Consider the following 230036-nt stretch of genomic DNA (forward strand, 5'->3'; position numbering starts at 1 on the left):
GATCTTTAAAGGTCAGACACAAAACGACCTTGCTGTTGTCGGCATTGAAGATAATTTTTGCCGCGCTGTCATTGATGAGTTACGGACAAAAAACTGTAACTGCATAACCATCTCGGGCAGCCCTGATGAACCACAGGCTGATATTTTCGCAGACGGAAAAATACTCCGCCGCAAAACGGAAAAGCTCGCCTCTGCAGGCCCTGCCCTGCCAGGTAGTCACAACGCACAAAATGCAGCGGCAGCATGGGCTATGGCAGAGTTTCTGGGCGTTAATCCTGACGTTATCCGTCAGTGCCTTTCCTTTTTTGCTGGATTGCCGCACCGGCAAAAAATTGTCGTACAGCATCAGAGGGTAACGTTTATTGATGACAGCAAAGCCACGAATGCTGATGCAACAGCGCGGGCGCTCGACTGTTATGAAAACCTGATCTGGATTGCCGGCGGCATAGCAAAAGAAGGTGGTATTGACTCACTTTCATCATATTTCCCGCGTATCAGACATGCTTTCCTGATCGGACGCGATGCTGAAAAGCTGGCAGAAACACTCCGTGCGCATCAGGTCCCCTTTACGGTTGCCGGCACGCTTGACAAGGCTGTGCCTGCGGCTTTTGCTGAAGCAAAGAGCTCACAGACACCTGTTGTGCTGCTCTCCCCTGCCTGTGCAAGCTTTGACCAGTTTTCAGGTTTTGAAGCACGTGGGTTATATTTTCAGCAGCTGGCACAGGCTCTGACGAACCCGTCTGTTTCTCAGCCAGGAGAAAGTATCTGATGCCAGGCTTTTCCCGCAGTGATGATTCCCCCTTTGGGCGGTGGTGGCGCAGTGTTGACCGCACAACGCTCATCTGTGCCTTCATTCTGATCGGGTTTGGCTATATTCTTATGCTGGCTGCAAGCCCTGCTGTTGCAGTACGTATCGGCGCATCACGCAATATGTTTATTTTAAAGCAGGTGATGTTTCTCACCGTTGCCGGTACGATTATGACCGGCGTTTCAATGCTGTCGCGCAGAACTGTTCTCAGACTGGCTATGGTCTGCGGGGCGCTGATGCTCGGGGCAACCCTGCTGACACTGGTGCATGGCATTGAAATTAAAGGGGCCCGCCGCTGGATTGCACTGCCACTTATGTCTCTCCAGCCTTCTGAGTTTCTGAAACCCTGTTTTGCTGTGGTTACTGGCTGGCTTCTGACGCAGCGGCGCCTGTCACGCTATCTGCCAGGGATGCTGATCGCTTTTGTTCTGTATGGCATTATCCTCATGCTGCTTAAATCGCAGCCTGACATTGGCATGCTGACCGTCGTAACGCTGGTATTTCTGATCCAGCTTTTTGTCGATGGTCTGAGCCTGGCCCTGGTCGGCGTTGGTGTTGCTCTTATTATTGCTGCTGGCATTTCAGCCTTTTTTCTGTTTCACCATGTGCGCTCACGTGTTGAGCGCTTTCTGCACCCTGATGTAGGCGACCATTATCAGATTGACACTGCACTGCGTGCTTTTGGCAATGGCGGCCTGGCCGGGCGCGGTCCAGGTGAAGGGCGGGTTAAAGACCTGCTGCCAGATGCTCATGCTGACTTTGTTTTTGCCGTTGCAGGCGAGGAATATGGCATGATTGTTTGCATGCTTATCATTCTTGTCTTTAGTGTTATTATCATCCGCACGCTGCTGCGCCTTATTCGTGAAGATAATGCTTTCGTCGTTATTGCTGTAACGGGACTTATTTCTGGTTTTGGGTTTCAGGCTTTTGTAAATATGGCTTCAACCCTGCATCTGATCCCGACCAAAGGCATGACACTACCCTTTATTTCTTACGGTGGCTCTTCAGCAATGTCGATTGCTCTGGCTCTGGGTATGGTCCTCGCTCTGACCCGCCATCAGCCAGGGGATCGCGCAAATTTTGGTTCACCCCTTTTAACCCCCCGAACACAGGGACGCACACCATGAGCACATCACGCACCATTGTGATCGCAGCCGGCGGAACGGGCGGACATTTTTTCCCCGCGCAGGCTCTGGCAGATGAGCTGAGTGCCCGCGGGCATACCCTTGTACTTATGACCGATGAGCGCACAGGCACTATCAGTGAGGGTGTCTTCTCCAAAGGTCAGCAGTTTACCCTGCCTGCCTCAGGCGTGGTGGGGCGTAACCCCCTGCGCGCTCTGAAAGCCTGCCTGACACTTCTCAAAAGTGCATGGAAAGCCCGCTCACTGCTGCAAACCATCAGACCTGATGCTGTTGTCGGCTTTGGTGGCTACCCCTCCGTTGCTCCCCTGCTGGGTGCGCGGCTTATGGGTAAGACACACCCTCCGCTGATCATCCACGAAGGTAACGCCATTCTTGGGCAGGCTAATGCGGTACTCTCCCGCTTTGCTGATGTCATTGCGACATCCTTCCCGACCGTAGCCCGCCTGCCAGTTGGCACCCATACCGTGCTGACGGGCATGCCGGTACGTCCGGCCATTACCGCACTGGCAGGCGAGCCATTTACTCCACCTGGCGAAACCATCAGCCTGCTGGTATGGGGTGGTTCGCTCGGGGCTACTGTTTTTTCTGAAGTGTTGCCCGCTGCACTGGCTCGCCTTTCCCCCGATCTGCGTAAGCGCCTGCGCGTAACACAACAGGCCCGCAAAGCCGATATCGAGGTCGTGCGCAAAACATATGCAGAGCTTGGCCTGAATGCCCGTGTTGAGTCCTTCCTCAGCGATGTGCCCGATCTTCTCAGGTCAGCGCACCTGGTTATTGGCCGCGCCGGAGGGTCATCCATTGCAGAGCTGACTGTTGCCGGGCGCCCTTCCATTCTCGTTCCACTGCCCATAGCAGCCAGCGATGAGCAGACTGAAAATGCCAAGGCCATCACCTCTGCCGGAGCAGGCTGGATCATGCGCCAGCCCGACTTTACGCCTGTTGCTCTGGCATCACGCCTCACAGATTTACTTACCTCACCCGATGAGCTTGAGCGCGCTGCAGCCGCAGCTGCCAGGCTTGCCCGTCCCGATGCCGCCAGACACCTGGCTGACAGTGTAGAAGAATGCTTTCATCTTTCCCCATCTTCAGTAAACCAGCCTCCTCACAGCCCTCAGAAAACAGTCTGAATATGAGAGCTCTGCCCCTCTCGATCGGCACCATCCACTTTGTCGGCATTGGTGGTATTGGCATGTCAGGCATTGCTGAGGTGCTCAGTATGCTGGGTTACTCTGTTCAGGGGTCTGACATCAGCGAAAATGCCAATGTTAAACGCCTGCGGGCTGCCGGCATTCCTGTCACTGTCGGGCATGCAGCAGAAAACCTGGGCGAGGCGCAGGTCGTTGTTATTTCAACTGCAGTAAGCCGTGACAACCCTGAGGTTGTTGCTGCACGCAGCCGCCTTGTGCCTGTTGTGCGGCGCGCCGAAATGCTGGCTGAACTCATGCGCCTGCGCTGGTCTGTTGCGATCGGGGGGACACACGGAAAAACCACAACTACCAGCCTGGTTGCCGCTGTACTCGAAGCCGCACACCTGGACCCTACCGTCATTAACGGTGGCATTATTGAGGCCTATGGCACAAATGCCCGTATGGGCAAAGGCGACTGGATGGTTGCCGAGGCTGACGAAAGTGACGGGTCTTTCCTCCGTCTCCCGGCTGTCATTTCTGTCGTGACAAACATGGACCCCGAACATCTGGACCACTGGGGTTCAGCCGAGGCTATGGAAGCGGCCTACGACCAGTTTGTCTCTAACGTGCCTTTTTATGGCTTTGCTGTTTTATGCATCGACCATCCGGCTGTGCAGCAGATGATCCCGCGCCTGTCAGACCATCGTATTGTCACTTATGGCTTCTCTCCTCAGGCTGATGTCAGAGCGGAAAAATTAGAGACAGACAAAACCGGCGCAACATTTGACGTCGTACTGACAGACCGGGTCTCTCGTGAAACACGCAGAGCAGGCCCCTTCCGCCTGCCAATGCTGGGTGCCCATAATGTTCAGAATGCACTGGCGGCCATTGCCGTTGCCACTGAAATGCAGATTTCTGACGATGTCATTCGCTCAGGCCTTGCCTCTTTCCGTGGTGTGAAACGCCGCTTTACCCGCACAGGTGAAACCGGCGGCATTACCGTAATTGATGATTACGGTCATCACCCGGTAGAAATTGCTGCGGTTTTAAAAGCCGCCCGCCAGGCCGGGGCGCGTAACGTCATTGCTGTAATGCAGCCTCATCGTTACTCGCGCCTGCAAATGCTCTTCTCAGATTTCTGCACCTGTATGAACGATGCAGACACCGTTATTGTCTCCGATGTATATGCTGCGGGTGAAGCACCGATTGATGGCATTGACCGCAATGCTCTGATCGAGGGCCTACGTGAACGTGGTCACCGCTCTGTTTCTGGTCTTAACAGCCCTGATGAGCTTGCTGCCATGGTGCACGATATTGCAAAGCCTGGCGACCTGGTTGTCTGCCTTGGTGCGGGGACGATCACAACATGGGCCCAGGCCCTGCCAGAGCAGCTTGCTGCGCTGCAGGCTCAGGCCGGGCAGTCATCATGACAGCCCCAAGCATGATCAGCCTTGTGCAAAAAGCTTTTAGCTCAGCGCGGGGGCGCGTAACTGAACAGGCTCTGCTTGGGCCACGCACATGGTTTCGTACTGGCGGTGCCGCTGAATGGCTCTTTCAGCCTGCGGATACGGATGACCTTGCTGCGGTTATGCAAAACCTGTCACCGGAGCTGCCTGTCACGACCCTTGGCGCCTGCTCTAACGTCATTGTGCGTGATGGAGGAATAGAAGGGGTTGTGCTGCGCCTGAGCCGTGGCTTTTCTGACATCGTGACCGAGAAAGATGGTCTGATTGTCGGGGCAGCCTGTCTTGATGCCACAATCGCTGAACATGCCGCTCAGGCCGGACTGGCCGGACTTGAATTTCTGGCTGGCATTCCCGGTTCAGCAGGTGGTGCCGTGCGCATGAATGCCGGAGCCTATGGGTCTGACATTGCAACCATCCTTGACTGGGCAGAAATTGTCACGCGCGATGGCTCTGTCATCAGGCTTGATGCCGGGGCACTCAATTTTGGATATCGTCGCTCCGGGCTGCCAGAGGGAGCTGTCGTTACACGCCTGCGTCTGCGCGGCACGCCGGCCAGCCCGGCTGATATTGCTGCGTCTATCTCAGCCATTCGTGCAGCCCGTGAAGACTCTCAGCCCGTCAGAGCCAGAACGGGTGGCTCGACATTCCGCAATCCTGATGCTGAAGAATCACTGCTGAAAGCATGGCAGCTCATTGACCAGGCCGGCTGCCGCGGTTTGCAGATGGGCGGAGCACAGGTCAGCGAAAAACATTGCAATTTTTTAATCAACACAGGTACAGCAAGCGCGTCAGATCTGGAATCTCTTGGCAATCATGTCCGCCAGCGCGTTGCAGACCATTCAGGCGTTACCCTTCACTGGGAAATTAAACGTATCGGCAAAGCAGGAGTCTCTGAATGACAACAGCCAGGCGCGTCACCGTTCTGATGGGAGGCATGTCTTCAGAGCGCGAAGTCAGTCTTGTTTCCGGTAAAAATGTTGCCGAAGCCCTGCGCACTGCCGGTTATATCGTCAGCGAGCTTGATGCCTCCTCTGACCTCGCCGCACTGGTGAGCAACCTTAAAGAACAAAAACCGGATGTCGTCTTTAATGCCCTCCACGGGCGATATGGCGAAGATGGCTGTATTCAGGGCATTCTTGAATGGATGAAAATTCCCTACACCCATTCTGATGTCCGCGCCTCAGCTGTTGCTATGGATAAAGCTGCCGCACGCGCTGTTTTTCTGGCGGCAGGCCTGCCCGTTGCAAAAGGTAAAGTCGTCAGCATTGAAGAACTCGCAAAAGCTGATCCTCTCCCTGCCCCCTACGTGATTAAACCACTGAATGAAGGCTCATCTGTAGGTGTCTATATCATCCGTGAAGGCTCAGATCAGCGTAAAGAAATCGCTGCAAACTGGGGCTACGGCCCGTATGCCCTGGCAGAAGAGTTTATTCCTGGCCGTGAAATTACGGTCGGTGTCATGGGTGACCGTGCACTGACCATTACTGACATCACACCAACCCCCGGTCAGGGGCATGATTTCTACGACTATGATGCAAAATATAAGACGGGCGGCTCAACACATGTGCTGCCGGCTCAGCTTGACGAAACAACAGCGCAGCAGGCTCTTGAAGCATCCGTCAAAGCACATCAGGCTCTGGGCTGTTCAGGTGCCTCACGCGCTGACTTTCGCCTTGACGATACCGGCTCTGGCCCTGCGCGCCTGGTCTTGCTTGAGGTCAACACTCAGCCTGGCATGACCGCGACCTCTCTGCTGCCAGAGCAGGCCGCATGGTGTGGAATAAGCTACCCTGAGCTGTGCAGCTGGCTGACAGAGCAGGCCCTTAACAAATAATGCGTATGCCTCCCCCCCCTCCGGCAGACAGACCATCACGTCTGCAACTGTTTATGCGCAGACAGAAAAAAACGCTGCGCCCCGTTGCCGGTCTGTTTCTTGTGGGCATTCTGGCGGGCGGAGGCTTTTTATATCTGAGTTCTCCTCAGACCAAATCGCACCTCTCCTCCTGGTTACAGCACATTGCCAGCAAAGCACCGCTGCACATTGTCTCAATTAAAACAGATGGTGCCCAGCTCACCAGCCCTGAAGCTATTTCAGAAGCTCTGGGGGTTCATGTTGGCGACCCAATTCTCGCATTTAGTGTCAGTGGTGCCCGTGACCGCCTTAATAAGCTGCCTTTTGTCGACCACGTTATCGTAGAACGTCACCTGGCTGGTGACATTGTTGTTCATATTACAGAACGTCCTCCCTTCGCGGTCTGGCAGCATAACAGGCACTTCATTCTCATCGACAGGCAGGGTAACCCTGTGCCCGATCAGGGCATGACCGGTAAAGATGCTGAAGCTTTCACGAAGCTGCCCCTGGTTGTGGGTGTGGGTGCCAGTGAAGCTGCTGCCTCCCTGATTGATGTTTTGTCAAAAGAGCCTGAAATACGCAGTCATGTCGCTGCGGCTGTCAGGGTCAATGAACGACGCTGGAACCTCGTTCTGCACAACAATATTACTGTTCTTCTCCCTGAAGGTGAGGAAGAGCCCGCTATTCACAGACTGGCCTCTATTCAGAAATCGACACATCTGCTGGACCGGTCTATTGTCTCTGTTGATATGCGTCTGCCTGACCGGCTGACCGTAACAAAACAACAGTCAGAGCCCGGACTCTCGGGCACATCTTCTTCGCCTCCACCGGAACACACACCATGACCAGTCTTTCTCCTTCTGCATCTTCGGGCTGGTCACTGCGTCCAAAACGTTCTTCTTCTGGTCTGCCTGTGAACCATCATTCCTCATCTTTGCTGCCTCCCTCCTCCGATAACAGTAAACGTCAGAAACCCTGGCGCAGCGGTTATTTTGCTGTTCTCGATATTGGCTCAACGAAAATAACCTGCCTTATCGGACGTGGCGAAAGTAATGGTATCCTTCGCGTTGTGGGCTGTGGCTGGCGTCGGGCTGATGGTATTCGCAATGGTGCAATCACAGACCTGCACAAAGCTGAGGCTGCCATACGTGCAACAGTTGGTCAGGCTGAAAGAATGGCTGACCGCTCAGTTGACGGAGTTGTGGTCAATCTCTCCTGCGGGCACCCGGCAAGCCGTTTGTATAACGTACGCTGGCCGATAGGCGGGCGTATTGTTTCTGAAGCTGATATCAGGCGCATTATCAATGAAGGGCGCATGCAGGCCACGCTTGAAGGGCGTGAGGTCGTGCATACGCTTCCTATCGACTTTACTGTTGATGATACAGAAAATGTCGTCGACCCCCGCGGTCACCTCTGCGACACCCTGAAAGTCAGACTGAATATTATTGATGCCGCATCTACAGCCCTTCTGAACCTTCAGACTGTTCTCAACCGTTCAGAGCTTAAGCTCGACGCCCTTGTTTCTTCTCCCATGGCGTCAGGTCTGTCCGTTCTTAATGCTGATGAACGCGAACTTGGTACGACGGTCATTGATATGGGAGGTGGCACCACATCTCTTGCCGTTTTTGGTGAAGGCCAGCTTCTGCACACAACACAGATCGGCGTTGGTGGACAGCACGTTACCCGTGACATTGCGCGCGGGCTGAGCACATCACTTGAAAATGCTGAACGTCTGAAAACTGTTTATGGCAGTGCAGACCTGGCATCCGACGTGGAAGATGACCTGCTGACAGTTGAGCTGCTGGGAAATGATGTGCCGCATTTTGAGCAGATTTCCCGCTCGCATCTTGGCAGAATCATTCGCCCCCGTATGGAAGAAACTCTCGAATTAGTGCGTGAAAAGCTCGATGGAGCCGGCCTTGGCAGTGCCGCAAGCGGCCGTATTGTGCTGACTGGCGGCGGATCTTTACTTGACGGCATACGCCCCCTGGCTGAACGAATTCTTGGCGCGCCTTCAGCAAAAGGCCGTCACGGCCCTGCATTTAACCGTTCTGTCAGACTTGGCAGGCCCAAAAATATTATTGATTTACCAGAGAAAACCGCTGCTTCAGCTGGCTTTGCCACAGCAGCCGGACTACTCTCATGGGCAGCCAGCGCGGAAAGACCTTTCGGTGATGTTGAATTCAGAGAAACACAACCTTCAGGTTTTTTACAGAAAGTCGTCGCTTTTATTCGTGAAAAAGTCTGATATACTCGGATAACCCTCTGTATAAGGCCGTCTGACGTGGCCATCTGTAAAATGTCAGCCTGCCTCTTGCTCTGCTTTTTGCCCCTCTACCGGGAGATGCCTTAATGACCCTGAACCTCACTGTTCCTGAACAAAGCCACTCTGACTTTTCACCACGAATAACAGTCATTGGTGTTGGCGGGGGCGGAACAAATGCTGTCGACAACATGATTGCGTCCAGCCTGCAGGGGGTAGAGTTTGTTGTCGCTAATACGGATGCGCAGAGTCTGGCTAAAAGCCGGGCTGACCGTCGTATTCAGCTTGGTCCGCACCTGACCCATGGTCTGGGTGCAGGTGCCAAACCTGAAGTGGGCAGAGGGGCTGCTGAAGAGGCTGCCGATGAGATTTCAAAATATCTCGAAGGCTCTCACATGGTCTTTATCACTACAGGTATGGGCGGAGGCACAGGTACAGGGGCAGCTCCGGTTATTGCACGCATGGCACGCGAGCGGAACATTCTGACTGTTGGGGTGGTCAGCAAGCCTTTTGATTATGAAGGTAAACGCCGCGCCCGTATAGCAGACGAAGGCATCCGTGAGCTGCAGCAATATGTTGACACTCTGATTGTTATTCCTAACCAGAACCTCTTTCGCGTAGCCAGTGAACGTACAACGCTGCGTGAAGCATACAGAATGGCTGACCATGTGCTCTATATGGGTGTGCGTGGTGTCACCGACCTGATGGTTGCACCAGGCTATATCAACCTTGACTTTGCGGATATACGCAGCGTCATGGCTGAAATGGGCAAAGCCATGATGGGCACGGGTGAGGCTGAAGGTGATAACCGTGCAATCGAAGCCGCTGAAGCCGCCATTGCCAACCCTCTGCTTGAAGATGCTTCGATGTCTGGCGCACAGGGACTGCTGGTTAACATCACCGGTGGTGAAGATATCACTCTGTTCGAGATGGAAGAAGCCGCCAACCGTATCCGCCGTGAAGTTACGGACGATGCCAATATGATCTGGGGCTCGATTATTGACGAGACCATGAACGGCAAAATTCGTGTCTCTGTTGTAGCCACGGGTATTGATATGCCTGAACTCGACAGGCCTCAGGCTGCACCCGGGGAGTCTTCTTCAGCCCCCCCATCAGGAGCAACGCCACAAAATACGGGTAAAGAAGCAGTTAGCCAGCCTGAGCCGGCACCGCAGCAGGTTACACGACACGAAACCATACCTTACCCTAATCAGCCAGCCAGCCAGCCAGCAGCACAACATAATGCAGGCCAGCCATACCAGCAGCAGCCATCACGCCAGACCGGCCATGCAGCACCGCCGCCTGCACATAGCCTGCCCGGGCAGCAGCAGGCCAGCATGGCGCCTCCACCAGCTGCACAGCAGCCTCTGATGCGTCCTGGTCCGTCACCACGTGCAGGGCTGTTCACTGAAACGCCGCGTCACGCTGTACCACCGACAAACACTCAGTCTCGCAGCGGGCTGTTCGGGCGCATGACCAACCCGTTCCGTCGTACAAACCCGAACGATCAGCATACGAACGAGCATAACCCTCAGCCTCAGCCGCATCAGTCCCAGCACTATCCGGCACAGCATGAGCAGGCTGCCCACCAGGGGCCGGCACAACAGCAGGCACACACCCCTCAGAACACACATCAGGAACAGGGACAGCCCAGCCATCAGCAGGGTGTCAGCATTCGTCCTGCTGATTCAGATGAGAATGGACTTGAAATACCGACTTTTCTGCGTCGGTAATTTTTCAGGAAAGTCAGCCTTCATGCTACCTGCAATGGTAGCATGAAGGGGCTTTGTAACAGACCGCAATAAACCTTGACTGGCCAGAAACGGTTTTTAACCTTTATTTTAAAAGCATAATCGCCTTTAAACTCTGCAGGATAACACCGCCCCCATGGACAGCCTCTCCCTGGACCCTCGCACACTCCTTAGTGTTACGCAGGAAATCCTGTCCCCCGTCTCTGCACTGAACACGAGAGATGCAACCTTATATCAGCATACTCTTGGTAAAGCTGTTACAGGTACCGGCACGGGTCTGCACACAGGCAAACATATTCAGCTCACCCTCACTCCTGCGCATGCTGGTCATGGCATCGTTTTCCAGCGCAGCGATATCGAAGGAAAGCCTTTACCAGCCTTATTCAGTAATGTGCATAACACACGCCTCAGCACTGTTCTGAGTGAGACAGAGAGCTCAGAAAACCGTGTCGCAACCATTGAGCATCTTATGGCTGCTCTTGCCGGATGCAATATTGACAATGTGCTGGTCACAGTTGATGGCCCTGAACTGCCGGTATTTGACGGATCCTCGCGCGACTTTATCTCTCTGATTGAAAGTGCCGGAGTAACCCGCCAGCATAAAATTCGTCAGTGTATTGAAATTTTACGGCCGGTACGCGTTGAACACGGAGACTCTTTTGCTGAGCTTCTCCCCTCATCTGATGCGGGCCTTACCTTTTCAATGGGTATTAATTTTTCTGCTCAGGCCATCGGTAAACAAAACTTAGAATTTAAACTGACACCCCAGGCCTTCCGCCAGGACATTGCACATTGCCGCACCTTTACCCTGCTTAAGGAAATAGAAGCGATGCACAGTGCCGGCCTTGCTCTCGGGGGCTCGCTTGATAATGCTATCGTTGTCGATGAGGAACGGATTCTCAACGAAGATGGCCTGCGCTGTGATGATGAATTCGTCCGTCATAAAATTCTCGATGCCGCAGGCGACATGTATACAGCTGGAGCCCCTTTACGCGGGCATTTCTGTGGATACCGTTCAGGTCACGGGCTTAATAACATGCTTCTCAGAGCCCTGTTTGCTGACAGCAAAGCATGGCGCTTTGTTCCCGCATCAGCTGGCACAAACTAATGCCGGATAAAAAGAGAAGGAAACATTCTTTCTCTTTTCTTTTCTTACACGTTTTACATGCTATAAGACTGCATCACTTCAGAGAGCTGGTACATCTGTGAGCGTCATAAAAGCACTTCATTTTCGCGGCCATATATCCCGTATACTCTCCGCAACTGTGTTGCTGAGCCTGTCTGGCTGTTCTCTGTTCAAAGAGGGGACGCCTCAAATCCCTAAGCTGGCCTCAGCTGAAACGCTCTATAATAACGGGATCGACGCCCTGCGTACCCGTCGTTACACGCTTGCCGCAGCAGAGTTTGAAGTACTTCAGCAAAACTACCCTTACTCTGGCTACGTTGCGAATGCTCAGCTTATGGAAGGTTATGCCTATTATCTTAAGGGGCAATATCCTGAAGCCGTTCAGCAGCTAAACAGGTTTATCAGCCTTCATCCCACCAGTTCAGATGAAGCATATGCCTATTATCTGCGCGCGCTGTGCTTTTATGAGCAGATTGCTGACGTACAACGCGACCAGCAGGGTACTGTTGAGGCAATGGAAGCTCTTGGTGAAGTAATTACCCGCTTTCCTCAGTCAAAATACGCACAGGATGCCGAACTGAAAGTCGACCTTTGCCGCGACCATCTGGCCGGCAAAGAAATGCTTATTGGCCGCTTTTATCAGCGCGAGCGCAACTATGAGGCGGCCATCAACCGCTATCAGCACGTTGTCCAGGACTTTCAGACTACCAACCACGTACCCGAAGCCCTGGAACGTATGGTTGAAGTCTACCTCGACCTTGGGTTAACAGATCAGGCCCGTAAATCAGGTATTGTTCTCGGCTATAACTACCCTGGCAGCAAATGGTATCGTTTTGCTTATGATGACCTGAAACGCTATAAACTGCTCAGTGGTAACTTTCCTGCACCTGGCAAAGCTGTAACAGCACAGGCAAGCCAGCCTGTTGCACCTGATAAAAAAACAAGTTCGCCAACCGATGCGGGTCATGCTCCGGCCCCGCATGCAATGACACAACCACAGGCTCAATCAGCACCGGCTCCACAGCACTAAAGCAGAAAGATCCTTTTTCTAACGACGGGACCTGTCATAAAAAAGATTGCGCGTTCTTGTTATGTTCTGATTTATTTCATATAAAATCTTAGCTGACACGTAACGCGTATTTTTCTCGCACGTCTTACCGGACAGATATTCAGGCAGGGTCTTATGCTGACACATCTTTCCATCAGAGATATTGTTCTGATCGAAGCACTGGATCTTTCTGTTCATCGCGGCTTTACCGCCATGACCGGTGAAACCGGTGCCGGCAAGTCAATATTGCTCGACAGTCTCGGGCTGGCTACGGGGGCGCGTGCAAACGCAGGACTGGTCAGAGCCGGAGCTGAGGAAGCACAGGTAACAGCCAGCTTTCAGCTCACTGAAGACCATCCGGTCTATCACCTTCTGCGCGAACATCACATTACTGCTGAAACTGATGAACCCCTTATTCTGCGACGCAGCCTGTCGCGCGAGGGGCGCTCACGCGCATGGATCAACGACCAGGTGGTCGGCATCACGCTCATGCGCCATGTTGCTGCAACCCTGGTTGAAATTCAGGGGCAACACGAACAAATCGGGCTGACTGACTCAACCACACACCGCACCCTTCTTGACGCCTATGGTGTGCCTGCCTCTCTTATCGCTCAGGTCAGCAGCACCTATACAGCCTGGCGCCAGCTCAGCGATAAACTCCGCACAGCCCGCAAAATGCTGCATGAGGCCGCTAAGGAAGAAGAATGGCTGCGACACACCGTATCTGAACTCTCAGCACTTGCTCCACAGCAAGGCGAAGAAGAACAGCTGGCACAACTGCGTCATAGCCTGCAACAGGCAGAACGCCGGGGTGAAGCTGTTGCGGCTGCACTTTCAGAACTGACACCGCGAGACCGGAAAAATAACGGCCCGGCTGCTGCTCTGCGGGCTGCAAGCCGCACATTACAGCGCCTTCTTCCCGCTCCGTCAGATGCAGATACAACCCCGACCGGCGCTCTTGAAACCCGTACACACGATGCACTGACAGCACTTGAGCAGGCTGAAACAGCTCTTGCTGAAGCAGAAATGCTGCTCTCACGCCTGGCTGCGGATTCTGAAGCTGACCCCCGCCTGCTGGAGGAGGCAGAAGAACGCCTGTTCGCCCTGCGGGCCGCGGCCCGCAAGCATGATGTTGCTGTTGAAGAACTCCCCTCGCTGCTTAATGAACTGACAAACCGCCTGCAGGCTCTTGATAACGGCACCTCTCAGCTGCACGAACTTGAGCAGGCAGTTAAAGAGGCTTTAAAAACATTTCAGAGCAATGCTGAGAAACTGTCAGAAGCCCGCGAAAAAGCAGCTCGCAAACTCGAAAAAGCCGTTACCAGCGAGCTTAAACCCCTTAAACTTGAGCGTGCCCGCTTTTTTGTCAGCCTTGAACCCCTCCCCCCTGAACAATGGAACGCACAGGGTATGGAGAGCATTTCGTTCCTGATTGCCGCCAACCCGGGCCAGCCACCCGGCCCCCTGGCCAGAGTGGCTTCAGGGGGTGAATTATCGCGCCTTATGCTGGCCCTCAAACTGGTTCTGGCTGAGCAATCCTCTATCGGCACTATTGTATTTGATGAAATAGATGCCGGGGTTGGCGGTGCTACGGCTGCAGCTATTGGTGAACGCCTGCACAGACTGGCCGCACGTTCTGTACAGGTACTGGCCGTGACACACAGCCCGCAGGTGGCTGCCTGTGCCGATGCCCATTTGCGCATTGGCAAGCGTGTGCGTAATAACATGACCGAAACCCATGCAGCCCCTCTTCAGCCTGAAGAAAGACAGGAAGAAATTGCACGTATGCTGGCTGGCGATACCGTAACTGATGCCGCCCGTGCTGCTGCTGCCAGCCTACTTGGACATAAAGATGACCCCGCACCCTGACAAAAGCTCTTTTACTGCTGCAGAAGCCAGAGACGAACTCAAACGCCTGGCTGACCAGATTGGTCGCCATAACGCTGCCTATTATCAGGATGATGCCCCCGAGATCAGCGATGCAGAATATGATGCGCTTCGGCGGACGTATGACTCTCTTCTGGCCGCTTTTCCCGAAGCTGAACCTGAAAACAGTGCCGCCGGTGCCGTTGGTGCAGCACCCGATTCACTGTTTAAAAAGTCACGTCATCTTGTGCCTATGCTTTCACTCGATAACGTATTTGATCAGGAAGAGTTTGAAAGTTTTGTTGCCAAAGCAACCCGCTTCCTGGGTCTAAGCCCGGCAGAAAGCAAACAGCTCACTTTTGTTGCTGAACCTAAAATTGATGGGCTGTCGATCAGCCTTACTTATGAAAAAGGTCAGTTTGTAAAAGGTACAACCCGCGGCGATGGCAGAGAAGGTGAGGATGTTACCGGCAATCTGCTCACAATAAGCAATCTGCCCAAAACACTGCCCGGCCCGGTACCTGACCTTATTGAAATACGCGGAGAGATTTTTCTCGCCAAAGAGGATTTCCTGACACTCAACGCTGCGCAGCTGGCTGAAAACCGTAAGCCATTTGCCAACCCCCGCAATGCTGCCGCAGGCTCGCTTCGCCAGCTTGACCCTGCCGTCACAGCACGCAGGCCACTGGCACTGTTTGCTTATGCTATGGGCTTTACCTCTGACCCTCTGCCGACTGACCACTGGAGCTATCTTGAGCAGCTGAAAGCCTGGGGGTTTACGGTTAATCCTCTTTCACGAAAACTAAATGATATCAGCGAGGCCGAATCTTTTTTTGATGAGGTTGCCCGCGAGCGTGCCGGCCTGAGTTACGATATCGACGGTATTGTTTATAAAATAAACGACCTTTCCCTGCAGGAGCGCCTTGGGTTTGCCGGACGCGCACCCCGCTGGGCTATTGCGTGGAAATTTCCGGCAGAGCAGGCCATTACAACTCTCAACGCCATTGAAATTCAGATCGGACGCACAGGGGCTCTCACGCCGGTTGCTCATCTTGAGCCTGTCAATGTGGGTGGCGTGCTGGTGTCACGTGCGACACTGCATAATGAAGATGAAATAGCCCGCAAAGACGTGCGCCCTGGCGACAAAGTTACACTGCAGCGTGCCGGGGATGTTATTCCACAAATCGTTTCCGTCCTCCCCCCGGCACCTGATGCGCCACCCCGCGCAGCACCTTTCGTGTTTCCGGCTCACTGTCCTGCCTGTGGGGCCACTGCCATACGCCCCGAAGGTGAAGCTGTACGCCGCTGCTCAGGCGGGTTAACCTGCCCTGCACAGATCGTTGAGCGCCTGATTCATTTTGTATCACGCCAGGCTTTTGACATTGAAGGTTTGGGAGAGCGTAGTATTCGTGAGTTTTACGAAGATAAGCTCATTCAGACTCCCGCTGACATTTTCCGTCTGTCAGAACATGCTGACGTCATTATGAAACGTGACGGCTGGGGGGAGCAGTCCGTGCAGAAACTGCTCCAGGCTATTGAGGCCAGACGAACAATAAGCCTCTCCCGTTTTATTTTCGCTCTGGGTATTCGCCGCATTGGCGAAGGCACAGCCCGCCTGCTTGCCCGCAATTATGGCACCTATGAAAACTGGGTCAGTCAGCTGCAGAAAGCAACCCTGACAGGCTCTGATGAACGGCTTGAACTCGGCTCTATCAGCGGTATCGGCAGCGTTATCGCAGATGACCTCGTTGCTTTTATCAAAGAAGAGCATAACAGACAGACGCTCAGCGAACTGAAAAGCTTTCTGACCATTGAAGAAGAAGAGCAGGCAGCGGAAGGCTGGCTGTCAGGCAAAAGCATTGTCTTTACCGGCACACTGACGACGCTGAGCCGTCAGGAAGCACGCGCTATGGCAGAACGCCTGGGAGCAAAGGTTTCTGATTCTGTTTCTAAAAAGACCGACCTGGTCGTTCTGGGTGAAAAAGCAGGCTCAAAAGCTAAAAAAGCGACTGAGCTGGGTATCACCACGCTGAATGAAGCAGAATGGATCGAATTTTGTAACAATAAAGGGCAGCTGCCTTCAGGCGAGACACTCGCCTGAAATATAATTTAGTAGGCTGAGCTGCGCTTAATCTGCCAGTTCAGCTTCAGTCAGGCGCTGCACCCGTACCGCCTTGCCCTGAGCATCATAGTAAATAATGCTATTGCCACGCCGCTGAGCATAACCATCGGGTTTGCCGTCTTTTGTCCAGAACAAAAGGCGGTTTGCAGCTGCCTGCTCAACAATCTTATCACCTGGCGGTGTATAACGGAACTTGCTGAAATCTTTATGTGCACGCGGCAAAGGTGGTTTTGCAGCCAGTGAGTGCATAGAAGGGGCTTTGTGCACATCCTCTTCATCACCACCGTCATCATCAGCCCGGGCAAAATGGTGCGGCACCGCAGAAACAGCAACGACCAGAGCTGCTGTCAGAACAAGAACTCTCCGGCAGAACCGATATGCCATAATCTAATACCCTTTCTGCATACAAAGACTTACACCTCAGGTTTCTGCCATTTCTGCTCACTTTAGGCAATAATGGACCTTCAGCACTCCTCTCTTGTCTGCCCTGCGCCTGCCCTGTTACTCTGCCATCTATGATGCAGACACTGACAGGCCCCTTTAAACGAGAGCAGGAAATTCGCAAAAGCCGGTTCCTGGCACGGGCAGCCCCGGTCAAAACGAGCGATGATGCTGAAAATTTTATTCGTACGATCGCACAATCTGCACCTGAGGCAACCCATCATTGCTGGGCCTGGCAGGTCGGACCTCACTGCCGGTGCCACGATGACGGAGAGCCGTCAGGCACGGCAGGGCGCCCTATTTTGCAGGTTATTACAGCACAGCAGCTTGATTTTGTTGCCGTTGTTGTAACCCGCTGGTTTGGCGGCATTAAACTTGGGGCTGGCGGGCTTATCAGAGCATATAGCGGTGCCGCAGCTGAATGCCTGCGTGAGGCCCCCAAAGAACCAATAATTGAACGTGTCACCCTGACGTTTCACACACCCTTTTCACTGCTCTCTCTGGTGCAGGCACGTCTTCAGAGCTTTACCGAAGACGCACCGGAGACCAGCTTTGACGCACAGGGAGCACAAATGACCCTTACCCTCCCCGAGGCGCAGCGCGAGGCTCTCTCAGATCATCTTGCTGATCTGAGTAGCGGGCAGATCTCTGTCAGACTGCTGACTGACGACTTAGAGCACCAGACAAACAGCGTGTAACGTCGTTATTATCGGTGGGTAACCCATCCGTTACCAGTCGAATCCCCCATGGCGCCATCACCATAAGGCCCGCTGTTCTGGTAAGCCGTACCATATTTTGACAGATCAGAGCCTGTCACTGAATCGCGGTGTACCTTAGCAAGATGATCAGGGTCGGCACCGTGATTAAACTCCATTGACGGTGCGTCCTGATAGCCAGGAGGCAGGCTCCTGTGGCCATGAACCACTTTCTTTTCAGACGTGCGACTCTGGCTTCCTACCCCGGTACTACCCATACCGGCTGAACCAAAGGAAATGTTACCATCAGGAACCATAGGGTCTGCAAAAGCGGCTCCGTGAGGAGCCGCCACAACGCCGAGGCCCATAGCCATCAGAACCAGGTAAGTCTGTTTACGCAGCAGTACCATCAGCCTTTACCTTTATAAAATAAGTTTGTGCCTGTCATTCTGAGGCTGTCAGAAGCCAGACAACTGATGCGCATAGTATCGCACTAACTACAAAAAAAAGCTAATCTGCCAGCAACGGGCAGCCCCGCGTCTGCCTCCGTTATCAGCTTTTTGATAATCATTACATATTTTATGAAAAATTCAGGTTTGCCTATCTCTTCTGTTTTAGACATAAAGGCTACCCCGTGCAGTGATCTCTGATGCTCTGCCGGCCTTTACGCACTATGTTTTAAAATACTGAACCATCAAGAACTGACAGGATAAAGTCCATGACTGCCTCGCGTGTCCAGCCTACCCCTATATCTGCGCCCTGGATGCCGGATAGCTGGCGCTCTTTTCCTGTCAGACAAATGCCTTCTTATCCTGATGCTGCTGCACTGAAAGCTGTTGAAGACCGCCTGAGCTCTTACCCGCCTCTGGTCTTTGCCGGTGAGGTAAGGCGTCTGCGCCGTCAGCTTGCTCTGGCATCCCAGGGGAAAGCCTTTGTCCTTCAGGGCGGCCCCTGTGCCGAAAGCTTCAGCGAATTCAAAGCTGACATCGTACGCGACACCTTCCGTGTATTGCTGCAGATGTCCGTTGTTCTGACTTTTGGTGCAAAAGTACCGGTTGTTAAGCTTGGGCGCATGGCAGGGCAGTTTGCCAAGCCTCGCTCTTCTGACACCGAAACACAAAATGGTGTAACCCTGCCCTCTTACCGTGGCGACACCATTAACGGCCCTGAATTTACAGCAGAAGCCCGTATTCCTGACCCGGTACGTATGGAGACCGGCTACTTCCAGTCGGCTGGCATTCAGAACCTGCTGCGCGCCTTCTCACGCGGTGGTTACGCTAACCTGCATGAAGTGCACCGCTGGAACCTCGGTTTTGTTGAGCGCTCTCCACTGGCCGGTCGTTACCGCGCCACCGCAGAAAAAATCAGCGAAACCCTCTCCTTCATGGAAGCCTGTGGTATTGATGCAGGTTCAGCCCCTCAGATTGACGAGACCGAGTTTTATACCTCTCACGAAGCGCTGCTGCTGCCTTATGAGCAGGCAATGACACGCATCGATTCCACCTCTGATGAATGGTATGACTGCTCAGCCCATTTCATCTGGATTGGCGACCGTACCCGTCAGCCTGATGGAGCGCATGTTGAGTTTTTACGTGGTGTGCGTAACCCGCTTGGCATCAAGGTTGGTCCGACCACCAAAGCAGAAGATCTTGAAAAGCTGCTTGAGCTCCTCAACCCTGAAGACGAAGCCGGCCGTATCACTCTTATCTCACGCATGGGTGCAGATAAAATTGCCGAATATCTTCCCCCTCTTATGCGGGCTGTGAAAAAGACCGGTCGTACGGTCACCTGGCTGACAGACCCCATGCACGGCAACACAACCTCAACAACGCAAAATGTTAAAACACGCTCTTTTGATGCCATTATGCGTGAGGTTAAAGGGTTCTTTGATGTATGCGCCGCTGAAGGGGTACATGCCGGCGGTGTTCATATTGAAATGACTGGCCAGAACGTCACGGAATGCGTGGGAGGCGCGCAATGCCTGACAGAATCTGATCTGGGCGATCGTTATGAAACCTTCTGTGACCCGCGCCTCAATGCTGAGCAGTCTCTCGAACTTGCCTTCCTGATGGCAGAAGAACTGACAGACAAACGTCAGAACTAAAACTCGTTCTGATATTGATAAAACAGAAAGCTCCTGCACTATAGTGTATGGAGCTTTCTGCAAATTGTCAGCTCAGGTTAAAGTGGAGACGTAATAAAAAATGAAACAGTCTTTTACAGATCCTCAGATGACACCCGGAGTAGCCACGGCTGCTGCATCTCAGGCACCATCTGACGCCGGTATTACAGCACGCACAGATTCCTATTTTAATCGTACAAAAGAAATCGTCGGGCATTTTGGCGACTGCCAGGTAACCTACGTCTTTTTTATTCGTCGCCCTGTTATTTCAGCTCCGGGCATTGCTCTGGAATGGCTGAAAAATGTTATGAAGGCCCGTAACGCGCCTTATACCGTTGAACTGATACACCCTGAGGGCGAATGGATCGGTGCGGGTGAGCCTATCATGTACATCACCGGCTCATTTCTGCACCTGGCAGACCTTGAAACCCTGCTTTTACAAAAACTGGGCAGTACCTGCGTTGCGGCACATAATGCCTACCAGATGGCGCTCTCTTTACCCAACACAAAATTCCTCGCCATGGATGCCCGCCACTGTGCAGGTTATGAAATGCAGGAACTTATGGCATATGGTGCCTCGGTTGGCAGCCGGGCTGCACAGAAGGACGGAGCGACTGGTTTTGTTGGCACTGCCAACCATGCCGTAGCTGCCTTTTTTAACACCACACATGGCTTTGGCACCATGCCACACGCCCTGATTGGCTACGCTGGCTCAACCGTACGCGCAGCTGAAATGTTTTATGAAATTTATCCTGAGACAGACCTGACAGTTCTGGTCGATTATTTTGGCCGCGAAGTTACAGATGCTCTGAGCGTATGCAAAAGTTTTCCTGAACTGGCTGAGCAGGGTAAATTAGGCGTCAGACTTGATACGCATGGCGGCCGCTTTATGGAAGGGCTGAACCCACAGGAGTCCTACGCTGTGGTCAACCGGCATGCCCCTGAAGCACTGCGCCGTTACCGCTCTGATACTGAACTGCGCTACCTGATTGGCACCGGTGTCTCTGCCGCGGCCATCTGGCATATGCGTGACGCTCTGGATAATGCTGGCTTTCCAAACGTTAAAATTATCGCATCATCAGGCTTTAACGTGATAAAATGTGCCTGTATGACAGATGCTCACGCACCGGTTGATGTGGTTGGCACCGGCTCGTTCATTCCTGATCAGTGGAATGAAACATATGCAACTGCTGATATCGTCTCTTATAACGGTCAGGAACGTGTCAAAATCGGGCGCGAATTCCTCCTCCCCTCCCTACGCACTTTGCAGAAAGGACCCGGCTCATGACCGAAAACTCCGCTACAGAAGATAAAACATGGCGCGTTCGCATTCTTGACCTGGCCGGCGGTGCTGAGGAAGGTATCAGTGAAGAAGTCGGCGGGTTCCATGACCTGGCGCATGCCAATGCTTTTGCCCGCTGCTATGTGCGTGACAGTATTGAACGCTGCCGGACAGCAGGTGCGTCAGCCAGAGAAGTGCTCGACGCATGGCTCTGCTTTGGTGAAGATGCTATTGTTGTCGACGCAGGTGATGACGCATGGCTGTCAGCCAACGAGCTTGATGACTTCACCGCAACACCAGCTTCGTTTATGGAACGCGACTGGCGTATGCTTGATCCCCGCCGGCTGGTTGATGAAGAGGAGGAGGATTTCTCCGCCTATGCTGATACAGATGATGAGGATTCTGCTACCACACATCATTAAACGCTGGTCGTACGGCCTGTCTGACCAGGCACCATCACTTTATCATACAGAGACTTTATGAAACTTCGTTTTGCTCCCAGCCCTACCGGTATGCTGCATGTCGGCAACGCCCGTCTTGCCATTGCCAACGCCCTGTTTGCCCGCCATCACGGGGGTAAGTTTCAGCTCCGTATTGATGATACTGACACTGAGCGTTCGAAAGAAAGCCATGCTGAAGCTATTCGCACTGACCTTAGCTGGCTTGGCATTACCTGGGATGAAACTTTCAGACAGACAGAACGCCTCGACCGCTATGCCCGGGCCATTGCAAAACTGAAAGCCACCGGGCGCCTTTACCCCTGTTTTGAAAGCGAATACGAGCTCGCTGCAAAACGCGAAATACAGATCCGCCAGCGTCGTCCTCCCATCTATGACCGGGCTATGCTGAAACTGACAGCACAGCAGCGCGCCCAGGCTGAAGCCAATGGCAAAGTGCCTTACTGGCGTTTTCAGCTTTCTGAACGCGTTGTGCGCTGGCAGGACCAGGTCATGGGAGAATGTCAGGTCAAACTGCCTTCGCTCTCTGACCCTGTCTTAGTGCGGACTGATGGCACGGTGCTTTACACTCTGGCCTCTGTTGTTGATGACATGGAGACAGGCATCACACACATTATCCGCGGTGAAGATCACGTCACCAACACCGGGGTGCAGATCGACATTGCAGAGGCACTCGGGGCAAAGCCTGACCACTTTAATTTTGCACATCTGCCCCTGCTGCTTGATGAAAATGGCGGCAAACTGTCAAAACGCTTTGACGCTATGTCTCTGCGTACCCTGCGAACTGACGGAATGGAGCCCGAAGCGCTGGTCGCTTACCTGGCACGCCTGGGCAGCTCTGATGACCCGGTTCTGCTACCGTTTGAAGAGCAGGCACGCGTTTATAATATTTCACACGTCTCCAAATCAGCTGCACGCTTTAACATCCAGCAGCTGCTGAGCCTGAACCACAAATTCCTCGGTCAGCAGCCTTATGAAGCCGTCAGAGAGCATCTGCCCGCAGGCAGTAGTGAAGAATTCTGGCTGGCGATCCGCGGTAATATTGAACTGCTGTCTGAAGCCAGACACTGGTTTAATGTTGTATATGAAGACATTATTCCACCGGTTCAGGAGCCGGAGCAGACTGCCTTCCTGCACCAGGCAGCAACATTTCTTCCCGATGAGCCATGGGACGTGAGCACCTGGAAAACATGGACCGCCACGCTGAAAGAAAAAACCGGTCTTTCAGGTAAAGCTCTTTTTCTTCCACTGCGTCTTGCCCTGACCGGCGAAGAACACGGCCCTGAACTCAAAGACCTGCTGCCTCTTATGGGGCGCAAACGTGCTCTTGCCCGTCTTCTCGCCGGGGCAGAAAACTAAAAAAGTCCAGATATCAGGCACACGCATATGTGCAATACAGTAAAGTGTGCCTGACAATTCTGCACAGCGTGCTTATAGTTTTGAAAAACATAGTGCGCTGCAGGATAACATTCTGATCTGATGACGAAATACTCTCTCAGCCGACGTTCTTTACTGTCTGCCGCCGGAGCAGCCCTTCTCTGGCCCGTGCGGAGCCATGCGCAGGATTTCAACCCTGACATCATTCAGCCCGCTGAGCTTGAAACTCTCAAATGGGCACCGCGGACCCGCACAATCATTCAGAAATTTTTAGAGCAGCATCAGCAACAAAGTGCTTTTGACCGGGTCGGAGCCCGTCCTTACATCGTTGTTGACTGGGATAACACTGCCATTGTTGGAAATGTGCAGCTTACCCTGTTTTACTACATGCTGGAGCACTTCTCGTTCCTGCTCCCCGCTTATAGTTTTCGCACACTTTTTTCTGGTCATATATCAGGTGAGGCACTGCCGGCACCATTTCTCACGACCGACAAGAAACCTCTCTCTTTGCAGGCTCTTTCAGAAGATTTACTCGAAGATTATCAAACTCTTTTAGCACAGTACAGCCACCGTCCACACCCGCTTCCCCGCAATGAGCTGGTGCAAAACCCTGCTCTTCAGGCCTTTCGTGCACGTATGGCCTTTTTTCACCAGGCACTGATAGCAACCCAGGGTGAAGAAAGTGCACAGCGATGGCTTGTCTCTCTGGCAGCAGGCCAGACACATGCCAGCATACTTGCCGTAAGTCGCGCAGCTTATGAACGTGAGCTTGGGCAATCAATTGGTACCGAAACATGGAATTGCCCGCAAAGTCGCCCGGGCAAAGCCGGAACTGTCAGTGTAACCCTGTCGCAGGGGCTGCGCCTGACACCCGAGATGGCTGATTTTTTTCAGATTATACAGGAATACGGTATAGACCCGGTCATATGCACATCATCATTTGAGGAAAGCACAGCAGCCTTCGCGACTTCTACAGAATATGGCTATAATCTGCCACGTACATTAATTCTGGGTGCACGCCTCAGCAGTAAAAAAAGTGTGCTTCAGCCTTCAGCTGCCCCAGGATACCCCTTCCCTTACGATGACGGGAAGGTCACTCTGATCCGCACCCATTTTGTGGAAAAGCGTAAAAAAAATCCTCTGATGATCATTGCAGGAGAAGATGGATCTGCTGCACTCCTTAAAGCCTTTCCTGACACACCGTTATGCTGCCTGATTAACCGCAGACAAACACCATCTATGCAGGTTTTTCTGAAAAAAGCTGTAGCTGAACTCAAAACAAACTCGCCGCATTTTCTGCTTCAGGGGCGCGACGAAAATACCGGTGAGTGGCGGCCATCAGCCGCCAGCCTTTACCTGGGCGAAACGACTCCGTCCCTGCCCTGAGCAATACTACTCCTTCAAAACAGCACAGGCCACACGGCCGCCTGCCCCACCAATGGGCTGTGACTGGTAGTCATCAGGATTAGCGTGGATAACCACTGACCCTCCATCTTTATCAAGTAAAACAGAACGACCACCCTCAGCCGTTTTCAAAGACACCAGAGGGGAATAAAACTCTGCCCGGGCTGAACCATCGTGCCCGACATAAATATTTGGCAAATCACCGGCGTCATTAGCTTTTCCATTCATAAAACCATGTACTACCGGCGTTGTTGCGTGCACATGCCCTCCAGCCGAGGTGAATTTATCAGGTGTGCAACTGCCTTTTTCATGAAAATGCACAGCATGCCAGCCAGGGGTGAGACCACTCACCTCAAGATGGATCAACACACCATGAGGGGCCGGGCGCACCTCAACAGTGCCACGCTCACTACCCTGTGCATCAATAAACTGACCATGAGCGGCACTTTCGGCGTGCGCCACAGCGGGAAAAACAGCAAGACCTGCTATAAGCGCACAAGCCTTTTTGATACGTAATGCCACCATCTTCCTGTCCTTTATTGTCTGATAACCTATTGAATATCATCATAGAACATAAGCCAAGAAAAAACCCTGCCAGGGAGCCCGGCAGGGTTTCATGCAACTCAGGAAACTGCAAAAAACAGTTTAGTTTCTGGTTTTGTCAACCATACGTGACTTTGCAATCCATGGCATCATACCACGCAGTTTTTCGCCAACGGCTTCAATCTGGTGTGCGTCGTTAATTGCGCGTGTGGCTTTAAAGCCAACATTACCAGACTGATTTTCGAGAATGAAGTTACGCACGAAAGTACCGTTCTGAATATCTGTCAGAATTTCTTTCATAGCTTTTTTGCTTTCAGCCGTGATCACACGCGGACCAGAGACATACTCACCATATTCAGCTGTGTTAGAAATAGAGTAGTTCATGTTGGCAATGCCGCCTTCATAGATCAGATCTACGATCAGCTTCATTTCATGCAGACACTCAAAATAGGCCATTTCAGGGGCATAGCCACCTTCAACCAGCGTTTCAAAGCCAGCACGGATCAGCTCAACCAGGCCACCACACAGAACTGCCTGCTCACCGAACAGATCGGTTTCAACTTCTTCTTTAAAGCTTGTTTCAATCGTGCCGGCACGACCACCACCAATGGCAGAAGCGTAAGACAGAGCGATTTCAAGCGCTGCACCTGATTTGTCCTGAGCAATCGCAACAAGACAGGGTACACCACCACCACGCTGATACTCAGAGCGTACTGTGTGGCCAGGACCTTTTGGTGCGATCAGGAACACATCAAGGTCAGGACGGGCTTCAATGATACGGAAGTGAATTGCCAGACCGTGAGCAAAAACCAGAGCCGCACCCTGTTTCAGGTTCTTTTCCAGAGACTCTTTATAAAGAGCGCCCTGCCCTTCGTCAGGTGTCAGCACCATAACAACATCAGCCCATGCAGCGGCTTTGTCTGGTGTCATAACCGTAAAACCAGCATCCTGTGCTTTTTTAACGGCTGATGAACCTTCACGCAGACCGATAACCAGGTCTTTTACACCGCTGTCTTTCAGGTTGTTTGCATGAGCATGGCCCTGACTGCCATAACCAATGACCGCAACTTTTTTAGATTTAATCAGGTTAACGTCTGCATCACGATCATAATAAACGCGCAGTGCCATTCTCTTTTTTCCTGTTCTGGCAGACCCCGATGGTCTGCATTGTTAAGTTGATGCGTCAGTGTTGCTAAATTGTCTGTGGCCCGCGACGAATAGCCGCAACCCCTGTGCGAGACACTTCAGCCAGCCCAAGCGGACGCATAAGCTCAATAAAGCTGTCGAGTTTATCGGTTGAACCTGTGAGTTCAAACACGAAGGAGGATGCAGTTGTATCAACAGCGCGCGCACGAAAAGCCTGAGCTATACGCAGAGCTTCTGTGCGGGCCTCACCATGTGACACAACCTTAATCAGTGCCATTTCACGTGCAACATGCGGCCCCTCAGCTGTGAGGTTCACCACACGCGACACAGGCACCTGACGTTCAATCTGTGCTTCAATCTGACGAATATCAGCCGGTGTGCCTGTTGTGACGACATTCACACGTGACACGAGACCTTCTTCGTCAACCGGTGCAACTGTCAGGCTCCGGATGTTATATCCACGCCCTGAAAACAAACCGATAATACGGGCCAGAGCCCCACTTTCGTTATCTACCAGCAGAGAGATAACTGCAGGACCGGGAATTTCCTTCTGCATATTTAAACTTCCTGAAGTTATAGCTTAGGAAAACATCTGATGCGGCATCAGCAGGCCACAAGATTCGTGCTCAGACAAGAGCCCGGCCTTCACGGGTGACCTGCACGCCACGCTCCTCCTGCTCAGGCCCCAGAATCATCTCATTATGAGCGGCACCCGAAGGAATCATCGGGAAGCAGTTTTCACCCTCTGCCACGCACAGATCAACAACAACAGGGCCAGGATGCGCCAGTGCTTCGCGAATTACGTTATCAAGCTCATCAAGACGGGTTGCCCGCATCCCCTTTGCATGAAAACTTTCAGCCAGTCTGATAAAGTCAGGCAGCGCGTCGCTGTAACTTTCTGAATAACGCGAACCATGCAGAAGCTCCTGCCACTGCCGCACCATACCCATATAATGGTTGTTAATAATGAACAGCTTAACCGGCAGGCGATACTGGGCAATCGTCCCCAGTTCCTGCACATTCATAAGGGTTGAAGCCTCACCGGCAATATCGAGCACCAGAGCGTCTGAGTGGGCTATCTGCGCACCAACAGCCGCAGGCAGACCATACCCCATCGTGCCCAGACCACCTGATGTCAGCCAGCGGTTAGGGGCGTCAAACTGAAAATACTGTGCAGCCCACATCTGATGCTGCCCGACTTCAGTGCTGACATAGGTCTCGCGTTCCGTCTCACGGGCCAGTTCATAAATCCGACGAATAGCCTGCTGAGGCTTAATCACCGCATCAGGAGCCTGGTCCTGTGAAAAACGCAGACAGTCGAGGCTACGCCAGGCTTCGATCTGCTGCCACCAGGCATCAAGATCATCATTATGTTCATAGGCAGACTGCGCTTCCCACTCTTCGATCATCAGCGCCATGGTGCGGCCGACATCACCAATAATGGGCAGATCAACATGCACAATTTTATTGATCTGAGACGGATCAATATCGACATGAATTTTAAATGAATCGGGAGAGAATGCATCCAGGCGGCCTGTAACACGGTCATCAAAGCGGCTGCCCAGCGCTATCAGAACATCACACCCATGCGTTGCCAGATTCGCCTCATATGTGCCGTGCATGCCCAGCATCCCCAGGAACTGGCTGTCAGTTCCAGGAAATGCTCCCAGCCCCATAAGAGTTGACGTAACAGGAAACCGTGTAAGGCGAGCCAGTTTGCGCAGCGTTTCAGACGCCTGCGGACCAGCATTAATAATACCACCACCAGTATAAAACAGAGGGCGGCGTGCTTTTTTCATTGCAGCCACAGCGGCAGCCACCGCTGCACGCTCCGGGTCCATACGCACTTTACCAGTCCGCGGCGTTACAGCTCCGGCACCGACATAAGGGGCGTCACCAACCATAATATTTTTTGGCAAATCAACAAGAACCGGACCAGGACGACCTGAGCGGGCTATTGCAAATGCTTCATGCAGGGTTTCAGCCAGGGTCTCGGGGTCACGTACCAGATAATTATATTTGGTAACAGGACGGGTAATACCTGTGGTGTCTGCCTCCTGAAATGCATCGTAGCCAATCAGTGGTGAAGGCACCTGCCCGGACAGACACACCAGCGGGATAGAATCCATCAGTGCATCGAGCAGCCCGGTGACAGCATTTGTCGCACCCGGCCCGCTTGTGACCAGAACAACCCCGACTTTACCTGTTGAGCGTGCATAAGCCTCGGCCGCATGCACAGCAGCCTGCTCATGGCGAACAAGAACATGACGAATAGCATTCTGACGAAACAATGCATCATAAATAGGGAGCACTGCCCCGCCAGGATAGCCGAAAATCACCTCCACACCCTGCTCCTGAAGAGCGCGCATAAGAACTTCCGCTCCGGGGAGAGATGCGGTGTTCTTTGTAGCCGGGTGGGCTGAGGCTGTGTTCGACATAATATTATTCCGTCTTTTCAAATCGGTCTGAGCGCATCTTTAGAGAACTGAAGGGGGAGCGTCAATCCCGTTAATAATAAAAGAAATGATTTCATCTCTTTTTCTTTCCGAAAATTTCTCAAACGGCGGCGTGCACGCATTAAAATCATATGTTCGCTCATCCTCAGCCAGGGCATGATGGGCAAACCACGTCGCCTGACGGCGCGTATAACGCCCGGTTGCCAGCACAGCCAGGCGCATCGCCTCCTCCTCACTGATTTCACCCTGCAGACAGGCTCTCAGTTCCGGCACGCCATGGGCACGCATAGCCGGCAAAGCCGGGTCAAGGTTTTGCGAAAGGAGTGCCTGCACCTCTGCCAGCGCGCCCTGCGCCATCATTTTATCAAAACGCTGTGCAATGCGGGCTCTTAACTCATCACGCGGCGGTAAAAGACGTAATGCTACAAAACGACAGGCGGCAGGCGGCAGGCCGGGCTGCTGCTGCCACCAGGCCAGACTGCGGCCGGTGCTGCGCAGCACCTCCCACGCGCGGCTGACACGTTGCGAATCTGCCGGCTGCAAACGCGCAGCCATTTCGGGGTCTGCCTCCATCAGACGGTCATGCAGGGCAGCAGCTCCGTACTCACTGACAAACTCACGGGTTTGCTCACGCACAAGCGGGTCAGAGGGCGGAATTTCAGCAAGCCCTTTAACCAGAGCATTCATATACATCCCGGTGCCACCACACAGAATGGGCAACTGCTCTGCCTGCCAGGCCTCGTTCATGCACTCAAGCGCGCGCTCACGCCACCAGGCCACGCTCCCTTTTTCAGCTGCCGGTAAAACCCCGTATAAACGATGAGGGACAGACGCCTCATCTGCCTCAGCCGGCCGTGCGGTCAGAACTCTCAGTTCTTTATAAACCTGCATCGAATCTGCATTAATGATTGTACCGTGCAGAGCTTTTGCCAGCATAAGCGCCATATCCGACTTGCCAGAGCAGGTTGGCCCGGCCACAATCACGGCTGGCAGCCGATGCGGTGCGCTCACATCAAAGTTCCATACATCTGCTTGCCTCATACGAGCATTCCTGTCACATTACGGGCAAATGAAAACCCTTGTTCTGACCCTTGTTGCACAACGCGATGCAACGACGCTGAGCGATGACATTATCGCTACGGCGCAGGAGTGCATGCACAGCACGCACTCTCCTTCTGTTCTCTCCCCTGGCGAAGCAGCCGACATTATCTGCCCTGCTGATGCCGCAGAACGGCTGCCGCTTTTACAGGCCGCTCTGGGTGACAAACCAGTTGATGCGGTCCTGACACATCCGGCAGCGCGACGCAAACACCTGCTGGTTTCAGACATGGACAGCACCATTGTCGCCGGTGAAACGCTTGATGACCTGGCAACACATGCTGGTATTGGCGATAAGATTGCCGCTATCACTGCACGCTCTATGAATGGCGAGCTGGACTTTGCCACTGCTCTGCGTGAGCGTGTGGCTCTGCTCAAAGGCTTTCCGGCCTCATTGCTTGAAAAAGCCTGGCAGGATGTGCGCCTCAACGATGGCGCAAAAGCCCTTGTGCAGACAATGCGGGCACACGGCGCCTATACGGCTCTGGTTTCAGGCGGGTTCACTTTTTTTACTGAACGTGTTGCTGCCCTGTGTAATTTTCAGGAACATCATGCTAATACGCTGCTAAGCGATAACGGTTTTCTGACAGGTGAAACCGGCCAGCCTGTTCTTGGCCCTGACACCAAGCTGCACCTGCTTAATACATTATCACAGCGCCACCACCTAGCCCCCGAGCAGGCTCTGGCTATTGGTGACGGCGCCAATGACCTGCCTATGCTGCAGGCCGCGGGGCTTGGCCTGGCCTTTTTTGCCAAACCTGTTGTGCGTGAAAAAATTACAGCGCAGATTAACCACACCTCGCTGCGTACAGCACTTTTTGCCCAGGGCTACCCCGCCTCGGTTTTCCCCGGCCCATAAAGCGTGACAAACGATGCAGTTTAACACCAGCAAACTCTCACGACTTCCTGTAACCCGTATCATTACGGGCACAACCGGCTGTGCGCTGATGTTATACTGCTATCGTTACTATGTCTTACTCCCCCCCGATTCACCCGAGCACGTCATGCGCCATATGGCAGCACTGATTGTCGGTACTATTGTGCTGCTGGGGACCATCTGGGCATAAATCTGTCATCACAGAGCCAGCCGACGGTGCATTTCACCAACCAGCTCCGTTGTGTCATCAAGCGGCTGGACTGCCCATATCTTAGGTAAACGCTGCGCCCTGCTCTCCAGCAGCCTGACACGCCCGGCTTTAACCAGCTCATCCACAAAACGAAAAATACGCCGTGATCTGCCTGGCAACGGAAAGACCGACACAGGCGCTGTGCCCGCTACAGCTTCTGACACCATAGAAACGCTGTCTGTCGTTACGACAATCTGGTCGGCACAGGCAATCAGCCCTTTATAAGGGTTATCACCTTCACCATTCCAGACCTCTCCTCCCACAGCGTGAACCCGCTCAGTCAGCACGGCCAGTGCTGCGGGGTCTGTGCGCCGCGAGGGTGTTACCATAAGACTACCCCGGGAATCCGCAGTCGTGACGGCAAGAGCATCCCCAAGACTTGCGGCCTCACGCACACCAAAGCTGAAACGTCCGTTAGACCCGCCCACCAGAGCCGCTGTCAGGGGGCGTGGCAAATGAGCAAAACGGGGCATCCACTCAGCACGTACCTGCTCCAGCACCTCAGGCATTAACCCATGAAGTGCCGTTCGGCCGAGCAACACGTTCGGCCCGCTTATTTCATCATGTACACAGGCCAGAATAAGATTAAAACGTGACAAAGCCTGTCGCGGATGCTGAATCTGCACAACAGGCAAGCCGGCCACAGCGCTCAGCGCAGCCCCTGCAGCCCCGCCTTTGCCACCAATACTGATAAGCACCTGTGCTGTCTTCTGCGCTTCTTTGACCAGATCAACACCGTTCAGATCAGCAAGACACCTGCGGCTCAGCATCTCAGGGCCACACAGCAGCAAGCGAGATAAACGCGAGGGGCGGACAGGATGAAACGCGCTCTGCCACTCTGCACGCACAGCCAGACCACACGCCTGAGAGCGCATCCCCGCGAAGTCTTCCCCTATAATCAGTGCTGAAACTGACACGATTTTCTCCTCTGGCTAAACATCATACTCTGTGCGGGGTTTAAAATTCTGCCATGTTTGGGCATATAGACAAGACATTCTTCGCTCAAGGCAGACAAAACCAGCATGTCTAACAGTTTCGAGACAATGGGCCTTCTGCCCGCTCTTTGCACTCACGCTACCCAGGCGGGTATGACACAACCGACCCCCGTGCAGGAACAGACCATTCCTGCCGTGCTTAATGATAAAGATGTGCTGGCCATTGCCCCCACCGGCACAGGTAAAACGGCGGCCTATGCGCTGCCACTGTTACACCATCTGCTCAGCACACGCCGTCACAATGATGTGCTGGTGATTGTACCGACCCGGGAGCTTGCCCTGCAAACTGCCGGTGTTTTCAGACGCTGCCTGGGGCTGGACCCCAGAGCGAACCGTTTTAAGAGCGGTGCCCCGGCTGTTATCACATTATATGGTGGAGCTGACCGCGAACCTCAGGCTGAAAGTCTCGATCATAAGGGGCCGCGCGTTATTATCGCAACGCCGGGCCGCCTGCTTGATTTTATTCATATGGGTGACCTGGACCCGGCAACCTGCACCCGTGTTGTAATGGATGAAGGGGACAGGCTGTTTGCCCCTGAATTTTTTGAAGAAAGTGCAACTGTTATCGAGAGCCTGCCTGAAATACGTCAGACTTTATTTTTCTCGGCAACATTGCCTGATACACTGACACCCGTTTTGCACAAGTTACTGCACAAACCGATTAAGGTTGAAATTGAAAAACACCCTGAGAAAAGAGGGCCCATTCGTCAGGGCGCTTATTTTATTGACCCCGGACTGCGGACTGCTTTTCTTAAGACGTTTTTTAACCGCGACAGAAAAAGTAAAACGATTGTCTTTACCCAGACAAAAGCTGAGGCTGATCAGATTGCGGGCTTTCTGAAAAAGAACAAACTGCCTGCGGCACCTCTGCATGGTGACCTGACACAGGCTCAGCGTAATGCAACTGTAGCCAGCTTCACCTCAGGGCGCACACCCATACTGGTTGCAACAGATATTGCTGCACGCGGGCTGGACGTGCCTGACGTTAAAACCGTTATTAATTTTGCCCCGCCTGAACAGCCCGAAGTCTATCTGCACCGTATTGGCCGCACAGGCAGGGCCGGTAAAACAGGCACCGCTCTGACCTTATGCAGCCTGACAGACCGCAAAAAACTCCGTGATATTGAAAAAGGTGCCGAAATAAAATTTCGTATCCTGACCGAAGAGCAGGCCTTGCCACCACCAGCTAACTAACTGTTTTATTGTAATTTTATTAAAAATTCTCTTTTTTATACTTTTTTAACTTCCCGGACGGTAAATCAGTCCGGGGAGGGATTGCATACCAGCCCCCTTACTTTCATAGTAACTGCACTATGCAGGCATATTTCTTGTCAGCAGCTAATTTTTATCTGTAGTCAGACAGGATACACACTATGAGCTGTGCCTCCCGCAGACACAACACCGAGCATGCTCCGGTACGCTTCCGGACGATTTCTGCTGTGCTGGCTCCATCTCAGTATTCCCTGCCCGTCTTCACTCAGACAATCCCCCCTCCTGACATTACCCCCTGGATTAAAGGCAATTGTGGAATCGAAGGTGTGCATCACTTTGAAGGTCCGGCACGCGGGCCCCATGTTGTCATTACGGCTCTTATGCATGGCAATGAATATGCCGGGGCTTATGCTCTCAATGCGCTGCTGTCTCAAAAAATACGCCCTGAAAGCGGAAAACTCAGCCTGATTTTTCTCAACTTAAAAGCTTTTGAGCAGTTTGACCCCCAACACCCCACACGCAGCCGCTTTGTGGATGAGGATATGAACCGGCTCTGGTGCCCTGACCTTCTTCGCTCAGGCCATCAGTCTTACGAAATAAACCGTATCCGAGCTGTGGCCCCGCTTATTACAGAAGCAGACAGAGTGCTCGACCTGCACTCGATGTTCTGGGACGGCCCGCCTCTTTTACTCACAGGCCAGAAACAAAAAAATATAAACCATTCACGTGCCGTTGCCTCAGCTCTGACCAGCCCGCCGTGGGTTATACAGGATGCTCCCTGTCAGAGCGGTCTGCGCCTGATTGATCACCCTCATTTTTTATCTGACAATACACAGGCAACAGCCTGCCTTTTTGAAACAGGACAACACTGGAGCACCGCAAGTCAGGAGCTGGCATGTCGGGCTGCGGCTCTTTTTCCGCAAATATGCGGAATCATCTCTTCAGATCAAAGAGCGACACCTGTCGCAGCAAATATCAAAGCACCTGTCGCAGCCGTGACACATGCTGTGCATGCACGCACAGATAAATTCATTTTTATAAAACCATTTCGCAACTGTGACCTTATTCGCAGACAGGGAACTCTTCTGGCTCTTGATGGAGGAGAAGAAATTCGTACGCCTTACGATAACTGCCTTCTGGTTATTCCTAACCTGCGGCCGGTCAAAAACCACATTGCGCTCAGGCTTGCCAGAGCCTGTTAAACACTTACAGCGCCGCTTTAACACGACGCTGTAAGATCACCGAGACCTGACGGCCAGAAATCTGGCAGTCAGTTTAACACTCAGCTATAGATAGGGAAACGTGCGCAAAGAGCTTTAACTCGCTCATGCACAGCCTGTTCAACCTCATGATCGCCTTCTCCGCCAGAGCGGGCCAGAGCTGTCAGCACTTCGTCAATCATTGCACCGATTTCGTCAAACTCAGCCTCACGGAAACCACGTGCTGTTGCCGCCGGGCTGCCCAGACGCACACCTGACGTAATAGCCGGTTTTTCAGGGTCAAACGGAATGGCATTTTTGTTAGCGGTGATACCAGCACGCTCAAGAGCCTGCTCAGCAGCTTTACCGGTCACTTTTTTCGGACGCAGATCAACCAGAAGCAGGTGCGAATCTGTGCCGCCGGTCACAATATCAAAGCCACGCTTTACGAGAGATTCTGCCAGCACATTGGCGTTAGTCTGCACAGCTTTCTGATATTCTTTAAACTCAGACTGCAGTGCTTCTCCAAAAGCGACAGCTTTTGCAGCAATAACATGCATGAGCGGTCCACCCTGAAGACCAGGGAAAACAGCTGAGTTAATTTTCTTCGCTAAAGCCTCATCATTAGTCAGGATAAGACCCCCGCGAGGACCACGAAGTGTTTTATGCGTGGTGGATGTTACCACATCGGCATAATCCAGCGGGTTGGGGTACAGACCTGCTGCAACCAGGCCGGCAAAATGGGCCATATCAACCATAAGAGCGGCACCGACTTCATCCGCAATTTTACGGAAGCGGGCAAAATCGATAATACGCGGATAAGCTGAACCACCGGCAACGATCAGAGTGGGCTTTGTTTCACGGGCCAGACGTTCCATCTCATCATAGTCAAGCAGACCATCCTGACGACGCACACCGTACTGCACCGCATTGAACCATTTACCTGAATAGTTCGGGGCCGCACCATGGGTCAGATGCCCGCCTGCTGCCAGGCTCATACCCAGAACGGTATCACCAGGTTTTGCCAGCGCCATAAATGCGGCCTGGTTCGCATTAGCACCTGAATGAGGCTGCACATTGGCAAACCCGGCATTAAACAGCTTTTTAACCCGTTCAATTGCAAGGCTTTCAACCTTATCAACCTCAACACAGCCACCATAATAACGGCGGCCAGGGTATCCTTCTGCATATTTGTTGGTCAGCACGCTGCCCTGAGCCTGTAAAACAGCCTGTGAAACCATGTTTTCACTGGCAATCAGCTCAATACCATCCTGCTGACGTTTGAGTTCCCCTGCCAGAGCGGCAGCAACAGCAGGATCGACCTCCTCTACAGTATCACGAAAAAAACGATCCAGATCTGTCCGGCTCATTGAAGGCTCCTTTTTAAATCTTTTGTAGTTGCCCACGCTATAGCACTATAAGCGGTAGACACAGTAGATAATTTCATTACGTTAAAAACATATCTTACTGACATAGCCAATTTGTTATTTTATCAGGACCACACCACCACGCCCTTTCTCCCTTTTATACGTGCTGGTTGTGACAGGAGAAAAACTGATGGAGCACAGGCCACCATCTTCACCCGGCTCGTTATTCGCACGCTGTATGCCGCTTGAAAAACTGGAACGCAAAAATGGACTGAAGCGGGTTCTTGGACCAGGAAATCTGATTGCTCTTGGCATTGGCACGACCATCGGAGCCGGGCTGTTTTCTCTGACTGGTATTGCTGCTTCAGAAAATGCGGGGCCGGCTGTAGCCATCTCTTTTCTTATTGCAGCCATTGCCTGTGGGTTTGCCGGGCTGTGCTACAGTGAACTGGCAAGTATGATTCCCATTGCCGGCAGTGCCTATACCTATGCATATGTTACAATGGGTGAACTGGTAGCCTGGATTATCGGCTGGGATCTGGTGCTTGAATATTCGGTCGGCGCAGCGACCGTGGCTGTAAGCTGGTCTCGTTATGTGACGTCTCTGCTTGACTCATGGGGGCTGGAACTTCCCCGAAGACTTACAGCATCCCCCCTTGAAAGGATCGGGATGCCAGATGGCACAATTGTCAGAGGCCTGATCAACCTGCCTGCAGCCTTTATTATATGTATTGTATCACTACTGCTTATACGCGGCATTTCACAGTCCGCTAAAGTTAACGCCGTTATTGTTATAATCAAACTCCTTATCATCGCCTCTTTTATTGGCTTTGGAATAGCATTTATTCATCCCGCAAACTATCATCCCTTCATTCCCGAAAATACAGGCACGTTTGGCCACTTTGGCTGGTCTGGTATTATGCGCGCGGCAGGCACTATCTTTTTTGCCTATGTCGGATTCGATGTTGTTTCAACCACAGCACAGGAAACAAAAAACCCTGCTCGTGATATGCCTATTGGCATTCTTGGCAGCCTGGTCATATGTGCCTTTGTTTATGTTGCCTTCTCAGTTGTGATGACAGGCCTGCTTAACTACAAACAGATGCTTGGCGATGCCGCACCGGTTGCGGCAGCCATTAACCAGACCCCTTATCACTGGCTGCAACTGGCTATTAAAATTGGTATTATCTGCGGGTTCACCTCTGTGCTTCTCGGGCTGCTTCTCGGGCAAAGCCGCGTCTTTTTTGCAATGTCACGCGATGGGTTACTCCCTCCGATGTTCAGCAAAACACACAGTAAGTTTCAGACACCATGGCTTTCGAACATCTTTTTCATGGTCATCACCAGCCTGCTCAGCGCCTTCCTGCCGATCTCTGAACTTGGGCACATGACCTCGATAGGTACATTGCTGGCATTTGTTATTGCCTGCATCGGCGTTATGGTTCTGAGGCGTAAGTCACCCGATGCCCCGCGTGCTTTCCGGCTGCCGGGGGGAGACATTATCCCTGCCCTTGGCGTTTTATGCTGTGGCAGCCTGATGATAGCCCTCGACAAAATGACCTGGGTTCGCCTTGTTCTCTGGCTGTCAATTGGTCTGATCGTCTACATGGGTTACGGTCACCGCAATAGTAAACTCGCACGAAACAGGTAGACTTTACATCAGCCCCTGTCTGGTTTGTCACGCTTAGCTGTAACAGACCAGGCATCAACTCATTTCAGGAGATTTTCCCCATGAAGGCAGGGCGCTTTCCTCTGGCCCGCCCACGTCGTAACCGGGTTGACGATTTTACCCGTCGACTGGTTGCTGAAACTTCGCTGGGCATTAATAACCTTATCTGGCCGATTTTCTTTACCGAAGGCACGAATACCGTAACCGAAGTGGCCTCTATGCCAGGCGTGCACCGTGTTACCCTTGATCGCCTTGCAGGTCATGTCGAGCATGCCGCCAAACTGGGCATTCCCGCTCTTGCCCTCTTTCCTGTCACACCTGCAGAAGTTAAGGATGCTGAGGGCACTGAGGCTCTCAACCCTGACAACCTGATGTGTCGGGCTGCACGCTTACTCAAAAAAGAATTTCCTCATCTCGGGCTGATTGGTGACGTCGCACTTGACCCCTATACCAGCCACGGCCATGACGGGGTTATTCGCGATGGTTATGTTCACAACGACGACTCTGTCGCTATTCTGACCCGGCAAACCGTTAATCAGGCAGCTGCCGGCATTGATATTATCGCTCCGTCAGACATGATGGATGGCCGTATCAGCACGATGCGTACAGCCCTTGACGAAAATGGCATGGTGAACACACGCATCATGTCTTACGCGGCTAAATATGCCAGTGTATTCTATGGTCCGTTTCGTGATGCTCTGGGGTCAGGAGACAAACTCAAGGGTGATAAAAAAACCTATCAGATGGACCCTGCCAACAGCGATGAAGCCATGCGCGAAGTCGAGATGGATATTGCTGAAGGTGCTGACATGGTCATGGTTAAACCTGGCATGCCGTATCTCGACATCGTGCAGCGCGTAAAAGAGACTTTTTCTGTTCCCACTTATGTATACCAGGTCTCTGGTGAATACGCGATGCTTATGGCTGCCATTCGTAATGGCTGGCTCGACCATGAGCGCGCCGTAATGGAAAGCCTGCTTGCCTTCCGTCGTGCCGGAGCTAATGGTATACTCACTTACTTTGCTGTTGAAGCTGCTGAACGTATTCGTCAGACCTACGGACAGTAAGATACTCTTATTTTTTCTGTGGCCAGATGAGTCTGTCTGACCACAGAAAAAATCTGATATGTGTTATTGTATCCCGGTTAACACCACCAAAATAAATATCTCTGGATTTTCTTACCTGTAAGCTGAACGGACGGACCCCTTATGGTTTCACCGCTGCGTCATTCGCAGTTTTTCTATTCTGCTCAGGCTACGCCCTGCCCCTATCTGCCAGGCAAAACCGAGCGTAAAATAATTGCTGACCTGGCAACACCTCAGGCAAACGCCCTGCATAGTCGCCTGTCCCGTGCGGGGTTTCGGCGCAGTCATACCTTCGCTTATATGCCAATGTGCGAAAACTGCTCTGCCTGCATTCCCATTCGTCTGCCTGTGTCGCAGTTTACCCCTGACCGGACACAAAGACGCACCCTGCGTCGTAATGCTGACCTTGTGATCAGCGTGGCCGCTCCGGTTGCGACCGCTGAGCAATACGCCCTGTTTCGTCGTTATCAGCACTCACGCCATGCTGACAGTGACATGGCTCAGATGACAGAGACAGACTACCAGGGCATGATAGAGGATACACCTGTTGCGACCGCTGTGCTCGAGTTTCGTACAGCTGACCAGACCCTCGTTGCGGTTAGTCTGATTGATGTGCTTGAAGACGGAATTTCAGCCGTTTATAATTTTTACGCCCCTGAACAGACACAACGTTCTCTGGGCAGCTTTGCTATTCTGACTTTAACTGAACACACCCGCACTCTGAATCTGCCTTATCTCTACTTAGGATACTGGATAGAAAAATCAGAGAAAATGGCCTATAAAACGAACTACCGCCCTGCAGAAATACTTCAGTCCGGGTCATGGCGTCCTCTCCCCCTGCCTGCAGACGCAAAAAAAACTTTCTGACCGTCCATTTTGCTACAGGAAACCTGATGGCTTTTATACCGACACGTGCTCTTTCTGCTCTTTTTACTGCTTTATTTATAGGAATATGCTCACTCACTACGCTTCCCGCAGCATGGGCAGCAGCAGAAGACACACAGCAAAATCAGTCAGAAATTACAAATCCGACTACCCCCCTTATCTCAGGTATTTCTGTTATCGCTCCTGACTCTACTCTTGATGCGATGGGGGCTGAGCTGCATTCTGTTTATGAAAGCAGCACTAAGAATTATACAAAAACTGAAAGCACGGTTGCATATGCTGCGTTACTAAAACGAGCCTCAGCTATTGCAACACAGGCTGATGGGCTGCTGGCAAAAATCAAGCCATACAATACGATTTATCAGAATTTTCTAAACATTCTGGGCAAAGCACCGGAAAAAGGAGATACAAGTGAATCTCCTTCAGTAACAGCGCAGCGTAAAGCCCTTTCTGCCAAGCAGCGCGATATTTCTGAACGTATGACCAGACTGCGCCTGTATCAGCTGGAAGCACAGCAGCTTGTTGACGAACTGCGCCAGCATGGCTCTGCCATTCAGCAGGCTACTCTGACACAGCGCTTTCCAACACCACTGGGCATAACATTCTGGTCTCAGCTGGTTGATGCGGCTGGCAATAACACGGGTCGTCTGTCACGCCTGGCACAGGAGAGCGGTGCTGTTCTGTCAGCATCTCTTAAAGGGCAGCGTGCCCTGCTGACCCTGGGGTCATTTGCTCTTTCTGCTCTCCTGCTCACAGGATGGCTTTTTAGCCGCAGAGGCATCAGAAGCCTGGTCTCCCGCGTGCTGCCTGCCGGTCGTATCAGAGCTATTGTGGCCACTGTCACCTGCAGCATTCTGACTGCTATTATCTGGCGTTTTTCTTTTGATATTGCATGGGCCGGCATCTCATTTAACAATAATGCCCTGCAGGAAGATCTCTCCGTTCTGGCCGGTATGATTGCCATACAAATCCCGATTTGTGGCTTTGTCACCGAACTGGGATTTAACCTGCTCTCCCGCGATGAAAAATGGCGTATCATCAGCCTTTCTGACACACTGGCGAAAAACCTCCGCCTGTTTCCTTTCTGGTTTGCTGTTGCGCTGGCTATCCGTGGCATCCTGCGCTTTATCGATACCAAAAGTGGCCTGAGCAGCATGTCGATCCAGTTTTGTGATGCTCTTTATGTGCTGAGTGTCAGTCCGTTGCTGTTTGCCGTTCCCCGCCAGCTCCGTCTCTCGACCGGTGAAGGAAAAGAAATACACAGCTCACTTGCTCCGCTGTTACAGACTCTCGCAAGTTCTGTCTCCATCGTCTGCTGGATTGCTGTCTTTTTAGGCTATATTCCCCTTGCCTACTCCATTATCACATGGATTTCAGGCATGGCTGTCACAACAACTGCACTCGTACTGTTTGCTATGCTGGTCATCGCACTGGGCGATACTATTTTCCCTTCCTCTGCACCCGTTGGCTCACGTCTTGTACAACTGGGCCTGCCTGCTCGTCTGGTTGATCAGGCCTGCGTTGTTATTCCCGGCATTATATGTGTTTTTCTTGTCATTATGGGCTTTGCCGTTGCCACAGCAGGAGCCACTTTTGACCCCTCACAGATCATCAGTCGTATTGCCTATATCTTTAACGGAGCCGACACCTCAACCAGTGGTGAAGGTGGTTTTCATATCTCGCTCGATGCAATTATTCTCTGCATTCTCCTGTTTATTCTGGGCTCTTATGCCATCAAAATTCTTACCACCTGGTTTCGTGAGCGTTACTTCCCTAAAACCAGCCTCGATATTGGTGCACAGTCATCTATACTGAGTATCATCACATACTCCTCATGGATCCTTATCGGACTGACCGCTGCCTCCACACTCGGCGTCACCATGAAGAGCATGACATGGGTCGTCAGCGCGCTCTCAGTTGGTATCGGTTTTGGTCTTCAGTCTATCGTGCAGAACTTTGTGTCAGGTATTATTCTGATGGCAGAGCGTCCTGTCTCAATTGGTGATGTCGTTGAAATTGCAGGCTCCCGCGGTGTTATTACCCGCATCAGTGTGCGTTCAACCAATATTGCCCTGTCAGATAAATCAACTCTGATTGTTCCAAACTCACAGTTCATTACAACGGCTGTGCGTAATGCCACGCGCTCTGAAAAACCAGGTGTGTTTACCACAGTGCTACAGCTGCCTTTTGCCTCTGACCTTGAAAGAGCAATGCAGGTCATGATCGAAGCTCTGGCAGCCAGTAAGAATGTTGACCCGACTTACCCGCCAACAGCAACGATCACCAATATTGCTGACGGATCAGCCCTGCTTACAGGCACAGCACGCGCTAACGATGTGTCGAGCACGACAACGATCCGCAGTGAAGCTTTGTTTGATATCTGGCAGGCTTTTCAGGAAAATAATATCCCGATCAGTATCCCGAACAGCCTTGCGCCTTTTCCTGATAAATAACACAAAAGAACCCGGGATACTCTCCCGGTTTTTTTTATGTCAGGACGAAGCTGGCTTTTTTTTATGAGCTGTCAGGCATAAAACAACACTTGCTGTTACCAGTACAAAAGCAACAACCTCCATCAGCCTGGGCCAGCGCTGCTCCCATACAAAACCATAAATCAGGGCAAATAACGTCTCAAACAATATCATCTGCCCGACAAGTGTCAGAGGCACGAGACGGCTCATTTTGTTCCATAATGCGTTACCACAGATTGACGCCAGCAAAGCAACAGCAGATGAAACACCCATAAAATATAGCCAGCGCGCCCCACTGTGATGGGCCGTGGTGACAAACAGCACAACAGGCAGCAACACCAGAGACAGCGCTCCCGTCACGATACCTGTCAGCAAGTTCCAGTCCTGTACAGAAATATGGTGCAGGCGCGACAGGCAACGTGTATTCCCTACCGCGTAGGCTGTCCATGAAACCAGAGCACCCACAGCACAGATCACCCCCTGTAGCGTATGAGGTGAAGCAGAATCAGACAAAAAAGCCTGGTAACCAATGCAAAAAGTACCTGCAACACAAAGACATAAAGACGGCACCAGAGAGCGCACCGATGGTGCGTGAGCATCGCGGGTGCCAATCAGTGTCACAGCTACGGGCAAAAACCCGATGATAAGTGATGTCAGAGCGATACCGCCCGTCTGCACAGCGCGGGAGAGCAGAATATAATAAACAATATTACCCAGCAGTGAGAGCCATATCAAAGCAATCCAGTCTTTACGACCAGGCATACTCAGCGCTCTGGTCCAGCGAGGTGCAAGCAATACTGCCGCCATAAAACCATAAGCAAGATAACGCCCTGCTGCGAGCTGTACCGGCGAAAAATCGTTCACCAGTGCAGGAGCCAGAAACACCAGCCCCCATAAAGCGCCGGCACCGGCACCGCACAACACCCCACGTGGTATATGCTGCTTTTCTGCATCAGAGATCATTATAGAAAGTTAACCTTTCTTATTTTTTTTACAGGCAAACATTTTTTCTCATAAAATAAATTTTTATATCCTGTGATATAAAGAAAAACTTTTTATTTTTAACAAAAAAACGACATAAAATCCCGGCAACAGAGCCCCGTAAACTTTACGCACAAATGGACATGAAAGATATATGACGCATACTGACATCAGCATTATCGTCCCATGCTACAATGAATGTGCTAATATACGCCCTCTTGTCAAAGCGTTACATAGTGCCCTTGGCGACTACAGCTGGGAGGTCGTGTTTGTTGATGATAACTCTCCCGACGGCACCATTCATGAAGTGCGTAAGCTGGCTGCTGAAAATTCGCATGTCAGAGGTATTCTGCGTATCGGACGTAAGGGCCTCTCATCAGCTGTCATAGAGGGAGCTTTATCCTCATCAGCCTCCGTTATTGCTGTGATGGATGGCGATATGCAGCATGATGAAACATGCCTGCCCGCCATGATCAGAGCCATACTTGATGACCAGCACGATATGGCAGTTGCCAGCAGACATATCGAGGGTGGAAGCTGCGACGGGCTCTCCAGCGCATGGCGCCATCTTCTGTCTCAGTCAGGTATAAAGCTTGCTCAGTGCCTTACCTCAGCGCCGGTCACTGACCCTATGAGCGGTTTCTTTGCTATGAAGCGTGAATGGTTTGAGGCACGGGCACCAGAGCTTTCAGGTAAGGGCTTTAAAATTTTACTTGAGCTTTTGCTCGTATCATCTGAGCCAGTAAAATTAAAAGAAGTGCCTATGGTTTTCCGTGACCGCCTGCACGGCGAAAGCAAGCTTTCACCTAAGGTCATGATCCTGTTTCTTGTTATGCTGGCAGAGAACCTTCTCAAAAAATCACGCATAAAATGCCTGAAGTTCCCCTTGCTCACCATACTGATAAGCAGCGCTCTTTTCCTGTTCTGGCGAAAAAAAGCATAACACAGGCAATGTCCTCTTTATGATACCGGAAGAAAGCAATGCACATAAGTGACGTATCTGAAAAACGCTTACGCCTTATAATATATAGTTTTCTTCTGATAACTGCTGTTTGTCTGCGCTGGCAGGCACTTGGCGCCCCCATGATTAATATTGACGAGGAGTTTTACCTCTTTACAGGGGGCCGTATTCTTCAGGGGGATCTGCCATTTGTGGATATATGGGACAGAAAACCTGTTGGTCTGTTCCTGCTCTATGCTTTTTTTCATCTTTTTGGAACATGGCGCATTCTGGCATATCAGATCGGCGCACTGCTCAGCGTGTGGGGAACGGCCATACTTGTATGGCGTATGGCCCGAACTATCGCGCCGGCAGGAGGAGCCATTCTTGCTGCACTACTTTATGAAATCTGGCTTATTCTCGCCGGAGGAGAAGGTGGACAGTCTCCTGTTTTTTATAATCTTTTAACAGCTGCAGCCATGAGCTGCATTATATGTTTTCTGCCCGCCATTAAGAAAAATGACCAGTTTCGCCGCAACATGGGCATAGTGGTTATGCTCTTTCTGGGGCTGGCCATACAAATAAAATATACTGTTATTGTCGAAGGCATATTTGCCGGCCTGTATCTGTTATGGACAGGCTTGCGTGCAAAAAATTCTCCAAGGCACCTGCTGGCCGATGCCTCTGTCTGGATCAGCTGCGCCCTTCTGCCAACCTGCCTCTCATTCCTTTTTTATCGTGCAAAAGGATATGGGCATGCCTGGTGGTTTGCTAACATTAAATCGATTTTTTTACGTGGTCATATGAGCCATAGTCAGATCGAAAGCATTACTGTTGTCATTATCGCAATACTCATACCTCTGATGCTATGCTGGCTCATCAGAAAACCTCTTTCCATACATTTTCAGGGTGAGCAAAAAGAACATATTATTTTCTTTAATATATGGTCAGTTTTTGCCCTTCTCAGCCTGTTTAGTCTTGGGTCCTGGTATAATCACTACACGCTGCCAGCTCTTTTACCTCTCTCTATCCAGGCGGCTCCTTTATGGCGTAAAAAAACGGGACAGTTTCTGATAATTGCTGTCGCATGCTGTGGCACTGTTATTGGGCAAAGAGCCCTTTTCCGACATTTTCAACAACACGCTAATATTATTGCTTTTGAAGAAATGCAGGCTGCTCTTTCTTCTCCCCCAGGCTGTATCTTTATCTATGATGGCCCGGCAATACTGTATGACACACCGGCTTATTGCAAACTAACAACGCACCCTTTCCCCTCTCATTTCAGTTCTGAGATCGAAAAAAACGCAACCGGCATGAACCCCCTTAAAGAAATATCTTCTGTCCTGGCACAGAGACCTGCACATATTGTCTCAACAGAACCTGCTGACGCTGAAGAAAATCAGAGTGTTCGTGCGCGCCTGTATGAGACACTCAGCAAAGACTATACCCCGACCTATCAGCATCACTTTCGTCATCATACCACCGTTATTTACACCCGTAATACATTACTCAGCCCGGCTCACTCCCCCTGACCTGAAGAGTGAGGACGTGGCCGCCAGCGGTTAAGCAGCAATGAGTTTGATACAACTGAGACCGAGCTCATTGCCATCGCTGCACCTGCCAGAACAGGGTTAAGCAAACCAAAGGCCGCAAGTGGCAAGCCAAGAATATTATAGAAAAATGCAAAAAAGAGATTTTGTCTGATTTTACGTAATGTTGCCCGTGACAAAGAAATAGCATCGGGCACGCTGTTCAGGTCACTGTTCATCAGCACAACATCAGCTGTTTCAAGTGCAATGCCTGAACCGGCACCAATAGCAAAACCCACATCAGCTGCTGCCAGTGCCGGTGCATCATTCACACCATCACCTACCATGCCGACGACCTGGCCCTCTCCGCGATATTGCTCAACATGACGTGCTTTATCTGCCGGCAGCACGCCGGCCTCATAACTTTCAATCCCCAGTGCTGAAGCCACTGCCGCCGCCGCCCGCTGGTTATCACCGGTCAGCATAACAATTTTAATGCCTGCTTTTCTGAGTGTCTGCACGACGGCACGCGCCTCAGCACGTACACGATCTGACAGCGCGATATACCCCATCACTGCGCCAGACCTGGCCACAACGATCACTGTCTTACCTTCCTGCTCAAGCTGTTCAATCAAAGCATCATCACAGGCTATAGCCTGCTGCGACATAAAACGCGGTGCACCAAGCGATATCTTATCGCTTCCGCTCACAGCCTGGACACCCATGCCAGGAACTGCCTCAAACCCTGTCATTTCGACAGGCTTGCTCTGCACCTGCTGCCCATATGTCATTACCGCCCGTGCAAGGGGATGTTCAGAATTCTGCTCAAGCGCACAGGCCACTGCAAGCAGGCTCTCAGTCTCATACCCTCCGGCAGGCAGCACATCACTTACAACAGGCTTACCTTCGGTCAGCGTTCCGGTTTTATCAACAACAAGCGTTGTCAGTTTTTGTGAAAGCTCAAGAGCATCTGCATTACGAAACAAAATACCCGCCCGCGCGCCCAGCCCTGTGCCGACCATAATCGCCGTAGGGGTCGCAAGCCCCAGGGAACAGGGGCAGGCAATAACCAAAACAGACACGGCGGAGACAACGCTCCAGGTAAAATGGCCCGTAATGGCCCATCCGGCAAAAAAAGTCAGACAGGCAAGACCAATAACAACAGGCACAAACACACCGGCCACTTTATCGGCCAGTCGCTGCACATGTGCTTTTGACCCCTGTGCCTGCTCAACCATTTTCACAATCTGAGACAGGACTGTCTCATTCCCCACGCCCGTTGCCCTGACACGCAGCGCACCGTTAGCGTTCATTGTACCGCCAAAAACCTGGCTGTCGGGCTGCTTAAAAACCGGCACACTCTCGCCTGTCAGCATCGCCTCATTCACATCCGACTGCCCCTCAAGCACAAGGCCATCAACAGGCACAGACTCACCCGGGCGGACAACAAAAACATCGCCTTTTTTTACACTGGCAACAGGCTGATCTGTCACGCCGTCAGCTGTTTCCACATGTGCAGTCTGCGGCTGAAGTTTTAAAAGACTTTCAATGCCTGATGTTGTTTTGTTCTTAGCGCGTGTCTCAAGCAGTTTACCAAGAGAAATAAGCGTAATAATTGCAACACTGGCTTCAAAATATACTGGCTGATGTGCCCCTGTTACCATCACCACTACACTGAAAAAATATGCGATTCCTGTGCCCATAACAACCAGGACATCCATATTGGCAGAGCCACTGCGCAGGGACTTCCATGCTCCCTGATACATATGGCGGGCACAGTAAAACTGCACAGGTGTTGCCAGCAAAAGCTGTACCCATGCAGGCATGAAGTCTCTGTGCTCAAAAAACATCCAGACCATTTCAATAAAAAATGGCAAAGATAAAACCAGAGTCAGTAAAAAACTGTTGCGCTCAGCCAGCCAGTGCTGCCTGCGCTTTGTGCTCTGGTCCTGCATCATTTCAGCAGAATGCACCTGCCCGCCAAAACCAGCTTTTTCGACCTGAGCAATCAGTGACTGAGGGTCAGAAACACCTGGCACATACAAAATATGTGCCTGCTCAGTGGCGAGATTAACCGCCGCCTGCACGCCGGGCTGCCTGTTAAGCACTTTTTCAAGTCGCGTCGCACATGAAGCACAGGTCATGCCACTGATATCAAGGTCAAGCGCGCTTTGCTCAACCTGAAAGCCTGCCTGTCTGACAGCAGCAAAAACATGCTCAAGGTCTTCTGCCGGGTTATCAAGCTGAACCTGCGCCTGTTCAGTGGCAAAATTCACTGTAGCCTGCACGCCAGGCTGCCTGTTAAGCACTTTTTCCAGACGTGCTGCGCAGGATGCACAGGTCATGCCATCAACGGGGAAGCTGATATTTTCGGACATTTTCACCTCTGACAGACATTTTCTAACTTGAGATCATATACCCCCTTAGGGTATATTTTCAAGAAAATACTCTTTCTGCTTTCATCAGCTTACTCTCTCTTTATACTCTCTGATAAAAATACTCAGAAAAACAATGGAGCAATCGTGAGCTTATCCGCTGTAAACTCTCCTCACAACACAGCCAGAAAACCCTGCCATGGCGAGCCGGAAACCGACGGCAAACGCGTGGAACAACCTGAAAAAAAAGCTCTTATAAATCGTCTGCGCCGCATAGAAGGACAAACAGGTGGCGTACGCACAATGGTCGAAACTGACCGCTATTGTGTAGATATTCTGACACAGATTTCAGCCATCAAATCTGCACTTGATGGTGTTGCGATCGAAATTTTAAGCAACCATGCCTCTGGCTGTGTCAGAAATGCGATACAAAATAACGGCGGTGAAGCTGAAATTAATGAACTTCTGGGGCTCATGCGCAAAATGATTCGCTAAGAGCCCGTTTTCTTCACTGCCTTTAAAACCAGCTCCGTATACCCAGGGTAAAACGCGTTGTACCCGTTTTGCCACCCTGGTCATGCACAATACGACGCGCCTGTGTCAGATAACCAGAATAGGTTACTGCAATATAGGGCGCAAACTTACGCCAGATTTCATAACGCAGGCGTAAACCTGCATCTACATCTGACAAACCCGCTCCGGACTGACGCGCAGCGTCTGACTTTGTATAAAAATTAAACTCTGCCTGAGGCTGAAGAATAAGGCGGTTTGTCAGCAAAAAATCGTAAGAGCCTTCAACCTTAGCTGCAAAACGTCCTTCATCACTCACATAAGCCGTTGCCTGCACTTCAAACTGGTACAGTGCCAGCCCCTGGATACCAAAAGCCCCCCAGGTACGCATTGGCCCATCATCCAGATCAAGCCGGACACCCGCCTGAACATCAAAATAGGTCGAGACAGAACGACTATATAAAAGCTCCTGCTGGCCATCCTGAAGACGACCGCGTTCAAGTGTGCCTTCGCTTTTCAGCCACAGCTTATTATAGTCAGACCCATACCAGGACTCACCATCCCAGCGAAAATCTGTGCCTGACGCACTATAACGCCCCTCCATTTCATTCAGTATACCGTGAAAATACGTACCCTGGTCCATAACCGGGTTCATATGCCCTACAGGAACAAAAGGTGTGGCAGAAGGTGCATCAGCTGCCAGATGCTGTATGGTCACAACAGGAGAAGTGGCATCCTGCGACTGTGAGTTATCAGCCCGTGCCTGCCCTGCTGCGCTACACGCCAGCACGACTGACAAAACCGGAAAAATAATCCCTTTCATCACTCAACCACCACCACACGAAACATCCCCAGCTCCATATGCAGCATCAGATGGCAATGATACGCCCATGCACCTGGCGCATCGGCCGTCACAAGGTAGCTGAGCCGCGAGCCTGGCTGTGAAATAATAGTATGCTTATAAGGCTGGTAGTCTCCCTGCCCGTTTTCAAGCTCACTCCACATACCGTGCAGGTGAATGGGGTGCTCCATCATCGTGTCGTTAATCAGGGTAAACCGCACACGCTCATTTCTTTTCAGGCGGATGGGCCCCGATTCTGAGTATTTACGGCCATTAAACCCCCAGATATAGCGCTCCATATTACCGGTTAAATGCAGAATAATCTCACGCGAAGGAGGTCGCAGATCAGTGCCCGGCCGTGTTGCTCTGAGCTGTTTGTAGTTCAGCACCCTGCGCCCGTTATGCTCAAGCCCGTCACCCGGGCTGCCAAGCCGGTCAATGGGCATCTGTGCCACATTCTGGTTTTCAACATTCAGCGGCGGCGGGCCTGGGTCATCAATTTCCAGCGGCGGTGGCGGCGCAGCCGGCATATGCGCTGGCGGCACGCTCTTTGCCGGGGTCTTCGCCCCCATATCCATCCCGGGCATATCGTCATCAGACATATCCATGCCGGCCATATCATCATCTGACATGTCCATATTTTTCATATCCATGGATGCCGCTTTTTTTGGAGCTGCCGTGTTAGCAGGCGCCACATCTGTATGGTGAGGCATCGACACCGGGGCGGCAGATTTCTCACCTGCTGTTGTACCGGACTGAGCAGGCATCTTCATGTCCTTCATGCTCATCCCTGGCTTCATATCGCCCATACCCATATCAACCATAGTTCTGACCGGGCGCGGGTCCATAGGGGGAACCGGAGCCTCCATGCCAGCATGAGGGGCCAGCGTGCCCCGGGCATAACCTGTGCGGTCCTCGCTTTGTACAAAAATGCTGTAGGCTTTCTCATCACCGGGCTGAACAATCACGTCATAAGTCTCAGCCACACCAATGCGAAATTCATCGACCGGAACAGGTTCAATATCATTCCCGTCAGCCTGCACAACCAGCATTTCAAGCCCTGGTATACGCACATCAAAAAACGTCATTGATGAGCCATTAATAAAGCGCAGCCTGACGCGTTCACCAGGACGAAACACACCATTCCAGTTCATATCCGGGGAGTGGCCATTAAGCAGATATGTATAAATAATGCCCGAGACATCTGAGATATCTGTCGCAGCCATACGCATACGCGACCACATCAGGCGGTTCTTCAGGGCTGCCACAGCACTGCCAGCCTCACGCGCCTGCTGAGGGAAAGACGCCGCTGTGCGCTGCCGGAAGGTATAATAATCATCCTGCATTTTGAGATTACTGATCATGTCGTCGGGGGACACATCCGTCCACTCAGACAAAAAAATCACATAATCCCGTTCACAGGCATTCGGGTCAGGTTCTGCCGGGTCAATAACAATTGCACCGTAAAGCCCCTGAGCCTCCTGCATGCCTGAGTGACTATGGTACCAGTATGTGCCGCTTTGCATGAGAGGAAAGCGATAGGTAAAACTCTCACCTGGTTTAATACCCATAAAGCTCAGTCCGGGCACACCATCCATAGTATAAGGCAGGCGCAGACCATGCCAGTGGATTGAAGTATGCTCATGCTTAAGGTGATTCGTTACCTTAATTTCAACTGTATCCCCCTGCCGCCAGCGCAAGGTTGGCCCGGGCAGGCTCCCATCGACACAAGGGGCCTTCAGAGCCTTACGGTCAATTTCAATGTGTTTCTGGCTGATATTAAGATGCCACTGCGCAGAAGACTGAGCCGGAATTATGCCGGCCACCGGAGAAATGGCCCAGGCAGACCGGGGGAATGCCGCAGCAAACCCACCGGCCCCAAGACCTGTCACAAAGCTGCGACGCGTCAGGCCATCCCGCATACGAGATGAGAACTTCATTTTTACTCATTATCCACAATAGAGCTCAGAGTTCCTGCCTCCTTTTCAGGAAAGCAGGCATGTTTTCAGATCAGAAAACTCTGTGCTCTTGGTGGTCTGAGTAAGGGGGCACACCTGGTGCCTGTAAATGTGGTCTGAGAAAAATGGACAAAAACCATTCGGGTTAATGGCTTTGTATCGCCGTGCAGACCCACCACAGCAGGTAAAGGCACGGCACAAACCCCTGTGGCAACCGAGCAGCATTTATCCTGCCCGGGCAACGTCGGCTGCTCACCACCCTTATGCCGGGGAGCATCGACAGGCACTGTCTGAGGCATAACCATATGTGATGAACAGTGATGCTGCACCATAACCGGCATCTTAGCCTGTGCAGGCACAACAGAGAACCACAGCCCTGCCTGCACAAACAGACAAATGAACAGACCAGTCAGAAATCTGGCGCAATGCCTGATCATGACCAAATGCCTCTGCCGGGTATGGTTACGCAATATCATGCCCTTTATATACCCCATGGGGGCATATAAATCCAGATTTTTCTGAAATCTCTTTCAGGCAAAAAATACGAATAGGCACAAAAAACTCAGCTCTCTCAGCGGATCATATTATTCAGAGCTAACCCGCTGAGCAGAACGATACCTCTCAGATTTTACTGTTTAGTGCTGCCACCTGAAAAGGTGTTTTTAATACCTTTACCGGCATCATCACCCCACTCTCCAACTTTGTGAGCGGCATCAACTGTACCATTTTTGGTAGCGTTCCAGCCTTTCTCGGTGCCGTGTTTCGTCGCGTCCCAGCCCTTCTCAGAAACAGACTTTGTCTTATCCCACGCTTTATCGGCCCCTTTGCTGGTGGCATCCCAGCCTTTCTCAGTGCCGTGCTTCGTCGCGTCCCAGCCCTTCTCAGAAACAGACTTTGTCTTATCCCACGCTTTATCGGCTCCTTTGCTGGTAGCGTTCCAGCCTTTCTCAGTGCCGTGCTTCGTCGCGTCCCAGCCCTTCTCAGAAACAGACTTCGTCTTATCCCACGCTTTATCGGCTCCTTTGCTGGTGGCATCCCAGCCTTTCTCAGTGCCGTGCTTTGTTGCGTCCCAGCCTTTCTCAGTGCCGTGCTTTGTTGCGTCCCAGCCCTTCTCAGAAACAGACTTCGTCTTATCCCACGCTTTATCGGCTCCTTTGCTGGTGGCATCCCAGCCTTTCTCAGTGCCGTGCTTTGTTGCGTCCCAGCCCTTCTCAGAAACAGACTTTGTCTTATCCCACGCTTTATCGGCCCCTTTGCTGGTGGCATCCCAGCCTTTCTCGGTGCCGTGCTTCGTCGCGTCCCAGGCTTTATCTGTGCCGTTTTTCGTAGCATTCCAGGCGCGCGTCAGAGCACCCGGCTCCTGCTGGGGCTGTGTCTGGGCCTGCACGTGAGCCACAGACACTACAGTGACGGCAGCACCAAACATTGTAGCCACAACGGTACGAATTTTCATAAAAGCCTCCCGGCTGGTTTAATAAAACATCTCATAAACAACAACGATAACAGGCGAACAGAACACGGGATGTACCCTGATCTGTTATAAAGTCGTTACGCAGAAGGTTAAGCTTCTCACAACATATATCCGGATACAATACTCAGGTATTATCGCGGGCAAGACTATCAAGTGCTGCCTGCAAAATATAAGCGGCGGCCAGCTGGTCGACCACATCTGCCCGTTTCCTGCGCGAAAGATCGGCCTCATCAATGAGCATACGGTTTACCGCTGCGGACGAAAGGCGCTCGTCCCACAGGCAGGCGGGCAGACCAGTCTGCACCGTCAGTTCCAGCGCCCAGTCTCTGACAGCCTGAGCCGCCGGCCCGAATGAACCGTCAAGGGATAATGGCATACCGATCACCATTCCTGCAACCTCGTGCTCCTGAGCAAGAGTGCGCAGCGCAGCAGCCATGGCACCCAGCCGGCCCCGTTTTATGGTTGCAAACGGCGTGGCCACCATGCGCGAAACATCAGAAAGTGCCAGGCCGACCTGTTTTTTACCCGGGTCTATGCCCAGCAGACGGGCATGACGGGGAAGAGCCGAACAGAGTTCAGAAAAAGTAAGAAGTGTCATTGCACACACCGGTATGTTGCCACGAGCGCAATTATGCTAGAGTTTTTTTTTCTGAATACAGCCTGAAGAGGGTCTGCCACCATGTCGCTCGACATTGCGACCACACGACGCATTGCAAAACTGGCCCGTATTGGCCTTGCAGATGATGAACTTGAAACCGTCCGCCAGAAGCTTGACGGCATTCTTGACTGGTTTAACCAGCTCTCCGAAGTGAATGTCGAGGGCATAGCACCAATGGTTGGCACAGAGACGGAAGCCATGCGACAGCGTGAAGATGTCGTTACGGATGGCAACTGTCAGGAGGCCGTCCTGTCCTGTGCGCCAGATAAATCTGGTCCTTTTTACACAGTACCCAAGGTTATTGAATAAGATGCTCACCGGACTGACACTCACCGAAGCCCGCGCAGGCCTCGCTGCGCGCAAATTTTCTGCGCGCGAACTTGCAGCCGCGCATCTCAGTGCCATTAACAGCCTGAACCCCAAACTGAACGCTTATATTACGGTTATCCCTGAAAAAGATGTTCTCGCTGCTGCCGATTCTTCTGATGCGCACTACGCCGCTGGCACAGCCCGCCCGATGGAAGGTCTGCCAATAGGCATTAAAGACCTTTTCTGCACCAGAGGTGTTAAAACCACAGCAGCCAGCAAAATGCTTGCTGATTTTATTCCGCCTTATGAAAGCACTGTCACAGCACAGCTGCTTGCCTCGGGCTCTGTCTTCCTTGGCAAAACAAACCTTGATGAATTTGCTATGGGGTCAGCTAATATTAACTCTGCTGCCGGTCCTGTTGTCAGCCCATGGCAGCGTAAGGGTGACGAAAAAGCGGCTCTGGTTCCCGGCGGGTCATCAGGCGGGTCAGCTGCCGCTGTTGCTGCCGGCCTCGCGCTTGCCGCTACCGGCACTGACACAGGCGGCTCTATTCGTCAGCCAGCCGCCTATTGTGGCATTGTTGGCCTGAAGCCAACCTATGGCCGGTGCAGCCGCTGGGGCACAATTGCCTTCGCAAGCTCGCTTGACCAGGCCGGGCCAATGACCCGCACCGTGGCAGATGCTGCCCTGATGCTTGAAGCCATGGCTGGCTTTGATGAAAAAGACAGCACAAGCGCAAATAAACCCGTGCCGGCTTTTTCAAAAGCTGTCGGTAAAAGCGTCAAAGGCCTGCGCGTTGGTATTCCGGCTGAGTATCGCGCCCCCGGCCTTGCCCCTGAAATTTCTGCCATATGGGAACAGGGCATTGCATGGCTACGTGAAGCCGGCTGTGAAATTGTTGATGTCTCTTTGCCACACACCAGATATGGCCTGGCAACATATTACATCATTGCCCCGGCCGAATGCTCATCAAACCTGGCCCGCTATGACGGCGTGCGCTTTGGCTCACGCGCAGAGGCACCGTCTCTCGACGAGCTGTACGAGCGCACCCGCGCTGAAGGCTTTGGCGAAGAAGTACGCAATCGTATTCTGATGGGCACTTATGTTCTGTCAGCCGGATATTATGATGCCTACTATCTGAAAGCACAGAAGGTCAGAAACCTGATCCGCCGTGACTTTACAGAAGCATTTGAAAAAGTTGACGTGCTGCTGGCACCAACTGCACCAAGCGCTGCATTTGCTCAGGGTGAAAATTCTTCTGACCCGGTACAGATGTATCTGAACGATATCTTTACCGTGCCTGCCAGCATGGCCGGCGTGCCTGCCCTCTCTGTGCCTGCCGGACTCGACAGCCAGGGACTGCCACTGGGGCTGCAGATTATCGGCCGCCATTTTGACGAAGAAACTGTACTGTCAGCCGGGAGTGTTATTGAAGCTGCCGCAGGCTTTACCCACAAACCCGCATTGTTTGCGGAGGCAGGTCTATGAGCTATACAATCGAAGGTAAAACCGGCATCTGGGAAATCGTGGTGGGCCTTGAAGTGCATGCCCAGATCGTCAGCAACTCCAAGCTGTTCTCAGGAGCCTCAACCCGCTTTGGTGGCGAGCCGAACTCGCAGGTGAGCCTGGTTGATGCGGCTTTCCCCGGCATGCTGCCTGTTATCAATAAAGAATGTGTCGCTCAGGCCGTGCGTACCGGCCTCGGGCTGAATGCCCGCATTAACCTGCAAAGCCGGTTTGATCGCAAAAACTATTTTTATGCTGATCTGCCTCAGGGCTACCAGATCAGCCAGTTCGAATACCCGATTGTTGGCGAAGGCACGGTAGAGATCGAACTGCAGAATGGCGAAACACGCCAGATTGGCATTACCCGCCTGCATATGGAGCAGGACGCCGGTAAGCTGCTGCACGACCAGGACCCGAGCCGCTCTTTTGTTGACCTGAACCGTTCAGGCATTGCCCTGATGGAGATTGTCAGCGAGCCGGATATCCGCGCCCCTGAAGAAGCCGGTGCCTACCTGCGCAAGCTACGTCAGATTCTACGCTATCTGGGCACCTGTGACGGCAACATGGAAGAGGGCTCAATGCGTGCTGACGTTAATGTCTCAGTACGCAAGGCTGGTGAACCTTTCCGCACACGCTGTGAAATTAAAAACGTTAACTCCATTCGCTTTGTGATGCAGGCTATTGAAGCAGAAGCCGTGCGTCAGATTGAGATCTGGGAAAACGGTGGCGAAGTTGACCAGGAAACCCGCCTGTTCGATGCTGCACGCGGTGAAACCCGCACCATGCGCTCAAAAGAAGATGCGCATGATTACCGCTATTTCCCCGACCCTGACCTGCTGCCTCTGGTCATTGAGCAGTCATGGGTTGATGAACTGAAAAAAGCCCTGCCTGAACTGCCTGATGCAAAAAGAGCCCGCTTCCAGCAGGAATATGGCATTACCTCTTACGATGCAGGCGTTCTGGTCGCTGAACAGATTACGGCTGACTTCTTTGAGACTGTCGCAAAAGGACGTGATGGTAAGCTGGCTGTCACATGGGTTACGGGAGACCTGTTCGCTGCCCTGAACCGCACGAGCCGCACCCTTGAAGACAGCCCTGTCAGCGCGGCTTCTCTCGGCAAAATGCTGGATCTGATTACTGATGGCACCATCAATGGCAAAATTGCCAAAGATGTTTTTGAAACCATGGTTGAAACCGGTGACGAACCCGAAGACATTGTGGAGAAAAAAGGCCTGAAACAGGTAACTGATACCGGCGTGATTGATACCGCTATTGATGACATCATGACAAAGCATGCCGATAAGGTTGCTGAATACCGTTCAGGCAAAGATAAACTCTTTGGCTTTTTTGTCGGTCAGGTCATGAAAGAAACTAAGGGCAAAGCCAACCCGGCTCTGGTCAATGAAGCGCTGAAAGCGAAGCTCGACCAGTAAAAAACAGGGAAAATATTTTCCCTGTAAAAATATGCTCAGGGGGGTTTGACGAAACGTCAGAAACCCCCTAAAAGCAGTCCTGCAAACGTCGTGTAACTTACACTCTTTTTTGCGGAGGGGTGGCCGAGTGGCTGAAGGCGACGGTTTGCTAAACCGTTATACGGGTTAAACCGTATCGAGGGTTCGAATCCCTTCCCCTCCGCCATTTTCTTAAAAACTCAAATTTTCTAAAACTATTTTCTCAGCTTTTCTCTGTGCTGACGAAGATATTTTTTTTGATTTTCATTCAGATCATACCGGATAGATGCACCCTGCGATATGCCCAGCGTCTGACAAGGATCATCTCCTAACTCTTTAGAAAAAAGCATCACGCCATTGTCTTCAAAGGATATAAGGTGCCTGTCGAATGCAGCGTCAATATTAGCAATTAATAGTAACCCATTATCAGCGTCCAGTCGCTCTTCGGGATTAGATTCACTCCACGACTTGATATGAGACGCACGTAGCAGCTCTGGAATTTTTATATTTGTAACGGCACACCCAGTGCCTGCCTCTCTGTTTCTGACAAAATTTTATTATTAAGAATATCCTCCTGATCGTTAATCATATTGCTTGCTACTGGAGAAAGAGAATCATTTCGTAAACTCCAAACTCCCTTACGTTCTTTAACAGGAGATACACGACGAAATAAACTACGACGTCCTTTGTACTGTCCAGTTTCAGGACATGCTTCCTGCAACCGTGCGCGAATGCTATTTACAGGTGTCTTACCTAAAGTTTCATCACGGTAGAGTTTTTTTATTTCTTCCAAAATATCTGGTGCAGTCGCTTCCCTGTTCAAAAGACCTGAGAGCATCAACGATCATATCAGTAGTAAGCGGCATTTATTGAAACCTCCAAACTCATCACATATAAATTTTTACTCTATAAAACTCTTTACCTTCACCTATAAAAAACCTACCATACTCATAATTAAAAATATTTATTCTCAAAAACCCCTTCATATTTTAAATGGATCACAATATGCGTGCTTTAATAAGTTTTTTAATTGTCATTATGGCTTATATCGCAAGTCAGATTTATTATTTTTTCGGCATGAAAAAACGATAAATACTTCTTCTTCACTTACACCCACCTGCCAGCCGCAGCAGCTCTTGCCAGCAGGCCGGACATTCACGAGATGCAGACCGTACTCTGAAGCGGGAGGCTTCTGTTTTGTAAAAATAAAAATCTCAAACAAAGGCGGTTATATTTTTCTAATCTGCTACGACATGCGCTGATACAAACAGCCCGGTTCCGACATATTTTACAACTACTCCGGCATAATATTCACATCATCTTTGTTAACGCCGTAAACACATTTCTTATTTTTGTAAGCTTGCTCTGCCTGGTGGTAATGCCTGTCTGAGATGCCACCAACAACAAGAGCATTCATCGTTTTAAGAGAATACACCACATCAAGGTGTAATTTTGTGGTTAGTGCCAGCAAAGAGCTCCGACATACAGCGCTGCCTTCATGATAGATAATCAGAGTGTTTTTGCCTTTTTCATTCTCATGACCTGAACAGGCAGATAAAAGACACAAAAACGCAGCGCTGATCATACGACACTTCATAATATTCACCACCACTCAGGTATGACGCCACAGACATCAGCAAACAACAGGGCTTATCGCCCTGTGTTATAAAACGTACCTTTGTGTAGCCTCTGTTCAATTTCCTCAAGTGTTGTACCGGCTGTTTCAGGCACAAAAGCCCATACAAAAACAAAAGACAGCACATTAATCAGGCCAAAAAGCCAGAAGGTGCCTGTTGTACCAAGTGCATTCACAAGCGTTAATGTAACAAGCGATACAACAGTATCAGACAACCAGACAGTCGCGCTGGCCAGGCCCATCGCTTTACCGCGTATTTCGAGCGGAAACACCTCTGAGGCAATCAGCCAGACAGCGACGGACAAAGATCCGAAATTGAAAAAGATATAACCCAGCAAAGCAGCAAGCATTACCACCATACGCAAACCGGCAATCGGCGCTGAACTAAGAAAAATGCTGCCCAGAACAAAAAGAGATAAAGCTGCAAAAGGCAACATAACCAGAAGCATCCGGCGCCGCCCGACACGGTCAATCAGGGCAATACCCATCATGGTTGTAATGGTCGAGGTCAGACCAATACCAACAGAGGTCAGCAGAGCAGCAGAACTCCCAAGTCCGGCCTGAGCCAGAATAATGGGAGCATAATAAACAACGACATTAGGCCCTGAGAGCTGAGAGAGCGCAGCAACCCCTAAAGCCGCGATAAGAGCCGGGCGAACCCATGCCTGCTTTAGTCCACTCCAGCCGCTCTCACCCGTCTGCTGCTCATGTGCGCTAAGCAGGTCATCCAGCTCCTGCCGAACCGGGTCATGATGCCCACGCAGACGATATAAAACAGCAATTGCCCGCTCCTCCTCATGATTATGAAGAAGCCAGCGGGGACTTTCCGGCAAGAAAAACATGCCCAAAGCAAGCAGAGCTGCAGGTATAACCCCGAGGTTAAACATCGTGCGCCAGCAATCAGATGGCCCGGCAAGCTCGTATCCGGTAAAAAATGCAACAAGCAAACCAAGGGAAAAAACCATCTGAAACAACGAGACGAGGCTGCCGCGTAATTCTGCCGGGGCAAGCTCAGCCACATAAACAGGGATAATTTGTGTCGTTGCCCCGACAGCGGCCCCCAGAAACAACCTGGCAATAATAAGTGTTGTCTGATCAGGTGCGAAACCACACCCGAGGGAAGCCGCTATAAAAACAGCCGCTGCACAGATTGTCGTGAGGCGACGACCATACCGGTCAGCCACCGGCCCGCTGATCAGAGCCCCCGCAACAGCACCCAGGTTAAGTGCGGCTGCTATCCACTCCTGCCCTGCCGTTGAAAGGGAAAAACTGCGCGTCACATAAATAAGGGCTGAGGCAATAATACCGGTGTCATACCCAAAAAGAAGCCCGCCAATGGCAGCAATTGCTGCTGCCATAATCACGTAACGCCGGGCCTCGCGTGAGCGGTCCTGAAGATGGGCAAACTGCGGAAGCAGTTTTCTGATACGTGCCCTGATTAAAGAGTGACGATTATGCTCCTCCTGAGAGGCCGGATGTGATGCGGGCATGACATGGCCTTTCAGTCAGATGAAACACCAAAAATCTCCTGAAGGGTGTTCACCATCGCATCTTCATTAAGTTTACGGCCCAGCCACAGCTCTGCACCGATAACACCCTGATTAACCAGCATACCAAGGCCATCCAGCGTTATGCAGCCACGTGATTTTGCCTCACGCAGAAATTTTGTTGCCGGTGGATTAGGGATAACATCTGCCACCACGACTCCCTGTGACAATGTGCCGAGATCAACAGGAGGCAGAGCCTCTTTATCTCCCAGACCAATCGAGGTGGCATTAATCACCACATCGGCGCCCTCCGGCACGGCAATATCACCCGACCAGGCAACAGCTTTTGCTTCACTTTTTGTATTTTTACGAATCAGCTCAGCAATAGCTTCTGCTTTTTCAGGCTTACGGTTGGCGATGGTAATATGCTTTGCACCGGCAAGGCCAAGTTCAACAGCAATGGCACGCGCCGCACCACCTGCACCAAGCAGCAGAATTTTCTTACCTGAAGGGTCAGTCACTTTCTTTAAGGAAGCAAGAAAGCCCTTACCATCAGTATTATTGCCAGTCAGCTTACCGTCACGGATGCTCACGCAGTTGACCGCACCAATAATGCTGGCTGATTCTGCAACCTCATCAAGATATTTAATCACTTCAACTTTATGGGGCAGCGAGCAGTTAAAACCCACCCACTCCATCGCCAGTGCACCTTTTACTGCACCTTCAAGATTTTCAGCTTTTACGTCACAGTTGATATACCGTGCATCGATACCATCATGCGCATAGGCAGCTTCCATCATGGCTACAGTTGGGTTATCCGCGCAGGGAGTTGAAAAAGATCCTGTCAGGATGGCGCGGAAATTTCTGTCTGTCATGAGATCGCTCCGGAAAGGTTAAAACTGTAACTTAAACCCCGTATCGCAATACATGATGAGTATGATGTCAAATAATTGTCGAACACATCCTGTTGAGGCGTGCAACTTTTTCACCACACAACACAGAAAGATACAGACGGAATGAACATTGCACCATCGCAGGGCTTATTATCTGCCACACTTATTCTTGGTGGTGCACGATCAGGCAAAAGTCGCCATGCAGAAGCACTGATAACTGCCCTTCCCTCCCCCTGGATCTATATTGCCACCGGGAGGGCCTTTGACGATGAAATGCGTGAGCGGATTGGCCATCATCAGGCCAGCCGGGCTGATGGCTGGCTGACTGAAGAAGAGCCTCTGAATATTGCCGCCTGCTTTAATAAATATGCCGACAAACCAGTGCTGCTTGACTGCCTGACATTATGGCTGACCAACCTGATTCTCGATGGCTGCGATACAGCACTGGCTACCCGACAGCTCATTGAATCACTGAAAAATCGTAAGGCTCCAGCCGTGCTGGTTGGCAATGAGGTGGGGCTTGGCATTGTGCCTGAAAATAAACTCGCCCGTCGTTTCAGAGATGAAGCCGGTCTGCTGCATCAGCAACTCGCCTTACATGTTGGCAAAGTTTTATTTGTGGCTGCCGGCCTGCCACTGACACTGAAAGACCAGCAACATCAAAATACCGGCCCTTTAATGCCCTGAAGGGCAAACTGGCCTGTAATTCACCACACTGCAGACAGACAGGAATAAACCCGCAGCCTCATCTGTCGTGACAAAAACCCGATACACATGCGATTCCCGATATATCTTGACATTAGATATATCGAGATATATATCGAGAATCATGAAACACAGAAAAAGACACGAAGGCGGTCGTCACCGCCACCACATGTTCTCCCCTGAAGGCGCAGAGCGCGGACACGGGCGTCACCATCGCCATCATCATGGCCGCGGCCATGGCAGCAGCCACCGCGAAGGGCGCGCCAGACTATTTGATTATGGCGAGATCCGCCTCCTCACTCTCAGCCTGATCGCTGAAAAACCAACCTATGGATATGAACTGATTAAAACGATTGAAGAGGCCTCAGGCGGCAGCTACACGCCCAGCCCGGGTGTTATCTACCCAACACTTACCTGGCTTGAAGAAGCCGGCTACATTCACCCCACAACCGATGAAGGGCGTAAAAATTACGGCATCACCCCTGAAGGGGCCGCTTTTCTGACAGCAAACCAGGCAGCTCTGGAGGAAATTCGTTCACGCAGCGGGTCAGATGAACATGGCAGACGCCGCGACCTCTCAACCCCACTGATGCGGGCCATGAAAAACCTTAAAACAGCTCTGCGCCTTCGCCTGCGTGATGGTGGCCTGGATATTGAAGCTGAGCAGAAAATTATCGCTTTACTGGATGAGGCTGCCCAGACTATCAGCCAGGCCTGACCTCTGCTCTACCATAAGCATATGCTTATACCTGCTGGTATGGACGTTACACTATTTTCTTCCTAGCATGGCACTGATTAACGACATTCTGTTCGTAAAACCCACTGCCGACGGGTCGTGTCACCCATGTTAAGGACCAGAGAAATGTCAGACCAACTTCTTAACGTCCAGCTTCTGATATCTGGCAAATGGCAGGATGCTGCCGATGGCCGGACCTTCCCTGTTCAGGACCCCGCAACAGGCGAAGTCATTGGCAAAGCGGCTTATGCTTCAAAGTCTGAGCTGGCTCTGGTCGCTGAGGGCGCGCAAAAAGGCTTTGCTGCATGGCGTGCTCTTTCCGCCTGGGACCGTTTTGTTATTATGCGTCGCGCTGCAGAATTACTGCGTGAGAGAGCAGAATCAATAGGCCGCATTCTCAGCCGTGAGCAGGGCAAACCGCTCGCCCAGGCTGTTATAGAAATACAGGCCGCAGCAAATGTTATCGAATATTTCGGTGAAGAAGGCCGCCGCCTTAATGACACGCTGGTACCAGCCCGCGAGGCTGACATTGAGCAGCGCGTGCTGCACCGCCCCGTTGGCGTTGTCGCTGCCTTCACACCATGGAACTTCCCGGTTAATCAGATTGCCCGTAAACTTGGCGCCGCACTGGGAGCCGGGTGCTCAGTTATTGTCAAAGCCCCTGAAGATACTCCGGCTTCTCCGGCTGAACTCCTGCGCACATTCCTCGATGCAGGTATTCCGGCAGGCGTTGTTTCCCTCGTTTATGGTAACCCTGCAGAAATTTCAGAATATCTGATTGCGCATCCGGTTGTCAGAAAAATCTCCTTCACCGGGTCAACACCGGTTGGCAAACATCTGGCAGCCCTTGCCGGAGCACAGATGAAGCCCGTAACAATGGAGCTGGGAGGACATGCTCCCGTTATCATCTGCGCCGATGCTGACCTGGATGCCGCGGCTGAACGCCTGTGCGCTGCCAAATTCCGCAATGCCGGGCAGGTATGTATTTCTCCGACACGCTTTATGGTCGACCGCACTGTCGTTAAAGCCTTCACTGAAAAACTTAAGGCTCGCATGAGCGCACTTAAAACAGGGCGCGGCCTTGATGCTGGTGTAACCCTGGGCCCGCTGGTTAACGAGCGTCGTCTTAACGCCATTAAAGAACTTGTTGAAGATGCTCGTCAGCACGGTGCGACGATCTGGCAGCCTGATGTTTCACTGCCTTCATCTGGTTATTTTCACCCTCCGGTCCTGGTCATTAACCCGGAAGAAACTGCGCGCATCCTGCACGAGGAACCTTTTGGGCCCGTTATTATTCTCACAGAATTTACCACACTGGCAGAGGCTGTTGCTGAAGCAAACCGCCTGCCCTATGGCCTTGCAGCCTACGCATATACACGTGATGAACGCACGCAGCGTTTGCTGGGAGAAAAAATAGAAGCCGGGATGATCTCCATTAACTACTCCGGCCTTGGACTGCCTGAAGTGCCATTTGGTGGCATTAAAGACTCAGGCTATGGCACTGAGGGAGGCCCGGAGGCACTGCGGGCGCATACTTACCTTAAGCTCGTGACAAGCAAACAGGCTCCTGCTGATTTTTAAGCCAGCCGAACCAGGCCCCTGTTAAACTCAGGGCCTGACGTCATGTTCGCCGTTCACAGGTTTACCGATAAAGTAACCTGTGAACAGAGCGTGGTTGCTGACCTGAACTGCCATATAACAGCATCAAAAGCACTGCCTGCATTATTTCGATGCACTTAAAGCTGCCAGCACAAGGCATTCGGTTATCGTCGCTGTCGCCCCCAGCACGTCACCTGTATAACCACCAAAATTTTTATATGCCGTCATGGCCATAATCCCGAGGGAGAAAAATGGCATCAGCAGTGGTAATATCAGAGCAAAAAAAACAGGGGAATAAGCCGCATTCCACCAGTAAACCCAGCAAGCAATACTCATGACACTAAAGGCCTGAGCAAACAGAAAAGGAATAAGCGGCACAGGAGAAAGCAGGCGGGCAAGGCCATTATTACGGGCAGGAGAAAGCACTACAGGCACCCAGATCAGGGTTGCACGGGCGAGTAGCCCTGAACACATTAAAGCCGGAATAAGAGCCGTTGCCGGTAAAACTGAGAGCGCGCCGACTTTTGTCAGCACACTCAGACACAAAGCAAGCACGCCATAACTGCCAATGTGGCTGTCACGCATAATATCAAGCTTGCGCTCACGTGTACGGGCACCGTAACTATCAGCCATATCGGCCAGCCCGTCATCATGAAAGCCACCTGTCAGGGCCACCTGTGCGGCAAGCGTCAAAGTAACTGCTGGCCAGGGTGCAATATGCATAATGGCTTCAAGAAACCACCCCACGATCCCGCCGGCAAGCCCTGTGAAGGCTCCGACAAAAGGCCAGAGCCAGAGTGAGCGTGCCAGTGGCCAGGGGCGTTTATCAGCCCGCTGTGCTCTGGTAAGCAGCCAGAACACAGGCAGCCTTGTAAAAAGACTTAACGCGCAGGCCAGATCCTGACGAAACTGATTCAAAACATTCATCGCCGCTTTGTCACAGAGGCTTCTGAGAAAGTTGCCATTTTTGTGTGACAGGCAACAGCGGCTCTCAGAACAGGAATAGCAAGGGCTGCGCCTGACCCTTCACCCAGACGCATATCAAGCGACAGCAAAGGTGTAAGCCCGACAGCCTCTGCAAGGCGCGCATGCCCGGCTTCGGCTGAACAATGGGCCAGCCATGTATGGGCCAGCCCCTGGGGATTAAGCTTAAACAGCGGGGCAACCGCTGCAGTGCAAACATAACCGTCAAGCAGAACAGGCACTGAGAGATGGCGGGCAGCCAGTGTTGCTCCCATAATAGCTGCCAGCTCATACCCCCCTGCCCGGCGTGCCAGCTCAAGCGGAGAGTTACTTTCTGCCGCGTGCAAGGCACGGGCGGTATCAACAACAGCAGCTTTGCGTTTAACACCGTCATCATCAAGGCCGGTGCCGCGGCCGCTCCATAAAAGACTGTCACCCCCAAATAACAGAGCCGCCAGGGCAGCGGCGGCTGTCGTATTCCCGATACCCATTTCACCAAGGCACACAAGGCTGCTATCGTGAGGCACGCTGTTGTAACCGATATTGACCGCGTGCAAAAACGCCTGTTCTGTCATAGCAGGAGCCAGGGTGAAATCAGCAGTCGGTGTCAGTTCTGCGACAGGAATAACCGAAAGAGCAGCCTGGGAAACCTGCGCAATCTGATTAATCGCAGCACCGCCATGCCTGAAGTTTTGAACCATTTGCGTTGTGACTTCAGCAGACCATGGGGAAACATTTTGAGCGACCACACCATGGTTACCGGCAAAAATCAGAATATTCACTTTACTGAGCTGTGGAAGAGACTTTTTTTGCCAGGTTCCAAGCCATGATGTCAGCTTTTCAAGCTGCCCCAGGCTGCCTGCTGGCTTGGTAAGAGTACCTTCACGACGGGCTATAGCCTCCTGCGCTGACAGGTCGGGTCCGGGCAGCGTAAGGCAGACATCATGCAGGTCTGTCAGGCTGGAGAAAGGCTGAGAAAGAAGCGGCTGTGAGAAAGAGGACATATTATCGTGTTTCAGGCATTCAGCTATGTGTAACGTATCAGGGGCACAATACAGCAAACCCGCCTGTGGGCATAATGGGCCTTACATATTCTGCAGAACTCTGTTCTCAGCCGACACATCTATCGTATTCAGGCCATTACCCGGCGATCATGATTACACAAGCCCAAACATTTCAGTAAAACAAAGACGTTTGGACAATCAGAAAGTGCTGTGATCTGACTGCTCCCACGCCTTCAGTGCATCTGACAAACGCAGCCATGCCGGCTCAGATGCTGGCAGGCCAATGCGCAGACGATCACAAAAACCTGAGAAAATACGTGTCACGATACCAGACTGACACAGATGCTCCCAAAGCCTTAACGCATAAGGTGTTATCACCAGCGTAAAAAGTGCACACTCTCCGACACAGACCAGACCTGCACTGGTCAGCAAAGCAACCAGACGGGCATGATCCTGACGCACGCGTGCAGCAGCATCATGCTTCCATGCCTCATCAGCCAGAGCGACTTTACCAATATGAAGCGCGACAGAACCCACCGGCCAGCTTCCCTGCACGTGGCGTACCTGTGCTGCGACCTCCTCTGATGCCAGTAAAAACCCAAGCCTGACACCAGGTAAACCATAAGTTTTGCCAAATGAACGCAGCACCAGAACAGAAGAAGAAGAAGAAGAAGAAGAAGAAGAAGAAGAAGAAGAAGATGGCAACAGTGCAGCTGCACTCTCTTTTTCAAAATCAGCGAAAGCTTCATCAACTATAAGAAAACTATTATTTTTCTCACAATGCTCAGCCAGAGTGCGTAACCAGCTTAAAGAAACAATCCGCCCATCAGGATTATTGGGATTGCAGACCACACATACCGTGCCCGGTTGTAAGGCTGCCTGCAAACAGGCATCAGGCTCCTGCACGCACTGCACAGTGACACGCCCCTGCTGACGCCAGGCCTGCTCATGCCCTGAATAAGTCGGGCCTGAAATACACACATGCCGGACAGGAAGTACATAAGGCAGTAATGCAATAAGGCTCTGACTCCCGGCACCTGCCACAACCATAGACGCCGAAGGCACACCATAAGCCCACGCAGCACTCTGACACAAAGCCTCTTCTTCATCCTGCTCAGGCAGGCGGGTCAGCTGTGCCACATCAGGAAATGTGCAGGGGTAGGCATACGGGCTGATACCTGTTGAAAGGTCATAATACGGCTCAGGCGCATGAGGAAAATTCTGCATCACAGCACGAGCCTGCCCGCCATGGGCAGGTAAGCGGATACCCCCGGCAGATATAGCCCCGGCTCTGCATTGCGTGATAGAGGGTGTCGTCTCTGCCCCGGGGCGTTCTGCCTCAAACTGTGAGCCTGCTCCACGCATGTTGCTTTTTCCTCTTACTGTCACGCTGCCCGTTGCTGCTCTGGCGGCTGTTACCGAAAGTCTGGCTGGCTACCCCGCCCCCCTGTTTCGCGCCATAGGTCACCCTGTGGTGTGGGCTGGTGCCCTGATAAACAAGCTTGACCAGACCTTCAACCACCCGGAGGAATCAGAAGCCCGGCGCAGGCTGGCAGGCTTTGTCGCTCTGTTTATTCTGCTGACTGTTACACTGGGCATAACCGGGCTGGCTCTTAAAATCGGTGATCATTTTTTATCCCCCTCCCTCATGCTCATTGCACAGGCTATCGCCACAACAACACTGGTGGCGCAGAAATCTCTGTGGACTCATGTGTATGCCGTGTTCAGGGCCCTACAAAATGACGGACTGACGGGTGGCAGGCAGGCTGTAAGCCAGATTGTCGGTCGTGATACTACAGTGCTGGATGAAGCCGGGATTGTCAGGGCTGCTCTGGAAAGTCTGGCTGAAAATTTCTCTGACGGTGTCGTTGCCCCCCTGTTCTGGGCTGCATTATTTGGCTTACCTGGTGCCGTGTTTTATAAAACTGTCAACACAGCTGACAGCATGATAGGCCACCTGACACCACGTTATGCCGCATTTGGCATGGCCTCAGCCAGACTTGATGACCTGATTAACCTGCCAGCCTCACGCCTCGCAGCCCTTTGCATTATACTGGCTGCCCCTCACGGACAGCGCAGAGAAGCGTGGCGGGCAGTATGGCGTGATGCACGCAAACACCGCTCACCCAATGCCGGCTGGCCAGAAGCTGCTATGGCGGGTGCCCTCACCCTGCGTCTGGCCGGGCCGCGCAGCTATAATGGCAAAGAAGTGCCTGACCACTGGATGGGTAACGGCACAGCACAGGCTACAGCATCAGACCTGAAACGAGGGCTCAGCATATATCGCCGTGCCTGTGGCCTGCTGATAATCTTCTTGCTGAGTGCGGCACTTAGCGGCATGATGATGGGATGAGCGACCCAAATTTTTCCGCAGCATTTCGTCAGGATCTGGATAAACTTTTTGAATGGCGGCGTGATGTTCGTCATTTCAGAACAGATCCGGTGCCCGAACATATTCTGGAAGACCTGCTGCACACGGCCTGCCGTGCTCCGTCGGTCGGGCTGAGCGAGCCATGGCGCTTTGTACGCGTTGAAAGCCCGCAGCGCCGCGCTGGTATACGCAATAATTTTGCCCGCAGTAATGCTCTTGCCCTTGATGGCCGCAATGGTGACGACGCACAGCGTTATGCGTCGCTCAAACTTGCCGGGCTTGATGAAGCGCCGCACCATATTGCTGTTTTTTGCGACACAAACCCGGTACAGGGGCGTGGTCTGGGTCGTGCCACCATGCCCGAGACCACAACATGGTCTGCCGTTATGGCAATTTATACCTTCTGGCTAAGTGCCGCAGCTCAGGGGATTGGCCTGGGGTGGGTTTCTATCCTCGACCCGGATGATGCCGCCTCTGTCCTGAGTGTGGAGCCTGACTGGCAGTTTCTGGCCTATCTCTGTGTTGGTTACCCTAAACAACATGCCAGCACCCCTGAGCTTGAACGCCAGGGATGGGAGCAGCGTAACCCGGCCCGCCGCCGGTGGATTTACCGTTAACACTCTTTTCCTCTTTTTAAAAAAGGTAAGACGTTATGAGCAAAATCAGCATTGTTTACCATTCTGGCTACGGGCACACCAAAGTCGTTGCCGACCACATTGCAAAGGGTTCAGGCGGCGCGCTGGTTATCATTGATGCCAATGGTGATATCACTGAGGCAGACTGGGAGACACTCAACAGCTCAGACGCCATTATTATGGGTGCCCCGACTTATATGGGTAATGTTAGCTGGCAGTTTAAAAAATTCGCTGATGCAACGTCGAAAATCTGGTTTACAGGCGGCTGGAAAGATAAAATTTTTGGCGGTTTTACAAACTCAGCCAGCCCCAGTGGTGACAAGCAGGTTTCTCTCATTTATCTGCAAACACTTGCCTCACAGCATGGTGGTATATGGGTCAGTCTGGGCCTGCCTCCCTCTAATACCAAGGCAGCAACCTCTGACGACACAAACAACCTGGGTGGCTCAGTAGGCCTGCTGGTACGTTCGCCCGCTGATGCCAGCGTGGATGAAGTGCATAAAGGCGACCTGCTTACAGCAGAACTCTATGGCAGACGTATTGCTGACATCACATCACGCCTGAAATAATTACCTCTCCTCACTGTTTTCCCGCACCGGCTTCGTGCGGGGAATACACTTACTGACGAGGACAATACGATGACACGCCCTCCCCTTCCTCCCTTTACGGCTGAAACTGCCACACTCAAAGTCAGAGCCGCAGAAGATGCCTGGAACAGCCAGAACCCTCAGCGGGTTGCTCTTGCCTATACACCCGACTCAGTGTGGAGAAACCGTGACCAGTTCATTACAGGGCGTGTCGCAATAGAGGCTTTTCTTACGCATAAATGGAATACTGAGCATGATTACCGGCTGATTAAAGAACTGTGGAGCTTTCATGATAATCGTATAGCCGTACGTTTTGCCTATGAATGGCATGATGAAAGCGGACAATGGTTTCGCTCATACGGCAATGAAAACTGGGAGTTTGATGCAACCGGCCTTATGCAGCGCCGCTTTGCCTCTATTAATGACCTCCATATTACTAAAGCAGACCGTAAAATGCACTGGCAGGGCAACCGCCGCCCTGACGATTACCCCTCCCTCTCAGCCCTCGGCCTGTAACGGCGAATATGACGCTTCAGGTCACAACTCTGAGTATTTATCCGGTTAAGGCCTTACGCGGTCTCGACTGCTCCTCCGTCTCCATACGCTTCTGGGGAGCAGAGGGGGACCGCCGCTGGGTTATTACTCAACCCGACGGCACTTTTATAACGCAGCGCACAGTGCCTGCTCTGGCACGTGTGCAGGCACACCCGACGGCAACAGGACTGGTGCTGACATATGAAGGCTCTGCACCCTGCACTGTTACCTGCCCTGCATCTGACACACCCGTCAAAACAGTACGTGTATGGAAAGACCTTATTAACGCACGGGACGCAGGTGACCTGGCGGCTGACTGGCTCACCCGGCATACACAGACAGCCTGCCGCCTGATGTATATGCACAACCCCGATCAGGCGCGCATACGCACCATTGAACAAAACCCGGTGCCAGTCTCATTTGCCGATGGCTACCCGCTGCTGATTGCAACCGAAGCATCGCTCGATGATCTTAACGCCCGCCTGAAGCAGCCTGTGCCTATGACCCGCTTCAGGCCCAATATCGTCATTGCAGGAGCCGAACCATGGGCTGAAGATTGCTGGCGCAGGCTGCGTATTGGCACAGCCATTTTGCGCATCAGCAAGCCCTGTGCACGCTGTATCGTCACCACAACCGACCAGGAACATGGCGATATACCAGACAAAAAAGAGCCACTTCGCACACTCGCAAAATTTCATCGTACGGCTGAGGGCATCATGTTTGCTCAAAATGCCATTGTCGAGCAGGAAGGCCACATGACCGTCGGTGATATTGCTGATGTACTCGAAGAAGGCCCCTCTAACCTGTTACCCTGAAGATACTGGTCTTTTCCTCTTAAGGGTTGTTATGTTATAACATAACATATAGAGTGAGCAGACCAAAATCCGATGGACCGTGTCTGCTATGCTTAAAAAACTTCCGGTAACAGTGCTCTCAGGCTTTTTGGGAGCGGGCAAAACAACACTGCTCAACCATATCCTCAATAATCGCGAAGGGCGGAAAGTCGCCGTGATTGTGAATGATATGAGCGATGTTAATATTGATGCTGATCTGATACGCAGCGGCAGTGACCTCTCCCGCACAAATGAAACCCTTGTAGAAATGAGCAACGGCTGCATTTGCTGCACTCTGCGTGATGACCTGCTTCAGGAAGTACGCCGGCTGGCAGAGGAAGAGCGCTTTGATTATCTGCTGATTGAATCAACAGGAATTGCAGAACCACTCCCCGTTGCTGCGACTTTTGAATTTCGCGATGAAGCCGGTGAAAGTCTCTCTGATATTGCCCGCCTTGATACGATGGTCACGGTAGTGGATGCCGTAAACCTGCTCCAGGACTATAGCTCGACCGATTTTTTGCGTGACAGAGGTGAAACAGCCGGTGAGGAAGATGACCGTGCTCTGGTTGACCTGCTGGTTGAACAGATAGAATTTGCCGATATTATCGTTCTTAACAAAATATCAGCCGCAACACCTGAGCAACGGCTGACAGCCAGACAAATTATTCAGGCACTGAACGCCGATGCCAGAATTATCGAAACGGACCAGGGCGCAGTTTCATGCGCTGACATTCTCAATACTCAGCTCTTTGACTACGACAAAGCCCACCAGCATCCGCTATGGTATAAAGAGCTCTCAGATTTTGAAAATCATACGCCTGAGACAGAAGAATACGGTATCAGCACATTTGTCTGGCGGGCCCGCCACCCGCTTATACCTGAACGATTTAAAGCTTTCATTGACAGCATATGGCCAGGCGTCATTCGGGCTAAAGGACATTTCTGGCTGGCAACGCGCCCCCAGTGGGTTGGAGAACTGGGGCAGGCAGGTGCTCTTGTGCGCACACAGGCACTGGGACGCTGGTGGGTTACGGTTCCTGAAAGCTACTGGCCTGAAGACGAAGAATCAAAAAATACGATCATTTCAAAATGGGATCCGCTTTACGGCGATCGTCGTCAGGAGATCGTCTTTATCGGCACCGGGGAGATGAACGAGGCAGAAATTACCCGTGCCCTCAACACCTGCCTGGCGCCGCAACCCGCCACAAAGCAATACGACCCCTTACACCTGTCATATTTGCCAGACCCCTTCCCTCTCTGGGGCGTGCAGGAAAGTGCAGAACATGCCTGACATCTTAGCAGATAACGAGCGAACACTACGCCACGAAATGTGGCACCGCTATAATGGCGATGACTGGGCTGCGTTTGATGCCCTGCCTCCGGCTGTTCGGGCGAGAGTGACCCGGCACAGTTATGATGCATGGTCAGTGAATGTGATGATGCTATGGCGACACTACAAGCGTATTTACGGGCGCACTCCACGCGCCGAACGCGCTCTCATTAAATATCTGGATTACTGTGAACGTCTGGAGCGGGAGGCTTTTGCCTCACGTTATAACGAAGCCTACGGAGCAGTGCTGCCACATGATGCCGCCGAGGCAAGCGTGCTCAGATAAAAGAAAGAAAAAACTGCCTCGTCCCATCAGGCTAAAACGTGCTCTTACTTTTATCATGTTACAGGCCAACGAGCTTTCTTTACCTGCCTCAGAATTCATTCTCTGAGATAGAATCTGAAACTTGCTGTGATATGAAGCGCAGCGGTCATATCTGGTCGCAACACGTCGCCGGTCTGTCAGCTTTGCAAATATATTTTCGATCAGATGGCACTTTTTATACAGGTGCTATTTGGTCATTTTTCTATGACAGGATAGTGGGTTGCAACAGAGAGCATGACCGTTCTTATCCTTGAAATTTTAATAAGTATCGACCTCATATTGCCGAAAAAATGCACACAGGCGAACAACCCACTTAGTATAGCCTCCACCTGTGCGCATATAGAGTAAATAATTAATAAATTTTTTTAGAAATTATTTAAATACTCCTTGATATTTTATCAATTTCCTTAAGAAGGAGTGGGATTCTATATTCACCAACCATAGAATTTATATATTTTTTTGCCATTTCAAGAGGAATACCTAAGCATGTAATATAAAGTGGTGAAAGGCTTTGACCACGAAAAATAAAACATTCTTCCGGAGTATCCTTGAATTTACTTTTGGCTACACCGATGACAGGAATGCGTTGATTAAGCTCTTCATACAGATGAGCACCAAGGCCTTTTTTCATATCAGAACCAAGAGTGACATAACCATCTATAATAATAACTTCAATCGGTTCTGAAATTTTATAAATTAACTTTTTAAGGCAAGGCAATTCTCTCTGATAAAAGCTGCCAGGCTCATATGGCAAAACGTCATCACAATCACAATTATAAACTTTACAGAAAGAAGAATCAGTCCATGACTGAAATAACCCTCCAGAAACTTTTGCTTTATTATTAAAATAATAAGCGTCTATACATAAAATCATCAATTCACACGAAAAATTTAATTTTTGAAATAAACATTTTATATAAGTCTGGACATTCTTCTTTTAAAGATTCCTCGAAAGAAATTCCAGAATTATATATTTTTCTATAATATTTTTATTTTTATCATATTCTATTCTTAAAATATTATATCCAAAAGAATAAAATTCTTCTTTTTTTATTAATCCATTTTCGTAAAAATGAATTACTGGACCAATTGCAGTTCCTTTATAAGCAACAGATATTTTTTCTATATTTTTATTTCTATAAAAAACTACCTTTTGTCCATCTATATATCCATTTGCATAACCTTTATATACTTCTATATCATTATTTTCATTATAATCCCAACAATCATATACAATACCATTAACAGGAATTTCTTCTTCCTCATCTGTACGCATTAACTGTAAATCATATTCACCTCCGTATGTAGTATATTCACCTGATAATCCATTTACTTCAGGATTAAACATAAGGTCATTCTTTGTAAGAATTTTTTGCGTTTCAAACCATTCTTTAAAAATCATTTTTTTCCTATAGTTTTGGAAGATAGCCTGATGGGCAGTTAATACCACATAATATTAATTCGCCATGTTGGCACTGAACAAACAATGAAACTGATAATTATCTAAGATTTATATTGTATTTATTAAATATAATTATTCACTGAGTATTTTTTCAGAAATCTTTTTCTCTTTAAAAAAACATTCAAAACAAAAAAGAACCAAACTAAAATCAGGCGTTGCTTGATCGTAGCAATAATAATCACCGTTAAATTCAACTTTTTTATTTTTATTTCCTTTGTTATTTAGAGTTTTTAATAAATATTCACCATCATCACCTATTTCCCCTATAGAGATAAAAAACAAATAAGATTTATCTTCATCTGAAAATGCAGAATATGTCGAAAATCTTCTCTGATTTTCATCATTTTCAAATGAACAACTGAAAGATCCTGTTCTTTCCTTTAGTAGTTCTAATTTATTTAAAATAAATTTAAAATCATTTGTTTTTTCATTTCCTTTTTCTCTTATATTCCAATATATTTTCATTTATTTAATCCTTAATGTTTTCTCTCCTTCATTCCAAGTATAAGTTAAATTTGTTGTTTTTTCAAATATGCTTAAACTTCTTAAATTTATAGCTTTCGCCATTTTTAGTATAGCAGATGTACAATAACTACAAATTTTTTCTCCCTCTACTGTCATCTCCATATCATTTCCTGATGTTAAACCTGCATCATATGCTTGTTGCATAGCACCAATTTCAGCATGTGCATTTGACATATCTTTATTGGGAAGTTCTTTGGTTTCATGCTCCTGGATGATGGCTGACCATGAGCTGTATTCAATTGCGATAAAGAAAACGGACCAGAAACTGTAATTTTTTATCCTGAACTGATGCCGGCAGAAATTTGTCGTGACCACTCGCATCCTGCATTACTCGGGTAAGATCAGCGTTTTTCTCCGTAGCAGATGATGCTGACTCTGCCTGTGGTGTAAACCATTTTAAATTATCTGCGTTATCTGAATCACCGCTCATTTCTCCAGCTCCTGCTGAAGATCACGCCGGGCGGCGTCTCGTGTAGATTTTACCAGACGTTCATCTGGTGTCATATGAGATGTGCTCTCATCTCCATGCATGATATATTTTTTAAACGCCTCATCTTTCATGAAGGCCGTATCTCCAGCGATAACGCTTCGGCAAAACAAGATCAGGCACGGCGTTGTCGTCAGTCCCCATGATGCTCCATGCTGAATTTCTTTCTACACCAGAGTATGCATTTCCATATCTGTCATAGCGACTGTTTTATCGGGCTCTGATTCCCGTAAATAAGTAATAAATCTTCTTGTATTCTGCTCATAACGGACATTTTCAAGCTGTGTCGTTTGTTCTGGTGAGAGGGTCAGAACATTGATGCTTTGATCGACAAAACCAGCTGGCAGATCAAAACTTGCTTCCTGTATATGATAATCCATATTTTTCCTTTTAAATATCTGCTTTCACAGTCTCAATAAATTAACAGGCCCTGAGGCTAAGCTGATAAATAACCCGGTAAATACTAAACAACATATTGTTGCAGCTGCTTTGCCCGCCCGATGACAGCCGGCACATCGAACCCACGCAGAGAGGCCGCAGTATGGTTGTCCCCCTCCACACCTGTTTCAATCAGGTCGCCCCAGTATAACAATCCCATCTGAGTGGTGAGAGCCAGTGTGCAGGGATTTTGATGGTGTGCCGGCACAAGCTCATATACGACTGTACCGGGGTGACACCAGGCAACATTTGCCATAGCAGCACCCAGTGAACCCACGACCATACGTGCCCGCGCAAAAAAACGCATCTGCCCGGCAACGCTTAATGTCTCTGGCCGGATAACCGTAAAACCAGCTTCCCTCATAGCCTCAGCCAGTTCAGCCTCATTTGGCATAGCCCTGTTAGACGCGCTGCCACGCTCAATAAAAATAAACAAATCACGCTCATCCGGCTTACAGCCACCGGCTTCAGCCACCAGGGTGTGATAGGCCCGCGCTGAAAGAGGCGACACCGAAAAATCAGCAAGGCCTCTCACATAATCAGTATAAATAACCTGTTTAAAAGCATACTGATGACCATGATGCGTGGTGGCCTGAGGGGCATTCTCAAAACCATTCATTTTGAGCGTTTCAGCCTGCCATGGCTGCAGGTAAGGTAAAATAAAACCGCCTTTATACTGCGCCTCACGCAGGGCAAAAAAAGTCGGGACAGTATGCCTCACCCAGTGGAAAAAATTAATATCCCAGTGGTCAAAACTGGCAGCCATAACAGGCTCTTTCAGAAATTCTTTTGAAAGATCACCCGGGCGCACTGTCAGCGCTGCCACAGCATCAGGGGGCTGAAGGTAAGATGTCTCTGCAACAGGGTGGCCATTTTTGAGGAACACCATGAGAGAACGATCAAGAACAACTTTTGACAGAATATACTGACGCAGTGTCAGTGCCTTACTCTGCCAGCCATAAAAAACTGAGCGCGAACCGTCGGGCAGCACCCCACCCTCCACCATCAACGCCGGATATGATACTGGCGCCTCAAGCTCCGTCACCCCGGAAGAGGCCTGAGCGAGAGTAAGAGAAGACTGCTCTGACTGCCTTTTTAATTTCGACATTATAAATTTAAAAAATGTCATACCAGTCTTCTTTTTTCGCAATTTAAGTCAGGCTCTTTCCATATCAGTAATGGTGACCATCATCATGAATTTCATCAAGGTTACCAAAACGCGTATATTCACCTTCAAAGAACAGATGCACCGTACCTGTCGGGCCATGCCTCTGCTTTTCAAGAATCAGTTCAGCTTTGTTATGAACCAGGCTCATTTTATGTTGCCAGTCATCAAGTGCCATTGAGTATTTTTCTTTAGAATCAAAAGAAACTTCCTTCGGCATACGCTGCTGAAGATAATATTCATCACGGTAAACAAACATCACGGCATCAGCATCCTGCTCAATCGAGCCTGATTCACGAAGATCTGACAGCATGGGGCGTTTATCTTCACGCGATTCAACCTGACGCGACAGCTGTGAGAGAGCAATAACCGGCACCTCAAGCTCTTTTGCTATCGCTTTCAGCCCCTGTGTAATCATAGAAATTTCGAGCACACGACTTTCAGGCTTTGTCCCGACCGACGGACGCATAAGCTGAAGATAGTCAACAACTATCAGGCTCAGGCCCTTAGTGCGCTTTAGCCGGCGGCAGCGCGTACGCATGGCAGAGAGCGAAATAGCTGGTGTGTCATCAATGACCATAGGCAGGCGAGCCAGCTTCTGGCTAACCCGAACAAAACTATCAAACTCTTTTTGCCTGATATCACCCCGACGCAGACGCTCACCCGAAACCTGAGCCTGCTCTGACAAAATACGGGTTGCAAGCTGCTCAGCTGACATCTCGAGGGAGAAAATAGCAACCGTACCTTTAGGCTTTGCACCTGTTGCCTCAGCTTCCTCAAGCAGGGAGCTCGCGGCAGAGAACGCCATTTTGGTCGCCAGCGCCGTTTTACCCATGGCCGGACGACCAGCGAGAATCAACAGATCAGAAGGATGAAAACCACCGGTTTTTTTATCAAAATCGACCAGACCAGAGGTCAGACCTGTAACATGACCTTCATTCTGAAATGCTTTCTCCGCCGTCACAATAGCATCGGTCAAAGCACGGCCAAACTCAACGAACCCGCCGTCCTGGCCTTTTTCTGTAGCCAGACGGAAAAGAGCCTCCTCACCAGCCGCGATCTGATCCGGGCCGGAAAGAGATGAGCTTTTACCAAATGCTTTGTTAACAACCTCTTCACCGATATCAATCAGCTGCCGGCGAATCCAGGCATCGTAAATGGTGCGCCCGTAGTCTCCAGCATTAATGATGCCAACCATTGATGTCAGCAATTTACCCATATAAGCAATGCCACCAACCGGCTCGAGCACATCAGAGTTCACCAGCTCAGCACGCAGCGTTACCGGGTCTGCCAGCTGACCGCTTTCGATGCGGCGGGCGATGATATCAAACAACCGGCCATTTGCCTGGTTAGCAAAATGCATCCCACTCAAAAAATCAGAAACACGATCATAAGCACGGTTATTTGTCAGCAAAGCACCCAGCAATGCCTGCTCAGCCTCAATATTAGCCGGGGGGTGCCGAAGGGTAAGAGAAAGAGAAGAATCTTCAGTAGCGGTAAGCCCGGTATCTGCCTGTGCCATATTTATTGTGTCACCTCTGAACGAACTTTATTCAGCACATCATATGCCGTTATAATATGATAAAGAGAACTTGCCGGAATGGCCTTTGAAACCGGATAGGCTGCCTCATTCAGCTGATCATGCCATGTGCCAGCCGGACAGTCAGTGAAATATCGTTCAAGCAGGTTTGTAACGATACGGGCTGCCAGCCCGTCAGTATCCTGCGGATCAACCGTAAGGACTGCTCGCAGCGTTTCACCCTGAACCCACAAACGCGATGACGCTTTAAGCACTGAACCATCACGCCCCAGCGCATCACACACCAGGCCTGTCGCCGGATCGGGGCCATAGCGTTTTGCAAACTGATACAGTCTGTCAGCACGTGTTTTTGTGATAACACCTGTCAGGCGCTCATATTCTGACAACAGCCAGACCCACTCAAAATGATGGCCTGGCTCAAGCCAGTTCCCCTCATGCCCGGGCGCGGGAGCCCAGTCTGACGTGAAATATTCACCCAGTGTGCCAGTCGTTTCATCCTGTAAAAACTGACTGAACAAAGCATACAGAGCGTGAGCCTGGGTCAGGTCTGCAATTTCACCGGTTGTTTCATACAAAGCCAGAATGGCCTCAAATAAATGCATGTGCGGGTTTTGCTGGCGTGGCTCATCACCCGCTGGCAGAGTATTAAAAAACCCACCCTGAGGGGTGCTCATATTTTCGCTGATCCAGCGTAATGCCTGACGCGCCAGAGCGAGCGCCTTACCACTTTGATCCAGCCGTTCATACCAGGCCAGAGCAAAGATAACAAAAGCAAGATCATAAAGGTCAGCCGTGGGGTCAAGAAGCTGACCTTCGGGTGTCAGACTGCGGCCCCATTTGCCCTGTTCATTATGGGCTTTGCATAAAAAAGCAAAAATACCGTCGGCCCGGCTACGCCCTTCGGCCTGGCCCTGTAAGGCGGCCCACGAAAATACAAAAAGCTGCCTGGCCTGCACTCTCACTCTTTTAAAAGGTGCCTGTGCTGAAACACCCTCCAGGGTCAGGCTTTCCTGCGCGCCGTACAGTGCAGGGTTCTCTGGTGTGCCATCACACCCTGCTGTCCCCCAGAAAGGCAAAACCTCATCAAAAAGCCAGTTCGTAAAACGCTGGTGCATAATAAGCAGAGGCTCTGTTTTTTTTTCAGAAATATGCTGCATCATACACCTTTGATCCGTCCGATCGTAGCTGTTGTTGAATGCCCTTTGAGCAGATCGACCAGGACCAGACGCCCGCCGCCGGCTATTACCTCACGTGCTCCGACAACCTGCTCAGGTGTATAGTCTGCTCCCTTGACCAGTACATCAGGCTCAAGCGCCTGTATGATCTCCAGCGGGGTATCTTCATCAAAGGCTACAACAGCATCGACATGGCGGATGGCAGAAATAACGCGGGCCCGTGCATCAAGTGTGTTAACCGGCCGCTCATCCCCCTTGAGACGACGAACACTCGCGTCTGTATTTAAAGCGACGACAAGGCGGTCACAGGCAGCACGTGCCTCAGCCAGAAGGTCAACGTGACCCGGGTGAATAATATCAAAGCAGCCATTGGTAAAACCAACACTCAGCCCCCTGCTCTGCCATTTCTGTATCAGCGCATGCGCTGCTGAAGCAGACAGTAAATGTGGCATTTCATCCGGGCCTGACTGTTTCTCCAGCTCCTGAATGACTTCCTGTATATCTGCTGTGGCCGTACCCAGTCTGGCCACAACAACACCCGCTGCGGCATTTGCAACACGCATAGCCTGCTCAAGCGTACTGCCAGAACCTGTGACAACGGCCATGGCTGCAATAACGGTATCGCCCGCACCTGAAACGTCAAAGACTTCACGGGCACGCGTAGGCACAGACAAAACCGGGCCATTATGGCGCACCAGCATCATGCCTTTTTCAGAGCGTGTTGCGAGAATAGCATCTGCCCCGGCCGCAGCCATGACTTTACGGGCGGCGACTTCAGTCTGCTCTTCTGACGCAACAGGCAGGGCTGAAGCCGCAGCCAGTTCTTTTGCATTCGGTGTGATGCAGGTTGCCCCGCGATACAGACGGTAGTCAGGTGATTTCGGGTCAACAAACACCGGCACCTTACGCGCATGCGCCAGAGTAAAAACCTGCTGCAGCACCTGCGGGGAACACACGCCCTTACCGTAATCTGACACCACAACAGCCTGCACCTGGTCTATCCATTGTGCAATGGCAGCATTCAGCGCTTCAGCCTCTTCCTCCTGCAGCGGCAGAGCACTCTCTTCATCAGCACGCACAACCTGCTGGTTAGCCGCAATAAAGCGTGTTTTACAAATAGTAGGGCGACAGGTGCTCTCAACCGTTGCATCAACAACATTAGCACGACCGGCAAGGCTGTTACGCAACAATGCGCCTGCCTCATCGCGTCCGGCCAGCCCGATAAGAATAGCACGGGCACCAAGTGCTGTAACATTGCTGGCCACGTTACCCGCACCACCTGGCATTTCTCTTTTATTTTTCAGCAGCAACACCGGAACCGGTGCTTCAGGTGAGATCCGCTCCATACCACCGTATAAAAAACGGTCGAGCATAACATCACCAACGCAAAGCACTGAAACAGAAGAGAAATCCATAACCTATCAGACTCCAAACGTAGCCACAAAGTCTGCCAGACCCGTCTGACGACGCATGCGCAGACGACCAGCTGTCAGAACAGAGCGCGCCTCAAAAATCGCGCGGTCAAGGTCTTTATTAACGATAACATGGTCAAACTCAGACCAGTGTGAAATTTCATCCTGTGCAGCCGCCATACGACGGGCAATTTCATCAGGGTGGTCTGAAGCCCGGTTATCCAGACGTCTGCGGAGTTCTTCCAGAGAGGGGGGAAGAACAAACAGGCTGACCACATCATCCGGTAACGCCGTGCGAATTTGCTGGTGCCCCTGCCAGTCGATATCAAACACCATGTCATATCCGGCAGAAAGAGCCTCTTCTACCGGCGCACGCGGGGTGCCATAGCCACGCCCGAACACAGTTGCCCATTCGAGCAGCTCACCCGCTGCTGCCATAGTTTCAAACTGCTCCATAGAACGGAAGTGATAATGCACACCTTCTTTCTCACCCGGGCGCGGGGCGCGGGTAGTAACAGAAACAGAGTGACGCAGCTGAGGTTCTGAGGCACGCAATGCATTTGCGATTGTTGATTTTCCGGCACCTGAGGGCGCTGAAATAACGAAACAAAGACCACGACGCTTCATTTCTGTCCCTGCATTCGTCATTCTGTTCTGAACCATAATCCGCAAAACCCCTTAACTAAATCTGTCTGCGCAGGCACGATACAACAGTCACTGCACGAAACACAGGGGAGATAAGCAGAATACTCATTCTGTCACTAAAGGCAGATATATGATGAGAGTAAAAAACCTCAGAGCGGAGGTGATATACTGGTTGCAGACCCTGCTGGTGTTATTTCTGCACCCGGAACGAAGAGGCTGGGATTACTCTTATCTCGTGCGTCATTTTTATTGTGATATTATGGTGTTATATATCGGGCCACAGGCATACAGCGCTGACCGCTTACAGAGACACATCCCCTGCGCGGCAATAAAAATGATAATTGCACGCTGACAGTTTCCTTAAAGCGAGGCAGTTTGTGCCCTCCAGAACAGACGGAGAAACAGAAGATATTATGACACAGCCCCTCCCTTCTCCGCACGCTTATCTGATGGAAGATTTATCAGCTGCCTCAGTACGCGAACCCGTGCCCGCCGCCCTTAAAACAATGCCGACTGACCGCGTGTTCTGGAGCCATTTCTCACCCAACCTTGGCCCGGGCGGATGGGTAACAGGCGCACTGCTGATCAGCATGGGACTGGATTTTTATACCGGTGTTCTGGCCATTATCGTGGGAAATATTATCGGCGCCCTGCCTGTAGCCTTTGCCGCCTCTATCGGACCAGAGACCGGACTCACCCAGATGGAGGCCTCACGACGGGCCCTTGGTCGCCTGGGGGTAAGACCTCCTGCTTTTCTAAACTGGATTTATTGTGTCGGGTGGGATGCCGTAAACAATGTACCCGCTGCCACAGCATTGATTGCTCTGCTCCTGGCGTGCGGCCTCTCAGCTCCCTTCTGGCTGGCACTCGGTCTGCTGGCCGCAGTGCAGATGATGGCTTCAGTTTACGGACATCATGTCGTTCAGCTTTTACAAAAATATCTCGGTGCTCTGCTGCTTGTCACTTTTCTGGTTATCGGAGGGGTGCAGATCAGCCACAGCACAGCACACCTCACAGCCATGCACCCTGTCAGCTGGCAGACTTTTTTGCTGGCCACCGGCATTCTGGTCAGCTTCAACCTGTCATGGGCCTCATACTCATCAGACTACACACGCTACCTGCCAGCCAGCACCAGCCCGGCTAAAATTATCGGCCTCGCACTAACGGGGCTGCTCGGGTCTGCCATTCCATTCCAGATTCTTGGATTGCTGACTGCAAGCAGCATCGCTGAGCCATCGCCAACTGCTGTTATTGCCTCATTTCAGCATGCGATGGGGCCCGTTGGCATTGTGGCGCTGGCAGCCATTGCACTCTCATCCATCACCGGCAACTCTTTTAACGATAATACGGCAAGCTACAGCCTCATCTCAGCCGGCCTGCATGTACCCCGCATTGCCGCTGCTGTTCTGACAGCCTCTCTGGGCTATGTTCTGGCTGTTGCGGGGGCCGGACAGTACGCCAGCCTATATACTGACTATCTGCTTGTCACGATGTACTGGATCGCCCCATGGATCGGCATTGTGCTGGCCGACTGGTATTTTGGAGACCGCACCCCAAAACCCGTGCCCCCTGGCTGGACCAGAGGGGCTACGATTTTTACCGTAACATCAGTGCTTACTATCGGGCTTTTTTCGACCAGCACAATTTATACCGGCCCCGTTGCGCGCTGGCTGGGCGGGGCAGATATTGGCTATTATATTGGCTTCTTTGTCGCAGCGTTATGGTACGCACTTGGTGCACGCTCACGCACCAGTTCATAAAGGCCAACAGCTGCTGCCACTGATACATTCAGGCTTTCCATATCGCCGGGCATATACAGCCCGGCAATCTCATCACAGCTCTCTCTGACCAGGCGGCGCAGACCTTTACCTTCGGCCCCCAGGACCAGAGCCACGCGACGACCTGTCAGAGATGCACCTTCAAGCAGCCCTCCGCCGGCATCAAGCCCGATGGTCCAGAAATTTGCTTTCTGCAATGCTTCAATCGCACGCGAAATATTCACCTCACGCACTACCGGCACAACCTCAAGAGCTCCGGAGGCAGCCTTAGCCAGCACGGCTGTTTCCTCCGGGGCATTCCTGTCCTGAACCACAAGACAGGCTGCACCAAATGCTGCAGCAGAGCGCAAAATAGCCCCGACATTACGCGGATCAGTCACCTGGTCGAGCACAAGAACCGGGCCAGGCCGTTCAACAGCTTCAGCCAGAGAAAGATCAGGCAGTGTTTTAACGAGAGCAGCCACACCCTGATGCACAGCATCGGGGCCGAGCAGCTCATCTAACACTGAGCGCGCAACCAGTTCAGGCTCAGGGCGGTGTTTAACATCAGCTCCCTGTAAAATCGCGCTTTCCTGGTCAGTCAGCAATAAACGCTGAAAGACCCTGCGTGGATTGCACAACGCCGCAGAAACAGCATGTGTACCAAACAGCCAGACACACCCCGCAGGAGCGCTCCCCCCCTCTCTTGCAGAAGAATGTGCCGGTTTTGCACGACGTGACGGGCGGGCGGGACGAGTATTGCGCATCAGAACCTGTGTCTCTTTGTCATTATGCTCTGGCAGATGACAAAATAAATACCAGAAGGGAACCTGTTCTTAGCAGAAACATTATAATCCCGAAATGCTGCACCTGACACGCTCCCTGCCTTCAGCACCTGACAAAAGAGCCCGGATGCCATTAAATCGCCGTTATAAGAGTGTAGCTGACACAAGAATTGGACAATTCCATCTCCCGGCTGTATCGCTTGCCGTCCTGACAGAAAAAAAAATTATGGAGCGGGTCATGAACACCTCCCAGGCCCTGTCTCAGGGCGCTATTACTCTCCACCGTAATGATCTTCCTGATGATCTGACCTTTACGCACTCAATTGCCGTTGATACCGAGACAATGGGACTTAACCCCCACCGTGACCGGCTCTGCCTTGTACAGATTTCATCAGGTGATGGCACAGCACATCTGGTGCAGCTCATTCCCGAATCTCTTGGTGGCACAGGCTATAACTGCCCCAACCTGAAAAAGCTGATGGCAAACCCTGACATCACCAAAATTATGCATTTTGCACGGTTTGACGTCGCTATTCTTCAGCATGCTCTGGGCATCAGAGTCAGCCCGGTTGTCTGCACCAAAATTGCAGCGCGCCTGGTACGCACCTTTACAGACCGTCATGGCCTTGCCGCCCTGTGTCGTGATATGCTGGGGGTCGAGCTGAGCAAACAGCAGCAGACATCTGACTGGGGCAAAACCGAACTCAGCCCTGAACAGATGACCTACGCAGCCTCTGACGTGCTGCACCTCCATGCGTTATGGGCGAAAATGGAAGAACTGCTCCGGCGCGAAAACCGCACCGAACTGGCACAGGCCTGCTTTGATTTTCTGCCGGCACGTGCTCAGCTTGATATCCTGGGTTACGAAACACCAGATATTTTCTCGCACCGTTCTTCCTGAGCCAGGTATCATCCCGGCATTCCACGCACTATATAGCAACCTGTAACAGCCAGAGGGCAAACTGACTTGCATCTCAAAACTTTTCACGCTCTGACAGCCAGCGCCATTGATGTCGTTCGTACAGAACAGGCCGGCCTGAAAGCGCTTGAAGAAGCTTTACAGGACTGCTCTGGCCTTGGCTCTGCGTTTACAGATGCCGTCACGCTGATAAGCGGGCTGACCGGGCGCCTGGTCGTAAGTGGCATTGGAAAATCAGGACATATTGCACGTAAAATACAGGCTACTCTGTCATCAACCGGTACCCCGGCCCTGTTTGTACACCCGGCAGAAGCCTCTCATGGTGATCTGGGGATGATCCGTCCCGGGGATGCTGTTCTTGCTTTTTCCAACTCGGGAGAGACAACCGAGCTGGGCGATATTGCGGCACACACTCGCAGCAACAACCTGCCACTGCTGGCGGTAACAAGTCAGCCTGATTCAACCCTTGCCTGTGCTGCTGATATTGCTTTAATTATGCCTGCAATGAAAGAGGCATGTCCGATGGGCCTTGCTCCGACAACCAGCACCACAATACAACTTGCCTTTGGCGATGCGCTGGCTGTTGCTCTTCTGCAAAAGCGCGGCTTTACAGCCAGTGACTTTAGCTCATACCACCCTGGCGGGCGACTGGGCATGAGGTTACGCACTGTACGCGACCTGATGCGCACAGGTGATATGATGCCGCTGGGGCATCCTGACACGTCTATGCGTGATATTATTATGGAAATGACGCGCAAGGCGCTGGGCTGCATTGGCATAACAGACGAAAACGAGACCCTGGTCGGGTTGATTACCGACGGAGACCTTCGTCGTGCGCTTGATCTTGACCTTGCCGTGACACAGGCAAAGGATGTGATGAACACAACCCCCCTGACAATTTCTCCTGATATCTTTGTGTCAGAAGCAGTAAGCCTCATGAACACCCGATCTCGTCCGGTCACTTCTCTTTTTGTGCTGGATGACCATAAAAAACCACTTGGCGTCGTTCATATGCACGACTTACTCAAGGCAGGTGGCCGATGACAAAACCCGTTACCCCACACCGGAGCGACTTTGCCCGTTCGGAAGAGACAACACGGCAGCAGCGCAACCAGCTTGCCTCGAACCTGAAGCGCCACAAAGCCCCGAATGAAGCTCTGCTGGCACGGCGCCGCACATTGCTGCGATGGGCTAAGTGGGTGCTGCCAGGCACAGCCCTGCTCCTGCTTGTCTCGATTGCTGTATGGCCTGAAGTTGACCGCCTCATTCATGCTGGCAGTGCATCTCTGCGTGACCTGACAAAAATACACGTCGAAAACGGCAGCCTCGTTGGCGCCACCTACCGCAGCGTTGATGAACATAACCGCCCCTTTATGATTACCGCCCAGAGCGTGCATCAGATTGACCAGGAAAGAATGGATCTGGTCAGCCCGGTTGCTGATATTATAAACCAGGGGAATAACTGGATTATTGTCAGTTCAAGAAAGGGGGTTTACATGCAACATGCTAACCTGCTTGATCTGACAGGAGAAGTAACCCTGTATCGTAATGATGGTCTCATGATTCGCAGCCCGGTCGCTGATATTAATTTAAAACAAGGCGTTATTGCCTCTGATATGTGGGTCAGGGCTGAAGGGCCGTTTGGCGTTCTGGATGCGAAGGGCTTTGTGCTGTCTCAGCATGACGGAATTGCACAGTTTCGCGGCCCCGGGCGTATCATTCTCAACGATGACCACAAAACGGACACCCCGGAAGGGAAATCCTCCTGACCATGCGCCTGCCGGTTTTTTCTGCCATAACTTTGCTGCGCCCTCTGTGCGCCGCATTTGTCATCCCGGTTTGTGTGGGAGCAGTCCTGCCTCATACAAATGCCCGGGCACAGGCCATTGATCTCTCTCACGGCGGGCAGATTACTGTCACCGCAGTCGGAGGGTTTGACTGGGACCAGAACCAGAAAAAAATTACTGCCTATAAAGACGCCCGGGCCGTACGGGGCGACGCAACAGTCACCGCAGATAAGCTTATCGCTTATTACCGGAAAAAAAGCGGCACAGATGACGCTAAAACGGGTGCAGCTCCGCTACAGACCGCGCCTCAGAAAACAGCAGCGCCTCCGGCTGATGCTTCAGCCGGCCCGATGGATTCCTCAGGCTCAAACGAGATTTATCGTCTTGAAGCCATTGGTCACGTGCATATCTTTACACAGACCGATCAGGCATGGGGTGACAAAGCCGTTTATGACATGGACAAAGCCGTCCTGGTCATGACGGGAAAAAATATGAAAATGGTGACCCCGCAGGATCTCCTGACTGCCAGAGATTCAATGGAATATTACTCACAGGATCACATCTCCATCGGGCGGGGAAATGCAACTGTGACAACAAATGACCACAGGCAGATCAAAGCCGATGTTCTGGTCGGCTACAGCGCACCGGCTGATGAGCAGACAAAAGACCAGGATAAAGCCACAAAAGCTCAGAAAAGTCAGGGCGGACTGGCCGATGGCTCAGGCAAACTGAAGAAAGTTGACGCCTTTGGTCATGTATGGGTCAGAACACCGACTGAAGTCGTAACAGGCGAGCGCGGTGTTTATGTTCCTGACACCGGCATTGCCCGCATTGTAGGCAATGTTCATATCACCCGCGGCGCTAACCAGATTCAGGGTGCTGCGGCCATTATTAATCTGCATACAGGCATTGCCACTATGACCGAACAGCCCGGCAACCGGGTCAACGGTGTTGTCGTGCCAAACAGCAAAGACAGCACAGACAGGAAATAAGGATGACACAGGCACAAAGCCCATGGACATCACCCGAAGCCCCCGACGATAGTTTCCTCGGCTCTGAGTTCGTGTCTGACAACCCGCTTCACGTCCCTGGCCATGGGCTGTTTGCTCACGGCATCGGAAAGTCTTATAAAAAGCGCGAAGTTGTTAAAAACGTCTCGATAGAAGTGCACCGCGGAGAAGCTGTTGGGCTTCTTGGTCCAAACGGCGCAGGTAAAACCACCAGCTTTTATATGATTGTTGGTCTGGTACAGCCAGATACCGGTTCTATTACACTTGATGGCGCGAATATTACCCAGCTGCCTATGTATCGCAGAGCACGCCTTGGCATTGGCTACCTCCCGCAGGAAGCCAGTATTTTCCGTGGCCTCAATGTTGAACAAAACATTATGGCGGCCCTGGAAGTCGTGGAGCACGACCCTGACAAACGGCAAATGATGCTGGATGGTCTGCTGGGTGAATTTGGTATTTCACACCTGCGCCGCTCCCCTTCTCTTGCGCTGTCAGGTGGTGAACGCCGGCGACTGGAGATTGCGCGTGCCCTTGCAAGCCAGCCCAATTATATCCTGCTCGATGAGCCGCTGGCTGGTATTGACCCTATTGCGGTCGGTGAGATCCGTGATCTGGTTTCACACCTGAAAGACCGTGGTATTGGCGTGCTGATTACCGATCATAACGTGCGTGAAACGCTGGAAGTTATTGACCGCGCCTATATTATGCACAGCGGACAGGTGCTCATGCAGGGTGTCCCTCATGAGATTGTCGCCAATGAGGATGTACGACGCGTTTACCTCGGGGAGAGCTTCTCGCTCTGACCTCTTCCCCTTTTTCTGTGCACTTCTGACAAAAGCAATACTGTCAGCGTGCCAGAGAAGGAACCGGCAGATGAATATCAGGTGGCGCGACCATAACGACAGGTGGCGCTGGTGGTGCCGCAGGTACTTTTACAACATGTGAAACGACCTTTGCGGGGATGATAACACGCTCCATCCGAACCGGTGGTTTTTTATGTGTAAAACTCCATACAAAAGCCCCGTAGCCAGCAACCAGCACACACAGAACAACAACCTTAACACGCCAGCTACGACGCATTTTTGGCATATCAGCAGGCGGGTTAGACAGTAACAGCATAGCACTCACATACAAAATCGAAGAGGCACTTATCTCTATGCTGTGTGACTAAACCTGACAACCTCTTCTTTCACGCGACAGACTATTAATACTCTGCGCTCATAATTTATCAGAAATGTCATAAAAATATAGACAGACGCCGGCAACCATGGCCAAATCATAGCTACGGGTGTTGCAGACTCCCTGCTCTGCAGCCTTAGCTCTGATACCAGAGGTAAAGTAGATTTTTTGCCATCAAGACAAAAAATAACTCCGGCAACAGGTTAGAAAAGGACTCACGAATGAATATTCATGTTTCCGGTAAACAGGTTACTCTTTCTGATGCACTAAAACACAGGGTTAATACCCACCTCAACACACTGACCGGCCGCTATTTTGATAAAGCGTTCGATGCTAAAGTTACTTTCAGTAAAATACGCTCGTTTTTTACGTGCGATATTAACGTCCATGCAGGACGTGGCGGTATTATCCTTCGTGGTGAAGGTGAAGGTGCTGACGCGAACGTCGCCTTTGATGATGCTGCTGAACATATTGCCAAACGACTGCGCCGCCATCACCAGCGTATAACCTCGCATACGCGTGCGGATAAGACTGAACAGCCGCCTGAAACAGGCCGCTCGTACATCCTCGATGCTGAAACCTCATTTAACGAAAGTAAGGATATCACCCCGCCACCGGAGGAAGCCTCCTTTCCGGTCATCATTGCTGAGCAGGCAACGGACATCCCTTTTCTGAGCGTAAGCGAAGCTGTTATGCGCCTTGACCTCGCCGGCTCAACACTCCTTCTGTTTCGTAACAGTAAAAATCAGGAAATTAATGTTATCTTCAGGCGCTCTGACGGTAATATTGGCTGGATTGATACAGGGCCAGCCTGATTTTTTCCTTTAAAAACGACAAAGGCCAGTGGCGTATCTTATACCACTGGCCTTAACCGGATGTATTCTGGCATTCTTTACTGCAGCCCTGCTGTAACCATGTCGTTTTTCGAAATAATTCTCGAGGCGGCCTCAATATCATCAACGACTGAGAGCAACGCACCATCTGCCGCATGAATAGCCCAGGCTGCATGTCCGTCTGCCGTTACAGAAGGACGCACATAAGCAACATTTGTTAACCCCATAATCAGAAACTGATGCTCTGATAAGTCCTGAGTATTCAGCAGCATAGCTTGCTGATCCGGTGCCAGAACAATCTTTCCGTTATGGGTTGTGACCTTCATAATCCGCTCCATTTATTAAAATAAATTTATAAATAGCACGGTTTTGTTAACTTATCTCATCATTTTCAACTTTATGTAATATTCTTGACGACCGTTGCACAAAATCCCCGGAGGTCCGCCTCGCAGATGTCTTCTTCTGACCAGGCTGCATAATCTCAATACGCTTTACACGCACCTCAGGCTGCGGACGGTATAAGTCTATATGCAGCAGGCCATTATCAAGCCAGGCTCCCCCGGTCTCAATCCCTTCAGCAAGGACAAACGCTTTCTGAAACTGGCGCGAGGCAATGCCACGGTGCAGATAGACTTTTTCTTCTTCCTCTTCTGCCTGCCGCCCTCTTATGACAAGCTGATTATGCTCCTGCGTGATCTGCAGATCTTCCATCCGAAACCCTGCAACTGCCAGAATAATCCGCAGTTTATCAGAAGCAACCTGTTCAATATTATATGGCGGGTAACCATCACTGGCTCCCTTGCTGGCACGTTCAAGCATCTGCTCCAGATGATCGAACCCTAAAAACATAGGGGAGCCAAATACTCTGCCTGACATAAAAGCCTCCTCCCTCCTGAGCGAGACAAAGCCGGACCCAACATGGCATCCGGTCACTGCATAAAATATGGGGGGAGGATCAGAAAAACTCAAGACAAAGGCAGCTTTCAGCCGCGATGAAACTCTCAGAATATCTGTAAATCAAAAAGCAATATGAGCATTTTAAAGAAAAATGACTTATTTTCCTCTGGCATAGTCAGAAGGAGAAGGCTAAATCGGCTGATATGACACATGCGCTTCAGACTGATATCGCTATCGCCGCAACTGCAGCCGATGCGACCCCTATGCCTATTCTCATTGCCCCTCATGCTGTTCTGCGTCGCAAAACACGCGAAGTACGCCCTGAGGATATGGCTGACATTCGTCGTCTTCTGCCTGGCATGTTTTCTGCCATGTATAAAGCACCCGGCATTGGCCTGGCCGCTCCTCAGGTCGGTCTTGACCTGCGTTTTGCACTGGTTGACCTGGGTGAGCCCGAAGCCCGCGAACCTATTATTATGATTAACCCCGAAATTCTGAGCGAAACAGAAACGATGGCTGTGCGCGAGGAAGGCTGTTTGTCACTCCCCGATCAGTATGCTGAAGTTGTTCGCCCTGAAAAAGTACGGGTGCGCTGGCGCTCAGTTGATGGTGACACGATTGAACGCGAGGTTGATGACCTGATGGCAACCTGCATGCAGCATGAAATTGACCATCTTGAAGGCATTTTATTTGTCGATCACCTTTCGGCTCTGCGCAAAAATATGATTATGCGCCGCCTGGCAAAACAACAAAAAGCAAAACGCTGATAACACTGACAGGGATACTCTGATTATGCGCCTCATTTTTATGGGAACACCGGAGTTCTCTGTCCCTGCCCTTCAGGCTTTGCATGATGCCGGCCATGAGATTGTTGCTGTCTACACTCAGCCGCCCAGGCCGGCAGGGCGAGGCAAGGCTATCCGCCCCTCGCCTGTTCATAAAGCAGCTGATGCCTTAGGCATTCCTGTCAGGCACCCGCTCTCTTTACGTAAAAATGAAGAAGAATGGGCTGCATTTGCGGCACTCAATGCTGATGCAGCAATCGTGGCCGCTTATGGCCTGATTCTCCCTCAGGTTATGCTTGATGCCCCCCGCCTTGGCTGCCTGAACATTCACGCAAGTCTGCTGCCGCGCTGGCGCGGTGCCTCGCCTATCCAGAGTTCTGTTCTGGCAGGCGACACAGAAAGCGGTGTCACGATTATGCAAATGGAAGCCGGGCTTGATACCGGCCCTATGCTGGTGCATGCCGCAACGCCCATCACACCGGCAACCACAGCGACAACATTACATGATGCTCTGAGTGCTCTTGGTGGTGAACTGGTCGTGTCAGTCCTGAGCAATCTGCCACAGGCAACCCCTCAGCCAGAAGACGGTGTTACCTACGCTCCCCGCCTGACAAAAGAGGATGGTCGCATTAACTGGCAGGACAGCGCCAGCGCCACAGACCGGCGTATTCGTGCCCTGACCCCCTGGCCGGGTACTTTTACCAGCACGGAAGATGGTACGATTCTTAAAATCGGGTCGGCTGAGCTTCTGGCAGATAAACAGCATTCCGCACCTCCGGGCACAGTGCTCGATGACACATTAACCATCGCCTGTGGCACCGGTGCACTGCGCCTGACACTCATACAAAAGCCTGGCGGACGTATGATGGATGCGCAAACCTTCCTGCGTGGCTTTTCCCTCCCTTCGGGCACACGCCTGGCCTGAACATACACACGCATTATAATTATGACTGAAACCAGTTCATTTACCCCTCAGGCTCATACCGGCTCTGATGACCTTAGCTCTTCCATTCAGCGCTGGGCTGTTAAAGTAGAGTATAACGGCACGGGCCTTGTTGGCTGGCAGCGCCAGACAAATGGCCCCTCGGTGCAGGAGTTTCTTGAACATGCAGCTTCCTGCATCGCAGGGAAACGAACCGTTAACAGCATTACGGCCGGACGCACTGATGCAGGCGTGCATGCTACAGGTCAGGTAGCGCATCTCGATTTTCCGGCTGATATTGCCCTAAAACCTCATCAGGTCAGGGACGGGCTAAGCTATTACCTGAAGCCACATGCGATAGCTGTCATACAGGCTGCCCCCGTACCACCAGACTGGAGCGCGCGTTTCTCAGCGACCTGGCGTTCCTACCGCTACCGCATTCTTAATCGCCCGACACGGGCTGCTCTGGGTGCAGGTCTTTTATGGCATGTAAGAGGGCACCTCGATATTGACCTGATGCAGGAAGCAGGAAACCACCTTCTGGGTCTGCATGACTTCACCTCTTTCCGTGCTGCGGCATGCCAGGCGAACAGCCCTGTACGTTCGATTGATCATCTGCATGTCGCACGCCATGATGACGAAGTGCATGTTACGGTTAAAGCCCGCTCGTTCCTGCATCATCAGGTCAGAAACATTGTTGGCACCCTGGTTCTGACTGGCCACAAACGCTGGAAACCCGAGCGCGTTGCTGAAGCTCTTGCTGCACGCAGACGCAGCGCTGCCGGACCAACCGCGCCACCTGATGGCCTTTACCTGACCGGAGTTGGCTATGACCCAGACCCCTTCGCCTGAGAACGATAAAACTGTTCGTATTTTTATTGATGCGGATGCCTGCCCTGTGCGTGACGAGGTCTACCGTGTGGCTGAGCGTTACGGGCTGCACACATTTGTTGTGGCAAACCAGCTTCTGGCGGTGCCTCCAACTCCGCGCATTGAGCGGGTCATCGTCTCTGAAGGCATGGATGTTGCCGACAACTGGATCGCTGACAATGTCAGAACCAATGATATCGTTATCTCAGCAGATATCCCTCTGGCAGCCCGCTGTGTCGCAAAAGGAGCCTGCACACTCGACCCGCGCGGTCGTATTCTGGATGAAAATGCCATTGGTATGGCCCTGGCCGTGCGCAACCTGATGGATGACCTGCGCTCAAACGGCGCCATCACACAGGGCGGGCGCAGTTTCGCAAAATCTGACCGCTCTGCCTTTTTGTCAGCGCTCGATACAGCTGTTGTTAAAGCCCGAAAAAATGCAGCTCTTCCGGCACAGCGGCGCCACCCGATTTCTTTTTCATAGTCCTCTGCGGCCCCGTCAATGCACCCCGTACAGCGGGAAAAGCATCTGCATAAAACCGGCATATGTCAGGTCAGAGGCCGGAGGGCTGTAATAAGGTGGTAAAAACGAGCCTGTAACATGTACGGCAAGCATGGCCAGCGCGATATAGGCACAGAGCTGAGCCGCCCTTAAACCGCTGACTGCCAGAGCAACGCGCGCGATATACCACTGCACCCATAAAAAATTACCTGAAAATATCAGCAGCATAATCATCAGAAAAAGTGACGATGTTTTCAGGCCAGGAAACACCAGAATACCAAGCTGCGTCAGAATAAAAGCATCAATTACAACCGACCAGCCACACCATAAAGAGGCCACCATATAGCGCAGCCACATCTCGCCACGCTGCCAGTATTGCGCACAAAACTGAGAGACAACCAGCATCATAAGAGTGCAGCACAGATCGAGCAGAATATCACGCAGATCGTTTATTTTAGCGGGAGACACACAGACCAGAAACAGGCTGACAATATTAAACGCAAATGAGGGGGCTAACGCAGCCCACAGATCAGCCTTTGTGTCACCAAAACAGGCAACACCTTCGCGCCTGCCTGTGCAGAGAAGGTACGTGCCCTGGAGGATTCTGCCTGTATTTCCTCCTTCGTCAGAACCCGCCATAATCACAAACCTCGTATTTCAGGTAACAGACAGGTAACCGCTATGCTGCTCCGGCACGATGAAAAAAGACTTTCATCAGATCATCAGGTGACGGATAATGTGGCGGCAAAATGTAAGCAACGACATACATTAACCCTGTAATAACCAGCACCGAGCCATATAACAAAGCGGCCTTAAAGCCACTGATAACCAGACCAACACGGGCAATATACCATTGCAGAACAACGTCACCAATAATACCCATCATCATGACAGCGGCGGTAAAATAGGGGTTGTCAGCAAATTCGGGGAATAAAAAATGACCCGCAACAATAACAATGACCACGCCAAATACAGCGATCCAGTTGCTCCAGGTTGCCGCAGTAATATAACGCAGCCATAAATTGCTACGCTGCCAGCGCCGCGCATAAAACTCTGACACAACAACCGGCAGCAGAATTTTACATAAAAACATTAAAACCTGGATCAGGCCTGTGATTTTTCCGGGTGAGGCCAGAACAGCAAACAGATTAATCAGCACAAATGCCAGCTGCGGTGCCAGTGCTGCACCAAAAGCATCTGTCGTGCCGGCAAAATTATTAATGCCTTCGCGCCGTCCGCTGGCCAGCAGAAACATACCCTGAATGATCTTATGCGCATTTCCCTGCCGGGTCGGCTGAGACATTATGCCAGCACCTCTTTAAGAAAAATGTGATAGATCTGCGTCAGCGTTTCCAGGTCCTGCACACTGGTGTGCTCGTCAACCTGGTGAATGCTGGCACCAACCAGACCAAACTCTACCGCCGGGCAATAACGCGCGATAAAGCGGGCGTCTGATGTCCCGCCTCCGGTATCCTGCTTCGGATCACGTCCCGTCACCTGCCTGATGGCAGAGATCAGAGCCCGTGTCTCTGCCCCCGGTGGGGTCAGAAAAGATTCCCCACTGATATGAATATCTGCATGGCTCTGCGGTGCATGCTTTTGACAGACAGTGGTGATCCACCTGGCCAGTTCTGCACCGGTATGAAGGTTGTTGAAACGTATATTCAGTCGGGCCTCAGCCTTAGCCGGAATAACATTTGTTGCCGTATTGCCAACGTCCATGCTGGTGACCTGAAGGCTTGAGGCCTCAAACCATTCTGATCCCTCATCCAGTGGCCGGGCCGTCAGTTCGCCCAGCAGAGCAAGCAAACGATGCACCGGGTTATCAGCCCTGTGCGGATATGCGACATGACCCTGCACTCCTTCAACCACAATATGAGCATTGAGGCTGCCGCGCCGGCCATTTTTGATCATGTCACCGATAGCAAGAGGATTCGTTGGCTCACCAACAACACAGTAATCAGGAATGTGTCCTTCCTGCGCCATCCACTCCAGCACCTTCTGCGTGCCGTACGTTGCCCGTCCTTCTTCATCTCCTGTGATCAGAAGGCTGACCGAGCCGGGACCACCCTCACCCATACGGGCTGCGGCTGCAACAAAAGCGGCAATACCACCCTTCATGTCACAGGCACCGCGGCCATAGAGCACACCATCGGCAATATGTGCAGCGTAGGGAGGGTGCGTCCACAACTCTTCTTTTCCTGGTGGCACAACATCCGTATGGCCCGCAAAACAGATATGCGGGCCTTTATCACCACGACGTGCAAAAAAATTGAACGTCTTTTCTTTCCCCTCGCCAAAGGCAAGGTGCCAGACCTTAAAACCCATCTGCTCAAGCACTGCAGCCAGAAGCGCCTGAGCTGCTCCTGTATCAGGTGATACAGATGGCTCACGGATCAGCATTTGTGTCAGAGCAACGGGATCTGTCGTATCAGGCAGAGAGGCTTCCTCTCCGAAAGAAAAGCGCGTCATGGTGTCTCTGTACCTTTAGTCGCGCAGCAGGTCGTTGATGGAAGTTTTAGAGCGTGTGCGCTCATCAACGCGCTTGACGATAACCGCACAGGCAAGGTGGGGGTTAGGCTTGCCATCAGCACCAGCAGGTGATGAAGGTGGCAGAGTGCCAGGCACAACCACTGAGTAAGCAGGCACGCGCCCCATGAAGATCTCTCCGGTGGCACGATCAACAATTTTTGTCGACGCACCAAGGAAAACACCCATGGACAGAACTGAGCCACGTTCAACAATAACACCTTCAGCGACTTCTGAGCGTGCACCGATAAAACAGTCATCTTCAATGATAACAGGAGCAGCCTGAAGAGGCTCAAGCACACCACCAATACCTGCACCACCGCTGATATGACAGTTACGGCCGATCTGAGCACAGCTGCCAACGGTTGCCCATGTATCAACCATTGTGCCGCTGCCAACGTGCGCGCCAACATTTACAAAAGAAGGCATCAGCACAGCGCCGGGAGCAATAAAAGCAGAATAGCGCACAACGGCACCCGGCACGACGCGGAAACCAGCGGCATCAAAACGAGCCTGGTCCCAGCCGGCAAATTTAACCGGCACTTTATCAAAAGCCGGAGCACCCGCTGCTGCACCAGGTACAACCACACTGTCGTTAAGACGGAAAGAGAGCAGAACAGCTTTTTTCAGCCACTCATGCACAACCCAGCCACCATCTTCAGGGGCGGCAACACGCAGCTCACCGGCATCCAGTGCGGCAAGAGCTGTTTCGATTGTTTTACGGCCTGCTCCGGTCGTTGCAGAAGAGATCGTATGACGTTCTTCCCACAAAGCTTCGATTTGAGTACGCAGTGTATTGTCTGTCATGAGGCACCGTCAGAAACATAAGGAACATCAGTCAGAGCTGTCAGCCCTGACCATTAAAACGTGAGCAAGGACCATGCGGACAGAGACGAGCCCTGTCAACGCACCATCCTTTATGCCACACACGCCACGGCAGAACTGCCGGGGGCTATAAACAGCTTAAAGTTAGTCAGCTCTGATAAGAGTGCCTGAACCAGAAGTTGTAAACAGCTCGAGCAGACAGGCATGCGGTATGCGCCCGTCAATAATAACCGCAGCCTGAGCCCCTGCCTGCACGGCCTCGATGCAGGTTTCAACTTTAGGAATCATACCGCCGGTAATAATACCGTCTGCAATTGCTTTACGCGCCTGGGTAGCAGTCAGCTCAGGAATGAGATTACCCTGCGCATCAAGCACACCTGCTACGTCTGTCAGCATAAGCAGCCGTTTGGCGTGCACAGCACCAGCCACAGCACCGGCGGCTGTATCGGCATTGATGTTATAGGTCTCGCCATCCTCACCCTGCCCGACAGGGGCAATAACCGGCACCAGGCCAGAACCTGACAGGGCGTAAATCACACGCGGGTCAACTTTAACAGGCTCACCAACAAAGCCGAGGTCAAGCACACGCTCGCTCTTTGTCACGGGGTCATATACTGTGCGCTGATGCTTGCGGGCAGTAATGAGGTTGCCATCTTTACCTGATATGCCAACAGCCATAGCACCGGCGCGGCTGATCAGCCCGGCTACCTCTTTATTGACTGAGCCGGACAGAACCATCTCGATCACGTTAACCATGCTGGCATCAGTGACACGCAGGCCATTAACAAAAGTTGACTGAATGCCCAGTTGGGTCAGCATATTGTTAATCTGCGGGCCACCGCCATGCACAACGACCGGGTTAATGCCAACCAGTTTTAACAAAGCAATGTCACGACCAAATGTCTGCGCCAGGTCAGAATTGCCCATGGCATGACCGCCATATTTTATGACAATCGTATCACCGGCATAGCGACGAAGGTAAGGGAGTGCCCCGGCAAGAACAGCGGCCTCCTGGTGAGGCCCCATGGAGGCATTGTTGGCACTGGTCATAACGGCAAAAGTCCTGCTGCTAAATCTGCCAGATGGCTTCAGGTTAACGGGAGAGCGAACTCGGCAAGCTCGGCGCGCAGCTCTTCAATACCCGTACCTTTTTCACTGCTGGTAACAGCCAGAAAGGGGCAGGCTGCAGGGTGGCGCTTCACCTGCTCCTGCAGGGCGTTGTGTTTAGCACTCAGCGCCTGTGGTTTAAGAGCATCGCATTTGGTCATCACGATCTGAAAACTGACAGCCGCTTTATCAAGCAGCTTCATCATATCAGTATCGTGCTTTTTCAGTTCGACACGGGCATCCAGCAGCAGCATAACCCGGCGCAAACCAGGCCTGCCACGCAGATACTCAAACATCATCTCCTGCCAGTCTTCTTTCACTGACTTCGCAGCTTTTGCGTAGCCATAACCGGGCATATCAACCAGCATCAGTCTCTCAGCGAGATTAAAGAAGTTGAGCTGCTTTGTGCGCCCTGGCTCTGAAGATGCACGGGCCAGCGCCTTACGACCGGTCAGCGCATTAATAAGGCTCGATTTACCGACATTCGAGCGGCCGGCAAAAGCAATTTCAGGCAAAGTCTGCGGCGGGAGCTGCCCCAGTTTCTGAGCACCAAAAATAAACTCACACGGGCCGGCAAACAGACGCCGCCCTTCCTCAAGGGCGGCATCAATCTGAGCCTGATCTGTCAGTTCACGGAAGGTCGTCGAAGCCTGAAGCATTATTTGTTACTCAGCGCAGCTTTTTTGGCATCAGCTGCTTTAAACCCGCGCATAATGATGACCTGCTGCAGAGCTGTGAGCAGGTTGCTCCAGCTATAGTAGATCACAAGGCCAACGGGCTGGTGTGCCATAAAGAACGTAAACACCAGAGGAATGAAAGTCATAACCTTCTGCTGTGCCGGGTCCATGTTCGTTGAACTGGCACTGATTTTCTGCATCAGGAACATGGTTGCACCATAAATGATGGGCCATGCACCAAGAGAGAGAATAGCAAAAATATGTGACGGGTCGAACGGCAGCAGACCAAACAGATTAAACACGTTGGTCGGGTCAGGTGCAGAGAGGTCTTTAATCCAGCCAAAGAAGGGCGCCTGACGCATCTCAATGGTCACATACAGGTCTTTATACAGACACCAGAACACAGGCGCCTGGATAAACAGAGGCAGGAACCCGCCGAAAAGATTAACACCCTCCTCACGGTACAGTGCCATGATGTGCTGCTGCATCACCATCGGGTCTTCTTTGTAGCGTGCTTTAATCTGATCGACTTTTGGCTTCAGGCGGCTTGTCTTCCAGGTCATGCGCATCTGTTTGACGGTCAGCGGCAGGAAGGCAACCTTAACAATCACGGTAAAGGTCAGCAGAGCCAGGCCAAAATTACCCATAATTGAATACAGCCAGTCGAGCACCTTAAACACCGGCAGGGTCAGGAAAGAGAGCCAGCCAAAATCCACCGCTTTCCAGAACATGGGGATATGCAGCATCTTCTGATAATGATCGAGAAGACTGTATTCTTTTGCACCGGCAAAGAGATGTGCTTCAGTCCCCGCTGTCTGCCCGGCAGCCACTGCCACAGGGGCCACGTTGGTAAAGCCAACCTGATAGGTCGTGCTGGCAGCCTGATAGTCATATGTACCAACGACCTGAGCTGCCTGGTCAGGCACAATCGCCATCAGCCAGTATTTATCGGTAATACCGGCCCAGCCACCTTTACCCTGATGGCTCCAGGCAATGTTATTGGGTGGTACACTGTCCTGACGCAGGGATTTATATGACCCTTCGTTCAGGCGGTCATCAATAACGGAAATCGGCCCTTCGTGCACCAGCATCCCCCCATTAGTTTCGGGGGTATAGCCACGGTTAACACGATAAAACGGATAAAGCGAAACCGCCTGCGCTGTATTATTATGCACATGCTGACTGACCGTGAACATAAAGTTACGATCAATCGCCAGCACGATATCAAACACAAAGCCCTGACCGTTATCCCACGTCAGTGTAACGGGGTGTGTCGCATCAAGATGAGGCTGATCAGCTTTCCAGACGGTATTAGCGTCTGGCAGAGCAATTTTGACATCTTCAGGGGCGCGCCAGCCAAAATCAATATAATCAGGACGGGCCGTGCCAGTCTGGCTCAGCACACGCACATCAGGACTGTCTGGTTTTGTTGTTTCGCGGTACGCCTTGAGAACGAGGTCATCAAGACGGGCACCTCTGAGATTGAGGCTTCCCTGAACAGCAGGGGCGTCAATTGTCAGGCGGATATCGGCCTGAGCAGCATCGGAACTTTCGGCAGGTCTGGCAGCTGCACCTGATGTAGCAGCGGCTCCGCCGGCAGGGGCGTTAAGAGCCTGCGTTGCAGCAACCGGCACAGGCTGCTGTTTAGGGGCTTGCGGGAAGAAATAATCAAACCCGATAAGGACAATAGCTGACAGAAATGTTGCCAGTATGAGACGACGTGTATCCATTCTCTGGCCAGCAGGCCCCCTTGTAGCAAGCAAAAAAAATAGCAGCACACTGCCTGCGAGCCGGGAAACCTGAAAAGACAAACCATAAAAAAACGGAAATCAGGCACAACAGGCCTGAAAAACTTTAAGAACCGTTTTTACCTGCTCTGGCTTTTCTGTCGGCCTCAGACAGACATACCCCCAGTGCCTTACGAAAATCTGTGATCAGAGCCGTGAAAGGCCTGTCTCTTGTCCCTGCACGACCAATCAGAACGAGGTCAAGACCGTTGAGCGAGGTTTCTGCCTCGACGATTCTCACAACTTCGCGCAGACGACGACGCACTCTGTTACGCACAACAGCGTTGCCGACTTTTTTGGTAACTGTGTACCCCACACGGGCAGCCCCCGAATCAGCACGCCTGAAGAGCTGAAGAACAAGGCCTGGCACCGGGCTTTTACATCCACGCGCAGCCAGAAAAAGAAACTCTTTGCGCTTTTTAAGGCCCTGAGACTGAAGAGGTCCGTCTTCAGCCTGCTCAAGGTTTCTTCCCTGGTCTGTGACCATGGACAACCCCTCAGCCCTTAGGCAGAAAGACGTTTACGGCCTTTTGAGCGACGGTTAGCGATAACTTTACGACCACCAACTGTTGCCATACGTGAACGAAAACCATGGCGACGCTTGCGAACGAGCCGTGAAGGCTGATAGGTGCGCTTCATTGCGGCACTCCCTCTGATAAATTAATTGTCAGACAGATAGATAAAACTACCTGCCCCTGTAAAGGGCGGCTTATAATGACCTGAAAGCCAGCCGTCAATCGTTGCCAGAGTCTCTCGGATAATCATAACCAACAAGAAGGCTATTCCTGATGCCACAGTCTGACACCATCCAAACCGCCAGCAAAAAACTAAAGCATGATATTAAAAATATTATTGCCCCTGCCCTGCTGAGTGTTGAGCTGCTCGAAACCCACCAGGACTCTCAGGTGCAACAGGCTGCAAACACGATTAACAGCTCGCTTGAACGACTGTTATCACGCCTGAAGCAGGACCCGGCTGCATAAGCAGCCGGAGCCGGAACTTACCGCTGGATAAGTTCTATTTTATAACCATCGGGGTCTTCAACAAAGGCGATAATGGTCGTGCCAAATTTTACCGGCCCGGCCTCACGGGTTACTTTTCCGCCACCCGCACGCACGGCATCAGCTACCGCTGCAACGTCTGAAACACCAACGGCAAAATGACCAAAGCCGGTACCAACGTCATAGCCGTCATCCTGCCCCCAGTTATAGGTAAGCTCAATTTCAGCCTGCCCTGCGGCATTGTCAGCATAGCCAATAAACACAAGCGTATATTTGCCCTCTGGCACCTCACGCCGGCGTAGCTCATGCATGCCGAGTAATTTATAAAATGCGAGGCTTTTGTCGAGGTTGCGCACACGCACCATTGTATGCAGATAACTGGCCATTAGACTTCTCCCCGCCGATAACAGAATAATATCTCATACTAGCAGGCGTCACCTGACACACAAACCGATGAAGGCACGAGCACAGTCACAAATCAGGGAATAAAACGCTCAGGTTCAACGGCTATCAGAAAAAGTCCGCTCTTATCAGCTTCCGCTACGCAGTTTTCAGAATCAGTTAGCAGTGTGTGTGCTGCCTCAAAGGCGATACCCCGCAAACCGGCCTGCGCTGCGAGCCGCACAGTAACCGGGCCAATCGTTGGCATGTCAGCGCGTTTATCCTGACCTGGCTTTAAAAGCTTGACCAGTACACCGCCCTCTCCGGGCTGCTTACATAGCCCCGCACGTTCCAGCATACGGTCTGTGCCCTCCATGGCCTCAACAGTCAGAACCACGCCATTCTGCACAACGCATCCCTGCCCGATATCCAGCCGCCCCAGAGTCTGCACTACTTTTATGCCATGCGCGATATCAGCTCTGGCAATATCATCAGGCCGAATCTGCCCCAGTACTCCGGGTTCAGAAACAGACTGCGGCAAAAATTCGTGAGCACCACGAACCCGAAAGCCTTCCTCCCCCAAAATACGAACGAGGGAGGCCAGAAGGCCATCATCACCAGAAAAAAGAGAACGACCCAGACGGGCAAGAATACGCACCCCCTCAGAATCGGGATACAGACTCCGTAATGACGGGCGACGCACAGGGCCTATAAGAACAAGATCACCGCACTTATGCTCTCTGAGCAAAGAGAGCATCTGACCCGCCGCACCCAGCCTTACAATCTGGTGCGGCCAGGGCGCTATCGTCTCAGGCTCTGCGAAGCCCTCGAAACCAAGAATGAACACCGAGCCGCCTCTGGCCACAACAGCTTCAGCAACTCTGGCAGGCAATGGCCCGCCACCGGCCAGAATCCCTACAGTTTGCGACGACTGCAGTGTCAGGCTCCCTCTGTTTCTGCTGCGCTGTAATCACCTCGTGCAACCCTTACAAGGCCACGCTTACTCGGGCTGTCAATAAAGGTCAGAACCTCCTGAATGCGTGGGTCAGAAGAGTAATCCCTGCGCACACGCTCAAGACGTTCAGCAAATGTCCCTTCCTCAGGCCCTTTAGGATAAAGAGTGAGGAATGCACGGCGCATCTGATGAATTTCAGGCTGACTGACACCATGACGGCGCAGCCATATCCAGTGCAGACCAACCAGCCTGGCCCGGTTTCCCAGCACACTGCCATAGGGGATAACGTCAGCTTCCACGCCTGCAACGCCACCAACCAGAGCAGCATGACCGATACGGACAAACTGATGAATGGCTGCGGAGCCCATAATGCGGGCATCATCCTCAACAACGACATGACCACCCATCACAACGTTATTGACGATAATCACACGATTCCCGACCTGGCAGTCATGAGCAACATGCGCGTTCGCCATAATCAGCACATCGTCCCCGACATGCGTCACGCCACAGCCGGTAGCTGTGCCACGGTGAATCGTTACGTGTTCACGCACAACAGTACGTGCACCAACCTCACAACGGGTTGGCTCATCATTATACTTCAGGTCCTGCGGTGCCATGCCTACCGTAGAGAACGGGTAGTAGCGTGACCCGACACCAAGACGTGTATGGCCATCAACCACAACGTGCGAAATCAGCTCAACGTCATCATCAATAACGACATTGGCTCCGACAGAACACCATGGTCCAACCTTAACTCCACGCCCGATGCGGGCGCCAGGAGCAATAATGGCAGTTGGATGGATTACTGCCCCACTGCCTTCTTCCACCTTATGCAATACCTCAGTTCCTTCCATAACTGCACTCTCGTCCTTCGGTGAAAAAGACAAAAACAAACAGACAAATCACGCTTTTTTATGGCAAACTACTTTTCACAGGCATTTACTTAAAAGCGTCCCTTACAGGCAGAACGCTCAGTCCATGATCATAGCGCTGAATGTTGCCTCAGCTACAATTTTTCCATCTACGGTTGCAGACCCAAAAAACTTCCACACACTACCGCGGCGGCGCTGCTTGGCAACGTGCAGGCGAATCTGATCTCCGGGACCAACAGGGCTACGGAATTTGGCACCTTCAACGGTCATAAAATAGACAAGCTTGCCCTCAAAACTATCACCAAGAGAAAGGACAACAAGTGTTGCTGCTGTCTGAGCCATAGCTTCAATAATCAGGACACCAGGCATCACCGGGCGCGCCGGGAAGTGCCCCTGAAAGAAAGGCTCATTAACAGTTACGCATTTAATACCTGTTGCTTCCTCACCAAGGACAATATCGACCATTTTATCGATAAGCAAAAAAGGATAGCGGTGAGGTATAGCCTGCTTAATACGATTAACGTCTATCTCTTTAATTATCTGCTCTTCCTGCTGCATTACTTCCATTATCTTAACACCCTGATTTTAATTTAATCTTATCTGATAGAATTATCCGGTTAGTCTTTTTTATCATCTTTATCGGCCGAACTCTCAGACGAACCCGGCTTCTTTTTAGCTATTCTTCGCAAAACAGCAACATTCTGAAAGAATTCTTTGAAAGGCATTGCAGGACTACCAATCACATCAGCCTTACTTTTTACGTCAGACATCACACCGCACTGCGCACCTACACGCGCTTTTTCACCTATGCGGATATGCCCGATAAGGCCTGCCTGAGCAGCAATTGTAACAAAATCTTCAAGAATAGTAGAGCCGGAAATACCGGCCTGGGCCACCACTATACAGCACCGGCCCATTTGCACATTATGGCCAATCTGCACCAGGTTATCGAGACGGGAGCCCGCGCCAATAACGGTGTTATTAACCGAACCACGGTCAATAGTCGTATTTGCACCGATTTCAACATCATTACCGAGCACAACCAGACCAAGCTGCGGCACAGTTTCAAAGCCCTGAGGCCCCACAGCGAAACCAAACCCATCCTGACCAATGCGTGCGCCTGGCAGAATAATAACTCTGTCACCCACAACGGCATGCGATAATGTAACGTGACTGCCAATCCGGCACTCTTCACCCAGAGTCACACTCTGTTCAATGACAGTATGAGCACCAATAACAGAACCAGCCCCGATTTTTACGTTTTCGCCAATCATGGCGAAGGGACCGACTTCGCAGGTGGGATGAATGTCAGCTGTTGACGCAACACAGGCTGAGGGGTGAACCCCCGCTCTGGCCGGATGCCTTGGATGAAACATGCGGGCAACACGCGACCAGGCCAGATATGGCTCTGACGTAATCAGCGCAGCACAATGTGGCGGAACTTTATCAGCAAAAGCAGGCGCAACGATGACCAGCCCGGCTGAGGTGTTTTCAAGTAACGTCGCATAACGCCGGTTATCAAGAAAACTGATTTCATCAGAACCGGCATTTTGCAACGGCGCTATGCCTTTGAACCCTTCGGCTGGCAGAGCACGTCCGTCAGCCGGAGGAACAAAAGTAGCCTGAGCAGCCTGAGCGACTGCCTGCGCATCAAAAGGGCCTGACCGAAGGAAAAAACGTGGATTAGCCGGCCCCGCAGCTAAAGAATTTTCGGCATTCATAAGAATTAATGAGTCTTTGCCGCAGAAGGGTTAAACGCAGGTGCAGGACCCGCTGCTGGTGCCTGTGCATCACTATTAGCCGTTGTTGGCATCTTCCCTGACTTAGCAAGCACTTCCGGGTCGACGTCAGCAGCAGGAATGAAAACAGTTGACATAATAGTATTCAGCTGTTTAGCCACCTCATTGGTAATATCCTGACCATCTACATGCAGAGCTACCTGCTCATTATGAAGAATGAGGTTCATACCACGCGATGTTGCTACTTTCTGAATAACCTGAACCAGCTCGCGCTCTATCTGCCCGAGGGAAACCTGAGCGGCCTCCTGAATGATGCGGTTACGATTACGGAAAGCCTGCTGAGCTTTCATAACGCGTGTTTGCAGGCTGCGCTCGCGAGACTGGATCTGATCAGAGGTCAGTGACTTTGCCTGTGCCTGAAGCTTCTGCTGCTCATCACGCCAGCCAGCCTGCTCTTTCTGAACATCACGGGCCAGGGCATCACGACGCGCACCCAGAATATGCTCTACCTGTGCTGCGGCCATTGACTGCTGCATAACGCCAGGAACACTGATCACGCCGATAACGGCCTGAGGAGGAGCGACACCTTTTGGCAGGTCAGGCGCGTTTGGAATAGTTGGGAGAGGCAGAACGGGAGGGGTCTGCGATTCCTCACCACCACTCTCTTCAGGAGCATCAGGCTGAGGAGCTTCGTGAACCTGACGAGGTGCCGGAGCAGGCTTTGGCTGTGCACTCTTTGGCACAAACCATCCGCCACCTGAACTCTGTGCCTGCGCATCTGATAGAAAAGCAGCTGAACATGACAGAAAAACGGCTCCCAAAAGGGCTTTTCTGCTAAAATAAACCATCATTACCTCAGAATTGCTGACCAAAACCAAAACGAATAAGCTGCGTACGGTCGTTATGACTGCGCATGATAGGAACACCAAGGTCGATATTAAGCAGACCGAAGGGGCTCTTCCACGAGAAACCGGCACCCGCACTGACACGTGGCAATGGCCTGTCACCCGAAATACCCTGATACGGGTCACTCCAGGGATGCGACAAGTTACGTTTTACACGCAGGCCCCAGAGACTACCTGTATCAACGAAGGTACGCCCCATCACGCCCATTGCAGACAGAAACGGCATCGGGAAATTAAGCTGGGCTGAAGCGTTGTAAATATAACGCCCGCCCAGGAGATCCTCACCCGGATAAGCGCCATAACCTTTGCTTCGCGGACCGGCACCACCATCAAGGAAGCCGCGAAGGTTCTGACCACCCAGATAGAAGTTATCAATGATATCATGGCGCCCGTTACCCCAGTCACCCATGTAACCGGCACCGGCACGCAGGACAATAGTCCAGTCATGGCTGTTCGTCAGGTCATCAAGCGGAATATAATATGAGGCATTAACTTTAACACGCCCATATTTTTCATCCCCGCCCAGACCAGCAAAATCTCCGCCAAGTGATACCATATAACCATTATGCGGGTTCATACGGTTATCACGCCGGTCATAAACCAGGTTCGTACCGATCTGAGACAGAAGAGAGTTACCCTTCTGGTCGATCACGTACAGGGAGGGCTGATACCAGCCACCGCCGGCAAGACCCACATGACGGCGTGTCAGCGTATAATTCCATGACTGCGAGAGGTAGCGATTATACGCATACCCCATACGCAGGGTAATACCGACACGACTTTCAGAGTAGTTCTGGTACGTCTGATACTTGTTCTGAATACCGAAAATATCGACACCAGCAACAAGGTTACGACCAAGAAAAGCCGGGTTTGTAACAGAAAGGTCAACCTGCCTCTGCCACTGCGACATTGTACCGGAGAGACCGGCATCAACGCCTGTACCAAGCAGGTTGTGCTGTTTAAGACCAATATTACCAATCACACCGACGTCAGTTGAATAACCGCCACCAAGAGAAAATTCACCTGTTGGCTTTTCAACGACATTAACTGCGACGTTGGTTTTATCCTGTGCCGAACCCGGCGTATCCTGAACGTCTACACTTTTAAAGAAGCCAAGATCCTGGACCGATTCTTTAGCATATTTTTTGTAGCTCGGTGTATAGGGGTCACCCTCAGCAAACGGCATCTGACGACGAATAACGCTGTCTTCGGTAATGGTGTTACCGTTAATGTCGAGACGCTCAATATAACGACGCGGCCCCTCACTCACATCAAACAACAGGTTCACAACACCCTTTTCAGGGTTACGTGCGATAACCGGCCTGACCATAGCAAAGGGGTGACCTTCAGCCTGGAGAGTTTCCTCCATATCTGTGGCGTTATCCTGCACAGCCTTACCATCGTACCACTGATGAGCAAACAGCTCGACATATTTTCGCAGGGACTTTGCCGGCACATGGCGCAGGCTTGAGCGAATATCGACTTTACCCAGACGGTAACGCTGCCCCTCATCCATGGTATAGGTTACATAAAATGACTTACGGTCAGGAGAAAGCTCGCCTGACACGTCTTTCATCTGAAAATCAACATAGCCATTGCTGAGATAAAAACGCCGCAGAAGCTCGGCATCGTATTTCAGACGCTCAGGATTATATTCATCTGCTGAAGACATAAACCTGAACCAGGCTGTCTCTTTTGAGGAAACAATACCGGCCAGACGGAGGTCGCCATATGCCTTATTACCAACAAATGCAATTTTGCGAATAAGGGTCTGCGGTCCTTCCGTTATATGGAAAACCACATCCACGCGGTTATGTGACAGCCTGACAATCTGTGGCGTGACGACGGCAGCGTAACGCGCCTTCTCCGCATACACATCGAGAATTTTCTGACGGTCATCAGCTGCAGTTTCTGCCGAGAAAACAGCACGCGGACGCAGAGCGATAACCTTTCGCAGGTCTTCCTCTTTGGCTGCACTATTACCTTCAAACACAATGCGGTTGACGATCGGATTCTCAACCAGGTTAACCTTCAGAACATTGCCCTCACGACGAAGGCGGACATCCTTAAACAGACCTGTCGCAAACAGTGTTTTAAGCGAACGGTCAAGGTCATCCTGAGAGAAGTAATCCCCGGACTGAACAACCATGTAAGAAAGGACTGTGTTGGTTTCGATGCGCGAATTACCGGTAATATCGATATGTTCGATAACATCGTGCGATCCGGGAGAAACCCCCGAAACACTACCACTGACGTATCCTGGCGAAGATGACACCTTACGCTGACCTGCAGAAACAGCCGAAGACTGCCGCGCAGAGCTGGCAGGAGCGTCTGCAGCCATGGCGTATCTCTGCACCAGCAGAAAAGGCACCATACATACAGAGACAAAGAGAGCTGAACGCTTACCCGTCAAAATCTGCTTTCCTCCACAGTCGGGGTCGTTGCACAGCCAGGAACCCATCTTTCATTAATATTGCTCTGCCCTCTGTATGGAGTATCCGATATCACTATCATGACGCAAGTGTTTCCATTTGCGCGATAACAAACTTCAACTCACAAACGATGTTATCCACTTAAACAATCCAAAGCTGGAAAGGTCATTAAACGTCGAAAAAAGAAAAAGAGCAGCAACAGCGGCCAGACCAAACTGAAAACAAACTTCCTGCACTTTAACCGGCACAGGGCGTCCTCTGACCGCCTCAACAATGTAAAATATTAGTTTACCACCATCAAGCACCGGTATCGGGAAGAGATTGATAAGCCCGAGATTAACAGAAAGCAAAGCCATAAACGGTAGTAAACTGGCAAATCCATACTGCGCAACCTGCCCTGAAAGCTGGGCAATTTTAAGCGGCCCGCCAAGCTCTCTGGCACTATGCTGCCCGGTAAGAATCATCCACAGTCCGCGAACTGTCTCCTTCGTCATAGACCACGTCTCTTTTATGCCAGCAATTACAGCCTGAGGCAACGCAAGCGGCGGGGTCTTTTCGACCATAAAGCCAACGCCCAGAAGACCATGAGCGGAACCACCTGATTTTGCCGTGCCTGAACCAATTGTAACCGGCACTTCGAGTTTATTACCGTCACGTGTAACGCTCAGAGTCGTTTTAAGACCAGGAGATACTGAAACCTCCTCCTGAATAGCCGCAACGCTGTCAAGCGAATGACCACCAATGCCAGTAATCACGTCACCTTTTTCAAGGCCTGCATCTGCTGCGGCACTATGAGGCAGTATTGTCGATACATGATTAGTGATTCTGGGCATGCCTGTAACGCTGTACAAACACGCAAGCAGGACAATAGAAAGCAAAAAGTTAAAGAGTGGCCCCGCCACAATGACTGCTGCACGCGACCATACTGATTTTTCATGAAATGTTTTACCAGGAATCCAGGCAGCCCTCTCTTCGGGGGTGGCGGTCTCAGGGTTCATCATTCCATGAGGCAGCACGTAACCGCCGAAAGGCAGGCAGCATATACGCCACTCTGTACCGCTGCGATCAGCCCAGCGCACCAGAGCGGGCCCAAAACCTATAGAGAAAATCTCTACATGAATGCCACGCCAGCGTGCTGCCAGATAATGCCCGAACTCATGAATGGTGACCAGAACACCGAGTACAAAGACGAAGGCGATAATCGCCCGAAGAGAGTCATGTATCATAATAAAATCAATATCACTCCTGCTAACCCGGGTTCAGGCAGCCAGCGTTGATGTCAAATTCCGGGCCTCATGACGTGCCTGAGCGTCCCAGTGCAGAACGGCATCAAGTGTATCTGCCGGCGGAGCACCAAGCTTCTCCATCACCTTCTCCACAAGACGCGCAATATCAAGAAAACCAATTGTCTTATTTAAAAATGCATCAACTGCAATTTCATTCGCAGCTGAAAGAATAGCAGGTGCAGCACCACCTGAGCGTAACGCCTGACGCGCCAGACGCAAAGCAGGAAAACGCTGCTCATCAGGGGCACTGAACTCAAGTGTTGCATAAGCAGCCAGGTCGAGCCTTGACGATGTGGTTGCCATCCGTTCAGGCCAGGCCAGAGTATGCGCTATAGGAATGCGCATATCGGCTGATCCCATCTGCGCAATCAGGCTGCCATCGGTATATTGTACCATACCATGCACAACAGACTGCGGATGCACCAGAACATCAATCTGACTTTCGGGCAGGTTAAAAATTCTTGCAGCCTCAATCACCTCAAGGCCTTTATTAAACATTGTAGCCGAATCGATGCTGATCTTAGCACCCATGCTCCAGGTCGGGTGCTTCAGAGCCTGCCCGGGTGTTGCGGCTTCCATCTCAGCAAGAGAAGACTTGCGAAATGGCCCCCCTGAAGCGGTGAGAATAATTTTCTCAACCTGAGATACCTGCCGGTCGGCCATAGACTGATAAACAGCATTATGCTCAGAATCGACAGGCAGCAGCGTTGCTCCGGCCTCAGCAACTGCGCGAAGCATCACATCACCCGCACAGACCAGAGCCTCTTTGTTAGCCAGCGCGACTGAGCGGCCATTTTTAACCGCAGCCAGAACCGGCTCAAGGCCCGCAGCCCCTGTAATGGCAGCCATTGTCCAGTCAGCGGGCAGAGCTGCCGCATCAATCACCGCCTGCCGCCCGCAGGCAATTTTTACAGACGAGCCAGAGAGCAGACTGCGCAGCTCATCAAACGCTGCTTCATCAGCGACAACGGCCAGTTCTGCATTGAGACTGAGCGCCTGTTCTGCCAGCTTTTTAGCATTCCTGCCGCCAACAAGAGCACGAACGCGATAACGGTCACGCGCCTGCTCAAGCAGATCAACAGTTGAACACCCAATGCTGCCGGTGCTTCCCAGAACAGTTACAGTTCTCATTTTTATCTATCTCTTATAGCTGAAGAAAACGGCTCTATGCTAACGACTGGCCTACATGTGGAGTATAGTTGTCAGAGCGGTTAATACAGCATGCAAATCCGCTGTCCAGAACGGACGAGGCAAAGTCACACACAAAGAAAACAGGGCCGCAGCCGGTGCCGCGAAAATAAGACCGTCAAACCTGTCGAGCAGCCCGCCATGACCAGGCAGAATACTGCCCGAATCTTTTACCCCGATTTTGCGCTTCACACCACTTTCCGCCAAATCTCCGATCTGCCCTACAACAGCAAGAACACCAGCACAAAATAAAGCTGAGCCCGTAGCAGGGTAATCAGAGGCAGAAGCGATCAGGAACCCTGTCAGTAAAGCTGCCAGCAAGCCGCCAGCAGAGCCCGACCAGGTTTTACCAGGAGAAATGCGCGGGGCCAGTTTAGGGCCGCCAAGCATACGTCCGGTCAGATAGGCACAGCTGTCACTGGCGACCACGACACCGATAACAAACAGCACAGGCAAAGCCCCGCCAAGACGCAGCCACAACAAGGCATTACAGGCCACAACAATCACGCACATAATGGCGCACAGAGGCAGACCAAAAATAAGAGAAGAAAGACAAAAAAGCGGGAAGGCGTTCCAGTGGCCAGTCACGGCAGCAATCCAGGCGCAGGCGGCCCACAACACATAAAGCCCGCCACGCCACGACCGGGGCGAAACCTTGAAAAGCGTTGCAGCCTCAGCCGCCATCCCTGCGGTCATGGCAGCAACCATGATCTTATAGGGCCAGTCACCGGCCCATATACAAAAAGCACCAACAGCTCCAAGCATAATGCCTGAGAGTGTACGAACTTTTAAGTCACGCCAGGCGTTACTTTTTTCAGCACTCATGCTGACGGCCTGACACCAAAGCGGCGCTCACGGCGGGCATAATGATCTAACACAGCAGCAAAGTGCCTTTCATTAAAGTCTGGCCAGAACACGTCCAGAAACACCAGCTCTGCATATGCACTCTGCCACAGTAAAAAATTTGAAAGGCGATACTCCCCGCTTGTCCTTACGACAACATCAGGATCGGGGACGCCTGACGTCCACAAATGTTGTGAAAACTCTAATTCTGTAATCTGCTCCGCTGCCATTTCACCACGCTGAACGGACAGTGCCAGACGCTGAGCCGCCTGAACGATATCCCCCCGCCCACCGTAAGACAGAGCAAGCAAAAGGGTAATGCGCGTATTTTTACTGGTTAATTTCTCAGCACGATCCAGCTCGACCCTCAGGTCAGAATCAAAACGCGATAAATCACCAATGAAACGTATTCTGACCCCTTCCTGATGCAGGCCTGCAATTTTATGCCGCAGGTAATAACGCATCAGGCTGGTAAGGTCAGAAACCTCCTGCGGTTCGCGCGACCAGTTTTCGGAAGAAAACGCATATAATGTCAGATAATCCACACCGCGGGCCACAGCAGCACGCAGGCAACGGGTTACTGCCTCTGCCCCGGCTTTATGCCCGGCCAGACGTGGCAGACCCCGCTCTGCAGCCCACCGGCCGTTTCCATCCATGATGACCGCAACATGCGTCGGAACAGAGACTTTTTCTTTTTCACGTGTTTTTTCGGCTGACATCACGGCTTTTAATCTGATCGCGCTTGCACATTAAACCTGTTTGATCTCACGATCCTTATCAGCCAGCATGTCATCAACTTTTTTAACATACTGATCCGTCAGTTTCTGGATCGCATCAGACCAGACCTTAACATCGTCCTGGCTGATATCGCCTTTTTTCTCACTGGCTTTCGATTTATCCATGCCATCGCGGCGTACACCACGCACTGCGATCTTGGCACCTTCAGCATAACGAGCTGCTGCACGAGCCAGCTCATGACGACGCTCTTCCGTCAGCTGGGGAATGGGCACACGCACAATCTGACCATCAGCGGCAGGGTTAAGCCCCAGACCAGAATCACGAATTGCGCGCTCCACAGCAGCAACGGCACCGCGATCCCACACCTGTACAGTCAGCATACGTGCTTCTGGCACTGCAATCGACCCAACCTGTGTCAGCGGCACTTCGCTGCCATAAACCTCAACTCTTACAGGCTCAAGAAGAGCCGGGCTGGCACGACCGGAGCGCAGGCCGGCAAAATCACGTCGCAGGCTCTCCAGCGCGCCGTCCATCCGGCGGGTCAGGTCTTCGGTCAGAGCATTCAGTTCAGACACGGTTTTCTCCTCCGTTTAGCAGGCAGCCGAAGCTGCCTTTATTATATCAGGTCGCACCTCAGAACAGGCAGCAGCCTGTCAGGATGCCTCAATAATCTTTGTAAAGGGGCCTTCGCCACGCATAACACGAGCGAAAGACCCGGCCTCACCAATATTAAAAACAATAATAGGCAGCTTATTCTCACGTGACAGGCTGATTGCAGCCGCGTCCATCACGTTGAGATCATGCGCAAGCACATCCATATAGCTCAGCTGATCATAGCGCTTTGCTGACGGATCTTTTTTCGGATCTGCAGAATAAACGCCATCAACCTGCGTACCTTTAAGCAGCACATCGCACTCCATCTCGGCAGCACGCAGCGCAGCGGCTGTATCTGTCGTGAAGAAGGGGTTGCCTGTGCCGGCTGCAAAAATAACAACGCGCCCTTTTTCCATATGCCTTACGGCACGGCGACGGATGTAGGGTTCTGCGATAGAAGACATATCAATAGCTGACATCACGCGGGTTGGCAGCTCTTCACGCTCAAGCGCATTCTGCAAAAGCAATGCGTTAATAACTGTTGCCAGCATGCCCGCGTAGTCACCCTGGGCGCGGTCCATCCCTTTTGCAGCAGCAGCAACACCACGAAAAATATTGCCACCACCAACAACCAGACACACCTCAACACCGCTGTGCACAACGGCGGCAACATCTGAAGCAATACGCTCTACAGTTTTCTGATCAACCCCAAAGGCACCGCCGCCCATCAGGGCCTCACCCGAAACTTTGAGCAGGACACGTTTACGATCTGGCTTTTCGCCTGTTAACATTGTCATTTGCCCTCGACCATTCCTGAGAAATTCCGGCCCGGCGCATAACCGGGCCTGTGTGGCTCTTTCTTATCCTTCATGAGCGTATGCCACAAGCGGTCATAGGTTCTTTATGGCACGTCATCCAGGCCAATAGCACGCAAACGCGCGCGCTCTTCATCCCAGCCTGAACGCTCTTTCACATTCAGGAAGAGATGGCAGGGGCGTTCAAGAAGTTCAGAAAGCTGCCGGCGGGCACGTTCGCCGATCTGACGAATTTTCTGGCCACGCTCACCAATCAGAATCGCTTTATGCCCGGTACGTGACACATAAATAACGGCATCAATACGTACTGAACCATCAGGGCGCTCTTTGTAGCTTTCGGTTTCAACTGTGGCACCATAAGGCACTTCTTCATGCGTTTGCAGAAAAACCTGTTCGCGCACAATTTCAGCAGCAAGAAGACGATCGGGCAAATCTGTCAGATCATCTTCAGGGTAAAGATAAGGCCCCTCAGGCAGGGTCTCTGCCAGGCGGTCGAGCAGATCATCAACCCCCTGCCCTGAACGGGCACTGACCATAAACACATGCTCAACCGGCAGTTTTTCTGTCACTGCTGCTGTCAGAGGCAACAAAGCCTGGCGCTGCACCAGGTCCGTTTTATTCAAAACCAGCCAGACTTTACGTTTTGTCTCTGCGAGACGTGCAATAATTTCCTGCACAGCCTCTGTCAGGCCAGATTTTGCATCAATCAGCAACATGGTGATGTCAGCATCTTCCGCACCGGTCCAGGCAGCGGCAACCATAGCCCGGTCAAGCTTACGACGCGGACGAAAAATTCCGGGAGTATCAACCAGAAGAATCTGCGTTTTTTCACGCATAAGAATGCCCAGAACCCTGAAGCGGGTTGTCTGAGCTTTCGGGCTGACAATAGACAGTTTTACCCCCGCCATACAGTTAAGCAGGGTCGATTTTCCGGCGTTTGGTGCACCAACCAGAGCAGCAAAACCACAACGTGTTACATCAGCCATTTTTTTTACCTTCCAGCTGCTCAAGCAGGCTTGCTGCGGCTGCGCTCTCCGCCGCCCGCTTGCTGCCTGCCCGACCTGACCCGCTCTGGCCACCAGCTTCAACTTCAACAACAAAAGAAGGAGCGTGTGACGGCCCTTCTGCAACAACAACCTTATAAACAGGCAAAGCCTGACCTCTGGCCAGAACCCATTCCTGCAAAGCTGTTTTGGGGTCTTTGGGCGGACGGGCCTGCGCTTCCAGCAGGGAAGACCAGCCTTTGCGCACAATTTTACGCGCAGGAGACAAGCCGCCATCAAGGAAAACAGCACCCAGAACAGCTTCCATGGCATCAGCCAGAACGCTGGCTGTTGCCTGAACACCAGCACGCGCCTCGTGCGCGGCAACACTCAGACTGTCTGTCAGCTCAAAAGCACCAGCGACCTCAACCAGCATAGTACGTGACACCAGATGAGCAAGACGTGCCCCCAAAGCTCCTTCCTGCTCGCCGGGGTACCGCTCCAGAAGCCACTCAGCCATCAGCAGCCCCAGAACACGGTCGCCTATAAACTCAAGGCGCTCATTGGAGCCGACGCCTTTAAGTTTCTGACCACGCCTGCGGCCACCGGCGTTCTGATACGCTGCAGAACGATGGGTGAGAGCCTCAAAAAGCAGCTCCGGTTTTTTAAAAATATACCCAAGACGCTGTTGTAAAGCGTCAATGGGGGGCTGCGGCACAAGGCCGCCAGCAACAGATGTCACGTCAAACTCCGAAATAAATGTGCCCAGCGAATTTCCGCCGGCCAGTGCCAGAACTGCCAGGCCGGGGCGATGCTATCAAACGAGAAGAAGATGAATTTAGCCTGACCAACGAGATTTTGCATTGGCACAAAACCGAGATCATGCGGGTCATCACCCATAAAGCGGCTGTCGGCACTGTTATCGCGGTTATCACCCATCATGAACAGATGCCCTGGCGGCACAACATATTCAGGCGTATTGTTCTGCGCTCCCTGATCCGTCAGCTTCAGCACAGAATGCTTTACGGCAGGACGACCATCACTGCCGGGCAGAATCTCTTCACAGACCTGGCCATTTTCCGGCTCATGCGTTTCATCCACAGCAACATAAGGGTGCGGATCAATACAGGGCACAAGCTGGTCATTAAGGTAAAGCTGCCCCCCGGTCACGCGGATCCGGTCGCCGGGGAGGCCAATAACGCGCTTGATATAATCGATTGACGTATCTTTAGTGAAACGAAAAACCGCCACATCTCCCCGATGCGGCACTGCGCCCCATATACGACCATTAAATAAATCGAAGTTCATCGGAAAAGAATAACGTGAGTAGCCGTAACTATATTTACTCACAAAAATATAATCACCAACCTGAAGAGTCGGGATCATTGAACCGGACGGAATGAAAAACGACTGAAACACAAAAGTACGCAGCACAAGCACGACAATAAAGGCCGTACCAAGCGTGCGCACATACTCCATGACAACCTGAGCCGTTGTTTTTGTCTCACCTTCTTTGTTTTCGGAAGGCTGATGTTCCGGCATATTCATGATCTGACGCTTTCCTGTCTTAATGCTCTTTTGTTATCGGGCGCGACGAAATAATCACCTCAGCAAAAGCATAGGGCGGCTCGTCTGTCATACTCAGCAGAATATGTGGCTCATGTCCTTCAGGGATTAACGTCATCAGACGTTTGCGGGCGGCACCATAAAGTTTGAGCGTTGGCTGACCTGATGGCAGATTATCAACAGCGATAAGGCTATGTGCCACACCCATAGCAAACCCGGTACCAAGAGCCTTGGAACAGGCCTCTTTCGCTGCCCAGCGCTTGGCATAGGCGCCGATACGCGCATGACCGGAACGCCCTTCAGCACGCTCCCGCTCTGCCGTCGTAAACACCCGATCGAGAAAACGCTGACCAAAGCGGTCAATCACCCCCTCAATGCGGCGCATGTCGCATAAATCGACCCCGGCGGCAATAATCGTCATGGTCCACCTTCTTTCACAGGCATGATTATGAGCGTGCCCTGTCAGCCTGTGTCACACCTGAAGCAGCACGCAACCCGCCAATAACCGAAGAAAGATGTCTCAGATCACGAACCTCGACATCAACCAGAATTTCCATAAAATCAAGCTGACGGTTCACGATCTTCAGATTGACGATAGAAGCATCATATTTAGAAACTGTGTTCGTAACTGTTGCCAAAACCGAAGAGACATTTTCAGCAATAAGACTGATACGCCCGACCCGCATGGTGCTGGCACCACCCCGGTCCATGGCGTCATAATCCCAGTCAACATCAAGAAAACGCTCAGGGGTTGCCGCAAAGTTTTCCAGCGTCTGACATACTTTGGTATGCACGGTCACACCACGCCCGGTTGCCACGACGCCCACAATCCGATCACCCGGGAGAGGATGGCAACAGGCGGCAAAATGTACTGCTATCCCCGCACCCAGACCGACGAGAGGAATATTACCATCAGCGCGCTTCTTCTGGTTACCGCTGGTTCCCGCCATAAGGCGTGGCCCTGCTGTCCCCAAAACACCAGGTAGCCCGGGCACCATACGCGGAGCACGTACTGCACGCCTTAACTCAGGATAGGTGGCATAAACAACATCACGCGCACCAATACTATTGTTGCCAACGGCAACATAAAGGTCATGCAGGCTGTTTTGTTTAAGAGTTTTAAGAACCGGCTCAAGAATTTTCTCTGAACCGTCAACACCTTCCTGCCTGAAAGCCTTAGCCAGAGCAGAACGCCCGGCATCAAGATATGTCTGCCTTTGCTGTGCTGCCACATAACGACGAATGCGCGCACGCGCTTTGCCAGTAACAACAAACCGCTCCCACGAGGGGGATGGTGCCCCCCCGCGCGCGGTCATAATTTCAACCTGATCGCCATTTTGCAGCTCATAGCGCAGTGGCATCAGGCGGCCATTCACCCTGGCCCCGACACAACTATCGCCAATCTGGCTGTGTACAGCATAGGCGAAGTCAACCGGCGTTGCGCCCCGCGGCAGAGAGATCAGCTGACCTTTGGGTGAGAAACAAAAAACCTGGTCCTGGTACAGCTCAAGCTTGGTGTTTTCCAGGAACTCATCAGGAGCTGAAGAGGCTTCAAGAATTTCAAGAAGATCCTGCACCCAGCGCGGCCGCCTGAAACCAGGAGAGCCTTCTGTATTTTCACCACTACCGTCTTTATAAGCCCAGTGCGCTGCCACACCGTTTTCAGCAATGTCATGCATTGCAGCGGTACGAATCTGCACTTCGATTTTCTGGTTGCGCGGCGAGCGCAGCGTCACACCTGTATGGATACTCTGATATCCGTTGACCTTAGGTGTGGAGATATAATCTTTAAAACGCCCGGCAATGACCGAATATGCAGCGTGCACTGCCCCCAGCGCCATATAACAGTCTTCACGCGTGTCAACGATCACGCGGAATGCCATGATGTCGGAAAGCTGCTCAAACGCCACATTACGGCGCTGCATCTTATCCCATATCGAGTAAGGCGATTTTTCACGTCCCGCGACATGAACATTCTTCAGGCCAGCATCGTGGCACAGGCGCAAAAGTTCACGCCTGACATCCTCAATGACATCAGCCCCCTGCCCGCGCAGATAATTCAGGCGGGCTCTCAGTGTTGCATCGACCTCAGGCTCAATCTGCGCGAAAGACAGATTCTGAAGCTCGGTTTTAACCCGGTCCATACCGATACGCTCAGCAAGTGGCGCATAAATATCAAGGGTTTCACGGGCAATACGCTGCCTGCGATCAACGCGCTCCACAAAATGCAGCGTACGCATATTGTGCAGGCGATCGGCCAGCTTCACCAGAAGGACACGAATATCCTTCGACATAGCCAGCACAAGTTTACGGAAGTTTTCAGCCTGCTTGGTACGGTCCGACTGCAGCTCAAGCCGTGTCAGCTTGGTTACACCGTCAACCAGCTCAGAAACTGTATCACCAAACTCTGCCCGGAGCTGTTCCTGCGTGACACCGGTATCTTCAACCGTATCATGCAGCAAAGCTGTTATTACTGAGGACACGTCAAGCCGGAAACCGGCGAGAATCATCGCAACAGCGAGAGGGTGGGTTATATAAGGGTCACCATTATCACGAAGCTGACCCTCATGCGCTTTCTGCGCAACATCGAAGGCCCGCCTGATGGACTCAAGGTCGGCATCAGGTGCATAACCCCGAACGACAGAAAGCAGTTTATCGCAGGTGACAGGCTTTGCGTCTTTTACCGACACATTCGTGCCGTGAGCGGCTGGCGGAGCTTCAGCTATAACTCCACCGCCCCCGACATTCTGATTGCCACTGCCGGCCTGCGTCACTCAGTTCTCTTACCGGCGCCCGCGCCCGCTCAGAGCTGCCTCAACAGCACTGGCGTCGTCATGCGCCTCTTCCTCAGGAGAAATCTCCTGAAGGCCGAAAATATTCTGCTCAGTGGGAACAAGATCCTGCACTTCTTCATCAACAGGCTCAGGCTCAGGCTCACGCGTCTGAGAACGGATCAGGTCGTTACGCAGCTGTGGCAGCGGCACAGCATCCTGAGCGATTTCACGCAAAGCAACTACCGGGTTCTTATCATTGTCACGATCAACAATAAGCTCTTCACCGCGGGAGATATTGCGGGCACGCTGTGCTGCGTACAACACCAGCTCAAAACGATTTGGAACTTTTTCTACGCAGTCTTCAACAGTCACGCGGGCCATTGTGAAGAGCCTCCTGACACTAGCACTTTAAAAAACAGAGGAACCTTCTTAGCGCATTATGCAAGCCTAAGAAAAGACCCCTTTCAGACAATTCTTCTGATTTCCTGCTCAGAAACCTGCTGAACCAGCTTTTTTATCCCGACACCACTCACGGGGTGCACCCAGTCAGGCGCAACATCACAAAGGGGCATCATAACAAAAGCACGCTCATGCGCTCTGGGATGCGGTAAAATAAGCACCGGATCATCCTGACACAGATCACCATAAGCAATGATATCGAGATCGAGCGTGCGCGCCGCATTAGCAACGGAACGCTGACGACCAAAATCCTGCTCCACTCCCTGCAAAACATGCAGCAGCTCATAAGAACCCAGAGTTGTCAGCAGACGGATAACACCATTGACATAAGGGGGCTGCCCTGATGGCGGAACAGGCGCACTTTCATACCATGATGAAACCTGAATATCCTCAACACCGGCAACCTGTTTCAGAACCCCTGCCGCCTCCTGGCACGCAGATAACGGACTCCCCTGAGCTGAAGGCAGATTAGCACCCACCGCAACCAAAGCTGTTACAAGCTTTTTTTCAGGTTTTATTTTCAACTATATTCCCCTGCAGCAGGTTGTCAGATAATCTCCGCTTCCCTTATATTAATAAAACAACTGACACGGGAATTTTTAACTAATTTTAACAATTTTACATTTCGTTAATAATTATGAGGATATACTCTCTTATGAACCTGAAGAAAGACGAAAAGACGTGTCTGTTTATTGACGGATCAAGTCTTTATTCAACCTCCAGAAGTCTTGGTTTCGATATTGATTACAAAAAACTTCTCGATTTTTTTGCTACAAAAACACACGTTGTTCGTGCCTATTATTATGCAGCTATTCTCGACACAGAAGATTATTCTCCCCTGAAGCCTCTCACCGACTGGCTCTCATACAACGGATACTTTCTGGTCACCAAAGCTGCGCGCGAATTCACTGACAGCACGGGCAAGCGCCGCGTTAAGGGAAACATGGAAATAGAAATCGCTGTCGATATGATGGAGATGGCTCCACATATTGATCATGCGATTCTCTTTACCGGAGATTCAGACTTCCGCAGAGTTGTTGAGGCCGTTCAGCGCCAGGGCACACGGGTTTCCGTTGTTTCCTCAATGCGCTCAACCCCTCCCCTTATCGGTGACGACCTGCGCCGACAGGCTGACCAGTTCCTTGAGCTGGCAACTTTAGGCGCAAGCTTTACACGCCGCAGAGCACCCGAAGCCCAGGCACCACAAATGCCATCACCAGCTGCAGCCGCTCCACGCTCTAACGCTCCGATACGCCATCCCGCAGATCAGATGAGCGAACCTGATGAAGGCGATCTTCTCGCCTGAAATCATTGCTGTTTTCATATTTTATACATAGCGTAGGAATGTTTATTGCTGTAATAAACATTCCTGTCAGCATTTAAACTTTTCTGACCAAAAATAAAAAAACCTTCTTGTGAACACACCCACTCTATTTGTCTGTTTATAAGAAAAACATAAATGCGGACGCTGCCTTTAAACAACGCAGCCGCTCTAAACAGCCGGAGTCTACAGTATGCCTAAATGTTCTGAGACCAGATCAAACCTGATCTCTCTGCTTCGTGGCGTTGAACACTTCAACTCTGAAGTTTTTCCTGCAAAAGAATCTCTGTTCTCCGACCTGGCCAGCGGCCAGTCACCCGGCACCCTTTTTATCACCTGCGCAGATAGTCGTATTCATCCCAACCTGATTACTCAGACAGAACCAGGCGATCTGTTCATTCTGCGTAATATTGGCAATATCGTTCCTGCTTATGGCGAAATGCTCGGAGGCGTCTCCTCTGCCATTGAGTATGCCGTCCTGGGCCTTGGCGTAAACTCCATCATTATCTGCGGCCATTCTGACTGCGGCGCCATGAAAGCACTGCTGCCAGCGAACCAGGCCAGCCTGGAAAAAATGCCAACTGTTAAATCATGGTTGCGCAATGCTGAAGCAGCTGCAGCAGCGGCTCTGAACGATTTTACAGCTGAAGATGCCGGTCCTGCAATCGTAAGGTCACTGGCAGAGCATAATGTCCTGCTTCAGCTGGCACATCTGCGCACACACCCAGCGGTCGCAGCAAAACTTGCACGTAACACCCTGACTCTTCAGGGCTGGTTTTATGATATCGGGTCAGGCGAAGTCAGCATCCTTGATGAAAAAACACGCCGGACAACCTCTGTAGCCGAGGCCCTTAAAGAGCTTGAGCTCTCAGCCGAGACACAGGCCTGAACGCCCTCTGCGCTGAAGCAGACGAGAATAATGCCCGCCACTCCTCACCTGTGGCGGGCATTTTTTATGCCCGCACGTGGCCGCCTCTGTCATGCAATGGCCCTTTGCTTAATCAGCCCGCTACTCATAACGCGACCATGTTTAGCCGAAACGCAGCTTAAAATAGCGACATGGAACATGGACTGGCTCATCAATGAAACCTCTCCCCAGGCTCAGACTGCCCCGCCCGACATTCCTCATCGCACGCCAGATGATTTTTATGCTCTGTCAGATTATGCACAGCATCTCAACGCAGATATTATCGCTTTTCAGGAAACCGATAATAAAGATACCGCAACCAGGGTTTTTTCTGAATTACGCTACACTATTCTTATGACGCACGATGATATTCTGCAGCGTACTGGTATAGCTTTAAATAAAAATCTTCACATAACCCGCCACCCTGACCTGACGGAGTTAAGCACAGCAGGCGTAAACACCCGGCACCTGCTGCGAAGCGGGCTGGATATTACAGTACAAAGCGATCATTCTGCCCTGCGCTTACTGGTTATCCACCTGAAAGCAGGGTGCTCATATTACCCGATGACTGAAAAAAAACACAGCTGCCCGACACTCATCAAACAATTCTCCATTTTACAGAAATGGATAGCGCAGCGACAGGCCAGCCATGAAGCCTTTCTTATTCTGGGTGACTTTAACCGCCGCCTGACAAAAGCAGATCCGTTATTTCTCAAACTTTCACAGTCAGGGCCCCTGATGCTGACAACATCAGGTTTTGCAACCCCCTGCGATGGAGGAAGATATTTTATTGATCATCTGATCGCCGGTGGAGATGCTATATCCTGGATTGCGCCAGGAAGCCTGAAGGTCATGCTTTATAAACCCGACGAACAGGCCCTGACATCTGATCACTGCCCCGTCTCAGTAAAGCTTATAATGCCATAAAAAAACCACCCCTTTCACAAGGAGTGGTTTTCAAATTTTTAAGTCACGGTGTCACAGAAAAATCAGCTGACACCAGCAGCCTGACGCTGCCCGCGGCCACCATAGCGACGCTGTCCGGATGCCCCTGCATCAGAACGATGGTTCGTCGGACGACGGGCACCACCACCATTACGTGACGGACCACCCCGGCCACGACCACCCCCACCAAGGACAGGAGGACGCATGGTAGAAGCCTCAGCTTCTTCAGAGTGCCACGGATGATCACGCACAACCGGCACCGGCTTGCCAATTGTTTTTTCTATATCACGCAGCCAGGCACGCTGCTCTGCATCACAGAATGAAAGAGCCCAGCCTTCACGCCCGGCACGCGCTGTACGGCCGATACGGTGCACATAGCTTTCAGGAATATTAGGCAGATCATAATTGAAAACGTGGCTGACTTCATCCACGTCGATACCGCGCGCTGCAATATCCGTTGCAACCAGCACCTGCACTGCACCACTACGGAAACCCTTCATAGCCCGCTCACGCGCACCCTGAGATTTGTTACCGTGTATTGCTTCTGAGCTGATGCCATATTTATTAAGAAACTCAGAAACTTTATTGGCTTCGTGCTTCATCAGCGTAAAGACAACCGCACGCACCACCTTAGGTGACTTGACCAGCTCAAGCAAAGCCTCGCGCTTATCATCGCCATTGATAAACATAACAGCCTGCTGAATACGATCAACCGTACTTGAAGGAGGCGTAACCTCTGCTTTAGCAGGGTTATTCAGCAATGAACCTGCAAGATCAGAAATGCTGCGCGGCATTGTTGCAGAGAACAGAAGCGTCTGCCTCTTTTCTGGCAGATACGTCATGATACGACGGATATCACGGACAAAGCCCATATCGAGCATACGGTCAGCTTCGTCGAGCACCAGAACTTCCAGCGCAGACAGGTCAATATGACCCTGGCCGATCAGATCAAGCAGACGACCAGGAGCTGCGACCAGCACATCAACCCCACGGCGCATGACCTCAACCTGACGCCCCTGACCAACACCGCCAAACACAACAGCCTGAGAGCATTTCATATAACGTGAATAGGCTTTAAAGCTGTCACTGATCTGAGAAACCAGCTCACGCGTTGGCGCCAGAACCAGAACCCGGGCCTGCCTGGACTGAGACTGCTTTGGGTTTTTGTGAAGATATTCAAGGATAGGTAGCGAAAAGGCTGCTGTTTTACCCGTACCGGTCTGAGCGAGCCCGAGAAGATCGCGCCCCTGCAAAAGATAAGGGATAGACTGCGCCTGAATAGGGGTAGGTTTATCGTAACCCTCGTCAGCCAGAGCCTTCAGTATAGGCGTTGCAAGTTGCAGATCAGAAAAAGTAGTCATCAGAGTCAAATCCCTCTGTGCTGTCTGAATAACAATGTTAGTCAGCTTTTCAGCAGCACCACTTTCTTCAGATGATACGTCCAGTAACGATCAACTCTCTGACCAGCACGCATCAACGAAGGCTTTTAATAAAAAATTAGCGCAACAGTTAATGATTTAATTAAAATGATTAACTGCGCCTCCTTCCCCATGATATAAGGGGATTTTCTGGCTCCTGCAAGCAGACAGTACCATTATGGTCCTAACTGGAAGTGCCATCAGACCTTCCAGATTACAGTTTCATATAAGTTACAGCTTATCGTATAATTCTTGTTTTCTTATTGATATAAAATACTTTTCTAATTTCTTTTCCCGTAACATTACTTAACAGAAATACAATACTACCCACTTAAATTTAATAAAATTTAATATAATATAAGAGATTTTCGTAAATATTACTGACAAACAATAAAAACTATAAAAATAAAATAAATTAATAAAATTATAAGCAATTATTGTCCATCATACTGAACAATAAATATTCTTTTATTGTGATAAAAAATATTGTTTTTAACAAAAAATAAAAAATCTCCATAAAAAGTTTTCATAGAGATTTTTAATGATTTTTTAACTTCATAATACTCTTCTGTATAAACCTGTACTTCAATGACAATTTTTTACAAACTCTCGAATTCGTGAGCAGGCATCCTCCAGAATCACCTCACTCGTCGCACAGGAAAGTCGCAGATAAGGAGCCAGACCAAAAGCCGAACCAGGCACTGTTGCAACATGGGCCTCTTCAAGTAAGGCGATCGCAAAGTCACGGTCCGTCTCAAGCAGCCTTCCTGCTGCAGTTTTACGCCCCAGACAACCAGCTATACCCGGATAGGCATAAAAAGCCCCTTCAGGCATTGCACAGGTCACACCTGGTATTTGTCTTAACGCCTCAACAACCATCGTGCGGCGCCGGCTATATGTTTTTGCCATATGCTGCACAAGATCAGCCGGACCATCAAGAGCCGCTGCGGCAGCTGCCTGCGCTATAGCGCAGACACCTGAGGTTGCATTCCCCTGCACGGCAGACATCGCTGCAATTAATGCCTGCGGACCGCCAGCAAACCCGACACGCCAGCCGGTCATAGCATAGGCTTTTGAAACCCCGTTAAGAGTAACAACCCGCTCTTTCAGATCAGGGGCCACTGCCGCGATAGAGTATGACTGCATACCGTCAAAAACGAGATGCTCATAAATCTCATCAGATAAAATCCAGACATCAGGATAGCGCCGCAGCACTTCGGCTATTTCTTCCATATCCTGACGGGAACAGACTGCCCCGGTCGGATTATTAGGAAAATTCAGCACAACCCAGCGCGTGCGCGAGGTCATTACACGTGAAAGCTCGGCAGCTTTGAGGCGAAAACCATCCTCTTCATGACACCGGGCATAAACCGGCGCTGCCCCGAACATGCTGGCAATAAGAGGGTAACTGACCCAGTAAGGAACGGGCACAACGACCTCATCCCCCTCATTAAGGGTCGCCATAAAAGCATTAAAAATAACCTGCTTGCCACCATTTGAGACCATAATCTCAGAAGGCTGATAAATCAGATTATTTTCACGGCCGAACTTACGGGCGACAGCCGCCTTCAAAGCTGGTGTACCATCAACCGGCGGATATTTCGTCTGGCCGTTAAGAGCGGCCTGATGCGCAGCCTCAACCACGGCCGGAGGCGTTGCAAAATCGGGCTCGCCCAGAGCAAGAGAAATAATCTCCTGCCCTTCTGCCCGTAACGCACGGGCACGGCGTGCCATTTCTATCGTCGCAGGCGGCGGCAGTGTCTGCAGCCTGCGTGAAAAATGTCCTGCCATCGTTTAACGCAGACCGTTACAGAAATTTTCAATGCGCTCACAGGCTTTACGCAGGCTTTCTGTATCCGTTGCATAAGAAAGGCGCATATAGCCAGGATACATAAAGGCCGAGCCATGCACAGCCGCTACACCTTCTTCTTCAAGCAGGGCTGTCACAAAATCTTCGTCAGTCTTCAGCACAACACCGCTGCGTGATGTTTTGCCAAGACATTTCTCAACAGATGGGAACACGTAAAACGCACCGGAAGGCATATCACATTCCAGGCCATTACACTGATTAATCCTGGAGACGACAAAATTACGGCGCTCTTCATAAATTTTGACCATATCCGCAATAAAATCCTGCGGACCCTGCAGAGCTTCAACAGCTGCGGCCTGGGCGATAGAACAGGTGTTGCCTGTTGACTGCCCCTGCAGTTTGTTCATCGCTTTTGTCAGCTCGACAGGCGCGCCAGAAAAACCAATCCGCCAGCCGGTCATGGCATAGGCTTTTGAAACCCCGTTCATTGTCACGGTGCGTGAACGCAGGCGGGGTTCGACCTCAACAAAAGTTGCAGGTTTAAACCCGTCATAAACCAGCTTTGCATAAATATCGTCAGTGAAAACCCATACGTGCGGATGCTCTAACAGCACATCACACAGCGGACGCAGCTCTTCAGCCGAGTAGCTGGCACCTGTCGGATTGCACGGAGAGTTAAGGAACAGCCATTTTGTACGAGGTGTAATAGCAGCCCTGAGTTCATCAGCTGTCAGCTTAAACCCGTTCTCGCGCTTACAGTGCACAATAACAGGCACGCCCTCAGCCAGAGTGACGATATCGGGATAAGAAACCCAGCATGGAGCAGGAATAACCGTCTCATCACCTGGATTGAGAGAAGCCATCATCGCATTATAAATAATCTGCTTACCGCCGGTTGAAACCAGAATCTCATCCGCCGTGTAATCCAGCCCGCTATCCAGGCGAAAGCGTTCAGCAACGGCCTTACGCAGCTCCGGCGTGCCAGCAACATCGGTATATTGAGTCTGCCCGTTTTCAATGGCTCTGGCAGCAGCCTTACCAATATTATCAGGAGTTCTGAAGTCAGGCTCTCCTGCAGAGAGGCTGATAATATCACGGCCGGATGCTTTAAGAGCACGGGCCTTAGCGGAAATAACTACCGTCTGGCTTGGGCTAATTCTGTTCAGACGATCAGCGACAATACTCATGGTTTCCACAGTTCCTGACACAGTTGATATGGCTGGCATCTTCCGACCAGTCCACACGAAATTTGTCTGTTGTCTTTCTCAGACTCCGCCGGGCAAAAAAACTTCGGCGGCGGGATCATACAGAAGAAAAATATCCTGCCATCTCTTTTTCTTATAGTTGAGCGAAAACTCCTGTCATTTTTATGATATCACCAGCTCAGAAGCCTGCTGCACGCATAACTTCCTCTTTGCACATACCAGCCTCGCGCATAGCGCGTACCGACCGGGCGTTATCACGTTTTGACAGCCGCCTGCCATCTGCACCGCAGAGCAAAGGGTGAAATGTGTAATGCGGGCGGGGCCAGCCCATCAGATTCTGCAAAAGGCAGTGCAGGTCTGTAGCAGGGCGCAGATCCTCCCCGCGTGTGACAAGGGTAATACCCTGCTTTGCATCATCATGCGTCACACACAGATGATAAGATGCGGGAATATCCCTCCGGGCCAGCACGACATCACCAAACAAAGCCGGCCAGCACTGCACCCGCCGTCCCTCTGGTGTGTTGTAATAAAGGCTTTCGGCACCCCCGGCACATTCGAGTGCACGCTGCATATTCAGGCGCAGCACATGGGGCCTGCCCCGGGCAAGCAGCTCTTCACGCCGCGCTGCGGGCAGGCTGCGACAACGCCCCGGATAAAGAAGGCTGCCATCAGGTGCAGCATGCGGCGCTGAGAAAATAGCGGCACTCTCGCGCGCAATGTCAGAACGGGTGCAAAAACAGGGGTAAAGAACTCCCATCTGCTCAAGAATATCCAGGGTCTGCCTGTACTCGGCCAGGCAGGCAGACTGATAAAGAACCGGGGCATCAGAAAACAGACCAAGCCATGCGAGGTCCTCAAGCAGCTGCCTGGCATATTCAGGCCTGCAACGCTGAGGGTCGATATCCTCCATTCTGATAAGCCAGCGCCCGCCAGGGCGGGCATAAGACAGCCCCGACATGGCCGATGCCACATGCCCCAGATGCAGCACCCCTGTCGGACTCGGAGCAAAGCGCGTAACCCACATTGTTTCTGCTCCCGCTCAGGTTACAAAACCCTTGTAAAAATTACCGTTTCATGACGAACCCGCGCTTTATCTTGCTGCCCTTCATACAATCTGCAATAGTCAGCGGGCTTATTCATCTCGACGACGTGCTTCCCGCAGACGTAATGGTCAGAGTATAACGCCCGCTGCGAAGCCGCTCCCTCGTAAGAGTAAAGGAGGATCGGTGTGGCTGACGGCAGCTTGCTGAATTTCCCGGCTTTAGTGCTGAATGCGGACTTTCGACCACTTTCTTACTTCCCCCTCTCTCTCTGGTCCTGGCAGGATACGGTTAAGGCGGTCTTTCTCGACCGGGTCTCCGTACTCAATGAGTATGACCAGGAAGTACGCTCGCCTCAGGTCTCCCTGCGTCTGCCAAGTGTGATTGCACTGAAAGACTACATCCCCGCAGCGCGCAGGCCGGCATTCACCCGCTTTAATGTTTTTCTGCGTGATAATTTTTCATGCCAGTACTGCGACGACCAGTTTCCCGCACACGACCTGACCTTTGACCACGTGATTCCACGCTGCAAGGGAGGGCGCACCACATGGGAAAATGTTGTGACAGCCTGCGGTGTGTGCAATCTGAAAAAAGGGCCGCACCTGCCAGAAAAAATCAACATGCATCCCCGTCGCCGGCCAGACCAGCCCACATCATGGCAGTTGCAGGAAAACGGGCGTGCCTTCCCGCCAAACCATCTTCATGAAAGCTGGCGTGACTACCTTTACTGGGATACAGAGCTGGAAAACTGAAACACGGCTATTTTGTATAATTATAGCCGTGGTCGTCGGCCATTTTTTGCAGATCAGGCGCATCCCTGAGGTTAAGAGGCAAAGGGTGCGCTCCCTTTTCACTGAGCACAAAATTATGATTGCTCATACGCTGGCAGGTGTTAGCCGCCAGAGGGAAACTCAGAAACATTGGTCCCGCCATCTGCTTACGCAGGCAGGAGACGTCAGTATCCAGAAACGGCCTGCGCCCGACTTCGGACGAACAGCCCGCAAGCACGAAAGCCGATAACGCCAGTCCCCATATTTTTACCGGATACATCATTTTCACTCACCATACCCGCCTGCCAGGCAGCGCAGGAACATTAACCGGAGAAGCGTGTCGTCACGCCCCGGGCTGAGAGAATAACAGAAAAATTCACTCCCGGCCCGCCCGGATAACACATGGCTGAAAAGACAAAATTCAGGAGGTCACGCGCCTCTCAGCTCACTTCGTAGCCTGCACCACGAATAGCATTCTGCAAAGAAGACGTACCAGCGCGCTGCGGGTCATACTCAATAGTTACTTCACCATTTTCCTGCTTCACATCAACGCTCTGTACACCATCAATAGCTGTCAGTGCACGGCGGATAGACGACACACATCCGTCACAGGTAATACCATCAACAATAAAACTGACTGTCGTCATAAAACTCTCTCCCTTAAGACGTAACATCATAGTACTATGAAAACATGCCTGTTTTTACAACATAAACAAAAGCAACCATGCAAGACTCCTTTTATCTGCCAGCTTCACAGCACGACATGACACCCTTGCCTGACCTGCTATGGCGCGACACGGGCCTGCACCGGCTTATGCTTTCAGCTCTCCTGTCCCGACTGAAAAATCAGCTGCTGCTTGAAAACAGTGCAACACAGACACTTGACGCCTGGTGCCGGCAACAAAAGCTGGCTTCTGCCCCGGCTATCAGGGCAGTGCGCGTAAACTCTGACACGCCTGCGCCCCCCTGCCCGCCAGAACTGGCAGAACATCTGCAGCTCACATCCCAAAATGCATCTGAAACACTGCGCTATCGTCATGTGCGCCTGATATGCGGCGCTCTTACACTCTCTCATGCAGAAAACTGGTACAGACCAGACAGGCTGACAAAGGAGATGAATACAGCCTTAGAAACAACCGAAACTCCATTTGGCCTTATCACAACGCCTCTTGGTTTTTCGCGCCGGACACTGGCAGAGCAGGATTTATGGGACCCTCTGCCCGACATAACGGCTGGCATGACTATTCCTGACGGAAACAACTGCCAGTTACATCTGCCCCGTTTTTTGTTTCGTCATCAGGCTATCCTGAAACGACACGATGCAGCCCCCTTTAGTGCAGTGATTGAAACCTACACCTCGGACCTGCTTCGCTTTACACCGCCGCACATAGCCTGAACAAAAAAAGGAGGCCGCAGCCCCCTTTTGTACAAACAACCTCTCTCAGGCATCTTCTCCCATTCGGGTCTGATCAACAAATTCCTCCGTTTTCTCATCCAGCGAACGGGACTTTCTGCCCCCTGGTCCGTGCACGTAAAGATCTTTACGATCAACTTTATCAACCACCTCTGGCTGAACAGGCATCAGGTAGCGCGGCTTACGCATATGATCAGCAAGCTGAAGCTTCGGATTAAAGACGGAATTGAACTTCCACAGCATTTTAACAAAATTGGTCTGCCCTTTCATCAGCAGACGGCCGGCAATACCTGCCGTGTCTTTGAGCGCCTGCCAGCCCATATGCTTGGTGTTAAGCACCTGCTGTGTTTTGACCAGCTCCTCATAAAACTCGGGCAAAGGCAGTTTAGTTGGCAATACAGCATGCTGAATATCAAACAGGCGATAGTCGCGGGTAATAAGGCGCCGGGATTCTTTGTGCCAGATTTCTGTTCCCGGATAAGGCGTTGTGACAGAAATATTCACAATTTCAGGAATTTCGAGACACCACTGACGCACAGCCTCAAAACGACTTCTGTCCCATGACGGGTCAGCAATAATATTAATAGCCACGATCAGCCCCAGAGAACGGGCATAGTCCAGAGCCTCGAAATTTTTGTCCAGTGAGACACGCTTACGAAACTGTTTCAGGCCTTCTTCATCAACGGCTTCCATACCAATAAAGATGTAGGAAAGACCGATCTCGCTCCAGACCTTAAAAACTTCTTTATTACGCAGCAGAACATCAGCCCGCGTTTCAAGATAATATTCTTTTTTAATCCCGCGCTTCTTAATTTCATTAGCAATGGCCATGCCATGCTCTTCATGCACAAACGCAACGTCATCGACAATAAAGATACCCGGCTCTTTAATATCCTCAAGCTCGTCAGCAATCGTCTGCGGGCTGGCTGTGCGGTACGAACGCCCGTAAAATGTCCAGGCAGAACAAAAAGTACAATCCCACGGGCAGCCACGGGCAAATTCAATAGAGGCAGCAGGATCGAGCGTGCCGATAAAATATTTATTACGGTGCCTTAACAGGTCCCGGGCAGGGCGGATATCATCAAGGGATTCCACAAAAACCGGTGGTGGCCCTTCACCATCAGGCGTAATCACACCCGGAACAGTCAGCAGGTCCTGTCCTTTTTCTATCGCGCTGAGCAGCAGGCCGACAGTTGCATCGCCCTCACCTTTGAGAATGCAGTTTACCGTGCCTTCTGAGAGGGAGAGGATATCCTGAGCGATGAAAGAGACCGAATGTCCGCCTATAAACTGAAACACTCCGGGAAAGCGCAGTCGGGTCGCACGGCACAGATCTATGATCTCGGGCACATTCGCCAGGTAATTACCCGAAAAACAAATAACATCAGGTTTGAAATGACTGACCAGCTTCCAGTAATCGTCATGCGTTTCAACCTGAAGATCAATCAGCTGCACATCATGTCCGGCATTACGTGCAGCGGCAGCGACCAGTTCCAGACCCAGAGGCTCAAGCCTGAGAAACACTTTTGTATACATCAGTGCACTCGGGTGTACTGCCAGAACTTTCATACCATTTTTTCCCGTCATCAAAGATCATGCTGACCGCAGAGCTACTGGCGATCATTCAGTGAAATAATTACTATACACGGCATGACGAATACCGCCCGGTAATTTGCCGGTATTTATTATAATACCAGCATTACAGCACAAAAGACTATCTTTTCAGAGCAAAACATTTTGCTCCGGCAATGCTGTGGAACCGGGGTTAAGATATCGGGATAAATGATAAAAACAATCCACCACAGATCAGAACAGACCTGCGCAGTCGTTCATGCTCACCCTATATATTTTTTGTTATACGCGGAGGAGAATCTGATTTTTGCAATGCAAACCCATATAAAAACAGGTTAATCTGCCAGATATAAAAATAATCGCACCCGGTTAAAAACCATGGACACGTAACTGATCAGTAATCACATTATAGTGTTATAAAAATTTTATCATGTTACAGGCCAGAGTATTTTCTGCCCCGGCCTGTAACAGTCAGCAGAAATCAGGGAAGGATTTCTGTTTCAGCAAAGAAGAAACGAATTTCGTTTGCTGCGTTTTCTGCGCTGTCAGAACCATGTACTGAGTTTGCTTCAATGCTTTCAGCAAAACGTGCACGAATGGTGTGTGCTTCAGCTTTTTTCGGGTCTGTTGCGCCCATAACGTCGCGGTTTTTTGCAACTGCGTTCTCGCCTTCGAGCACCTGCAGAACAACCGGACCAGAGATCATGAAGTCAACGAGGTCTTTGTAGAAAGGACGCTCTTTGTGAACAGCGTAGAAAGCACCAGCCTGAGCAGGTGTCAGCTGCACGCGTTTCTGAGCAACGATTTTCAGACCTGCTTCTTCAAAAACAGCGTTGATGTTGCCTGTCAGGTTACGACGTGTTGCATCTGGTTTAATAATGGACAGAGTGCGTTCTGTTGCCATGATATAATGACTCCCTGTTATATACAGCCCCGTATAATACGAGGCCTGTCAGCGTGTTCCTCTAGAACATATTCCGGCAGGCTGGTAGGTCTTTCGCTTCATTGTTCTTATTTGCATCCTTAACGAGAGTATCCCGGTGAGCCTTCTTATCATTTCCGACCTGACCCTTCGCATTGCAGGGCGTACCCTGCTTGACCAGGCCGATCTCTCTGTCGAACCAGGACGCAAAATAGGACTCATAGGCCGCAACGGGGCCGGTAAATCAACACTTCTGGCCGCGATTGCCGGTGACATTGCGCCTGACGGGGGGGATATCCGCCTCTCCTCACGGGCACGTATGGCCCGCGTTTTGCAGGAAGCACCGGCCACCGGCGCCTCGCTGATTGATACAGTACTGGAGGGGGATGTCGAACGATCCTCTCTGCTCGCAGAGGCAGAAACAGCGACTGACCCTGCCCGAATCGCAGCTATTCATGAACGCCTTCTTACTATCGGCGCTGACAGTGCTCCCTCACGCGCAGCCTCAGTCCTGGCAGGCCTGGGCTTTAATGCCGAGGCGCAGCTGCGCCCCATTACCGATTTTTCGGGCGGCTGGCGTATGCGCGTCTCCCTTGCAACAGCACTCTTTCTCGAACCCGATCTGCTGATTCTCGATGAGCCAACCAACCATCTTGATCTTGAAGCGACCCTCTGGCTTGAAAGCTGGTTAGCCCGCTTCTCCGGGGCTGCAATTATTGTAAGCCATGATCAGGGGCTGCTTGATTCCTGCGTTGACGCCATAGCCCATCTCGACAAGGGCAAATTATCCCTCACGCCAGGCGGTTACCAGAATTTTGTACGAATCCGCACCGAGCAGGCTCTGCAACAGGCCCGGCAGGCTGAAAAAATTGCAGCACAACGCGCACATATGCAGTCATTCGTTGATCGCTTTCGGGCAAAAGCAACAAAGGCCCGTCAGGCACAGGCGCGCCTTAAAGCTCTTGAAAAGCTGCCTGTTATAGAAAGCGTTGTGGAGGACGCCCCCGCTCAGTTCAACTTTCCCGAACCTGAGCAGCTCCCCCCGCCTATGCTGCTCATGCAGCGTGTGTGCGCCGGTTATAACGGCAAAGCCATTCTGAAAGACCTTTCACTCAGACTGGACATGGATGATCGTATCGCGCTGCTGGGTTCTAACGGCAATGGTAAGTCAACCTTCGCCAAACTGATTGCAGGCCGCCTCGAACCTCTTTCAGGTACGCTTGAACGCAACCCACGTATGAAGATTGGCTATTTTGCGCAGCACCAGACCGAAGAACTGATTGCTGAGCAGACACCGGTCGACCATATGAGCCGTGCTATGCCAAAAGCACCTCTGCCTGCTGTCAGGGCACAGCTGGCCCGCTTTGGCCTTGATGCGGCACGCGCTGAAACACCGGTGAAAGACCTGTCAGGCGGTGAAAAAGCCCGCCTGCTTCTGGCACTGGCCACGCGCGATGCCCCGCAGCTCCTCATCCTTGACGAGCCAACAAACCACCTTGACCTTGATGCCCGCGATGCACTGGTACGCGCTCTTTCAGCCTTTGAAGGCGCTGTCTTACTTATCAGCCATGACCCGCACCTGACCGAACTGATTGCTGACCGGCTCTGGCTCGTTGCCGATGGTAATGTCACGCAGTTCGATGGCGACATGGCAGAATACCGCACATGGCTTGCTGAACAGAGCCGTGCAGGTAAAGAGCAGGATAATGCATCGAAACAGCCCAGCCGCAAGGATGACCGCCGCGAACGGGCCGAGCTGCGCCAGGCACAGGCGCCTATACGCAAAACAATTAAAGATATCGAAGCAAAACTCGCAAAACTCGCAAAAGAACACGCAACGATCGAAAGTAAACTGGCCAGCCCCGAGCTCTATACTGACGGACAGGCCACAGAAGTAACCCGCCTTAACACGCGTCTGGCCGCGATTACAAAAGAGCAGGAAACCCTGGAGGAAAAGTGGCTGGAAGCTGAATCTGCTCTTGAAAATTTTCAGTTTTCATAAAAACAATTATTTCAAAATGCGAATAAATATGTTTATTTTTCATTCACAGTATCAAAACCATTTCTTTAACTGGATCGGGCAATGCGCTTCAAGAAAAAAATAAAATCTCCATCCCGTTGAAATTAATAGTTAATTTTATGAAAAATACGTTATATTAAAAGTTTACTCATGTTTCGCAGATTACAAAAACCATCAAATGGGGTCATAAGTCACGTTATGAGCTACTGTATCTTTCTCATGACAAGCAAAGAGCTTCGCCTGATATGACCTCTCCGTCTGCCCCCACAGAAAAAAAATCAGCTGTTGCAGAACAAAGCGCCGAGGCTGAGTGGCTGGGCAGTATCACGAGTATTCTGCGTTTTGTCGTTATACTGGTTATAATCGCGGCAGCTGTCTGGCTGCTGAGCGATGTACTGACTATTACCTTTTCTGCGACATTATTTGCCGTCGTTCTTTCAGGACTGTCGCGCATCCTGGTTAAAAAGCTGCATCTCTCTTATGGATGGGCGCTGTGCGCAGTTGTTATTCTGCTGATTGCTGCTGTTGCCCTCCTGGTATGGGGCAGCGGCCCGGCGATCGTTGAAAATGCCCTGCGCCTGAAACAGGCCCTGCAACAGCAGGAAGTACTGTTGCGCAGTAACCTTGAAAATAACCAGGCCGGACAGTCTTTACTCAACTACCTGCCCTCCTCTCTCAGCGGGCAGCAGGGCAGAAGCAGCCTCGATTTTCTTGGCTCGCGCATTGCCGGGTCGATGACAGGTATTGTCGGCTCAGCTTTTGGTGCTGTTGGCACGGCTGTTGTCGCCCTGATTGCCGGTTTATATTTTGCCATATCCCCCTCATTATACGCTAATGGCGTTCTGAGGCTTGTGCCCGTAACACAGCGCCCCCGTGCACGCACTCTGATGCTGCGCACCGGTCACACTCTCTGGGCATGGGTCGCCGGACAATCGCTTGATATGCTGGTTGTCGGCGTTCTCTCCGGTGTTGGACTGTGGTTTATTGGTGTTCCGCTTGCCCTGGCACTTGGCGTTCTGGCCGCACTTTGTAATTTTATCCCCTATATCGGGGCTATTATGGGGGCTGTTCCGGCTATTTTGCTTGCACTTTCACTTGGGGTGCGCGAAGCAATTATGGTTGCAGCCCTTTATAGTGTGATACAGTTTTTTGAAGGCAACGTTATGGCTCCTCTTATCCAGCGTCACGCTGTTAAAATGCCACCTGCCATCACAATTCTTTCGCAGACGCTGTTCGGTGCCATTCTTGGGTTTCCCGGGCTTATTCTGGCCTCTCCTCTCACTGCGGCGTTGCTATCAGTTTTTGACGGCCTTGCCCCGCCTTTGAAAGATGATGAACACATATGACATAATCTTCAATACCTGCCTTCAGCAGGTATTACCTCCTCGCCCTTAGTTTACACCGCTCTGCAATTATTGGTTTTTTCAGAATGCGCATTCTCCTTGTAGAAGACGACCCAACCGTTAAAAGCTTTATCGTCAGAGGCCTTAAAGAAGCTGGCCACTCTGTCGAATATGCTGACAATGGTAAAGATGGCCTGGCACTTGCCACCAATGTTCAGTTTGACATCATTATTCTTGACCGCATGCTGCCAAGTGATGTCGATGGTCTGCACATCGTTGAAGCCCTGCGTAAGAAGAACGACGCCACACCTGTGCTGCTTCTTTCCGCTTTGTCTGATGTCGATGAAAAAGTCGCAGGCCTCCAGGCCGGTGCGGATGATTATGTCACCAAACCATTTTCTTTCAGCGAGTTACAGGCACGTATTGACGCCCTTGTCAGACGCAACCGTAACGACCCGCAACTGCCTCTGACGCGCCTGGCTATTGGCGATCTGGAAATTGATCTGTTATCGCGCACAGCCAAACGTGCCGGGCAGAAAATTGATCTTCAGCCACGTGAATTCAGACTGCTTGAATTTCTGATGCGTAACGCCGGGCAGGTTGTTACACGTACCATGCTGCTTGAGAACGTGTGGGACTATCACTTCGACCCTCAGACAAACGTCATCGACGTTCATATTTCTCGCCTGCGCCAGAAAATTGATAAACCTTTTGGCCGCCCGCTTGTACATACGATCCGTAACGCCGGGTATATGCTTCAGGAATGAAGGTTTTTTCATTCCGTCGATTAACAGCGCTGACACGCATCAAGCTACGCTCTGTCAGCCTGCGTTTCGGCCTGGCCTATGCTGTTTTATTTATTGGGTCTGCTATGCTGTTCCTCTCCTTTATCTGGTGGGGAACAGTCGGCCTTATTGAGCGTCAGACTGAACAATCTATTACCTCTGATGCTCATCTGATATTTAATGCACTACAGCTACATAAAGATACCTCTCTCAATACACTGATTAACGAGCGCCTTGAGCAGGATATTGATGACAATGCGCTTTATCTGCTTGTTAACAAAAATGGCAAACGCATAACCGGAAACCTCATCGAGTGGCCTTCGGTTATTAAAACAACCCACTCCTGGTATACAATTCTGGTAAAACGCGTCGACATTGATAATGTCGCCAAGGTCAGAGCCTATGATATGCCCGGAGGAGAGCGCCTGCTGATCGGGCGTGATATGCGCGGCCTGACCGAGCTCTCACATATGCTCACAAAAGTTCTGCTGTGGGTCTGTGTCATGATTGCTCTGCTGGCTTTCAGTGGCGGCCTGCTGACACGCCGCCTGTTAAGGCGCATCATTTCCTCTATCAGCCGTACAACTTCAGCCATTACACAGGGCGATATGACCCGGCGTCTGCCTGTGCACGGGCAGGATAAGGAACTGGATGCTGTATCGGCAACAGTTAACGAAATGCTTGATCGCATTGCCCGTCTGATGGATGGCGTAAAACAGGTCTCTAACAGTATTGCCCATGATCTGCGCACTCCACTGACCCGCGCGCGCAACCAGCTTGAAGAAGCCGTTATTCATGCAACGAATGAAGACGAGTTACGTGCAGTCATTAACCAGACCATTCGCGGCCTTGATCACCTGACAAATATCTGCTCCGCTCTTCTGCGTATCGCGCAGATTGAAGCCGGTGCCAGACGCTCCGCTTTTACCCAGTTTGATTTCGTAGCCATCCTCCACGATATCATTGAATTTTACGAACCTGTTGCTGAAGAAGAAAACCTGAAACTGACACACTCATTCCCTGAAACACTGATGTTCTTCGGTGATCGGACCATGTTTCAGCAGGCCGTTGTTAATCTGGTTGATAATGCCATTAAATTTTCACCAGCCGGCGGCGTCATAACCCTGAGCCTGAAAGTTATCTCTCCCCAGCCCGATCAAAAAAGTTCTCACCCTCAGATGGAACTTATCGTTGAGGATCAGGGTACAGGAATGACCGAGGCTGACATGGCACGTGCTACAGAACGTTTTTTCAGAGCTGACCAGGCCCGCAATACACCGGGCTCTGGCCTGGGTCTCTCTCTTGTCCAGGCCATTGTTCAGCTGCATGGCGGAACGATTAGTTTGTCTTCGACAAATCCGGGTCTGAGAGTCGTTATCACTGCCCCTCTGTCCCTTGCCTAAAAAATAAAAATCTTATAGCGTTTTAAGCATATGTTAGAATTTTCTTATAATTTGATTTTTTGTTTCTCAGCACCAGCCCTCAAAAACAGGGAACACAGCCACGCTAACGTCCTTAATTCATAAAGGTAAGGCATGAGACATTCTCTGCCCATCGCTATTATACTCATCGCTGCTAACATCGCGTTATCAACCACGATGGAGCGGGAGCAATGTGCTCCCCCTCCTTCTGACCTGATAGACTCCGGCGACCGTCGTATATTCTGCGCCCCAAAACCAACAGTTAAGCCTGTTGTTGTTACGTCTGACAGTAAAGCCTTCTGCGCATCGCTTGTTAAAGCGATTGATGAATATAAGGAGCAGGCTTTATCTCCTATGATTAAACAAATGCGCGATAGTGGTGAGGATTTATGTAAGAAAGGCATGGTAAGGTCTGGCATAGTAAGGCTGAGGCGTGCGTTAATAAGCCTTAAAAAAACAGACGATATACCTTAATATTTATATAAAATATCAGTTTTCCGGGTTTTAACCCTGTAAGATATTCAGGGCTTTCATGTGCCTGTCCGGGCCAATCTTCTCTTGTCGGTAACAGGTCTGGTTTCTGCTGGCATTCAGGCGGAACAATTTATGCCACAAAGCAGAAATATTACTAAATACCTCAGGTCATAGCTCACGCTGCTGACCAGAATAAAACGGAGACATTTTATGAAACGTCACGTGATGTTAGTAGCCCTTGCGGCCACAATGATCGTTCCTGCAACAATAACTCAGGCAGCTGAGACATCAGCAGAAAACCAGAACACCACCAGACTCATTCTCTCTGGCAGTGGCACAGCTCAGGCTCAGCCTGACCAGCTAAAGGCACATTTCCGCATTGAAAGCCGCAACAGTACCGCAGCGGCAGCACAAAAAGCTGTTAACACTCTGGTACATGACGCCATCGAGCAGGCTAAAAAAAATAAAGGCATCACCTACACTGTACAAAACTACGATGTTTCAGAGTGGCGTGATGATAAAATAAAAAATAAATCAACCTGGTCTGCCAGCCAGACGCTGACACTTGTCTCAGCAGACTCCGAGGCACTTTTACCCTTAACCGGGCAGCTTCAGAGCAATGGCCTGTTATTAGAAGGTCTGGAATGGTCTCTCTCACCAGAAAAGCAAAATACACTCCTTCTGGAAGCAAAAAAGAACGCCGTGACTGACCTGCAAAAGCAGAGTGACACCCTGGCGCAGGCTCTGAAAATGCATGTTGTGCGCTTTGAAAGAATTTCTCTTTCTGACACGCCCTTCCCTCGTCCGCTGATAATGGCAGCAATGGCAAGAAGTAAGATGGCAGAAGATGCGCCTGCCCCTTCTGCAACAGCCGAAACACAAACAGTGCATGCCACAGCATCAGCTACGGTGCTCTTAGCACCCTGATGTCATAATTTTTTAAAAGAAAATATGAGGTTCTTCCTCTGCCGGTTTGAGCGGCAGAGGAGTTGCATCCTGCTTCAGCGAGGAGCCAGAACCATAACCATCTGACGATTCTCAAGACGTGGAAGCTGCTCAACTTTAGCTTCTTCTTCCATTTCTGTACGAATACGCTCAAGAATTTTAATACCCAGCTCCTGATGCGCCATTTCACGGCCACGGAAACGCAGAGTAATTTTTACTTTATCGCCGTCGCCAAGGAAGCTTTTCACAGAGCGCATTTTAACCTGGTAGTCATTTTCGTCGATATTCGGACGAACCTTAACTTCCTTGATTTCAATAACTTTCTGCTTTTTACGCGCTTCGTTGCGTTTTTTCTGCTGCTCGTATTTAAACTTGCCGTAGTCAAGAATTTTAGCAACAGGCGGCTCAGCGTTTGGGCTGATCTCAAGAAGATCAAGTCCGACACCATAAGCGCGGGCAAGCGCATCACGGGTTGTAAATACACCCGCCATCTCGCCATTTTCATCAATAAGACGAACCTGGGCTACACGAATTTCCTCATTAACACGTGGTCCCTCACGCGTAGGCGGCGCGGGAATAGGGGGTCTGGCTATGGTCAGCTCCTGTTAAATATTAAAGCATACGGGTGGAAATTTTTAAATGAAACTCCACCCGGCTGGTTAGCAATGTGCGCAATTTTGCGCTTTTTTTCAAGCAGCACAGCCCAGAAAAGCGCGAATCCTGCTCTCACTTTTTACTGTTTTACTCAATGTGTGCTTTTCTTACGCAGGTCTGGTGGTGTTGCCTCAGCCTTCAGTTGCTGAACAATCTCCTCTAAACCTGCCATTGTCTGATCCTGGCTGCCAAGGCGGCGCATCGCAACGGTACGCTGCTCAGCCTCACGACGGCCAACAACAAGAATCACCGGCACACGTGCAACACTATGCTCACGAATCTTGGCGTTAATTTTGTCGTTGCGTGTATCTGCCTCGACTGAAAGGCCAGCATCACGCAGCGCAGCCGCTACTTCCTCTGCATACGGGGCCGCATCACTGACAATAGATGCCACAACCACCTGCACAGGTGCCAGCCACAGCGGGAAACGCCCTGCATGCTGCTCGATCAGAATACCAAGGAAACGTTCGAACGAGCCCAGAATCGCACGGTGCAGCATAACCGGACGATGACGGGCAGAATCCTCACCGATAAACGAAGCATCAAGACGATCTGGCAAAACCAGGTCAACCTGAAGCGTGCCGCACTGCCAGTCACGCCCAATGGCATCGCGCAGAACAAACTCAAGTTTAGGACCATAGAATGCCCCCTCACCCGGGTTATGCTCATATTCAACACCGGCTGTCAGGCAGGCCTCTTTCAAAGCGCTCTCTGCTTTATCCCATGTTTCGTCGCTACCAGCCCGCTCTTCAGGGCGATCAGCAAATTTAACCCGAACATGTTCAAAGCCGAGATCCTGATAAACCTCATAAAGCATTTTTACGAACTTAACGGTTTCATCAGCAATCTGATCTTCCGTGCAGAAAATATGAGCGTCATCCTGCACAAAGCCGCGCACACGCATCAGACCATGCAGCGCACCTGATGGTTCATAACGGTGGCATGACCCGAACTCGGCCATACGCAGGGGCAGCTCACGGTAAGAACGCAGGCCATGACGGAAAATCTGCACATGGCAAGGGCAGTTCATGGGTTTGAGTGCGAGAGTTTTGTCTTCGTCCTCAACCGTGGCAATAAACATGTGGTGGCGGTATTTATCCCAGTGGCCCGAAGCCTCCCACAAGCCACGGTCCACCAGCTGCGGGGTTTTAACTTCCTGATAACCATGGCGGGTTTGCGCACGACGCATGTAATCCTGCAGCGCAGTATATAAACGCCAGCCTTTATGGTGCCAGAAAACCTGACCCACGGCTTCTTCCTGAAAATGAAAGAGGCTCATTTCACGGCCGATACGACGGTGGTCGCGACGCTCGGCTTCCTCCAGCTGGTGAAGGTGCGCATCAAGCTCTTTCTGGTCACGCCAGGCAGTACCATACACACGGGTCAGCATGGGATTGCGATGATCACCACGCCAGTATGCACCGGCAACCTTCATCAGCTTAAATGCCGTACCGACATCTTTCGTGGTGCGCAAATGTGGCCCACGACACAGATCAAGCCACTCACCCTGACGATAGACAGAGATATCCTCACCTGCCGGCAGGTCACGGATCAGCTCAGCCTTAAAGCGCTCTCCTTTTTCTTCAAAAAAGGCAATGGCCTGATCACGTGGCCAGACTTCGCGCACAAAAGGTTCAGCCTCAGCCACAATCTCTTTCATACGCTGCTCAATGGCGGCGAAGTCTTCAGGCGTAAATGGCTGATTTCTGTAAAAATCATAGTAAAAGCCATTTTCGATAGAAGGGCCGATGGTGACCTGCGTACCAGGAAAAAGAGACTGCACAGCCTCAGCCAGCACATGGGCCGCATCGTGGCGAATCAGCTCAAGGGCTTCGGGGTCTTTACGGGTAACAAAGCGTACACCAGCATCAGCCACAATTTCACGGCTGATGTCACACAGCTTCCCATCGACCTCCATGGCAAGCGCAGCCCGGGCCAGCCCTGCGCCAATTGACTCAGCGACGGTTGTGCCTGTCACCGGCCCGTCAAAACTACGTACGGATCCGTCTGGCAGGGTAATGGCGGGCATAGGAAAACTCCGAAATATCAAAAAGGTTCAAAACTGTTTAATGACGACTCATGAGAGCCTCTGCAACCCTGCCAACACTCAGACGTGCCAGGTCGGGCTCAGAAAGCACCTGCACCTGTCCGTTTCTGCGCCCCAGGGGCATTGTCAGAGCAGGACTGCTGTGGGCTGAGTACAACACTATACACTCACACCCCATCATTGCTGCAAGATGTATCGGCCCTGTATCATTACCCACTGCGAGGCAGGCATGCTCTGCCAGCGCAGCAAGTTCTGCCAGTGTCGTCCTGCCGGTATAATCCTCCGCCTGGGGGCACAGCGCACAAATCTCTGCCGCCAGCGCTTTATCTGCCCCGGCTCCGACAACGACAGGTGTAATTCCCGTCCTCACCAGATGCCGGGCCAGCTCACCATAAGACGCGGCAGGCCAGCGTTTTTCGGGCCTGTGGGGTGAAGCACCCGGTACAATCAGCGCATAGGGCGCCTGTCGTGCCGGGTCTTTCATGCCCTGAAGCCAGCTGATATCCGGCAATGGCACATCAGCTATGCCTGCCATACGCAGCTGATCACGCTGGCGCGGCACAGTGTGCATGTCATTACGCCAGGGGTTAGCATGAAAAAATGTCCCGGCGGGTACATGCCCTGACCAGTGACGTTGCCCTGCCAGATAGAAGTAACGCGCTGTACGCCCCGATGTCTGCAAATCATAAATACGGTCATAACCGCGCAGCTGGCGGCGCAGCTGCATCATACCTTTCAGATTACTCCAGCGTGGACGTTCATCGGTCAGAACAGCATCAAACCAGGGAGCAGGCCTCGCAAAAGCAACAAAAGGCTTTGTCGTAAGAAGCGTAATATGCGCCTGGGGATGTGCTTCACGGATAGCCTGAAACGGCCCGAAACTCTGCACAAAATCACCCAGAGCACCAAGCCGGATAATAAGAATATTTTCTTCTGCGGGAGCAGGCAGCCGATGAGTAACGTATTGCATCAGGGCATATCAGGGTCAGCAGCCTGCACGGCGAGGTCCTGCCGGGCCAGATCCGCATCATGTGTATCGGGAGCAAGCTCAATAACCTGCTGCCAGTCGCTGCGGGCCCCTGAGAAATCACCGGCCTGGCCGCGGATAATACCGCGTTCAAGCAACACAGCCGAATCCTGCGGTGCTATCTCAGCAGCACGGGCGATATGCAGTTGGGCCTGGGGCAACAGTCCATCCCTGCGTTCAGCAGAAGCCAGAAGCATATAGGTCTCAGCACTTACCTGAGGCGTACGGGCAACCAGCGCACCCAGATCACGCGCCACAACGTCAAAATGTCCCATCATCAGCTGAGCTCTGGCTCTGAGCAGCATAAGGGTCATGTCTGCGCCCTGCAGGGAAAGGCCATAATCAGCGATCGTCACCGCCTCTGACGGCTGAGAGGCCGCAAGCCAGGCCTGTGCCGCCTCTGAGGCAATAACCGCTCTCTGCCCGTCAGAACTGTCCGGGCCGGAGAATGGTCCATTACGTGCAAGGTCGTTTAAAATTTTTGCCGCCGCCACTTCTTCTCCCACAGACATCTGAGCCAGAGCAAAGCAATGCAGCGCAGGTCTGCCGCCATTATGTTTCAGCCAGTCCTGGGCGTAATCACGTGCACCATAGGGATCATCCCCCGTCATCACATCACACTTTGCAGGCGACCAGACCGCCTCAGAGAGGGCTTTACTTTTCTCTGTCAGCTGATGCGAAGGTGCCACAGAGTTACCCCCTTCAGCTGCGGCAGCACGGGCGCTGTCAGTCACCTGAAAAGTTAACAAAAATACAGGAAAAGCCAGAAAAAAACCTGAGGCGAAAGAACGTTGCATCATGACCCTTTAAAATATTGCAAACAAAATTGCCTCACAGACAAAACATAAAAGGCAGGAAGTAACCGCTGTAACAGTAGGTTATTTGAGAAAAACCATGCTAACAGAATCGTATGAGCGATCAAAAGCCCCCGCCTGTTATCCTGCAGATCCTGCCAGCCCTGAACCAGGGTGGTATAGAGCGGGGAACTCTGGAAATAGCCTCTGCTATCCAGCAGGCCGGCGCGAAGGCTGTTGTTGTCAGCGAAGGTGGTCAGCTGGTGCCGGCACTCACCCACTCGGGGGCAACTCATATTGTCCTTCCTCACTGCGGCAAAAAATCACCCGTTTCGGTTTTGCATAACGCGCGTATTCTTGCCCGGATTATTAAAGAACACAAAGTCAGCCTGGTGCATGCCCGCTCACGCATCCCTGCATGGACAGCCTGGTTTGCCTGCCGGCGTACCCAAACCCCGTTTGTCACAACATGGCACGGCGTGCATAACTCTGACTTTCCTGGCAAACATCGTTACAATGCCGTGCTTGCACGCGGTAACAGAGTTATAGCGATCAGTCGGCATATTGGTCAAAAATTAACCTCTGAATATAACCTTACACCCGATCAGCTGCGTATTATTCCCCGTGGTGCCGATATCAGACAGTTCACCCCTGAAGCCGTCTCCGGACTGCGGGTACACAGCCTGAGCGAGCAGTGGAACATACCGCCTGATAAACATATTATCCTCCTCCCCGGTCGTCTGACCGAATGGAAAGGTCAGGCTTTTCTGCTCCAGGCCTTGTGCCACCTCAGAAAACAGGCCCCTCACCTGCAGTGGTGCTGCCTTTTTACAGGAACAGGTTCACCTGAGAATAAATTTGAAAAAAAACTACTGGGCCTGATAAAAAAATCCGGCCTGACTGACGATGTCTTTTTTACGGGGCACTGCAGCGATATGCCCGCTGCTTTTGCTATGGCCACTGTGGTGGTTGTGCCCTCTCTGCGCCCCGAACCCTTTGGCCGCGTTGTCGTTGAGGCACAGGCTATGTGCTGCCCTGTTATTGTTACAGCCCACGGAGCCGCCCTCGAAACCGTCAGAAACGGCCTGACAGGCCTTGCTATCCCCCCCGGCGATGATGTCGCACTTGCAGATGCGCTCCGGATTGTTCTCGAAGCTTCTCCCGAAGGGCGTGCCTCTATGGGGCAGACTGCACGAAATGACGTGCTGCTTAACTATACAACTCTGAATATGCAGCATGCCACACTTGGCACGTATGATGAGCTCCTTGGGACCCATCTGGCAGAAACATTCTCACACACGATGGCAGACACAGCCCGGCAACAGGCCGAACAGGGAGAACTTTCTGTGAAAAATTACTTTTCACAGCTGGCGCACCCTGGGCAACACACAGCACATGTGTCAGAGAATACGTCTTTCCATCCCTCCGACGCAGAGTTCTGACATGACCTTCCTTACGCCTGCCATGCCGACACCGGCTCTGCGTCCTGTTCCTGAGCGCATTGCCTTTATGGCTGCCCCGACTGATAACGCCAGCCAGACCCGTGACCTCCTGGCGCAGCATTATGGTAACGTCTCTCTCGAACAGGCTGATATTATTGTCTGCCTGGGGGGAGACGGCTTCATGCTCGAAACGCTGCATAAAGTACTCGATGCTGATTTATCGACCCCCGTTTATGGTATGAACTGTGGCTCTGTCGGCTTTCTGATGAACCCTTTGCAGCAGGACAATCTGCCTGAACGACTGGCCCGCACGCAGGCGGCTGAACTCAACCCCCTGTATATGACGGCAGTCTCCGACACCGGAGAAGTCACTCATGCACTCGCCCTGAATGATGTTTTTTTGTTTCGTCAGACACGACAGGCAGCAAAGCTCCGTATCGACGTTGATGAACATGTGCGCCTGCATGAGCTGATCTGTGACGGAGCGCTGATTTCTACCCCGGCCGGTTCAACAGCCTATAATCTGTCCGCCCACGGTCCTATTGTGCCTCTGTCAGGCAATCTTTTGCCTCTCACACCTATATGCCCTTTCCGTCCGCGACGCTGGCGCGGGGCACTTCTGCCATCAACTGCCCATGTGCGCTTTAGTGTGCTGGAGCATGAGAAACGTCCGGTTGCAGCCGTTGCTGATTCACTGGAAATCAGAAATGTTGTCGCTGTTGATGTTCATGAAGACAGAAGTCAAAAAGTCACCGTGCTGTTTGACCCCGGACAAACGCTCTCTGAGCGCATAGTTGCTGAACAGTTTTCGTCATGATGCCACATATTTGACATCTGATGTGATAGTATGGCGCTCTGATACCACCGTTATAGTTTTTCCGGGTCGATATATTCCTGATGCGTAATCCTTTTTCTTTCTCTGTCCTGCCTGCACTCTGCGCTGCTTTTGCGCTGCCGGCTGCCTCGGCCTATGCTCAGGTCACGACGAATACCGAGATTCTCGACACACTCCAGACACAGGCACAGCACAGCACGCCCCCCTCGCGGCATGCACCGCCTGCCAGGCGCATGCAAAAACCTGCGGCCGCGCCGGCGCAGGCAACCGGAAGTAATAATTCTTCCGCGACAGGCTCAGCCGTGCCGGCAACATCTAAGCCCGCAGTCAAAACAACAATACCCGATATTCCTCAGGCCCCCCCACCTGACCCGCAGCTGACAACACCCCCCAATATTGAGCTGCACCCCTTTCCTATTCCGCCACAGCCGGTTGTTCAGCTTAAAGCTGCAGGTAAAGTCACTGAGATTAAAAACGGGATACGGGTTACATTTGCTCCCAAATCAGCAGATCTGAACCCGGTAACACACCAGGCTATTCTGACTTTCGGGCAGAAACTGGCAGAAAACCCCTATAAGCAGGCGCTGATCAACGCATATAGTTCAGCTGCGACTGATGACCCCTCACTGCCACGCCGCATGGCTTTCTCACGCGGTCTGGCAGCGCGCAGTGTGTTAATGAATGCTGGTATACCCTCAACGCGTATTTACCTGCGGGTTATTGGCATTCCCCACGACAGCGAAGGAAACCAGGCCGGCACCCAGGATTTTATTGAGATTTCACAATCCGGGAATGACCCTTCCTGACCCTTTATTAAACCAGACAGGATTTTTGCAGGATGTCCCGCCCGTCACGTTATTGCCTCAGAATGGCTTTGTTTCTTGCCTGTGTGGTTGCCGGGGCAGCCATACTGTGGGAACCGCTTTACAAAGCTTTTTTCTATAACCCTCTGTTAAATGGCCTGATTGCAGCCATTCTGCTGACTGGTGTTATATGGAACATCGTTCAGACCCTGCGCCTGTCAGCTGAGGTCAGATGGGTTGAAGCCCGTAAGCAAACCCGCACCAGCCTCGTAAACACCAAACCACCTCCGCTGCTGACACCGCTGGCAACAGCTTTCAGACTGAACGAATACCATAACGGACAGCACACAAAACTACCTGCCCTGACCGTACAGGCTTTACTTGATTCGGTTTCAGGGCGACTGGATGAAGGACGTGAAATATCACGCTACCTGACAAGCCTGCTTATTTTTCTGGGTCTGCTGGGCACTTTTTACGGTCTTTTGCTAACCGTTGCGTCAATTGCTGATGTTATTTCGGGCATGTCAGTCAATGGTAATGCCCTTGATGCCATGTTCGAGCAGCTCAAAACCAACCTGGCAAAACCACTGCATGGTATGAGCACGGCATTTTCAGGCTCACTTTTCGGGCTGGCCAGTGCACTGATTGTTGGGTTTCTCGACCTCACAGCCGGGCAGGCCAATAACCGATTTTTTAACGAGCTGGAAGAATGGCTGACCGAGCAGACAATATATACAAACACAACACCGGCTGCTGCAGCCACCACTACTGTAGCTGCCGACCCTGCCCCCGCTTACACGCAGGCACTGCTCGAACAGACGGCTGAAAATCTCACAGCACTGCAGCAAATCATACGTGCCAGCGAGGCAAAGCGTGAATATGAAATGACGCAGCTGGTCAGGCTGACGGAACAAATGTCACGGTCTGCCGGGCAGGCAGATATTCTGCGCAGCATAGAGCAACGGCTTGAGCAGATCATACAAAACAATCATGACGGGCGCGTTCAGATGACAAATGAGCTCAAAGACAGCCTGCGTGTTCTGGCCCGGATAAAAAGCACTGACGGTATAACCTCAGACCAGGAAAAACACTGACCATGGCCCGCCGCCGCAGAAAACCCTATACCGGGCCAGACGCATGGCCAGGTTATGTTGATGCGCTTTCTACCCTGCTGATGGTCGTTATTTTTGTTCTGCTCATTTTTGTCGTGGGGCAGACACTGCTCTCAGCCGCACTCAGCAGAAGACAGCATGCACTTGAAGGCCTGGAGGGGCGCACAACGGCCCTCGCTCAGCAGGTGCAGTCTGAGCATATGCTTAACGATACCCTCAGCACCACGGTCTCTGCCCTGCAAAGCCAGCATGATGCAGATGCCGCAGCACTTGCTGCCCTCAGAATCGCAGATCAGAACCAGATCAGCAGCCTGGATGATGAAGTCAGTGAGCTCAACACGCATCTTGCAGCAGCCGGACAGGCTGCCTCAGAAAACGATACTCAGATTTCTGACCTTACGAAAAAACTCAACGACGCTCTGGGTACAAAAGCACAGGGGATCAGTCACTACCGCTCAGAGTTTTTCGATCGTCTTCAGAGTGTACTGCACAACCAGAAGGGCGTGCACATAACCGGCGATCGCTTTATTTTTCAAAGCGAACTTCTCTTTCCCCCTGGCAGTGCTGATATATCAGAGGCAGGCCGGAAAGAAATCATAACTCTTGCCCGGACCCTCAGGGAAGTAACGGCACATATTCCGGCCAGTGTGCCATGGATTTTGCGCGTGGACGGCCATGCCGACCGCCAGCCTGTGCACACAGCCTTCCCTGGTAACTGGGAACTTTCCAGTGCCCGCGCCATCACGGTAGTTAAACTTCTGGTCGCGCAGGGTGTAAGCCCGGCACATCTGGCAGCTACTGGTTTTTCTGAATATCAGCCTGTCGACAACAACGACACGCCAGAAGCCTATGCCCGTAACCGGCGCATTGAGTTTCGTCTGACCGAGCGATAAAAAAAGACGTCTTCTTTATGAAGACGTCATCGCGTTTTCTATCTCAATACGTCCCTGTGTCGCCAGTTCATCAACACGCTCATTTTCAGGCACACCCGAGTGCCCCTTAACCCAGTGCCATGACACATCGTGCGGTTTGGCCGCAGCCAGCAGCTCACGCCACAAATCCATATTAGCAACAGGGTCGCCCGCTGCGTTACGCCAGTTACGACGCACCCAGCCGGTGTGCCAGCGTGTAATGCCATTGCGCACATACTCGCTGTCTGTGTGCAGTCTGACAATACAGGGGCGTTTAAGAGCCTCAAGCGCTCTGGTCGCTGCTGTCAGCTCCATGCGATTATTGGTGGTTTCTGCCTCGCCACCTGAAAGCTCTTTTTCTTTGCCTTTAAAGCGCAGCAAAACACCCCATCCGCCAGGACCAGGGTTCGGGCGGCAGCCGCCATCCGTCCAGATTTCAACAACATCCTGCTCAGGAGCAGAACCCATCTCAGAGTCCATATCCATCAAGTGTCTCCCTTGCCAGATGAAAGCGCAGACGCTTCAGATAATCGAGCGGATCTTTCCGTGTGACCAGGGCGTCTGCCGGTGTATTGATCCAGTCATACAGCCTTGTAAGTAAAAAACGCATCGCCGCACCACGTGCAAGCACAGGCAAAGCTTTTTTCTCAGCCACGGCCAGAGGTCTGACTTCTTCATAGCCACGAAGAATACCCTGAGCAAAGCGGGCATTAAACCGGCCCTCAGCGTCAAAACACCAGGCGTTGAGACAAATTGCAATATCATAAGCCAGCAGATCAGAGCAGGCGAAATAGAAGTCAATTACCCCTGACAGCTCATCCTCAAGGAAGAAAACATTGTCAGGAAACAGGTCCGCATGAATTTGCCCGCGCGGCAGATCAGGCTGCCCGTCAGCACCTGGCCAGAATGGCAGAATACGTGCCAGGGCGGCTTCAATCTCATCTGTCAGGCCAGGCAGCACATCGTCAGCCGCGGTGCCACAGCTTGCCAGTAAGGGCCGCCAGGCCTGCGGCCCAAGGCCGTTAACCCGAAGCGGTGCATAGCTCTGCCCGGCCAGATGCAGGCGGGCGAGCACCTGCCCGAGCGGACGACAGTGAGACTGATGGATAACTTTCGGCCAGGCACCCGATAAAAAAGTGGTAATTGCTGCCGGGCGCCCTGCAAGAACTTTCAGCATCTGCCCGGCCTTATCAGCAACCGGTTGCGGGCAGGCAACGCCCTGCGTGGCCAGATGCTGCATCAGCTCTAAAAACCAGGGAAGCTCCTGCTCATTAACGCGCTTTTCATACAACGTCAGAATGAACTGGCCCTGGGTGGTGCGCAAAAGGAAGTTGCTGTTTTCAACCCCTTCTGCGATGCCACGGCACTCGGTCAGGTCTCCGAGTGCATAGTCTGCGAGGAAAGCGGTCAGAGCTTCATCACTGACATCCGTATAAACAGCCATCTGCGCCTTAACCGAGTGGTGCCGGCAGACGGAAGATAACGCTTTCTTCTTTTACAATGCGCTCATCAATCTGAAGGGTATAGCGTTTAGCAAGCTCCGCCACCATTTCCTGAACCAAAGCCTCAGGCGCAGAAGCACCTGCGGTAATACCCAGGGTGTTCACCCCTTCGAGCACTGTCCAGTCAAGGTCGCACTGGCGCGGCACGAGCAGAGCACGACGTGCACCTGAACGCTCAGCCACTTCGCGCAGGCGCTGCGAGTTGGAAGAATTGGGCGAGCCAATAACAATCACCAGGTCACATTCAGCCGCAATCGCTTTTACAGCCTCCTGACGGTTGGTTGTGGCATAGCAGATATCCTCACGCTTAGGCCCCTCGATCAGCGGGAAGCGCTCGCGCAGAATTTCGACAATCTCAGCCGTATCATCAACTGAGAGCGTGGTCTGCGTAATAAAGGCCAGACGTGCCGGGTCAGCAGGCTGAACCGTGCGGGCTTCCTCAGCATCGTTAATCAGTGTGACAGCACCAGCAGGCAGCTGCCCCATTGTGCCAACCACTTCAGGGTGGCCGGCATGGCCAATCATCAGAATATGGCGGCTGTCAGGGCCACCACCGGCAAAGTGACGCTCGGCCTCGCGGTGAACCTTAGACACCAGCGGGCAGGTCGCATCGAGATACAAAAGATTACGGCGCTCAGCTTCGGCAGGCACGGTTTTAGGCACACCATGAGCTGAAAAGACAACATGGCCATCAGCCGGAACTTCATCAAGTTCCTCAACAAAAATGGCACCCTGTGCTTCGAGCTCTTCAACAACAGTGCGGTTATGTACGATTTCATGCCGGACATAAACAGGGGCACCATAGCGGCGGATGGCTTCCTCCACTACACGAATGGCACGATCTACGCCGGCACAGAAACCACGTGGCCCGGCAAGAAGGACCTTAAGGGTTCTGGTATGAGCGGCGTTATCTGCCTGTGCTAAGGTAATGGTCTGAGTTTCCTCGGGCATGGTATTCCCCAAACTGACAGCGGACGGTATAGAAGAAGCTGAGTATGATAAAGGCTGTTATAAAACGATGCTACACCCGAACTTTACAAAGCACGGCTATTGCAGGCATGGCCTACGCAAAGCACAGGGCATATGCAAGCCGTTTTCGACACTCTCATACCATATCAAAGTCTTTTAGCGTTCTTTTTAACACTCATTCACTACGTTTTCACTTCCAGACTGACAGATCCGGATTCACATATGCTGCACATGCTCACCCGCTCACGCCGTTTCTCTCCTCATCTGGTGCTGGCCGGTTTTATGGCGCTGACTTTGCTATCTGGCTGCGCAGAAGAAGAAGATAAATCACTGGCATTTGCTCCGGCCTGCCCTGTGACACAAATTCCGCCTGAAGCAGCCGATTACTATCTGTATGACGGAAAAACCCCCAGTTTCACTAACCTGGTGACACGCGCAAGCATTCTGACCCTGCGCGGTGACTGCATTGCAGCCGGCCCGAAAGAGCTGACAACCCGTATTGCACTGCGTTTTGGTATCACCAAAGGGGCAGCCCTGCGCGACAGCACGATAACCCTGCCATGGTTTATCGTTGTGCTACACGGTGACAAAATCGTGAATAAACATATTTTTAAACATACTTTTACCGTGCCGGCTAACCTTGCCAACTTCACGACAGATACGAAGGTCGTTACGGTCTCTTTGCCGATTGCGCCCAAAAATATCGCGTCTGATTACCAGTTTCAGGTGGGTTTCCAGCTGAATAAACAACAGCTGGAATATAACAAAAACCATAAAACCGGTTCTGATTTTCGCTCTTACTAAGCGAAAAAAACCTGTGCCTGCGGTTTAAACCGCAGGTGCTTCAGGAAAGCGTGCAGCCTCAATTGCCGCAGCCTGACGAGCCGCAAGCTGCTGCTCGTTATACTCACCCACAACTTCGCGAAACAGCTCGCTCCAGTTCATCTTCACTTTAAGGCGTAAAAAGACTGATCCAAGACCAACAGCTGAGCGGTCAACCAGCACAAACTCACGCGGCAGGCTGACACCGCCGGTACGCTGCAGCCCCTCATGCACACGGCTCAGAATCTCACGGCTCTGATCGGGATTATTCTCATCCTGAATATAACGTTCCTGATCGTCCATAAGCGGGCCAAAGAGAAAACCAGCCCACTCGTTGAGCACATCCACTTTCTCTGAGCTGAGGTCTTTAAAGCCCCAGGCTTCATAAGCTGCGGCAGCCCGGTCTTTATCCTTTGTGCGCAATGCCTCAAACAGCTCGATATTCCCGCTGATAAAAGATGGTTTGAAAATACGAATCGCACCAAAATCAAACAGGTTCAGGCCAAAATCGTCACGCAGTGTGAAGTTGCCCATATGCGGGTCACCATGCACCACACCATAGCGATAAAGCGGCAGATACCAGGCACGAAACAATGCACGGGCAATCTTCTTCTTCTCATCTTCTGACAACCCGGCATCAATCGCTTTACTCAGGCTGCGCCCCTGCACCCAGTCCATCGTCAGCAGGCGGCGGGTACTTAATTCATCAACCGGTTCTGGCACAGTCACTTCAGGGCAGTCCGCCAGAATGGTACGATAGAGGCGGATATTGGCTGCCTCACGCGTGTAGTCGAGCTCTTCACGCAAGCGCTCGCTCAGCTCTTCCACAACGTTATCCTGACGGATGGCGTTATCAAGTTTGTGATATACACCTATCGCCATGCGAAACTGCCGCAGGTCAGACTCCACAGCAGCTTTCATATCAGGATACTGCAGTTTACAGGCCACACGACGCCCGTCATTTAATATGGCCTGATGCACCTGCCCCAGGCTGGCTGCAGCCGAGGCCTCGCGACCAAAGGCCTTAAAGTTTTTCTCCCAGGCCGGGCCAAGCTCTGCTGCCATACGGCGGCGCACAAAGCTCCACCCCATAGGTGGCGCATTTGACTGAAGCTCTGCCAGTTCTTTCGCATACTCCTCAGGCAAAGCCCCCGGAATACTGGACAGAAGCTGAGCGGCCTTCATCAGTGGCCCTTTAAGGCCACCAAGAACACCCTTCAGGTCTTCTGCATAAGAGCTGCCAGAAGAACGCAGGCCCATTTTATGACCTGCATAGCGTGCCGCAATGCCCCCGACTGTGCCGGTGGTCTGCATCATACGGCGCAGCTCACCAAACATGCCGGTATTATCAAGATCACGTTCTGCCATTGGCTCAGACCTGTTCCAGCTGGTCAATAAAACCAGAAATCACATCAAGACCCTTACGCCAGAAATACGGGTCAGAGGCATCAAGACCAAAAGGAGCCAGCAGCTCTTTATGCCTCAGGGTGCCACCGGCTTCGAGCATGGTCACATATTTATCAGCAAAACCGGGTGCGCCTTCACTGAACACACCGTACAGCGCATTAACCAGACAGTCACCAAACGCATAGGCATATACATAGAACGGTGAATGGATGAAGTGCGGGATATAAGCCCAGAACACATCATACTCAGAGCTGAAATTAAAGGCCGGGCCCAGGCTCTCAGTCTGCACCTGACGCCAGATTTCACCAATCTGTTCAGGCAGCAGCTCACCCTGTTTACGGGCATCATGCAGGCGGGTCTCAAACTCGTAAAACGCGATTTGCCGCACGACCGTATTGAGCATATCCTCCACTTTACCTGCCAGCAAAGTGCGTTTACGGGCGGGATCTTTTTCTGCATCAAGCAGCGACTGGAAGGTCAGCATCTCGCCAAACACACTGGCCGTTTCAGCAAGTGTCAGCGGCGTGCTGGACTGATAATAGCCCTGACGCGCGGCCAGAACCTGATGCACACCATGACCCAGCTCATGCGCAAGTGTCATAACATCGCGGGTACGGCCATGATAGTTGAGCAAAATATAAGGATGCGCTGACGGCACCGTCGGGTGTGCAAAAGCACCGGGGCTTTTACCCTCGGCAGGTGGCACATCGATCCATGGATTTGTCAGGAAGGTTGTAATCACCTCACCCAGGCGCGGGTCGAAATCGCTATAGGCTTTCTGTACGATGTCTTTAGCTTCATCCCACGAAATTTTGCGGTCCTGCGTGCCAGGCAAAGGAGCATTACGGTCCCAGTGCTCAAGCTTATCAAGGCCCATCCACTTTGCTTTAAGCCTGTAATAACGATGAGCCAGGCGCGGGTAATCGGCCCGCACAGCGGAAACCAGTGCATCAACCACTTCGTCTTCAACCATGTTGCTCAGGTTACGTGACGAGGTGGGACGGGCATAATGGCGCAGAGAATCGGTAATGGCTTTATCTTTTGCCAGCGTATTCGTAATCAGCGCAAACAGACGAATATTATCAGAGAAAACCTGACCAACGGCCTTACCTGCCTGCTCACGCACAGCACGGTTCTCATCTGACAGACGGTTAAGTGCATCGCCTACAGTAATGGTTTTACCATCGAGGGTGACGCGCAGCCCTGCAATTGTTTCATCAAACAGACGAGACCAGGCCTGTGCTCCTGCTACGGATTTTTCGAGCAGAACTTTCTCGACTTCATCACTCAGCTGGTGCGGGCGAAACAGGCGCGTGTCACGCAAAAATGGCTCCCAGCGCGCCAGCGCAGGCTCTTTAAGCTTTGCCTCAAGCGCAGCATCATCAAGCTTATTAATCTCAAGGGTGAAGAAGAGCAGGTCACCTGCAATATCTGTCAGGCGCTCGTTAACTGACTGACTAAAGCGGGCAATAGCCGCATCAGAAGAATTGGCGGCAAATAACAAAGAGGCATAAGAGCCGGCTTTGCCTAAAATCTCGTCAATTTCTTCACTGGCCGCAATTGCCTCAGCCAGCTCTGCGCCCGATAACCCGCCGAGCTTACCCTGATAGCGGGCAGCAAAAGCCCTGGCACGGGTATGAGCATCGGTCAGATCCTGCTCAAGCTGCGGGTCTTCCATACTGTTATAAAGAGCAGAAAGATCCCAGCGCGGCAGGGCAGATGTTTCTGCTCCCTGCGTGGTCTCTGCTTTGCGAGCTGTATCAGCTTCCGCAGCTGCGGCTGGAAACCGGGACAGATGAGAAAAATGCGCTATATGTTCCATTCCCTCACCCTACACTGCATTTGTGCAGGGTGCGAGAGGATGAAAAAACAACTCTGCCAAAACAAGAGCAGGATTATCCCCTGCCCCTGCTTTTATGACAGTTTCAGGCGCTTTTTTTTACGACTTCACTCTCACAGGTAAAACCGATGATACGTGCGTAGTCACGCGGCACGATCTGCCAGAAAGAAGGCAGAACCTCATCCCATTTATGCAAAAGCATAGTGGCATAGGGTGAGCCGGTTTCTTCAACATGACGCGTTACGAGCGCATGCAGTTTCTCCTGCCATTCAGGCTGCGTGACACGGGTCCAGAGCAGCGAGTCAGCATTAATTTTGTCTTCAAAGTTGTTTTTCTCATCAAAGACAAAGGCCATCCCGCCGGTAAAGCCTGCACCGAAATTGTCACCCGTCTGCCCGAGAATAACAACCGTACCACCGGTCATATATTCGCATGCATTAGAGCCACAGCCTTCGACTACAGCCGTCGCACCGGAGTTACGCACCGCAAAACGCTCACCGGCCTGACCGGCAGCAAACAGCTCACCTGCTGTCGCACCATAAAGCACCGTGTTGCCAATAATCGCATTCTGGTTCCAGACCAGACGTGATGACGGAGACGGACGGACGGTAATGGTCGCACCCGACAGCCCTTTGCCGACATAATCGTTGGCATCACCCAGCACTTCAAGCTTCAGCCCCTGTACGGCAAAAGCCCCCAGTGACTGACCGGCAGAACCGCGCAGACGCACAGTCAGATGACCAGGCACCAGAGTTTTCATGCCAAACTGACGCACAATAAGTGAAGAGATACGGGTGCCAATAGCACGCTGTGTGTTCTGCACATTGTACTGAAGCTGCATTTTCTCACCATGTGAGAAGAGCGGCTTTGCGTCATTAATCATCTGAGCGTCGAGGGTATCCGGCACCTCGTTACGCCCTTCAAGCGTGCAGTAACGGGCATACGGGCCGGGGTCGGCCTGAACCAGCAGAGAGTTCAGATCGAGGTCATCCAGATAGTCTGCACCACGTGACACCTGATGCAGCAGATCTGTGCGGCCAATGATCTCATTCAGGCTGCGGAAACCAAGTTCAGCCAGAATATTTCTGACATCTTCCGCAATGAAAGAGAACAGGTTGATAACCTTCTCCGGTGTGCCTTCAAACTTTTTACGCAGCTCTTCATCCTGCGAGCACACACCAACCGGGCAGGTATTAGAATGGCACTGACGCACCATGATGCAGCCCATAGCCACGAGACTTGCTGTGCCAATACCAAACTCTTCAGCACCCAGCATCGCGGCAATCACGACATCACGACCGGTTTTGATACCACCATCTGCACGCAGTTTAACGCGGTGACGCAGGCGGTTAAGCATAAGCACCTGATGTGCTTCTGCCAGGCCCATCTCCCACGGCAGACCAGCATATTTAACCGATGTCAGCGGACTTGCCCCTGTGCCACCTGAATGGCCGGAGATCAGGATGGCATCAGCCTTCGCTTTTGCAACACCGGCTGCAATCGTACCAATACCTGAACGGGCTACCAGTTTAACTGTTACAGTTGCATCAGGGTTGATCTGCTTCAGGTCATAAATCAGCTGAGCCAGATCTTCGATCGAGTAAATATCGTGATGCGGCGGCGGTGAAATAAGCGTAACACCCGGGGTCGCATGACGCAGCTTAGCGATCAGCTGTGTCACTTTAAAGCCAGGCAGCTGACCACCTTCCCCTGGTTTTGCACCCTGAGCCATTTTAATTTCCAGCTCACGGCAGTCGTTCAGATACTGTGCCGTAACACCGAAACGACCAGAGGCAACCTGCTTAATAGCAGATGAGGCATTGTCACCATTGGGGCGTGGCTTTGCACGAGCAGGGTCTTCACCCCCCTCACCCGAGTCAGAGCGGGCACCAATACGGTTCATCGCGATGGAGAGAGTCTCATGCGCCTCAGGGCTGAGCGCTCCCAGAGAAATAGCCGGGGCGATCAGGCGGCGACGCAGCTGGGTAATGCTTTCAACCTCCTCAACCGGGATAGGTGTCCGGCCAGGGCGGAAGTCAAGCAGATCGCGCAGAGCCACAGGGGGCTGTGCCTTCACTGCCTCGGCATAGCGCATGTAAAGCGAGAAGCTGTCGGTCGAAACTGCGGTTTGCAGCAAATGAATCACATTGCCATCAAACGCATGCTGCTCCCCTTTACGACGCAGCTTATATAGCCCGCCAACCGGCAGAGGCAGGCTGCCTGAGTGCCAGGCCTCTTTGTGGAAATCGAGCACATTGCGCTCAATACCAGACAGACCAATGCCTGAAATGCGCGAAGGCATGCCAGGGAAAAACTCAGCCGTCAGCGCACGTGAGAGGCCAACAGCCTCAAAGTTACAGCCACCACGGTACGAAGCGATGATAGAAATGCCCATTTTGGACATAATCTTCAGCAGGCCTTTATCAACCGCCTTACGGTAACGCTCAACACACTCACGCAGCGTCAGCTTGCCGAACAGACCACGACGATGACGATCAGCAATACATTCCTGTGCCAGGTAAGGGTTTACCGTGGTTGCACCCACTCCGATGGTCACTGCAATAGCATGCACATCAAGGGCTGTCGCTGTGCGCACATTAAGCGAAATAAACGTACGCAGGGAGTGACGCACCAGATGCGTGTGCACCGCAGCTGTTGCCAGAATCATCGGAATATAAGCGCGGGTGGCAGACTGCTTCTCATCACTGAGGAAGACATGCGTACACCCTTCGCGCACAGCTTCTTCTGCTTCACGACGAATACGCTCAATAGCCTCGCGCAACCCGCCCTCACCTGCTGATGCAGGGAATGTGCAGTCGATAACAGCCGTTGAGTTGCCACAAAATGCGATCAGCGCCTCATACTCACCCGAGGTCAGAACCGGGCTGGGCAGCTGAAGCATTTTGCACTGATCAGCTGACTGGTCGAGGATATTGCCAAGGTTACCCAGACGTGTGGTCAGGCTCATCACCCGGCTTTCACGCAGAGAATCGATTGGCGGATTTGTCACCTGGCTGAAAGCCTGACGGAAATAATGCGACAGACCACGATAGCGCGAAGACAGCACGGCCAGAGGTGTATCATCACCCATTGAGCCGACAGCCTCAGCAGCATTTTCGACCATCGGGTGCAAAATAGCTTCAAGCTCTTCGAGGGTTGCACCGGCAGCAAGCTGACGACGACGCAGCACTTCGCCCTCATACAGGACAGGCTCAGTCACATCAGAGCGGACAACCGCACCGATTTTTTGTGTACCGGCAACCCATGAGGAGAACTTATGACGGGCAGCCAGAATATCGAGCAGCTCTTCATTGCCAAACAGTTTTGCCTCGTGGAGATCAACGCCAATGATCTCGCCTGGCCCAAGACGGCCACGTGCGACCACTTCGCTTTCAGGCACACGCACCATACCGGTTTCTGACCCGATAATCAGCAGGTCGTTCTCAGTCACCGTATAACGCAGCGGGCGCAGACCAGAACGGTCAAGACCAGCGATTACCCAGCGGCCATCAGTAGCACACAGAGCGGCCGGGCCGTCCCACGGTTCCATGACGGAGTTGCAATACATGAACATGTCACGATGGCTCTCCTTCATGCAGGAGTGACCACCCACACTGGCCGGAATCATCAGCGCTTTAACCGCAGGGGCATCACGACCGGCAAAAGTAAGCAGCTCAAACACGTTATCGAGCACAGCCGTGTCAGACCCGCCGGCCTGAACAAGCGGCTTAATATCGTTCATCCAGGGATCAAGGTCAGGGTGAGACAGACGTGTCTCGTGACTTTTCATCCAGTTGATATTGCCTGAAATCGTGTTGATTTCACCGTTATGCGCCAGCCTGCGGAAAGGCTGGGCAAGCTTCCATGTCGGGAAGGTGTTGGTTGAATATCTCTGATGATAGATAGCAAAGCGGCTGACAAAACGCTCATCCAGAAGGTCAGGATAAAACTCGGTCAGATGCTCAGCAAGGAACATGCCTTTATAAATAATAGAACGACATGAGAGTGAGCAGATATACAGATCAACCTGTGCAGCAATCGCAGCTTTTTCAATTTTGCGACGAATAACATACAGGTCACGCTCAAGCGCATCCTCCGACTTACCTGGCAGATTACGAATCATAATCTGCTCAATTTCAGGGCGGGTTGCGTTGGCTTTTTCACCAATACAGGCGGTGTCAATCGGCACCTGACGCCAGCCGTAAATCGTGTAACCAAAAGCCAGAATTTCGGTTTCAATAATCTGACGGCACAGTTCCTGAGCGACCATGTCTGTTTTGGGCAGGAAAACCTGACCAACAGCGATGATGCTGCCGTCCTGATAGTCACCGGCTTTTGCAATCGCATCCGCAAAGAAAGCCTGCGGAATTTCAACGTGAATACCTGCACCGTCACCGGTTTTACCGTCGGCATCAACCGCACCACGATGCCAGATGGCACTCAGCGCAGCGATACCAGCCTCAACCACATCACGGCGACGCTTACCATCAATAGCCGCAATCAGGCCAACGCCACAGGAATCGCGCTCATCCGCGGGGTCATACAACCCCTCCAGAGCGTGAACATTGGCGTCCCACTCTTTAAGAAAAGTCTCTGCATTTTCCAGCGAGTCTGCGTTATGGAGCTTGTTCATGTCACTCATCCCTGCACCGCTGCTACGCTGACTGGTGCGTTTTCCTCAATCCACTTATCGATACAATCAGCTGCATCACGACCATCACGAATGGCCCACACAACCAGGCTGGCACCGCGCACAATATCACCTGCGGCAAAAACACCAGGCAGGCTGGTCATGAAAGTATCAGACTTAACAGCAAGAGTGCCCCAGCGTGACACTGACAAAGCAGGCTGCGCCCATAATTTTGGCAGTGGTTCAGGGTCAAAACCCAGCGCCTTAATGACAAGGTCTGCTTCGATGGTGAAAGAGCTGCCATCAACAGCTTCAATCGCCTGACGACCTGAAGCATCGTTCTGCCCCAGGCGCATACGCACAGCGCGAACACCTGTGACTGTCTCATCACCCAGAAAAGCCTCTGGTGCGGCGAGCCATACGAAATCAACACCTTCTTCTTCAGCGTTTTTCACTTCGCGGGCTGAACCAGGCATATTGGCTTTATCACGGCGGTAAAGACACTTAACTGACTTCGCACCCTGACGAATAGCTGTACGCACACAGTCCATCGCGGTGTCACCACCACCGATAACCACGACATTACGCCCCGCAGCATCAAGGCCTTTTGCCTCGTCTGTCAGCGTATCACCAAGAGAGCGACGGTTAGATGCTGTCAGGTAATCAAGAGCTTTCTCGATACCTTTCAGGCCGGCACCCGGGCCACCCAGGTCACGCGATTTGTAAACACCGGTTGCAACCAGAACAGCCGTATGACGTTTACGCAGCTCAGCGAAAGAGAGCTCGCCCTCAGCCTCACCAATACCCTGCCCCATGTGGAAGATGACGCCACCATCCTCAAGCAGTTTATGACGGCGGGCTACGATATCTTTTTCAAGCTTAAAGCCAGGAATACCATAAACCAGCAGGCCACCCACGCGGTCATACCGGTCATAGATATGAACCTGATAGCCTTTACTTCTCAGGCGGTCAGCTGCAGCAAGACCTGCAGGACCAGCCCCGACAATACCGACTGACTCACTACGCTCGGTTACGGGAGAAACAGGTTTAACCCAGCCTTTTTCGAAAGCTGTATCGGTTACATAACGCTCAACCGCACCAATAGTTACGCTCTCAAAGCCTGGTTCGATAACGCAGCTGCCTTCGCACAGACGGTCCTGCGGGCAGATACGGCCACAAATTTCAGGAAATGTGTTTGTCGCTGAGGAAATTTCATAGGCTTCTTCAAGACGGTTATTGGCCGTCAGCATAAGCCAGTCAGGAATGTTATTTCCAAGCGGGCAGCCAACCGAACAAAAAGGCACACCACACTGCGAGCAGCGGCTCGCCTGAGTTGTTGCCTCCTGCGGTTTGAAATCTTCATAAATTTCATTGAAGTCGGCTTTACGGGCCGGGGCTGTACGCTTTTCGGGCTGCTGCTGCGCAACAGAAACAAACTTGAGCATTGATTCGGTCATGGGGGCGCCTTCCCGATTAAAATGGCGCAGCAGACACACTACGCCCAAAACAGGTTAGCCTGAGGTAAACTCTTCCCCCTTTTGTGAAAAGACAGCAAAGCTGACCTTTCTCTGTTTTTCACAAAACCGAAACGTCGTAATATGTAAATTTGTTCATAAATATAGGACTCAAAAGAGTCCTATTGCGTTATAATATCCTGTTTTGAAACAATAATACCTGAACGACCACCACCCGGACGAAAGCGCTCCATATAGAAAGGCACACAACGCTCAATGCTGTTTGGCTCCATGTCCAGCTCAGCAAAACCAGGTTCACCCGGGGGCAGAACATTATCCTGCGAGAGCATACGAAGCTGATCACGCGTGAGAATCTGACCTGGCAGACGCTCAAAAAACGCAGCCTGGAGAGTGGCGATCCAGCCAGGCACTCTGACCAGCAGGTTTTCACGCTTCGTCTGCGCCAGAATCCAGCGATAAATTTCACGCATTGTCAGGATATCCGGCCCGCCCAGAGACCAGGTCTTGCCGGCCTCAGCAAGCTCAGGCGTCAGAATAATACGGGCGATACTCTCAGCCACATCACCGACAAAAACAGGCTGAAGACGGGCAGAGGCACCATAAACCGGCATAACCGGCAGAAAACGCGCCAGAGAAGCAAGGCGGTTAAAGAAATGATCATCCGGCCCGAAAATAACGGACGGGCGAATAATCGACGCTGTAGGGATATATTGCTTCACAGCCTCCTCCCCCGCAGCGCGACTGCGCCCGTAGGCTGAAGGGGCATCAGAGGCGGCACCAAGCGCTGAGACCTGCACAAAGGTCTCCACACCCGCGGCGGCAGACAGGCGCGCAACACGCTTTGCACCCTCGACATTTACACTTTCAAGCCCCCGCCCGCCCAGCACGGCAACCAGGTTCACAACAACAGAGGCGCCTTTAACAACACAGGCAACAGCCTCTTCATCCTGCACGGGGGCATAGAACGGGGCGATCTGACCGACATCACCAAGCGGGCGCAGCAGAGAAGCAAGGTCGGGCCGGCGCCCGGCAACACGCACAAGATACCCTGCACGGGCCAGGTGCTGAACCACATACTGCCCTACAAAACCGTTCCCACCAAAAACGGTGGCTATTCTGCCTGCGCTCATCTGTCCCTCTCCTGCCTGATCTGCTCACATGCAAAAAACAGGCTCTGTTCTGTCAGCTATCTGAAGACATAGTAGCATACCCATTACCAAAAGGCCGCAACAACCCTGACATCACAACACCGTATAAATGACCCCCACAGACTAAGAGGCTGTAATTTTATGAAGTTATACAAAATGGTAATGAAAAAAAACTTCATAAAAATGAAAAAAATCATTTTACCCGATTGACGCACCTGGCCTGTCGCGATAAACACCCGTTCACCGACCTGATGCAAACAAACTTCAGGTAGTCATTTAAGCCCAGATGGCGGAATTGGTAGACGCGCAGGTTTCAGGTACCTGTGGCCGAAAGGTCGTGGAAGTTCGAGTCTTCTTCTGGGCACCAATGCGATGGAAATCATCGTATTGTGACAATCAAAGCAGGGCACTACCAAGCCCGCTTTAAAAATACCCCTTAATAAAAATTCAGCCTTTATCTTAAAAGAGTTTTTTGTTTTAAGTGGCTCTCTGCATCTGCCACAGATATCCCGACATGCAGCAAATTCTTTAAGATTACATAAAATTCACTCTTCGCATCATCCTCTTCTTCTGCGAATGTCTGCGTGCAGAGAATTCATCTCTGCTTTCACACTCAGCAGGAGAGAATTCGTGAAAGCTGCAGTTGTTACCAAAGACCATAAAGTCAAAATTACAAATAAAACGCTGCGCCCGCTTAAACATGGCGAAGCTCTGCTTAAAATGGTGTGCTGCGGCGTATGCCACACAGACCTGCACGTTAAAAATGCTGATTTTGGAGATAAAACCGGCGTAACACTTGGCCATGAAGGCGTTGGTATTGTCAGCGAAGTCGGGCCAGGCGTGACATCGCTCAAACCAGGGGACCGCGCCAGCGTGGCATGGTTTTTCAAAGGGTGTGGCCATTGCGAATATTGTACAACAGGTCATGAAACCCTGTGTCGCAGTGTAGAAAATGCCGGTTTCAGTGTTGATGGCGGCATGGCCGAAGAATGTATTGTCGTTGCTGATTATGCCGTAAAAGTGCCAGACTCTCTCGACTCAGCCGCTGCCAGCAGCATAACCTGTGCCGGCGTAACCACCTACAAAGCAATCAAAATGACCCGCACAACGCCGGGCCAGTGGATTGTTATTTATGGCCTTGGCGGCCTGGGCAACCTCGCCCTGCAATATGCTAAAAACGTCTTTAACGCCAAAGTAGTCGCTGTTGATGTAAACGACTCACAGCTACGCCTGGCAACAAAGATGGGGGCTGACCTTGTCGTTAACCCGCGAAAAGAAGACGCCACCAGCGTTATTCAGGAAAAAACCGGCGGATGCCATGCAGCAGTCGTAACCGCCGTCGCTAAAGATGCCTTTAACTCAGCAGTTGGCGCCGTGCGGGCCGGTGGACGGGTCATCGCCGTTGGTCTGCCCCCCGAAGCCATGAGCCTGGATATTCCCCGCCTGGTGCTGGATGGAATCGAAGTTGTGGGCTCTCTGGTTGGCACACGTCAGGATTTAGCTGAAGCGTTTCAGTTTGCTGCCGAAGGCAAAGTTACGCCAAAGGTAACGTTACGCGCCATTGAAGATATCAACGATATTTTTCAGGAAATGGAAGACGGCAAGATTTGCGGCCGCATGGTCATTGACCTGCAACGCCGCACCTGATCAGCTTTATCTATGGGGTGCCTTAACGGCGCCCCAGCAGGAACAGGGCCTGCTCGCCAAACAGATTAGCCAGCCTTACAGAGCGCCGCCAGGGGGCGCGGCTGCCATCTTCGTCAACGGCCATCCACTGCAGCACGGTGTACCCCTCCTCCTCACACAATGCCAGGAAGTCGCGAATGGTGCACGGATGCACATTTGGCGTCTCATACCAGGGGGTGCTCCATACCGATGTCATCGGCATACGCCCTGTCAGCAGCAGCTGGAGGCGCAGCCGCCAGTGCCCGAAATTGGGAAAAGAGACAATGGCATGGCGGCCAATGCGCAGCATCTGCCGCAGCACCTCACGCGGGCGTTCAACCGCCTGTAAGGTGCGCTGCAACACCACATAGTCAAACGCGCCATCAGGATAATGCACCAGGTCATTATCCGCATCTCCGTGCACAACCGGCAAACCATGCGCGACAGAGCGGGTCACCTCACGCATATTAATCTCAATACCACGCGCATCACACTGACGCTCGCGGAAGAGATGACCAATCAGCGCTCCGTCTCCGCTGCCAACATCGAGAACGCGCGTTCCCGGCTTTACCATTTCAGCAATAAGGCGCTGGTCAAGTCGCATCAGGCAAGCCCCGCATGTTCAGCAACACCGCACAGAAAACCCCTGACTGTGCGGTCAAAATCCGGCTCATCGAGCAAAAAGGCATCATGCCCTTTGTCGCTCTCTATTTCTACAAAAGAGACATTGGCTGCCACCCGGTTCAGTGCATTCACCAGCTGGCGTGACACCGAGGTAGGAAAAAGCCAGTCAGAAGAAAAAGACACAACGCAAAAACGTACCGGAGTACCCGCAAAAGCGGCTGATAAATCACCTTCATGCTCAGCCGCCAGATCAAACCAGTCCATCGCGCGGGTGATCGTCAGATAAGAGTTTGCGTCAAAGCGGTTCACAAAAGAAGAGCCCTGATAACGCAGATACGACTCCACCTCAAAGATATCACTGAACATCGACAAAGACGTTTCAGGCGCCTGCGACGCCAGCTGCCCCCTGCGCACACGCCTGCCAAATTTACGGGTCAGCGCCTCTTCCGACAGATAGGTAATATGCGCCATCATGCGCGCAACAGCGAGACCTCGCGCTGGCACTTTGCCATATTCCCAGTAACGCCCGCCATGCCAGTCAGGGTCAGCGAAAACTGACTGACGCCCCACCTCGTTAAAGGCAATATTCTGCGCGGAATGAAACGGAGACGTTGCCAGAGGGAGAACGGCCAGCATCATATGCGGGTAGGTAACTGCCCACTCAAGCGCCTGCATCCCCCCCATTGACCCGCCAACAACGGCAAAAAGACGTTCTATTCCAAGATGTTTTACGAGACTATGCTGGGCACGCACCATGTCACGCACCGTAATGGGCGGAAAGTCAGTACCCCAGCACTCTGAGCCGTTTCCCTTACCATCGCTGCGGACAGAGCGCGGGCCGGTGCTGCCCATGCAGCCCCCCAGCACATTGGGGCAAATCACAAAAAAGCGGTCTGTATCAATCGGGCAGCCAGGCCCGACCATGCGTGCCCACCAGCCGGGCTTACCGGTAAGCGGGTGCGATTCAGCAACGTACTGATCACCTGTGAGCGCGTGACAGATAACAATCGCATTATCGCGTTTTTCAGACAATGTACCGTATGTGCGGTAAGCAACCTCAAGCGGAGCAAGATGAACACCACATTCGAGGTCCAGACCCTCCGGGAACGTAACACTGGTGTGTTTTCCGGGATCAAAAGAAGCCGTGCTGTTCATAACCGTCCTCTGACACTCCAGCAACATAGCAACATAAACAAACTTTTTGTCAGGCTGCTTTTCGCACCTGATACCAGCAAGGACATACCGGCACCAGGCACATAAAAACTATTTTCGCTTTAGCCATCCATTTTCAAAGCAGCAAGGAACGCGCTTTGCGGAATTTCAACCTTACCAAACTGACGCATGCGTTTTTTCCCTTCTTTCTGCTTTTCAAGCAGCTTTCTTTTACGGGAAATATCACCACCATAGCACTTTGCCGTTACGTCTTTTGACAATGCACCAATGGTCTCACGCGCAATAACCTTGCTGCCAATAGCTGCCTGAATGGCAATTTTAAACAGCTGCCGGGGAATCAGGTCTTTAAGACGTGCACATATTGCCCGCCCGCGGGTTTCAGAGGCTGAGCGGTGCGCAATGAAAGACAGAGCGTCAACAGGTTCCTGATTCACAAGGATGGAGATACGTACGAGATCACTCTCTTCATACCCATCCATCTGATAATCAAAACTGGCATAACCACGTGTCAGTGATTTCAGGCGGTCATAGAAATCAAAAACCACTTCGTTAAGCGGCAGGCGATATACAGCCATGGCACGGGTGCCAACATAAGTAAGGTCAGCCTGCACACCACGACGCTCGCTGCACAACGTCAGCACCGCACCCAGATATTCATCCGGCACCATGATAGTTGCTTTGATCCATGGCTCTTCAATATGGTCGATCTGCGAGAGATCAGGCATATCAGCCGGATTATGCAAAACTTCCTTCGTGCCATTGGTCATGGTGATGTTGTAAACAACCGACGGCGCTGTTGCGATCAGGTCAAGGTCGAACTCGCGTGAGAGACGCTCCTGAATAATCTCAAGGTGCAAAAGCCCCAGGAAGCCACAACGGAAACCAAAACCAAGAGCAGCTGATGTCTCGGCCTCATAATGGAAGGAGGCATCGTTAAGACGCAGCTTGGCAAGGCTGTCACGCAGCTTTTCAAAGTCGTCCGCCACAACAGGGAAGAGACCACACCATACCACCGGGATAGATGGCTTAAACCCGGCAAGGGCTTTTTCGGCCGGACGACGGTCATCCGTGATGGTATCACCCACATTACAGTCAGCAACAGTTTTAATAGCCGCATTAATATAGCCCATCTCGCCCGGGCCAATGCTGTCAACTGGTGTCATACGCGGAGAGAACACACCAACCTGATCGATCTGATGCACCGCACCACTCGACATCATGCGCATTTTTATGCCTCTGCGCAGACGACCTTCCTTCACACGCACCAGCACGATAACCCCGAGATAAGGGTCGTACCAGCTGTCGATCAGCATTGCCTGAAGTGGTTTTTCAGCATCACCCTGCGGCGGGGGAAGACGGGTTACAACAGCCTCAAGAACGCCCTCAATATTCAGGCCGGTCTTAGCAGAAATTTCGACCGCATCATCAGCAGGAATACCAATCACCTCTTCGATCTGCGCCTTAACACGTTCGGGCTCAGCCGCTGGCAGATCAACCTTATTGAGGATCGGAACAATTTCATGGTTGGCATCAATAGCCTGATACACATTAGCCAGCGTCTGCGCTTCAACCCCCTGAGAGGCATCAACCACCAGAAGAGACCCTTCGCAGGCAGCAAGCGAACGGCTGACCTCATAGGCGAAGTCAACATGTCCGGGCGTGTCCATCAGGTTCAGCACATAAGTCTGCCCGTCTTTTGCCGGGTAAAGCAGCCTGACGGTCTGTGCTTTAATGGTGATGCCACGTTCGCGCTCCAGGTCCATATTATCAAGAACCTGGTTGGTCATCTCACGTGCGGTCAGTGCACCACAGGCCTGGATCATACGATCAGCGAGGGTCGATTTCCCATGATCAATATGAGCAATGATCGAGAAATTGCGGATAAGCGAAAGAGGTGTATCGGTCATGATGCTCCCTTTAAGGGATAGGAAAGAAAAAGTCAGCCATTTCCGTCTGAGTTCGCACGGCTTTTATCATAATTTTTTATATTCTCTTCGCCTCACCTGCTCAGAGCAAAGCGCAGAGCCATATTTTTCTCAGAAGGTCACGGTAATAATACGGTGCACCCATATCTCTGCTCCGCCCGATACCGCAGGTAATTCATCCGACTCCTGCTCTGACTGTCCGGCAAAAAAAGGCATTACGGCACCAGGGGCGCCAGGCGACCACAGCCCCGCGACTGAGGGCCGCCCGGTCTGACTGCACAAAACACGGTCATGCCGGCGCGGTGGCAGGTCGGGCACAACCACAATCAGGCTCTCCTCACGCATCACGGGTTCATACATATCGGTATCGACCCGGACAACGTAGGCAGAGGGGGCAAATACGCCAGGAAGGACCACACTCTCCCACATGATCGTCCGGGGAAGGCCCGTATGATCAAAAACCCCCTCTTCATGCAGCCGGGACAAAGGCAGAGCTGGCAAAAATACCCCTCCCTCCACCGGTACTGGCCGGGCCACCTGCCTTTTATCAAAGGCATCAGCAAACTCTGAAAGAGACAGACGCAAAACAGATAAGGCCGAGAAAAGACTGCTCAGAGACGGCCAGCGATAATCCCCCTGTGCGTTACGACGCCGGGAAGGATTAAAAGTTGTCGGATCAAGCCCCGCTGCTCTGGCAAGGCCGGAAGGGGTAAAGCCGTGCTCTGACGCCAGCCCGTCGAGCGTATGCCACAGACGCCCGGCCTCAGACAGGTCAGCGACCACCGCGATACCGCTTCATGCCAAGCACTTCCTGCCTGTAGCGGGCATATCCGGCATCAGTGGCTAAAAAACGCCCCTGAGGTGAACGCTGTACGAATCCCATCTTCTGCATACGCTCAAGGCAGGGATCATCACGCAGACCTGAGGGCCGGCCTGAAGCCCCCGTCAGGCATAATCTGTGCAGAGAAGAGCGACAGCATGTTTCAAGATAAGGCTGGCTCCATACCTTCTTCATAATGTCTCTCCTGTGATATCAGTCATATGCACATCAGTTATACAGCTTTTACGTATCTGAAAATAAAAAACGCCTGCACGGGCCAGCCGTCAGGCGCTTTCTTCGTCAGCAATACAGAACGATCAGGCGGGCCTGAAACGTTGTGTAATCTTAGTGGTGTTCGCCACTGAGTTTTTCGGCCGAGTCCTGGCTGAAGCCAACCAGACAATAAGCAGCCATGAGAACAGACGGAATGATAAATGCCACAACGAAGCCAATGAAGCTTACTTCAGTTGCTGCAACAGCAAAAATATCCAGACCGCAGATAATAAATGCCACGAACATAAACAGACCCATTTTTCCGACCTTTCGTCATTGGGATAACTGACAGAGCACGCCCCTCCTGCCAGTCTGCTCCGGACTATGAAAGACCTGGAAACCGAAGACCATTTAAAAGGCAGAACGGTACTTCCTGCATATTCAGGTGCCACGCTACCTTTTTTTTTACGCAAGTCAATTTATTATTCTGCATTGCTCTTAAGCACATACTCTATGGCTTTATCACACATAAAGGTGCAGAAATTACCGCCTGGCGGGTTTACCCCTCTCAGGCATAAAAACAGGCAAAAAACCCTGCTCACATCACTGCGCTGTCAGTACCGGCATGTCGTTCAGCCAGGCAAAACAAATTTTCACAAAAGCGTGAGAATATATAAAAATAGCAGCTTCTGCCTTTGATAATAATATCTTATAGGCCCATGATTAAAGGGCTACCTGCCCTGCCTCTGGCAGGGTTTGATTGAACAGGCTCAGTTGTATTATCATACCGACTGACACAACAAACAGGATATATTACCATGGCATGGACAGCTCCTCAGGTTACCGAAATCCCGCTGGGCGCAGAAATTAACAGCTACGTTTGCGGCCAGAAAAAATAAGATACGCTCCCATGCGCCCGCTTAGGCTCAGCTGAGCTGTAAGAGCGCCTGGCTGGCGCGTGGGTGCTTTCTTAGTCGTTAATGCTCGACATTATTGTTCTTGGCGCTGCTGCCGGAGGAGGATTCCCCCAGTGGAATTCCGGTGCACCCGCCTGTAAGCGCGCCCGTGCGGGTGACCCCACAGCGCAGTCATGCACTCAGGCCTCACTTGCCGTCAGCGGTGATGGTATTCACTGGTACGTGCTCAATGCTTCGCCTGACCTGCGCACTCAGATCAACCAGACTCCGGCCCTGCACCCCCGGACCGGCCTGCGCTCAACCCCCATCAGCGGCGTTGTTCTGACCAGCGGCGAAATTGACGCTATAACCGGGCTGCTGACAATGCGTGAGAAGCAGGCCTTCTCTCTCTACGCCACGGCACCCGTACTTGAGCAGCTTGCTGCTAACCCTGTTTTCAACGCGCTTGACCGCACTCTCGTGCCCAGACACGAAATGCACTCCGGCCAGCCCGTTGCCCTGACACCTGCTGGTTTTTCCATCACGCCGTTTGCCGTGCCCGGCAAAGTACCTCTTTACGCTGAGCAGGGCGAAAACCCGGCTGAAATTAAAACAGACGGTGAATTTATCGGCCTCGATATCTCAGACGGCAAACAGCATGTTCTGTTTATTCCCGGCTGCGCCATGATGACTGATGCCCTTCGTAAACGCCTTAAAACAGCCGATGTCGTATTTTTTGACGGCACATTATGGACTGATGATGAGATGGTCCGCATGGGGCTGGGGCAAAAAACCGGCAGGCGCATGGGGCATATGTCTGTGGCTGACACGCCCGATGGCACCATTGCCACCTTCGCGAACCTGAACATTCCCCATAAAATTCTTATTCATATCAATAACTCTAATCCGATCCTTCTGGCTGATTCGCCCGAGCGTAAACAGGCGAAAGAAGCCGGATGGGATATTGCTTATGACGGTATGAGGCTCACTCTATGACCACACTGCTCACCCCTGATGAACTTGAGGCAGCCCTTCGTACTATCGGTGCAGAGCGCTACCACAACCTGCACCCCTTTCATAAAGCGTTGCATGGCGGCAGGCTCACCAGAGGGCAAATTCAGGCATGGGCCTTAAACCGCTATTACTACCAGGCCAGTATTCCTGCCAAAGATGCCACGCTGCTGGCCCGCCTGCCCACCCCCGAACTGCGCCGCGAATGGCGCCGCCGGCTGATTGACCATGACGGCACAGAGCCCGGCACCGGCGGAGTGGCCCGCTGGCTTAAACTGACTGAGGGACTGGGCCTCGATACAGCATATGTTCAGTCACTCGACGGGCTTTTACCCGGAACGCGCTTTGCAGTTGATGCCTATGTGCACTTCGTACGCGATAAATCAGTTCTCGAAGCCATTGCCTCCTCTCTGACAGAGCTGTTTTCACCCACCATCATCAGTGAACGCGTGTCAGGCATGCTGCGCAACTATAGTTTTATCACTGAAGAAACACTGGCTTATTTTGCACCGCGCCTGACCCAGGCACCGCAGGATTCAGCTTTTGCTCTGGCTTATGTCAAAGAACATGCCCGCACTGTCGAACAGCAGCAGGCTGTGATCAATGCCCTTAAGTTTAAATGTGGCGTGCTATGGTCAATGCTTGATGAGCTTGATTATGCCTATGTTGCCCCCGGGCATATTCCTCCGGGCTCGTTCCGCCCGCAGGACGACCGATGACACAGGCTGACGGCACTTTTTCAGCCAGCACGGTGCTGCGTTTTGCGCGTGGCACCCGCCTGCAGTTCGACCGCGTACGTGAGCGGTGGTTCATTCAGGCGCCGGAGCGTGTTTTTCTGGTTGATAATATTGCCGCCGAAATTTTGCAGCTGGCTGATGGTGAGCGCTCTCTGGGCGATATCAGCACGATACTGCATGAAAAATTTACAGCCCCGTATGATGTTATTCTGGCTGATGTGCTGCGTATGACCCGTGACCTGGCTGAAAAACAGGTATTACAAACCGTATGACAGCCACTCCCCCACCTCCGATGAGTCTGCTGGCTGAGCTGACCCATCGCTGCCCGCTGCAATGCCCCTATTGCGCTAACCCGGTTGAACTTGAAACCCGCGCCCGCGAGCTGGACATAGCAACCTGGATCCGCGTGTTTGAAGAAGCCGCCGCGATGGGCGTGTTGCAGGTTCATTTTTCCGGTGGGGAGCCCATGGCCTTTCAGGGGCTGCCAGAGCTTGTGCAGGCCGCGTCACGCCTTGGGCTTTATACAAACCTGATTACCTCAGGCGTTTTACTAACCGCTGAAACGCTTAAGCCGCTATATGATGCGGGTCTGGACCACGTGCAGCTCTCTTTTCAGGATGCTGACCCGAACGAAGCCGAGCGTATTGGTGGCATGGCCGGAGCTCAGGCAAAAAAACTTGAAGCCGCACGCCTGGTCACTGAGGCAGGCCTGCCTCTTACTCTTAACTTTGTTATTCACCGGCAAAACATCAGCAATGTCCCTGCTATGCTGAACATGGCCGAACAGCTCAAAGCCCGCCGCGTTGAAATTGCTCACACACAATATTATGGCTGGGGCCTGAAAAACCGCGATGCCCTGCTTCCCTCCCGTGCACAGCTTGAAGAAACTGAAGAGGCTGTCGCACAGGCGCGCCTGCGTTTTGGCTCACGCATTACCGTTGATTTTGTAACCCCTGATTATTATGCCGACCAGCCCAAACCCTGCATGGGCGGATGGGGACAGAAGTTTATCAATATCTCACCCGCGGGTGCCGTTCTGCCATGTCACGCTGCTGAAAGTATTCCCGGGCTGACTTTTCCTTCAGTCAAAGATTCTTCACTCGAAGAGATCTGGTATCGTTCCCCGCTGTTCACTTTATACCGTGGCACAGACTGGATGCCCGCCCCCTGTCGCTCATGCAGTCAGAAAGAAATTGACTGGGGTGGCTGCCGCTGCCAGGCTCTGGCTCTGACCGGCAATGCAGGCAACACCGACCCTGTTTGTAAACAGGCACCCGGCCATTCGGCCATACAACAGGCCATTGCAGACAGACCTGAAACACCTCCCCCTCTGATTTACCGGCGATATGGCAATATAAAAACTACCGGGTAATAAAGTCTGTATTACCCGCCCTGCCTGAGCACAAAATACGAACACCTTAATTAATAATAAATAATTTTTAATAAAAATTTGATATATCAACAAAACTCTTCTCTGTTTTGTCATGAACAATATTTTCACATGCTGTAAAATGTAACTAAAAAATAAAAAAATTCCCTTTATATATACATAATATTATCTCAATATCTTCCCCGCACGCTCAGTGTTATGTTAAGAATAAAATAGCGTATGAGTAATATGTGGCCTCTGACTTTCATTGTGACAGCCATGCCAGCCTGTAAGCGGAAAGATTCGAGATGAGATGCATTAAGAAAATAGCACTATGCAGCAGTATTCTTTTTCTGAGCGGGTGCTATAATCTGGGCTCTCACAGGCTCGGCAGAGATGTTGAGCAATATTCAGATTCGATGATTGAATCGAACAAACAACAAACTCTGCTCAACCTCGTACGCCTGCGCTACGCTGACGCCCCCGGCATGCTGAATACAACGCAGGTTATCTCAGGCTATCAGCTACAGCAAAGCTCGTTCCTGGGGGTTGCCTCTGATACTTTCCCCATCCGGCCTAATGGCGGAATAGCAGGACAGTTTCAGGAAACACCAACTTTCACCTTCCAGCCTGTTACGGGTGATGCCTACGCATACAGCTTCCTTCGCCCGCTTCCCCCTGCAACCCTGCTCCCGCTGGCTATGGGCGGGCTGCCCATTGATATTCTGCTGCGTCTGTCAGTTCAGTCTGTCAATATGATGAGCAATAACAGGCCATTTTCTAAAAATTCTGATGACCTGACAGCGGCAGCTAATACACAGACCACCGAGTTCCTTGAGCTGATTCACGACCTTCGTGTGCTACAGGCAGCCGGGCTGCTCAGTATTCAGCTTGAACAGGATAAAGCATCCGCCACTGACAAAACACCACCTCACAGCCGCGTTTACCTCAGCCTCACTGCAACAGATGACGCCCATCTGCTGGCGATCGAGCAAAAGGTAAAAAAGCTTCTCCATTTCTCCTCCCGCTCTTCCCGCGTCGAGATTGTTTATGGTGTGGGAGAGGCTCAGCCCGGTGAGGTCAGACTGCTAACCCGCAGCATGCTCAGCATCCTGGGGCAGGTTGCCTATCAGATCCAGATTCCCGATGACGAGATCTCTTCAGGCAGCACACGCAGAAATAATACTTCACAGAATGAAGAGGACCAATCTCTTATTAAAGTTTACTCATCGCACAAACGACCACATCATGACTTCGTCTCTGTGCATTATGACGACTATTACTACTGGATTGATAAAAGAGACTTTGACAGCAAACTGGCATTTACCATGATGCAAATGCTGTCTGAGCTTTCCAAAACAACTCAGAACCCGGGTTCTGTCGTCACTATTCCGGTCAACAGATAGCCTTTTCTAAACAGCCCTGGCAGAACGTAATGCCGTAACTCTGCAGGGTCAGCTCTTTTTTGCGGCTGAATAAGGATCGTTCTCATGACATCGAACTCTGCCTCTGATCATTCTCTGATCAGCACATCACTGGCAACGCCAGCTCTGCGCTCTGACAACTGGCTGAATGTTCTGTACCTTGCACGGAACTGGGCTGAAGCCTCTTCAAAAACAGACAGCATTAAAAAAGATCTGAGTGCTGCCCTGACAAAACTTGAAGAAATTGACCTGTTCTTTGCCTATCCTGGCACAGCCCTGCTGGCCCGCCTGAAACAATGGCTGGAGGAAGATGATGCCAAGGCATTCCTGCGCCTGGCACAGCGTATTTCGACAACCATCGTGTCACAGAAATACCACCGCGATGTCAGCGCATGGAACCTTGAAGAGCTTGAGGATGAACCCGTTAACCGCCTGCCTCAGGCCCTGACGCATATTAAGAACAAACCTTATTTTGAAGTTCTGAGCGTGGTACCTCATGCACAGTCACGCTGGCAGCATATTCAGGAAGAAGCACGTGGTGTGCGCCGCCCTGAAGACGAGTTTATTTATCAGACAGTCATTGTGGGTAACGCCCCTGATGCTCTGACAGCTATTCTGATTAACCCTGATATCAGCGCCGTTGTTCTTTACGAAGGGTTTGCTGCTCATGCTGCAAACGAAAACCCGCTGCTTGATGTGTTCAACACCGTTATTGACCTCTCCGCCTCTGACGATGAAATTCTGACACTGCGCCTTGCTCAGGCCATTAAAAAAATTCGCCCTGAGCTTGATATCTACCTGCTGAGTGACAGAAATATTGAAGCGCTGGCCGGTAAACCGGAATGCCATTTTATCAACCGCATCTTCTATCAGATGGAAGAGCCGCTTGAGCTGCATCTTTCCATTCTTGAAGGTATCCGCAACCGTTATAAAACGCCTTTCTTTGATAATCTGAAACGGTATGCACAGCGGCCAATAGCCACATTCCATGCTTTGCCGATTGCCCGGGGTAAGTCTGTCTTTACCTCCAACTGGATCAGTGACATGGGCGAGTTTTATGGCCCTAACCTCTTCCTGGCAGAAAGCTCAGCCACAACCGGCGGGCTCGACAGCCTGCTCGAACCCACAGGTAACATCAAAGAAGCTCAGGCCCTGGCCGCAAAAGCCTTTGGTGCCGATCACTCTTTCTTTGTCACGAATGGCACCTCGACCAGTAACAAGATGGTCCTTCAGGCTCTTCTTGCCCCGGGCGATATCGTTATTCTCGACCGCAACTGTCACAAATCACACCATTATGGCTGTGTGCTGGCAGGGGCTCAGCCTTACTATGTTGAGGCCTTCCCCCTGGCACAATACTCTATGTATGGCGCTGTGCCTCTGCGCACCATCAAGACAGCCTTGCTTAAACTCAAAGCACAGGGCGAGCTCGACCGTGTTAAGATGGTTGATCTGACCAACTGCACTTTCGATGGCCATGTGTATGACACCCGCCGGGTCATGGAAGAATGTCTGGCTATTAAACCCGACCTCGTCTTCCTGTGGGATGAAGCCTGGTTTGGTTTTGCACACTGGTCACCGCTGCTGCGCCAGCGCACAGCTATGGGTGCTGCCGCTGTCCTGACCGAAAGCCTCAAACAACCAGCCGCCCTGAAAGCATGGGAAGACCAGCAGAAAAAACTGGGGAACGCACCAGATGATAAAACCCTGCTGAACACCCGCCTGGTGCCAGACCCGCGGGCTGTGCGTCTGCGCGTGTATCAGACAAACTCTGTGCATAAATCTATGTCTGCACTGCGTCAGGGTTCGATCGTTCTGGTCAGGGATGTTGACTTCGAACATGTCGAGGCTCAGTTCCACGAGGCCGTGTTCACCCATGCCTCAACCAGCCCGAACCTTCAGATCATTGCCTCACTCGATGTGGCCCGCCGCCAGATGCAGCTGGAAGGATATGGCCTGGTCAGCAACGCTGTGCAGATTTCGCTTGAAATCAGAAAGCAGGTTAACAGCCACCCCGTCATCTCCAGATATTTCAAGGTGCTCGACAGCTCTGAGATGATTCCTTCTGCTTACCGTCCTTCAGGCATTACCTGCTACAACAGCCATGATATCAGCTGGGACAAAGCAGCGCAGGCCATTAAAGAAGACGAGTTTATGCTTGATCCGACCCGTATGACACTCTTCTGTGGTCATGCCGGGTTTGACGGCACCACTTTCAAAAATATTCTGGCTGATAAATTTAACATTCAGCTTAACAAAACATCGCGTAACAGCGTTCTTCTTCAGTCCAATATCAACAATACACGCAGTGACATAGCGCTGCTCATTCGTGTTCTGGTTGAAATTGCTCTTGATCTCGATAACAAAATTACCGAGAACGCCAACGACTATAAAAAAGCTTTCAGACTGAAAGTGCGTGAACTGGTTGAAGACCTGCCAGAACTGCCTGATTTCAGCCGCTTTGATGATCGTTACCGCGAAAAACCTAAAGCTGACACCCTGCATGGCGACATCCGCCGCGCGTTCTATGATGCCTATAAAGAGAGCGAGTGCGAATACATTCCGCTTGATGACCCCGAAATTGATAAACGCCTTAAATCAGGGCCTGTGCTGGTTTCAGCCAACTTTGTTATTCCCTACCCTCCTGGCTTCCCCATCATGGTGCCCGGGCAGGTCATTACTCAGGGCATTGTTGATTTTATGCGTAAGCTTGATGTCAAAGAAATTCATGGCTTCAACAAAAACCTGGGCCTGAAACTGCTTAAACGCACAGCAGGCAAAGACAAAAAGAAATAAAATTCATGCGCTGGCTATACCTCCCCCGGATAACACCGGGGGAGGTATATTTTTGTGCTCCTCAACGCAGGCCATCTTACAGGTAAAAGGAGAGCCTACAGATGATCTTACACTGGATTGCTGAAACGCTTCGTTCAGCTCCGGAGCTGGCAATTTTTCTGACACTTGCTATCGGGTTTTGGGTAGGTTCACTCAAATTTTCAAGTTTCAGCCTGGGTGCTGTTACGGGCACTCTGCTCGTTGGTGTTCTGATCGGTCAGCTCGGCATTACCATTTCCCCTCAGGTAAAATCTGTTTTCTTCATTCTGTTTTTGTTTGCTGTCGGGTTCGGTGTGGGGCCACAGTTTGTCAGAGGCATTGCCAATGACGGCCTGCCTCAGGCTTTGTTTGCTGTCGTTATTTCTCTGCTGTGCCTGGGCTCTGTCTATCTGGCAGCCGTAATGTCAGGCTATGGCCCTGGCATGGCCGAAGGCCTGCTTGCCGGGTCACAGACCATCTCAGCTTCGATCGGTCTTGCGACAGATGCCATAAACCGTACAAACCTGTCTCCTGAGCATATTCAGTCAGAGCTTAATGCCATTCCGGTTGCCTATGCCGTGACCTACCTGTTTGGCACTGTAGGCACCGGCTGGATGCTGGCTTTTCTTGGCCCGAAGCTGCTCGGCATCAACCTGACGCAGGAATGTCAGCGTTATGAACGCGAAATGAGCATTAAGCCTGATGATGATCATGCTGAGACCGCCTGGCACGAATATATTGTACGTGCCTACAAGCTGGAAACAGCAGGGCTTATTGCAGGCAAAACCGTAGCTGAGGCTGAGCAGGAGAGTGAAGAACGTCTCTTTCTTGAAAACCTTCGCCGTAACGGCAAAATCATCACGTTTGATAATAACACCGTTTTACAGCAGGGTGATATTGTTGCCGTCTCCGGCTCTCATGAGGCTCTGGTCTACTGGTCAAACCACGCTGAAGAAGTGGCTGACCGCGAGCTGATTGATATACCGGTTGAAACCGTCAATGTCATTGTTACCAGCAAACAGATTAACAGCAGCAAGCTTATTGACCTGGCACGCGCACCATATGCCCACGGTATTTATATTAACTCGATCCGCCGTGGCTCTATGAGCGTTGAAATCCCTGCTCTGCCTCAGACCGTTATTAACCGCGGAGATATTATCTCCGTGACAGGCACACGCCGTAATGTCGATACGCTGATTAATGCTGTTGGCTATGCTGACCGCCCGACCAACGTCACAAGCATGGTCATGGTGGGGGCTGGCATTTTTGTCGGCGGCCTGCTTGGTTCCATAGTCCTGCCCGTTGCTGGTATCCCCATCACGCTCTCAGCCTCAGGCGGTGCACTGATTGCCGGCCTTATTCTGGGATGGCTGCGCAGTGTTACACCTAAACTGGGTAACATTCCCGCTGCTTCTGTCTGGTTTATGAACACGGTCGGGCTCAACATTTTTATTGCTGTTGTGGGCATTTCTGCTGGCCCAACCTTCATCACAGGATTAAAGGAAGCAGGCCTGAGTGTCTTTTTCTGGGGTGTTTTTGCCACAGCCTTTCCGATGCTTCTGGCACCACTCATTGGCAAATATATTTTCCGCTTTGACCCGGCCATCAACCTTGGCTGCTGTGGTGGTGCACGTACCAGTACGGCCTCTGTTGCGATGATTGCTGACGTCGCTAAAAGTAATGTGCCAATGCTTGGCTATACTGTGCCTTATGCTGTCAGCAACACATTACTGACGATGTGGGGGCTTGTGATTGTACTCCTGCTGACGTAGTAACAACACGCAAAGTATACACAAAGTTCATGCCGGCAACCGTAACATTGATTGCCGGCAAAATTTATATTATGTTTTCTTACGATAAAAAAGACAATTTTTTTCTAACATAAAACAACAGGCTGTTCATATAAAATTATTAATCTGCTTTAGAGAAATTTATTGGAATAGCCTCTGTTTTATGGTTTGATAAAGTGAACAAAATCAATCAGATTACTAAAATAATCTCACAAAAGGTAACTTTAAAATCCATGCTTCTGGTGCCTTTTCTTTCCCTTCTGAAAAAGAAATTTACGCACAGATATTCCTTCACGGCCAGTAATATAGCCCCTGCGCTGATACCGTTTTTTCTGAGCGGATGTGGTTTTAATGTTGCTCCCTCCTTTCCGATTGTCGGGGCTTATTTCCCGTCATGGATGCTCTGCGCCCTGATCGGGGTTTGCTCTGCCCTTTGTCTTCGTATCCTTTTTCTTCTCATTGGCATTGATGCCTGGCTCAGCTTTCGTTTGTTTACTTACGTATCGCTTGGCACCATCATCGCCCTTGTCTTCTGGCTGGTTGTTTTTGGCCCATGAATACTGAATCTCCCTCGCAGAGCCCGCTAAAAAAATATACGGGTGTCTTTGTTGCTCTCATCTCCATTGCTGCAGCAACCGCTGTCACCCTGTATGTTGCCAGTCGCGATGATAACTATCCAACCAGTGACAGCGCTGCAATTGCTGCTGAAGTCGTGCATGTGGCCGCGGTTGTGGGCGGGCGCATGACAGAACTGCATGTGGTCATCAACCAGCATGTCAATAAGGGTGACCTGCTCTATGTCATTGACCCTGAGCCCTATCAGCTGGCTGTACGTCAGGCTGAAGCCAGTGTTGCCCTTTCAAAAGCCAGCCTCGCTGACCAGCAGCGTATGCTGGCTGTCAGACAGGCGCAGGCTGCCATAGCCCATGACCAGCTGAACAGAGCCGAGAAAAATAACGCACTGGCTGACCGCACGACCGCGCGCCTTGAACCTCTGGCGAAACGTGCCTTCATCCCCTGGCAGCAATATGACCAGGCCCGTGTGACACAAAATGACACCAATATTTCTGTCATTCAGGCCCGCAAGCAGTCAGAAGCATCAGACGTTGCTATTGGCAACCTTGATACCCCGACAGCTGCTGTTGCTGTCAACGAAGCGGCACTGGCGCAGGCCCGCTATCAGCTCCGTCAGACACGTATTTACGCACCTGAAAGCGGCTATATTACCAGCCTGACCGTTAAGGCCGGCGAGGTGCTGGCACCCTCCCAAGTATTATTTACGCTGATCGTTGATGACCAGTGGTATGCCATCGCCAACATACGCGAGCTTTACCTGCGGGCTATCAAACCGGGAGACTGTGCAACCGTTTATTCTATGATCGACCGTAGCGTACCTCTTGAAGGGCGGGTCGCAAGTATTGGCTGGGGCGTCATGTCAGGAGATGGCATCGATCTCAGCCGGTCTTTACCTTACATACCGCGCCAGATGGACTGGGTCCATGTTGCGCAGCGTTTCCCCGTTCGTATTAAGCTTGTGAACCCACCCTCTCTACTTATTCGTATGGGGGCAACTGCCTCGGTCGAGATTCGCCATGGCTCCTCCTGTCATTAAAATTTTTTCCCCGCCACTTACAGCCAGAAGCGTGTGGCAACTGATATGTGACCCCGCACCTGGCAGACTGGGTTATGCACTGCGTATGGCAGCAGGGTGTACGGCATCCACCCTGGCTGGCGAGATATGGCAGGTACCAGACCTGGGGGTGACAGCTCTTGTCACCATGGCCATATGGCAAAAAGACCGGGTAACAAACATCATTGTTGCCATACTGGTTAATATTCTGGTCGGGCTGCTGCTTTGCCTGATTTTTGTAATGGTCACATTTACCCTTGATGGCCCGGTCGTTTTTGTTTCGTGTATTTCTGTTCTGTCTTTTTGTTTTTTCTTTCTGTCCTCGGCAAGCAAGCTCAAACCAGTAGCCTACCTTCTCGGGCTGATTACAGTATTCGGGCTGGTTGTTCTTGAGAACATCCCTATTGGTGAACTGATTACGCGTGCGCTGCTCTATACGTATTTATTTACCCTGGTTCCGGGAGCTGTTCTGATCATCCTGGGCATGCTGATCTGCCCCTCACCGCACCATTTTTTAACACTGGAAATTGCCGCACGTATACGCCTGAGCATTAAGCTGCTTAGCGAACACCCGGATAAAAATACCCTGGCACATGCAACCTCTCTGCTGCGCAAGGGTGCGGCTCCCATGCTTAAAATGGCAAAACTGTCAGGGCTGGAGCGCATGTGGGACAAGCATGAGCTGGCCTGCCTGTCACAGGCTGCACGCTGTTCTGTTACAATTCTTGCTATTGCCAGAGCAGAATCCTGCCGCGCAGAGCGACCTGCCCTGCCGGCAGAGCTGATTAAAACAATGACTCAGATGGCAGAAATTCTTGAAAAAGAAAAATGCCCTTCATGCCGTGATGTCTCAGTTACAGACAACGAGTATGCGGCCTATCAGTCTCTGTCTGAGCTACTGTCGGTTTTTACACAGCCTGACACCACACCTGCGGCCAGCAAACCTAAAGCCAAAAAAGAAAAAACCGGTTTCTTTAGCGCTGATGCTTTTACCAATCCTGAACATGTCCGGTTTTCTCTCAAAGGTACGGCTGCAGTTATGTGCAGTTATGTGCTCTTTCGGTCGGTGACCTGGCCAGGCATTCATACCTGCATTATCACCTGCTTCATTGTTGCGCAGCCAACAATGGGGGCCATGATCTCCAAACTTACACTGCGTATTATTGGTGCCACAATAGGCGGGGCGATAGGTATTTTATCAATTATTTATCTTTTACCACATATGAACGGAATAACGGCATTCCTTATCATGGTATTTGTGGTCTCTCTGCTTGCAGCATGGATCAAAAGCGGTGATGAGCGCATTGCCTATGCCGGCTTTCAGATAGCACTGGCCTTTGACCTGAGTGACCTCAGCTCATTTGGGCCGACAAGCAACATGACAACCGCCCGTGACCGTGTAATTGGTGTTCTTATTGGTAATTTTCTGACTTATGCCATGTACACCAGTTTCTGGCCCACAAGTGCCTATAAAAGCATTGCAGGGCAGCTTGATAAGGTTACCGGTATCCTTAAAAAACTTCAGGCCGCACCAGACCTGAAAACACAGACAGATTGCCTCATGACTTTACAGCCAGCTATTGCCGAAGGCGAAATCTCCGTAGAATTTGCTGAAGCTGAACCAGCCAATATACGGGCAGGAATGACAAATCTGCATGCTTTTAAGGCGGCCTTTCATGATGCAGACCTGATGTCTACGGAAATTATAGAAGGACACAACCCGCCAGGCATCTCACACCGTATCGAGACTATGGAAAGCCTGACACCATGAAATCCCGCTGCTCTCTGCGTGTTCTGACCGCCATGGCTCTGACACTGACAGGCTGTGCCACATCTGAACTCTCAACCGCACCAGCACGCTATAACAGTCCCTGGTCGCCCAGTGTTGCCTCCGACGGTGCTGTTGTGGCAGCAGGCAGACAGCATAAAAAAGGGCTTACACTCCCTGCTGGTTATGTTCTGCCCTCTGACTTTAAAGCGCTCGCTGCCGGCACTTCATCCGTTCTGCCACCGCGAACCGGCAAACCTTACTCGCTGCCCGACCTGATTGATGTGGCACAGTCCGCCAATCCTGATACCAAAAAATCGTGGGAAGCCGCTCGTAACGCAGCTCTTGCTGTGGGCATTATCAAAAGCACATATCTGCCTTACCTCTCTGCAGCTGTTGTCGGCGGCTGGTCACGGAGCAGAAGTGACAAAACTAACGCGTCACTTACCGGAGATGGCTATGAACTCAATGCTGACGGCACACCAGGCCGGCAAAGCCATGGCGCAGGAGAAGTACAAACACTGAGCATGAAGTGGCTTTTATTTGACTTTGGCCGCCGTGAAGCTCTCGTACGTTCAGCCCGTGAGTTACAGCTTGCTTCTAACGTGATTTTCACCGCGGCGCACCAGAAGGTCATGTATGGCGTTACAATTGCCTTTTATACACATGCGGCAGCCGCTTCACGCATTAAACTGCTCCGCATAGCACTCGAAAATGCCCGCCATATACAACAGGCCGCTGAAGCCCGGCTAAGACATGGTCAGGGCACTATTGTTGACGTCACACAGGCACAGCAGGCTACAGCTCAGGTTGAGCTGCGCCTGGTACAGGCTGAAGGTGAAAGTGAAAACACCTATGTCAGCCTGCTGACAGCCGCTGGCGTTTCAGCTGACTCTCATATTACATTTGAAGATGTCTCAGGCCGCCCACTTTCACTCGATGATGTGCGCATGAGCGATAATATGGTGAAAGCTGCAGTCGCACGCCGCCCTGATGTTCTGGCCGCCTATGCAGCAGCCCGTGCAGCCCGCCACCAGGTAACCGCAGCGCGCGATGCTTTTCTGCCAAGTATTTTTACAACAGGTAATATATCATATTCTACCGGGCATATGGCGCTGAGCTCTGTCCCTGGTGCTGGTAATGATGCGACACTCAACCTGTCAGGCAGCCGGTTCAGCTCACTGATACTGGGGGGGGTCAGCATCCCCATTTTTGATGGTGGTCTTAAAGCTGCTCTGCTTAAACGTGCGCATAACCAGGAAGAAAGTGCTAATGCCACCCTGAAACAGACCGTTAATGAGTCGATCAAGCAAATTGTCACGGCAGAAAACGCTCTGCACACAAGTCTGAGTGCTTACAATGCCGCGGGCAGGCTGTACACCGCCTCACAAACAAGCTTTGATGCATCATTTACGGCCTATACGCATGGGGCAGGCTCTGTCACACAGGCCGAAATGGCCCGGAATGGTCTGCTCGATTCAACCATCAGCCGTTCAGATGCTTATTATGCAGCACTGATTGCCGCAGCAAGCCTTGCCTTCAGCACAGGTTCTCTTGGGTAAAATTACCTACAAACTGTCATTTAACGCGTTACCTGCATGAGGGCAGACTGACACTTTCACTCTGTCTCCCTCAGAGGACAAAAGAAAGCTGATCTGATGACAAAACCACATGCTCTGCTGACCTGCCTGGTCACACTGTCAGTCACCTCTTATGCGTTTTTGAGCCAGCCCCACGCAGCCTCGGCCCGCGAGGCGTCGCCTCCTGCACATACCCTCACTATTCAGCAGGCTGTTGACCGGGCCTATACCCGCTATAAAGCGGTATCAGACGGTGCAAATGCCTCATATATCCCCTATCTGGCCAAAGCAGACACAAAATTATATGGCATTGCGGTGGTCACCACTAACGGTAAAATCTTTAAAGCCGGTGATGCCGATTATCTCTTCCCGGTTGAATCAATCGCTAAGGTCTTCACTCTGGCTCATGTGCTCAAAGCACAGGGGACAGACGTTATTCAAAAAAAGATCGGGGTCAATGCGACCGGCCTGCCTTTTAACTCTGCTCTGGCTGTTGAACTCAATAACGACAAACTCACAGGCAGCCCTCCGCCCGGCAACCCGCTGGTAAACGCCGGCGCCATTGCCACAGCCAGCCTTGTTGAAGGTCATTCACCCGAAGCGAAATGGGAGAGTGTACTCAGTACAGCCTCTGCCTTTGCCGGACGTCAGCTGGCGTTAAACAAAGACGTATACACCTCTGAAATGGCTGATAATCAGCACAATCTGGCAATAGCCATTCTGCTGCAAAGCTATAACTACCTCTATGCTGACCCGACTGAGACAATCGACCTGTATACGCGCGAATGCTCCTATAATGTCTCAGCACAGGACCTGGCCGTTATGGGAGCCACACTGGCCAGCGGTGGCACCAACCCTGTGACTCATAAAAAAGTTACTGATGCCACAACCAGCGCGCGTGTTCTGGCAGTTATGGCGACGGCCGGCCTTTATAATACCTCGGGCGAGTGGCTTTATAATGTTGGCCTGCCAGCAAAAAGTGGTGTCGGCGGCGGTATTGTAGCGGTTGTGCCGGGCAAAATGGCTATCGCAGTTTATTCTTCAGCTCTTGATACAGCGGGTAACAGCGTACGTGGCCAGCTGGCTATTCAGTCTGTTGCACATGATCTGAAGGTGAGTATATTCCAGATAAACACAAATTAATCTTTCACCAGAAACGCATTGGTTCTCTTATGCAGGAAACGCTCTTAGCCCTTTCTCTCATCGCCATTACGGGGCTCACCGGAGTGACTGCACGCATGCTCAGACTGCGTGTACCAATGCCTTTGATCCAGATTACTGTAGGTGCCGGCGCCAGCCTTGCCGGGCTCAATGTCGGCCTCGACAGTGAACTGTTTTTACTTTTGTTCATTTCGCCACTTTTGTTTGCCGACGCCTACTGCATTCCCATGCGTGAGTTTGGTGAACTGCGAAACACCATTTTTGCTATGGCCATCGGTCTGGTGATTGTCAGCACAGCAGGTGGCGGCATGATTCTGCACTGGCTGATGCCTGCCATACCCCTGGCAGCAGCATTTGCGCTGGCGGGTGCGCTCTCTCCAACTGATGCTATTTCCGTCTCAGGTATTCTGCGCGGCGGGAGCGTACCTCCCCGCCTGTTAAATCTGTTGCAGGGAGAAGCCCTTCTTAACGATGCCTCTGGTCTGGTGTGTTTTAAGTTTGCCGTTGCAGCAACAACAACCGGGCTGTTCTCACTCAAAACAGCTTCTGCCAATTTTGTATGGGTTGCTGCAGGCGGTATTGTCACTGGCATTGTCATTGGTTTCCTGCTGAGCCGGCTTGAAGCGTTTCTCCTCAGGGCCGGCCTGAACGACCCCTCAAGCTACACACTGCAAACTCTGATGGCACCATTCGCCATCTATCTCATTGCTGAACACATCGAAACATCGGGTATTCTGGCCGTTGTTAGTGCCGGCATGACCATGCGTATGAGCGGGATTATGAACAAAACCCGTATTGAAACCAGGCTACAGACAACAGCGGTCTGGGAGATTGCAGGTTTCACGCTCAATGGCATTGTTTTTTTACTGCTTGGCCTCCAGCTGCCCTCACTTATCGTGCATGCTCAGCAGGTCAGGCTCGATGGTGGATTTTCCCCGTGGGAAATTCCTCTTGCCATCATAGCGCTACAGGTCACCATGAGCCTGATCCGGTTTATATGGGTTGTCCTGTCTGATGGCTGTCAGCACCTTGTCGCACATCTGCGGCAACGCATTTACGCTGTGCTTTCATGGCCCGAAAAACTGGTGCTGGCACTGTCAGGCACGCGGGGAACGATCACTCTGGCCGCAGTGCTTTCTCTGCCGGGAGACACGGAATTTCCTGAACGGGCGTTGATTATCACCATTGCCGCAGGCGTTATTGTTACCTCACTCCTGCTCGCCAGTTTCTCCCTGCCTTATATGCTCAAAATCCTTCCCGCCCAGGGAGAATCCGGCAATGCCGCTCAACAGGAAATAGACGATACCCGCGCGACGCTGGTAACGACAGCAATTACACTCCTGCAACGTGAAGCAACCCGAAACAACGATAGTGCTAATAAAATCACGCCGGATATGCAGCTGGCTCACGATACAGCCGTTCCTCTGCTTTTACATGAATATCAGGAGCAGCTGCAGTCACTCGACAGCCAGCAGTCTAACCCTGACAAAGAACATGAATTCTCACTGCGCAACCGTCGTGCAGAACTGGCATTACGCCTGATGATTATTCGTGCGCAGCGCGATACGCTTCACCGGCTGCTTCGCAAAGGAAAAATCAATAACTCGACAGAAAGTATTTTTGTTCGTGAAATGGATATCCACGAACAGGAGCTGCATAACGAGGCAAAGGCGCTGCCTCACGCAAGCACACCTTAACCAGGGCTTTACTCAGCCCTGGCCATAAAAACAGTCTCAGACAACACTCAGTTTTACGTCAACATTGCCGCGTGTTGCGTTAGAATACGGGCAGACATGGTGGGCTTTTTCAACCAGTGCCTCAGCTGCCTTACGCTCAACACCAGGTAATGACACAGCCAGAGCAACTGTAATGCCAAAGCCGCCTTCGTCGCGCGGACCGATACCCACCTGAGATGTTACTGACGCATCTGCCGGTACTTTATCACCGTCTTTAGCGGCAACAGCCTTCATCGCACCCAGGAAACAGGCAGCATAACCTGCAGCAAACAGCTGCTCAGGATTATTCCCTGCCCCACCGGCCCCACCGAGTTCTTTCGGTGTTGATAAATCAACCTTAAATGCACCATCTGTCGTTTCAGCATGACCTTCGCGGCCACCTGTTGCCCGTGCCTCTGTACTATAAAGAACTTTGACTGACATAGCTTTTCTCTTTTCAAACAGAATTGAGTGCATAGCGCCTGCACATAGAGGTATCTGAGTTTAAAAACACAGATAGTACCGCTGACAGCAGGATACAGGCCTGAGGGCTGACAAAACAAGCCGCCTCATTGTCAAGATCGTGCGACCTGCCCTGGTGTGGCATGACAGGCCATTTTTACATTATATTATCCGTCCTTCACCTGAATGCAGGGCATAGATTTTGCCTGTAAAACCTGGCAGAGCCCCCTGGCCTGATGGCCATTATTTGCAATCAGCTGTGCACGGTAAAAAGACTTCCCGGCGACTGAGACAGGCATAACCGAAGGGGTAGCCACCACTGAACGGGATGCCAGAACTCTCGCACCTTTTTCAGCACTCCGCTTTGCATCAGCATAAGAGGCGAAAGCCCCTATCTGCACCCTGTGGCCCTGCACACCGGCAGTCAGCACAGTATGTGCTGGTAGTGTGGTGACACCAGAGCGCATGGCGGGCGGTAACGTCAGCATATGTGGCGCGGGTGACCTGTGCGCACTCGCACCATAAGACACCTCTGCAACCTGCATGGCAGCCGGTGCAACCGGCCGGTAGATAACGGCACGGACAGGCTGCTTTGCTGCGGCTGTTATTGCCGGAGCGTCAAGGTTTATCTGCGACACAGAGGCCACCATTGCCGGGGCAGCAGGTGCTGCCGGCGCGGTGTCTTCTTCATCAGGCGCGGGGTTCGGGTGTGGGGTATCACGCTCAACCAGGCATGGTGCGGCAGGGTCATAAGCGGCATTAGCATCACGCAGGCAGCCGTCAGCCGTGCGTGTTAACACTGCATTAGTATAGTAAACCTCCGGCGGGCCACTGATGGCATCGGCCTGTGTTGTCGGCCCGGCAACCGAAGCCCAAGGGCCGCGCAAAACAACATCACTCCCCAGATTGGGAGTGATAGAAGCTACATAATTCACTGTTTCATCAGGCAGCGGGTCACCATTATTCAGGTAAGCTGTCACTCTGTCAGGCCCGGCATTATAGGCAGCAAGAAAGCCCGGAGCACCAAATTTGTCATACATCAGGCGGATATAGGCCGTGCCAGCCTGAATGTTGTCATGCGGGTCATAAGGGTCACTGCCCAAACCGTACTGGTCCCGCATATCAGAATATGTGCCCGGCATAAGCTGCATCAGCCCCATTGCCCCGGCATCTGATGTTGTCAGCCCGCCATTGAGATACTGCTGCCCACCTGATTCCTGATGCATGACGGCACGGATCCACTTCTCAGGTAATGAGAAACGCTGCGCCGCCTCCTGTATATAAGGCCCCCACGGGTCACTCGCCGGGCCGGGTGTACTATATGATTTGGTTGCACGTGGCGGATTAATTTCAAACCCTCTCGCTGCCCAGGCCTGTGAAACAGAGCGATAAAGGCGATATGAAGCTGCATCAGCGCTGTCAGAGCCTGTAGCCCACAGCCCGGCACTTACAATCAGAGCAAGCCGGAGCATCAATCTGCACCCGAAAACACTGCCAGACTCTGAAAAATAAGCGCGATATTTCATATGTATATGCCTTACACTCCGACATAACCCGATATGATATTCAGACTATTTTACGGCATAAGTAAGACCGGGTACCTATAAAAATTATGCCATATTCATTTATTTATATAAAATACACACCAAAAAGAAAAATATTATTTATTATTTTACAATAAATAATGATTTATACTTTTACCAGATAAACAGCCCTGCCCCTCAGATGTCCTGTGCCCCCCCCCCCTGAGGCATAAGGCTGGGTATGTGGTTTTTGGCGGGGCACGCCGGTGTTTAAATCATATCCAGAGGCATTTTCCTGACCGGCGGAGGAAAAGCGGCATCCAGCTCAGCAAGGTCATCCTGGGTCAGATTAATCTCCTGCGCTGCGATATTAGCTTTCAGATGCGCAAGAGAAGACGCTTTAGGAATAGCGAGAATGTTACGCTGCCTCAGCACCCAGGCCAGGGCAATCTGTGCCGGGGTTGCCGGCCCTGCTGATGTGGTATGCCGTGCAGCAATTTTTTGCAAAGCCGGGTGCTGCAGCAGAGCCATCCCCTGCCCCAGGGGAGAGTATGCCATTGTCACAATATTACGAAAACGGCCGGCATCGAGCAGGTCATACTCCACACCACGATGCTCCAGATTATATAAAATCTGGTTAACGGCGCACTCACCCGGGCGGATGTAACGCTCAAGCTCCATCAGGTCATCAACGTCAAAGTTTGAAACACCCCAGCGCTTAATAAGCCCCTTTTCTCTGAGCCGGCGAAAGGCTTCAACCGTCTCGCGCAGGGGCACCGTACCACGCCAGTGCAGCAGATACAGGTCAACACAGCGCAGGCCAAGGCGGCGAAGAGAGGTTGTGCAGGCTGCCTCCATACGTTCGAAAGACGCATTTTCAGGCAGGACTTTGGTAACAACAAAACGGTCAGCTTTGTTGTAGTGCAGCACCTCACCCACAAGACTTTCAGAGCGGCCGTGGCCATACATCTCGGCGGTATCAACCACACTCAGACCAGCTTTAAGACCATAACCCAGACTTTCGCGCTCGCGGTCCATCTGCTCACCCTGAATACCCCCCATATTCCATGTGCCCATACCAAGGGCGGGAAGTACAGTGCCGTCAGAAAGTGTGACTGTCCGGGTCATGACGCTCTCTCTTTTGCTCTTCAGGAATGTATCCTGTCACGATAACGCCGGAAATGCTGCTGTATAGGGTACTTTTCAGGTTTTTTCAGGGAGGCTCTTTGACTAACACATAATAATCGCTGAACTCCGGCCCGCAATAACAGACCGGAAGACAATAACTCTGCTCATTTTTTTAAATATTTGAAAATACGGCCATCAATAGAGGCAAGACCAAGACCAATAACAGCCATACCCAGTAACGAGCGTGCGGTAATAACCTCCCCCAGTATTCCCCAGCCCAGTAAAAGAGCTGTGACCGGCACAAGAAATGTCACAAGCAAGACGTTTGTTGCACCTGCAACTGCCAGAATATGGAAAAACAGAATATAACCAATAACAGTGCTGAAAAATGAAATGCCGATCAAAGCACCCCATACATCCAGGCCCGGCATGGGCAGCTGCCACGGATGATCAAATAACAAAACAAGCGGCAGCAAAACGAGGGCCGCACTCGTAATCTGCCCGGTTGCAATTTTAAGGGGCGGTATCGCACTGAAGCGTTTACCAAACACACCGCCAATAGCATAACTTACAGCCGCACCAAGGCTTGCCAGCTCACCCACCAGGCTGTGACCACCCGGCGCGCTAAAGAGGTCACCGCCGACAAGGATCATCACCCCGGCAAAACCAGCCGCAATACCAGCAATTTTAGGCAGAGATAATTTTTCTGTCTCTGTATAAAAATGAGCCACAATAATTGTAAAAACCGGTGTTGTCGCATTCAGAATACTGGCCAGGCCGCTTGAAAGCCTTTGCTCGCCACACACTATCAGCGCAAAAGGCACCGCATTATTAAAAATACCCAGAATAATAAAATCGCGCCACATAGCCCACGAATGCGGCAGCATGTCACGCTTTATCATCAGCCAGATATTAAGAATAAGTGCGGCTATAAACACACGCCCGAAAACAATCAGAAAGACAGGCAGATGAGCCGCAACCATAATCTTGAAAAAGAAGAAGGAAGCACCCCACAAAAAGGCCAGAACAGCGAGCATGATCCATTCACGCCCTCCCATGGCAGGCGCGGCAGAAACGCCATTTTCAGGCTGCATACAACACTCCGGACATCAGCTCACTCCCTGAGGGGAACATAAGCCGACGTTCCCCTTTCTTTTCACTGCTCGCCTGCCTACCAGAAGAGCGCGGGCTTTTCATGCGATTTATTTCAGCACAATACCCTGTTTCATCAGGCCCACACGTGGCATGAGAAGACTCACAGGTCTTTATCAGACAGGGCAGCAAAAGATTTATGACGAAAGTTGGCTTTTATCACCTGACACGCACCAGCGCAGCAGAGGCCCTGCCTCAGCTTTTATCGCGCACGCTTGCCAGTCATAATAAAGCGGCCGTGTGGTGCAGCAGTAAGCCTTTTCTCGAAATGCTCGATAAAGCTTTGTGGGCTGTCTTTACCCCCACATGGCTGCCCCATGGCAAAGCCGGCATTTTAAGGCCCGACCTGCAACCGATATGGCTGACGACCGAAGACGATGTACCCAATGCCGCAAAATTTCTATTTTTGCTTGAAAACCGCACCTGTACAGAAACCACGCCCTTTGAGCGCATTTTCGATCTGTTTGACGGTCATGATGAAGATGCGGTTGCTGCAGCCCGCATACGCTGGAAAACGCTGAAAGACGCAGGACACGAACTCGCCTACTGGCAGCAGCAGGATAAAGGCTGGAAGCAAATGCGCTGAGCCAGAAGGCTCAGCACATAATATGAACTGACGAGATGTATCAGTTCTTTTCGTAATATTTGTGAACCAGAGTGTTCAGCAGGCTCACACCAAAACCGGTTGCGCCCTTAGCCTGGCCAAACTTGCCCTTATCGAGCCATGATGTGCCAGCGATATCGAGATGTGCCCAGGGGGTTTTCTCAACAAAACGGCCAAGGAACTGCGCTGCCGTAATCGCGCCACCTGCACGTCCGCCGATGTTTTTCATATCCGCGATGTCAGATTTAATCAGCGCATCATACTCTTTATGCAAAGGCATACGCCAGACTTTATCACCTGACTTCAGCCCCGCATCAGTCAGCTCAGCAGCCAGCTCATCATTGTTTGAGAACAGGCCGGCATATTCTGTGCCCAGGCCCACCACAATGGCACCGGTCAGTGTTGCAAGGTCGATCATGAAAGCTGGTTTCACATGCTCTTCAGCATACCAGAGCAGATCAGCCAGAACCAGGCGGCCTTCGGCATCAGTGTTCAGCACTTCAATCGTTTTACCTGAAGCACTGCGCACAATGTCACCAGGGCGCTGGGCATTGCCTGACACCATGTTTTCAACCAGGCCAACAACACCAACGGCATTAACCGCAGCTTTACGCTCTGCCAGAGCCGCCATCAGACCAACAACGGTCGCAGCCCCTGCCATATCTCCCTTCATCTCATCCATGCCGGCGGCAGGTTTGATAGAGATACCACCTGAGTCAAAGGTTACACCCTTACCAATGAAGGAGAGAGGGGCATCGCCTTTTTTACCGCCGTTCCAGCGGATAATAACGGTGCGGGGAGCATTTGCACTGCCCTGCGCCACGCCCAGAAGCGCACCAAAGCCAAGGCGCTCCATAGCCGGCACATCGAGCACTTCAACCTCAAGCCCAAGGTGACGAAGACCCTGAATGCGTGCGGTGAACTCCTCGGGTGTCAGTACATTAGCTGGTTCTGTCACAAGGTCACGTGTCAGTGCTACACCATGAGCAACAGCCGCGCGGGCAGCCCATTTTTTCTGCACCTTCTCTGCATCAGCTGTAATAACTGTCACGCTGCTGAGCGCGTGAGCCTTACGGCTTTCAACCGGGTTAAGGTAAACAGAGAAATGATAGGCACCATAGGTTGCCCCTAAAGCAACGTCAGCAGCATGAGGCAGCTCACCGGTGGCAATGGTAATTTTCTCGGTTTTTCTGAGAGCTGATGCTGCCAGGCTGCCTGCCTGCTCAGCTTTAAGAGCATCAAAAGCTTCAGCTTTACCCACACCGGCCAGTACAACACGGTCAAACTTACCGCCAGGCGCCAGCACGGTAACAATCTTACCTTCTTTGCCGGTAAATTCTTCTGCCTCTGCTGCCCGGGTGAGAACGCCACCGGTCATGTCATCAACGGTTTTAAACAGCGGAGAGGTCGTCTGCCCTTCTGCCACCAGCAGAACAAGCGAACCACCAGGCGCGATTGCCTCGGAAGAAAATGAAATATTCAACATAAAATTAAGGTCCTCATAACGCATAACGGTAGCCCCAACATGGAGATGATCGGCACGACTGACAAGGTACCTGTAAAAACTGTTATCGCCCGCAAACAGCCCCTGATGCAAAAAAGACGACCCGTTTACCTGACAGCGAAACAGACTGTGCAAAGGATGCAATATTGTTTGCAGAATGCCCGCACCCGCTTCAGCCAGACAGAAACCATGAAAGCTGCGGCCCCGCTCTGACTGAGGCTCATACAACGCAGGCTGCCTGATAATCAGATATTCCTGCCGAATTGAGGGCATGACGGTTCGGTTAATTTGCCGTATAACCGCTGGCATGAACACGCACACTGACGCACACCTCCTGGCTCTGGCTGCACAGCTTGCTGAAGAAGCCGCCGACATTATCCGCACAATCCGTGCCCGCGGCTTCGAAATTCAGACAAAGGCTGACACCTCTGTCGTGACCGAAGCAGACCATGCCGCCGAGCGCCATATCCTCAGGGGGTTGCGTGCGGCGTATCCTGATATCCCGGTTATTGCAGAGGAAGAGGTGGCTTCAGGCCTGCATGGTGAGGTCTCCCCCGTATACTGGCTGGTGGACCCGCTGGACGGCACACGTGAATTTGCTGCCGGGCGTGACGACTTTACCGTCAATATTGGTCTGGTACGTGACGGGCGGGCCCACCTGGGCGCAATGGCCCTGCCTGCCTATGACCAGCTTTATACAGGTGGCGTCGGCCTGCCTGCACAGCGTAAAGACAAAACCGGCACACACGCCATACACACACGCCTGCCCCCGGCTGAGGGGCTGCATGTCATGGCATCGCGCCATTATGCTGATGACCCGCGCCTGGCAGACTATCTGGGCGGGCGCAAAGTCGCCTCTGTGCGCAACCTGGGGTCAGCTGTGAAATTTGCCCGCGTTGCTGAGGGCGTAACAGACCTTTACCCCCGCCTTGGCCCGACAATGGAGTGGGACACCGCAGCCCCTCAGGCTATTGTTGAAGCGGCAGGCGGACATGTTACACTGGCCGACGGCAGCCCTCTGCTCTATGGTAAACGCGGCTGGAAGAACCCTGAGTTTTTTTGCACCGGCACAACTGTCTCTTCATAATTTATTTCAGACATTTCAGACACAGCACTTTAAATAAAGCATGACAAAACGTCTTACAGCTAACCAGGCCGGCCTCGAAACTGCTGCGCACATTCTGCGTCAGGGCGGGCTTGTCGCCTTTGGCACGGAAACCGTGTACGGCCTGGGCGGAGATGCCACACAACCTGAAGCTGTATCGCGTATCTTTCAGGCCAAAAACCGCCCCAGGTTTAACCCGCTCATCAGCCATTTTCCCTCCGCCGAAGCTGCTTTTTCTCAGGTTATCGCCAGCCCGCTGGCTCATCTCCTTGCTGAAACGTTCTGGCCTGGCCCATTAACGCTCATTTTGCCACGGGCACCGGGCAGCACCATCTCTGATCTGGCGGCTGATGGCCTCAGCACCCTGGCGGTGCGTGTGCCGCGTGGCGAGCATGTGCTTTCACTCCTGGCGCTTACCGGCCGGCCGGTTGCGGCCCCCTCTGCCAACCGCTCAGGGCGGATCAGCCCCTCAGCAGCTGAACATGTCTTTGACGAGCTTGATGGCAGAATTGATGCGGTTCTTGATACCGGCCCCTGTGCCGTCGGTCTTGAAAGCACCGTACTTGACCTGACTGCCCCTGGCAGCCCTGTACTTTTACGCCATGGTGGCATTCCGGCTGAAGCACTCGAAAAAATCTGTGGCCCCTTCGCCTTTCCTCAGAGTGAAGCTGACGCAGCCCCCCTTTCCCCCGGGCGCATGCTCTCGCACTACGCACCGGCTCTGCCAGTGCGGCTGAACGCAACCAGTGTTGAAAAACATGAAGCCCTGCTGGCTTTTGGCCCGGCTCCTCTCACCGGAGCGGGGGCGGTATGGAACCTGAGTGAAACAGGCAACCTTGAAGAAGCTGCTGCCCGCCTCTTTCAGGGCCTGCGCTATCTTGACACACTGGGCGCGCAGCACGGCTTTACTGCTCTTGCTGTGCAGCCTGTTCCGGCCAGCGGCATCGGCCTTGCCATACAGGACCGCCTGCGCCGCGCAGCAGCCCCCCGCCCCGGACAACCCCAGGCATGACAGCGTTTGACCCCAAGGAGCTTAAAACGCTCTCTGACATTCTCGCGCTGATTCTTGATGAGGAACAGGGGCAGTCAGCCTCTGCCCTTGATGCCATTAAAGCGCGGGCAAGACGTAATAAAATTACGGGCGGAGCACTTAAAAACCTGTTTCAGACTATCACTGACGATCCTTCATGGCGTAGCAGTTTTAAAAATACGAAAGCACAAACCCAGGATAAGTCAGAAGAGTATCTTGCCCGCCTGGGGCAGATGCGCACCACGCTCAATGAAACCAGCGAAGAGCTGACAGCCACACGCAATTATACGCACAAGCTGCACGCGCAGCTGCAATATGCCATAAGCCTGCGAAAAGAAACTGAGATGGAGCTGGCGGAGCTGATTACCAGAAGGCACTACCCCAGCAGGGTGATGATCTTTGCTCTTTTTAGTGCTGGTCTTATCGTCGGAGCCGCCACAGCCGAGATCCTTCACGTCCTCCTTCATACAGCAACGCATGTTGTCACAGATAATGCCCGCTATCTCTACTGACTGATTGCCGCAACGCCTCTTTTGCGCATTATGACCCGGCTTTTTTATATTTCTCTGGATTCACTGCTCTTCGACAAGGTTAAACTATGTCTGACTCATCTCTGCCTCCCTCTCTGCATACCGCCCTGAAAGATCTGCTCGGCCCGGCAGGTTTGCTGACCGGAACAGATGATACAGCATCATACTGCACAGACTGGCGGATGCTCTATCAGGGCCGGTGTGCTGCTGTTTTGCGCCCCGCCTCGACCGAAGAGTGTGCAAAAGCTGTTGCTCTGTGTGCAGAGCATGGTGTGCCTATGGTGCCTCAGGGCGGTAATACCAGCATGGTCGGTGGCGCCACCCCTGACGACAGTGGCAGAGCCGTTATTATATCAACCACACGTATGAACCGCATTCGCCACATTGACCACGGCGACCTGACAATGACAGTTGAAGCCGGTGTCACTCTTAAAGCCGCTCAGGAGGCCGCAGCCCGCGAGGGGCTGATGCTGCCACTCTCTATATCCTCTGAAGGGTCAGCTGATATTGGTGGTGTTATCGCCACAAATGCAGGTGGCAACAACACGGTGCGCTATGGCAATGCCCGTGAGCTGACGCTGGGCCTCGAAGTTGTTTTACCCGACGGCAACACACTCAACCTGATGCGCAGACTGCGCAAAGATAATACCGGTTACCCGCTGCGTCAGCTTTTTGTCGGAGCAGAAGGCACCCTGGGGCTGATTACCACCGCTATTATACAGCTGCAGCCCAGCCCCCGCTCGCGTGAGACGGCGCTGTGTGCCGTGCAGAGCCCTGAACAGGCCCTGGCGCTTTTTGCTGCTTTTCGTAAACATGACCCGTCAGCCGTTCTGGCTTTTGAGTATATGTCAGGCACCAGCATGAACCTGGTAACAACACTGATCGATAACTGCACGCTGCCTCTGTCTGAACCTGCACCGGCTTATGCCCTGGTTGAACTGGCCAGCACACGTAGTGATGACAGCCTGCGCACCCTGATGGAGAGTGTGCTTGAACAGGCTTTTGAAGAAGAGCTGATTTCAGATGCTGTGCTTGCTGAAAGTGAAACCCAGCGTCAGTCACTTTGGATGATTCGCGAAGAACATGCTGAAGCACAAAAACGCGCAGGGGCTTCGGTTAAAAACGATGTTTCTGTCCCGCTTTCCGCTATTCCTGCTTTTATCACCGAAGCCACGCAGCGCTGTGAAGCCCTGATCCCTGGTATTCGTGTTGCACCCTTTGGCCATATTGGTGATGGCAACATTCACTTTAACCTGGTGCAGCCTGAAGGCGGAGACTCGCAGGCTTTTCTGAGCCAGGACCACGCGATTATGGACACAGTGGCTGAAATTGTACGCAAATATGACGGCTCATTCTCAGCAGAGCACGGCGTTGGCCAGCTTAAAACCTACATGATGCCGTCATGGCGTGGCGGGGCTGAACTCGCGACCATGGAAAAAATTAAAGCCGCTCTGGACCCGCACAACCTGATGAACCCTGGCAAAATTTTTCCGGCTGCCTGAGGCGAAATATAAATAAAAACAAACATTCCCCGGCCTGTTCTCCCTGACCTGAGGGAGAATAACGCCGGCAAACTGCCCTGCTACGGGCAGTCTCCCTCACCCCTGATGGGGTCATGGCAGCATTGTTGCGTTTAACGCAAAGGTCATTTACCTCTGATGTGCGTAGCAAAACACTCTGTTGTGACTATGTTTGTTGACGAAATAAACAGACATTCAACAACATTGAAGGTTAGTATGAGCGCATCAGTGAAATCCGACAAGGAAGCAGCCATGGCGCTAGCCGAATCAATTATTGGAACGTGGGAACTCGTTTCATACCAGGTTGAACTGCAGTCAACCGGTGAGTTTATTGACGCTATGGGAGATCATCCCCGCGGGCGTGTTATTTTCACCAATGATGGCTGGGTTGCCTTCAACCTTGAAGGCACCGGGCGCACCCCTGCTCAGACAGACCAGGACCGCGCTAAACTTATGAACACACTGGTGGCTTACATCGGCCGTTACCGGATTGAAGGTAATCAGTGGGTTACAAAAGTGCAGACAGCATGGGCACCTGAGTGGGTGGGCAGCGAACAGCGCCGCACCGTGACACTGCTTGGTGACACTATTCAGGTTGTAACTCCCTGGCGTAAAATGCCAAACTGGGCAAAGGATCAGATGTCACGCAGTATCATTAAATTCCAGCGCGCCAAATAACGTTCGTAGCACGCGCTATGACTTCATCTGACGACATCACACTCTCAGTTGTTAAAGGGGCCGGGCTTCAGTCTGCCCTGGCAGAAATCAGGCCGTTTCTTGCGGCCCGTGATCTGCAGACGGATGAAAATATTGATACTTTTGTTCTGGCACACACTACCGCAGACCACCGGCTTGCGGGCTGTGCGGGCCTGGACCAGAACGTGATAAAATGTGTCTGCACCAGCGAAGAGTTCCGCGATGCAGGCCTGAGTCTGAAGCTTGCAACCGAAGTCATCAAATGTGGCCTTACGGCAGGATATGATGACCTGTTTCTTTATACCAAATATAGTAACATCCGCCTGTTCCGTGGATGGGGATTTTCAACGCTTGTAGAAATCCCGGGTGCTGTAGCCTTTCTGCATTATGACCAGGCTGCTTTCGAACACTATATCGAAGCACTCCGCGCCTTCAGAAAAGAAGGAGCGCTGACCGGCAGCATTGTGCTTAATGCTAACCCGTTTACCAACGGGCACCGTTATCTGGTCGAACAGGCCAGTAAAGACTGTGACATAGTGCATATTTTTCTGGTGAAGGAAGATGTTTCTCTCTTCTCATACCAGGATCGTCTGACACTGGTGCGCAAGGGTGTTGCTGACCTTAAAAACGTGATTGTTCACGAAGGGTCAGACTACATCATCTCTCACGCCACTTTTCCGGGCTATTTTCTTAAAGACCGCGCCGCAGTGAACGAACAGGCCTCTGCGGTCGATGCTCTTATGTTCCGTCGTTATATCGCCCCTGCTCTTAATGTCAGTGTGCGCTATGTCGGTACAGAGCCGCTCGATAAAACAACAGCTATGTACAATGTTGTCCTCAGAAAATTTCTGAGCACATACCCCTGCGACAGTAAGCCGGTTGAACTGAAAGAACTGGAAAGAAAGACATGTGGTACTGCTGTTATCTCAGCATCGCGCGTCAGAGAGCTTATCAAAGCCGGTAACTTTGAAGCAATCAAAGAACTGGTTCCTCCATCTACATTTGAATTTATCAGACGTACACACACTCAATCCTAAACGGAGAAGGAGATATCGTTGTGAAAGTCATACAAAAGGGCATGGCCGGCACTCTGGAGTCCAGTGACGTCCTTGTTGTTGTGAGCCCCAACGATGCTGACGACATTAAGCTCTCATTACAGAGCAAGGTCGAAAAGCAATATGGCAACGCCATCAGAAAAGCGATCAGCGAAACTCTGGCGAAATGTGGGGTAACAGGTGCCAAAGTCGACGTCAGAGACCAGGGCGCACTCGACTGCGTTATAAGAGCTCGTGTTGAAGCGGCTGTCTATCGTGCAGCTGATGAAAAAAACGTGAAATTCGGGGGGCAGTCATGAAGCTGCGTCGAAGCATGATGTTCATTCCCGGCTCTAATGCCGGGATGCTGTCTAACTCCTACATTTACAAACCTGACTCTGTCATGTTTGACCTTGAGGATGCTGTCAGTCTGACCGAAAAAGACACAGCCCGCCACCTGGTGTTTAACACATTACAGACGAACCTGTATGACGGCATTGAAACCGTTGTGCGGATCAACGGCGTTGATACACCTTTCTGGGAAGACGACCTCGACATGGCTGTGCGCGGCGGTGTGCAGATTGTGCGCCTGCCAAAAACAGAAAGTGTCGATGACGTTAAAGAAATCGAACAGCGCATTGAGAAAATCGAAAAAGACTGTGGCCGCAAAGCAGGCGACACCAAAATTATGGCCGCTATTGAATCGGCCTGTGGTGTTGTAAACTCGGTTGCTATTGCACGCTCAACCCCCCGTATGGTGGCTATTGCCCTGGCCGGGTTTGACTATCTGGTTGATATGCAGACCTCACGCAGTGCAGGCAGCGAGCCTGAACTGTTTTATGCCCGTGCAGCCGTGCTGCATGCGGCGCGGGCAGCAAAGATTGATGCCTTCGACGTTGCCTATGGTGATGTCAATGATGATGCAGGCTTTCTGCGTGAAGTAGAGATTGCCAAAAACCTTGGCTATAACGGCAAGTCACTCATTCACCCACGACAGATCGACCTTCTGCACAAAGCCTACGCCCCCGCGCAGAAAGATATCGACCATGCCCGCCAGGTTCTTCAGGCCGCAAAAGAGGCACAGGAGAAAGGACTGGGCGTTGTCTCCCTTAACGGCAAGATGATTGACCCGCCCGTTATTCACGAAGCACAACGCGTTATTCTGCTTGCTGAAAACGCCTGAGGGAGGATCCTATGTCATACGATAAAAAACGCGCTCAGGATTATGCCGCACAGCACAACCTTCCCGAATTTGAAGGTGTGTATGCAAAATCCCCTCAGCTGGCGAATACAAACCAGAAATATCACCGCAAGCTGATCCCTTCCCTTGAGGAAGCCATTAAAGCTTCCGGCCTGAAGGACGGTGACACCGTCTCCTTCCACCACGCTTTTCGTGAGGGTGACAAGGTCGTTATGCAGGTGATGAAGACCATTGCTGAAATGGGCTTTAAAAACCTGACTATTGCTCCCAGCTCTCTGCTTAACTGCCATGACGGGCTGCTTGAGTATATCCGTTCAGGTGTCATTACCAAAATCTTTACATCTGGTCTGCGTGGTGAGCTGGGTGAAGCCATCTCTAATGGTGTGATGGACACTCCGGTCCAGATTCACTCACACGGTGGCCGTGTGCATCTGCTGCAGACAGGCGAGCTCTCGATCGATGTGGCTTTCCTTGGGGTTGCATCAGCTGACGAGTTTGGCAATGCAAACGGCAGCCACGGCGCCCTGAGCTGCGGCTCTCTGGGCTATGCCAAGGTTGATGCCCAGTTTGCCCGCTATGTTGTGGTGCTGACGCAGGAACTGATTGACTACCCTAACTACCCCACCAGCCTGTCGCAGGATCAGGTCGATGCAGTTGTTACGGTTGATGAAGTAGGCGACCCTTCTCTGATCAGTGTTGGTGCGGCCCGTCTGACCAAGAACCCTCGCGACCTGATGCTGGCACGTATTGCAGCCTCGGTTATTGAAAACTCAGGTTTTTTCAAGAGCAACTTCTCATTGCAGACCGGTTCAGGCGGTGCAGCAACGGCAACGACGATCTTCCTTGGTGAAAAGATGGTCGAGAAAAACATCAAGGCAAGCTTCGCCCTTGGTGGTATTACCGGGCCGATCGTTGACCTGCTCAATAAGGGCATGATTGAAGCGATTGCCGATGTGCAGTCGTTCGACACTGTTGCTGCTCACTCACTCAGAGACAACACAGCTCATACAGAGATTTCAGCTAACGAATATGCAAATGCCACATCAAAAGGGGCATTTGTTGACCGTGTTGATGTTGTGCTGCTCAGCGCACTTGAAGTGGATACAGACTTCAACGTCAACGTGCTGACCGGCTCTGACGGTATAATGCGCGGCGCTTCAGGCGGGCATTGTGACGTTGCTGCAGCAGCAAACCTGACAGTTATTGTTACACCGCTACTGCGGGCCCGCATGCCCTGTATCGTTGACAGCGTGAACACGGTTGTTACCCCGGGGCAGACAATTGATGTGGTTGTCACCGACCACGGCATTGCCGTGAACCCCAACAACCCTGATCTTGAAAAACGCCTGCGCGATGCAAAACTGCCGGTAACAACTATCGAAGAGCTGAGAGATCTGGCTATTGCACGGGCCGGCAAACCTGACCCCATCGCTTATACTGACAAAGTGGTCGCCGTCGTGCGCTACCGCGATGGCAGCGTGATGGATGTTGTGCGCCAGGTTACGCCATAACGAACAGAAAAGGGCCTTCATGCTATGTCACAAGGCCTTGATACTTTTCATACTGTTTTGCGCGCACGGGAGGACCGTGCGCGCAGGCAGCATGAGCTTTTAAACCAGCTTAACCTCCCCCTGATATCTGCAACGGTTGTGGCCCCGGGCCCCAATAAATCAACCGCTTTATATCGCGACGTTCTTGATGTCGCACAGCAGACATTGCGCGAGGTCTTCAGCAGCCCCCCCTGGAAAGTTGTGCACGAAGAGGCTTATCACAGCCCTGCCGGGCCTGAAGCCTTTTTTGTCATCAGCGGCTCTTCTGCCAGCGATATAAAAAACGCTGTTGTACAGCTTGAAGAAACACACCCCATCGGGCGATTATGGGACCTGGATGTTATACTGCCGGATATGACCATACTCTCGCGGCAGCAATTCGGCCTGCCACCCAGGCGCTGCCTTGTATGTGACAATGAGGCACTGGGCTGCGCCCGCAGCCGGGCTCATACACTGAGCCAGCTTAAAGATAAAATTAAAAGTCTTTTCGAACTCTACAGAAAAGAGAGGCACATGTGATAAATGCAGCCACTATATCTGACCTGGCACGTTATGCCCTTTTAAGAGAGGTCAGCCTCTCGCCCAAACCCGGCCTGGTTGACCGTTATAATAACGGTGCCCATACCGACATGGATTACGCCCTGTTTCTGCTCAGCATTGATGCTATCAGCCCTTTTTTTAAACTGTTTTATGAGCAGGGTTCTGTTACTGCAAACCTCTCCCCTCCCCTGGCACTTCAGGCATTACGCAAAACCGGCATAGCCTGTGAACAGGCTATGTTCAAAGCCACAGGGGGCGTTAACACACATAAGGGCGCAGTGTTTGCCCTTGGCCTTTTATGCGGGGCCGCAGGCCGCCTTACAGCAAAACACCACACTGTAAATGTTGCTACCTTATGCGCTGAAGTATCAGCCATTTGTCACAACCTGACAGAGAAAGATCTGGGGCAGGCAAAACGTAACAATACTTTAACTGCCGGTGAAAAAATTTATCTGACATATGGCCTCAGCGGTGCACGGGGCGAGGCAGAAGGGGGGTTTGCGACAGTATGCCGCTATGCTCTGCCCGCTTATACCGGGGCTTTAACACAGGGAATGCCCGCTGATCACGCAGAGCTGATTTCCCTGCTCACGTTGATGTCATACAATGAAGACACCAATGTCATTTCGAGAGCGGGACTATCTGGCCTGAAATTTGTTCAGCAGCAGGCGCAGAAGATTTTGTTCGCCCTGAAGGAAGAAGGAGATTTTGACCTCAGACATCAGACAGAAGCTCTTAATGCTGCTTTTACCAGCCAGGGCATAAGCCCCGGCGGAAGTGCCGACCTTCTGTCTGTTATGTTATTCCTTTACTATATACAGGTCGCATTCTCTAAAGGAGAGGGCGCATCAGCTGAAAGAGAAAGCGTATGTTAGAGACTATTTGCGGGGCAATTTTTCCCGTAGTTTTGTCAATGATGCTCGGATATCTTGGCGCTTACCTTGGGATGTTTAACCGGGACCAGGCAACCGCTATTAACCGTATGGTCCTGAAATTTGCCTTGCCTATGGACCTTTTTGTTGGCATTGCCCGCATTAATCGTGACCAGATTCTGAATTCAGGCCGCTTTGCCTCCATTATTATTGCCTGGATGATTCTCAGCTTCCTGCTGACTTACTGGTTCTCACGCTTTGTCTTTAAACGCTCGGTCTCCCTCGCTGCCCTTCAGGCTATGGCTGTGGGTAACCCTTCCGTGCCTTTTGTCGGCTCAGCCGTGCTTGGGTTTCTCTTTGGTGGCCAGAGCGCGCTTGCCGTATCACTGGCCAGCCTGACAATTAACGTTGTGCTCATCCCTATCCTTTACTTCCTGCTTGCCAGCGACAATCCCGAAACCATGGGACAGTCAGACAACTGGATGTCACACCTGGTACAGGCCGGCAAACAGCCTGTGGTTCTTGCCCCTCTGGCTGCCTTTGTGTGGGTTCTCTCGGGTTTCCATATCCCTCACCTACTCACCACATCGTTTGTTATGCTGGGCAAAACAACCGGCGGTGCAGCCATGTTCGCCGCAGGTATTCTGCTCTGCCTCATGAAACCTGTTCTGAACTCTATGGTGCTGACCTCTGTTACCATCCGTAACATTATCGCACCGGTTGTCGCATGGGGGCTGGCTATCGCAGCACATCTGTCACCGTTCTATCTGCGTGAAGTTGTCCTGACATTTGCTATGCCTTCTGCTTCTGTCATTGTTATGCTCTCAAGCCAGATCAAAAAAGGAGAGAGAGAGGCTGCTTCAACGGTCTTTTTCTCGACGGTCGCGTCCGTATTTACGATGGGTGCCCTGATCGCACTGACAGCGGAGTAAAACGCTGTGCAGCCCCTGTCACACCAGTGACAGGGGCCAAACTACCCTGATTATAAAAAATCTTATCTGATTTCTGGTCACATTGCGCAGTTAGCAACTGATCAGACCCGCTCAAGCCCGACAGCAATTCCCTGCCCGTCATCAGTTTCTGTCGCTGCCAGAGCCAGTTTACCAGCCATCAAAGAAAGCTCTAAGGCAGCAGTGCCGACAAGTCTGGCACCTGACATGCCTGGCGAATGCCCCATAGCAATCGCGCCACCATTGGGGTTAACCCGCAAATCATCATCAGCGATCCCCATAACGCGCAATGTCGCCAGCGCCTGAGAGGCAAATTCTTCATTAATTTCTAAAAGATCAAGCTCGGTAGGATTCCAGCCCAGCCGCTTCAGAAGTTTTTTTGCGGCACCAGCGCCGCCGGCTCCTCCCGCCCGGAAAGAAGCACCCGCAGCAACAGCCCCGGTTATGCGCGCCAGAGGGGTAAGAGCATATTTTTCTACAGCATGTTCTGACGCAATCAGTAAAGCACATGCACCATCACTCAAAGCTGCTGAGTTCCCTTCGGTAACGGTTGCGCCCTCGCAGCTGTTAACAGGTTTCAGTCCCGATAAAAAATCCTGGCTGACCGGATGCGGCATTTCATCTTTAACGATGACATGATCCCCCCCGCCTTTTTGTCGCACTGTGACAGACACTGTTTCTTTAAGCAGGCGCCCCGTTGTCTGTGCCACAGCTGCCTTAATCTGGCTTCTGACAGCAAACGCGTCCTGATCCGCGCGGGGGATATGATAATGAAGAGCAACTTTATCAGCGGTAACAGAAGAAATAAAATCTCCGTACATCTGCCTGATTTTCGGATTAAGAAAACGCGAAGCCAGACTGATGTCGTGTTTTTCGCTGCGCGGAAATATAATATCTGCCTCCGGGAGCAAAAGAGCTGCACGGCTCATACTATCAACACCACCGGCAATAATCAGCTCAGCCTCTCCCGCCTTAATCGCCCGGGCTGCAGTCATGACAGCCTCCATCCCTGAGCCAGACAGCCGGTTCACTGTCGTGCCACTCACCTCCACAGGTAAACCTGCCAGCAGCAAAGCCAGGCGGGCAATATTACGGCTGCTTTCACCCGTCTGACTGGCACAACCTGTAATCACATCATCAACGGCCGCCCAGTCGACTGTCTTATTACGAGCGGTAAGAGCTGCGAGCGGAACAGACGCAAGCTCATCAACTCTGACACAGGATAATACGCCCCCAAAACATCCGACAGGTGTACGCACATAGTCACAAATAAAAGCCTGGGCCATCACATTATCCATCACACTTACACCAGAGGAGCACGTAGCTGTGTAAACAGCCCTTACCGGCGCCCCTGCACTATAGTAAAATCTATAATATAATTTTCAAAATAAATAACGAAAATAAAATAACAAATAAAACAACTATAAGTATTATTTCTATAATTATTTACGTTAGTATAAACATAATTTTTTATAATTATTATTAAAAAACAAGAACATTTTATTATTTTCTCTTACGCATAAAAACAGGAGTGTAACAATAACGCACTCTGTCTGTTTGATTTTAATGCAGAGACATGCTGCGAGGTGAGAAGCTCTCAGGCCTCTGATACCCTCGGCCCTGATGGCCGAAAGCCTGAAAATATGCGACTGTGCACCGAAGTGATTAAACGCTGACAGGCCAGAGACAGCATGTTCCCTGACCCGTCAGCTCAGGATAAAACCTGAAAAATTATGACAGCTGTGTTGCTGCCAGTCGCTCGCGCGCTTCACCGATGTGTTTACGTTTTAATGTAAGAAACACCAGAGCCGTTACCGGCGGTGCGATAAAGCAACCAATATCAATACCGTTAAAGAGATGTGCCAGCGGGCCAGAGAAAAATGCATTACTGGTCACTGGCAGCTGCACAACAACGCCCGCAAGAAAAGCCAGACAGGCAGGCACATCAAACAAACCGTAAATGCCGCCATCTGCACGGAAAAAGGAATCAATATCGTATGATCCTTTTTTAACAACATAGAAGTCGAGAATATTCACTGTCACCCAGGGGACCAGCACACTAAGCAAAGCAACCACGATATTAATAAAAGTAGAAACAATGTTTTTTTCAAACACAGTCGCTACAGTCAGGCAGCCTGTCAGCACAACAGCTGACATAATCACCCGGGCCATACGCTTAGGCTGCCACGAGGCAGAGAATGTCTGAATAATTGTAATCAGTGTGAGCACACCACCATACACATTCAGCGCATTATGACTGATAATATTAAGCACAAACAGACACAGCAGAACTGAACCAAGACTACCGCCAAGAGCAGCCACAGCTGACATCGGGTCAGACGACGCATAACTGCTTGCTGCCAGCACTGCCCCGAAAACAAATGTCACTGATGCACCAATAGCTGCACCGGCAAGGCTGGAAATAAAGGGACGTTTCAGCCCGACTGTCTCAGGAAGATAGCGTGAGTAATCAGACGTATAACAGGCGTAAGATGTGTTCCAGACTAAAGCCGTGGAAAAGCATAGAAACCACCCGAAAAGATTGCATGGCCCGATTGTCCAGACCGTATCAGGCAGACTATGCACCGCCTCAACAAAAGCGATGAGGATAGCTGCCCCCATAAACCACATACCAACACGGTTGAGAAAATGAATGGTATTATAACCAAATATACCAATAGCAACCGCAGCAAGCGCTGCAATGGCTGCACCATAACCAGGGTCAATCTGCGGTATCAGACCATGCAGAGCCCGCCCGCCAAGAGCTGTATTGGATGTAAAAAACCCAAGATAGAGAAGAGAAGAAATTAAAACAATCAGCAAAGCACCATAGCGCCCAAACTGGCCACGGCTCTGAATCATCTGGGGCAGCCCCATACGTGGCCCCTGCGCTGAACAGGCTGCCAGAACACAGCCGCCCAGAAAATGCCCGCTGAAAATAGCACTGGCGACCCAGAATAACGACAAATGGGAGGTCACTGCGATTGAAGCCCCGGTTACAATCGGCAAAGGGGCAATGTTGGTTGTAAACCACAGGGTAAAAAGGTCTGAAACCCGGCCATGGCGTGCACTGAGTGGCACATAAGAGGCACTGTTTTCTTCGATAAGCGCACTGTTATCTGAAAGATCATGAGCTACTTCGGTCATGACTTCACCTCACTTTCGAGAAAAGGCATGCCTTTCATAATCTTATTATCCATCGTCTCTATATGCGCCTGAAGACGTGGTATGAACGCCGCCCATTGCGGGTCTCGCGCCAGGGTATCCCGGCGCTTTTCACGGTCATCAAGGGAAGTAAAGGCCCATATATGAACAATCTGATTAAGCTGGCCTATTTCAGAAAAATAATAGCCGATAAGTGTTCCAAGATGTTTCTTCTGAATGGCAATGCCTTCTTCTGTTACATCTTTGATGTAAGCTGGTAGTGATCCGGTCCTGAGCCTGTAAGTCCGAATTTCATAAAACATGCTACACCTCACCTCATGACAAAGGGGTCACCGATTGGCTCATCCGATGTGTAGATCCACACTGATTTCGTACGAAGGTAGTCATAAATGGAGGCAACGCCTCCCTCCCGGCCGTAGCCGGTATCGCCGTACCCGCCAAAAGGCATAGAAGGTGCAATAACCCTGTAGGTATTGACCCAGACAATGCCTGCTCTGATACGTTTGACCATACGACTGGTACGACCAATATCACGCGTAAACAAACCCGATGCGAGACCGAAACGAGTTGAATTCGCCTGTGCAACTGCATCATCTTCATCATCGAACACAGAAACCGCCAGAACAGGGCCAAAAAGCTCTTCTGTCAGGGCTGATGCTGACGTGTTACGACAATCAAGAATAGTGGGCAGATAGTAATTGCCCTTTTGTGGCATATCCTGCGGCACAGCCCCACCAGTAATCAGTGTGGCACCGGCTTCGAGGCTTTCTGCCACCACGCGCTCAATTTTATCGCGCTGCTGACGCGTCGCCAGGGGGCCCATCTCTGTCGCAAAATCTGACGGCACACCAATGCGAATACGCTTTGCTTTTTCGACAATGCGCGCCAGCAGGTCATCATAAACGCCACGCTGAATAAGCAGACGTGAACCCGCTACACAGCTTTGCCCGGTTGCTGCAAAAATACTGGCAATAATCGCATTAGCTGCACTGTCCAGGTCTGCATCATCAAAGACCATGACAGGAGATTTTCCACCCAGCTCAAGAGTCAGGTGAGCAAAATTGTCTGCTGTATTACGCACGACATGACGGGCTGTTTCTGGTCCGCCGGTAAAAGCTACGCGTGCCACCAGCGGGTGAGACGTCAGAACACGCCCGCACTCTGCACCAAAGCCGGTGATGATGTTAATAACACCGGGCGGAAAGCCTGCTTCATGTACCAGCTTTGCAAAAGCCAGGAGCGGTGCCGGGGCTTCTTCTGATGCTTTGAGCACAACCGTGCAGCCTGCTGCAATTGCGGGTGCAATTTTAACAGCTGAGAGAAAAAGCTGCGAGTTCCACGGGACAATAGCAGCAACAACCCCGATAGGCTCATTATGCGTTGTGGCATCCATGTCTTTTTTATCGACAGGAACCACACGTCCTTCAATTTTATCAGCAAGACCTGCAAAATATCTGTAATATTCAGCAACATAAGCAATCTGCGCTTTTGTCTCGCGCACAATTTTGCCGGTATCCTGCGTCTCCAGATCAGCAAGATCAGAAGCATTCTGCTCTATCAGGTCACCAAGGCGATAAAGCAGTTTGCCACGTGCCGCGGCAGTAAGACCACGCCAGGCCGCGTCATTTAACGCACGGTCAGCAGCTTTAACAGCACGGTCGGTATCAGCCGTGCGGGCTTCTGGCATATTTGCCCAGACTTCACCGGTTGAAGGGTCAACACTGTCAAAGCGTGCCTCCCCGTCTTCAAACCGCCCGTCAATATAATAATGAAACGTCTTCATCAGGTCAGCCCTTATGCTGCAAATGCAGGCATCACGTCGCGCACAAACCGCTCAAGAGAGGCTTTTTTGCGCTCGAACGGCATCAGGCTGTCAATCCAGAAGCTGAACTGGTCATAGCCCATTTTTTCATATCCGCGAATGCGCTCAATCACCTCATCAGGGGTGCCCACAACCAGATTTTTCTTCATATTCTCTGGTGTATAGCGAGGGTGAGAGGCAATATGCTCTTCGCTCAGTGCTTCGATAAAACCATTTTTAATCGGGGCTTTATTCTGAAACCATGATTCGAAATAACAATAGAATTTAGCAAGGTCTTTCACAGCTGCTTCTGTGTCTTTTTCATTTTCAGCCACATAACCATGCATCAGCAGCATAATGTCAGGGCGGGGCACATCGGGGCTGTTCTGACAGGCCTGGTTAAAACGCTCCATGAGCGATTCAACTTCTTCATCACCTGCGGCAAGCGGGGTCACCTGCACATTGCAGCCATTGGCCACGGCAAATGCATGAGAATTGGGGTCACGCGCGGCAACCCATACCGGCAGCTCGGACTGAACAGGTTTTGGCACTGACGTAGAAGAAGGGAAACGCCAGAATTCACCCTCATGCGTCACGTCACCTTTCCACAAAGCGGGCAGAAGCGGCACCATTTCGCGCATCTTTTTGCCGGCTTCCATAGCATCAAGACCGGGAGAGAGGCGTTCATATTCAAACTGGTAAGCACCGCGTGCAATGCCAAGGTCAAGCCGGCCCTGGCACGCAAGGTCAGCCAGAGCGGCCTCACCTGCCAGACGGAGCGGATGCCAGAAAGGCGCAACAACCGTGCCCGTACCCAGCCTTATACGCTTCGTTTTTGCACCAAGATAAGCAATATTAATAAAAGGGTTGGGTGCAATAGTGAACTCCATACAATGATGTTCACCAATCCACGCTGTTTCCATTCCGCCGTCTTCAGCGATTTTCACCAGCGTTTCGAGTTCGCTGAACAGCTCACTATGCGACTTTTCAGGAGCCGTGCGCTCCATATGCACAAAGAGTGAAAACTTCATAAACTCCAATCTCCTTAATGGGATTGCTCATTTTCGTCCGTCTTATGAAAAGAGGAGTATGTGCAATCAGTCAGTCATGGACGCGGCATCCACCTGAGCGAAAAATTGTGAAAGAACGGCATCGGTCGCAGCCGGAGAGATAAAGCTCATCATATGGCGCTCCCCTGGCAGAGAGACGGCGTAACCCTGCGGGGCAAGACGTGCCATAGCCTCTGACATAGCCGGGGTAGAATTCGGGTCGAACTCACCGGTAAGAAAACAGGCCGGCATAGCAAGATGTTTAAGACCAGCGGCATGCACCTCATCAGAAGTCGCAAAAAGTGCGTAACTTCTTGAATAGCCAACCGGATTGACCTGCTCCAAAGCCTGTTTGAGTGCCGTAAAGGCCTCTGTCGCCTCAGGAGCCGGCACATCACCAAACCAGCGCTTTAAGGTGACAGACACATCAAGGCGGGCCTCGCCACTATTGAGTTCGGCCAGTCGTTTCAGCACAGCCGCTTTCTGAGCTGCACTGCGCTGAAAAACTGCATTCATGGGCACAATACCCGCAGCACGCTCTGGTTTGGTCAGGGCATACTGCAATGTAACAAGCGCACCCATAGAATGGCCGACGATAATCGCCTTCTCAAACCCGTTTGCATCAAGCACACGATCGAGCTGAGTGGCGTAGTCCTCCAGCTTTGCCTTCTCAGGCGGCAGAGGACTTTCCCCATGACCAAGCATGTCATAGGCAACACAGCTCCGCTGACCGGCAAAAGCCTTCATCTGCGGAGCCCAGAAACGATGAGACATTCCTACTCCGTGGATGAACACCACAGGCAATGCACCCTGAACTTCAGACCGCTCTGCCTGACAGCATGTACCATCCTTAAGGAAGAATGTTTCAGCCATTTGTGCTGCCTAACTCTTTAAGATCAGCATAACGGTCACCGATACGATGATGCGGACGACCACCAATTGAAGCGCCAAGGGCGACAACGATCTCGTCAGGTGCCGGGCTGTCGTTAATAGCAAACTGAAGGGTCAGATAATGTGAGCGGCGGCCCTCATCAGCTTTATCCATCAGCGGAATAGAAATAGGGGCATTTGGCCCGCCACGTGTGTTGGTAAAGGCCAGGTATGACTTAGCACCAACAGCTGTGCGGAAATGATTGCCAAATCGTAACGTATGGATCAAAGCAGAAGCATGTTCAACTTCACCGGCAGTGCCTACAATGGCTGCTTTGCCATATGCCTCAACCGCATCACCACTGCCTGCCATAGCAATGATCTCAGCAGTCAGCAGCTTGCCAAGCTCAGGGGCAATGGCATGAATTTCAGGTTTAAGGTCTTCAACATAACCACGGCCATGCCATGGGTTGGTCAGCACTGCAGCCGCACCGAACATCTGCAGTGGCTTTGGGGCAGAACGCCCGCCTTCGATAAAGGTCGTCTCTGAATAACGAACCACTTTGCGTAATGACAGCATTATCGCACTCCCCTGTGTTTTGATGACTGGCACCAGAATTCGTTACTGGTTCACAATAATATGGTATACCATAGTATCGACGATAAAAAAGCAACCTTCTTTGAGATATATTCGACTAAAATTTAGGAAAGCTGATAAATCACATAATCAACAGATTTATTTATGCTTTTCATAAGTAAATATGATAACCATGGCACCCGAAATGAATACAGAAACAGACCTCGCATTTGCGCCTCCCCCCTTGCCTGATGAGCCATTTATCAAGCCTGTGCCTCGCATTCAGCGTACATTACGCGAGATAGCAGCCGAGCATTTGCGCGAAGCCATTCTGCGCCTTGAGCTGCGTCCGGGTGACAGGCTTGTTGAAAGAACCCTTTGCGAAAAACTCAATGTCAGCAGATCAATTATCCGAGAGGTACTGCGTGAGCTTGAGGGAGAGGGGCTGGTCAGCAAAGATAATCGTGGCCCTATTGTCAGACAGCCCACCCGTGAGGAACTTGAACAGATTTATGAACTGCGTGCCCTGCTCGAAGGCACAGCCGCGGCACACTGCGCCAGCCGCGCCAGCACGACACAGATGAAAGAACTTTCAAAATTTCTGAAAAATATAGAAATTTCTTATAAAAAACAAAATTTCGTCTCGGTTATTGAGCAAACTGATTCTTTTTACCGGCAGATGTTTCTTGCCGCACAATGTGATGTTGCCTGGGAACTTGTGCAAAAACTCAAAGGGCGCATCAGTGTCTATCGTGCCATAACGATTGCTTCAGCCGACAGGCAGACAACGGGCCTGGCAGAAATGCATGCTATTTTAGAGGCTATTAAAAACAAAGATGCCGCAGCGGCCTCTCTCGCCTCATCCCGGCATGTGCAGAGTGCGGGGCGCATTGCCCTCTCCAGACTCGGCCCGTCTTCTCCGCTGGCAAATAAGAAAAACCCCTGAAAATTACAAAAAAAAAGCCGCCCCTGTTGCATAAACAAACAGAGACGGCCTTTTGTAATCTCAATAATTACGTAAACGTAACAAATAGATTAGCAGTCAAGCGTTACAGCTCTCTCCCACTCAGAGAGATGGCTGCAATGTGCATCCCACTCACCCTGTTTAAGCTGCAGGTAAGGGTCAACAACACCATCGCCAATAACACTGCGCAAACCTTTATCTGCGTCGAGTGCGCGCATCGCATCAAGCAGGTTCAGAGGCAGTTTTTTCGCGTCTTTAACCAGGTGACCTTCGGTATACATGTTGATATCGAGCGGCTCGCCGGGGTGGATCTTCTGCTCAATGCCATTCAGACCTGCTGCCAGCAAAGAAGCCTGAAGCAGATAAGGGTTAGCTGCACCATCTGGCAGACGCATTTCAAAACGACCTTTACCAGGTACGCGTACCATGTGCGTTCTGTTATCGCCCGAATAAGTGACTGAGTTAGGAGACCACGTTGCACCTGACACTGTGCGCGGTGCGTTAATACGCTTGTAGGAGTTTACAACCGGATTGAGGAACGCACACAGGGCATCCGCATGATGAATCAGGCCACCAACAAAGTGATATCCTTTGTCAGACAAACCAAGTTTGTCATTCGCATCATAACAGACGTTTGTTTTACCATCCCACAATGAAATATGGGCGTGACAGCCGCTGCCCGTCAGGTTCATAAAGGGCTTAGGCATAAAGGTTGCGCGCAGACCATGCTTTTCAGCGATGGAGCGGGCCATAAATTTAAAGAAGACATGACGGTCAGCCGTAATCAGGGCGTCGTCAAAAATCCAGTTCATTTCAAACTGGCCATTCGCGTCCTCATGGTCGTTCTGGTAGGGCTCCCAGCCAAGGTCGAGCATGGCGTCACAAATTTCTTTAATGACCTCATAACGGCGCATCAGTGCTGAAGCATCATAACAACACTTGGCTGCGTTATCGTGCTCGTCAGATACCGCTTTCCCGTCGGGAGTAACCAGAAAGAATTCACACTCTACGCCGGTTTTAACTGAAAAACCTGCATCGGCAGCGCGTTTGACCATGCGTTTAAGGGTGTTACGCGGCCCCTGGTCAATATACTCGCCGTGCATTTTCAGGTCAGAAGCCAGCCAGCCTACTTCGGGCTTCCATGGCAGCTGAATAAGTGTTGAAGCATCAGGCACAGCAACGAGGTCGGGGTCAGCGGGGGAGAGCACAAAGCTCGCAGCAAACCCGGCAAAACCTGCTCCGTTTTTTTGCATACCGGCAATAGCTGCAGCCGGCACCAGCTTTGCTCTCTGCACACCCAGAAGGTCTGTATAGGAAATCAGAAAATACTTAATTCCACGCTCAGCAGCGATCGAGGCAAGATCAGGAACGGTAGTGGTCTGAGACATGTCTTGAATCCTGTCAGTCATAACCTGAAAACAAAAAATCCCTGACGCGCATCAGCGCCAGGGATACGCTTTAAATCAAAAACCGCCTTTGCCAGGGTACCAGTCGGTGCCTGCCAGTGGGATTTTGGTCATAGCGGCGGCTTCCATCGTCAGAGAGACGAGGTCTTCCGGCTCAAGGTTATGAAGGTGGCTTTTGCCACAGGCACGAGCAATGGCCTGTGCTTCCATTGTCATCACTGACAGATAGTTCGCAATACGACGCCCGCCCAGAATGGGGTCAAGACGTGCGGCAAGCTCCGGGTCCTGCGTGGTGATGCCAGCCGGGTCACGGCCTTCCTGCCAGTCGTCATAAGCACCGGGCACTGTGCCCAGTTTTGCATATTCAGCAGCAAGATCGGGGCTCTGATCGCCAAGAGCGATAAGTGCTGCCGTGCCAATAGCAACAGCATCAGCCCCCAGGGCCAGTGCTTTGGCCATGTCAGCACCGCTGCGGATACCACCTGAGACAATCAGCTGAACCTGACGATGCAGGCCGAGGTCCTGCAATGCCTGAACGGCTGAACGGATAGCAGAGAGAATGGGCAGGCCGACATGCTCAATAAAGACTTCCTGCGTGGCAGCCGTGCCGCCCTGCATACCGTCAAGCACAATCACGTCTGCACCGGCTTTAACAGCCAGAGATACGTCATAATAAGGGCGGCTTGCACCAACCTTAACGTAAATCGGCTTTTCCCAGTTGGTGATTTCACGCAGCTCTTCGATCTTGATTTCAAGATCGTCAGGGCCGGTCCAGTCAGGGTGACGGCAGGCTGAGCGCTGGTCAATACCTTCTGGCAGGTTACGCATTTTTGCAACGCGCGGAGAAATTTTCTGCCCCAGCAGCATACCGCCGCCGCCTGGTTTTGCCCCCTGCCCCACAACAACCTCAATCGCATCAGCACGACGCAGATCATCAGGGTTCATACCATAACGTGATGGCAGATACTGATAAACCAGTGTTGAGGAATGACCACGCTCTTCAGGTGTCATACCGCCGTCACCTGTGGTGGTTGATGTGCCAACAGCACTTGCACCACGGCCCAGAGCTTCTTTTGCCTGAGCGGACAATGCGCCGAAAGACATACCCGCAATAGTGACAGGTGTTTTCAGGCGAATTGGCTTTTTGGCAAAACGCGTGCCAAGCACAACATCTGTGTCACAGCGCTCACGGTAGCCTTCAAGCGGATAACGTGAAACAGATGCACCCAGAAACAGCAGATCATCAAAATGAGGCAGCTTACGCTTTGTGCCTGCACCACGAATATCATAAATACCCGTGGCAGCAGCGCGCTGGATTTCAGAAATGGTGTTAACGTCAAACGTTGCTGAAAAGCGTGGTGCTGTGCGCGGAGGAGAGTTTTTATTCTGTGACATTATAACCTCAGTAGGCTGAAGCGTTATCGACATTGAAGTTATACAGACGGCGGGCTGAGCCATAACGACGGAAGCTCTCAGCCGGATAGTCTGTAATGCCGGCTTCTTTCAGCAGGTCTTTCAGAATAGCCAGATCTTCATCTGTCATTTTCTTTTCTTCGCAGTCTGCACCAAGGCTTTTCACTGTGCCACGCACAAACAGACGGGCTTCATACAGGCTGTCGCCCAGGGCTTCGCCCGCATCGCCACACACAACGAGATTGCCAGACTGCGCCATAAAGCCGCTCATATGCCCGACAGAACCGCGAACAACGATGCTGACACCTTTCATAGAAATACCGCAACGTGCACCGGCATCCCCGTCAATCACCAGCAGTCCGCCCTGTGCCGTTGCACCGGCAGCCATACTGGCGTTGCCTTCAACATGCACTGAACCGCTCATCATGTTTTCAGCAACACCCGGGCCGGCATTACCTTTAATGACAACATTAGCACGCTGGTTCATACCGGCTGCATAATAGCCAGCCTGCCCGTCAATCGTGACATCAAGCGGTGCGGTCAGACCAACTGCCAGGGAATGGCGTCCTTCAGGGTGAAGGATAGTCCATGCGCCTGTTGCATCTTCTGACTGAAGGGTTGAGTTCAGGACACGAACGGTAGAGGTGTGCAGGTCAATAACCTGTTTTTCCAGGGTCGCGCTCATGCTGCATGCTCCCAGTGGTAAACGCGCTGTGGTTCAGGCTCAAAAACGGTTGCTTTTTCAATACCTGGCAGACCGGCAAAAGCACGATATTCAGAGGCAAAAGCAACGTAATCTTCTGTCTCAGCCATAACAGCAGGCTTACAGGCGACCGGGTCGCGCAGCACAGCAAAACCATCACGTGTGCCAACCACAAAAGTGTAAAAACCATCGAGGTCAGAAAGAGAAGCTGTCAGTGCTTCGTCAAGGCGTTCGCCTTTTGACAGACGCCATGAAAGATAACCGGCTGCAACTTCTGAGTCGTTTTCGGTTTCAAAGCTCAGGCCATCACGTACCAGCTGACGACGCAGGGTGTTGTGGTTTGACAGTGAGCCATTATGCACCAGACACTGGTCAGGTCCGGTTGAGAACGGATGCGCACCAGCCGTTGTAACAGCTGATTCAGTTGCCATACGTGTGTGACCAATAGCATGAGTGCCGGTCATTTCTGAAAGACCGAAGCGTGCTGCCACATCTTCAGGCAGACCAACGCCTTTATACAGCTCAATGCTGTCACCGCTGGAGACAAACACAACACCGTGGCCAAAACCTTCAACAAAGGCGCGCACAGCTGGCTCAGCCTCGTCAGAGCAGGTGATAATGGCGTGGTCGTCACGAAAAACAAAAGTTGCTTTTTGTGAAACTGCAAGAACACCAGCCTCAAAATCCTTACGCTGGCTTTCTTCAAGGCCGCGTACCGTAATTTTAGACTGACCATGCTGTGCACCACCATAAACAGCAAAACCTGCGCTGTCGGGGCCACGTTCTGTCATGGTTTTAAGCATCTGCGCTGTCAGAGCGCCGAGCTGAGGCTGAAGCCTGGGATTTTTAAGAAATAATCCAACAATGCCGCACATCGTACTTCTCCGCGACGAAAGGAAATGATGACCTTATAAAGCTCACCATCCTCTCCATAAGTCAACGGAAAAGAATATTACTTTCTTCTTAGGAAAGTATTCTGAGGCCGGTATATGCCGCCTCTCACTCGTTTTCTGTGTCGCGGGGATAAATGATAATAGACAGGTAACGCATTGGTTTTTCTAATAATTCTTCAGGTCCATGTGGTGCCTGACTATCAAAAAGAAGTGTATCACCGGCTGACATGTCATATCGTTCATCTCCGTGACGGTAGATGACTCGCCCGCTCAGCATGTAAATCAGTTCGACTCCGTTATGACGGAAACTGCTATACGGCTTTGCCTCTTCGTGCAGGGTAATCATATAAGGCTCAACCACGTTTGGTCCGCCCAGCAAATGACCTAACAGCTCATATTCGTGCCCGGCTTTTGTGCCGCGCCGCTCTATCACCACACCCCGGCCTGCTTTGACAAAAGAGCAGTCACGCTGCTCCTCAAACGTTGCAAAAAGCTGACTCAGCTGCACATTCAGCGCACGGCACACAGCCTGAAGCGTTGCCAGAGAGGGTGAAATCTGCCCGTTTTCAATTTTTGACAACATACCAAGAGAAATGCCCGCAGCACTGGCCAGGTCTGCCCCTGTCAGCTCGAGCTTGCGGCGCATCAGCCTGATCTGCGCACCCAGCGATTCCTCAAGCGTCAGCTCCCGTATCGGGGCTGCGGTAGACCCTGTTTGCAGGTCTTCAGATGCTGCATCCTGCTCAGCAGCAGATACTGTGCGCGGTCCGGCCAAAACACTTACTCCATATTGTATAAAAAATGCTGCATAAAACAGCAGATTCCGCCATTTTCTCAGGTCAGTACAGTCATCTCATCAGCAAACGCGGCAAAACGCTGCCTTAACAGGGGCAGGCACTCCTCTTTCAGCACAGCACGCAGAGTCTCGGCAAAATCGAGCGGCAGGCGGCCAAATTCACGACGACGCGCCACAAGCGTTAACCGCCTGCGAAAGGCCCCCAGAGGCAGCGGGTGCACTGCCAGCCCCATACCAGGCTCGTAGCCTGCCTCGCTCAGGCAAAGCGGTGTCGAAATTGCCACCCCGCCATTGCGACACCCGGCCAGCACACCCTGTGGCAGATCGAACTCCTGCCCGGCGGGCAGTTCAATACGCACACGCCGCAAAAACCGTTCAATCTCAGCACCTGAGCGCGACCGCAGGGTAAAACGAATAAACGGCAGTGATGTCAGTGTTTTTTCAAGTTCATCGCGGTTTTTTGGCGCTTTAACTGTGTCAGGGCAGACCAGAAAATAAGGCTCCTCAAACAGGGGCCAGCGCTCAAGCCCTGCGACATCCTCAAGGTCATCAACACCCAGGATAAAATCGATTTTACGCGTCAGCAGTGCTGTTGCATGAGATTCGGTCAGCCCGGCCAGCACCACAAGATGCTCAACCCGCCCGTGCATAAAAGACGCCGTCTCCTGCATCACAGCGCGCGAGAGAGAATCGACAATACCAATACGCAGATGCGACACACGACCGCGCTGCATTTCACGCAGGCGGCCTGAAATCTGTGCCATGTCAGAAATAAGATTTTCAGCAAACTGTCGTAACACTGTGCCGGCCGCGGTCAGCGCCAGTGGTCGCACAGCGCGGTCAAACAGGACAGAGCCTATGCCGGCCTCAAGGTCAGCAATGGTTTGTGACACGGCCGGCTGCGTGATACCAAGATGGCGACCTGCCGCAGCCATACTGCCATTTTCACAAACAGCAAGAAACGCCCGAAGCGCATTAACATCGAAGGGAAGAGGTTTGATTGCCATACTCACACCATAAGTAATATTTATACTATCGCCAGCTATGGCCACCTTATGCTGACCTCATTAACCGGATGAAGAGTCAAAATGTCCAGTAAGCATTACTCACTTTTTTCTCTTTTGCGTGAAACCCTTCGCGGTAATACAGGCTGGAAACCAGCCTGGCGCAAAGCATCTCCTCAATCCTCCTACGATGTCGTCATCGTGGGCGGTGGCGGGCATGGTCTGGCGACAGCCTACTACCTTGCAAAACGCTACGGCATGCGCCGTATCGCCGTGGTGGAGAAAGGCTGGATTGGCGGCGGCAATGTAGGGCGCAATACAACTATTGTGCGCTCGAACTATCTGCTGCCAGGCAATGTGCCTTTCTATGAATGCGCCATGAAGCTGTGGGAAGGGCTCGAGCAGGATATCAATTATAACGCGATGGTCAGCCAGCGCGGTATCCTCAACCTCTTCCATAATGATGCGCAGCGTAATGCCTATATCCGGCGCGGCAACTCCATGCGCCTGCACGGAGTTGATGCAGACATACTCGACGCGGCGGCTGTCAGAGAGAAACTGCCTTTTCTCAATTTTGATAATGCACGCTTTCCCATTCAGGGTGGCCTGCTGCAACAGCGCGGCGGCACGGTGCGGCATGATGCCGTCGCCTGGGGCTATGCCCGTGCTGCTGACCAGCTCGGTGTAGACATTATTGAAAACTGCGAAGTGACCGGTATCCGCATCGAAAACGGGCGCACAACCGGGGTTGAGACCTCACGCGGGTTTATTGGTGCAGGTAAGGTTGGCCTCGCCTGTGCAGGTAACTCCTCACGCGTGGCCGCTATGGCCGGGCTGCGCCTGCCGATCGAAAGCCACGTTCTCCAGGCGTTTGTCAGTGAGGGACTGAAACCCTTTATCGACTGTGTGGTCACCTTTGGTGCCGGGCATTTTTATGTCAGTCAGTCCGACAAAGGTGGCCTGGTGTTTGGTGGTGATATTGACGGCTATAACTCCTACGCTCAGCGCGGCAACCTGCCTGTGGTTGAGGATGTTATCTCCGGCGGCATGGCCCTTATGCCCCGCATCGGGCGTGTGCGCCTGCTGCGCCACTGGGGCGGACTGATGGATATGTCGATGGATGGCAGCCCCATCATCGACAAAACGCCTGTCGAGCAGCTCTATCTTAATGCCGGCTGGTGCTATGGTGGCTTTAAGGCCACCCCGGCATCAGGGTTGTGCTTTGCACACCTCCTCGCGCGTGATGAACCGCATGAGGTCGCCACCGCCTTCCGTCTCGACCGTTTTGGTCGTGGCGCGGTTATTGACGAAAAAGGTATGGGCGCACAGCCCAACCTGCACTGAGGTTCTCGCCATGCGTATCACCTGCCCTCATTGCGGCTCACGCGGTCTGGAAGAATTCACCTACCGAGGTGATGCCACCGTGCGCCGCCCTGCACCCGACGCCCCTCATGACGCCTGGGTTGACTATGTGTACCTGCGCGACAACCCCGCCGGCCTGCACAAAGAGCTCTGGTATCATGGTAATGGCTGCCGCTCCTGGATTGTGGCTGAGCGTAACACCATCACGCATGAGATTCACAGCACGAGGCTGGCCACCGAGGCTCTGTCAGAAGAGAAGTCCGGATCATGAACACTCCCTCAAAGCTTTCCCCGCCAAAGCGCACACGCGCGAACGGGGTCGATACGAGCAAAGCGCTCACCTTCACGTTTGATGGCCGCGCCTATACGGCTTATGAAGGAGACACCCTGGCCTCAGCCCTGCTGGCAAATAATGTCAGGCTGACAGGCCGGTCATTTAAATATCACCGCCCGCGTGGCATTCTCTCTGCCGGGCCGGAAGAGCCAAATGCTCTGATGGAACTGCGTACCGGCGCACGCCGCGAGCCCAACAGCCGCGCTACGGTGACTGAAGTTTTTCATGGTCTTTCAGCTGCCAGCCAGAACCGCTGGCCCAGCCTGGCGTTTGATGCGCTGGGGGTAAACGGCCTGCTCTCACCTGTTTTCACCGCAGGGTTTTACTATAAAACCTTTATGTGGCCGGCCTGCTTCTGGGAAAAAGTCTACGAGCCCATGATCCGCAATGCGGCTGGTCTTGGCCGTGCTGCCAAAGAAGCAGACCCCGACCACTATGAACAGGCTAATGCTTTTTGCGATGTGCTGGTTGTGGGCAGCGGCCCGGCCGGTCTTGCCGCAGCTCTGAGCGCTGCTGAAACCGGTGCACGGGTTATTCTGTGCGAACAGGATTATCTGACCGGCGGCCGCCTGCGCGCAGAAAATATTACACTTGATAACAAACCCGCATGGCAGTGGGGCGAAGAGGTGACTGCGCGTCTGCGCGCTATGCCCAACGTGCGCCTTATGACCCGCAGCTGTGTGTTTGGCCGCTATGACGGCGGCACATTCGGTGTGATCGAACGCGTTGCAGACCACCTGCCTCAGCCAGAAGAAAACCAGCCCCGCCAGCGCTACTGGCGCATTGTGGCAAAACAGTGTGTTGTGGCCACCGGGGCTATTGAACGCCCTGTCGTGTTCCCCAACAATGACCGCCCCGGCGTGATGCTTGCCGGTTCTGTCCGCACCTATATTAACCGCTATGGTGTAGCACCCGGCCGCAAAGCTGTAATCTATACCAACAATGATGACGGCCTGCGCACCGTTACCGACCTTTACCAGGCCGGTGCTGACATTGTGGCTATTGTTGATGCCCGCCCGGTGCCCTCACCTCTCGCACAAAGCCTGGCACAGCAAACGGGGGCTTTCCTCTTCCCTGGCGGGCGCATCAGCAACACGCTGGGTCGCCTTGGTGTTGCGGCTGCCGTTATTGGTAACAAAGCCGGCAAAGACCAGCGCTTTGCCTGTGACCTGATTGCTGTCTCCGGCGGGTGGAACCCCGACCTGGCGCTGACAACGCATCATGGCACACGCCCTGTCTATAATGAGCAGATCGCTGCTTTTGTGCCCTCCATTAAAGCACATGACCTGCATATTGCAGGTATGGTAGCCGGCACACTCACCACGCGTGACACCCTGCATGAAGGGGCCGAAGCTGGCCGCAAGGCTGCTGCTGCCTGTGGGTTTGACAGTGCGGGTACAACTGAGCTGCCCTCTGCCGGAGTGGATGAGACCTATGCCATTCACCCCACCTGGTCAGGTATTGATCAGACCGCGCCGCAAAAAGCTGGTAAAGCATTCATCGATTTTCAGAATGATGTGACCGCTAAAGACGTTAAACAGGCCGCGCAGGAAGGGTTCCGCTCTGTTGAGCACCTGAAACGTTACACCACACTGGGTATGGCAACCGATCAGGGTAAAACCTCGAATGTAAACGCCCTGGCAATGCTGGCTGAGTTTACTGACCGGACTATTCCTGAAACCGGCACAACCCTCATCAGGCCGCCGGCACAGCCCGTCACCCTGGGGGCTATTGCCGGCCCCAACCGTGAAAAACACTTTAAACCCACCCGCCTGCCCCCCACCCACCAGTGGGCAACGGAGCAGAATGCTGTCTTTACCTCTAACGGGCTGTGGCAGCGTGCGCAGTGGTATCCACGCGCGGGGGAAACGCACTGGCTTGAAACGGTCAACCGTGAAGTCAACACTGTGCGTAATGCCGTCGGGTTTTGTGATGTTACGACTTTAGGTAAAATTGACATTCAGGGGCCTGATGCAGCCAGCTTCCTTGAGAAGCTTTATGTTAATGCCTGGCAGAAACTGGCCGTTGGCCGGGCCCGCTATGGCCTGATGCTCAGGGAAGACGGTTTTGCCTTTGATGACGGCACAACTGCACGCCTCAGCCCCACCCATTATGTCATGACCACAACCACCGCCAATGCCGGCCCTGCTATGCAGCACCTTGAGTTCTGCCATCAGGTGCTCTGGCCTGAGCTGGATGTGCAGTTTATCTCAGTGACAGACGAATGGGCACAGATTGCTGTAGCCGGCCCGAACTCACGCGAGGTTATCCGCCAGCTGATCGACCCCGCGTTTGACATCTCAAACGAAGCGTTTGGCTATATGGCCGCAGCAGAAATAACCATCTGCGGCGGGCAGCAGGCCAGGCTGTTCAGGCTCTCTTTCTCCGGTGAGCTGGCCTATGAGCTGGCAGTGCCCGCACGCTTTGGCGATGCGCTGGCCCGCAGGCTGATGGAAGTGGGTGCCCCTTATGGCATTGCCCCCTATGGCACAGAGGCCCTGGGTGTGATGCGTATTGAAAAAGGCCACCCTGCCGGGCCTGAACTCAATGGCCAGACCACAGCTCATGACCTTGGTATGGGGCGTATGCTCTCATCCAAAAAAGAGTTTATTGGCAAAGCCATGGCAGCCCGCCCTGCACTGACAGACCCACGACGCCCCACACTGGTTGGCCTGCGCCCTGTTGTCGCAACAGACGCACTGGTTGCAGGCTCGCACCTGCTGCCAAAAGGCAGCCCTGCCAGTGCAGAATACGACCAGGGGTGGATCTCCTCCTCCGCATGGTCGCCCACCTGCAACAGCTGGATCGCTCTGGGCTTCCTGTCTGAAGGGCCTTCGCGCCATGGTGAGATTATTGCCGTGCACAACCCGCTGAGTGGCACTGTCACAGAAGCGGAAATTGTCTCTCCTGTTTTTGTTGACCCCGAAGGGAAGCGTCTCCATGCCTGATCGTCTTCTTGCTACTTCGGCTCTGCCTCAGGAGGCTTACAGGGTCAACGGGATGATGCTCTCCCTCGCGCCACAGCGGGTGACGGTCAGCATCGGCCCGTTTGCCGGCCGCCTGGGTGAGCTGAACGCCGCCCTGAAAAAAGCCTTTAAGGTTACTCTGCCTGAAGACTTTATAACTGTTGCCGGCCCTGATGGCCTGTTATTTACCCGCGCAGCCCATAACCAGTGGCTGTGCAGCGCCCCTGAGGGGACAGACCTGCTGGCCACGCTCAGCACGGCCTGTCAGTCACTTGCCGCCCTGACAAACCAGAGCGACAGCCGCGTTACCCTGACCCTCTCAGGTAAAGGGGCAGAGAGCATTGTGGCCAAACTGGTCGCACTCGATCTGCACCCTTCAGTTTTCGTACCAGGACAAACTGCCCTGACCCTCGCCGGGCATGTGCCGGTCATTCTGACCCGTCATACAGACGCGACTGCATACGACTTTACCGTTTTTCGCAGCCTGGCACAGAGCCTTCACCATGACATTTTTGCCGCTATGAACGGTGGCATCCCGACTTCGGAACGAGTGTGTCCATGATTCGCTTTTCCCATACCAACTTCACCTTCATCCTCACTCTCAGCTGCCCTAACCGGCCTGGTATTGTTGCTGCCATCAGCAAAAAGCTGTTTGATATAGGCGGCAATATCACCGAAGCCCAGCAGTTCGACTATACTGAAGGCGGGCAGTTCTTCATGCGTATTGTCTTTGACATTCCAAAGTCAGAGACAATTCAGAACAGCATTGAAGCCGAAATGGCACCTTTGTCAGAAACATTCAAAATGGAATGGACCCTGACAAATATGGACAAGCCCCAGAAGGTGCTTATCCTCGTCTCTAAATTCGACCACTGCCTGGTTGACCTGCTGTATCGCTGGCGCATCGGGGAGCTGGCCATTGAGCCGGTTGGCATTATCTCAAACCATCCGCTCGAGACCTATAAAGATATCGAGTTTTATGGTGTGCCTTTCCATCATCTGCCGATCACAAAAGACACCAAGGCGGAGCAGGAAGCACGCATCTGGGATATTTTCGAGAAAAGCGGCGCTGAGCTGGCTATTCTGGCACGCTATATGCAAATTCTCTCCAACGAGTTTTCTGCAAAGCTGTCGGGTAAATGCATTAACATTCACCACTCTTTCCTGCCTGGCTTTAAGGGCGCACGCCCCTACCATCAGGCATTTGAGCGCGGCGTGAAGCTGATCGGAGCCACGGCCCACTACGTTACCAGTGACCTCGATGAAGGCCCGATTATTGAGCAGGATGTTGAGCGTATCTCTCATGCTGACACGCCAGACGACCTTATTCGTAAAGGGCGTGATATTGAGCGGCGTGTGCTGGCCCGTGCAGTGCGTTCACATATTGAGCGGCGTTCGCTCATTAACGGTAAAAAAACCATCGTTTTTAACGACTGATGAACATGATCACTCCCCTGGCCCCGACCATCATTGATGGTAAAGCCGAAGCCGCTGCGCTGACGCAGCAGGTTGCAGCCGAGACCCTGGCTCTGCGGAGCCAGGGGGTTATTCCTGGTCTTGCTGTGGTTCTTGTCGGAAGCGACCCTGCAAGCGCCATTTATGTGCGCAGCAAAGTGCGCAAAACAGAAGCTGCCGGCATGAAGTCTTTCAGCCACACCCTGCCTGCTGAGACAAGCGAGGAAGAGCTTCTGACCCTCATCAGGCAACTGAATGCTGACCCTGAAGTGCACGGTATTCTGGTGCAGCTGCCCCTGCCCGCACATATTAACCGCGATGCCGTGCTTGACACGATCTCTCCTGATAAAGATGTAGACGGCTTTCACACCGTTAATGCGGGCAAACTCGCTGTTGGCCGCACAAACGGGCTTATTCCGTGCACACCGGCAGGATGCCTCATCCTTCTTAAGCGGGTCATCTCCTCTTTTGCCGGCCTGCATGCCGTTATTATCGGGTGCTCTAACATTGTGGGGCGCCCCATGGGGCGGCTGCTGCTCAATGAAGGGTGCACCGTGGTCATGACACATCTTAAAACACGGGATGTCGCAGCAGAGGCAAGGCGGGCCGATATTCTGGTTGTTGCCGCAGGCCACGCACATCTGGTGCGTAAAGACTGGGTAAAACCTGGCGCTGTGGTAATTGATGTGGGCATTAACCGCATTGACACCCCCGATGGCCCTAAAATTACCGGTGATGTTGCCTTTGATGAAGTAGCCGGGCATGCTGCAGCCATCACACCCGTACCAGGTGGCGTTGGCCCTATGACCATCGCCTGCCTGCTTAAAAACACCTTACAGGCTGCCAGAGCCCTTACAGACAAGGAGGCATCATCATGACAGAACAGGCGCTCTTTCGTGAAGCTATGTCACATGTTGGCGCAGCCGTCAGCATTATCACCACTGACGGCGAAGCTGGCAGAGCCGGCATGACGGTCTCTGCCGTATGCTCAGTCACTGACACACCACCCACTCTGCTGGTGTGCATTAACCGCAACAGCCGCTCGCATCAGACATTTGTTCAGAATGGTGTCATTTGCGTGAATGTGCTCAACACCACGCACCAGGAACTCTCGGGCCTGTTTGCCAGCAAGGCAGATCAGGAAACCCGCTTTGCTCACACAACCTGGCATACAGGTAAAACTGGCGCACCGGTGCTTGAGGATTCAGTTGTTTCCTTTGACTGCACTATCGACAGTATTTCAGAAATCGGCACGCACAGCGTTCTTTTCTGCAAAGTTAAAGACATTACTATCAAAGCTGACTGTAAGGCTCTGGTCTATTTCCGCCGGGAATACCACGCCCTGGGCGCGGCCTGAGCAACACTGAAAGCTCCGCCATCAGCTGGTGGAGCTTTTATGTTTTTACGTTATTTGCACACCATTAATCTTCTGATGGTCTTATATTTTTTTACCACGTAATCAGAAGAGTGTTTCTAAAACCTCCCCTCACTAAGTTGTGACTTTCAGGAAACAGTTCCTCTGTTTTTTTGTTAAAATAAACAAAACTGCGACCTCTGCCATTGTCGCAGCACCTCATGTCTGCCAGTTACGCATCTGTAAAATATAACTAAAATACAGATTGGCTTAGAAATGTCAGGTAAAGTTTTAAAAGCATCTCTTATCGGAACTCTGCTGCTACCACTTCTTTCTGGTTGTGCGAGCATTGTAAGCGGTAGTCACCAGACCATTAAAATTTCAACTAATCCAGCCGGCGCAAAATGTTCTGTTTATCGTGACGGCATGGAAATCGGTTCAATTCAGTCCACCCCAGGCACAGTCACTGTGCACCGCAGAAGTGGTGATATTATTGTAGGCTGTATCAAACAAAACTACGATTTCAGCAAAAAAGAAAATGCCTCTGACCTTAATGGCTGGGTTATAGGTAATATCGGGTTTGGCGGGCTTATCGGCCTTGTTGTCGACCTTTCAACAGGCGCAAACCACGCCTACGACCACAAAATGAAAATTACCCTCACGCCTCTGCCAGAAGGCGTCGCACCGCCGACTGGTCTGCCTGATATCTATCCCGGGCCAATCACCCGCGCTACTCAGCCAGAAAATTCTCCTGTAGCAACTCTGCCCGGTGCGTTATTACCTGATCATGTTAATGTTAAGGCTGTTACACCGGATGCTAAAACAAAAATCACACCATAAATAACCTTCATATCCGTTGCTGTCATAGTGCAGCAACGGACAAGGCCTTTTCCTTACACCGCCATATCAGCAGGCGATGCTCAGATTTTACGCCCCGCCTGGCAGCCATGCCATTTGCGCTATATCAAGGACAAATTAAAAACATAGAGTTATGCCTGAGTTTCATCCGTTTTTCATTCATACGGAAAGGCATATATCATGTTCAGCAGGCAGGCTCGGGTCTCCGGTTTCGGAGCAAACCGTAAAATTGCAACAACGGCGCGCGGCTATGATGTTCTGCGTGACCCCGCACTTAACAAGGGCACTGCCTTCACTCAGCATGAGCGCGATGCGCTGGAGCTGAACGGCCTTCTTCCCCCCGTTATCACAACGGAGATAGCGCTGCAGCTTGAACGCGCCTATGCAGCCTATCAGAATGCGCCTGACGACCTGTCAAAGCATATCTATATGTGGCGCCTGCATGATAACAATGCCACCTTATTCTATGCTCTTTTGCAGCACCATATGCTTGAAATGCTGCCTGTTGTCTATGACCCTGTTGTGGGCCAGGCCATTAAAAACTACAGCGAAGTGATGACACGCCCGCGCGGTGTCTTTTTAAGCATTGACGACCCGGACAGCGTTGAACGAAAGCTGGCTGCTTTTGGCGCAGATGCCGACGATATTGACCTGCTTGTTGCCAGCGATGCGGAGGAAATTCTGGGCATTGGTGACTGGGGGTCAAACGGCGTTGACATCTCCATCGGCAAGCTGGCTGTTTATACTGCCGCAGCCGGTGTCGACCCGCACCGTGTTATTCCTGTTATCCTTGATGTTGGCACCGACAACGAAAAACTGCTCAATGACCCGCTATATATTGGCTACAAACATAGTCGCGTGCGGGGCAAACGCTATGATGACTTTATTGATGCATATGTCAGTGCAGTAAAAAAACTCTTTCCTAAAGCCATGCTGCACTGGGAGGATTTCGGGTCAACCAATGCAAGGCGCATTCTCGACCGCTATCGCTCTGTCGTTCCGACTTTTAACGATGATATGCAGGGTACCGGCTCAATTGTTCTGGGAGCTTTGCTAAACGCTGTTGCACGCAGCAAAACACCATGGAGCGAGCAGCGCGTTGTTGTGCTGGGCGCAGGCACTGCCGGTGTCGGCATTGCTGATCAGATACGCGACCAGATGGTAAGGCATGGCGTAAGTGCTGAAGAGGCCACACGGCGCATATGGCTGGTTGACCTGCCCGGCCTGCTGACCGAAAGCATGCACGATGATCTGCTCGATTTTCAGCGGCCTTATGCCCGCCCTGATGCTGAAGTCGCCGGCTACACCCGCACAGCCTGCGAAACCCTGCCCGCAGCCGAAAGCCGCTGGCCTGCTATGTCGGCCCTGCGCGATAAAGCTGCTGCCCGTGATGGTATTATTGACCTGGCAACTGTTGTCAGAAACGTGCACCCGACCATTATGATTGGCACCTCTACCATGCCACATCTGTTCACAGAAGAAATTGTGCGCGACATGGCAGCCCATACCGAAAGGCCCATTATCTTTCCGCTGTCAAACCCGACAGAACTGCACGAGGCAACACCCAGACAGCTGATTGAATGGACGGACGGCAAAGTCTTCGTCGCGACCGGGGCCCCTTTTGACGATGTCTCATATAAAAATGTGACCTATAAAATTGGCCAGGCCAATAATGCAGCCCTCTACCCCGGCCTTGGATTTGGAGCGATTGTGGTACGCGCAAAAGCCGTGTCAGATGACATGATTTTTGCCTCTGCCCAGGCTGTGGCCGGCCAGGCGACCGACACCACCGAAGGGGCTCCTTTACTGCCCCCTAACGATAAACTGCGTGAGACATCAGCCGTTGTCGCCGTTCAGGTTGCCCGTAAAGCCATTGAACAGGGGCTGGCGCAGGTGCAGCCTGAAAATGTAGTTGAAGCTGTGAGAGAATATGCCTGGTGGCCGGTCTACTCACCTGTTGAAGCGATTTAAAAAATATCATACCCCCTCACAGATATCTGTGAGGGGGATGTCATTTACTTTCTGATACGGTGGAGGTCAGCGATATTGAGGCCTGGGTTAAGCTCGAACGTGAAGGTCAGACCAGCCTGTATAGCGTGAGTGATATGAGGGCGCGGGGCTGCCGCAGCCAGCTGATCGGGGTTCCAGATATACTCAAAATAAGGGGACAGACTGACCCCTGGCGCCAGGTTAAAACCATACAGCGCCTCAAGCATCGTCTCAGAATCAGGCCACTTGCTGTTATAACCCTGCGACTGCAGCGAGGCATTCATTGAGCGGGTCACTTTGTGG

The 230036-nt window shown here is 51.8% G+C and carries 224 protein-coding genes and 2 tRNA genes (1 of these 226 only partly in view); 112 read left to right on the forward strand and 114 right to left on the reverse strand.

All coding sequences use genetic code 11. The features are described from left to right. From murD to ligA, 13 genes are all read left to right on the forward strand, one after another. Positions 1 to 769 carry the 3' portion of a UDP-N-acetylmuramoyl-L-alanine--D-glutamate ligase gene (murD, locus tag GOB58_RS03990; protein WP_173559415.1) on the forward strand. Its footprint begins 662 nt before the window's first position, so only the last 769 of its 1431 coding nucleotides appear in the window; its start codon lies beyond the left edge, outside the window; its stop codon occupies positions 767 to 769. After that, positions 769 to 1935, forward strand: coding sequence for an FtsW/RodA/SpoVE family cell cycle protein (locus GOB58_RS03995; protein WP_086635092.1), 1167 nt, complete (start codon positions 769 to 771; stop codon positions 1933 to 1935). Before murD ends, GOB58_RS03995 begins: the two co-directional genes overlap by 1 nt. Further along, on the forward strand, positions 1932 to 3080 hold the full coding sequence (murG, locus tag GOB58_RS04000; RefSeq protein ID WP_173559416.1) for an undecaprenyldiphospho-muramoylpentapeptide beta-N-acetylglucosaminyltransferase: 1149 nt from the start codon (positions 1932 to 1934) through the stop codon (positions 3078 to 3080). Before GOB58_RS03995 ends, murG begins: the two co-directional genes overlap by 4 nt. A 2-nt stretch (positions 3081 to 3082) precedes the next feature. Further along, positions 3083 to 4510, forward strand: a complete 1428-nt coding sequence (murC, locus tag GOB58_RS04005) for a UDP-N-acetylmuramate--L-alanine ligase (RefSeq protein WP_086554556.1) — start codon at positions 3083 to 3085, stop codon at positions 4508 to 4510. Continuing rightward, complete coding sequence (gene murB / locus GOB58_RS04010; protein ID WP_086635090.1) at positions 4507 to 5445, forward strand: UDP-N-acetylmuramate dehydrogenase; 939 nt, start codon at positions 4507 to 4509, stop codon at positions 5443 to 5445. Before murC ends, murB begins: the two co-directional genes overlap by 4 nt. Next, positions 5442 to 6380 carry a D-alanine--D-alanine ligase gene (locus GOB58_RS04015; protein WP_086635089.1) on the forward strand — a complete coding sequence of 313 codons (939 nt, stop codon included), beginning with the start codon at positions 5442 to 5444 and terminating at the stop codon, positions 6378 to 6380. The genes murB and GOB58_RS04015 overlap by 4 nt, the downstream gene beginning before the upstream one ends. Then, complete coding sequence (locus tag GOB58_RS04020; protein WP_086554553.1) at positions 6380 to 7243, forward strand: cell division protein FtsQ/DivIB; 864 nt, start codon at positions 6380 to 6382, stop codon at positions 7241 to 7243. Before GOB58_RS04015 ends, GOB58_RS04020 begins: the two co-directional genes overlap by 1 nt. Further along, on the forward strand, positions 7240 to 8646 hold the full coding sequence (gene ftsA / locus GOB58_RS04025; RefSeq protein ID WP_086554552.1) for a cell division protein FtsA: 1407 nt from the start codon (positions 7240 to 7242) through the stop codon (positions 8644 to 8646). The genes GOB58_RS04020 and ftsA overlap by 4 nt, the downstream gene beginning before the upstream one ends. A 104-nt stretch (positions 8647 to 8750) precedes the next feature. Further along, entirely contained in the window at positions 8751 to 10394 is a 1644-nt protein-coding gene (gene ftsZ / locus GOB58_RS04030; RefSeq protein WP_173559417.1) for a cell division protein FtsZ, read from the forward strand. 154 nt (positions 10395 to 10548) lie between these two features. Further along, a complete protein-coding gene (gene lpxC / locus GOB58_RS04035) occupies positions 10549 to 11520 on the forward strand; it encodes a UDP-3-O-acyl-N-acetylglucosamine deacetylase (RefSeq protein ID WP_173559418.1) in 972 nt (323 codons plus the stop codon). A 97-nt stretch (positions 11521 to 11617) separates the two neighbouring features. Continuing rightward, complete coding sequence (locus GOB58_RS04040; RefSeq protein ID WP_086554549.1) at positions 11618 to 12568, forward strand: outer membrane protein assembly factor BamD; 951 nt, start codon at positions 11618 to 11620, stop codon at positions 12566 to 12568. 153 nt (positions 12569 to 12721) lie between these two features. Beyond that, complete coding sequence (gene recN / locus GOB58_RS04045; RefSeq protein ID WP_086635086.1) at positions 12722 to 14455, forward strand: DNA repair protein RecN; 1734 nt, start codon at positions 12722 to 12724, stop codon at positions 14453 to 14455. Next, the gene (gene ligA, locus GOB58_RS04050; RefSeq protein ID WP_242005215.1) at positions 14439 to 16553 is read left to right on the forward strand and encodes an NAD-dependent DNA ligase LigA; all 2115 of its coding nucleotides are present in this window, start codon (positions 14439 to 14441) and stop codon (positions 16551 to 16553) included. The genes recN and ligA overlap by 17 nt, the downstream gene beginning before the upstream one ends. A 27-nt stretch (positions 16554 to 16580) precedes the next feature. On the opposite strand, the gene GOB58_RS04055 is transcribed toward ligA, so the two are convergent. Further along, entirely contained in the window at positions 16581 to 16958 is a 378-nt protein-coding gene (locus GOB58_RS04055; RefSeq protein WP_173559420.1) for a hypothetical protein, read from the reverse strand. 131 nt (positions 16959 to 17089) lie between these two features. On the opposite strand from GOB58_RS04055, the gene GOB58_RS04060 reads away from it, so the two are divergent. After that, positions 17090 to 17713: an IMPACT family protein gene (locus GOB58_RS04060; protein WP_173559421.1), complete on the forward strand. Its 624-nt coding sequence runs from the start codon at positions 17090 to 17092 to the stop codon at positions 17711 to 17713. An 8-nt stretch (positions 17714 to 17721) separates the two neighbouring features. On the opposite strand, the gene GOB58_RS04065 is transcribed toward GOB58_RS04060, so the two are convergent. Continuing rightward, on the reverse strand, positions 17722 to 18120 hold the full coding sequence (locus GOB58_RS04065) for a hypothetical protein (protein ID WP_173559422.1): 399 nt from the start codon (positions 18118 to 18120) through the stop codon (positions 17722 to 17724). A 308-nt stretch (positions 18121 to 18428) separates the two neighbouring features. On the opposite strand from GOB58_RS04065, the gene GOB58_RS04070 reads away from it, so the two are divergent. The 5 genes from GOB58_RS04070 (at position 18429) to GOB58_RS04090 (ending at position 24335) form a co-directional block, all read left to right on the forward strand. Continuing rightward, positions 18429 to 19814, forward strand: coding sequence for a class II 3-deoxy-7-phosphoheptulonate synthase (locus GOB58_RS04070; RefSeq protein ID WP_086554543.1), 1386 nt, complete (start codon positions 18429 to 18431; stop codon positions 19812 to 19814). Between the two features lie 127 nt (positions 19815 to 19941). After that, positions 19942 to 21120 carry a beta/alpha barrel domain-containing protein gene (locus GOB58_RS04075; protein WP_173559523.1) on the forward strand — a complete coding sequence of 393 codons (1179 nt, stop codon included), beginning with the start codon at positions 19942 to 19944 and terminating at the stop codon, positions 21118 to 21120. Next, the gene (locus GOB58_RS04080; protein ID WP_086554542.1) at positions 21117 to 21536 is read left to right on the forward strand and encodes a hypothetical protein; all 420 of its coding nucleotides are present in this window, start codon (positions 21117 to 21119) and stop codon (positions 21534 to 21536) included. The genes GOB58_RS04075 and GOB58_RS04080 overlap by 4 nt, the downstream gene beginning before the upstream one ends. A gap of 57 nt (positions 21537 to 21593) precedes the next feature. After that, complete coding sequence (gltX, locus tag GOB58_RS04085; protein WP_173559423.1) at positions 21594 to 22931, forward strand: glutamate--tRNA ligase; 1338 nt, start codon at positions 21594 to 21596, stop codon at positions 22929 to 22931. A 120-nt stretch (positions 22932 to 23051) separates the two neighbouring features. Next, on the forward strand, positions 23052 to 24335 hold the full coding sequence (locus GOB58_RS04090; protein ID WP_173559424.1) for a lipoprotein pyruvate-formate lyase: 1284 nt from the start codon (positions 23052 to 23054) through the stop codon (positions 24333 to 24335). Between the two features lie 6 nt (positions 24336 to 24341). Here GOB58_RS04090 and sodC read toward each other — a convergent pair whose 3' ends face one another. The 5 genes from sodC to miaA all read right to left on the reverse strand — a co-directional run bounded on the left by sodC (position 24342) and on the right by miaA (position 29539). Next, complete coding sequence (sodC, locus tag GOB58_RS04095; RefSeq protein WP_173559425.1) at positions 24342 to 24878, reverse strand: superoxide dismutase[Cu-Zn]; 537 nt, start codon at positions 24876 to 24878, stop codon at positions 24342 to 24344. A 120-nt stretch (positions 24879 to 24998) separates the two neighbouring features. Continuing rightward, positions 24999 to 26018, reverse strand: a complete 1020-nt coding sequence (gene ilvC / locus GOB58_RS04100; protein WP_086554638.1) for a ketol-acid reductoisomerase — start codon at positions 26016 to 26018, stop codon at positions 24999 to 25001. A 70-nt stretch (positions 26019 to 26088) separates the two neighbouring features. After that, positions 26089 to 26598 carry an acetolactate synthase small subunit gene (gene ilvN / locus GOB58_RS04105; RefSeq protein WP_086554538.1) on the reverse strand — a complete coding sequence of 170 codons (510 nt, stop codon included), beginning with the start codon at positions 26596 to 26598 and terminating at the stop codon, positions 26089 to 26091. A 70-nt stretch (positions 26599 to 26668) separates the two neighbouring features. Further along, positions 26669 to 28480 carry a biosynthetic-type acetolactate synthase large subunit gene (ilvB, locus tag GOB58_RS04110; RefSeq protein ID WP_173559426.1) on the reverse strand — a complete coding sequence of 604 codons (1812 nt, stop codon included), beginning with the start codon at positions 28478 to 28480 and terminating at the stop codon, positions 26669 to 26671. A 39-nt stretch (positions 28481 to 28519) separates the two neighbouring features. Next, the gene (gene miaA, locus GOB58_RS04115; protein ID WP_173559427.1) at positions 28520 to 29539 is read right to left on the reverse strand and encodes a tRNA (adenosine(37)-N6)-dimethylallyltransferase MiaA; all 1020 of its coding nucleotides are present in this window, start codon (positions 29537 to 29539) and stop codon (positions 28520 to 28522) included. Between the two features lie 28 nt (positions 29540 to 29567). On the opposite strand from miaA, the gene serB reads away from it, so the two are divergent. After that, entirely contained in the window at positions 29568 to 30455 is an 888-nt protein-coding gene (serB, locus tag GOB58_RS04120; RefSeq protein WP_173559428.1) for a phosphoserine phosphatase SerB, read from the forward strand. Between the two features lie 13 nt (positions 30456 to 30468). Then, positions 30469 to 30663 (forward strand): hypothetical protein, encoded by a 195-nt coding sequence (locus tag GOB58_RS04125; protein ID WP_086635076.1) that lies wholly within the window; start codon positions 30469 to 30471, stop codon positions 30661 to 30663. A gap of 8 nt (positions 30664 to 30671) precedes the next feature. On the opposite strand, the gene GOB58_RS04130 is transcribed toward GOB58_RS04125, so the two are convergent. Beyond that, positions 30672 to 31598, reverse strand: a complete 927-nt coding sequence (locus GOB58_RS04130) for a mitochondrial fission ELM1 family protein (protein ID WP_173559524.1) — start codon at positions 31596 to 31598, stop codon at positions 30672 to 30674. Positions 31599 to 31745: 147 nt separating this feature from the next. Here GOB58_RS04130 and GOB58_RS04135 point away from each other — a divergent pair, with 147 nt between their 5' ends. Together GOB58_RS04135 and GOB58_RS04140 are read left to right on the forward strand one after the other, a co-directional pair. Beyond that, complete coding sequence (locus tag GOB58_RS04135) at positions 31746 to 32912, forward strand: DEAD/DEAH box helicase (RefSeq protein ID WP_173559429.1); 1167 nt, start codon at positions 31746 to 31748, stop codon at positions 32910 to 32912. A 179-nt stretch (positions 32913 to 33091) separates the two neighbouring features. After that, on the forward strand, positions 33092 to 34132 hold the full coding sequence (locus tag GOB58_RS04140; RefSeq protein WP_086635074.1) for a M14 family metallopeptidase: 1041 nt from the start codon (positions 33092 to 33094) through the stop codon (positions 34130 to 34132). 80 nt (positions 34133 to 34212) lie between these two features. On the opposite strand, the gene glyA is transcribed toward GOB58_RS04140, so the two are convergent. Next, complete coding sequence (gene glyA / locus GOB58_RS04145) at positions 34213 to 35499, reverse strand: serine hydroxymethyltransferase (protein ID WP_173559430.1); 1287 nt, start codon at positions 35497 to 35499, stop codon at positions 34213 to 34215. Between the two features lie 187 nt (positions 35500 to 35686). On the opposite strand from glyA, the gene GOB58_RS04150 reads away from it, so the two are divergent. From GOB58_RS04150 to GOB58_RS04165, 4 genes are all read left to right on the forward strand, one after another. After that, a complete protein-coding gene (locus tag GOB58_RS04150) occupies positions 35687 to 37147 on the forward strand; it encodes an amino acid permease (RefSeq protein ID WP_086554636.1) in 1461 nt (486 codons plus the stop codon). Positions 37148 to 37227: 80 nt separating this feature from the next. Next, positions 37228 to 38232 (forward strand): porphobilinogen synthase, encoded by a 1005-nt coding sequence (gene hemB / locus GOB58_RS04155; RefSeq protein WP_173559431.1) that lies wholly within the window; start codon positions 37228 to 37230, stop codon positions 38230 to 38232. Between the two features lie 141 nt (positions 38233 to 38373). After that, positions 38374 to 39117 (forward strand): arginyltransferase, encoded by a 744-nt coding sequence (locus GOB58_RS04160; RefSeq protein ID WP_173559432.1) that lies wholly within the window; start codon positions 38374 to 38376, stop codon positions 39115 to 39117. Positions 39118 to 39143: 26 nt separating this feature from the next. Further along, on the forward strand, positions 39144 to 41588 hold the full coding sequence (locus GOB58_RS04165; RefSeq protein ID WP_173559433.1) for a DUF3772 domain-containing protein: 2445 nt from the start codon (positions 39144 to 39146) through the stop codon (positions 41586 to 41588). A gap of 39 nt (positions 41589 to 41627) precedes the next feature. Here the strand turns inward: GOB58_RS04165 and GOB58_RS04170 are convergent, their stop codons facing one another. Beyond that, complete coding sequence (locus tag GOB58_RS04170; RefSeq protein ID WP_173559434.1) at positions 41628 to 42569, reverse strand: DMT family transporter; 942 nt, start codon at positions 42567 to 42569, stop codon at positions 41628 to 41630. Between the two features lie 172 nt (positions 42570 to 42741). Between GOB58_RS04170 and GOB58_RS04175 the strand changes: the two genes are divergently transcribed. After that, positions 42742 to 43530, forward strand: a complete 789-nt coding sequence (locus GOB58_RS04175; RefSeq protein WP_173559435.1) for a polyprenol monophosphomannose synthase — start codon at positions 42742 to 42744, stop codon at positions 43528 to 43530. Between the two features lie 140 nt (positions 43531 to 43670). Next, positions 43671 to 45059: a glycosyltransferase family 39 protein gene (locus tag GOB58_RS04180; RefSeq protein WP_173559436.1), complete on the forward strand. Its 1389-nt coding sequence runs from the start codon at positions 43671 to 43673 to the stop codon at positions 45057 to 45059. Here GOB58_RS04180 and GOB58_RS04185 read toward each other — a convergent pair. Then, entirely contained in the window at positions 45047 to 47434 is a 2388-nt protein-coding gene (locus GOB58_RS04185; protein WP_173559437.1) for a heavy metal translocating P-type ATPase, read from the reverse strand. The genes GOB58_RS04180 and GOB58_RS04185 overlap by 13 nt on opposite strands. 225 nt (positions 47435 to 47659) lie before the next feature. Between GOB58_RS04185 and GOB58_RS13050 the strand changes: the two genes are divergently transcribed. Continuing rightward, complete coding sequence (locus GOB58_RS13050) at positions 47660 to 47926, forward strand: metal-sensitive transcriptional regulator (protein ID WP_173559525.1); 267 nt, start codon at positions 47660 to 47662, stop codon at positions 47924 to 47926. A gap of 22 nt (positions 47927 to 47948) precedes the next feature. Here the strand turns inward: GOB58_RS13050 and GOB58_RS04195 are convergent, their stop codons facing one another. From GOB58_RS04195 to ruvX, 5 genes are all read right to left on the reverse strand, one after another. Beyond that, the gene (locus GOB58_RS04195) at positions 47949 to 48764 is read right to left on the reverse strand and encodes a copper resistance protein B (protein WP_173559438.1); all 816 of its coding nucleotides are present in this window, start codon (positions 48762 to 48764) and stop codon (positions 47949 to 47951) included. Then, positions 48764 to 50722: a copper resistance system multicopper oxidase gene (locus GOB58_RS04200; RefSeq protein WP_173559439.1), complete on the reverse strand. Its 1959-nt coding sequence runs from the start codon at positions 50720 to 50722 to the stop codon at positions 48764 to 48766. The genes GOB58_RS04195 and GOB58_RS04200 overlap by 1 nt, the downstream gene beginning before the upstream one ends. A 65-nt stretch (positions 50723 to 50787) precedes the next feature. After that, positions 50788 to 51177: a hypothetical protein gene (locus GOB58_RS04205; protein ID WP_173559440.1), complete on the reverse strand. Its 390-nt coding sequence runs from the start codon at positions 51175 to 51177 to the stop codon at positions 50788 to 50790. Between the two features lie 191 nt (positions 51178 to 51368). Beyond that, positions 51369 to 52193, reverse strand: a complete 825-nt coding sequence (locus GOB58_RS04210) for a hypothetical protein (protein ID WP_173559441.1) — start codon at positions 52191 to 52193, stop codon at positions 51369 to 51371. A 142-nt stretch (positions 52194 to 52335) separates the two neighbouring features. After that, a complete protein-coding gene (gene ruvX, locus GOB58_RS04215; RefSeq protein ID WP_086636249.1) occupies positions 52336 to 52809 on the reverse strand; it encodes a Holliday junction resolvase RuvX in 474 nt (157 codons plus the stop codon). 81 nt (positions 52810 to 52890) lie between these two features. Between ruvX and gatC the strand changes: the two genes are divergently transcribed. The 4 genes from gatC to GOB58_RS04235 all read left to right on the forward strand — a co-directional run bounded on the left by gatC (position 52891) and on the right by GOB58_RS04235 (position 56323). Then, positions 52891 to 53178, forward strand: coding sequence for an Asp-tRNA(Asn)/Glu-tRNA(Gln) amidotransferase subunit GatC (gene gatC / locus GOB58_RS04220; protein WP_086555352.1), 288 nt, complete (start codon positions 52891 to 52893; stop codon positions 53176 to 53178). 1 nt (position 53179) lies between these two features. Continuing rightward, positions 53180 to 54667 carry an Asp-tRNA(Asn)/Glu-tRNA(Gln) amidotransferase subunit GatA gene (gene gatA, locus GOB58_RS04225; protein WP_173559442.1) on the forward strand — a complete coding sequence of 496 codons (1488 nt, stop codon included), beginning with the start codon at positions 53180 to 53182 and terminating at the stop codon, positions 54665 to 54667. Continuing rightward, complete coding sequence (gene gatB, locus GOB58_RS04230) at positions 54664 to 56118, forward strand: Asp-tRNA(Asn)/Glu-tRNA(Gln) amidotransferase subunit GatB (protein WP_086636247.1); 1455 nt, start codon at positions 54664 to 54666, stop codon at positions 56116 to 56118. Before gatA ends, gatB begins: the two co-directional genes overlap by 4 nt. Before the next feature lie 113 nt (positions 56119 to 56231). Then, a tRNA-Ser gene (locus GOB58_RS04235) sits at positions 56232 to 56323 on the forward strand. 28 nt (positions 56324 to 56351) lie between these two features. Here the strand turns inward: GOB58_RS04235 and GOB58_RS13325 are convergent. The 5 genes from GOB58_RS13325 to aroE all read right to left on the reverse strand — a co-directional run bounded on the left by GOB58_RS13325 (position 56352) and on the right by aroE (position 60134). Continuing rightward, the gene (locus tag GOB58_RS13325) at positions 56352 to 56642 is read right to left on the reverse strand and encodes an HNH endonuclease (protein ID WP_173559526.1); all 291 of its coding nucleotides are present in this window, start codon (positions 56640 to 56642) and stop codon (positions 56352 to 56354) included. Beyond that, positions 56639 to 56974, reverse strand: a complete 336-nt coding sequence (locus tag GOB58_RS04245) for a hypothetical protein (RefSeq protein ID WP_173559443.1) — start codon at positions 56972 to 56974, stop codon at positions 56639 to 56641. Before GOB58_RS04245 ends, GOB58_RS13325 begins: the two co-directional genes overlap by 4 nt. A 456-nt stretch (positions 56975 to 57430) precedes the next feature. Next, complete coding sequence (locus tag GOB58_RS04250) at positions 57431 to 57733, reverse strand: hypothetical protein (protein ID WP_173559444.1); 303 nt, start codon at positions 57731 to 57733, stop codon at positions 57431 to 57433. Between the two features lie 53 nt (positions 57734 to 57786). Beyond that, positions 57787 to 59262 (reverse strand): sugar porter family MFS transporter, encoded by a 1476-nt coding sequence (locus GOB58_RS04255; RefSeq protein ID WP_173559445.1) that lies wholly within the window; start codon positions 59260 to 59262, stop codon positions 57787 to 57789. A gap of 11 nt (positions 59263 to 59273) precedes the next feature. Then, positions 59274 to 60134 (reverse strand): shikimate dehydrogenase, encoded by an 861-nt coding sequence (gene aroE / locus GOB58_RS04260; protein WP_086636217.1) that lies wholly within the window; start codon positions 60132 to 60134, stop codon positions 59274 to 59276. A gap of 141 nt (positions 60135 to 60275) precedes the next feature. On the opposite strand from aroE, the gene cobU reads away from it, so the two are divergent. From cobU to GOB58_RS04275, 3 genes are all read left to right on the forward strand, one after another. After that, positions 60276 to 60839 carry a bifunctional adenosylcobinamide kinase/adenosylcobinamide-phosphate guanylyltransferase gene (gene cobU / locus GOB58_RS04265; protein ID WP_173559446.1) on the forward strand — a complete coding sequence of 188 codons (564 nt, stop codon included), beginning with the start codon at positions 60276 to 60278 and terminating at the stop codon, positions 60837 to 60839. A 142-nt stretch (positions 60840 to 60981) separates the two neighbouring features. Further along, positions 60982 to 61575, forward strand: coding sequence for a PadR family transcriptional regulator (locus GOB58_RS04270; RefSeq protein ID WP_173559447.1), 594 nt, complete (start codon positions 60982 to 60984; stop codon positions 61573 to 61575). A 144-nt stretch (positions 61576 to 61719) separates the two neighbouring features. Beyond that, positions 61720 to 63174 (forward strand): NAD-dependent succinate-semialdehyde dehydrogenase, encoded by a 1455-nt coding sequence (locus GOB58_RS04275; protein WP_173559448.1) that lies wholly within the window; start codon positions 61720 to 61722, stop codon positions 63172 to 63174. A gap of 141 nt (positions 63175 to 63315) precedes the next feature. On the opposite strand, the gene cobS is transcribed toward GOB58_RS04275, so the two are convergent. The 3 genes from cobS to GOB58_RS04290 form a co-directional block, all read right to left on the reverse strand. Continuing rightward, positions 63316 to 64119 carry an adenosylcobinamide-GDP ribazoletransferase gene (cobS, locus tag GOB58_RS04280; protein ID WP_173559449.1) on the reverse strand — a complete coding sequence of 268 codons (804 nt, stop codon included), beginning with the start codon at positions 64117 to 64119 and terminating at the stop codon, positions 63316 to 63318. Then, positions 64116 to 65159, reverse strand: coding sequence for a nicotinate-nucleotide--dimethylbenzimidazole phosphoribosyltransferase (gene cobT, locus GOB58_RS04285; protein WP_173559450.1), 1044 nt, complete (start codon positions 65157 to 65159; stop codon positions 64116 to 64118). Before cobT ends, cobS begins: the two co-directional genes overlap by 4 nt. Before the next feature lie 198 nt (positions 65160 to 65357). Then, positions 65358 to 66524 (reverse strand): threonine-phosphate decarboxylase, encoded by a 1167-nt coding sequence (locus GOB58_RS04290; protein WP_173559451.1) that lies wholly within the window; start codon positions 66522 to 66524, stop codon positions 65358 to 65360. Between GOB58_RS04290 and cbiB the strand changes: the two genes are divergently transcribed. The 7 genes from cbiB (at position 66523) to GOB58_RS04325 (ending at position 71738) form a co-directional block, all read left to right on the forward strand. After that, entirely contained in the window at positions 66523 to 67512 is a 990-nt protein-coding gene (gene cbiB / locus GOB58_RS04295; protein ID WP_173559452.1) for an adenosylcobinamide-phosphate synthase CbiB, read from the forward strand. The two genes, GOB58_RS04290 and cbiB, sit on opposite strands and share 2 nt — an antisense overlap. Next, a complete protein-coding gene (bluB, locus tag GOB58_RS04300) occupies positions 67509 to 68147 on the forward strand; it encodes a 5,6-dimethylbenzimidazole synthase (RefSeq protein ID WP_173559453.1) in 639 nt (212 codons plus the stop codon). The genes cbiB and bluB overlap by 4 nt, the downstream gene beginning before the upstream one ends. 35 nt (positions 68148 to 68182) lie before the next feature. Then, positions 68183 to 68734: a flavodoxin family protein gene (locus GOB58_RS04305; protein ID WP_086555338.1), complete on the forward strand. Its 552-nt coding sequence runs from the start codon at positions 68183 to 68185 to the stop codon at positions 68732 to 68734. A gap of 69 nt (positions 68735 to 68803) precedes the next feature. Further along, complete coding sequence (locus tag GOB58_RS04310; RefSeq protein WP_173559454.1) at positions 68804 to 69268, forward strand: nuclear transport factor 2 family protein; 465 nt, start codon at positions 68804 to 68806, stop codon at positions 69266 to 69268. 8 nt (positions 69269 to 69276) lie between these two features. Then, a complete protein-coding gene (locus GOB58_RS04315) occupies positions 69277 to 70101 on the forward strand; it encodes an MOSC domain-containing protein (protein ID WP_173559455.1) in 825 nt (274 codons plus the stop codon). 88 nt (positions 70102 to 70189) lie between these two features. Continuing rightward, the gene (locus GOB58_RS04320) at positions 70190 to 71413 is read left to right on the forward strand and encodes a GTP-binding protein (RefSeq protein ID WP_086555335.1); all 1224 of its coding nucleotides are present in this window, start codon (positions 70190 to 70192) and stop codon (positions 71411 to 71413) included. Beyond that, the gene (locus tag GOB58_RS04325) at positions 71406 to 71738 is read left to right on the forward strand and encodes a DUF6525 family protein (protein ID WP_173559456.1); all 333 of its coding nucleotides are present in this window, start codon (positions 71406 to 71408) and stop codon (positions 71736 to 71738) included. The genes GOB58_RS04320 and GOB58_RS04325 overlap by 8 nt, the downstream gene beginning before the upstream one ends. A gap of 415 nt (positions 71739 to 72153) precedes the next feature. Here GOB58_RS04325 and GOB58_RS04335 read toward each other — a convergent pair whose 3' ends face one another. The 12 genes from GOB58_RS04335 to gmk all read right to left on the reverse strand — a co-directional run bounded on the left by GOB58_RS04335 (position 72154) and on the right by gmk (position 80644). Continuing rightward, positions 72154 to 72651 carry an endonuclease V gene (locus GOB58_RS04335; RefSeq protein ID WP_173559457.1) on the reverse strand — a complete coding sequence of 166 codons (498 nt, stop codon included), beginning with the start codon at positions 72649 to 72651 and terminating at the stop codon, positions 72154 to 72156. A gap of 63 nt (positions 72652 to 72714) precedes the next feature. After that, positions 72715 to 73227, reverse strand: coding sequence for a toxin-antitoxin system YwqK family antitoxin (locus tag GOB58_RS04340; protein ID WP_173559458.1), 513 nt, complete (start codon positions 73225 to 73227; stop codon positions 72715 to 72717). An 84-nt stretch (positions 73228 to 73311) separates the two neighbouring features. After that, on the reverse strand, positions 73312 to 73704 hold the full coding sequence (locus tag GOB58_RS04345) for a DUF6911 family protein (RefSeq protein ID WP_173559459.1): 393 nt from the start codon (positions 73702 to 73704) through the stop codon (positions 73312 to 73314). Continuing rightward, positions 73705 to 74085: a cytidine deaminase-like fold-containing protein gene (locus GOB58_RS13395; RefSeq protein ID WP_456304152.1), complete on the reverse strand. Its 381-nt coding sequence runs from the start codon at positions 74083 to 74085 to the stop codon at positions 73705 to 73707. Further along, the gene (locus tag GOB58_RS04355; protein ID WP_173559461.1) at positions 74000 to 74194 is read right to left on the reverse strand and encodes a hypothetical protein; all 195 of its coding nucleotides are present in this window, start codon (positions 74192 to 74194) and stop codon (positions 74000 to 74002) included. Before GOB58_RS04355 ends, GOB58_RS13395 begins: the two co-directional genes overlap by 86 nt. Then, positions 74191 to 74325 carry a hypothetical protein gene (locus tag GOB58_RS13195; RefSeq protein WP_265792392.1) on the reverse strand — a complete coding sequence of 45 codons (135 nt, stop codon included), beginning with the start codon at positions 74323 to 74325 and terminating at the stop codon, positions 74191 to 74193. The genes GOB58_RS04355 and GOB58_RS13195 overlap by 4 nt, the downstream gene beginning before the upstream one ends. A 93-nt stretch (positions 74326 to 74418) precedes the next feature. Beyond that, a complete protein-coding gene (locus GOB58_RS04360) occupies positions 74419 to 74631 on the reverse strand; it encodes a hypothetical protein (RefSeq protein WP_173559462.1) in 213 nt (70 codons plus the stop codon). A gap of 83 nt (positions 74632 to 74714) precedes the next feature. Beyond that, positions 74715 to 75818, reverse strand: a complete 1104-nt coding sequence (locus GOB58_RS04365; RefSeq protein ID WP_086553345.1) for a glycosyltransferase family 61 protein — start codon at positions 75816 to 75818, stop codon at positions 74715 to 74717. A gap of 43 nt (positions 75819 to 75861) precedes the next feature. Beyond that, entirely contained in the window at positions 75862 to 77376 is a 1515-nt protein-coding gene (locus GOB58_RS04370; protein WP_086553346.1) for a replicative DNA helicase, read from the reverse strand. 2 nt (positions 77377 to 77378) lie between these two features. Beyond that, positions 77379 to 78554, reverse strand: a complete 1176-nt coding sequence (locus GOB58_RS04375; RefSeq protein WP_173559463.1) for an AGE family epimerase/isomerase — start codon at positions 78552 to 78554, stop codon at positions 77379 to 77381. Beyond that, the gene (rfaE1, locus tag GOB58_RS04380; RefSeq protein ID WP_086553348.1) at positions 78551 to 79984 is read right to left on the reverse strand and encodes a D-glycero-beta-D-manno-heptose-7-phosphate kinase; all 1434 of its coding nucleotides are present in this window, start codon (positions 79982 to 79984) and stop codon (positions 78551 to 78553) included. Before rfaE1 ends, GOB58_RS04375 begins: the two co-directional genes overlap by 4 nt. Positions 79985 to 79990: 6 nt before the next feature. After that, positions 79991 to 80644 (reverse strand): guanylate kinase, encoded by a 654-nt coding sequence (gmk, locus tag GOB58_RS04385; protein ID WP_086553349.1) that lies wholly within the window; start codon positions 80642 to 80644, stop codon positions 79991 to 79993. 395 nt (positions 80645 to 81039) lie between these two features. Between gmk and GOB58_RS04390 the strand changes: the two genes are divergently transcribed. Continuing rightward, on the forward strand, positions 81040 to 82386 hold the full coding sequence (locus tag GOB58_RS04390) for a purine-cytosine permease family protein (RefSeq protein WP_242005216.1): 1347 nt from the start codon (positions 81040 to 81042) through the stop codon (positions 82384 to 82386). Here the strand turns inward: GOB58_RS04390 and rlmB are convergent. Further along, entirely contained in the window at positions 82320 to 83150 is an 831-nt protein-coding gene (rlmB, locus tag GOB58_RS04395) for a 23S rRNA (guanosine(2251)-2'-O)-methyltransferase RlmB (protein WP_086553351.1), read from the reverse strand. The genes GOB58_RS04390 and rlmB overlap by 67 nt on opposite strands. 244 nt (positions 83151 to 83394) lie before the next feature. Here rlmB and GOB58_RS04400 point away from each other — a divergent pair, with 244 nt between their 5' ends. The 5 genes from GOB58_RS04400 (at position 83395) to lptB (ending at position 87687) form a co-directional block, all read left to right on the forward strand. Continuing rightward, complete coding sequence (locus GOB58_RS04400) at positions 83395 to 84069, forward strand: ribonuclease D (protein ID WP_233127745.1); 675 nt, start codon at positions 83395 to 83397, stop codon at positions 84067 to 84069. A gap of 66 nt (positions 84070 to 84135) precedes the next feature. After that, the gene (locus GOB58_RS04405; protein WP_086553352.1) at positions 84136 to 85131 is read left to right on the forward strand and encodes a KpsF/GutQ family sugar-phosphate isomerase; all 996 of its coding nucleotides are present in this window, start codon (positions 84136 to 84138) and stop codon (positions 85129 to 85131) included. After that, positions 85128 to 85856: an LPS export ABC transporter periplasmic protein LptC gene (gene lptC, locus GOB58_RS04410; protein ID WP_086553353.1), complete on the forward strand. Its 729-nt coding sequence runs from the start codon at positions 85128 to 85130 to the stop codon at positions 85854 to 85856. Before GOB58_RS04405 ends, lptC begins: the two co-directional genes overlap by 4 nt. Positions 85857 to 85858: 2 nt before the next feature. Next, complete coding sequence (locus GOB58_RS04415) at positions 85859 to 86866, forward strand: LptA/OstA family protein (protein ID WP_086635858.1); 1008 nt, start codon at positions 85859 to 85861, stop codon at positions 86864 to 86866. A 2-nt stretch (positions 86867 to 86868) separates the two neighbouring features. After that, entirely contained in the window at positions 86869 to 87687 is an 819-nt protein-coding gene (gene lptB, locus GOB58_RS04420; RefSeq protein ID WP_143216333.1) for an LPS export ABC transporter ATP-binding protein, read from the forward strand. 43 nt (positions 87688 to 87730) lie between these two features. Here lptB and GOB58_RS04425 read toward each other — a convergent pair whose 3' ends face one another. After that, on the reverse strand, positions 87731 to 88003 hold the full coding sequence (locus tag GOB58_RS04425; protein WP_143216334.1) for a hypothetical protein: 273 nt from the start codon (positions 88001 to 88003) through the stop codon (positions 87731 to 87733). Between the two features lie 281 nt (positions 88004 to 88284). Between GOB58_RS04425 and hpf the strand changes: the two genes are divergently transcribed. Beyond that, positions 88285 to 88878: a ribosome hibernation-promoting factor, HPF/YfiA family gene (gene hpf / locus GOB58_RS04430; protein WP_086553356.1), complete on the forward strand. Its 594-nt coding sequence runs from the start codon at positions 88285 to 88287 to the stop codon at positions 88876 to 88878. Between the two features lie 77 nt (positions 88879 to 88955). Here the strand turns inward: hpf and GOB58_RS04435 are convergent, their stop codons facing one another. Both GOB58_RS04435 and GOB58_RS04440 read right to left on the reverse strand, forming a co-directional pair. Beyond that, complete coding sequence (locus tag GOB58_RS04435) at positions 88956 to 89222, reverse strand: hypothetical protein (RefSeq protein WP_086553357.1); 267 nt, start codon at positions 89220 to 89222, stop codon at positions 88956 to 88958. Positions 89223 to 89268: 46 nt separating this feature from the next. Next, complete coding sequence (locus GOB58_RS04440) at positions 89269 to 89772, reverse strand: Hsp20 family protein (RefSeq protein WP_086553358.1); 504 nt, start codon at positions 89770 to 89772, stop codon at positions 89269 to 89271. A 224-nt stretch (positions 89773 to 89996) separates the two neighbouring features. On the opposite strand from GOB58_RS04440, the gene def reads away from it, so the two are divergent. Genes def through GOB58_RS04460 form a run of 4 tightly spaced genes read left to right on the forward strand, consistent with a single transcriptional unit; the run spans position 89997 to position 92854 of the window. Beyond that, the gene (def, locus tag GOB58_RS04445; protein WP_086553359.1) at positions 89997 to 90560 is read left to right on the forward strand and encodes a peptide deformylase; all 564 of its coding nucleotides are present in this window, start codon (positions 89997 to 89999) and stop codon (positions 90558 to 90560) included. A 25-nt stretch (positions 90561 to 90585) separates the two neighbouring features. Next, complete coding sequence (gene fmt, locus GOB58_RS04450; protein WP_086635862.1) at positions 90586 to 91503, forward strand: methionyl-tRNA formyltransferase; 918 nt, start codon at positions 90586 to 90588, stop codon at positions 91501 to 91503. A gap of 21 nt (positions 91504 to 91524) precedes the next feature. Then, positions 91525 to 92352 carry a tRNA pseudouridine(38-40) synthase TruA gene (truA, locus tag GOB58_RS04455; protein ID WP_086635863.1) on the forward strand — a complete coding sequence of 276 codons (828 nt, stop codon included), beginning with the start codon at positions 91525 to 91527 and terminating at the stop codon, positions 92350 to 92352. Beyond that, positions 92330 to 92854, forward strand: coding sequence for a YaiI/YqxD family protein (locus GOB58_RS04460; protein WP_086553362.1), 525 nt, complete (start codon positions 92330 to 92332; stop codon positions 92852 to 92854). Before truA ends, GOB58_RS04460 begins: the two co-directional genes overlap by 23 nt. Before the next feature lie 15 nt (positions 92855 to 92869). Here the strand turns inward: GOB58_RS04460 and GOB58_RS04465 are convergent, their stop codons facing one another. The 9 genes from GOB58_RS04465 to rpmH all read right to left on the reverse strand — a co-directional run bounded on the left by GOB58_RS04465 (position 92870) and on the right by rpmH (position 100436). Then, positions 92870 to 93511, reverse strand: a complete 642-nt coding sequence (locus GOB58_RS04465; RefSeq protein WP_173559464.1) for a hypothetical protein — start codon at positions 93509 to 93511, stop codon at positions 92870 to 92872. Between the two features lie 40 nt (positions 93512 to 93551). Then, positions 93552 to 94175, reverse strand: a complete 624-nt coding sequence (locus GOB58_RS04470) for a hypothetical protein (RefSeq protein WP_086635866.1) — start codon at positions 94173 to 94175, stop codon at positions 93552 to 93554. Continuing rightward, positions 94175 to 95344, reverse strand: a complete 1170-nt coding sequence (gene dapE / locus GOB58_RS04475) for a succinyl-diaminopimelate desuccinylase (RefSeq protein ID WP_173559465.1) — start codon at positions 95342 to 95344, stop codon at positions 94175 to 94177. Before dapE ends, GOB58_RS04470 begins: the two co-directional genes overlap by 1 nt. Positions 95345 to 95359: 15 nt before the next feature. Next, positions 95360 to 96208, reverse strand: a complete 849-nt coding sequence (dapD, locus tag GOB58_RS04480; RefSeq protein ID WP_086553366.1) for a 2,3,4,5-tetrahydropyridine-2,6-dicarboxylate N-succinyltransferase — start codon at positions 96206 to 96208, stop codon at positions 95360 to 95362. A gap of 162 nt (positions 96209 to 96370) precedes the next feature. Next, positions 96371 to 97276: an acetylglutamate kinase gene (gene argB, locus GOB58_RS04485; RefSeq protein WP_086553367.1), complete on the reverse strand. Its 906-nt coding sequence runs from the start codon at positions 97274 to 97276 to the stop codon at positions 96371 to 96373. Between the two features lie 38 nt (positions 97277 to 97314). Then, entirely contained in the window at positions 97315 to 97992 is a 678-nt protein-coding gene (yihA, locus tag GOB58_RS04490) for a ribosome biogenesis GTP-binding protein YihA/YsxC (RefSeq protein WP_086553368.1), read from the reverse strand. Next, positions 97992 to 99740, reverse strand: a complete 1749-nt coding sequence (gene yidC / locus GOB58_RS04495; RefSeq protein WP_086553472.1) for a membrane protein insertase YidC — start codon at positions 99738 to 99740, stop codon at positions 97992 to 97994. Before yidC ends, yihA begins: the two co-directional genes overlap by 1 nt. A gap of 124 nt (positions 99741 to 99864) precedes the next feature. Next, complete coding sequence (rnpA, locus tag GOB58_RS04500) at positions 99865 to 100284, reverse strand: ribonuclease P protein component (RefSeq protein ID WP_086553369.1); 420 nt, start codon at positions 100282 to 100284, stop codon at positions 99865 to 99867. Between the two features lie 17 nt (positions 100285 to 100301). Further along, positions 100302 to 100436 carry a 50S ribosomal protein L34 gene (rpmH, locus tag GOB58_RS04505; RefSeq protein WP_081773530.1) on the reverse strand — a complete coding sequence of 45 codons (135 nt, stop codon included), beginning with the start codon at positions 100434 to 100436 and terminating at the stop codon, positions 100302 to 100304. A gap of 149 nt (positions 100437 to 100585) precedes the next feature. On the opposite strand from rpmH, the gene GOB58_RS04510 reads away from it, so the two are divergent. Continuing rightward, positions 100586 to 100780, forward strand: coding sequence for a HAMP domain-containing histidine kinase (locus tag GOB58_RS04510; RefSeq protein ID WP_086553370.1), 195 nt, complete (start codon positions 100586 to 100588; stop codon positions 100778 to 100780). A gap of 17 nt (positions 100781 to 100797) precedes the next feature. On the opposite strand, the gene gloA is transcribed toward GOB58_RS04510, so the two are convergent. The 20 genes from gloA to folK all read right to left on the reverse strand — a co-directional run bounded on the left by gloA (position 100798) and on the right by folK (position 119855). Continuing rightward, the gene (gloA, locus tag GOB58_RS04515; RefSeq protein WP_086553371.1) at positions 100798 to 101184 is read right to left on the reverse strand and encodes a lactoylglutathione lyase; all 387 of its coding nucleotides are present in this window, start codon (positions 101182 to 101184) and stop codon (positions 100798 to 100800) included. Positions 101185 to 101276: 92 nt separating this feature from the next. Continuing rightward, a complete protein-coding gene (locus GOB58_RS04520; RefSeq protein WP_173559529.1) occupies positions 101277 to 102116 on the reverse strand; it encodes an LpxI family protein in 840 nt (279 codons plus the stop codon). 2 nt (positions 102117 to 102118) lie between these two features. Beyond that, positions 102119 to 102991, reverse strand: a complete 873-nt coding sequence (lpxA, locus tag GOB58_RS04525; RefSeq protein ID WP_086553373.1) for an acyl-ACP--UDP-N-acetylglucosamine O-acyltransferase — start codon at positions 102989 to 102991, stop codon at positions 102119 to 102121. Positions 102992 to 103108: 117 nt separating this feature from the next. Next, the gene (gene fabZ, locus GOB58_RS04530) at positions 103109 to 103576 is read right to left on the reverse strand and encodes a 3-hydroxyacyl-ACP dehydratase FabZ (RefSeq protein WP_086553374.1); all 468 of its coding nucleotides are present in this window, start codon (positions 103574 to 103576) and stop codon (positions 103109 to 103111) included. 50 nt (positions 103577 to 103626) lie between these two features. Further along, positions 103627 to 104730, reverse strand: coding sequence for a UDP-3-O-(3-hydroxymyristoyl)glucosamine N-acyltransferase (lpxD, locus tag GOB58_RS04535; RefSeq protein WP_173559466.1), 1104 nt, complete (start codon positions 104728 to 104730; stop codon positions 103627 to 103629). 5 nt (positions 104731 to 104735) lie between these two features. Beyond that, a complete protein-coding gene (locus GOB58_RS04540; protein WP_173559467.1) occupies positions 104736 to 105599 on the reverse strand; it encodes an OmpH family outer membrane protein in 864 nt (287 codons plus the stop codon). Positions 105600 to 105603: 4 nt separating this feature from the next. Next, entirely contained in the window at positions 105604 to 108114 is a 2511-nt protein-coding gene (gene bamA / locus GOB58_RS04545; protein WP_086553377.1) for an outer membrane protein assembly factor BamA, read from the reverse strand. Between the two features lie 87 nt (positions 108115 to 108201). Beyond that, on the reverse strand, positions 108202 to 109311 hold the full coding sequence (gene rseP / locus GOB58_RS04550; protein WP_173559468.1) for an RIP metalloprotease RseP: 1110 nt from the start codon (positions 109309 to 109311) through the stop codon (positions 108202 to 108204). A gap of 33 nt (positions 109312 to 109344) precedes the next feature. Beyond that, the gene (gene dxr, locus GOB58_RS04555; RefSeq protein WP_086635870.1) at positions 109345 to 110502 is read right to left on the reverse strand and encodes a 1-deoxy-D-xylulose-5-phosphate reductoisomerase; all 1158 of its coding nucleotides are present in this window, start codon (positions 110500 to 110502) and stop codon (positions 109345 to 109347) included. A 51-nt stretch (positions 110503 to 110553) separates the two neighbouring features. Then, on the reverse strand, positions 110554 to 111384 hold the full coding sequence (locus GOB58_RS04560; protein ID WP_173559469.1) for a phosphatidate cytidylyltransferase: 831 nt from the start codon (positions 111382 to 111384) through the stop codon (positions 110554 to 110556). After that, on the reverse strand, positions 111381 to 112121 hold the full coding sequence (gene uppS, locus GOB58_RS04565; protein WP_086553380.1) for a polyprenyl diphosphate synthase: 741 nt from the start codon (positions 112119 to 112121) through the stop codon (positions 111381 to 111383). Before uppS ends, GOB58_RS04560 begins: the two co-directional genes overlap by 4 nt. Positions 112122 to 112151: 30 nt before the next feature. Then, positions 112152 to 112673, reverse strand: coding sequence for a ribosome recycling factor (gene frr, locus GOB58_RS04570; RefSeq protein WP_212333936.1), 522 nt, complete (start codon positions 112671 to 112673; stop codon positions 112152 to 112154). Between the two features lie 120 nt (positions 112674 to 112793). Then, complete coding sequence (gene pyrH, locus GOB58_RS04575; protein ID WP_086553382.1) at positions 112794 to 113531, reverse strand: UMP kinase; 738 nt, start codon at positions 113529 to 113531, stop codon at positions 112794 to 112796. Between the two features lie 104 nt (positions 113532 to 113635). Further along, positions 113636 to 114535 (reverse strand): GTPase Era, encoded by a 900-nt coding sequence (era, locus tag GOB58_RS04580; protein ID WP_086553383.1) that lies wholly within the window; start codon positions 114533 to 114535, stop codon positions 113636 to 113638. Further along, positions 114528 to 115274, reverse strand: coding sequence for a ribonuclease III (gene rnc / locus GOB58_RS04585; RefSeq protein WP_233127746.1), 747 nt, complete (start codon positions 115272 to 115274; stop codon positions 114528 to 114530). Before rnc ends, era begins: the two co-directional genes overlap by 8 nt. Then, a complete protein-coding gene (gene lepB / locus GOB58_RS04590; RefSeq protein ID WP_407651721.1) occupies positions 115271 to 116080 on the reverse strand; it encodes a signal peptidase I in 810 nt (269 codons plus the stop codon). The genes rnc and lepB overlap by 4 nt, the downstream gene beginning before the upstream one ends. A 19-nt stretch (positions 116081 to 116099) precedes the next feature. Further along, complete coding sequence (acpS, locus tag GOB58_RS04595) at positions 116100 to 116519, reverse strand: holo-ACP synthase (RefSeq protein ID WP_086553384.1); 420 nt, start codon at positions 116517 to 116519, stop codon at positions 116100 to 116102. Positions 116520 to 116544: 25 nt separating this feature from the next. Next, positions 116545 to 118788: a RelA/SpoT family protein gene (locus GOB58_RS04600; RefSeq protein ID WP_233127749.1), complete on the reverse strand. Its 2244-nt coding sequence runs from the start codon at positions 118786 to 118788 to the stop codon at positions 116545 to 116547. Between the two features lie 93 nt (positions 118789 to 118881). Next, positions 118882 to 119253, reverse strand: a complete 372-nt coding sequence (rpoZ, locus tag GOB58_RS04605; RefSeq protein ID WP_086553385.1) for a DNA-directed RNA polymerase subunit omega — start codon at positions 119251 to 119253, stop codon at positions 118882 to 118884. Between the two features lie 83 nt (positions 119254 to 119336). Further along, complete coding sequence (gene folK, locus GOB58_RS04610) at positions 119337 to 119855, reverse strand: 2-amino-4-hydroxy-6-hydroxymethyldihydropteridine diphosphokinase (RefSeq protein WP_194299614.1); 519 nt, start codon at positions 119853 to 119855, stop codon at positions 119337 to 119339. A gap of 131 nt (positions 119856 to 119986) precedes the next feature. Between folK and GOB58_RS04615 the strand changes: the two genes are divergently transcribed. From GOB58_RS04615 to GOB58_RS04625, 3 genes are all read left to right on the forward strand, one after another. Then, positions 119987 to 120637, forward strand: coding sequence for a LabA-like NYN domain-containing protein (locus GOB58_RS04615; protein WP_086635873.1), 651 nt, complete (start codon positions 119987 to 119989; stop codon positions 120635 to 120637). Positions 120638 to 120845: 208 nt separating this feature from the next. Next, positions 120846 to 121541 (forward strand): carbonic anhydrase, encoded by a 696-nt coding sequence (locus GOB58_RS04620; protein WP_086553387.1) that lies wholly within the window; start codon positions 120846 to 120848, stop codon positions 121539 to 121541. Positions 121542 to 121571: 30 nt separating this feature from the next. After that, complete coding sequence (locus GOB58_RS04625; protein WP_242005217.1) at positions 121572 to 122486, forward strand: endonuclease/exonuclease/phosphatase family protein; 915 nt, start codon at positions 121572 to 121574, stop codon at positions 122484 to 122486. A 62-nt stretch (positions 122487 to 122548) separates the two neighbouring features. Here GOB58_RS04625 and GOB58_RS04630 read toward each other — a convergent pair whose 3' ends face one another. The 4 genes from GOB58_RS04630 to gluQRS form a co-directional block, all read right to left on the reverse strand. Further along, on the reverse strand, positions 122549 to 123865 hold the full coding sequence (locus tag GOB58_RS04630; protein ID WP_086635875.1) for a DEAD/DEAH box helicase: 1317 nt from the start codon (positions 123863 to 123865) through the stop codon (positions 122549 to 122551). Between the two features lie 642 nt (positions 123866 to 124507). After that, positions 124508 to 125713: a pyridoxal phosphate-dependent aminotransferase gene (locus GOB58_RS04635; RefSeq protein WP_173559470.1), complete on the reverse strand. Its 1206-nt coding sequence runs from the start codon at positions 125711 to 125713 to the stop codon at positions 124508 to 124510. 3 nt (positions 125714 to 125716) lie between these two features. Next, positions 125717 to 126958, reverse strand: coding sequence for a pyridoxal phosphate-dependent aminotransferase (locus GOB58_RS04640; RefSeq protein WP_369822898.1), 1242 nt, complete (start codon positions 126956 to 126958; stop codon positions 125717 to 125719). A 157-nt stretch (positions 126959 to 127115) separates the two neighbouring features. Further along, positions 127116 to 127961, reverse strand: a complete 846-nt coding sequence (gluQRS, locus tag GOB58_RS04645) for a tRNA glutamyl-Q(34) synthetase GluQRS (protein WP_173559471.1) — start codon at positions 127959 to 127961, stop codon at positions 127116 to 127118. A gap of 204 nt (positions 127962 to 128165) precedes the next feature. On the opposite strand from gluQRS, the gene GOB58_RS04650 reads away from it, so the two are divergent. Further along, positions 128166 to 128729 (forward strand): HNH endonuclease, encoded by a 564-nt coding sequence (locus GOB58_RS04650; protein WP_086553392.1) that lies wholly within the window; start codon positions 128166 to 128168, stop codon positions 128727 to 128729. Positions 128730 to 128736: 7 nt separating this feature from the next. Here the strand turns inward: GOB58_RS04650 and GOB58_RS04655 are convergent, their stop codons facing one another. Together GOB58_RS04655 and GOB58_RS04660 are read right to left on the reverse strand one after the other, a co-directional pair. Continuing rightward, a complete protein-coding gene (locus GOB58_RS04655; RefSeq protein WP_086553479.1) occupies positions 128737 to 129030 on the reverse strand; it encodes a hypothetical protein in 294 nt (97 codons plus the stop codon). A gap of 157 nt (positions 129031 to 129187) precedes the next feature. Further along, a complete protein-coding gene (locus GOB58_RS04660; RefSeq protein ID WP_086553480.1) occupies positions 129188 to 129394 on the reverse strand; it encodes a heavy-metal-associated domain-containing protein in 207 nt (68 codons plus the stop codon). 77 nt (positions 129395 to 129471) lie between these two features. Here GOB58_RS04660 and GOB58_RS04665 point away from each other — a divergent pair, with 77 nt between their 5' ends. Further along, positions 129472 to 130143, forward strand: a complete 672-nt coding sequence (locus GOB58_RS04665; RefSeq protein ID WP_173559473.1) for a hypothetical protein — start codon at positions 129472 to 129474, stop codon at positions 130141 to 130143. Between the two features lie 45 nt (positions 130144 to 130188). On the opposite strand, the gene hpnR is transcribed toward GOB58_RS04665, so the two are convergent. Further along, complete coding sequence (gene hpnR, locus GOB58_RS04670) at positions 130189 to 131730, reverse strand: hopanoid C-3 methylase HpnR (RefSeq protein ID WP_086635172.1); 1542 nt, start codon at positions 131728 to 131730, stop codon at positions 130189 to 130191. A gap of 484 nt (positions 131731 to 132214) precedes the next feature. After that, on the reverse strand, positions 132215 to 132637 hold the full coding sequence (gene ndk, locus GOB58_RS04675; RefSeq protein WP_086553394.1) for a nucleoside-diphosphate kinase: 423 nt from the start codon (positions 132635 to 132637) through the stop codon (positions 132215 to 132217). A 136-nt stretch (positions 132638 to 132773) separates the two neighbouring features. On the opposite strand from ndk, the gene GOB58_RS04680 reads away from it, so the two are divergent. From GOB58_RS04680 to GOB58_RS04705, 6 genes are all read left to right on the forward strand, one after another. Continuing rightward, the gene (locus tag GOB58_RS04680; protein WP_173559474.1) at positions 132774 to 134657 is read left to right on the forward strand and encodes an ABC-F family ATP-binding cassette domain-containing protein; all 1884 of its coding nucleotides are present in this window, start codon (positions 132774 to 132776) and stop codon (positions 134655 to 134657) included. Positions 134658 to 134920: 263 nt separating this feature from the next. Beyond that, on the forward strand, positions 134921 to 136021 hold the full coding sequence (locus GOB58_RS04685; protein WP_086553396.1) for an AI-2E family transporter: 1101 nt from the start codon (positions 134921 to 134923) through the stop codon (positions 136019 to 136021). Positions 136022 to 136104: 83 nt separating this feature from the next. Beyond that, complete coding sequence (locus GOB58_RS04690) at positions 136105 to 136785, forward strand: response regulator transcription factor (protein ID WP_086553397.1); 681 nt, start codon at positions 136105 to 136107, stop codon at positions 136783 to 136785. After that, positions 136782 to 138206: a sensor histidine kinase gene (locus GOB58_RS04695; protein ID WP_173559475.1), complete on the forward strand. Its 1425-nt coding sequence runs from the start codon at positions 136782 to 136784 to the stop codon at positions 138204 to 138206. Before GOB58_RS04690 ends, GOB58_RS04695 begins: the two co-directional genes overlap by 4 nt. A gap of 132 nt (positions 138207 to 138338) precedes the next feature. Beyond that, positions 138339 to 138698, forward strand: a complete 360-nt coding sequence (locus tag GOB58_RS04700) for a hypothetical protein (protein ID WP_086553399.1) — start codon at positions 138339 to 138341, stop codon at positions 138696 to 138698. Between the two features lie 210 nt (positions 138699 to 138908). Further along, the gene (locus GOB58_RS04705) at positions 138909 to 139625 is read left to right on the forward strand and encodes an SIMPL domain-containing protein (RefSeq protein ID WP_173559476.1); all 717 of its coding nucleotides are present in this window, start codon (positions 138909 to 138911) and stop codon (positions 139623 to 139625) included. A 74-nt stretch (positions 139626 to 139699) separates the two neighbouring features. Here GOB58_RS04705 and infC read toward each other — a convergent pair whose 3' ends face one another. The 4 genes from infC to GOB58_RS04725 form a co-directional block, all read right to left on the reverse strand. Further along, on the reverse strand, positions 139700 to 140221 hold the full coding sequence (infC, locus tag GOB58_RS04710; protein ID WP_086553401.1) for a translation initiation factor IF-3: 522 nt from the start codon (positions 140219 to 140221) through the stop codon (positions 139700 to 139702). Positions 140222 to 140388: 167 nt separating this feature from the next. After that, positions 140389 to 142326: a threonine--tRNA ligase gene (gene thrS / locus GOB58_RS04715; RefSeq protein WP_173559477.1), complete on the reverse strand. Its 1938-nt coding sequence runs from the start codon at positions 142324 to 142326 to the stop codon at positions 140389 to 140391. 37 nt (positions 142327 to 142363) lie between these two features. After that, positions 142364 to 143314 carry a glycosyltransferase family 9 protein gene (locus GOB58_RS04720; RefSeq protein WP_173559478.1) on the reverse strand — a complete coding sequence of 317 codons (951 nt, stop codon included), beginning with the start codon at positions 143312 to 143314 and terminating at the stop codon, positions 142364 to 142366. Continuing rightward, positions 143314 to 144171 carry a tetratricopeptide repeat protein gene (locus GOB58_RS04725; protein ID WP_242005218.1) on the reverse strand — a complete coding sequence of 286 codons (858 nt, stop codon included), beginning with the start codon at positions 144169 to 144171 and terminating at the stop codon, positions 143314 to 143316. Before GOB58_RS04725 ends, GOB58_RS04720 begins: the two co-directional genes overlap by 1 nt. A gap of 110 nt (positions 144172 to 144281) precedes the next feature. On the opposite strand from GOB58_RS04725, the gene GOB58_RS04730 reads away from it, so the two are divergent. The 5 genes from GOB58_RS04730 to GOB58_RS04750 all read left to right on the forward strand — a co-directional run bounded on the left by GOB58_RS04730 (position 144282) and on the right by GOB58_RS04750 (position 149250). Beyond that, a complete protein-coding gene (locus GOB58_RS04730) occupies positions 144282 to 145607 on the forward strand; it encodes a glycosyltransferase family 4 protein (RefSeq protein ID WP_173559479.1) in 1326 nt (441 codons plus the stop codon). A 1-nt stretch (position 145608) separates the two neighbouring features. Beyond that, complete coding sequence (locus tag GOB58_RS04735; protein WP_086553404.1) at positions 145609 to 146424, forward strand: NAD kinase; 816 nt, start codon at positions 145609 to 145611, stop codon at positions 146422 to 146424. An 80-nt stretch (positions 146425 to 146504) separates the two neighbouring features. After that, entirely contained in the window at positions 146505 to 147248 is a 744-nt protein-coding gene (locus GOB58_RS04740) for an OmpA family protein (protein WP_173559480.1), read from the forward strand. A 32-nt stretch (positions 147249 to 147280) separates the two neighbouring features. Continuing rightward, the gene (locus tag GOB58_RS04745) at positions 147281 to 148339 is read left to right on the forward strand and encodes a flagellar motor protein MotA (RefSeq protein WP_086635155.1); all 1059 of its coding nucleotides are present in this window, start codon (positions 147281 to 147283) and stop codon (positions 148337 to 148339) included. Between the two features lie 2 nt (positions 148340 to 148341). Continuing rightward, positions 148342 to 149250, forward strand: a complete 909-nt coding sequence (locus GOB58_RS04750) for a peptidoglycan-binding protein (RefSeq protein WP_086635154.1) — start codon at positions 148342 to 148344, stop codon at positions 149248 to 149250. Between the two features lie 15 nt (positions 149251 to 149265). On the opposite strand, the gene rnhA is transcribed toward GOB58_RS04750, so the two are convergent. From rnhA to ispH, 3 genes are read right to left on the reverse strand one after another with little or no spacing between them, the layout of a single operon-like run. Beyond that, on the reverse strand, positions 149266 to 149754 hold the full coding sequence (gene rnhA, locus GOB58_RS04755) for a ribonuclease HI (RefSeq protein WP_173559481.1): 489 nt from the start codon (positions 149752 to 149754) through the stop codon (positions 149266 to 149268). Continuing rightward, the gene (locus GOB58_RS04760) at positions 149738 to 150712 is read right to left on the reverse strand and encodes a homoserine kinase (protein WP_173559482.1); all 975 of its coding nucleotides are present in this window, start codon (positions 150710 to 150712) and stop codon (positions 149738 to 149740) included. The genes rnhA and GOB58_RS04760 overlap by 17 nt, the downstream gene beginning before the upstream one ends. Positions 150713 to 150719: 7 nt before the next feature. Next, positions 150720 to 151721, reverse strand: a complete 1002-nt coding sequence (gene ispH / locus GOB58_RS04765) for a 4-hydroxy-3-methylbut-2-enyl diphosphate reductase (RefSeq protein ID WP_086553410.1) — start codon at positions 151719 to 151721, stop codon at positions 150720 to 150722. A 240-nt stretch (positions 151722 to 151961) separates the two neighbouring features. On the opposite strand from ispH, the gene GOB58_RS04770 reads away from it, so the two are divergent. Beyond that, positions 151962 to 152543, forward strand: a complete 582-nt coding sequence (locus tag GOB58_RS04770; protein WP_086553411.1) for a hypothetical protein — start codon at positions 151962 to 151964, stop codon at positions 152541 to 152543. Between the two features lie 24 nt (positions 152544 to 152567). Here GOB58_RS04770 and GOB58_RS04775 read toward each other — a convergent pair whose 3' ends face one another. From GOB58_RS04775 to GOB58_RS04795, 5 genes are all read right to left on the reverse strand, one after another. Then, positions 152568 to 153929, reverse strand: coding sequence for an ABC1 kinase family protein (locus GOB58_RS04775; protein WP_086553412.1), 1362 nt, complete (start codon positions 153927 to 153929; stop codon positions 152568 to 152570). Positions 153930 to 153933: 4 nt separating this feature from the next. After that, the gene (locus tag GOB58_RS04780) at positions 153934 to 155790 is read right to left on the reverse strand and encodes a M3 family oligoendopeptidase (RefSeq protein ID WP_173559483.1); all 1857 of its coding nucleotides are present in this window, start codon (positions 155788 to 155790) and stop codon (positions 153934 to 153936) included. 103 nt (positions 155791 to 155893) lie between these two features. Beyond that, positions 155894 to 160441: a glutamate synthase large subunit gene (gene gltB, locus GOB58_RS04785; RefSeq protein WP_173559484.1), complete on the reverse strand. Its 4548-nt coding sequence runs from the start codon at positions 160439 to 160441 to the stop codon at positions 155894 to 155896. Positions 160442 to 160446: 5 nt separating this feature from the next. Next, complete coding sequence (locus GOB58_RS04790) at positions 160447 to 161895, reverse strand: NAD(P)-dependent oxidoreductase (RefSeq protein ID WP_173559485.1); 1449 nt, start codon at positions 161893 to 161895, stop codon at positions 160447 to 160449. A gap of 179 nt (positions 161896 to 162074) precedes the next feature. Beyond that, positions 162075 to 163043 carry a complex I NDUFA9 subunit family protein gene (locus GOB58_RS04795; protein WP_173559486.1) on the reverse strand — a complete coding sequence of 323 codons (969 nt, stop codon included), beginning with the start codon at positions 163041 to 163043 and terminating at the stop codon, positions 162075 to 162077. Between the two features lie 298 nt (positions 163044 to 163341). Here GOB58_RS04795 and GOB58_RS04800 point away from each other — a divergent pair. Continuing rightward, a tRNA-Leu gene (locus tag GOB58_RS04800) sits at positions 163342 to 163428 on the forward strand. A 263-nt stretch (positions 163429 to 163691) separates the two neighbouring features. Beyond that, on the forward strand, positions 163692 to 164708 hold the full coding sequence (gene adhP, locus GOB58_RS04805; protein WP_173559487.1) for an alcohol dehydrogenase AdhP: 1017 nt from the start codon (positions 163692 to 163694) through the stop codon (positions 164706 to 164708). Between the two features lie 22 nt (positions 164709 to 164730). Here the strand turns inward: adhP and metW are convergent, their stop codons facing one another. From metW to GOB58_RS04835, 6 genes are all read right to left on the reverse strand, one after another. After that, positions 164731 to 165330: a methionine biosynthesis protein MetW gene (gene metW, locus GOB58_RS04810; RefSeq protein WP_086553416.1), complete on the reverse strand. Its 600-nt coding sequence runs from the start codon at positions 165328 to 165330 to the stop codon at positions 164731 to 164733. Then, the gene (gene metX / locus GOB58_RS04815) at positions 165330 to 166505 is read right to left on the reverse strand and encodes a homoserine O-acetyltransferase MetX (protein ID WP_173559488.1); all 1176 of its coding nucleotides are present in this window, start codon (positions 166503 to 166505) and stop codon (positions 165330 to 165332) included. The genes metW and metX overlap by 1 nt, the downstream gene beginning before the upstream one ends. A gap of 119 nt (positions 166506 to 166624) precedes the next feature. Next, positions 166625 to 168430 carry a translation elongation factor 4 gene (gene lepA, locus GOB58_RS04820; RefSeq protein WP_173559489.1) on the reverse strand — a complete coding sequence of 602 codons (1806 nt, stop codon included), beginning with the start codon at positions 168428 to 168430 and terminating at the stop codon, positions 166625 to 166627. 129 nt (positions 168431 to 168559) lie between these two features. Beyond that, the gene (locus GOB58_RS04825) at positions 168560 to 169231 is read right to left on the reverse strand and encodes a helix-turn-helix transcriptional regulator (protein ID WP_173559490.1); all 672 of its coding nucleotides are present in this window, start codon (positions 169229 to 169231) and stop codon (positions 168560 to 168562) included. After that, a complete protein-coding gene (locus GOB58_RS04830; protein WP_173559491.1) occupies positions 169221 to 169463 on the reverse strand; it encodes a hypothetical protein in 243 nt (80 codons plus the stop codon). The genes GOB58_RS04825 and GOB58_RS04830 overlap by 11 nt, the downstream gene beginning before the upstream one ends. Before the next feature lie 150 nt (positions 169464 to 169613). After that, positions 169614 to 169787 carry a hypothetical protein gene (locus GOB58_RS04835; RefSeq protein ID WP_158092769.1) on the reverse strand — a complete coding sequence of 58 codons (174 nt, stop codon included), beginning with the start codon at positions 169785 to 169787 and terminating at the stop codon, positions 169614 to 169616. Between the two features lie 512 nt (positions 169788 to 170299). Between GOB58_RS04835 and pqqA the strand changes: the two genes are divergently transcribed. From pqqA to GOB58_RS04905, 14 genes are all read left to right on the forward strand, one after another. After that, the gene (pqqA, locus tag GOB58_RS04840; RefSeq protein ID WP_086553423.1) at positions 170300 to 170380 is read left to right on the forward strand and encodes a pyrroloquinoline quinone precursor peptide PqqA; all 81 of its coding nucleotides are present in this window, start codon (positions 170300 to 170302) and stop codon (positions 170378 to 170380) included. 81 nt (positions 170381 to 170461) lie between these two features. Beyond that, positions 170462 to 171373 (forward strand): pyrroloquinoline quinone biosynthesis protein PqqB, encoded by a 912-nt coding sequence (pqqB, locus tag GOB58_RS04845; protein ID WP_173559492.1) that lies wholly within the window; start codon positions 170462 to 170464, stop codon positions 171371 to 171373. Further along, the gene (gene pqqC, locus GOB58_RS04850; protein WP_086553425.1) at positions 171370 to 172107 is read left to right on the forward strand and encodes a pyrroloquinoline-quinone synthase PqqC; all 738 of its coding nucleotides are present in this window, start codon (positions 171370 to 171372) and stop codon (positions 172105 to 172107) included. The genes pqqB and pqqC overlap by 4 nt, the downstream gene beginning before the upstream one ends. Further along, positions 172104 to 172397, forward strand: a complete 294-nt coding sequence (pqqD, locus tag GOB58_RS04855) for a pyrroloquinoline quinone biosynthesis peptide chaperone PqqD (RefSeq protein WP_086635146.1) — start codon at positions 172104 to 172106, stop codon at positions 172395 to 172397. Before pqqC ends, pqqD begins: the two co-directional genes overlap by 4 nt. Further along, entirely contained in the window at positions 172394 to 173497 is a 1104-nt protein-coding gene (gene pqqE, locus GOB58_RS04860; RefSeq protein ID WP_173559493.1) for a pyrroloquinoline quinone biosynthesis protein PqqE, read from the forward strand. The genes pqqD and pqqE overlap by 4 nt, the downstream gene beginning before the upstream one ends. A gap of 416 nt (positions 173498 to 173913) precedes the next feature. Further along, positions 173914 to 174900 (forward strand): hypothetical protein, encoded by a 987-nt coding sequence (locus GOB58_RS04865; RefSeq protein WP_233133240.1) that lies wholly within the window; start codon positions 173914 to 173916, stop codon positions 174898 to 174900. Positions 174901 to 174984: 84 nt separating this feature from the next. Further along, a complete protein-coding gene (locus GOB58_RS04870; RefSeq protein WP_086553429.1) occupies positions 174985 to 177711 on the forward strand; it encodes an aminotransferase class I/II-fold pyridoxal phosphate-dependent enzyme in 2727 nt (908 codons plus the stop codon). A gap of 101 nt (positions 177712 to 177812) precedes the next feature. Continuing rightward, positions 177813 to 179501 carry an aspartate-alanine antiporter gene (aspT, locus tag GOB58_RS04875; protein WP_086553430.1) on the forward strand — a complete coding sequence of 563 codons (1689 nt, stop codon included), beginning with the start codon at positions 177813 to 177815 and terminating at the stop codon, positions 179499 to 179501. Positions 179502 to 179752: 251 nt separating this feature from the next. Beyond that, the gene (locus GOB58_RS04880) at positions 179753 to 180076 is read left to right on the forward strand and encodes a YtcA family lipoprotein (RefSeq protein WP_086553431.1); all 324 of its coding nucleotides are present in this window, start codon (positions 179753 to 179755) and stop codon (positions 180074 to 180076) included. Continuing rightward, positions 180073 to 181131, forward strand: a complete 1059-nt coding sequence (gene mdtN, locus GOB58_RS04885) for a multidrug transporter subunit MdtN (protein WP_086553432.1) — start codon at positions 180073 to 180075, stop codon at positions 181129 to 181131. Before GOB58_RS04880 ends, mdtN begins: the two co-directional genes overlap by 4 nt. Then, positions 181112 to 182920: an FUSC family protein gene (locus tag GOB58_RS04890; protein WP_233133241.1), complete on the forward strand. Its 1809-nt coding sequence runs from the start codon at positions 181112 to 181114 to the stop codon at positions 182918 to 182920. Before mdtN ends, GOB58_RS04890 begins: the two co-directional genes overlap by 20 nt. Next, positions 182917 to 184479 (forward strand): TolC family protein, encoded by a 1563-nt coding sequence (locus tag GOB58_RS04895; protein WP_086553433.1) that lies wholly within the window; start codon positions 182917 to 182919, stop codon positions 184477 to 184479. The genes GOB58_RS04890 and GOB58_RS04895 overlap by 4 nt, the downstream gene beginning before the upstream one ends. A gap of 96 nt (positions 184480 to 184575) precedes the next feature. Continuing rightward, positions 184576 to 185640: a glutaminase A gene (gene glsA / locus GOB58_RS04900; RefSeq protein ID WP_173559494.1), complete on the forward strand. Its 1065-nt coding sequence runs from the start codon at positions 184576 to 184578 to the stop codon at positions 185638 to 185640. A 29-nt stretch (positions 185641 to 185669) separates the two neighbouring features. Then, the gene (locus GOB58_RS04905; RefSeq protein WP_265792420.1) at positions 185670 to 187355 is read left to right on the forward strand and encodes a Na+/H+ antiporter; all 1686 of its coding nucleotides are present in this window, start codon (positions 185670 to 185672) and stop codon (positions 187353 to 187355) included. A gap of 36 nt (positions 187356 to 187391) precedes the next feature. On the opposite strand, the gene GOB58_RS04910 is transcribed toward GOB58_RS04905, so the two are convergent. The 4 genes from GOB58_RS04910 to GOB58_RS04925 all read right to left on the reverse strand — a co-directional run bounded on the left by GOB58_RS04910 (position 187392) and on the right by GOB58_RS04925 (position 191580). Next, positions 187392 to 187817, reverse strand: coding sequence for an organic hydroperoxide resistance protein (locus GOB58_RS04910; protein ID WP_086553486.1), 426 nt, complete (start codon positions 187815 to 187817; stop codon positions 187392 to 187394). Between the two features lie 185 nt (positions 187818 to 188002). Further along, positions 188003 to 189307 (reverse strand): lytic transglycosylase domain-containing protein, encoded by a 1305-nt coding sequence (locus GOB58_RS04915; RefSeq protein WP_173559496.1) that lies wholly within the window; start codon positions 189305 to 189307, stop codon positions 188003 to 188005. Between the two features lie 321 nt (positions 189308 to 189628). Continuing rightward, positions 189629 to 190486, reverse strand: a complete 858-nt coding sequence (locus GOB58_RS04920; RefSeq protein ID WP_086553436.1) for an aldo/keto reductase — start codon at positions 190484 to 190486, stop codon at positions 189629 to 189631. A 164-nt stretch (positions 190487 to 190650) separates the two neighbouring features. Then, positions 190651 to 191580: a DMT family transporter gene (locus GOB58_RS04925; protein ID WP_242005219.1), complete on the reverse strand. Its 930-nt coding sequence runs from the start codon at positions 191578 to 191580 to the stop codon at positions 190651 to 190653. Between the two features lie 197 nt (positions 191581 to 191777). On the opposite strand from GOB58_RS04925, the gene GOB58_RS04930 reads away from it, so the two are divergent. Then, a complete protein-coding gene (locus tag GOB58_RS04930) occupies positions 191778 to 192224 on the forward strand; it encodes a DNA polymerase III subunit chi (protein ID WP_086635137.1) in 447 nt (148 codons plus the stop codon). Between the two features lie 40 nt (positions 192225 to 192264). Here the strand turns inward: GOB58_RS04930 and GOB58_RS04935 are convergent, their stop codons facing one another. Further along, entirely contained in the window at positions 192265 to 193728 is a 1464-nt protein-coding gene (locus tag GOB58_RS04935; RefSeq protein WP_086553438.1) for a leucyl aminopeptidase, read from the reverse strand. Positions 193729 to 194053: 325 nt separating this feature from the next. Here GOB58_RS04935 and GOB58_RS04940 point away from each other — a divergent pair, with 325 nt between their 5' ends. The 12 genes from GOB58_RS04940 to GOB58_RS04995 all read left to right on the forward strand — a co-directional run bounded on the left by GOB58_RS04940 (position 194054) and on the right by GOB58_RS04995 (position 204756). Continuing rightward, the gene (locus GOB58_RS04940; RefSeq protein ID WP_086635168.1) at positions 194054 to 194833 is read left to right on the forward strand and encodes a 3'(2'),5'-bisphosphate nucleotidase CysQ family protein; all 780 of its coding nucleotides are present in this window, start codon (positions 194054 to 194056) and stop codon (positions 194831 to 194833) included. A gap of 40 nt (positions 194834 to 194873) precedes the next feature. Further along, a complete protein-coding gene (locus GOB58_RS04945; protein WP_173559497.1) occupies positions 194874 to 195863 on the forward strand; it encodes an L-threonylcarbamoyladenylate synthase in 990 nt (329 codons plus the stop codon). Further along, a complete protein-coding gene (locus tag GOB58_RS04950; protein ID WP_173559281.1) occupies positions 195860 to 196393 on the forward strand; it encodes a hypothetical protein in 534 nt (177 codons plus the stop codon). Before GOB58_RS04945 ends, GOB58_RS04950 begins: the two co-directional genes overlap by 4 nt. 86 nt (positions 196394 to 196479) lie before the next feature. Further along, a complete protein-coding gene (locus GOB58_RS04955; protein WP_173559498.1) occupies positions 196480 to 197913 on the forward strand; it encodes an FAD-binding oxidoreductase in 1434 nt (477 codons plus the stop codon). 270 nt (positions 197914 to 198183) lie between these two features. Continuing rightward, entirely contained in the window at positions 198184 to 198609 is a 426-nt protein-coding gene (locus GOB58_RS04960) for a lipocalin-like domain-containing protein (RefSeq protein WP_233127598.1), read from the forward strand. A gap of 17 nt (positions 198610 to 198626) precedes the next feature. After that, entirely contained in the window at positions 198627 to 199664 is a 1038-nt protein-coding gene (gene citC, locus GOB58_RS04965; protein WP_086553443.1) for a [citrate (pro-3S)-lyase] ligase, read from the forward strand. A 20-nt stretch (positions 199665 to 199684) separates the two neighbouring features. Beyond that, on the forward strand, positions 199685 to 199981 hold the full coding sequence (citD, locus tag GOB58_RS04970) for a citrate lyase acyl carrier protein (RefSeq protein WP_086553444.1): 297 nt from the start codon (positions 199685 to 199687) through the stop codon (positions 199979 to 199981). Beyond that, on the forward strand, positions 199978 to 200844 hold the full coding sequence (locus tag GOB58_RS04975) for an aldolase/citrate lyase family protein (protein WP_086553445.1): 867 nt from the start codon (positions 199978 to 199980) through the stop codon (positions 200842 to 200844). The genes citD and GOB58_RS04975 overlap by 4 nt, the downstream gene beginning before the upstream one ends. A gap of 11 nt (positions 200845 to 200855) precedes the next feature. Next, positions 200856 to 202373, forward strand: coding sequence for a citrate lyase subunit alpha (gene citF / locus GOB58_RS04980; protein WP_173559499.1), 1518 nt, complete (start codon positions 200856 to 200858; stop codon positions 202371 to 202373). 24 nt (positions 202374 to 202397) lie between these two features. Continuing rightward, positions 202398 to 202931, forward strand: coding sequence for a citrate lyase holo-[acyl-carrier protein] synthase (gene citX, locus GOB58_RS04985; RefSeq protein WP_173559500.1), 534 nt, complete (start codon positions 202398 to 202400; stop codon positions 202929 to 202931). Beyond that, positions 202928 to 203827 carry a triphosphoribosyl-dephospho-CoA synthase CitG gene (gene citG, locus GOB58_RS04990; protein WP_173559501.1) on the forward strand — a complete coding sequence of 300 codons (900 nt, stop codon included), beginning with the start codon at positions 202928 to 202930 and terminating at the stop codon, positions 203825 to 203827. The genes citX and citG overlap by 4 nt, the downstream gene beginning before the upstream one ends. Continuing rightward, the gene (locus GOB58_RS04995) at positions 203821 to 204756 is read left to right on the forward strand and encodes an AEC family transporter (RefSeq protein WP_086553449.1); all 936 of its coding nucleotides are present in this window, start codon (positions 203821 to 203823) and stop codon (positions 204754 to 204756) included. Before citG ends, GOB58_RS04995 begins: the two co-directional genes overlap by 7 nt. Positions 204757 to 204857: 101 nt before the next feature. On the opposite strand, the gene GOB58_RS05000 is transcribed toward GOB58_RS04995, so the two are convergent. The 7 genes from GOB58_RS05000 to GOB58_RS05030 all read right to left on the reverse strand — a co-directional run bounded on the left by GOB58_RS05000 (position 204858) and on the right by GOB58_RS05030 (position 212239). Then, positions 204858 to 206072, reverse strand: coding sequence for an acetyl-CoA C-acyltransferase (locus GOB58_RS05000; protein ID WP_242005220.1), 1215 nt, complete (start codon positions 206070 to 206072; stop codon positions 204858 to 204860). A 433-nt stretch (positions 206073 to 206505) separates the two neighbouring features. Next, the gene (locus tag GOB58_RS05005) at positions 206506 to 207921 is read right to left on the reverse strand and encodes a purine-cytosine permease family protein (RefSeq protein ID WP_173559502.1); all 1416 of its coding nucleotides are present in this window, start codon (positions 207919 to 207921) and stop codon (positions 206506 to 206508) included. Continuing rightward, positions 207918 to 208241: an NIPSNAP family protein gene (locus GOB58_RS05010; protein ID WP_086553451.1), complete on the reverse strand. Its 324-nt coding sequence runs from the start codon at positions 208239 to 208241 to the stop codon at positions 207918 to 207920. The genes GOB58_RS05005 and GOB58_RS05010 overlap by 4 nt, the downstream gene beginning before the upstream one ends. Before the next feature lie 8 nt (positions 208242 to 208249). Continuing rightward, complete coding sequence (locus tag GOB58_RS05015) at positions 208250 to 209722, reverse strand: aldehyde dehydrogenase (protein WP_173559503.1); 1473 nt, start codon at positions 209720 to 209722, stop codon at positions 208250 to 208252. An 11-nt stretch (positions 209723 to 209733) separates the two neighbouring features. Beyond that, the gene (locus GOB58_RS05020; RefSeq protein WP_086553453.1) at positions 209734 to 210771 is read right to left on the reverse strand and encodes an LLM class flavin-dependent oxidoreductase; all 1038 of its coding nucleotides are present in this window, start codon (positions 210769 to 210771) and stop codon (positions 209734 to 209736) included. Positions 210772 to 210837: 66 nt separating this feature from the next. After that, positions 210838 to 211662: an alpha/beta fold hydrolase gene (locus tag GOB58_RS05025; RefSeq protein ID WP_086553454.1), complete on the reverse strand. Its 825-nt coding sequence runs from the start codon at positions 211660 to 211662 to the stop codon at positions 210838 to 210840. Then, positions 211655 to 212239: an amino acid synthesis family protein gene (locus GOB58_RS05030; RefSeq protein WP_194299616.1), complete on the reverse strand. Its 585-nt coding sequence runs from the start codon at positions 212237 to 212239 to the stop codon at positions 211655 to 211657. The genes GOB58_RS05025 and GOB58_RS05030 overlap by 8 nt, the downstream gene beginning before the upstream one ends. Positions 212240 to 212441: 202 nt before the next feature. On the opposite strand from GOB58_RS05030, the gene GOB58_RS05035 reads away from it, so the two are divergent. Further along, entirely contained in the window at positions 212442 to 213182 is a 741-nt protein-coding gene (locus tag GOB58_RS05035; RefSeq protein WP_173559504.1) for a GntR family transcriptional regulator, read from the forward strand. 89 nt (positions 213183 to 213271) lie between these two features. Here the strand turns inward: GOB58_RS05035 and glnT are convergent, their stop codons facing one another. From glnT to GOB58_RS05065, 6 genes are all read right to left on the reverse strand, one after another. Continuing rightward, entirely contained in the window at positions 213272 to 214588 is a 1317-nt protein-coding gene (gene glnT, locus GOB58_RS05040) for a type III glutamate--ammonia ligase (RefSeq protein WP_086553456.1), read from the reverse strand. 75 nt (positions 214589 to 214663) lie between these two features. Beyond that, on the reverse strand, positions 214664 to 216001 hold the full coding sequence (locus GOB58_RS05045; RefSeq protein ID WP_086553457.1) for an FMN-binding glutamate synthase family protein: 1338 nt from the start codon (positions 215999 to 216001) through the stop codon (positions 214664 to 214666). A gap of 7 nt (positions 216002 to 216008) precedes the next feature. Then, entirely contained in the window at positions 216009 to 216704 is a 696-nt protein-coding gene (locus tag GOB58_RS05050; RefSeq protein WP_086635128.1) for a GltB/FmdC/FwdC-like GXGXG domain-containing protein, read from the reverse strand. Then, positions 216701 to 217597 (reverse strand): class II glutamine amidotransferase, encoded by an 897-nt coding sequence (locus GOB58_RS05055; protein ID WP_086635127.1) that lies wholly within the window; start codon positions 217595 to 217597, stop codon positions 216701 to 216703. Before GOB58_RS05055 ends, GOB58_RS05050 begins: the two co-directional genes overlap by 4 nt. 124 nt (positions 217598 to 217721) lie before the next feature. After that, complete coding sequence (locus GOB58_RS05060; protein ID WP_086553460.1) at positions 217722 to 218390, reverse strand: helix-turn-helix domain-containing protein; 669 nt, start codon at positions 218388 to 218390, stop codon at positions 217722 to 217724. Positions 218391 to 218449: 59 nt separating this feature from the next. Then, a complete protein-coding gene (locus tag GOB58_RS05065; RefSeq protein WP_086553493.1) occupies positions 218450 to 219418 on the reverse strand; it encodes a LysR family transcriptional regulator in 969 nt (322 codons plus the stop codon). A gap of 81 nt (positions 219419 to 219499) precedes the next feature. On the opposite strand from GOB58_RS05065, the gene GOB58_RS05070 reads away from it, so the two are divergent. The 9 genes from GOB58_RS05070 (at position 219500) to GOB58_RS05110 (ending at position 229715) form a co-directional block, all read left to right on the forward strand. Beyond that, entirely contained in the window at positions 219500 to 220759 is a 1260-nt protein-coding gene (locus GOB58_RS05070; RefSeq protein WP_086553461.1) for a sarcosine oxidase subunit beta family protein, read from the forward strand. Between the two features lie 10 nt (positions 220760 to 220769). After that, positions 220770 to 221048: a sarcosine oxidase subunit delta gene (locus GOB58_RS05075; RefSeq protein ID WP_086553462.1), complete on the forward strand. Its 279-nt coding sequence runs from the start codon at positions 220770 to 220772 to the stop codon at positions 221046 to 221048. Then, entirely contained in the window at positions 221045 to 224059 is a 3015-nt protein-coding gene (locus GOB58_RS05080; protein WP_173559505.1) for a sarcosine oxidase subunit alpha family protein, read from the forward strand. Before GOB58_RS05075 ends, GOB58_RS05080 begins: the two co-directional genes overlap by 4 nt. Continuing rightward, positions 224052 to 224639, forward strand: coding sequence for a sarcosine oxidase subunit gamma (locus tag GOB58_RS05085; protein ID WP_086553464.1), 588 nt, complete (start codon positions 224052 to 224054; stop codon positions 224637 to 224639). The genes GOB58_RS05080 and GOB58_RS05085 overlap by 8 nt, the downstream gene beginning before the upstream one ends. After that, entirely contained in the window at positions 224636 to 225514 is an 879-nt protein-coding gene (gene purU, locus GOB58_RS05090) for a formyltetrahydrofolate deformylase (protein ID WP_086553465.1), read from the forward strand. The genes GOB58_RS05085 and purU overlap by 4 nt, the downstream gene beginning before the upstream one ends. Then, positions 225514 to 226410 carry a bifunctional 5,10-methylenetetrahydrofolate dehydrogenase/5,10-methenyltetrahydrofolate cyclohydrolase gene (locus tag GOB58_RS05095; protein ID WP_198911774.1) on the forward strand — a complete coding sequence of 299 codons (897 nt, stop codon included), beginning with the start codon at positions 225514 to 225516 and terminating at the stop codon, positions 226408 to 226410. Before purU ends, GOB58_RS05095 begins: the two co-directional genes overlap by 1 nt. Next, complete coding sequence (locus tag GOB58_RS05100; RefSeq protein ID WP_198943202.1) at positions 226401 to 226889, forward strand: flavin reductase; 489 nt, start codon at positions 226401 to 226403, stop codon at positions 226887 to 226889. Before GOB58_RS05095 ends, GOB58_RS05100 begins: the two co-directional genes overlap by 10 nt. A 273-nt stretch (positions 226890 to 227162) precedes the next feature. Continuing rightward, positions 227163 to 227726, forward strand: coding sequence for a hypothetical protein (locus GOB58_RS05105; protein ID WP_086636382.1), 564 nt, complete (start codon positions 227163 to 227165; stop codon positions 227724 to 227726). Between the two features lie 198 nt (positions 227727 to 227924). Then, positions 227925 to 229715 carry an NAD-dependent malic enzyme gene (locus tag GOB58_RS05110; RefSeq protein WP_173559507.1) on the forward strand — a complete coding sequence of 597 codons (1791 nt, stop codon included), beginning with the start codon at positions 227925 to 227927 and terminating at the stop codon, positions 229713 to 229715. 44 nt (positions 229716 to 229759) lie between these two features. Here GOB58_RS05110 and GOB58_RS05115 read toward each other — a convergent pair. Next, positions 229760 to 230036: carbohydrate porin (locus GOB58_RS05115; RefSeq protein ID WP_173559508.1), on the reverse strand; the 277-nt coding region annotated here is incomplete at its 5' end.

It is taken from the genome of Acetobacter thailandicus (genome assembly GCF_011516655.1).
In the GTDB taxonomy this organism is placed as follows: domain Bacteria; phylum Pseudomonadota; class Alphaproteobacteria; order Acetobacterales; family Acetobacteraceae; genus Acetobacter; species Acetobacter thailandicus.

Coding starts and splice junctions, on each gene's coding strand:
- GOB58_RS04905 (WP_265792420.1), top strand. CDS start 185,670: ATGCAGGAAACGCTCTTAGCCCTTTCTCTCATCGCCATTACGGGGCTC.
- ftsA (WP_086554552.1), top strand. CDS start 7,240: ATGACCAGTCTTTCTCCTTCTGCATCTTCGGGCTGGTCACTGCGTCCA.
- GOB58_RS04270 (WP_173559447.1), top strand. CDS start 60,982: ATGAAACACAGAAAAAGACACGAAGGCGGTCGTCACCGCCACCACATG.
- pqqE (WP_173559493.1), top strand. CDS start 172,394: ATGACAGCCACTCCCCCACCTCCGATGAGTCTGCTGGCTGAGCTGACC.
- ndk (WP_086553394.1), bottom strand. CDS start 132,637: ATGGCAACAGAACGCACTCTGTCCATTATTAAACCAGATGCAACACGT.
- GOB58_RS04130 (WP_173559524.1), bottom strand. CDS start 31,598: ATGCGCTCTCAGGCGTGTGGTCTGGCTGTGCGTGCAGAGTGGCAGAGC.
- GOB58_RS04080 (WP_086554542.1), top strand. CDS start 21,117: ATGACCGAAAACTCCGCTACAGAAGATAAAACATGGCGCGTTCGCATT.
- GOB58_RS13195 (WP_265792392.1), bottom strand. CDS start 74,325: ATGAAAGATGAGGCGTTTAAAAAATATATCATGCATGGAGATGAGAGC.
- ilvB (WP_173559426.1), bottom strand. CDS start 28,480: ATGTCGAACACAGCCTCAGCCCACCCGGCTACAAAGAACACCGCATCT.
- GOB58_RS04355 (WP_173559461.1), bottom strand. CDS start 74,194: ATGAGCGGTGATTCAGATAACGCAGATAATTTAAAATGGTTTACACCA.
- GOB58_RS04360 (WP_173559462.1), bottom strand. CDS start 74,631: ATGGATTATCATATACAGGAAGCAAGTTTTGATCTGCCAGCTGGTTTT.
- rpoZ (WP_086553385.1), bottom strand. CDS start 119,253: ATGGCCCGCGTGACTGTTGAAGACTGCGTAGAAAAAGTTCCAAATCGT.
- rnpA (WP_086553369.1), bottom strand. CDS start 100,284: ATGGTCACAGACCAGGGAAGAAACCTTGAGCAGGCTGAAGACGGACCT.
- glsA (WP_173559494.1), top strand. CDS start 184,576: ATGACAAAACCACATGCTCTGCTGACCTGCCTGGTCACACTGTCAGTC.
- GOB58_RS05045 (WP_086553457.1), bottom strand. CDS start 216,001: ATGTCACAGAATAAAAACTCTCCTCCGCGCACAGCACCACGCTTTTCA.
- GOB58_RS04975 (WP_086553445.1), top strand. CDS start 199,978: ATGAAGCTGCGTCGAAGCATGATGTTCATTCCCGGCTCTAATGCCGGG.
- GOB58_RS04705 (WP_173559476.1), top strand. CDS start 138,909: ATGAAACGTCACGTGATGTTAGTAGCCCTTGCGGCCACAATGATCGTT.
- GOB58_RS05085 (WP_086553464.1), top strand. CDS start 224,052: ATGCCTGATCGTCTTCTTGCTACTTCGGCTCTGCCTCAGGAGGCTTAC.
- GOB58_RS04760 (WP_173559482.1), bottom strand. CDS start 150,712: ATGGCTGTTTATACGGATGTCAGTGATGAAGCTCTGACCGCTTTCCTC.
- GOB58_RS04185 (WP_173559437.1), bottom strand. CDS start 47,434: ATGTCCGAAAATATCAGCTTCCCCGTTGATGGCATGACCTGTGCATCC.
- rlmB (WP_086553351.1), bottom strand. CDS start 83,150: ATGCGCAATACTCGTCCCGCCCGCCCGTCACGTCGTGCAAAACCGGCA.
- GOB58_RS04700 (WP_086553399.1), top strand. CDS start 138,339: ATGAGACATTCTCTGCCCATCGCTATTATACTCATCGCTGCTAACATC.
- lpxC (WP_173559418.1), top strand. CDS start 10,549: ATGGACAGCCTCTCCCTGGACCCTCGCACACTCCTTAGTGTTACGCAG.
- pqqB (WP_173559492.1), top strand. CDS start 170,462: ATGCTCGACATTATTGTTCTTGGCGCTGCTGCCGGAGGAGGATTCCCC.
- GOB58_RS04470 (WP_086635866.1), bottom strand. CDS start 94,175: ATGTCTCAGCCGACCCGGCAGGGAAATGCGCATAAGATCATTCAGGGT.
- GOB58_RS04835 (WP_158092769.1), bottom strand. CDS start 169,787: ATGTTCGTGGCATTTATTATCTGCGGTCTGGATATTTTTGCTGTTGCA.
- hemB (WP_173559431.1), top strand. CDS start 37,228: ATGAAGGCAGGGCGCTTTCCTCTGGCCCGCCCACGTCGTAACCGGGTT.
- GOB58_RS04200 (WP_173559439.1), bottom strand. CDS start 50,722: ATGAAGTTCTCATCTCGTATGCGGGATGGCCTGACGCGTCGCAGCTTT.
- bluB (WP_173559453.1), top strand. CDS start 67,509: ATGAGCGACCCAAATTTTTCCGCAGCATTTCGTCAGGATCTGGATAAA.
- cobT (WP_173559450.1), bottom strand. CDS start 65,159: ATGTCCTCTTTCTCACAGCCGCTTCTTTCTCAGCCTTTCTCCAGCCTG.
- GOB58_RS04315 (WP_173559455.1), top strand. CDS start 69,277: ATGACGCTTCAGGTCACAACTCTGAGTATTTATCCGGTTAAGGCCTTA.
- GOB58_RS04400 (WP_233127745.1), top strand. CDS start 83,395: ATGGAGCGGGTCATGAACACCTCCCAGGCCCTGTCTCAGGGCGCTATT.
- GOB58_RS04305 (WP_086555338.1), top strand. CDS start 68,183: ATGAGCAAAATCAGCATTGTTTACCATTCTGGCTACGGGCACACCAAA.
- lptB (WP_143216333.1), top strand. CDS start 86,869: ATGACACAGGCACAAAGCCCATGGACATCACCCGAAGCCCCCGACGAT.
- lpxA (WP_086553373.1), bottom strand. CDS start 102,991: ATGGAAGGAACTGAGGTATTGCATAAGGTGGAAGAAGGCAGTGGGGCA.
- GOB58_RS04830 (WP_173559491.1), bottom strand. CDS start 169,463: ATGAAGAAGGTATGGAGCCAGCCTTATCTTGAAACATGCTGTCGCTCT.
- GOB58_RS04955 (WP_173559498.1), top strand. CDS start 196,480: ATGTCTGACTCATCTCTGCCTCCCTCTCTGCATACCGCCCTGAAAGAT.
- ftsZ (WP_173559417.1), top strand. CDS start 8,751: ATGACCCTGAACCTCACTGTTCCTGAACAAAGCCACTCTGACTTTTCA.
- GOB58_RS04690 (WP_086553397.1), top strand. CDS start 136,105: ATGCGCATTCTCCTTGTAGAAGACGACCCAACCGTTAAAAGCTTTATC.
- gluQRS (WP_173559471.1), bottom strand. CDS start 127,961: ATGTGGGTTACGCGCTTTGCTCCGAGTCCGACAGGGGTGCTGCATCTG.
- gltX (WP_173559423.1), top strand. CDS start 21,594: ATGAAACTTCGTTTTGCTCCCAGCCCTACCGGTATGCTGCATGTCGGC.
- GOB58_RS04325 (WP_173559456.1), top strand. CDS start 71,406: ATGCCTGACATCTTAGCAGATAACGAGCGAACACTACGCCACGAAATG.
- metX (WP_173559488.1), bottom strand. CDS start 166,505: ATGAACAGCACGGCTTCTTTTGATCCCGGAAAACACACCAGTGTTACG.
- GOB58_RS04310 (WP_173559454.1), top strand. CDS start 68,804: ATGACACGCCCTCCCCTTCCTCCCTTTACGGCTGAAACTGCCACACTC.
- GOB58_RS04365 (WP_086553345.1), bottom strand. CDS start 75,818: ATGACATTTTTTAAATTTATAATGTCGAAATTAAAAAGGCAGTCAGAG.
- GOB58_RS04055 (WP_173559420.1), bottom strand. CDS start 16,958: ATGGCATATCGGTTCTGCCGGAGAGTTCTTGTTCTGACAGCAGCTCTG.
- GOB58_RS05005 (WP_173559502.1), bottom strand. CDS start 207,921: ATGACCGAAGTAGCTCATGATCTTTCAGATAACAGTGCGCTTATCGAA.
- fabZ (WP_086553374.1), bottom strand. CDS start 103,576: ATGGAAGTAATGCAGCAGGAAGAGCAGATAATTAAAGAGATAGACGTT.
- GOB58_RS04075 (WP_173559523.1), top strand. CDS start 19,942: ATGACACCCGGAGTAGCCACGGCTGCTGCATCTCAGGCACCATCTGAC.
- GOB58_RS04915 (WP_173559496.1), bottom strand. CDS start 189,307: ATGCTCCGGCTTGCTCTGATTGTAAGTGCCGGGCTGTGGGCTACAGGC.
- GOB58_RS04180 (WP_173559436.1), top strand. CDS start 43,671: ATGATTAATATTGACGAGGAGTTTTACCTCTTTACAGGGGGCCGTATT.
- lpxD (WP_173559466.1), bottom strand. CDS start 104,730: ATGAATGCCGAAAATTCTTTAGCTGCGGGGCCGGCTAATCCACGTTTT.
- rnhA (WP_173559481.1), bottom strand. CDS start 149,754: ATGGATATGGACTCTGAGATGGGTTCTGCTCCTGAGCAGGATGTTGTT.
- GOB58_RS04995 (WP_086553449.1), top strand. CDS start 203,821: ATGTTAGAGACTATTTGCGGGGCAATTTTTCCCGTAGTTTTGTCAATG.
- GOB58_RS05020 (WP_086553453.1), bottom strand. CDS start 210,771: ATGAAGTTTTCACTCTTTGTGCATATGGAGCGCACGGCTCCTGAAAAG.
- GOB58_RS04660 (WP_086553480.1), bottom strand. CDS start 129,394: ATGACGACAGTCAGTTTTATTGTTGATGGTATTACCTGTGACGGATGT.
- GOB58_RS04925 (WP_242005219.1), bottom strand. CDS start 191,580: ATGCAGCCTGAAAATGGCGTTTCTGCCGCGCCTGCCATGGGAGGGCGT.
- ruvX (WP_086636249.1), bottom strand. CDS start 52,809: ATGACACTTCTTACTTTTTCTGAACTCTGTTCGGCTCTTCCCCGTCAT.
- aspT (WP_086553430.1), top strand. CDS start 177,813: ATGATCTTACACTGGATTGCTGAAACGCTTCGTTCAGCTCCGGAGCTG.
- GOB58_RS04950 (WP_173559281.1), top strand. CDS start 195,860: ATGACAGCGTTTGACCCCAAGGAGCTTAAAACGCTCTCTGACATTCTC.
- GOB58_RS04880 (WP_086553431.1), top strand. CDS start 179,753: ATGCTTCTGGTGCCTTTTCTTTCCCTTCTGAAAAAGAAATTTACGCAC.
- metW (WP_086553416.1), bottom strand. CDS start 165,330: ATGCGACTTGACCAGCGCCTTATTGCTGAAATGGTAAAGCCGGGAACG.
- uppS (WP_086553380.1), bottom strand. CDS start 112,121: ATGTCAGCCGAAAAAACACGTGAAAAAGAAAAAGTCTCTGTTCCGACG.
- GOB58_RS05030 (WP_194299616.1), bottom strand. CDS start 212,239: ATGCTGTCATTACGCAAAGTGGTTCGTTATTCAGAGACGACCTTTATC.
- GOB58_RS04930 (WP_086635137.1), top strand. CDS start 191,778: ATGACGAAAGTTGGCTTTTATCACCTGACACGCACCAGCGCAGCAGAG.
- GOB58_RS04935 (WP_086553438.1), bottom strand. CDS start 193,728: ATGTTGAATATTTCATTTTCTTCCGAGGCAATCGCGCCTGGTGGTTCG.
- GOB58_RS04750 (WP_086635154.1), top strand. CDS start 148,342: ATGGCCCGCCGCCGCAGAAAACCCTATACCGGGCCAGACGCATGGCCA.
- GOB58_RS04640 (WP_369822898.1), bottom strand. CDS start 126,958: ATGCCAGCCATATCAACTGTGTCAGGAACTGTGGAAACCATGAGTATT.
- hpnR (WP_086635172.1), bottom strand. CDS start 131,730: ATGAAAGTTCTGGCAGTACACCCGAGTGCACTGATGTATACAAAAGTG.
- GOB58_RS04790 (WP_173559485.1), bottom strand. CDS start 161,895: ATGACCGAATCAATGCTCAAGTTTGTTTCTGTTGCGCAGCAGCAGCCC.
- GOB58_RS05095 (WP_198911774.1), top strand. CDS start 225,514: ATGAACATGATCACTCCCCTGGCCCCGACCATCATTGATGGTAAAGCC.
- gltB (WP_173559484.1), bottom strand. CDS start 160,441: ATGAACAAGCTCCATAACGCAGACTCGCTGGAAAATGCAGAGACTTTT.
- citF (WP_173559499.1), top strand. CDS start 200,856: ATGTCATACGATAAAAAACGCGCTCAGGATTATGCCGCACAGCACAAC.
- GOB58_RS04435 (WP_086553357.1), bottom strand. CDS start 89,222: ATGAAGGTCACAACCCATAACGGAAAGATTGTTCTGGCACCGGATCAG.
- gmk (WP_086553349.1), bottom strand. CDS start 80,644: ATGGTTCAGAACAGAATGACGAATGCAGGGACAGAAATGAAGCGTCGT.
- GOB58_RS04205 (WP_173559440.1), bottom strand. CDS start 51,177: ATGATCAGGCATTGCGCCAGATTTCTGACTGGTCTGTTCATTTGTCTG.
- dapD (WP_086553366.1), bottom strand. CDS start 96,208: ATGACAGACAATACACTGCGTACTCAAATCGAAGCTTTGTGGGAAGAA.
- GOB58_RS04170 (WP_173559434.1), bottom strand. CDS start 42,569: ATGATCTCTGATGCAGAAAAGCAGCATATACCACGTGGGGTGTTGTGC.
- recN (WP_086635086.1), top strand. CDS start 12,722: ATGCTGACACATCTTTCCATCAGAGATATTGTTCTGATCGAAGCACTG.
- GOB58_RS05110 (WP_173559507.1), top strand. CDS start 227,925: ATGTTCAGCAGGCAGGCTCGGGTCTCCGGTTTCGGAGCAAACCGTAAA.
- GOB58_RS04440 (WP_086553358.1), bottom strand. CDS start 89,772: ATGTCAGGCAGAGTATTTGGCTCCCCTATGTTTTTAGGGTTCGATCAT.
- argB (WP_086553367.1), bottom strand. CDS start 97,276: ATGACCAGTGCCAACAATGCCTCCATGGGGCCTCACCAGGAGGCCGCT.
- GOB58_RS04210 (WP_173559441.1), bottom strand. CDS start 52,193: ATGAAAATTCGTACCGTTGTGGCTACAATGTTTGGTGCTGCCGTCACT.
- fmt (WP_086635862.1), top strand. CDS start 90,586: ATGCGCCTCATTTTTATGGGAACACCGGAGTTCTCTGTCCCTGCCCTT.
- GOB58_RS04745 (WP_086635155.1), top strand. CDS start 147,281: ATGTCCCGCCCGTCACGTTATTGCCTCAGAATGGCTTTGTTTCTTGCC.
- GOB58_RS04275 (WP_173559448.1), top strand. CDS start 61,720: ATGTCAGACCAACTTCTTAACGTCCAGCTTCTGATATCTGGCAAATGG.
- GOB58_RS05065 (WP_086553493.1), bottom strand. CDS start 219,418: ATGGCAATCAAACCTCTTCCCTTCGATGTTAATGCGCTTCGGGCGTTT.
- lepB (WP_407651721.1), bottom strand. CDS start 116,080: ATGAATATGCCGGAACATCAGCCTTCCGAAAACAAAGAAGGTGAGACA.
- dapE (WP_173559465.1), bottom strand. CDS start 95,344: ATGACGCGCTTTTCTTTCGGAGAGGAAGCCTCTCTGCCTGATACGACA.
- GOB58_RS04740 (WP_173559480.1), top strand. CDS start 146,505: ATGCGTAATCCTTTTTCTTTCTCTGTCCTGCCTGCACTCTGCGCTGCT.
- GOB58_RS04795 (WP_173559486.1), bottom strand. CDS start 163,043: ATGAGCGCAGGCAGAATAGCCACCGTTTTTGGTGGGAACGGTTTTGTA.
- GOB58_RS04140 (WP_086635074.1), top strand. CDS start 33,092: ATGAGCTGTGCCTCCCGCAGACACAACACCGAGCATGCTCCGGTACGC.
- GOB58_RS05080 (WP_173559505.1), top strand. CDS start 221,045: ATGAACACTCCCTCAAAGCTTTCCCCGCCAAAGCGCACACGCGCGAAC.
- GOB58_RS04895 (WP_086553433.1), top strand. CDS start 182,917: ATGAAATCCCGCTGCTCTCTGCGTGTTCTGACCGCCATGGCTCTGACA.
- mdtN (WP_086553432.1), top strand. CDS start 180,073: ATGAATACTGAATCTCCCTCGCAGAGCCCGCTAAAAAAATATACGGGT.
- pyrH (WP_086553382.1), bottom strand. CDS start 113,531: ATGACAATGTTAACAGGCGAAAAGCCAGATCGTAAACGTGTCCTGCTC.
- GOB58_RS04070 (WP_086554543.1), top strand. CDS start 18,429: ATGACTGCCTCGCGTGTCCAGCCTACCCCTATATCTGCGCCCTGGATG.
- miaA (WP_173559427.1), bottom strand. CDS start 29,539: ATGAGGCAAGCAGATGTATGGAACTTTGATGTGAGCGCACCGCATCGG.
- GOB58_RS04625 (WP_242005217.1), top strand. CDS start 121,572: ATGCCCGCCACTCCTCACCTGTGGCGGGCATTTTTTATGCCCGCACGT.
- sodC (WP_173559425.1), bottom strand. CDS start 24,878: ATGGTGGCATTACGTATCAAAAAGGCTTGTGCGCTTATAGCAGGTCTT.
- glyA (WP_173559430.1), bottom strand. CDS start 35,499: ATGAGCCGGACAGATCTGGATCGTTTTTTTCGTGATACTGTAGAGGAG.
- GOB58_RS04020 (WP_086554553.1), top strand. CDS start 6,380: ATGCGTATGCCTCCCCCCCCTCCGGCAGACAGACCATCACGTCTGCAA.
- GOB58_RS05025 (WP_086553454.1), bottom strand. CDS start 211,662: ATGGCTGAAACATTCTTCCTTAAGGATGGTACATGCTGTCAGGCAGAG.
- gloA (WP_086553371.1), bottom strand. CDS start 101,184: ATGGCCAGTTATCTGCATACAATGGTGCGTGTGCGCAACCTCGACAAA.
- GOB58_RS04540 (WP_173559467.1), bottom strand. CDS start 105,599: ATGATGGTTTATTTTAGCAGAAAAGCCCTTTTGGGAGCCGTTTTTCTG.
- pqqC (WP_086553425.1), top strand. CDS start 171,370: ATGACCACACTGCTCACCCCTGATGAACTTGAGGCAGCCCTTCGTACT.
- lepA (WP_173559489.1), bottom strand. CDS start 168,430: ATGACCGATACACCTCTTTCGCTTATCCGCAATTTCTCGATCATTGCT.
- pqqA (WP_086553423.1), top strand. CDS start 170,300: ATGGCATGGACAGCTCCTCAGGTTACCGAAATCCCGCTGGGCGCAGAA.
- GOB58_RS04510 (WP_086553370.1), top strand. CDS start 100,586: ATGCCACAGTCTGACACCATCCAAACCGCCAGCAAAAAACTAAAGCAT.
- GOB58_RS04060 (WP_173559421.1), top strand. CDS start 17,090: ATGATGCAGACACTGACAGGCCCCTTTAAACGAGAGCAGGAAATTCGC.
- lptC (WP_086553353.1), top strand. CDS start 85,128: ATGACAAAACCCGTTACCCCACACCGGAGCGACTTTGCCCGTTCGGAA.
- GOB58_RS04960 (WP_233127598.1), top strand. CDS start 198,184: ATGGCGCTAGCCGAATCAATTATTGGAACGTGGGAACTCGTTTCATAC.
- GOB58_RS13395 (WP_456304152.1), bottom strand. CDS start 74,085: ATGCGAGTGGTCACGACAAATTTCTGCCGGCATCAGTTCAGGATAAAA.
- GOB58_RS04175 (WP_173559435.1), top strand. CDS start 42,742: ATGACGCATACTGACATCAGCATTATCGTCCCATGCTACAATGAATGT.
- GOB58_RS04780 (WP_173559483.1), bottom strand. CDS start 155,790: ATGGAACATATAGCGCATTTTTCTCATCTGTCCCGGTTTCCAGCCGCA.
- GOB58_RS04425 (WP_143216334.1), bottom strand. CDS start 88,003: ATGCTGTTACTGTCTAACCCGCCTGCTGATATGCCAAAAATGCGTCGT.
- dxr (WP_086635870.1), bottom strand. CDS start 110,502: ATGAGAACTGTAACTGTTCTGGGAAGCACCGGCAGCATTGGGTGTTCA.
- GOB58_RS04245 (WP_173559443.1), bottom strand. CDS start 56,974: ATGCTCTCAGGTCTTTTGAACAGGGAAGCGACTGCACCAGATATTTTG.
- GOB58_RS04890 (WP_233133241.1), top strand. CDS start 181,112: ATGGCTCCTCCTGTCATTAAAATTTTTTCCCCGCCACTTACAGCCAGA.
- aroE (WP_086636217.1), bottom strand. CDS start 60,134: ATGACAGACAGAAATTTCCGCGCCATCCTGACAGGATCTTTTTCAACT.
- GOB58_RS04375 (WP_173559463.1), bottom strand. CDS start 78,554: ATGATGCAGCATATTTCTGAAAAAAAAACAGAGCCTCTGCTTATTATG.
- GOB58_RS04770 (WP_086553411.1), top strand. CDS start 151,962: ATGCTGCACATGCTCACCCGCTCACGCCGTTTCTCTCCTCATCTGGTG.
- acpS (WP_086553384.1), bottom strand. CDS start 116,519: ATGACGATTATTGCCGCCGGGGTCGATTTATGCGACATGCGCCGCATT.
- GOB58_RS05000 (WP_242005220.1), bottom strand. CDS start 206,072: ATGGATAATGTGATGGCCCAGGCTTTTATTTGTGACTATGTGCGTACA.
- GOB58_RS04160 (WP_173559432.1), top strand. CDS start 38,374: ATGGTTTCACCGCTGCGTCATTCGCAGTTTTTCTATTCTGCTCAGGCT.
- GOB58_RS04655 (WP_086553479.1), bottom strand. CDS start 129,030: ATGATGTATCCGGTAAAAATATGGGGACTGGCGTTATCGGCTTTCGTG.
- thrS (WP_173559477.1), bottom strand. CDS start 142,326: ATGCCCGCCATTACCCTGCCAGACGGATCCGTACGTAGTTTTGACGGG.
- GOB58_RS04335 (WP_173559457.1), bottom strand. CDS start 72,651: ATGATTTTATGTATAGACGCTTATTATTTTAATAATAAAGCAAAAGTT.
- glnT (WP_086553456.1), bottom strand. CDS start 214,588: ATGTCTCAGACCACTACCGTTCCTGATCTTGCCTCGATCGCTGCTGAG.
- citC (WP_086553443.1), top strand. CDS start 198,627: ATGACTTCATCTGACGACATCACACTCTCAGTTGTTAAAGGGGCCGGG.
- era (WP_086553383.1), bottom strand. CDS start 114,535: ATGGCTGATGTAACACGTTGTGGTTTTGCTGCTCTGGTTGGTGCACCA.
- GOB58_RS04920 (WP_086553436.1), bottom strand. CDS start 190,486: ATGACCCGGACAGTCACACTTTCTGACGGCACTGTACTTCCCGCCCTT.
- cbiB (WP_173559452.1), top strand. CDS start 66,523: ATGTTGCTTTTTCCTCTTACTGTCACGCTGCCCGTTGCTGCTCTGGCG.
- GOB58_RS04390 (WP_242005216.1), top strand. CDS start 81,040: ATGACACAGCCCCTCCCTTCTCCGCACGCTTATCTGATGGAAGATTTA.
- GOB58_RS04290 (WP_173559451.1), bottom strand. CDS start 66,524: ATGCGTGGAGCAGGCTCACAGTTTGAGGCAGAACGCCCCGGGGCAGAG.
- pqqD (WP_086635146.1), top strand. CDS start 172,104: ATGACACAGGCTGACGGCACTTTTTCAGCCAGCACGGTGCTGCGTTTT.
- rpmH (WP_081773530.1), bottom strand. CDS start 100,436: ATGAAGCGCACCTATCAGCCTTCACGGCTCGTTCGCAAGCGTCGCCAT.
- ilvN (WP_086554538.1), bottom strand. CDS start 26,598: ATGCAGAAGGAAATTCCCGGTCCTGCAGTTATCTCTCTGCTGGTAGAT.
- GOB58_RS04370 (WP_086553346.1), bottom strand. CDS start 77,376: ATGGCACAGGCAGATACCGGGCTTACCGCTACTGAAGATTCTTCTCTT.
- GOB58_RS04165 (WP_173559433.1), top strand. CDS start 39,144: ATGGCTTTTATACCGACACGTGCTCTTTCTGCTCTTTTTACTGCTTTA.
- GOB58_RS04730 (WP_173559479.1), top strand. CDS start 144,282: ATGAGCGATCAAAAGCCCCCGCCTGTTATCCTGCAGATCCTGCCAGCC.
- GOB58_RS04560 (WP_173559469.1), bottom strand. CDS start 111,384: ATGAGTGCTGAAAAAAGTAACGCCTGGCGTGACTTAAAAGTTCGTACA.
- gatB (WP_086636247.1), top strand. CDS start 54,664: ATGAGCTATACAATCGAAGGTAAAACCGGCATCTGGGAAATCGTGGTG.
- GOB58_RS04720 (WP_173559478.1), bottom strand. CDS start 143,314: ATGCAATACGTTACTCATCGGCTGCCTGCTCCCGCAGAAGAAAATATT.
- GOB58_RS04255 (WP_173559445.1), bottom strand. CDS start 59,262: ATGCCCGCATCACATCCGGCCTCTCAGGAGGAGCATAATCGTCACTCT.
- GOB58_RS04345 (WP_173559459.1), bottom strand. CDS start 73,704: ATGAAAATATATTGGAATATAAGAGAAAAAGGAAATGAAAAAACAAAT.
- ligA (WP_242005215.1), top strand. CDS start 14,439: ATGACCCCGCACCCTGACAAAAGCTCTTTTACTGCTGCAGAAGCCAGA.
- murG (WP_173559416.1), top strand. CDS start 1,932: ATGAGCACATCACGCACCATTGTGATCGCAGCCGGCGGAACGGGCGGA.
- GOB58_RS04615 (WP_086635873.1), top strand. CDS start 119,987: ATGAACCTGAAGAAAGACGAAAAGACGTGTCTGTTTATTGACGGATCA.
- cobU (WP_173559446.1), top strand. CDS start 60,276: ATGAACATTGCACCATCGCAGGGCTTATTATCTGCCACACTTATTCTT.
- GOB58_RS04250 (WP_173559444.1), bottom strand. CDS start 57,733: ATGAAGTGTCGTATGATCAGCGCTGCGTTTTTGTGTCTTTTATCTGCC.
- GOB58_RS04865 (WP_233133240.1), top strand. CDS start 173,914: ATGATTGAATCGAACAAACAACAAACTCTGCTCAACCTCGTACGCCTG.
- bamA (WP_086553377.1), bottom strand. CDS start 108,114: ATGGGTTCCTGGCTGTGCAACGACCCCGACTGTGGAGGAAAGCAGATT.
- purU (WP_086553465.1), top strand. CDS start 224,636: ATGATTCGCTTTTCCCATACCAACTTCACCTTCATCCTCACTCTCAGC.
- GOB58_RS05105 (WP_086636382.1), top strand. CDS start 227,163: ATGTCAGGTAAAGTTTTAAAAGCATCTCTTATCGGAACTCTGCTGCTA.
- GOB58_RS04465 (WP_173559464.1), bottom strand. CDS start 93,511: ATGGCGGGTTCTGACGAAGGAGGAAATACAGGCAGAATCCTCCAGGGC.
- GOB58_RS04195 (WP_173559438.1), bottom strand. CDS start 48,764: ATGAAAGGGATTATTTTTCCGGTTTTGTCAGTCGTGCTGGCGTGTAGC.
- GOB58_RS04940 (WP_086635168.1), top strand. CDS start 194,054: ATGAACACGCACACTGACGCACACCTCCTGGCTCTGGCTGCACAGCTT.
- GOB58_RS04945 (WP_173559497.1), top strand. CDS start 194,874: ATGACAAAACGTCTTACAGCTAACCAGGCCGGCCTCGAAACTGCTGCG.
- GOB58_RS04870 (WP_086553429.1), top strand. CDS start 174,985: ATGACATCGAACTCTGCCTCTGATCATTCTCTGATCAGCACATCACTG.
- GOB58_RS05035 (WP_173559504.1), top strand. CDS start 212,442: ATGAATACAGAAACAGACCTCGCATTTGCGCCTCCCCCCTTGCCTGAT.
- GOB58_RS04065 (WP_173559422.1), bottom strand. CDS start 18,120: ATGGTACTGCTGCGTAAACAGACTTACCTGGTTCTGATGGCTATGGGC.
- truA (WP_086635863.1), top strand. CDS start 91,525: ATGACTGAAACCAGTTCATTTACCCCTCAGGCTCATACCGGCTCTGAT.
- GOB58_RS04460 (WP_086553362.1), top strand. CDS start 92,330: ATGACCCAGACCCCTTCGCCTGAGAACGATAAAACTGTTCGTATTTTT.
- def (WP_086553359.1), top strand. CDS start 89,997: ATGACACATGCGCTTCAGACTGATATCGCTATCGCCGCAACTGCAGCC.
- GOB58_RS04635 (WP_173559470.1), bottom strand. CDS start 125,713: ATGGCAGGACATTTTTCACGCAGGCTGCAGACACTGCCGCCGCCTGCG.
- GOB58_RS04150 (WP_086554636.1), top strand. CDS start 35,687: ATGGAGCACAGGCCACCATCTTCACCCGGCTCGTTATTCGCACGCTGT.
- GOB58_RS04725 (WP_242005218.1), bottom strand. CDS start 144,171: ATGATGCAACGTTCTTTCGCCTCAGGTTTTTTTCTGGCTTTTCCTGTA.
- serB (WP_173559428.1), top strand. CDS start 29,568: ATGAAAACCCTTGTTCTGACCCTTGTTGCACAACGCGATGCAACGACG.
- GOB58_RS04685 (WP_086553396.1), top strand. CDS start 134,921: ATGACCTCTCCGTCTGCCCCCACAGAAAAAAAATCAGCTGTTGCAGAA.
- GOB58_RS04090 (WP_173559424.1), top strand. CDS start 23,052: ATGACGAAATACTCTCTCAGCCGACGTTCTTTACTGTCTGCCGCCGGA.
- frr (WP_212333936.1), bottom strand. CDS start 112,673: ATGGACGGCGCGCTGGAGAGCCTGCGACGTGATTTTGCCGGCCTGCGC.
- GOB58_RS03995 (WP_086635092.1), top strand. CDS start 769: ATGCCAGGCTTTTCCCGCAGTGATGATTCCCCCTTTGGGCGGTGGTGG.
- GOB58_RS04665 (WP_173559473.1), top strand. CDS start 129,472: ATGCAAGACTCCTTTTATCTGCCAGCTTCACAGCACGACATGACACCC.
- rseP (WP_173559468.1), bottom strand. CDS start 109,311: ATGATACATGACTCTCTTCGGGCGATTATCGCCTTCGTCTTTGTACTC.
- murB (WP_086635090.1), top strand. CDS start 4,507: ATGACAGCCCCAAGCATGATCAGCCTTGTGCAAAAAGCTTTTAGCTCA.
- GOB58_RS04775 (WP_086553412.1), bottom strand. CDS start 153,929: ATGGCAGAACGTGATCTTGATAATACCGGCATGTTTGGTGAGCTGCGC.
- GOB58_RS05070 (WP_086553461.1), top strand. CDS start 219,500: ATGTCCAGTAAGCATTACTCACTTTTTTCTCTTTTGCGTGAAACCCTT.
- gatA (WP_173559442.1), top strand. CDS start 53,180: ATGCTCACCGGACTGACACTCACCGAAGCCCGCGCAGGCCTCGCTGCG.
- citX (WP_173559500.1), top strand. CDS start 202,398: ATGTCACAAGGCCTTGATACTTTTCATACTGTTTTGCGCGCACGGGAG.
- GOB58_RS04015 (WP_086635089.1), top strand. CDS start 5,442: ATGACAACAGCCAGGCGCGTCACCGTTCTGATGGGAGGCATGTCTTCA.
- GOB58_RS05010 (WP_086553451.1), bottom strand. CDS start 208,241: ATGTTTTATGAAATTCGGACTTACAGGCTCAGGACCGGATCACTACCA.
- murC (WP_086554556.1), top strand. CDS start 3,083: ATGAGAGCTCTGCCCCTCTCGATCGGCACCATCCACTTTGTCGGCATT.
- GOB58_RS05075 (WP_086553462.1), top strand. CDS start 220,770: ATGCGTATCACCTGCCCTCATTGCGGCTCACGCGGTCTGGAAGAATTC.
- GOB58_RS04910 (WP_086553486.1), bottom strand. CDS start 187,817: ATGTCAGTCAAAGTTCTTTATAGTACAGAGGCACGGGCAACAGGTGGC.
- ispH (WP_086553410.1), bottom strand. CDS start 151,721: ATGCCCGAGGAAACTCAGACCATTACCTTAGCACAGGCAGATAACGCC.
- GOB58_RS04320 (WP_086555335.1), top strand. CDS start 70,190: ATGCTTAAAAAACTTCCGGTAACAGTGCTCTCAGGCTTTTTGGGAGCG.
- yidC (WP_086553472.1), bottom strand. CDS start 99,740: ATGGATACACGTCGTCTCATACTGGCAACATTTCTGTCAGCTATTGTC.
- rfaE1 (WP_086553348.1), bottom strand. CDS start 79,984: ATGGATTTCTCTTCTGTTTCAGTGCTTTGCGTTGGTGATGTTATGCTC.
- GOB58_RS05015 (WP_173559503.1), bottom strand. CDS start 209,722: ATGAAGACGTTTCATTATTATATTGACGGGCGGTTTGAAGACGGGGAG.
- cobS (WP_173559449.1), bottom strand. CDS start 64,119: ATGAATGTTTTGAATCAGTTTCGTCAGGATCTGGCCTGCGCGTTAAGT.
- GOB58_RS04735 (WP_086553404.1), top strand. CDS start 145,609: ATGACCTTCCTTACGCCTGCCATGCCGACACCGGCTCTGCGTCCTGTT.
- GOB58_RS04620 (WP_086553387.1), top strand. CDS start 120,846: ATGCCTAAATGTTCTGAGACCAGATCAAACCTGATCTCTCTGCTTCGT.
- gatC (WP_086555352.1), top strand. CDS start 52,891: ATGTCGCTCGACATTGCGACCACACGACGCATTGCAAAACTGGCCCGT.
- GOB58_RS04630 (WP_086635875.1), bottom strand. CDS start 123,865: ATGACTACTTTTTCTGATCTGCAACTTGCAACGCCTATACTGAAGGCT.
- GOB58_RS04135 (WP_173559429.1), top strand. CDS start 31,746: ATGTCTAACAGTTTCGAGACAATGGGCCTTCTGCCCGCTCTTTGCACT.
- GOB58_RS05050 (WP_086635128.1), bottom strand. CDS start 216,704: ATGAGCGCGACCCTGGAAAAACAGGTTATTGACCTGCACACCTCTACC.
- GOB58_RS04125 (WP_086635076.1), top strand. CDS start 30,469: ATGCAGTTTAACACCAGCAAACTCTCACGACTTCCTGTAACCCGTATC.
- yihA (WP_086553368.1), bottom strand. CDS start 97,992: ATGCTTCAGGCTTCGACGACCTTCCGTGAACTGACAGATCAGGCTCAG.
- GOB58_RS04695 (WP_173559475.1), top strand. CDS start 136,782: ATGAAGGTTTTTTCATTCCGTCGATTAACAGCGCTGACACGCATCAAG.
- hpf (WP_086553356.1), top strand. CDS start 88,285: ATGAATATTCATGTTTCCGGTAAACAGGTTACTCTTTCTGATGCACTA.
- GOB58_RS04415 (WP_086635858.1), top strand. CDS start 85,859: ATGCGCCTGCCGGTTTTTTCTGCCATAACTTTGCTGCGCCCTCTGTGC.
- GOB58_RS05055 (WP_086635127.1), bottom strand. CDS start 217,597: ATGTGCGGCATTGTTGGATTATTTCTTAAAAATCCCAGGCTTCAGCCT.